Source organism: Rhodomicrobium sp. R_RK_3, from assembly GCF_002198715.1.
GTDB lineage: Bacteria > Pseudomonadota > Alphaproteobacteria > Rhizobiales > Rhodomicrobiaceae > R-RK-3.
Genome location: NZ_MWLK01000030.1, coordinates 1 through 229,649 on the forward strand (window position 1 = coordinate 1; position 229,649 = coordinate 229,649).

Annotated in this window: 191 protein-coding genes and 2 pseudogenes (1 of these 193 running past the window's edge); 111 read left to right on the plus strand and 82 right to left on the minus strand. The window is 64.8% G+C overall.

What is annotated here, in order from left to right; genetic code table 11:
• Positions 1–659: 659 nt before the first annotated feature.
• Genes BLEFHOIH_RS16370 through BLEFHOIH_RS26745 form a run of 3 tightly spaced genes read right to left on the minus strand, consistent with a single transcriptional unit; the run spans position 660 to position 3,250 of the window.
• Positions 660–1,493, minus strand: a complete 834-nt coding sequence (locus tag BLEFHOIH_RS16370) for a serine protease (protein ID WP_125461751.1) — start codon at positions 1,491–1,493, stop codon at positions 660–662.
• A 4-nt stretch (positions 1,494–1,497) separates the two neighbouring features.
• Positions 1,498–2,700 carry a hypothetical protein gene (locus tag BLEFHOIH_RS26305; protein ID WP_125461752.1) on the minus strand — a complete coding sequence of 401 codons (1,203 nt, stop codon included), beginning with the start codon at positions 2,698–2,700 and terminating at the stop codon, positions 1,498–1,500.
• Entirely contained in the window at positions 2,663–3,250 is a 588-nt protein-coding gene (locus BLEFHOIH_RS26745) for a hypothetical protein (protein ID WP_140421881.1), read from the minus strand. Before BLEFHOIH_RS26745 ends, BLEFHOIH_RS26305 begins: the two co-directional genes overlap by 38 nt.
• Positions 3,251–3,538: 288 nt before the next feature.
• Here BLEFHOIH_RS26745 and BLEFHOIH_RS16380 point away from each other — a divergent pair, with 288 nt between their 5' ends.
• Positions 3,539–3,814: a hypothetical protein gene (locus tag BLEFHOIH_RS16380; RefSeq protein ID WP_088347104.1), complete on the plus strand. Its 276-nt coding sequence runs from the start codon at positions 3,539–3,541 to the stop codon at positions 3,812–3,814.
• A gap of 973 nt (positions 3,815–4,787) precedes the next feature.
• Here the strand turns inward: BLEFHOIH_RS16380 and BLEFHOIH_RS16385 are convergent.
• The 3 genes from BLEFHOIH_RS16385 to BLEFHOIH_RS16395 all read right to left on the minus strand — a co-directional run bounded on the left by BLEFHOIH_RS16385 (position 4,788) and on the right by BLEFHOIH_RS16395 (position 8,020).
• A complete protein-coding gene (locus BLEFHOIH_RS16385; protein WP_125461753.1) occupies positions 4,788–5,507 on the minus strand; it encodes a hypothetical protein in 720 nt (239 codons plus the stop codon).
• Between the two features lie 502 nt (positions 5,508–6,009).
• Positions 6,010–6,822, minus strand: a complete 813-nt coding sequence (locus BLEFHOIH_RS16390) for an SEL1-like repeat protein (RefSeq protein WP_088347106.1) — start codon at positions 6,820–6,822, stop codon at positions 6,010–6,012.
• Between the two features lie 100 nt (positions 6,823–6,922).
• A complete protein-coding gene (locus BLEFHOIH_RS16395; protein WP_170937200.1) occupies positions 6,923–8,020 on the minus strand; it encodes a TAXI family TRAP transporter solute-binding subunit in 1,098 nt (365 codons plus the stop codon).
• A gap of 275 nt (positions 8,021–8,295) precedes the next feature.
• Between BLEFHOIH_RS16395 and BLEFHOIH_RS16400 the strand changes: the two genes are divergently transcribed.
• The 7 genes from BLEFHOIH_RS16400 (at position 8,296) to BLEFHOIH_RS16430 (ending at position 16,942) form a co-directional block, all read left to right on the plus strand.
• The gene (locus BLEFHOIH_RS16400) at positions 8,296–9,909 is read left to right on the plus strand and encodes a thiamine pyrophosphate-binding protein (RefSeq protein ID WP_088347108.1); all 1,614 of its coding nucleotides are present in this window, start codon (positions 8,296–8,298) and stop codon (positions 9,907–9,909) included.
• Positions 9,910–10,005: 96 nt separating this feature from the next.
• Positions 10,006–11,055: a serine hydrolase gene (locus BLEFHOIH_RS16405; protein WP_210191592.1), complete on the plus strand. Its 1,050-nt coding sequence runs from the start codon at positions 10,006–10,008 to the stop codon at positions 11,053–11,055.
• A gap of 369 nt (positions 11,056–11,424) precedes the next feature.
• Positions 11,425–12,420: an ABC transporter ATP-binding protein gene (locus tag BLEFHOIH_RS16410; protein WP_245297047.1), complete on the plus strand. Its 996-nt coding sequence runs from the start codon at positions 11,425–11,427 to the stop codon at positions 12,418–12,420.
• Positions 12,417–13,508 carry an oligopeptide/dipeptide ABC transporter ATP-binding protein gene (locus BLEFHOIH_RS16415; RefSeq protein WP_088347110.1) on the plus strand — a complete coding sequence of 364 codons (1,092 nt, stop codon included), beginning with the start codon at positions 12,417–12,419 and terminating at the stop codon, positions 13,506–13,508. The genes BLEFHOIH_RS16410 and BLEFHOIH_RS16415 overlap by 4 nt, the downstream gene beginning before the upstream one ends.
• 20 nt (positions 13,509–13,528) lie before the next feature.
• On the plus strand, positions 13,529–15,037 hold the full coding sequence (locus BLEFHOIH_RS16420; protein WP_088347111.1) for an ABC transporter substrate-binding protein: 1,509 nt from the start codon (positions 13,529–13,531) through the stop codon (positions 15,035–15,037).
• 76 nt (positions 15,038–15,113) lie between these two features.
• A complete protein-coding gene (locus BLEFHOIH_RS16425; protein ID WP_088347112.1) occupies positions 15,114–16,055 on the plus strand; it encodes an ABC transporter permease in 942 nt (313 codons plus the stop codon).
• Complete coding sequence (locus BLEFHOIH_RS16430; protein WP_088347113.1) at positions 16,055–16,942, plus strand: ABC transporter permease; 888 nt, start codon at positions 16,055–16,057, stop codon at positions 16,940–16,942. Before BLEFHOIH_RS16425 ends, BLEFHOIH_RS16430 begins: the two co-directional genes overlap by 1 nt.
• 5 nt (positions 16,943–16,947) lie before the next feature.
• Here the strand turns inward: BLEFHOIH_RS16430 and BLEFHOIH_RS16435 are convergent, their stop codons facing one another.
• Positions 16,948–17,892 carry an AraC family transcriptional regulator gene (locus tag BLEFHOIH_RS16435; RefSeq protein WP_088347114.1) on the minus strand — a complete coding sequence of 315 codons (945 nt, stop codon included), beginning with the start codon at positions 17,890–17,892 and terminating at the stop codon, positions 16,948–16,950.
• 334 nt (positions 17,893–18,226) lie between these two features.
• Here BLEFHOIH_RS16435 and BLEFHOIH_RS16440 point away from each other — a divergent pair, with 334 nt between their 5' ends.
• Positions 18,227–18,496: a hypothetical protein gene (locus BLEFHOIH_RS16440; protein ID WP_125461754.1), complete on the plus strand. Its 270-nt coding sequence runs from the start codon at positions 18,227–18,229 to the stop codon at positions 18,494–18,496.
• A 104-nt stretch (positions 18,497–18,600) separates the two neighbouring features.
• Here the strand turns inward: BLEFHOIH_RS16440 and fdhE are convergent, their stop codons facing one another.
• The 4 genes from fdhE to fdnG are packed head-to-tail and all read right to left on the minus strand — an operon-like array spanning position 18,601 to position 24,361.
• Complete coding sequence (gene fdhE, locus BLEFHOIH_RS16445) at positions 18,601–19,518, minus strand: formate dehydrogenase accessory protein FdhE (RefSeq protein ID WP_088347116.1); 918 nt, start codon at positions 19,516–19,518, stop codon at positions 18,601–18,603.
• A gap of 46 nt (positions 19,519–19,564) precedes the next feature.
• A complete protein-coding gene (locus tag BLEFHOIH_RS16450; protein WP_088347117.1) occupies positions 19,565–20,302 on the minus strand; it encodes a formate dehydrogenase subunit gamma in 738 nt (245 codons plus the stop codon).
• A complete protein-coding gene (gene fdxH / locus BLEFHOIH_RS16455) occupies positions 20,299–21,249 on the minus strand; it encodes a formate dehydrogenase subunit beta (RefSeq protein ID WP_088347118.1) in 951 nt (316 codons plus the stop codon). The genes BLEFHOIH_RS16450 and fdxH overlap by 4 nt, the downstream gene beginning before the upstream one ends.
• A 10-nt stretch (positions 21,250–21,259) precedes the next feature.
• Complete coding sequence (fdnG, locus tag BLEFHOIH_RS16460; protein ID WP_088347119.1) at positions 21,260–24,361, minus strand: formate dehydrogenase-N subunit alpha; 3,102 nt, start codon at positions 24,359–24,361, stop codon at positions 21,260–21,262.
• Positions 24,362–24,720: 359 nt separating this feature from the next.
• Between fdnG and BLEFHOIH_RS16465 the strand changes: the two genes are divergently transcribed.
• The 5 genes from BLEFHOIH_RS16465 to BLEFHOIH_RS16485 all read left to right on the plus strand — a co-directional run bounded on the left by BLEFHOIH_RS16465 (position 24,721) and on the right by BLEFHOIH_RS16485 (position 29,131).
• Complete coding sequence (locus BLEFHOIH_RS16465) at positions 24,721–25,941, plus strand: cupin domain-containing protein (RefSeq protein WP_088347120.1); 1,221 nt, start codon at positions 24,721–24,723, stop codon at positions 25,939–25,941.
• A 209-nt stretch (positions 25,942–26,150) separates the two neighbouring features.
• Complete coding sequence (locus BLEFHOIH_RS16470; protein ID WP_088347352.1) at positions 26,151–27,197, plus strand: PLP-dependent cysteine synthase family protein; 1,047 nt, start codon at positions 26,151–26,153, stop codon at positions 27,195–27,197.
• Positions 27,198–27,224: 27 nt separating this feature from the next.
• Positions 27,225–28,031, plus strand: a complete 807-nt coding sequence (locus BLEFHOIH_RS16475) for an alpha/beta hydrolase (RefSeq protein ID WP_088347121.1) — start codon at positions 27,225–27,227, stop codon at positions 28,029–28,031.
• Positions 28,032–28,292: 261 nt separating this feature from the next.
• Positions 28,293–28,514 carry a hypothetical protein gene (locus tag BLEFHOIH_RS27620; RefSeq protein WP_170937201.1) on the plus strand — a complete coding sequence of 74 codons (222 nt, stop codon included), beginning with the start codon at positions 28,293–28,295 and terminating at the stop codon, positions 28,512–28,514.
• 56 nt (positions 28,515–28,570) lie between these two features.
• A complete protein-coding gene (locus BLEFHOIH_RS16485; RefSeq protein WP_088347353.1) occupies positions 28,571–29,131 on the plus strand; it encodes a YSC84-related protein in 561 nt (186 codons plus the stop codon).
• Positions 29,132–29,856: 725 nt separating this feature from the next.
• Here BLEFHOIH_RS16485 and BLEFHOIH_RS16490 read toward each other — a convergent pair.
• The 4 genes from BLEFHOIH_RS16490 to dctP form a co-directional block, all read right to left on the minus strand.
• Positions 29,857–30,297: a type II 3-dehydroquinate dehydratase gene (locus BLEFHOIH_RS16490; RefSeq protein WP_088347122.1), complete on the minus strand. Its 441-nt coding sequence runs from the start codon at positions 30,295–30,297 to the stop codon at positions 29,857–29,859.
• A gap of 30 nt (positions 30,298–30,327) precedes the next feature.
• Positions 30,328–31,629, minus strand: a complete 1,302-nt coding sequence (locus tag BLEFHOIH_RS16495; protein WP_088347123.1) for a TRAP transporter large permease — start codon at positions 31,627–31,629, stop codon at positions 30,328–30,330.
• A complete protein-coding gene (locus tag BLEFHOIH_RS16500) occupies positions 31,626–32,144 on the minus strand; it encodes a TRAP transporter small permease subunit (protein WP_088347124.1) in 519 nt (172 codons plus the stop codon). Before BLEFHOIH_RS16500 ends, BLEFHOIH_RS16495 begins: the two co-directional genes overlap by 4 nt.
• A gap of 115 nt (positions 32,145–32,259) precedes the next feature.
• A complete protein-coding gene (gene dctP / locus BLEFHOIH_RS16505) occupies positions 32,260–33,255 on the minus strand; it encodes a TRAP transporter substrate-binding protein DctP (protein WP_088347125.1) in 996 nt (331 codons plus the stop codon).
• Between the two features lie 257 nt (positions 33,256–33,512).
• On the opposite strand from dctP, the gene BLEFHOIH_RS16510 reads away from it, so the two are divergent.
• From BLEFHOIH_RS16510 to BLEFHOIH_RS16520, 3 genes are all read left to right on the plus strand, one after another.
• The gene (locus BLEFHOIH_RS16510) at positions 33,513–34,184 is read left to right on the plus strand and encodes a GntR family transcriptional regulator (RefSeq protein ID WP_088347126.1); all 672 of its coding nucleotides are present in this window, start codon (positions 33,513–33,515) and stop codon (positions 34,182–34,184) included.
• 170 nt (positions 34,185–34,354) lie between these two features.
• Complete coding sequence (locus tag BLEFHOIH_RS16515; RefSeq protein ID WP_088347127.1) at positions 34,355–35,203, plus strand: shikimate dehydrogenase; 849 nt, start codon at positions 34,355–34,357, stop codon at positions 35,201–35,203.
• A 286-nt stretch (positions 35,204–35,489) separates the two neighbouring features.
• On the plus strand, positions 35,490–36,677 hold the full coding sequence (locus tag BLEFHOIH_RS16520) for a hypothetical protein (RefSeq protein WP_125461755.1): 1,188 nt from the start codon (positions 35,490–35,492) through the stop codon (positions 36,675–36,677).
• Positions 36,678–36,867: 190 nt separating this feature from the next.
• On the opposite strand, the gene BLEFHOIH_RS16525 is transcribed toward BLEFHOIH_RS16520, so the two are convergent.
• On the minus strand, positions 36,868–38,796 hold the full coding sequence (locus tag BLEFHOIH_RS16525) for a propionyl-CoA synthetase (protein WP_088347129.1): 1,929 nt from the start codon (positions 38,794–38,796) through the stop codon (positions 36,868–36,870).
• Positions 38,797–38,971: 175 nt separating this feature from the next.
• On the opposite strand from BLEFHOIH_RS16525, the gene BLEFHOIH_RS16530 reads away from it, so the two are divergent.
• The 6 genes from BLEFHOIH_RS16530 (at position 38,972) to BLEFHOIH_RS16555 (ending at position 44,045) form a co-directional block, all read left to right on the plus strand.
• Complete coding sequence (locus tag BLEFHOIH_RS16530; protein ID WP_088347130.1) at positions 38,972–40,597, plus strand: acyl-CoA synthetase; 1,626 nt, start codon at positions 38,972–38,974, stop codon at positions 40,595–40,597.
• Positions 40,598–40,641: 44 nt separating this feature from the next.
• Positions 40,642–40,845 carry a DUF465 domain-containing protein gene (locus BLEFHOIH_RS16535; protein WP_088347131.1) on the plus strand — a complete coding sequence of 68 codons (204 nt, stop codon included), beginning with the start codon at positions 40,642–40,644 and terminating at the stop codon, positions 40,843–40,845.
• Positions 40,846–40,929: 84 nt separating this feature from the next.
• Positions 40,930–41,424 (plus strand): 5-(carboxyamino)imidazole ribonucleotide mutase, encoded by a 495-nt coding sequence (gene purE / locus BLEFHOIH_RS16540; protein WP_088347132.1) that lies wholly within the window; start codon positions 40,930–40,932, stop codon positions 41,422–41,424.
• Positions 41,414–42,511 (plus strand): 5-(carboxyamino)imidazole ribonucleotide synthase, encoded by a 1,098-nt coding sequence (locus BLEFHOIH_RS16545; RefSeq protein WP_210191590.1) that lies wholly within the window; start codon positions 41,414–41,416, stop codon positions 42,509–42,511. Before purE ends, BLEFHOIH_RS16545 begins: the two co-directional genes overlap by 11 nt.
• Before the next feature lie 253 nt (positions 42,512–42,764).
• A complete protein-coding gene (gene rpsU, locus BLEFHOIH_RS16550) occupies positions 42,765–43,004 on the plus strand; it encodes a 30S ribosomal protein S21 (RefSeq protein WP_088347134.1) in 240 nt (79 codons plus the stop codon).
• A gap of 213 nt (positions 43,005–43,217) precedes the next feature.
• Positions 43,218–44,045: a tetratricopeptide repeat protein gene (locus BLEFHOIH_RS16555; RefSeq protein ID WP_170937202.1), complete on the plus strand. Its 828-nt coding sequence runs from the start codon at positions 43,218–43,220 to the stop codon at positions 44,043–44,045.
• A gap of 112 nt (positions 44,046–44,157) precedes the next feature.
• Here BLEFHOIH_RS16555 and BLEFHOIH_RS16560 read toward each other — a convergent pair whose 3' ends face one another.
• Both BLEFHOIH_RS16560 and BLEFHOIH_RS16565 read right to left on the minus strand, forming a co-directional pair.
• On the minus strand, positions 44,158–44,907 hold the full coding sequence (locus tag BLEFHOIH_RS16560; RefSeq protein ID WP_210191850.1) for an alpha/beta hydrolase: 750 nt from the start codon (positions 44,905–44,907) through the stop codon (positions 44,158–44,160).
• 537 nt (positions 44,908–45,444) lie between these two features.
• Positions 45,445–46,011, minus strand: coding sequence for a Spy/CpxP family protein refolding chaperone (locus tag BLEFHOIH_RS16565; protein WP_170937203.1), 567 nt, complete (start codon positions 46,009–46,011; stop codon positions 45,445–45,447).
• A gap of 147 nt (positions 46,012–46,158) precedes the next feature.
• On the opposite strand from BLEFHOIH_RS16565, the gene BLEFHOIH_RS16570 reads away from it, so the two are divergent.
• Together BLEFHOIH_RS16570 and BLEFHOIH_RS16575 are read left to right on the plus strand one after the other, a co-directional pair.
• Positions 46,159–46,833 (plus strand): SOS response-associated peptidase, encoded by a 675-nt coding sequence (locus BLEFHOIH_RS16570; protein WP_088347138.1) that lies wholly within the window; start codon positions 46,159–46,161, stop codon positions 46,831–46,833.
• Between the two features lie 259 nt (positions 46,834–47,092).
• Positions 47,093–47,515, plus strand: coding sequence for a winged helix DNA-binding protein (locus tag BLEFHOIH_RS16575; RefSeq protein ID WP_245297048.1), 423 nt, complete (start codon positions 47,093–47,095; stop codon positions 47,513–47,515).
• A gap of 126 nt (positions 47,516–47,641) precedes the next feature.
• On the opposite strand, the gene BLEFHOIH_RS16580 is transcribed toward BLEFHOIH_RS16575, so the two are convergent.
• Both BLEFHOIH_RS16580 and BLEFHOIH_RS16585 read right to left on the minus strand, forming a co-directional pair.
• Positions 47,642–49,276 (minus strand): acetolactate synthase large subunit, encoded by a 1,635-nt coding sequence (locus BLEFHOIH_RS16580; RefSeq protein WP_088347140.1) that lies wholly within the window; start codon positions 49,274–49,276, stop codon positions 47,642–47,644.
• Between the two features lie 35 nt (positions 49,277–49,311).
• Complete coding sequence (locus tag BLEFHOIH_RS16585; RefSeq protein WP_088347141.1) at positions 49,312–50,676, minus strand: NAD-dependent succinate-semialdehyde dehydrogenase; 1,365 nt, start codon at positions 50,674–50,676, stop codon at positions 49,312–49,314.
• Positions 50,677–50,897: 221 nt separating this feature from the next.
• Between BLEFHOIH_RS16585 and BLEFHOIH_RS16590 the strand changes: the two genes are divergently transcribed.
• Positions 50,898–51,671, plus strand: coding sequence for an SDR family oxidoreductase (locus tag BLEFHOIH_RS16590; RefSeq protein ID WP_088347142.1), 774 nt, complete (start codon positions 50,898–50,900; stop codon positions 51,669–51,671).
• A 211-nt stretch (positions 51,672–51,882) separates the two neighbouring features.
• Here BLEFHOIH_RS16590 and BLEFHOIH_RS16595 read toward each other — a convergent pair whose 3' ends face one another.
• The 6 genes from BLEFHOIH_RS16595 to BLEFHOIH_RS16620 all read right to left on the minus strand — a co-directional run bounded on the left by BLEFHOIH_RS16595 (position 51,883) and on the right by BLEFHOIH_RS16620 (position 59,842).
• The gene (locus BLEFHOIH_RS16595; RefSeq protein WP_088347143.1) at positions 51,883–55,002 is read right to left on the minus strand and encodes an efflux RND transporter permease subunit; all 3,120 of its coding nucleotides are present in this window, start codon (positions 55,000–55,002) and stop codon (positions 51,883–51,885) included.
• The gene (locus BLEFHOIH_RS16600) at positions 54,999–56,114 is read right to left on the minus strand and encodes an efflux RND transporter periplasmic adaptor subunit (RefSeq protein WP_088347144.1); all 1,116 of its coding nucleotides are present in this window, start codon (positions 56,112–56,114) and stop codon (positions 54,999–55,001) included. Before BLEFHOIH_RS16600 ends, BLEFHOIH_RS16595 begins: the two co-directional genes overlap by 4 nt.
• A 46-nt stretch (positions 56,115–56,160) precedes the next feature.
• Positions 56,161–56,586, minus strand: a complete 426-nt coding sequence (locus tag BLEFHOIH_RS16605) for a MarR family winged helix-turn-helix transcriptional regulator (RefSeq protein ID WP_245297049.1) — start codon at positions 56,584–56,586, stop codon at positions 56,161–56,163.
• A 440-nt stretch (positions 56,587–57,026) separates the two neighbouring features.
• On the minus strand, positions 57,027–58,313 hold the full coding sequence (locus BLEFHOIH_RS16610; RefSeq protein ID WP_088347146.1) for a TRAP transporter large permease: 1,287 nt from the start codon (positions 58,311–58,313) through the stop codon (positions 57,027–57,029).
• Positions 58,304–58,849 carry a TRAP transporter small permease gene (locus BLEFHOIH_RS16615; RefSeq protein WP_245297050.1) on the minus strand — a complete coding sequence of 182 codons (546 nt, stop codon included), beginning with the start codon at positions 58,847–58,849 and terminating at the stop codon, positions 58,304–58,306. Before BLEFHOIH_RS16615 ends, BLEFHOIH_RS16610 begins: the two co-directional genes overlap by 10 nt.
• Positions 58,850–59,842, minus strand: a complete 993-nt coding sequence (locus BLEFHOIH_RS16620) for a TRAP transporter substrate-binding protein (protein ID WP_088347147.1) — start codon at positions 59,840–59,842, stop codon at positions 58,850–58,852.
• A 292-nt stretch (positions 59,843–60,134) separates the two neighbouring features.
• Between BLEFHOIH_RS16620 and BLEFHOIH_RS16625 the strand changes: the two genes are divergently transcribed.
• The 5 genes from BLEFHOIH_RS16625 to BLEFHOIH_RS16645 are packed head-to-tail and all read left to right on the plus strand — an operon-like array spanning position 60,135 to position 64,601.
• Positions 60,135–60,863 (plus strand): FadR/GntR family transcriptional regulator, encoded by a 729-nt coding sequence (locus BLEFHOIH_RS16625; protein WP_210191588.1) that lies wholly within the window; start codon positions 60,135–60,137, stop codon positions 60,861–60,863.
• A gap of 33 nt (positions 60,864–60,896) precedes the next feature.
• Positions 60,897–61,832 (plus strand): 5-dehydro-4-deoxyglucarate dehydratase, encoded by a 936-nt coding sequence (gene kdgD, locus BLEFHOIH_RS16630; protein ID WP_088347149.1) that lies wholly within the window; start codon positions 60,897–60,899, stop codon positions 61,830–61,832.
• A complete protein-coding gene (locus tag BLEFHOIH_RS16635) occupies positions 61,825–62,643 on the plus strand; it encodes an NAD(P)-dependent oxidoreductase (RefSeq protein WP_088347150.1) in 819 nt (272 codons plus the stop codon). The genes kdgD and BLEFHOIH_RS16635 overlap by 8 nt, the downstream gene beginning before the upstream one ends.
• Before the next feature lie 10 nt (positions 62,644–62,653).
• Positions 62,654–63,742: a mandelate racemase/muconate lactonizing enzyme family protein gene (locus BLEFHOIH_RS16640; protein WP_088347151.1), complete on the plus strand. Its 1,089-nt coding sequence runs from the start codon at positions 62,654–62,656 to the stop codon at positions 63,740–63,742.
• 7 nt (positions 63,743–63,749) lie between these two features.
• Positions 63,750–64,601: an amidohydrolase family protein gene (locus BLEFHOIH_RS16645; protein WP_088347152.1), complete on the plus strand. Its 852-nt coding sequence runs from the start codon at positions 63,750–63,752 to the stop codon at positions 64,599–64,601.
• Positions 64,602–66,435: 1,834 nt separating this feature from the next.
• Here BLEFHOIH_RS16645 and BLEFHOIH_RS16655 read toward each other — a convergent pair.
• Positions 66,436–68,343, minus strand: coding sequence for a sugar phosphate isomerase/epimerase and 4-hydroxyphenylpyruvate domain-containing protein (locus BLEFHOIH_RS16655; protein ID WP_088347154.1), 1,908 nt, complete (start codon positions 68,341–68,343; stop codon positions 66,436–66,438).
• A 373-nt stretch (positions 68,344–68,716) separates the two neighbouring features.
• Complete coding sequence (locus BLEFHOIH_RS16660) at positions 68,717–69,634, minus strand: LysR family transcriptional regulator (RefSeq protein WP_088347155.1); 918 nt, start codon at positions 69,632–69,634, stop codon at positions 68,717–68,719.
• Between the two features lie 176 nt (positions 69,635–69,810).
• Here BLEFHOIH_RS16660 and BLEFHOIH_RS16665 point away from each other — a divergent pair, with 176 nt between their 5' ends.
• On the plus strand, positions 69,811–70,164 hold the full coding sequence (locus tag BLEFHOIH_RS16665) for a hypothetical protein (protein WP_125461757.1): 354 nt from the start codon (positions 69,811–69,813) through the stop codon (positions 70,162–70,164).
• Between the two features lie 290 nt (positions 70,165–70,454).
• Here the strand turns inward: BLEFHOIH_RS16665 and BLEFHOIH_RS16670 are convergent, their stop codons facing one another.
• The 3 genes from BLEFHOIH_RS16670 to BLEFHOIH_RS16680 are packed head-to-tail and all read right to left on the minus strand — an operon-like array spanning position 70,455 to position 73,269.
• A complete protein-coding gene (locus tag BLEFHOIH_RS16670; protein ID WP_088347355.1) occupies positions 70,455–71,669 on the minus strand; it encodes a lytic murein transglycosylase in 1,215 nt (404 codons plus the stop codon).
• Between the two features lie 56 nt (positions 71,670–71,725).
• The gene (locus BLEFHOIH_RS16675; protein ID WP_088347157.1) at positions 71,726–72,058 is read right to left on the minus strand and encodes a hypothetical protein; all 333 of its coding nucleotides are present in this window, start codon (positions 72,056–72,058) and stop codon (positions 71,726–71,728) included.
• Positions 72,059–72,072: 14 nt separating this feature from the next.
• The gene (locus BLEFHOIH_RS16680) at positions 72,073–73,269 is read right to left on the minus strand and encodes a CHASE2 domain-containing protein (protein ID WP_170937206.1); all 1,197 of its coding nucleotides are present in this window, start codon (positions 73,267–73,269) and stop codon (positions 72,073–72,075) included.
• Positions 73,270–73,705: 436 nt separating this feature from the next.
• Here BLEFHOIH_RS16680 and BLEFHOIH_RS16685 point away from each other — a divergent pair, with 436 nt between their 5' ends.
• On the plus strand, positions 73,706–75,028 hold the full coding sequence (locus BLEFHOIH_RS16685; protein WP_088347159.1) for a hypothetical protein: 1,323 nt from the start codon (positions 73,706–73,708) through the stop codon (positions 75,026–75,028).
• Positions 75,029–75,134: 106 nt separating this feature from the next.
• A complete protein-coding gene (gene cysG / locus BLEFHOIH_RS16690) occupies positions 75,135–76,565 on the plus strand; it encodes a siroheme synthase CysG (RefSeq protein WP_088347160.1) in 1,431 nt (476 codons plus the stop codon).
• Between the two features lie 22 nt (positions 76,566–76,587).
• On the opposite strand, the gene BLEFHOIH_RS16695 is transcribed toward cysG, so the two are convergent.
• From BLEFHOIH_RS16695 to BLEFHOIH_RS16715, 5 genes are all read right to left on the minus strand, one after another.
• Positions 76,588–76,893 (minus strand): ribbon-helix-helix domain-containing protein, encoded by a 306-nt coding sequence (locus BLEFHOIH_RS16695; protein ID WP_088347161.1) that lies wholly within the window; start codon positions 76,891–76,893, stop codon positions 76,588–76,590.
• Positions 76,894–76,895: 2 nt separating this feature from the next.
• The gene (gene fumC, locus BLEFHOIH_RS16700; protein ID WP_088347162.1) at positions 76,896–78,302 is read right to left on the minus strand and encodes a class II fumarate hydratase; all 1,407 of its coding nucleotides are present in this window, start codon (positions 78,300–78,302) and stop codon (positions 76,896–76,898) included.
• A 15-nt stretch (positions 78,303–78,317) separates the two neighbouring features.
• A complete protein-coding gene (locus BLEFHOIH_RS16705) occupies positions 78,318–79,304 on the minus strand; it encodes a DMT family transporter (RefSeq protein WP_088347163.1) in 987 nt (328 codons plus the stop codon).
• Positions 79,305–79,422: 118 nt separating this feature from the next.
• Positions 79,423–79,716 (minus strand): hypothetical protein, encoded by a 294-nt coding sequence (locus tag BLEFHOIH_RS16710; protein WP_088347164.1) that lies wholly within the window; start codon positions 79,714–79,716, stop codon positions 79,423–79,425.
• A gap of 159 nt (positions 79,717–79,875) precedes the next feature.
• Positions 79,876–80,217: a hypothetical protein gene (locus BLEFHOIH_RS16715; RefSeq protein WP_088347165.1), complete on the minus strand. Its 342-nt coding sequence runs from the start codon at positions 80,215–80,217 to the stop codon at positions 79,876–79,878.
• 331 nt (positions 80,218–80,548) lie between these two features.
• On the opposite strand from BLEFHOIH_RS16715, the gene BLEFHOIH_RS16720 reads away from it, so the two are divergent.
• Positions 80,549–81,310, plus strand: coding sequence for a sulfite exporter TauE/SafE family protein (locus tag BLEFHOIH_RS16720; protein WP_088347166.1), 762 nt, complete (start codon positions 80,549–80,551; stop codon positions 81,308–81,310).
• A gap of 41 nt (positions 81,311–81,351) precedes the next feature.
• Here the strand turns inward: BLEFHOIH_RS16720 and BLEFHOIH_RS16725 are convergent, their stop codons facing one another.
• Positions 81,352–82,530 (minus strand): PQQ-dependent sugar dehydrogenase, encoded by a 1,179-nt coding sequence (locus BLEFHOIH_RS16725; RefSeq protein ID WP_280950365.1) that lies wholly within the window; start codon positions 82,528–82,530, stop codon positions 81,352–81,354.
• Between BLEFHOIH_RS16725 and BLEFHOIH_RS27295 the strand changes: the two genes are divergently transcribed.
• Positions 82,427–82,741: a hypothetical protein gene (locus BLEFHOIH_RS27295; RefSeq protein WP_245297052.1), complete on the plus strand. Its 315-nt coding sequence runs from the start codon at positions 82,427–82,429 to the stop codon at positions 82,739–82,741. The genes BLEFHOIH_RS16725 and BLEFHOIH_RS27295 overlap by 104 nt on opposite strands.
• A gap of 128 nt (positions 82,742–82,869) precedes the next feature.
• Here the strand turns inward: BLEFHOIH_RS27295 and BLEFHOIH_RS16730 are convergent, their stop codons facing one another.
• Entirely contained in the window at positions 82,870–84,834 is a 1,965-nt protein-coding gene (locus BLEFHOIH_RS16730; protein ID WP_170937207.1) for an AI-2E family transporter, read from the minus strand.
• 242 nt (positions 84,835–85,076) lie between these two features.
• On the opposite strand from BLEFHOIH_RS16730, the gene BLEFHOIH_RS16735 reads away from it, so the two are divergent.
• On the plus strand, positions 85,077–86,330 hold the full coding sequence (locus BLEFHOIH_RS16735; protein ID WP_125461758.1) for a hypothetical protein: 1,254 nt from the start codon (positions 85,077–85,079) through the stop codon (positions 86,328–86,330).
• A gap of 192 nt (positions 86,331–86,522) precedes the next feature.
• Positions 86,523–89,714 carry an autotransporter domain-containing protein gene (locus BLEFHOIH_RS27555; protein WP_088347170.1) on the plus strand — a complete coding sequence of 1,064 codons (3,192 nt, stop codon included), beginning with the start codon at positions 86,523–86,525 and terminating at the stop codon, positions 89,712–89,714.
• 139 nt (positions 89,715–89,853) lie between these two features.
• Here BLEFHOIH_RS27555 and BLEFHOIH_RS16745 read toward each other — a convergent pair whose 3' ends face one another.
• Both BLEFHOIH_RS16745 and BLEFHOIH_RS16750 read right to left on the minus strand, forming a co-directional pair.
• The gene (locus BLEFHOIH_RS16745) at positions 89,854–93,030 is read right to left on the minus strand and encodes a multidrug efflux RND transporter permease subunit (protein WP_088347171.1); all 3,177 of its coding nucleotides are present in this window, start codon (positions 93,028–93,030) and stop codon (positions 89,854–89,856) included.
• Positions 93,030–94,187 (minus strand): efflux RND transporter periplasmic adaptor subunit, encoded by a 1,158-nt coding sequence (locus BLEFHOIH_RS16750; RefSeq protein WP_245297053.1) that lies wholly within the window; start codon positions 94,185–94,187, stop codon positions 93,030–93,032. The genes BLEFHOIH_RS16745 and BLEFHOIH_RS16750 overlap by 1 nt, the downstream gene beginning before the upstream one ends.
• 553 nt (positions 94,188–94,740) lie before the next feature.
• On the opposite strand from BLEFHOIH_RS16750, the gene glgX reads away from it, so the two are divergent.
• The 16 genes and pseudogenes from glgX to BLEFHOIH_RS16825 all read left to right on the plus strand — a co-directional run bounded on the left by glgX (position 94,741) and on the right by BLEFHOIH_RS16825 (position 118,241).
• Positions 94,741–96,852, plus strand: coding sequence for a glycogen debranching protein GlgX (glgX, locus tag BLEFHOIH_RS16755; RefSeq protein WP_088347172.1), 2,112 nt, complete (start codon positions 94,741–94,743; stop codon positions 96,850–96,852).
• A gap of 134 nt (positions 96,853–96,986) precedes the next feature.
• Positions 96,987–98,849, plus strand: coding sequence for a 4-alpha-glucanotransferase (malQ, locus tag BLEFHOIH_RS16760; RefSeq protein ID WP_088347173.1), 1,863 nt, complete (start codon positions 96,987–96,989; stop codon positions 98,847–98,849).
• Positions 98,850–99,019: 170 nt separating this feature from the next.
• Positions 99,020–99,274, plus strand: a complete 255-nt coding sequence (locus BLEFHOIH_RS16765) for a DUF1127 domain-containing protein (protein WP_088347174.1) — start codon at positions 99,020–99,022, stop codon at positions 99,272–99,274.
• 460 nt (positions 99,275–99,734) lie between these two features.
• The gene (locus BLEFHOIH_RS16770) at positions 99,735–101,279 is read left to right on the plus strand and encodes a sugar ABC transporter ATP-binding protein (RefSeq protein WP_210191587.1); all 1,545 of its coding nucleotides are present in this window, start codon (positions 99,735–99,737) and stop codon (positions 101,277–101,279) included.
• 179 nt (positions 101,280–101,458) lie between these two features.
• Positions 101,459–102,493 (plus strand): ribose ABC transporter permease, encoded by a 1,035-nt coding sequence (locus BLEFHOIH_RS16775; protein WP_088347175.1) that lies wholly within the window; start codon positions 101,459–101,461, stop codon positions 102,491–102,493.
• 71 nt (positions 102,494–102,564) lie between these two features.
• Positions 102,565–103,491, plus strand: a complete 927-nt coding sequence (locus tag BLEFHOIH_RS16780) for an ABC transporter substrate-binding protein (protein WP_088347176.1) — start codon at positions 102,565–102,567, stop codon at positions 103,489–103,491.
• A gap of 170 nt (positions 103,492–103,661) precedes the next feature.
• Positions 103,662–104,618: a PfkB family carbohydrate kinase gene (locus BLEFHOIH_RS16785; protein WP_088347177.1), complete on the plus strand. Its 957-nt coding sequence runs from the start codon at positions 103,662–103,664 to the stop codon at positions 104,616–104,618.
• Positions 104,619–104,678: 60 nt separating this feature from the next.
• Complete coding sequence (gene pgi, locus BLEFHOIH_RS16790) at positions 104,679–106,340, plus strand: glucose-6-phosphate isomerase (protein WP_088347178.1); 1,662 nt, start codon at positions 104,679–104,681, stop codon at positions 106,338–106,340.
• A gap of 1 nt (position 106,341) precedes the next feature.
• A complete protein-coding gene (locus BLEFHOIH_RS16795) occupies positions 106,342–108,804 on the plus strand; it encodes a glycogen/starch/alpha-glucan phosphorylase (RefSeq protein WP_088347179.1) in 2,463 nt (820 codons plus the stop codon).
• A complete protein-coding gene (gene glgB / locus BLEFHOIH_RS16800) occupies positions 108,801–110,990 on the plus strand; it encodes a 1,4-alpha-glucan branching protein GlgB (protein ID WP_088347180.1) in 2,190 nt (729 codons plus the stop codon). The genes BLEFHOIH_RS16795 and glgB overlap by 4 nt, the downstream gene beginning before the upstream one ends.
• Positions 110,991–111,215: 225 nt before the next feature.
• Positions 111,216–112,490, plus strand: a complete 1,275-nt coding sequence (gene glgC, locus BLEFHOIH_RS16805; RefSeq protein WP_088347181.1) for a glucose-1-phosphate adenylyltransferase — start codon at positions 111,216–111,218, stop codon at positions 112,488–112,490.
• Positions 112,491–112,493: 3 nt separating this feature from the next.
• Positions 112,494–113,915: pseudogene (glgA, locus tag BLEFHOIH_RS27310) on the plus strand (glycogen synthase GlgA); the annotation flags it as partial.
• Between the two features lie 126 nt (positions 113,916–114,041).
• Entirely contained in the window at positions 114,042–115,673 is a 1,632-nt protein-coding gene (locus BLEFHOIH_RS27315) for an alpha-D-glucose phosphate-specific phosphoglucomutase (protein WP_170937236.1), read from the plus strand.
• The gene (locus tag BLEFHOIH_RS16815; RefSeq protein ID WP_088347183.1) at positions 115,670–116,824 is read left to right on the plus strand and encodes an MFS transporter; all 1,155 of its coding nucleotides are present in this window, start codon (positions 115,670–115,672) and stop codon (positions 116,822–116,824) included. Before BLEFHOIH_RS27315 ends, BLEFHOIH_RS16815 begins: the two co-directional genes overlap by 4 nt.
• Before the next feature lie 69 nt (positions 116,825–116,893).
• On the plus strand, positions 116,894–117,652 hold the full coding sequence (locus BLEFHOIH_RS16820; protein ID WP_088347184.1) for an SDR family oxidoreductase: 759 nt from the start codon (positions 116,894–116,896) through the stop codon (positions 117,650–117,652).
• A 28-nt stretch (positions 117,653–117,680) separates the two neighbouring features.
• A complete protein-coding gene (locus BLEFHOIH_RS16825) occupies positions 117,681–118,241 on the plus strand; it encodes a flavin reductase family protein (protein ID WP_088347185.1) in 561 nt (186 codons plus the stop codon).
• Between the two features lie 27 nt (positions 118,242–118,268).
• On the opposite strand, the gene BLEFHOIH_RS16830 is transcribed toward BLEFHOIH_RS16825, so the two are convergent.
• The 3 genes from BLEFHOIH_RS16830 to BLEFHOIH_RS16840 form a co-directional block, all read right to left on the minus strand.
• Complete coding sequence (locus BLEFHOIH_RS16830; RefSeq protein WP_088347186.1) at positions 118,269–119,165, minus strand: LysR family transcriptional regulator; 897 nt, start codon at positions 119,163–119,165, stop codon at positions 118,269–118,271.
• Positions 119,166–119,199: 34 nt separating this feature from the next.
• Entirely contained in the window at positions 119,200–120,162 is a 963-nt protein-coding gene (gene trxB / locus BLEFHOIH_RS16835) for a thioredoxin-disulfide reductase (RefSeq protein WP_088347187.1), read from the minus strand.
• A gap of 74 nt (positions 120,163–120,236) precedes the next feature.
• Entirely contained in the window at positions 120,237–121,259 is a 1,023-nt protein-coding gene (locus tag BLEFHOIH_RS16840) for a mitochondrial fission ELM1 family protein (RefSeq protein WP_170937209.1), read from the minus strand.
• A gap of 89 nt (positions 121,260–121,348) precedes the next feature.
• Here BLEFHOIH_RS16840 and BLEFHOIH_RS16845 point away from each other — a divergent pair, with 89 nt between their 5' ends.
• Positions 121,349–121,840, plus strand: a complete 492-nt coding sequence (locus tag BLEFHOIH_RS16845; RefSeq protein ID WP_088347189.1) for an Lrp/AsnC family transcriptional regulator — start codon at positions 121,349–121,351, stop codon at positions 121,838–121,840.
• Between the two features lie 90 nt (positions 121,841–121,930).
• Here BLEFHOIH_RS16845 and greA read toward each other — a convergent pair whose 3' ends face one another.
• Positions 121,931–122,410: a transcription elongation factor GreA gene (greA, locus tag BLEFHOIH_RS16850; protein ID WP_088347190.1), complete on the minus strand. Its 480-nt coding sequence runs from the start codon at positions 122,408–122,410 to the stop codon at positions 121,931–121,933.
• A gap of 78 nt (positions 122,411–122,488) precedes the next feature.
• On the minus strand, positions 122,489–125,851 hold the full coding sequence (carB, locus tag BLEFHOIH_RS16855; protein ID WP_088347191.1) for a carbamoyl-phosphate synthase large subunit: 3,363 nt from the start codon (positions 125,849–125,851) through the stop codon (positions 122,489–122,491).
• Positions 125,852–126,208: 357 nt separating this feature from the next.
• Here carB and cysS point away from each other — a divergent pair, with 357 nt between their 5' ends.
• From cysS to BLEFHOIH_RS16890, 7 genes are all read left to right on the plus strand, one after another.
• The gene (gene cysS, locus BLEFHOIH_RS16860) at positions 126,209–127,618 is read left to right on the plus strand and encodes a cysteine--tRNA ligase (RefSeq protein ID WP_088347192.1); all 1,410 of its coding nucleotides are present in this window, start codon (positions 126,209–126,211) and stop codon (positions 127,616–127,618) included.
• A 293-nt stretch (positions 127,619–127,911) separates the two neighbouring features.
• On the plus strand, positions 127,912–128,220 hold the full coding sequence (locus BLEFHOIH_RS27320) for an endonuclease domain-containing protein (RefSeq protein ID WP_245297054.1): 309 nt from the start codon (positions 127,912–127,914) through the stop codon (positions 128,218–128,220).
• 8 nt (positions 128,221–128,228) lie between these two features.
• The gene (locus BLEFHOIH_RS16870) at positions 128,229–128,615 is read left to right on the plus strand and encodes a VOC family protein (protein WP_088347358.1); all 387 of its coding nucleotides are present in this window, start codon (positions 128,229–128,231) and stop codon (positions 128,613–128,615) included.
• Positions 128,616–128,618: 3 nt separating this feature from the next.
• Positions 128,619–129,074 carry a GFA family protein gene (locus BLEFHOIH_RS16875; protein ID WP_088347359.1) on the plus strand — a complete coding sequence of 152 codons (456 nt, stop codon included), beginning with the start codon at positions 128,619–128,621 and terminating at the stop codon, positions 129,072–129,074.
• An 11-nt stretch (positions 129,075–129,085) separates the two neighbouring features.
• A complete protein-coding gene (gene cimA / locus BLEFHOIH_RS16880) occupies positions 129,086–130,705 on the plus strand; it encodes a citramalate synthase (protein ID WP_088347194.1) in 1,620 nt (539 codons plus the stop codon).
• Between the two features lie 14 nt (positions 130,706–130,719).
• Positions 130,720–131,133, plus strand: coding sequence for a DUF423 domain-containing protein (locus BLEFHOIH_RS16885; RefSeq protein WP_088347195.1), 414 nt, complete (start codon positions 130,720–130,722; stop codon positions 131,131–131,133).
• 343 nt (positions 131,134–131,476) lie between these two features.
• The gene (locus BLEFHOIH_RS16890) at positions 131,477–131,986 is read left to right on the plus strand and encodes a PAS domain-containing protein (protein ID WP_088347196.1); all 510 of its coding nucleotides are present in this window, start codon (positions 131,477–131,479) and stop codon (positions 131,984–131,986) included.
• A 94-nt stretch (positions 131,987–132,080) separates the two neighbouring features.
• On the opposite strand, the pseudogene BLEFHOIH_RS27035 reads toward BLEFHOIH_RS16890, so the two are convergent.
• A pseudogene (locus tag BLEFHOIH_RS27035) lies at positions 132,081–132,338 on the minus strand (hypothetical protein); the annotation flags it as partial.
• An 86-nt stretch (positions 132,339–132,424) separates the two neighbouring features.
• Positions 132,425–132,988: a helix-turn-helix transcriptional regulator gene (locus BLEFHOIH_RS16900; RefSeq protein WP_088347197.1), complete on the minus strand. Its 564-nt coding sequence runs from the start codon at positions 132,986–132,988 to the stop codon at positions 132,425–132,427.
• Positions 132,989–133,268: 280 nt separating this feature from the next.
• Here BLEFHOIH_RS16900 and BLEFHOIH_RS16905 point away from each other — a divergent pair, with 280 nt between their 5' ends.
• The gene (locus BLEFHOIH_RS16905; RefSeq protein ID WP_280950364.1) at positions 133,269–133,550 is read left to right on the plus strand and encodes a helix-turn-helix domain-containing protein; all 282 of its coding nucleotides are present in this window, start codon (positions 133,269–133,271) and stop codon (positions 133,548–133,550) included.
• Between the two features lie 106 nt (positions 133,551–133,656).
• Positions 133,657–134,433 carry a DUF6456 domain-containing protein gene (locus BLEFHOIH_RS16910; RefSeq protein WP_088347198.1) on the plus strand — a complete coding sequence of 259 codons (777 nt, stop codon included), beginning with the start codon at positions 133,657–133,659 and terminating at the stop codon, positions 134,431–134,433.
• Positions 134,434–134,508: 75 nt separating this feature from the next.
• Here the strand turns inward: BLEFHOIH_RS16910 and BLEFHOIH_RS16915 are convergent, their stop codons facing one another.
• From BLEFHOIH_RS16915 to BLEFHOIH_RS16930, 4 genes are all read right to left on the minus strand, one after another.
• Positions 134,509–135,843, minus strand: coding sequence for a metallopeptidase TldD-related protein (locus BLEFHOIH_RS16915; protein ID WP_088347199.1), 1,335 nt, complete (start codon positions 135,841–135,843; stop codon positions 134,509–134,511).
• Between the two features lie 2 nt (positions 135,844–135,845).
• Positions 135,846–137,414: a TldD/PmbA family protein gene (locus BLEFHOIH_RS16920; RefSeq protein WP_088347200.1), complete on the minus strand. Its 1,569-nt coding sequence runs from the start codon at positions 137,412–137,414 to the stop codon at positions 135,846–135,848.
• A gap of 117 nt (positions 137,415–137,531) precedes the next feature.
• Positions 137,532–139,892 (minus strand): EAL domain-containing protein, encoded by a 2,361-nt coding sequence (locus tag BLEFHOIH_RS16925; protein ID WP_088347201.1) that lies wholly within the window; start codon positions 139,890–139,892, stop codon positions 137,532–137,534.
• Positions 139,893–140,329: 437 nt separating this feature from the next.
• Positions 140,330–141,241, minus strand: coding sequence for a metallophosphoesterase (locus BLEFHOIH_RS16930; RefSeq protein ID WP_088347202.1), 912 nt, complete (start codon positions 141,239–141,241; stop codon positions 140,330–140,332).
• Positions 141,242–141,347: 106 nt separating this feature from the next.
• Here BLEFHOIH_RS16930 and BLEFHOIH_RS16935 point away from each other — a divergent pair, with 106 nt between their 5' ends.
• The 4 genes from BLEFHOIH_RS16935 to BLEFHOIH_RS16950 all read left to right on the plus strand — a co-directional run bounded on the left by BLEFHOIH_RS16935 (position 141,348) and on the right by BLEFHOIH_RS16950 (position 144,469).
• Positions 141,348–141,806 carry an NUDIX domain-containing protein gene (locus BLEFHOIH_RS16935; RefSeq protein ID WP_088347203.1) on the plus strand — a complete coding sequence of 153 codons (459 nt, stop codon included), beginning with the start codon at positions 141,348–141,350 and terminating at the stop codon, positions 141,804–141,806.
• Between the two features lie 74 nt (positions 141,807–141,880).
• Positions 141,881–142,690: an exodeoxyribonuclease III gene (locus tag BLEFHOIH_RS16940; protein WP_088347204.1), complete on the plus strand. Its 810-nt coding sequence runs from the start codon at positions 141,881–141,883 to the stop codon at positions 142,688–142,690.
• 122 nt (positions 142,691–142,812) lie between these two features.
• Entirely contained in the window at positions 142,813–143,229 is a 417-nt protein-coding gene (locus BLEFHOIH_RS16945) for a CopG family transcriptional regulator (protein ID WP_088347361.1), read from the plus strand.
• Between the two features lie 52 nt (positions 143,230–143,281).
• The gene (locus BLEFHOIH_RS16950; protein ID WP_088347205.1) at positions 143,282–144,469 is read left to right on the plus strand and encodes a PHB depolymerase family esterase; all 1,188 of its coding nucleotides are present in this window, start codon (positions 143,282–143,284) and stop codon (positions 144,467–144,469) included.
• A 348-nt stretch (positions 144,470–144,817) separates the two neighbouring features.
• Here BLEFHOIH_RS16950 and BLEFHOIH_RS16955 read toward each other — a convergent pair whose 3' ends face one another.
• A complete protein-coding gene (locus tag BLEFHOIH_RS16955) occupies positions 144,818–146,749 on the minus strand; it encodes a PAS domain-containing hybrid sensor histidine kinase/response regulator (RefSeq protein WP_245297057.1) in 1,932 nt (643 codons plus the stop codon).
• Between the two features lie 102 nt (positions 146,750–146,851).
• Positions 146,852–149,398: a cation-translocating P-type ATPase gene (locus tag BLEFHOIH_RS16960; protein WP_088347207.1), complete on the minus strand. Its 2,547-nt coding sequence runs from the start codon at positions 149,396–149,398 to the stop codon at positions 146,852–146,854.
• 70 nt (positions 149,399–149,468) lie between these two features.
• Between BLEFHOIH_RS16960 and BLEFHOIH_RS16965 the strand changes: the two genes are divergently transcribed.
• The 9 genes from BLEFHOIH_RS16965 to ccoS all read left to right on the plus strand — a co-directional run bounded on the left by BLEFHOIH_RS16965 (position 149,469) and on the right by ccoS (position 157,916).
• Positions 149,469–149,915, plus strand: coding sequence for a cytochrome c (locus BLEFHOIH_RS16965; protein ID WP_245297058.1), 447 nt, complete (start codon positions 149,469–149,471; stop codon positions 149,913–149,915).
• A 153-nt stretch (positions 149,916–150,068) separates the two neighbouring features.
• Positions 150,069–151,718 carry a cytochrome-c oxidase, cbb3-type subunit I gene (gene ccoN / locus BLEFHOIH_RS16970; RefSeq protein ID WP_245297059.1) on the plus strand — a complete coding sequence of 550 codons (1,650 nt, stop codon included), beginning with the start codon at positions 150,069–150,071 and terminating at the stop codon, positions 151,716–151,718.
• An 11-nt stretch (positions 151,719–151,729) separates the two neighbouring features.
• Positions 151,730–152,461: a cytochrome-c oxidase, cbb3-type subunit II gene (gene ccoO / locus BLEFHOIH_RS16975; protein WP_088347209.1), complete on the plus strand. Its 732-nt coding sequence runs from the start codon at positions 151,730–151,732 to the stop codon at positions 152,459–152,461.
• Positions 152,462–152,469: 8 nt separating this feature from the next.
• Complete coding sequence (locus BLEFHOIH_RS16980) at positions 152,470–152,655, plus strand: cbb3-type cytochrome c oxidase subunit 3 (protein WP_088347210.1); 186 nt, start codon at positions 152,470–152,472, stop codon at positions 152,653–152,655.
• Positions 152,645–153,514: a cytochrome-c oxidase, cbb3-type subunit III gene (gene ccoP, locus BLEFHOIH_RS16985; RefSeq protein WP_088347211.1), complete on the plus strand. Its 870-nt coding sequence runs from the start codon at positions 152,645–152,647 to the stop codon at positions 153,512–153,514. The genes BLEFHOIH_RS16980 and ccoP overlap by 11 nt, the downstream gene beginning before the upstream one ends.
• 70 nt (positions 153,515–153,584) lie before the next feature.
• Positions 153,585–155,093, plus strand: a complete 1,509-nt coding sequence (gene ccoG / locus BLEFHOIH_RS16990) for a cytochrome c oxidase accessory protein CcoG (protein ID WP_088347212.1) — start codon at positions 153,585–153,587, stop codon at positions 155,091–155,093.
• Complete coding sequence (locus BLEFHOIH_RS16995; protein ID WP_088347213.1) at positions 155,090–155,575, plus strand: FixH family protein; 486 nt, start codon at positions 155,090–155,092, stop codon at positions 155,573–155,575. Before ccoG ends, BLEFHOIH_RS16995 begins: the two co-directional genes overlap by 4 nt.
• Entirely contained in the window at positions 155,557–157,749 is a 2,193-nt protein-coding gene (locus tag BLEFHOIH_RS17000; RefSeq protein WP_245297060.1) for a heavy metal translocating P-type ATPase, read from the plus strand. Before BLEFHOIH_RS16995 ends, BLEFHOIH_RS17000 begins: the two co-directional genes overlap by 19 nt.
• Positions 157,746–157,916, plus strand: a complete 171-nt coding sequence (ccoS, locus tag BLEFHOIH_RS17005; protein WP_088347215.1) for a cbb3-type cytochrome oxidase assembly protein CcoS — start codon at positions 157,746–157,748, stop codon at positions 157,914–157,916. Before BLEFHOIH_RS17000 ends, ccoS begins: the two co-directional genes overlap by 4 nt.
• 256 nt (positions 157,917–158,172) lie before the next feature.
• Here the strand turns inward: ccoS and BLEFHOIH_RS17010 are convergent, their stop codons facing one another.
• Positions 158,173–158,994 (minus strand): DUF2189 domain-containing protein, encoded by an 822-nt coding sequence (locus tag BLEFHOIH_RS17010; RefSeq protein ID WP_170937212.1) that lies wholly within the window; start codon positions 158,992–158,994, stop codon positions 158,173–158,175.
• Between the two features lie 189 nt (positions 158,995–159,183).
• On the opposite strand from BLEFHOIH_RS17010, the gene BLEFHOIH_RS17015 reads away from it, so the two are divergent.
• The 8 genes from BLEFHOIH_RS17015 (at position 159,184) to BLEFHOIH_RS17050 (ending at position 169,359) form a co-directional block, all read left to right on the plus strand.
• On the plus strand, positions 159,184–160,002 hold the full coding sequence (locus BLEFHOIH_RS17015) for a universal stress protein (RefSeq protein WP_170937213.1): 819 nt from the start codon (positions 159,184–159,186) through the stop codon (positions 160,000–160,002).
• Positions 160,003–160,449: 447 nt separating this feature from the next.
• Positions 160,450–161,655: a serine protease gene (locus BLEFHOIH_RS17020; protein WP_170937214.1), complete on the plus strand. Its 1,206-nt coding sequence runs from the start codon at positions 160,450–160,452 to the stop codon at positions 161,653–161,655.
• 191 nt (positions 161,656–161,846) lie between these two features.
• Complete coding sequence (locus BLEFHOIH_RS17025; protein WP_170937215.1) at positions 161,847–163,409, plus strand: PAS domain-containing sensor histidine kinase; 1,563 nt, start codon at positions 161,847–161,849, stop codon at positions 163,407–163,409.
• Positions 163,410–163,980: 571 nt separating this feature from the next.
• Positions 163,981–164,328: a PAAR domain-containing protein gene (locus BLEFHOIH_RS17030; protein ID WP_245297061.1), complete on the plus strand. Its 348-nt coding sequence runs from the start codon at positions 163,981–163,983 to the stop codon at positions 164,326–164,328.
• A gap of 25 nt (positions 164,329–164,353) precedes the next feature.
• Complete coding sequence (locus BLEFHOIH_RS17035) at positions 164,354–166,915, plus strand: CHAT domain-containing tetratricopeptide repeat protein (RefSeq protein ID WP_088347220.1); 2,562 nt, start codon at positions 164,354–164,356, stop codon at positions 166,913–166,915.
• A 277-nt stretch (positions 166,916–167,192) separates the two neighbouring features.
• Complete coding sequence (locus BLEFHOIH_RS17040) at positions 167,193–167,489, plus strand: hypothetical protein (protein WP_088347221.1); 297 nt, start codon at positions 167,193–167,195, stop codon at positions 167,487–167,489.
• 260 nt (positions 167,490–167,749) lie between these two features.
• Positions 167,750–168,670: an aldo/keto reductase gene (locus tag BLEFHOIH_RS17045; protein ID WP_088347364.1), complete on the plus strand. Its 921-nt coding sequence runs from the start codon at positions 167,750–167,752 to the stop codon at positions 168,668–168,670.
• The gene (locus BLEFHOIH_RS17050; protein WP_088347222.1) at positions 168,670–169,359 is read left to right on the plus strand and encodes a DUF6064 family protein; all 690 of its coding nucleotides are present in this window, start codon (positions 168,670–168,672) and stop codon (positions 169,357–169,359) included. Before BLEFHOIH_RS17045 ends, BLEFHOIH_RS17050 begins: the two co-directional genes overlap by 1 nt.
• A gap of 156 nt (positions 169,360–169,515) precedes the next feature.
• Here the strand turns inward: BLEFHOIH_RS17050 and BLEFHOIH_RS17055 are convergent, their stop codons facing one another.
• The 5 genes from BLEFHOIH_RS17055 to BLEFHOIH_RS17075 form a co-directional block, all read right to left on the minus strand.
• A complete protein-coding gene (locus BLEFHOIH_RS17055) occupies positions 169,516–170,538 on the minus strand; it encodes an ABC transporter substrate-binding protein (protein ID WP_088347223.1) in 1,023 nt (340 codons plus the stop codon).
• 183 nt (positions 170,539–170,721) lie between these two features.
• Positions 170,722–171,645, minus strand: a complete 924-nt coding sequence (locus tag BLEFHOIH_RS17060) for an alpha/beta fold hydrolase (RefSeq protein ID WP_088347224.1) — start codon at positions 171,643–171,645, stop codon at positions 170,722–170,724.
• Positions 171,646–171,675: 30 nt separating this feature from the next.
• Entirely contained in the window at positions 171,676–172,779 is a 1,104-nt protein-coding gene (locus BLEFHOIH_RS17065) for an ABC transporter ATP-binding protein (RefSeq protein ID WP_088347225.1), read from the minus strand.
• Positions 172,779–174,521 carry an iron ABC transporter permease gene (locus tag BLEFHOIH_RS17070; protein WP_088347226.1) on the minus strand — a complete coding sequence of 581 codons (1,743 nt, stop codon included), beginning with the start codon at positions 174,519–174,521 and terminating at the stop codon, positions 172,779–172,781. Before BLEFHOIH_RS17070 ends, BLEFHOIH_RS17065 begins: the two co-directional genes overlap by 1 nt.
• The gene (locus BLEFHOIH_RS17075) at positions 174,521–175,384 is read right to left on the minus strand and encodes a fumarylacetoacetate hydrolase family protein (protein WP_088347227.1); all 864 of its coding nucleotides are present in this window, start codon (positions 175,382–175,384) and stop codon (positions 174,521–174,523) included. Before BLEFHOIH_RS17075 ends, BLEFHOIH_RS17070 begins: the two co-directional genes overlap by 1 nt.
• A 127-nt stretch (positions 175,385–175,511) precedes the next feature.
• Between BLEFHOIH_RS17075 and BLEFHOIH_RS17080 the strand changes: the two genes are divergently transcribed.
• From BLEFHOIH_RS17080 to rocD, 3 genes are all read left to right on the plus strand, one after another.
• Entirely contained in the window at positions 175,512–176,216 is a 705-nt protein-coding gene (locus BLEFHOIH_RS17080; protein WP_088347228.1) for a FadR/GntR family transcriptional regulator, read from the plus strand.
• 676 nt (positions 176,217–176,892) lie between these two features.
• The gene (locus BLEFHOIH_RS17085; RefSeq protein WP_210191586.1) at positions 176,893–177,645 is read left to right on the plus strand and encodes a sulfite exporter TauE/SafE family protein; all 753 of its coding nucleotides are present in this window, start codon (positions 176,893–176,895) and stop codon (positions 177,643–177,645) included.
• Between the two features lie 159 nt (positions 177,646–177,804).
• On the plus strand, positions 177,805–179,019 hold the full coding sequence (gene rocD / locus BLEFHOIH_RS17090; RefSeq protein WP_088347230.1) for an ornithine--oxo-acid transaminase: 1,215 nt from the start codon (positions 177,805–177,807) through the stop codon (positions 179,017–179,019).
• 9 nt (positions 179,020–179,028) lie between these two features.
• Here rocD and BLEFHOIH_RS17095 read toward each other — a convergent pair whose 3' ends face one another.
• The 8 genes from BLEFHOIH_RS17095 to BLEFHOIH_RS17130 form a co-directional block, all read right to left on the minus strand.
• Positions 179,029–180,099 (minus strand): histidine kinase dimerization/phosphoacceptor domain -containing protein, encoded by a 1,071-nt coding sequence (locus BLEFHOIH_RS17095; protein ID WP_088347231.1) that lies wholly within the window; start codon positions 180,097–180,099, stop codon positions 179,029–179,031.
• Positions 180,099–180,518, minus strand: coding sequence for a response regulator (locus BLEFHOIH_RS17100; protein WP_088347232.1), 420 nt, complete (start codon positions 180,516–180,518; stop codon positions 180,099–180,101). The genes BLEFHOIH_RS17095 and BLEFHOIH_RS17100 overlap by 1 nt, the downstream gene beginning before the upstream one ends.
• Positions 180,515–182,056, minus strand: a complete 1,542-nt coding sequence (locus tag BLEFHOIH_RS17105; RefSeq protein ID WP_088347233.1) for a CHASE3 domain-containing protein — start codon at positions 182,054–182,056, stop codon at positions 180,515–180,517. Before BLEFHOIH_RS17105 ends, BLEFHOIH_RS17100 begins: the two co-directional genes overlap by 4 nt.
• A 101-nt stretch (positions 182,057–182,157) precedes the next feature.
• Positions 182,158–182,670 (minus strand): PRC-barrel domain-containing protein, encoded by a 513-nt coding sequence (locus BLEFHOIH_RS17110; RefSeq protein WP_088347234.1) that lies wholly within the window; start codon positions 182,668–182,670, stop codon positions 182,158–182,160.
• Positions 182,671–182,836: 166 nt separating this feature from the next.
• Positions 182,837–183,037 carry a CsbD family protein gene (locus BLEFHOIH_RS17115; protein WP_088347235.1) on the minus strand — a complete coding sequence of 67 codons (201 nt, stop codon included), beginning with the start codon at positions 183,035–183,037 and terminating at the stop codon, positions 182,837–182,839.
• Positions 183,038–183,101: 64 nt separating this feature from the next.
• Entirely contained in the window at positions 183,102–183,275 is a 174-nt protein-coding gene (locus BLEFHOIH_RS17120; protein WP_088347365.1) for a DUF1328 domain-containing protein, read from the minus strand.
• Positions 183,276–183,414: 139 nt separating this feature from the next.
• Positions 183,415–183,942 (minus strand): sigma-70 family RNA polymerase sigma factor, encoded by a 528-nt coding sequence (locus BLEFHOIH_RS17125; RefSeq protein WP_088347236.1) that lies wholly within the window; start codon positions 183,940–183,942, stop codon positions 183,415–183,417.
• The gene (locus BLEFHOIH_RS17130; RefSeq protein WP_125461762.1) at positions 183,939–184,163 is read right to left on the minus strand and encodes a NepR family anti-sigma factor; all 225 of its coding nucleotides are present in this window, start codon (positions 184,161–184,163) and stop codon (positions 183,939–183,941) included. Before BLEFHOIH_RS17130 ends, BLEFHOIH_RS17125 begins: the two co-directional genes overlap by 4 nt.
• 157 nt (positions 184,164–184,320) lie before the next feature.
• Here BLEFHOIH_RS17130 and BLEFHOIH_RS17135 point away from each other — a divergent pair, with 157 nt between their 5' ends.
• The 3 genes from BLEFHOIH_RS17135 (at position 184,321) to BLEFHOIH_RS17145 (ending at position 190,231) form a co-directional block, all read left to right on the plus strand.
• A complete protein-coding gene (locus tag BLEFHOIH_RS17135; RefSeq protein WP_088347366.1) occupies positions 184,321–185,127 on the plus strand; it encodes a response regulator in 807 nt (268 codons plus the stop codon).
• Positions 185,128–185,367: 240 nt separating this feature from the next.
• Positions 185,368–187,755: a PAS domain S-box protein gene (locus BLEFHOIH_RS17140; protein ID WP_088347238.1), complete on the plus strand. Its 2,388-nt coding sequence runs from the start codon at positions 185,368–185,370 to the stop codon at positions 187,753–187,755.
• Between the two features lie 43 nt (positions 187,756–187,798).
• Positions 187,799–190,231, plus strand: a complete 2,433-nt coding sequence (locus BLEFHOIH_RS17145) for a PAS domain S-box protein (protein ID WP_088347239.1) — start codon at positions 187,799–187,801, stop codon at positions 190,229–190,231.
• A gap of 67 nt (positions 190,232–190,298) precedes the next feature.
• On the opposite strand, the gene BLEFHOIH_RS17150 is transcribed toward BLEFHOIH_RS17145, so the two are convergent.
• The 4 genes from BLEFHOIH_RS17150 to BLEFHOIH_RS17165 form a co-directional block, all read right to left on the minus strand.
• Positions 190,299–190,922 carry a hypothetical protein gene (locus BLEFHOIH_RS17150; RefSeq protein ID WP_125461763.1) on the minus strand — a complete coding sequence of 208 codons (624 nt, stop codon included), beginning with the start codon at positions 190,920–190,922 and terminating at the stop codon, positions 190,299–190,301.
• Positions 190,923–190,979: 57 nt separating this feature from the next.
• Positions 190,980–191,423: a copper-binding protein gene (locus BLEFHOIH_RS17155; protein WP_125461764.1), complete on the minus strand. Its 444-nt coding sequence runs from the start codon at positions 191,421–191,423 to the stop codon at positions 190,980–190,982.
• A 49-nt stretch (positions 191,424–191,472) separates the two neighbouring features.
• Entirely contained in the window at positions 191,473–192,411 is a 939-nt protein-coding gene (locus tag BLEFHOIH_RS17160) for a YVTN family beta-propeller repeat protein (protein ID WP_088347367.1), read from the minus strand.
• Between the two features lie 97 nt (positions 192,412–192,508).
• Positions 192,509–193,663, minus strand: a complete 1,155-nt coding sequence (locus BLEFHOIH_RS17165; RefSeq protein WP_088347242.1) for an ABC transporter substrate-binding protein — start codon at positions 193,661–193,663, stop codon at positions 192,509–192,511.
• A 313-nt stretch (positions 193,664–193,976) separates the two neighbouring features.
• Between BLEFHOIH_RS17165 and BLEFHOIH_RS17170 the strand changes: the two genes are divergently transcribed.
• A complete protein-coding gene (locus tag BLEFHOIH_RS17170; RefSeq protein ID WP_088347243.1) occupies positions 193,977–194,486 on the plus strand; it encodes a DUF3280 domain-containing protein in 510 nt (169 codons plus the stop codon).
• 151 nt (positions 194,487–194,637) lie between these two features.
• On the opposite strand, the gene BLEFHOIH_RS26310 is transcribed toward BLEFHOIH_RS17170, so the two are convergent.
• Positions 194,638–195,087: a hypothetical protein gene (locus tag BLEFHOIH_RS26310; protein ID WP_125461765.1), complete on the minus strand. Its 450-nt coding sequence runs from the start codon at positions 195,085–195,087 to the stop codon at positions 194,638–194,640.
• Positions 195,088–195,653: 566 nt separating this feature from the next.
• Here BLEFHOIH_RS26310 and BLEFHOIH_RS17180 point away from each other — a divergent pair.
• Positions 195,654–196,982 (plus strand): VWA domain-containing protein, encoded by a 1,329-nt coding sequence (locus BLEFHOIH_RS17180; RefSeq protein ID WP_088347245.1) that lies wholly within the window; start codon positions 195,654–195,656, stop codon positions 196,980–196,982.
• 380 nt (positions 196,983–197,362) lie between these two features.
• Here BLEFHOIH_RS17180 and aceB read toward each other — a convergent pair whose 3' ends face one another.
• A complete protein-coding gene (gene aceB / locus BLEFHOIH_RS17185) occupies positions 197,363–198,970 on the minus strand; it encodes a malate synthase A (protein ID WP_088347246.1) in 1,608 nt (535 codons plus the stop codon).
• Positions 198,971–199,083: 113 nt separating this feature from the next.
• Entirely contained in the window at positions 199,084–199,920 is an 837-nt protein-coding gene (locus tag BLEFHOIH_RS17190) for an IclR family transcriptional regulator C-terminal domain-containing protein (RefSeq protein ID WP_210191585.1), read from the minus strand.
• A gap of 89 nt (positions 199,921–200,009) precedes the next feature.
• Between BLEFHOIH_RS17190 and BLEFHOIH_RS17195 the strand changes: the two genes are divergently transcribed.
• The 9 genes from BLEFHOIH_RS17195 (at position 200,010) to BLEFHOIH_RS17235 (ending at position 209,720) form a co-directional block, all read left to right on the plus strand.
• The gene (locus tag BLEFHOIH_RS17195; protein ID WP_088347248.1) at positions 200,010–200,972 is read left to right on the plus strand and encodes a D-glycerate dehydrogenase; all 963 of its coding nucleotides are present in this window, start codon (positions 200,010–200,012) and stop codon (positions 200,970–200,972) included.
• Between the two features lie 255 nt (positions 200,973–201,227).
• Complete coding sequence (locus BLEFHOIH_RS17200) at positions 201,228–202,373, plus strand: TRAP transporter substrate-binding protein (protein WP_088347249.1); 1,146 nt, start codon at positions 201,228–201,230, stop codon at positions 202,371–202,373.
• A 90-nt stretch (positions 202,374–202,463) separates the two neighbouring features.
• The gene (locus tag BLEFHOIH_RS17205) at positions 202,464–203,132 is read left to right on the plus strand and encodes a TRAP transporter small permease subunit (RefSeq protein WP_088347250.1); all 669 of its coding nucleotides are present in this window, start codon (positions 202,464–202,466) and stop codon (positions 203,130–203,132) included.
• On the plus strand, positions 203,129–204,877 hold the full coding sequence (locus BLEFHOIH_RS17210) for a TRAP transporter large permease subunit (RefSeq protein ID WP_088347251.1): 1,749 nt from the start codon (positions 203,129–203,131) through the stop codon (positions 204,875–204,877). The genes BLEFHOIH_RS17205 and BLEFHOIH_RS17210 overlap by 4 nt, the downstream gene beginning before the upstream one ends.
• Positions 204,878–205,022: 145 nt before the next feature.
• On the plus strand, positions 205,023–205,778 hold the full coding sequence (locus tag BLEFHOIH_RS17215) for an ABC transporter ATP-binding protein (protein WP_088347252.1): 756 nt from the start codon (positions 205,023–205,025) through the stop codon (positions 205,776–205,778).
• Complete coding sequence (locus BLEFHOIH_RS17220) at positions 205,771–206,475, plus strand: ABC transporter ATP-binding protein (protein WP_088347253.1); 705 nt, start codon at positions 205,771–205,773, stop codon at positions 206,473–206,475. The genes BLEFHOIH_RS17215 and BLEFHOIH_RS17220 overlap by 8 nt, the downstream gene beginning before the upstream one ends.
• Before the next feature lie 45 nt (positions 206,476–206,520).
• Positions 206,521–207,735, plus strand: coding sequence for an ABC transporter substrate-binding protein (locus BLEFHOIH_RS17225; protein ID WP_088347254.1), 1,215 nt, complete (start codon positions 206,521–206,523; stop codon positions 207,733–207,735).
• A 9-nt stretch (positions 207,736–207,744) separates the two neighbouring features.
• Positions 207,745–208,641 carry a branched-chain amino acid ABC transporter permease gene (locus BLEFHOIH_RS17230; protein ID WP_088347255.1) on the plus strand — a complete coding sequence of 299 codons (897 nt, stop codon included), beginning with the start codon at positions 207,745–207,747 and terminating at the stop codon, positions 208,639–208,641.
• Positions 208,641–209,720 carry a branched-chain amino acid ABC transporter permease gene (locus tag BLEFHOIH_RS17235; RefSeq protein ID WP_088347256.1) on the plus strand — a complete coding sequence of 360 codons (1,080 nt, stop codon included), beginning with the start codon at positions 208,641–208,643 and terminating at the stop codon, positions 209,718–209,720. Before BLEFHOIH_RS17230 ends, BLEFHOIH_RS17235 begins: the two co-directional genes overlap by 1 nt.
• 118 nt (positions 209,721–209,838) lie before the next feature.
• Here BLEFHOIH_RS17235 and BLEFHOIH_RS17240 read toward each other — a convergent pair whose 3' ends face one another.
• Positions 209,839–210,777 (minus strand): zinc ABC transporter substrate-binding protein, encoded by a 939-nt coding sequence (locus tag BLEFHOIH_RS17240; protein WP_088347257.1) that lies wholly within the window; start codon positions 210,775–210,777, stop codon positions 209,839–209,841.
• A 170-nt stretch (positions 210,778–210,947) separates the two neighbouring features.
• On the opposite strand from BLEFHOIH_RS17240, the gene BLEFHOIH_RS17245 reads away from it, so the two are divergent.
• The 3 genes from BLEFHOIH_RS17245 (at position 210,948) to BLEFHOIH_RS17255 (ending at position 213,621) form a co-directional block, all read left to right on the plus strand.
• Positions 210,948–211,625, plus strand: coding sequence for a DUF1007 family protein (locus BLEFHOIH_RS17245; protein ID WP_088347258.1), 678 nt, complete (start codon positions 210,948–210,950; stop codon positions 211,623–211,625).
• A gap of 67 nt (positions 211,626–211,692) precedes the next feature.
• Complete coding sequence (locus tag BLEFHOIH_RS17250; RefSeq protein WP_088347259.1) at positions 211,693–212,373, plus strand: haloacid dehalogenase type II; 681 nt, start codon at positions 211,693–211,695, stop codon at positions 212,371–212,373.
• 237 nt (positions 212,374–212,610) lie between these two features.
• Positions 212,611–213,621, plus strand: a complete 1,011-nt coding sequence (locus BLEFHOIH_RS17255; protein WP_088347260.1) for a D-cysteine desulfhydrase — start codon at positions 212,611–212,613, stop codon at positions 213,619–213,621.
• A gap of 81 nt (positions 213,622–213,702) precedes the next feature.
• Here BLEFHOIH_RS17255 and BLEFHOIH_RS17260 read toward each other — a convergent pair whose 3' ends face one another.
• A complete protein-coding gene (locus BLEFHOIH_RS17260) occupies positions 213,703–214,935 on the minus strand; it encodes an ROK family transcriptional regulator (protein ID WP_170937218.1) in 1,233 nt (410 codons plus the stop codon).
• A gap of 234 nt (positions 214,936–215,169) precedes the next feature.
• Between BLEFHOIH_RS17260 and xylF the strand changes: the two genes are divergently transcribed.
• The 4 genes from xylF to BLEFHOIH_RS17280 all read left to right on the plus strand — a co-directional run bounded on the left by xylF (position 215,170) and on the right by BLEFHOIH_RS17280 (position 219,949).
• The gene (xylF, locus tag BLEFHOIH_RS17265) at positions 215,170–216,210 is read left to right on the plus strand and encodes a D-xylose ABC transporter substrate-binding protein (protein ID WP_088347262.1); all 1,041 of its coding nucleotides are present in this window, start codon (positions 215,170–215,172) and stop codon (positions 216,208–216,210) included.
• A 210-nt stretch (positions 216,211–216,420) separates the two neighbouring features.
• Entirely contained in the window at positions 216,421–217,740 is a 1,320-nt protein-coding gene (locus BLEFHOIH_RS17270; protein WP_088347263.1) for a sugar ABC transporter permease, read from the plus strand.
• Between the two features lie 9 nt (positions 217,741–217,749).
• Positions 217,750–218,535 carry an ATP-binding cassette domain-containing protein gene (locus tag BLEFHOIH_RS17275; protein ID WP_088347264.1) on the plus strand — a complete coding sequence of 262 codons (786 nt, stop codon included), beginning with the start codon at positions 217,750–217,752 and terminating at the stop codon, positions 218,533–218,535.
• 253 nt (positions 218,536–218,788) lie between these two features.
• Complete coding sequence (locus BLEFHOIH_RS17280; protein WP_088347265.1) at positions 218,789–219,949, plus strand: integrase arm-type DNA-binding domain-containing protein; 1,161 nt, start codon at positions 218,789–218,791, stop codon at positions 219,947–219,949.
• Positions 219,950–220,332: 383 nt separating this feature from the next.
• On the opposite strand, the gene BLEFHOIH_RS17285 is transcribed toward BLEFHOIH_RS17280, so the two are convergent.
• Genes BLEFHOIH_RS17285 through BLEFHOIH_RS17300 form a run of 4 tightly spaced genes read right to left on the minus strand, consistent with a single transcriptional unit; the run spans position 220,333 to position 222,071 of the window.
• Positions 220,333–220,566: a DUF2188 domain-containing protein gene (locus BLEFHOIH_RS17285; RefSeq protein WP_088347266.1), complete on the minus strand. Its 234-nt coding sequence runs from the start codon at positions 220,564–220,566 to the stop codon at positions 220,333–220,335.
• 55 nt (positions 220,567–220,621) lie between these two features.
• A complete protein-coding gene (locus tag BLEFHOIH_RS17290) occupies positions 220,622–220,999 on the minus strand; it encodes a DUF3892 domain-containing protein (protein WP_245297070.1) in 378 nt (125 codons plus the stop codon).
• Between the two features lie 36 nt (positions 221,000–221,035).
• On the minus strand, positions 221,036–221,752 hold the full coding sequence (locus BLEFHOIH_RS17295) for a hypothetical protein (protein ID WP_088347268.1): 717 nt from the start codon (positions 221,750–221,752) through the stop codon (positions 221,036–221,038).
• 1 nt (position 221,753) lies between these two features.
• Positions 221,754–222,071 carry a helix-turn-helix transcriptional regulator gene (locus BLEFHOIH_RS17300; RefSeq protein WP_245297071.1) on the minus strand — a complete coding sequence of 106 codons (318 nt, stop codon included), beginning with the start codon at positions 222,069–222,071 and terminating at the stop codon, positions 221,754–221,756.
• A gap of 367 nt (positions 222,072–222,438) precedes the next feature.
• Here BLEFHOIH_RS17300 and BLEFHOIH_RS17305 point away from each other — a divergent pair, with 367 nt between their 5' ends.
• Positions 222,439–223,704 (plus strand): Fic family protein, encoded by a 1,266-nt coding sequence (locus BLEFHOIH_RS17305; protein ID WP_210191582.1) that lies wholly within the window; start codon positions 222,439–222,441, stop codon positions 223,702–223,704.
• A 267-nt stretch (positions 223,705–223,971) separates the two neighbouring features.
• Here the strand turns inward: BLEFHOIH_RS17305 and BLEFHOIH_RS17310 are convergent, their stop codons facing one another.
• Both BLEFHOIH_RS17310 and BLEFHOIH_RS17315 read right to left on the minus strand, forming a co-directional pair.
• Complete coding sequence (locus BLEFHOIH_RS17310; protein ID WP_088347270.1) at positions 223,972–226,329, minus strand: 2OG-Fe(II) oxygenase; 2,358 nt, start codon at positions 226,327–226,329, stop codon at positions 223,972–223,974.
• Between the two features lie 15 nt (positions 226,330–226,344).
• The gene (locus tag BLEFHOIH_RS17315; RefSeq protein ID WP_088347271.1) at positions 226,345–228,846 is read right to left on the minus strand and encodes a DEAD/DEAH box helicase; all 2,502 of its coding nucleotides are present in this window, start codon (positions 228,844–228,846) and stop codon (positions 226,345–226,347) included.
• 391 nt (positions 228,847–229,237) lie between these two features.
• Between BLEFHOIH_RS17315 and BLEFHOIH_RS17320 the strand changes: the two genes are divergently transcribed.
• Positions 229,238–229,649, plus strand: partial view of a hypothetical protein gene (locus BLEFHOIH_RS17320; protein ID WP_125461766.1) — the 5' portion only. 320 nt of this gene lie beyond the right edge of the window; 412 of the gene's 732 nt are visible here — the first part of the coding sequence; it begins with the start codon at positions 229,238–229,240; the stop codon falls past the right edge of the window.

Here is a 229,649-nt window from a genome sequence, read left to right on the forward strand (position 1 = left end):
AATCGCTTAGCGGGAGAATGAGCCATCGGGGACGGGGTCAAAATTGAACGCCGATTACCCCTGGCAGGGGGTCAAAATTGCATGCCGGTTCACATTATGTGAAGCGTTGAGCATTACCCGTAGCCACCGCAGCATGTAAAGAGCTGATCGCTCGCCTATCAAGGCATGGCATCAGATATGCCCCGGCGACGGCGTTTTGCACACGCGCTGAAGCTGGTTTGATATGTTTATATTGCGGCGCACCATTTTCTTGGCCCGCTTCTGGCTTTATGGCTGAAACTTCGCGATGAGGGCGCCTGTGACGTAAATTAGGTACCAACGGCGAGAAAGATGCGAAACACACCGATGCTCTGTTCCATCGGCGACGGGAAAACGTGGCCCGGTGCGGGGGTGGAATCCTAGTTCGAATTTCGAGGTACTTCGGTCATAACGTATGGCAACCGTCTCGGGGGGATCGTTTCAATAGTAGGTGCGCTTATTGGTGGGACATTCCCGGAAAAATCATAGCGATCCCATAGGCCTCAATTGTCCCACTTTTTTCTAAGTATCTGATTTTCCTATATGATGGGAGTCCGACCCTGGGCACCGTCCATGTTTGATATTATTGATTTTGTTTCCCCATGTGAGCTACACTCAAGTTTCAGTCGGGCTTAAAGTTTTTATCGGCACCTGTAATGCAGAAAAGGCTCTTTGCGCGAACTCACAGCGTTTCCCGATAGCGATAGCTTCTTGGGTCCGCCGTGTGGATGCTGAATGATGGAAACGCCAGCGCCTCGCTCGGGAAGTTCGCTGGTCTCAATCTGCACCCGGCCCCACCTTTTGCACTGATCGGGTTGGCCGTTAAGCCGCACAATCGAACAATCCAATTGCTTATCGGCGCCTAGAAACTCGCAAACATTCATCGTTTCGGACGTTTCTGGAATGCCGTTGATGTTTTCTTGGTAATTAAAGATAGCTATGGCATTGCTGGCCGCCACCTGGTCGGAGATGACGTGATGGTTTGTGAGTATGCACCCATTCCCGATGAAGAATCCCGTCCCGATCTTCTTTTTGGTTACCACCTTGCAAACTGAGCTTGCAGCGCTGATGCCAGCCTGTAGCCAAGCCAAATCGTGCAACGGGCTACGAAGTAATTGTGCCTCGAAGAGCTTATCGGGCGCTTCAAAATCGCATCGGTCCCCGTCAGAGGTTGACTGTGGTTGATCAGTCGGGACGGGCACATTTGCTAACTCACGTTCGAGGTAGGTGAGATAACCAAACAGCCATTTTAGGATATCGCCAATCCGATCGTCGTACGAAGAAGAATCAATCTCCCCGGCCACCCTGGCCATTTCCAAGTGGTTTAGCTTTGCCGACGACGCCAGCGCGGCGTTGGCTATAGATGCGGGCAGCCGTTCGCGGTTGCTTTTAGTGAGGTTGACCACTCTGTCCAATGCCGGCCGAAGCTGTGCTCGCTCGGCTAAGGCGCGAATTTCGGCAAAAATGTCAGGCAACGCCTCACCTCGCAGGTTTCATAAGAATTTCTCGATATGCCCAAATCACTAAATCGCCAAGGAGGCACATGCAGAGAAATAACATACCCACTCCCGTCGCCCAACACGGTAGGCCCCAAACAACAGGATTTATCGACCGTAGCGCAATCAAATAGACCGCGCCGAATGCCGGAACGAGAGCCAAAACGCCAATTAATGCCAGGAACCTTCCCACTCCATTGGCACGAAGGTAAAATCGCGCGGCCAAGACTATAGTTACATCAAAAATCACAACGGCCTCTACGAACGCGATTGTATACTCGCCTAGCTGCCTGCCATCAAGGACGAACGGGATCGCAAAAAGAAAAATCATGGCTAGCCCCGCACCTATGAAAGCCGCGTTTTCTGTATACCTCCACGCAAATGTCACAAGGCACAAAGAAAAGATCACATACGCCATTATAAATGCGATATAAAACTCTTCAGGAGCGGGCGCGACATAGAACTCACGTTCGTTATTTGTTTCTTTGACATCAAATCTCAACGCAATGATATTGTCTAAATTTTTTTCCGGTATATGCTTTAAATCGGCGGCAGCGAACATAAGGCAATATATTCCATCATCGCCGCAGGGCGGATACCACGTCCTCCAAGCCTGACTAGTCATAAGCACTTCTTCAGATGCGTTCTTAGAGAATTTATCCAGATATCTGTTGGTATTTACTTGATATTCTTTTATGAACTCGCCGACAGTTAACTCTCCCAACGATTGAAGGTAAATTTCCGGCACCTTTTGGAGCAACGCGATACTCGCTTCAAACCGCAATTTCTCATCTGCAGAACCAGCAACAGACTTAGACTCATCATATATAGTCGGAAAAGCGAAACAAGGCGCTACGCCAATCACATCATCTAAGGTCGAGTTGCTCAGCTGCGACGAAAGGAATGCTGCCTGCGTTCCTGGTTGAGGGGATTTCCGAATGATGGCTAGATTCTCAGCTCTACCAAATAACTCCTTCAAATGAGCTGTCCTAACCATACTGGCCGCACCATCATACGGCCTAATATTCCCTAAGGAACTCCGCACGTGGCGCGACAACTTATAGGCCAGTAAATCTATATTCAACAGAACGGACAACTGACACAATTTTGTATATTCATCAACATTCTCGATAAATGTTGACGCTAAACTAGAATCTCCGCTTCTCATAATTTTCAAGGCGAGCATGCCAGGCTCGTAATATATTCCCCCCCCACGATTGGTCATCCAAACGCAGTTCACGGCCCCAGCGGGTCTCGTCTCTTTGAAGAACTTCAATTTGCTTTTGCCTGAAAAGCAAAAGATAGTATTCATTATTGATTTCTCTAGCAAGTAGAGCCTCCAAGGCCGAAGTGTTAAGAGCTAAAATGCGCTGCTTTAATATAAGTCCCGACATAAGGGTCGGTAAATTGATTAAACAAATAACGATGACACTGAAAATAAGAAGTGGCTCTCGATTATAACAGCGCGTCTGCTCCGGTATCAGCGGGCGAATGTAACGCGACAACACGCAAACAGATACAAGCAAACTGATGAGGCAAGCCGGTGCGAGCCAACCTGGTAGTAGCGGAACGCTACTCTCCCGCACCGGTATGAAAATCGCCACGCCGCTCATGCAAAGAGTGGTTATAATAAAAATGAAGACTGCGAGGTGGATTTGGAGATGCCATGCTTGCGGTCTATTGCAGCGCAACCATCTATCCGACTTCTCGATGATCAGTCCGATCGCCCGCAGCATATTATTTCAAATTTACATGTTAAATTGATGTTCAAAAAGTAAGCTTGCAGAACTTGTGATATTGCGAAAGTAGGTGAACTCAACGCCATGATCGTAAAGCGCATCGATAAATTGTCTTTGACTAATGACTACAGGAACACGGATCAAACAATATGAAGGACGTTTAATTGGCATGCTGCCGCCAATTCGATCTAGACAGGTCTTCAGTTTAGATACATCAAGCGAGGGCCCCCAGACCTGGAACGTATTGTTACTAACGTTCGTTCTCGCTTCAACGCATGCGCCATCATGCAGGACCAATATGTGGTCGGCGATCGCCTCAATCTCGTGAATGTGCTGGGAACTCATGATTACCGCAGCCTGACGTCTCCCCTTTTTCGTAGCAATCTGTCGAATGTCATCGAGAAAGTCTTGTTGGCTGTTCACATCAAGATTTGCAAGCGGCTCGTCGAGAATGAACAGCCGCGAAAAAGGAATGCGGGCGAGCGCAAATTCGAAACGGAGACGATATCCCGTCGCTTATCTGCGCGCCAGATCAATTTGCTAACGGCAGCGTCTATCTAAGGGAATACAGCCTGGGAATTGCAGCATTTTTTCTTGTAAGCGCCGAATCGGCCTCGCCAAATCGGAAGGATCACTTTTTACAATACTCTCCTTTATATTAGCTATCTCCCGCCGAAGATATATTAGTTCGTCCTCCGACAAAGATTGTCTCGCGTCGTTCATCTTCTAAATACTTGATCCGAATGCAGCTAAATTCGTCATTCATGGCGTGAAGCATATGAGGCGTGCTGATCGACGAGCAAGACCGGCAACTTTTAGCAACGTACATCGTCCTAAATCAAAACGATCGCGGTCGTACTACGGTGCCGGGCTGCGACTGCGGCGTCGGTCGAATTCAGCGATAATTGCCGGCCCGACGCCAGGCAAGTGAATTACACGAACCGGAAATCGTTCCGTGGGCGCTACCAATGGGCCTATCAGTGAGGAACCGGTGGCGATGCCCATCACGCCTGGTTCCCCCAACGCCGTAACGGTGACCGCAAATGTCGCCAGTCCGGAGCCGATCTGACAATAATCATTCGCCCGAATAAGTAATAATACATAATGAATGGTCCGAACCCGGCCCTTGGATGCGCTGTTTGTGGAAGACTCTCGGGCCTCGCCGCCGGGGCACTGACGGCGGTCACTTACACAACAACACTGGATTAGGTAACGAACGATCGCAGTACTGGGCACCTCGAACACCCATGGCTATCCCAAACACCACGCGGACATCAGACGTTACATCAGCGGTCGTCATTTCATAAGTACCTCGATCTGCCAAATATTTTGAGCGCGCCTTCTCCCATTGAAATCGTTTACGCACGGCAGCGCAGTTAGCCAAAATTGAAAATGCTTCTTACAAAACAGTGTGGTCAAGATCTTCAGTTAGCCAAATCAACCCATTGATTTCCTTAGGCTGGTTCATTCCCTCCCTCTCCGCCGGATCCATCTGCGGCGCCCCATTTGCCGCACCGGCCCGAGAGGCCGCCCGTCAATTCTTCCAGAACTGAATGCCGTCGATGAAGCGTTTGATGGGGGGCTTGTCGGTCTTCGTGCCGGCATCCGCCTGACCGGCCTTATTGTCACCGGCCGGAGACGCGCTTCCCTCGGACGTCGAGGCGACTTGGGTGGCTGTCGCCTTCTTGCCCGGCAAGAGGTTGTTGAAGAAGCGGCTGACCGCGCTGCCTTTCGCCGGTGCCGGGGCCTCCGCGGGAACCCCGACGATTTCGCTCTTGAACGGAGCCTGGCGAAACGGAGAGCGCCCAGGCAACACCGGGATTGCGGCCACAATTTCCTTCTGCCGCGGTTTCACCGCTTCCGGACGCGGGGCGATGCTGATGACATCGGCGACCGGCGGCGGACGCCGCTCAGCCAGCACCGGCTTCTCCACGGCTGTCGCCTCGACCGGGGTTTGCTCCGGCTCGAGGCGCGGCTGAGCGAAGCCCGGGGTCTCGGCCGGTTGCAGCATGAATGGCATGAGATCCAGCGCCCCTTGGCCCGGCTGAGCGAGCGGGACGGTCTCGGCCGGGCGCGGCATGGTTACAGCGGGCGCGGCGCCCGCCTGCCACTGGCGCCACGATGCCACCTCTTGATCGCTTGCCGGCGGAAGCAAAGTATAGGGCACCGCTTTCGGCACGAGCGGCGCCGGCGGCGCTGCCTCCTGCTTGGCCTCTTTCTCGCCAGCCAGAGCCGGCAATTGCCAAAGCAGCATCACCGAGGCCGCGACAGCCAGCCCGTATTTGCAAGAGGTCGCGGTTGAACGAACCATGCGATGCTCCGTCGTCGATAACCGCAATAAAGGCCTCAAAAGCTGCGAATCCCTGGACGTCAATGATTCGATAATACGCAATGAAAATGGCAAAGCAGTGCCGGACCTCAAGCAAACTCACTGCGCCGTCTGTCCGCTTTTCCGCCAGCCCTCTCCGACGCCGGGCGCTAAGCCGATTGATGGGCTTTCGCCTGTATTGGTGTCGAAGCAACCTACATTGCGTCTCAGGCCTGGATGCCATTCGATCCGCGTCCTCTCTATCGCGGCGCGTTGCCCGATTCGCGATGTCGAAACCAGCTAAGGAAGACTGTCACTGGTGCAGGGCGCTTTGCCGATGGATCGTGCAGGGCAAAGGTGATCCCCTTGCTCCCGCCCCAAGGCGGCAAGGGCGGCGCCCGGCCTTGGCGGTAATTCCGCCCGTATTGTCAGACCTTGGGCGCGGGGCTTAACCGCCCGAAGCGATCTCGGCCAGCCGCCGCTTGGCGTCGGGATTGCCCAACTCCGCCGCCCGTTCGTACCATTTGCGGGCTTCGGCGAGATTGGGCGGGGGAGCGGAGCCCCTGGACGCGCCGGCATAGGCCGGGTCGTAGCTGCGCGCCAGGGCGAGCGCGCCTGCCGCGCTGCCATGGGTCGCCAGCTCCTCGAAAATGATGCGCGCGGCGGCGATGCCGCCCTGTTCCAGCACCTCCCGGCCCCGGGCCAGCAGCACGGCCTCGGCCTGCGGCGACAGCGGCTCCGCTTGCGGGCGGGTCTGCGCGGGCGGCTTCAGCGGCGTCTCGGGGCGGGGCGGAATGGCCGGGCCGACCGCGACGACCGGCTGGATCGGGCGCAAAGTGACCGGCACCGTCGTCTCGGCCAGCACGCGGTTGTTCGGGCCGATCAGGTGAAAACCGAGCTGAAACTGCGCGCTGGCGCCCGGCTTGGAAAGCAGCCGCAGCGTCGGAGCCTCGCGCAGCGGCACCACCCAGACCCGTCCCGTGGCCATGCCGGCCGAGACGCTGACGCCCTCGGGAATGTTGCGGATCAGGAGAAACGTGCCCTCTCCGGCGCCGGCCGCGCGCAGTTCGGCGGCGGACGGCAGAATCATGGCGATGGGCGCCTCGATGCCCGGTTCGGCGTCGATGGATTTCACCGAGAAGGTCAGGTTGCCGTCCGCGGCGAGGATGATCTGCCCCTCATGCCACGCCGCCAGCCCGGCAAGCTGCCCCGGCGTTGCCGGCGCGCTGGCCTGCGCGCTCCCGGCCAACGCCAGGATCATGCCCAGGCAGCACGCAACGGCCCGGCAGATCCGGCCGCCGCGTTCATATGCGTCAGTTGCTCCGCCCATGCTCACCCCCCCCGGTTCAAGCGCGAGGCAGCTAGCGGCGGGTGCGGGATTGCGTCTTCATGAACTCCTGGAACAAGGCCTCGCGCTCTTTCGCCGTCGTGATGCTGCCCGTCGCCAGCGGGTCGGCGGCGGCGATGCCGGTTTCCTTCAGCATCCGCTCGGCGATTTCGGAACGGGTCCAGCCGGGAACCGTCGCCGCCAGGTTGACGTCCTTCCATTTCTCATGGAACGGCCCGTCGCGGAGTTTGTGAAAATTCTTGAAGAAGCTGACGATGAATTTCTCGACGCGCAGATAGCGGTCCGTGCCTCTCGGCCAATTATAGACCGCCAGCAATTCCGGGACGGCGACGGTATTGATCGTCTCGCCCTCGGGGATGAGCTTGGGGTAATCCTTGTTGGTCAGCCGGCCGATGACATATTTGTCGGCAAAATTCTCGGCATATTGCGCGGTCGAGATGGACAGGAAATGGAAGCCGGCATCGGTCGGAGCCTTGGTGAAAGTGTCGCCGGGCTTGCCGACGACGCGCATGGTCGCGGCGACCTCGCCCTTCTTCATCATGTCGAGGCCGACGGCGAAATCGACCTTGAGCATCTCGACGTCGATGCCGAGTTCCTTCATCACGATCGGCACGGTCGTATGCGCGGCGTTGCCAGCGAGGCCGAGATTGACCTTCTTGCCCTTCAAATCCTGAATGGTGCGGATCTCCGGCCGCGCCAGAATATGCAGCTCGCTGTCGTAAAGCCGCGCCACGTAGCGGATGCGGTCCTTGATGTTGACCTTCAGCGATTGCTTGAGCGTGTCGAGGCTTTCCGACTTGGTCAGGGCGACGTCGACATTGCGCAGATAGAGCAGATCCTCGACATTGCCGACCGATCCTTGGGTCAACATCGGGATGATGCGCAGATTGTCGCCATCCGCGAGCACCTTCGAAATTTCCTCGGCGAGCGTCGGATAGGCGCCGCCGAGCTGGCCGCAGGCAAGCCCGACCGTGCCGGCATTCTTGCGTTCCTTGATGGCGTTTTCCGCCGCGACGGCCGGATCGACACGCGGCGTCTGTGAGTATCCGCCACTGATTCCCCAGATGGTTACCATGGCAAACAGCGTCAGAATGCGCAGGACGTGCCCCATATTCATCTCCTACAAGCCATAAGTAGGGACAATTAGAAGACAGTGATTTCTTATTCAAGACATTAATTGCGGTGCGCATTGGTGTGGACTCATCAAGTCTAAGAAAATACTCAGAATTAACTCAGACTACTGTCTTACCGACCATGGTCGGATTTGGATCTACCCGGGTCGAAGCCGATCGCCCGCCGCGCGAATCAGTGCTTTGCGATTGCGGAACCCGATCAGCCGGCCGATGCTGCTGCTGATCTTTACAGAAAGCGGGCGGAGCGACCGGAATGAACAGAGCAGCGGATCTCTTGGCGCGCCGGCTCTATGAGGCGGGCTGCCGCCACGCCTTCGGGATGCCGGGCGGCGAGGTGCTGACGCTCGTCGATGCGCTGATCGCGGCCGGCATCGCGTTCGTGCTCTGCAAGCATGAGAACGCCGCCGGCTTCATGGCCGAGGGCACTTTCCACCGCACCGGCGCGCCCGGCATCCTGGTCGCAACGGTCGGGCCGGGCGCGGCGAACGGCGTCAATGTCGTCGCCAACGCGCTGCAGGACCGGGTGCCGCTGCTGGTCCTCACCGGCTGCGTCGACGCCGATGAGGCGCTGACTTATACGCATCAAGTCTTCGACCACCGCGCGCTGTTCGGGCCGGTCACCAAGGCCACATTTACACTGACGCCCGATGGCGCCGACATCATCGCCGACAAGGCCGTCGCCATCGCCATGGGCGAGCGGCCGGGGCCGGTGCATATCGACGTGCCGATTTCGGTCGCGGACGCCGTCGTCGCCGAGCCGCTGCGGTCGCGCCATCGGCCGGTGTCGCCCGTCGCGCCGGCCGAGGGCGAGGCGCTGGCCACTGCCCGGCAATGGCTGGGCGAAGCGAAGCGCCCTGTCATCCTCGCCGGCCTCGATGTGCTGAACCATGGCGCCTCGGACGAGCTGCGCCGCTTCGCCGAGCGGTTCGGCGTGCCGGTCGTCACCAGCTACAAGGCCAAGGGCGTCATCGCCGAGGATCATCCGCTCGCCATGGGCGGCGCGGGTCTGTCGCCGCTCGCCGACACCATCCTGCTGCCGCTGTTCCGCGAGTCCGATCTCATCCTGGCGGTCGGTTACGACCCGATCGAGATGCGCGTCGGCTGGCGCGATGCCTGGAACCCGGAGACGCAGCGCGTCGTCGAATTCGCGGCTGCCGAGAACCGCCATTACATGCATCATTCGACGCTCAGCTTCATTTGCGATGTCGGCGCGGGGCTCGCCGCGCTGGCCAAGGGCGTCGAACCGGCGGCGACATGGGCCGGCGGGCGGGCGCTCGACGTCCGCCAGCAGCACAAGGATGCCTTCGCCTCCAACGGCGAATGGGGACCGGCCGCCATCGTCGATGCCGTCCGCAGGATCTTCCCGCGCAACGCCACTGCGACCGTCGATTCCGGGGCGCACCGGATCCTGCTCAGCCAGCTCTGGGAGAGCTACGAGCCGCGCGGCATCCTGCAATCGACGGCGCTCTGCACCATGGGCTGCGCCCTGCCGCTCGCCATGGGGGCGCGCATCGCCGACCCGTCGCGGCCGGTGGTCGCCTTTACCGGCGACGCCGGATTGCTGATGGTGCTCGGCGAATTGGCGACGCTCGCCGAACTCAAGCTGCCGGTCACCGTCGTCGTCTTCGTCGATGCCTCACTGACGCTGATCGAGATGAAGCAGCGCACCCGGCAATTGCCGAACGCCGCGGTCGATTTCGGGCATTTCGACTTCGCGGCCATCGCGCAGGCGATGAGCGGCGAGGGCGAAACCGTCTCGGACACGCCCGCGCTGGAAGCCGCGCTCGAGCGTGCCCTCGCCCGGACCGACCGCTTCACCATCATCGCCGCGCAGATCGACCGCCAGTCCTATGACGGGCGCATCTGAGCGCTCCTCGCCGCGCCGGGCGTCTGGACATCGCGCGCGGAGACCCCAAATCAAAGGAAGCATGGGTAGGAGCGGTCTGATGCATGGGATGCGGTTTTGAGGGGTTCGCCGTCGCGCCGGGAGGCGCTGCAAATTTTGGCGGGCGGTGCGCTGGGTTGCGCGCTCGCCTCCGAGCCATCGCCGGCGGCCGAGCCTAAGGCTGCTCCGAAGCCCTTCGACACCGCCCTGCTCGACGGCGCGGTCCAGAACGCCCGCAAACTGGATCAGCTTCACAGCCTCATCATTGCGCGCGGCGGGGAGATCGCATTCGCCGAGGCTTTTCGCGGTCCGCGGCTCGGTCAGACCGTCAACATCAAATCCGTCTCGAAATCCTTCGTCGCCGCGCTGACTGGCGCGGCCATCGATCGCGGCGTGCTCAAGGGCGTGGATCAACCTCTCGGCGAGGTCGCGCCGGGCCTCATTCCCAAAGACGCCGATCCGAAAGTGCATCAGCTCACCGTCGCGCAACTCCTGACCATGCAGGCCGGTCTGGAGCGCACATCCGGGCCGAATTACGGGCGCTGGGTCGAGAGCCGGAATTGGGTCGCCTTCGCCCTGACCCAGCCCTTCGCCGCCGAGCCCGGCGAGCGGATGCTCTATTCGACCGGCAGCTACCATGTGCTCGGCGCGCTGCTCGCCAAAGCGTCCGGCAGGACGCTGCTGACGCTCGCCCGCGACTGGATCGGCGACACGCTGGACATCGAGATCCCGGCCTGGCGGCGCGACCCGCAGGGTTTCTATCTCGGCGGCAACGACATGACGCTGTCGCCGCTCGGCTTGCTGCGCTTCGGCGAAGCGCACCGGCTCGGCGGGCAATGGAACGGCACGCGGGTGCTGAGCGAAAAATGGATCCAGGACGCCTGGACGCCGCGCACGCACTCGCCCTTCTCCGGCGACGATTACGGCTATGGCTGGTTCATCGCCAGCGCGGGCGAGCGCAAGCTTTTCTACGCGCGCGGCTATGGCGGTCAGATGATCTACATCGTGCCTTCGCTCGACATGACCGTCGTCGTCACCTCCGACCCGAACCGGCCCGCCCGATCGGACGGCTATGTCGGCCAGCTCAAGAGCATCCTGACGGGCGAGATCATCCCCGCCGCCGTCTAACCGGCGGCCGCCCGCGCGGTCACGTTCGGAATGCAGTTCGCTGACTTACTGCGACAGATTGAGCCGAGCCGGGTGCCTACCGTTTCGGCTTGCAGCAGGGTGTGATGAATTTTTAGGCACGCAATTCTTGTCATCCCCGCGAAGGCGGGAATCCAGTACTCCGCAGCATCTCCGGCATTTACTGGCCCGGCACTTTCGCGCGGCGGACAAACAGGCGGCGAGGCGCATTGATGTCCACCTGAATCGCGCCCGCTTTGGCCTTGACAGCCGCGTCAGCCCGGCTAGCGTTTCATGCCAAGCCGAATTCGAATTGTGATGTCGGATCGCCGAATCCGGAGGGATAGCGGAATTGTGAGTCAATCGAGCATGATGGCTGAGGCCACCCCGCTACTCGATGTCGAGTCCCTGTCGATCCGCTTCGGGCCATCGGCGCCCGCGCTCGTCGACAACCTCTCCTTTTCCCTCAAGCCGGGCGAAACGCTCTGCCTCGTCGGCGAATCCGGCTGCGGCAAGTCGCTGACGGCGCTCGCTTTGATGGGCCTGCTGCCGACGCGGGCGCAGCCGTCGGGCCGGGCGCGGTTCGAGGGCCGCGACCTGCTCACCCTCCCCGCGCGCCAGATGCAGGATCTGCGCGGCGACCGGATGGCGATGATCTTCCAGGAGCCGATGACCTCGCTCAATCCAGCCTTCCGCATCGGCGACCAGATCGGCGAAAGCATCGTCCGCCATCGCGGCGCGTCGCGCTCCGAGGCGCGCAAGCTGGCGCTCGACATGCTGCGCAAGGTCCGCATTCCCGCCGCCGAAAAACGGCTCGACGCCTATCCGCATCAACTTTCGGGCGGGATGCGCCAGCGCATCATGATCGCCGTGGCGCTCGTCAACGAGCCGGACCTCTTGATCGCCGACGAACCGACCACCGCGCTCGACGTCACCATCCAGGCGCAGATTTTGGCGCTGATGCGCGAATTGCAGCGCGCGGCGGGCATGGCGATGATCCTCGTCACCCACGATCTCGGCGTCGTCGCCGAGGTGGCCGACCGGGTCGCCGTGATGTATGCGGGCCGCATCGTCGAGACCGGCACGGCGCGCGACCTGTTCGACGATCCGCAGCACCCCTACACGCTCGGGCTGATCGGCTCGCTCCCCTCGCTCGGACGGCGCGAGGGACGGCTGGCGACCATCCCCGGCTCGGTGCCGCCGCCCGACCGCTTTCCGGCCGGCTGCCGCTTCGCCACGCGCTGCCCCTTCGCCGACGCCCGCTGCTGGACCGAGACGCCGCCGCTCACCGGCATCGGCGCGGCCGGACACCGCGCGGCCTGCTTCAAGGCGCCCATCGAGGCAAACGCCGGAGGGCTCGCGGCATGACGGCGGACGCCAGCACCGACATCATTCTCGACGCGCGCAACCTCACCCGCTATTTCGGCGGCGGCTACCGCTTTCCTTTCGGCGAGATGCCGCTGATCCGCGCCGTGGACGGCGTCTCGCTCTCGGTCCGGCGCGGCGAGACCTTTGCCATCGTCGGCGAATCCGGCTGCGGGAAATCGACGCTCGCCCGGCTGATCCTGCGGCTGATCGAGCCGACCGGCGGCAGCGTGCGCTTCGAGGGCCGCGAGATCACCGGCACGCCGCCCGAGGCCATGCGCCGCCTCCGCCGCGACATGCAGATCATCTTCCAGGACCCGTTCGGCTCGCTCAACCCGCGCATGACCGTCGGCGCTCTGATCGGCGAGCCGCTGTCGGTGCACGGCATCGCCTCGGGCCGCGAGCGCGACGCCCGCGTGCGCGAGATGCTGCGCCTCGTCGGCCTGCGCCCCGACCACGCCGGACGCTATCCGCATGAATTCTCCGGCGGCCAGCGCCAGCGCATCGGCATTGCCCGGGCGCTCGCGACACGCCCGCGCCTCTTGATTGGCGACGAGCCGGTTTCGGCTCTCGACGTCTCGATCCGCGCCCAGGTCATCAACCTGCTCGAAGACCTGAAGGCCCAGCTCGGCCTGACGCTGATCCTCGTCGCGCACGACCTCGCCGTGATCCGCCACACCTCCGACCGCATCGCCGTGATGTATCTCGGCGAGATCGTCGAGATCGCGGACCGCGACAGCCTGTTCGAGACGCCGCGCCACCCCTATACGCGCTCGCTGATCGACGCCATTCCGGTGCCGGTTCCCGGCGCGCGCGCCGCCCGGACGCTGCTCCAGGGCGATCCGCCGAGCCCGGCCGCGCCGCCGCCCGGCTGCCGTTTTCACACGCGCTGCGTCTATGCAAAAGACATCTGCCGCACCGACCGCCCCGCGCTGCGCGACATCGCGTCCGGACACCGTGTCGCGTGCCATCTGGCCGGGGAATTGCAGGCGCACACGCTGCCCGCCGCATTGGAAACGGTCAGCGCGGCGCGCCAGCGGCGGGTGGCATTGTTCGCCGGGGCGCAGGGAATTCCAGCCTCGAATGCCTAAATCGAAGGAAGGGGACTAATATGAGTGCAAAGCACGGGCGCACGGCCTTCGCCGCGCTTCTTCTCGCCGCCGTGCTCGGTGCGGCGCCAGCCATTGCTGCCGATCTGCGCATCGGCCTGCAGGAAGATCCTGACATGCTCGACCCGCATGAGGCGCGCACCTTCGTCGGCCGCATCGTCTTCAACGCGCTCTGCGACAAGCTGGTCGACAGCAACGACAAGCTGGAGATCGTGCCTCGCATCGCCACGAGCTGGAATTTTTCCGCCGACGGCAAGACGCTGACCATGAAGATCCGCGAGGGCGTCAAATTCCACGACGGTACCACGCTCGACGCCGCCGCCGTGAAGGCCAATATCGACCGCGCCCGCACCCTGGCGACCAGCCTGCGCAAGAGCGAGCTAGGATCGGTCGCCAAAGTCGAAGCCCCCGATCCGACGACCGTCGTGTTCACGCTGAACGCGCCCGATGCGCCGCTCCTAGCCCAGCTCTCCGACCGCGCCGGGATGCTGCTCTCGCCGGCCAGCTTCGACAAGCCGGTCGCGCCCAATCCGGTCTGCTCCGGCCCCTATAAATTCGTCGAGCGCGTGCAGAACGACCGCATCGTCCTCACCCGCTTCAAGGACTATTACGACGCCGACAAATATACGGTCGACAATGTCACCTTTCGCATCATCCCGGATTCGACGGTGCGGCTCGCCAATCTGCGCTCCGGCCAGCTCGACATGATCGAGCGTCTGGCGCCGAGCGACATCAAGGCGGCCAAAGCCGATCCCAAGCTGAATGTGGTCTCCATCGCGGGCCTCGGCTATCAGGGCATCACCATCAATCTCGGCAATGGCGAGCGCGCCAAGACGCCGCTCGGCATGGACAAGCGCGTGCGCCAGGCCTTTTCGCTCTCGCTCGACCGCGACGCCATCAATCAGGTCGTCTTCGAGGGCGTGATGGCGCCGTCGGCGCAGCCGTTCCCGCCCGCCAGCCCCTATCACGACAAGAACTTCCCGACGCCCAAGCGCGACGTCGCCAAGGCCAAGGAACTGCTGAAGGCGGCCGGCGCGGAGAAGGTCAGCTTTGAAATGCTGGTCGCCAATTCGACGCAGGAGCAGCAGCTCGCCCAGGTCATCCAGGCCATGGCCTCCGAGGTCGGCATCGACGTCAAGATCAAGTCGACCGAATTCGCCACCATCTTCAAGGTGCAGATGGCGGGCGACTTCCAGTCGACGCTGCTGCAATGGTCGGGCCGCGTCGATCCGGACGGCAATGTCCACCAGTTCATGACCACAGGCGGCAGCGTCAACGATCCGAAATTCTCCAATGCCGAGGTCGACAAGGCGCTGAACACGGCGCGCGGCGTCTACGACGTCGCCGAGCGGCAGAAGCTCTATGCGGCGGCCGAGAAGATCACGCGGGAGGAGCTGCCGATCATCTACCTCTTCCATCGAGCATGGACCTGGGCGATCGACAAGAAAGTCACCGGCTTCGAGCCGAACCCGGACGGCATGATCCGGCTCGCCGGCGTCAAGGTCAATTGATCCCGGCAGCCGCCTCTTTCCGATCCGCGGCAAGAGGCGGCTGCCCCATCGCTCCGCTCGCCTGAGGCATCCCCCTATGTGGTCGCTGATCCTCAACCGCATCCTGGTCGCCGTCCCGACGCTGCTGCTCGTGACGCTTTTCGTCTTCGCGTTGCAGCGGCTCTTGCCGGGCGATCCGCTGCTCACCATGGCGGGCGAGGAGCGCGATCCGGCGGTGCTGGAGCATTTGCGCCATCTCTACGGCTTCGACCGTCCGCTGCCGGTGCAATTCGTCATCTGGCTGCGCGAAGTGGCGGCCGGCAATTTCGGCGCCTCGCTCCGCACCGGCGAGCCTGTGCTCAAACTCATCGGCCAGACGCTGCCGGTGACGGTGCAACTCGCCACCGCCTCGATCCTGATCGCGATGCTGATCGGCATTCCGATGGGCGTGCTGTCGGCGGTGCGCAAGGGAAGCTGGGTCGACTACCTCGCCAACATCATCTCGCTGACCGGCCTCTCCATCCCGCATTTCTGGCTCGGCATCATCCTGATCCTGGTCGTCTCGGTGGAGCTGCAATGGCTGCCCGCCTCGGGCTATGCCTCCGTCTTCGACGATCCGGTCCGGGCCTTGCAGACGACGATCATGCCGGCCTTCGTGCTGGGCTCGGGCCTCGCTGCGACGTTGATGCGGCACACGCGCTCGGCCATGCTCGAAGTGCTGGGCCTCGACTATATCCGCACGGCGCGCGCCAAGGGCCTCTTGCCCCGCGCGGTGATCCTGAAGCACGCTTTCCGTAACGCGCTGGTGCCCATCGTCACGCTGTCGACGCTGCTGTTCGGCCAGCTCCTGGCGGGCGCGGTGCTGACGGAGCAGGTCTTCACCATCCCCGGCTTCGGCAAGCTGATCGTCGATGCCGTTTTCAACCGCGATTACGGCGTCGTGCAGGGCGTCGTGCTATGCACCGCCATCGCCTTCATCGGCCTCAACCTCTTCGCCGATGTCCTCTACATCCTCACCAACCCGCGCATGAGGAGCTGATGGACGCCCAGGACACCGCATTCGCGGCGCTCACGCCCGAGGAAGCCATCGCCCCGAAAAAGAACCGCGTCGCGGCGAAATTCTTCGGCAATACGCGGGCCATCATCGGCTGCGTGCTGGTCGGGACATTCCTGCTGATCGCGCTGCTGGCCCCGCTGATCGCGCCCTACGATCCCAACAAGACCAATTTCCTCGCCGTGCGGCAGGCACCGTCCGCCGTCTACTGGCTCGGCACCGACGAGATCGGCCGCGATATCCTCTCGCGCGTCATGTATGGCGGCATCGCCTCGCTGTATGCCGGCGTCGTGGCGGTGCTGATCGCGCTCGCCATCGGGTTGCCGGTGGGGCTGGCGGCGGGCTGGTTCGGCGGCTGGACCGATGCGCTGATCAGCCGGGCGACGGACGCGCTGCTCGCCGTGCCGTTCCTGATCCTCGCGATCGCGCTGGCGGCGGCACTCGGGCCGTCGCTCACCAATGCGATGATCGCCATCGGCCTGTCGCAGGTGCCGATCTTCGTGCGGCTGACGCGCGGGCAGGTGCTCTCGGTGAAGGCGGAGGATTTTGTCGAGGGCGCGCGGGCGGTGGGCGTGCCCAATCTGCTGATCCTCGCCCGCCACATCACGCCGAACATCACCGCGCCGCTCTTGGTGCAGGCGACCTTGACCACGGCGACCTCGATCATCGCGGAAGCGAGCCTGTCCTTCCTTGGCCTGGGCCAGCAGCCGCCCGCGCCCTCCTGGGGCTCGATGCTGAATACGGCGAAGAATTTCCTCGAGCAGGCGCCCTGGATGTCGCTATCGCCCGGTATCGCGATCTTCCTCGTGGTGCTCGGCTTCAACCTGCTCGGCGACGGCCTGCGCGACGCGCTCGACCCGCGCGAGGAGTGAGGGCTTCAGTCCAGGCTGCGCTGGTAGGAGGTGGGGGTGATGCCGGTCGCCTTGCGGAAGGCGGTGGTGAAGGAGCTCGTCTCGCTGAAGCCGAGCTTGAAGCCGATCTCGGTGACGCTGGAATCGGATTTCGCCAGCAGCCATTTGGCGCGCTCGATGCGCAGCCGGCTGTGATAGCGATGCGGCGAGATGCCGAAGGATTGCTTGAAGGCGCGGCAGAAATGGCAAAGGCTGAGCCGGGCGATCTGCGCCAGCGTGCCGACCGGGATCTGCTCGGCCAGATGCGCTTCGATATGGGCGGCGACCGCGCGCTGCTGCCAGGCGGCGAGCCCGCCGCGGATCTGCGGCTCGACATGCGGCGCGCCGCGATTGAGCCGCACCAGCTCATGCATCAGCACTGCGCCGAGCGCTTCGAAATAGAGCCGGTCGAGCGGACCTGAACTCTCGAGCACGCTTTTCAGCTTCAGCGCGGTTTCCCGCAAGGTCGGGTCTTCGAAAAACAGCCGCTGGGCGAAGCGCATGTCGACCACGCCGCTCGCGGGGTGAAACTGCGGATTGGCGGGGTCGAGGTAAAAATAGGTGAGGCGGGTCAGGGTGCGCGGCTCCTGCCATTCGTGATAGCGGTGCCCGGCGGGGACGAAGGTGAGCTTGCGGGAGAAATCGCGGAGCGTCGAGGGTGGCATGCCTTCGACATAGGTTTCCCCCGCAATGCGCGCGCCCCGCTCATAGACCACGAGCAGATGCACCGGCGCGTGAAACCGGTGCTCGATGCGGTCGAGGCTGGTGGTCTGCACGAATTCCGCTGCCAGGCCGTGCGCGGTCATCACCCGGCGCTCGGCGATGTCGGGCGGCGAAATCTCCACGGCGTAGCGCGAAACGTCGGCCGCCGGAGCGGGCTGCCGGCGCCGTCCGTCGATCCACTCGTCCCGATAGTCTTCCAAAAACGCCATGCTTAAGTATTCGTAAATAGTTGACGCTGCGAATCTACCCCTTGCGGGCGAACCAACACGCCGGCCTCGAATGATCGGCGCGGCTGCCCGGAGCAATTGGGCAGATGACTAAGGATTGCGTGCTTTCGAAATCACAAAGTGACAAAGGTGCGTCAAGCAGTGCCATTTGGCCAGTCCACGGCACGAACTAAGGGCAACATGGCAGAAACTTAGCGCCAAATGCTCAATTTGTATAACATGGCCGGCGGGTAAGTGAGTGTTGTGGCCTAAAAAATCCGCCTCGATAGCTAACAACCAGTGGAGCCTTGGAATGCTTAGTGTTGGGAAGTCGGTTTTGACGGCAGCTTTGATAGCATCCGCCTTCAGCATCCCCGCATCCGCGAAATCCCGCTATGACACGGTCACGGTCACAGGCGACTTCCGGGATCAGCGCATTACGGCGCCGGTGCGCCATTCCGAACTCGGCGGCAGTGAAGTCCGCCTGCCCGGGGGCGGCTGGATCGATTGCGGCGGCGATTGCCGCAGCGCACTGAAAGACGCGACCTTCGATTTCTGGAACATCCAGGAAGATGAGGATGGCGGCGGCGGTGGCGGTGGCCGCTGAAGCAGCGGAGGCCGAGTTTGCAATGGGGCTGCCGGTCGATGCCGGCGGCCCAAATTTTGCGTTGAGACGGCGCGCGACCGAAAAGACGACGATCAGCGCAGAGGTCAGTAGCCGAGCAGGAACGGATTGACGCCGCCGCGCTTGAACGCGGTTTCCCGCATCAGAAGATCGAGGCCGAGGCTGGCGACGTCGTCCGCGACGATGTCGGCGTCGGGGTCTTTTTCATGATGCAGGAGCTTCACATAGCGATGGCATGAGCCGCAGGTCTCGGCCTGCACGATGGCCTTGCTGCCCTCGATCTCCTGATAGGAGATGCCCTTGGTCGAGCCGCATATGGTGCATTTGACGCGGACATAGTTCCACAGCGTGCCGCAAAGCGCGCACCCGCAATAGCGCGCCCCATGCGATCCGAGCCAGCCCACCACCATCGAGGCCGCCGGCGGATAGCCGCAAGTCGGGCAGGCGCCATCGCCGACAGGCACCAGCGAGGCCGGATCGAGCTGGGCGGCCAGCGCCGCGAAATGCACCTGCAGCGCGGCGGCGACGAAGCTGTGCTCGGCCAGCATTTCGTCCGCCGGGGTGGTCGCAAGGACATATTGGATCATCGCCTCGCGCTCCAGATCTCCGGCGAGGAGAACATGGTCGAGCGCGTCGGCCGCCGCGTCGGGCATGTCGAGCGCCACGGCGATCTCCAGGAAGCGGTCGAGCGCGGGCCTGAGAGTGGCGGCGGAGACCATGCGCTCGCGGTCGATCGGCGGCATGGCGTTTTCACGCGCACGGCCGAGGAATTCGGCGGCGGGAAGCGCCGGCAGGGGCAGATCGGTGATGACGCCGTGCTGGACGTCGGCGATGCCGGCGAGGAAGGCGAGATAGGGTTTCAGGTCGTGCGTCCGGGCCAGCCATCGGAGCCGCTCGGCGCGGGCGGTGAAGAGCTTTTTCGGATCGGGCAAACGGGCGAATGCGGGCGCTGCGGTTTCGCCGATCGGAACCCCTTCTTGCATCATCGGCCGCTGTTCCGCCATGCGCCTTCACTCCTCGCGCCGCGATGGCGGCGCGTCTCGAGGTCATTCATTCGGCAGCCGCCTGCCCGGGCTTTCCCGCCGGTGCCGGCGCCGGCGCGGCTTTGCCGTCATCGACATGCTTGCCGCTGACCAGCGCCTTCAGCCATTTGCGGTGATGCTTCCAGGCCCAGCCTCCGGTCACATAGCCCTGGATCATCGCCGAGAAGGTGCCTTTCACCCAGATCGCGGCATAGACATGCACGATCCAGACACAGATAATCGTCACGGCCGCGGCCGAGTGCAAGATCAGGGCATAGCGCTTTTGTTCGACGGTCGTATATTCGGAGAAATACTGGTTCCAGATCGCCAGGCCAGTGACGATCAGTATGAGGATCAGCAGCGACATGCCCCAGAATACGATTTTCTGGCCGGCATTGTACTTGCCCAGCTCCGGCAGATTGTCTTCCTTGTTGATGAGCACATCATAGAGGCGCCGCATCCAGGTGCCGTCCTCCGGGCGCCAGAGATTGAGGCGCCAGAAGCGCAGGAACAGTCCGCCGAAACTGAAGAACAGCACGACGCCGATCCAGGGGTGGATGGCACGGGTGTTCTGGCCGCCGCCGAACAAAGCGGAGAGGAAGAACAGGTCGGGATGGAACATCGCCAGCCCCGAGATCGCGAGCAGCACCAGGCAGGCTGCCGTCAGCCAATGGTTGAGGCGAGCCGCTTTGGTGTAGCGGTCGACGGTGACGCGCTCGCCGACATGGACCTCGTCACTGGGATCGATTTCGTACCGTTCGCTCATGAACGCGGATCCTCCGTGAGCTGCTTGGCCTCCTCCTCGTCCTTCGGCGTGACCCTGTTCGGGCCTTCGACGAAACGATGCAGGACGCCGAAAGCCACCATGCCGGCCATGGCGGCGAGCCCGGCATATTTGGCTGCGCCCTTCCAGAGATTGACCACCGGGCTGATCACCGGATTGTTCGGCAGATCAGCGTAAATCTCCGGCTTGTCGGCGTGCTGCAGCACGTACATCACATGCGTGCCGCCGACGCCCGGCGGATCGTAGAGCCCGGCATTCTGGTAGCCGCGCGACTTCAGATCCTTGATGCGGGTTTCGGCGTGCTCGGTCATTTCCGCCTTGGTGCCGAAGACGATGGCATGGGTCGGGCAGGACTTGGCGCAGGCCGGTCCCTGGCCGATGGCCATGCGGTCCGAGCAAAGCGTGCACTTATAGGCGCGGTGGTCGGTCTTGGAGATGCGCGGGATGTTGAACGGGCACCCCGCCACGCAATAGCCGCAGCCGATGCAGCGCTCATGGTCGAAATCGACGATGCCGTTGGAATATTGCACGATGGCGCCCGGCGCGGGACATGCCTTCAGGCAGCCCGGATCGGCGCAGTGCATGCAGCCATCCTTGCGGATCAGCCATTCCAGATTGTCCGTCTCCGGATTTATCCATTCGGTGAAGCGCATCAGCGTGAACATCTGCGGGGACAGATCTGGCGGAATGGTGTAGGTGCCGACATTCTCGCCGACCGGAGCACGCTTGTCGTTCCACTCCAGGCACGCCGCCTGGCAGGCCTTGCAGCCGATGCATTTGGACACGTCGATGAGCTTGGCCATCGGCGTGAGCTGGCGCGCCGGCGGCTCGATGGTCGACGCCGAGCGGCGGATCAGATCCTGCTGGCCGAAGACGGTTTTGACATCCTCGGTCTGCGGATTGGGAAGCTCATATTCGAAAGTCGTCATGGCTTCCTCCTCATGCCACCGGCGTCGGGCCGGTTATGGGCTCGACATTGACCAGCCACGCCTTGAATTCGGGGGTTTCCGAATTGGCGTCGCCGACGACGGGCGTGAGCGAGTTCGGGCCGTAGCCCTTCTTCGTCTCGCCGATGAAGCCCCAATGCAGCGGCATGCCGATGACGTGCTGCACCTTGCCGTCGCACAGCATCGGCCTGATGCGCTTGGTGACCAGGGCGACCGCCTCGACCGAACCGCGCTTCGACCACACCCGCACCCAACTGCCGTTCGGGATGTTCTTCTCCTTGGCCAGTTCCTCGCCGATCTCGACGAAGAATTCCGGCTGCAGCGAAGCGTTGATCTGGGCGTGCTTGGTCCAGTAATGGAAGTGCTCGGTGAGCCGGTAGGATGTCGCCACATAGGGAAACTCCGCGACGTCGCCGAACTGCTCCCAATCATATTTGAACACACGCGAGGCGGGGTTGCCGCGGATCTTGGGCGCGATCAGATTGGCGATCGGCGCCTCGAACGGCTCGTAATGGACGGGGAACGGCCCGTCGCGCATCATGCCTCGGACGAACAGGCGCCCGGTGCCTTCCTCGTTCATGATGAAGGGGCCGACGACGCCCGGCTTGGCCGTCGGGGCGATGTCGGGCACATCGAAGCCGGTCCATTTGGAGCCCTCCCACCAAAGCAGCTTGCGGGTCCGATCCCAGGGATCGCCCTTCACGTCCGCCGAGGCGCGGTTGTAGAGGATGCGGCGGTTGACCGGCCAGGACCATGTCCATTTCGAATAAATGCCGGTGTCGTCCGGGTCGGCATTGTCGCGCCGCGCCATCTGATTGCCGGCCTCGGTAAAGCAGCCGGAATAGATCCAGCAGCCGCAGGCCGTCTTGCCGTCGTCGCGCAGCGCGGCGAAGCTCGGCACCTGCTTGCCCTTTGCCAAGGTCACCTTGGTGGCATCGGCGGGGTCGGTCAAATCTTCCAGCGCCGAACCGTTGATCTCCTTGGCGAGTTCATCGGCTGTCGGGTAGTCGGGGTCCTCGTAGCTCCAGTTCAGGTTGACGATCGGGTCGGGGAAGGCGCCGCCTTCCTGCCTGTACAGATCGCGGATCCGCGTGAAGAGCTGGCCGAGGATCCAGGTATCGCGCTGGGCTTCGCCGGGAGGCGTCGAGGCCGCCCAGTGCCATTGCAGCCAGCGGCCCGAATTGGTCAGCGAGCCGTCGTCCTCGGCAAAGCAGGTGCTTGGGAGCTGGAAGACTTCGGTCTGGATCGACGCCGTGTCCACGTCATTATGCGGCCCATGATTCTCCCAGAAGCGGGAGGTTTCCGTTTGCAGCGGGTCGATGGTGACCAGGAATTTCAGCTTGGACAAAGCCGCCGTGCATTTGGCCCGGTTGGGGAAGGCCAGCAGCGGATTGAAGCCCTGGCAGACATAGCCGTTCACCTTGCCTTCGAACATCAGGTTGAAGGCGCGGATGATGTCATAGGCGACATCGAGCTTGGGCAGCCAGTCGTAAGACCAATCGTTCTCCGCCGTGGCCGCCGCCCCCCACATCGACTTCTGGAAGCTGACGAAGAAGGATTTGTAGTTCTGCCAATAGCTCGTCTGGTCGGGCCTGAGCGGCTTATAGCCCCGGGTCGACATGTATTTCTCGAAAGTCGGCTCGGTCTCGAACGGGAGGGTGAGATAGCCGGGGAGGAGATTCGACATCAGGCCCATGTCGGTCAGGCCCTGGATGTTGGAATGGCCGCGCAGCGCATTCATGCCGCCGCCGCGCACGCCGATATTGCCGAGGATGAGCTGAATCATCGCCATGGTGCGGATGTTCTGCGATCCCTTGGAGTGCTGGGTCCAGCCGAGCGCGTACATCGACGTCATGGTCTTGTCCGGCGCCGAGCACTCGCCGACCATCTCGCACACCTTCAGGAACTTGTCCTTCGGCGTGCCGGTGATGCGCGAGACCAGTTCGGGCGTGTATTGCGCCACGTGCTGCTTGAGCAGGCTCCAGACGCAGCGCGGATGCTCGAGCGTCTCGTCCGAAATGACGTAGCCGTCCGGGCCGAGTTCGTAATTCCAGGTCGAGCGGTCGTAATCGCGCTTTACCTCGTCGTAACCGGTAAACAGGCCATCCTGATAGCCGAAGCCCTCCTGCACCAGATAGGGCGCGTTGGTGAAGGATTTGACGTATTCCCATTGCACCTTGTTGTTGGCCATCAGCCAGTTGATGAGGCCGAGCAGGAAGGCGATGTCCGTGCCCTGGCGGATCGGTGCGTAATAATCCGCGACGGCGGCCGAGCGGGTGTAGCGCGGATCGACGACGATCAGTCTCGCGCCGCGATTGGCCTTGGCCTCGGTCACCCATTTGAAGCCGCAAGGATGCGCTTCAGCGGCATTGCCGCCCATGATGATGGCGAGATCGGTGTTCTTGATGTCCGTCCAGGAATTCGTCATTGCGCCACGGCCGAATGTTGGGGCCAGACTGGCCACCGTCGGTCCGTGTCAAACGCGAGCCTGGTTGTCGAACATCAGCATTCCCATACTTCGGACCACCTTAAAGGTGCAGAATGCCGTTTCGTTGGTCGTCGCCGAGGCCGCGAGGAAGCCGGAGCTGACCCAGCGGTTGACCGTCACCCCGGCCGCGTTCTTCTCGATGAAATTCTTGTCGCGGTCATCCTTGAGCAGGCGCGCGATGCGGTCGAGCGCATAGTCCCAGGTGACGCGCTCGAACTTGTCCGATCCGGGCCTGCGGACCATCGGATATTCGAGCCGGGTCTTGGCATGGACGAAATCGAGCAATGCCGCGCCCTTCGGGCAGAGCGTGCCGCGATTGGTCGGATGATCGACATCGCCCTCGATATGCTTCACCTCGGCCTTTTCGCCCTTGGTGATATCGCCCTTCGAATAGATGAGAATGCCGCAAGCGACCGAGCAGTAGGTGCAGGTGTTGCGGGTGATCGTCGTGCCGAGAAGCTTGAACGGTCTGATCGAGTCGGCGTAGGCGGCCTCGATGCCGCCGAAGCCGAGCGCGCCGAGCGAGGTCACCGCGACCCCCGCCCCAGCGCCCTTCAGGAAAAAGCGCCGCGAAATTCTGGTGTCGGTATCGGCAATATCTGCCATAGCCATCTCCCTATGAGCCGGCGTGGCAAAGGCCCGATACGCCTAGCAGCGCAAGCATGCGCCGCTTGGCTTGCGCCGGGCCGGTCCACTTCATTTACTTTGGACCAAAGCGGAAAGCGGACTTGATCGTTTTTACCGCGTTTTGCTCAAATCTGCCGCGTTCTCCGGCACCGGGCTCAGAGACAGCATTTAACGGCGTCGAACGCATGACCCAGGATTGCGCAAAAAGCAGCCGAAAGCAGCAAGCCCGATAAAGCCGCGGTAATCGGTGCAAGCCAGATAATCCTGATCCGTCGTCGCGCAGAAATATGGCCGGAGGTACCGCCATGGCGCGAGACCCGAGCAGGAGAAGCGCCAAAATGGATCCCATCACCCGCCGCACAATGCTTGCCGGCACCGCCGCAGGGGGCGTCTTCGCCTCGTCCCTTGCCCGCGCGCAAACCGGCCCGATCGTGGAGCCCAAGCGTCCCGGCCATGGCGGGACCAATCCGGGGCCCGACAATCAGACCATCGACCGGATGAATCCCAACATCCTCGTCCCGCCCGCGCAGGATCACGGCACCTTACCGAATCTGCGCTTCCGCTTCGGCGATTCGCACATGCGGCTGGAGTCGGGCGGCTGGACGCGGCAGATCACCGTGCGCGAGCTCGGCGTTTCCAAGAACATCGCCGGCGTCAACATGCGCCTGAACGCGGGCGGCATCCGCGAGCTGCATTGGCACAAGGCGGCCGAGTGGGCCTATATGCTCTACGGCACCGCGCGCATCACCGCGATCGATGCGGACGGCAACCGCTTCGTCGACGATGTCGGCGTCGGCGATCTCTGGTACTTCCCCTCCGGCATCCCGCATTCGATCCAGGGCCTTGGCTCGGATGGCTGCGAGTTCCTGCTGGTGTTCGACGACGGCGAGTTCGACGAGGACAACACATTCCTGCTGAGCGATTGGTTCAAGCACGTGCCGCCGGAGGTGCTGGCCAAGAATTTCGGCGTATCGGCCGACGCTTTCGCCAAAGTCCCCGACCCGAGCGAGCTCTACATCTTCGCCGCGCAGGTGCCCGGCCCGCTCGACACCGACAAGATGGCGGGGGCGACCCAGCCGCCGAACACGTTCAGCCACCGGCTGATGGCGCAGGATCCGATCCGGACCAAGAGCGGAACGGTGAGGATCGCCGACACCAAGAATTTTCCGGCCTCGGTGACCATCGCCTCCGGCCTTGTCGAGGTCAATCCGGGCGCCATGCGCGAGCTGCACTGGCACCCCAACACCGATGAGTGGCTGTATTTCATCGAGGGCACGGCCCGCCTCGGCGTGTTCGCGGGCTCGGGCCAGGCGCGCACGTTCGATTTCTCGGCGGGCGATGTGGGCTTCGTCCCCTTCGCCATGGGCCATTATATCGAGAATACCGGCAGCACCCCGGTGCGCTTCCTGGAGATCTTCAAGAGCAACTATTATGCGGATGTTTCGCTGAACCAGTGGCTCGCGCTAACGCCCCGGGAACTGGTGGAAGCGCATCTCCGCGTCGATCAGGCGACCATCGATGCCTTCCACAAGCTGAAATCGCCGGTGGTGCCGGTCTAACAAGCCGGGAGGGCTGGCTGCCCGAACGCCGCCAGCCTCCCATAAACACCGCGCAACGCGATTCCCGCACCATTATTTTCACCGTCCGTGGGTACGGGCGTGGAATTCTACGTGGAAACCGACTGGCCGGCCTTGCAACTCACCCGATTGGACGACGACATCCGCGCGCGGGGCTGGCGAGGATGCCCCTGTCATTGGAGGTGATCTGCATGAGCAAATATCAAAACATTCTTGAGACCATCGGCAACACGCCCGTGGTCAGGATCAACAAGCTGGCGCCCGAAGGCGTCAATCTCTTCGCCAAGATCGAAGCCTTCAACCCGCTCGGCTCGGTCAAGGACCGGCTGGCGCTCGGCGTGATCGAGGCGGCCGAGCGGTCAGGCGCGCTGAAGCCGGGGCAGACGGTGATCGAGGCGACCAGCGGCAATACCGGCATCGGCCTTGCCATGGTCTGCGCCCAGAAGGGCTATCCGCTGGTCGTGACCATGGCCGAGCAATTCAGCGTGGAGCGGCGCAAGCTGATGCGCTTTCTCGGCGCCAAGGTCGTGCTGACGCCCGCCGCCGGACGCGCCGTCGCCATGGTGGCAAAGGCGGTGGAACTGGCCGAAACGCATGGCTGGTTTCTGACCCGCCAGTTCGAGAACGAGGCCAATGCCGATATCCACTCGCGCACCACCGCGCGGGAAATCATCGAGGATTTCAAAGGCGAAAAGCTCGATTACTGGGTGACCGGCTACGGCACCGGCGGCACGTTAAAAGGCGTCTCGCGCGTGCTCGCCAAGGAGATGCCGGACACCAAGATCGTCGTCTGTGAGCCGGAAGATGCGCCGCTTCTCGCCAGCGGCATCGCGCAGGCCCGCAACGCCGACGGCTCCGCCTCGGCCCCGCATCCGGCCTTCAAGCCGCACCCGATGCAAGGCTGGACGCCCGATTTCATTCCGAAACTGACGGCGGACGCCGTGCAGATGGATGTGATCGACCGCGTCCTGCACATCCCCGGCGCGGAGGCGATCCGCATGAGCATCGAACTTGCCCGCAAGGAGGGCATCTTCGTCGGCATCACCGCCGGGGCGACCTTTGCCGGAGCGCTGCGCGTTTGCGCTGATGCGCCGCGCGGCGCGAACATCCTCTGCATGCTACCCGATACCGGCGAGCGCTATCTGAGCACGCCCCTGTTCGGCGACGTGCCCGCCGACATGAGCGAAGAGGAACTGCGCATCTCGCGTTCGACGCCGAGCGCGCAATTGGCGGCCTGACCCTAAGCCGGAACGAGGGAGAAGCAAGTGACGATCGACGACCCTCGCGGCCGCATCGACTATGACGAAACCGGCGACGGGCAGACGATCGTGTTCGTCCCCGGCTCCTGCAGCACCGGCGCCGCTTGGCGCCCGGTGATCGCGGCCCTGGGCGGCCGCTTCCGCTGCGTCACCACCAGCCTGCTCGGCTATGGCGGCACCGCCGAGCGCCGCCGCACCGGCGACGCCTCGATCGCGCATGAGGCGGATATCATCGAGGCCGTCATCCGGCGCGCGGGCGGCACGGTGCATCTCGTCGGCCATTCCTTCGGCGGCCTGTCGGCGCTGGCCGTTGCGCTGCGTGGCCGGGCGCCGCTCGCCAGCCTCACCATCGCAGAGACACCGGCGGTGGACATCTTGCGCGCCGCCGGCGAGCATGAGTATTACGGCGCCTTTCGCGCCATGACCGATGCCTATTTCGCCGCCGTCCGGAGCGGTGAGAGAGAAGCGATCGGTGCGATGCTGGATTTTTACGGTGGCGCGGGGTCCTTCGCATCCTGGCCCGCCCGCGTCCGCGCCTATGCCGTCGAGACGACGCCCGTCAACCTGCTCGACTGGGAAAGCGCCTACGGATTCGAGCTATCGCCGGCGATGCTGGCCGCGATCAAGCTTCGCGTTCTGGTGATGTACGGCGGCGATAGCCCCGCTGCGGTGCGGCGCGCCAACGCATTGCTGGCGCTACACATCGCAGGCGCCGCCCACGAGATCATCGAGGACGCCGCGCATTTCCTGATCTCCACCCACGCCGAAGCCGTCGCCCAATCCATCGCGCGCCATGCGAGCGGCGGCGGGTAGCTCGCCTCGCTTTGCGCTCCGGCGGCGGTCGAGCGGGGCGAACAGGGCGGAGATGTCGGCTTCGGTCAGGTCGAGCGCGGTCTTGGTGCTGCCGGCGAACGGTGCGTCGGCAAGCGCCGCCTTGCGTGCCTTGAGCTGTTCGATGGCCGTTTCGATGCCGTCCTCCACGATCAGCTTGTAGACAAGACCGGCTTGTCCTGGCCGATGCGGTAGGCGCGGTCGGCCGCCTGCGGCTCGACGGCGGGGTTCACAGGGGTCGTAATGGATCACCGTATCGGCGGCGGTGAGGTTGAGCCGGTGCCGCCCGCCTTCAGGCTAAGCAGGAACACCGGCGCCTTGCCCGACTGGAATGCGCGCACGGGCGTCGGCGTCGCCGGTCAATTGCAGATTGTCCACATCAGCTTGCAGGACGCTGCAAAATTCTTCGCGCTGTTTCGTGGCGGATCTGCCACTGTCTGCCCCACTCTCGCCCAGCGGCGCTGATAGGGACCGCGCCACAGGGTTGATATTCACCTGTTACGATTGGGGATGACATGCGCATGATCGGCCGAAATACGGCAATAATCTTCACTTTCGCCTGGCTCGCGATCTTTACCATGGTCGCGCCGGTTCCGCGGGCTCAGGCCGGCTCCGCAGCCGAGATCGACGCTGCCGCGCACGACACGCTCAGCGACTTCGTCGACCAGGTGCGCGGTTCTCGCGACCTGATCCGCAGATCGGCGGCGGTGCTGGTTTTCCCGACCGTCGTCAAAGCGGGCTTCGGCGTCGGCGGCGAATATGGCGAGGGCGCGCTGATCGAGCGCGGCCGCACGGTCGACTATTACAATACGGTCTCGGCTTCGGTCGGATTTCAGTTTGGCGCGCAGGCGCGCTCGGTGGTCATCGTGTTCATGACCCCGGAAGCGCTCGATTCCTTCCGCCGCGTGGACGGCTGGAAGGTGGGCGTGGATGGATCGGTTGCCCTCATCAATATCGGCGCCGGCACCTCGATCGACACGACCAGGATCAACGATCCGATCGTCGGCTTCATCTTCGATGGCAAGGGCCTGATGTATAATCTGACCCTCGAGGGCTCGAAGATCAGCCGCATCGACCGCTAGTTGCTGCAATAGTGATCGGAGCGCGTCCCGGGCGGCGCGCTCCGTGTAACGCCGATCTGGATCGCAGGTCGTTCCGGGGCCGAGTCGACCGGGTTTGCGCGCCGGTCTGGGCGGGCTCGGATCTGGTGCTGCGGCCGCTGGAGGAGGGGCATCACCGGCTCACCTATGCCAGCCTGCACCCGCGAGGCCCGCGCGCCGCTGTCGGAGCGCTTTCTCGACGCGATCCGCAATCATATCGAAGCGCTTCGCCGTTGCAGCCCCAGGTGCCGATATAGGCGGCAATCTTCTTGGCCGCGCGCGCCTGATCGAGCGATTCGAGCTTCACACAGCGCAGCTTCACATCGATGCCGACGGCCTTCAGATAGGCGGTGACCGCTTCGGCGACGGGCTTTTCGCGCTAGGCCCACAGCTTCATCGAGAAGCCGTTGGGGGTAGCTCGCCTCGCCGAGCTGCGCCTTGGCCTTGGCCGGGTCGCAGGGATAGTCGGGGCAGAGCGCCCGCCGAAGCAGATCGTCATTTATTTTCCTCCCAACAGCGCTTTCGTCAGCATAACCGCAGGGTCAGGATTGAGATTGGCTTTGAATTCATGATCGTTGCGTCTTGTGCAACTGAGGGCGAGGCGTCCGATTGACGCCCCGTCGTCGGATTTCGCGTAGCCCTATCCTCGGAGAGAGTGTGGCGGCCGTAAGGAGCAACACGCCGCGTCTAAATCGAAATGATCCGCTCTAGCCGCCCCGGGCGATCATGCGCAGCAGCGCCAAGACGGCCACAGCGTAACCGTCGGGGCCGAGGCCGGCGATAACGGCGGTGGCGGCGCGGGACATCAGCGAATTGTGGTAGATCGCCTCGCGGCGGTGGATGTTCGAGATGTGCAATTCGATGATCGGCCCCGGAAACATTTTGAGCGCGTCGAGGATGGCCATCGAGGTGAAGCTGTAGGCGGCGGGGTTGATGACGATCCCCGCCCCATGATCCACCGCCTCGTGGATCCAGCCGATGAGTTCATGCTCGGCATTCGACTGGCGGAACTCGACCGGATGATCGCCGGCCGCCGCGCGGCACATCGCCTCGATTTCGGCCAGCGTGGTGCGTCCATAAATCTCCGGCTCGCGCGTGCCGAGCCGGTTCAGGTTGGGGCCGTTGAGGATGTAGATCGGACGGGTCATCGGCGGCTTTCCTTTTGCTCGAGGCGGGCGTCAGCCCTGATAGCCCAGCAATCGCGGCAGCCAGAGCACGAGGCCGGGCACGAAGGTGATGAGCGCCAGCGTGCCGATCATCGCAGCGAGGAACGGCAAGGTGTCGCGCACGATATCGCGCAAAGGGGCGCCCGAGATGTTGGCCATGATGAAGAGCAGCAGGCCGTAAGGCGGCGTGATCAGGCCGATCATGATGTTGACCACGGCGACAATGCCGAAATGCACCATGTCGATGCCGAGCGATTCCGCCGTCGGGATCAGCACCGGCACCACGATCAGGAGGATGGTGGTGCCTTCGAGCAGGCAGCCCAGGATCAGCAGCAGGATGTTGACCAGGATCAGGAAGCCGGCCGGCGACAGGTCGAAGCCGCGCAGGAAGGTGCTGAGAGACTGCGGGATATTCTCGACCGTCACCACATAGTTGAAGACCAGCGCCCCGGCGATCAGCATGCCGATCGAGGCGGTGGTGCGGGCGCTCGCCAGCAGCGAATCGTAGGTGCTGCGCAGCGTGATGCTGCGATAGAGCACGGCGGAAATCACGAAGGCATAGGCGGCGGCGATGGCGGCGGCCTCGGTCGGCGTGGTGACGCCGCTATAGATGCAGCCGAGCAGCACGACCGGCATCATCAGCGCCGGGAAGGCGCGGATGGTGATGCCCGGAAGCTCGCGCAGCGGGATCGGCGGCTCTACGGGAAAATTCCGCTTGCGGGCCACCAGCGCGATGATGGCCATCTGCGCGAGGCCCATCAGCAGGCCGGGGACGACGCCACCGAGGAACAGATAGCCGATCGAGACGTCGGAGACGAGCGCGTAAAGCACGATCGGGATCGAGGGCGGGATGATCGGCCCGATCACGGCGGAAACGGCAGTGAGCGCGGCGGCAAAGCTCGCGGTATATTTGCCGTCCTTGGTCATCATCACCTGCATCATCTTGCCCGAGCCGGCGGCGTCCGCGATGGCGGAGCCGGACATGCCGGCGAAGATGATGCTCTGCACGACATTGACCTGCGCGAGCCCGCCCCGGAAACGCCCGACGAGGGCGTCGCAGAAGCGCAGAAGGCGCTCGGTCATGCTGCCGGTGTTCATCAACTCGGCGGCGAAGATGAACAGCGGCACGGCGAGCAGGATATAGCTGGTATACATGCCGTTGAGGAGCTGCTCGGCGGCGGTGCCCATGTCGAGCCCGGCGAGATAGAGATAGAGGATCGAGCCGCCGATCATGGCGTGTCCGATCGGCAGGCCGAGCAGGCTGAGCGTGACGATGGCAAGGATCGCCAGCGAAAACGGGCTGGTGAAGTTCATACGCCGGAACTCGCTTTGGTGGGATCGAATTCCTCCGGCGCCTTACCGAGCAGGGCGCGCCAGAGAATCCAGGCATAGCGGATGAGCACCGCCACCGCGAAGATGACGTAGATCGAGAACAGCCAGTCGAAGCGGATCTTTAGGTAGGCGGTGCTCTGCACCTTCATGAAGGTCACGTAGTCGACGACCGCCGGCAGCGACATGCCGTAGAGCACCAGCATTGCCAGCGCGGTGATGATCGCCAACACCCGGCGGGCGCGCTTTCCGACCGCGCCGTAGATCAGGTCGAAGCGGATTTCCTCGGCTTCGGCGACGACGAAGGCCGCGCCCCACAGCACCAGCCACAGCCAGGTGATGACCGTCAGCTCGGAGGTCCAGCCGATGGGGAAATTCATCAGATAGCGGAAGACGATCTGCACGATGAAGGCGAGGAACATCACCGCGAGCAGCGCCGCCGCGACGTTTTCGGCGCGCCGCCGCAGCCATTCGCCTGCTGCCCGTAATTTTTGACGCATCGCCGTCTCCGCTCGGTCGGACAGCCGCCTGCCCTGACGGACCGCCAGCGGCAGGCGACATTGCGCTGTGGGTGGGAGGAGCCGCCCCGCGCCGGTGCGGGGCAGCGTGCCAGGGCTAGAGGGCGTTGATCTTGTCGACCAGACCGGCGGGCCAGCTCTTGGCGAGGTCGGACTCCAGATATTTCCTCTGCGCGAAGCTGCGGAAGGCGGCGACGTCGGGCGTGTAGATCTCCAGGCCCTTGCTCTTGAAGAAGGCGACCAGTTCGGCCTCCTGCTTCAGATGCTCGGCCTGGCTCCAGTCGATGGCCTTGTCCGCCGCGGCCTGGAAGGCGGTTTGCTGTTCCGGCGTCATGGCTTTCCAGACCTTCGACGACACCGTCAGCAGATCGAAGCCGACCAGATGCGAGGTCAGCGCGATCTGCGACATGACCTCGTAGAACTTCATGTTCTGCACATTCGGCAGCGGATTGTCCTGGCCGTCGATGGCGCCGGTCTGCAGGCCGGTATAGACCTCGGCATAGGCCATCGGCGTCGGATTGGCGCCGAGCGCGCTGCCGAGGAACTGCCAGGCATCGCCGCCAGGCATGCGCAGCTTGACGCCGGCAAGGTCGGCCGGAGTATTGATCTTCCTGCCCGATTTCAGGCCGACATGGCGCGCGCCGAAATAGGTCGGCCCGAGAATATGGACGCCGAGCTTATCCTCGACGAGCGTCTTCATCTGCGCGCCGTGCTCACTGTTGAAGAATTTGCGCAAATGATCGGCGTCGCGGAACAGATAGGCGGAGCTGAGGATCGACCAGGCCGGGATCTGGTTGGCGATGTCCTGCGGCGCGATATTGCCCATTTCCAGATTGCCGCGCTGCAAGGCGACGAGTTCGGTGCCCTGCTTGAACAGGTTGCCGCCGTAATAGGGCTCGAGCGTAAAATTCGGCGCGATGGCCTCCGCGAACATCTGGGTCATCTTTGCCCGGATGTCCTTCTCGGAGAACACGGCGGAGAAGCGGAGTTTCGGCTTGTCCTGCGCGATGGCAGGGCTGAACGCAAAGGCGAATGACGCAGCCGCCAGGGCGGCGCCGGCAAGCATGGTGCGGCGATCGATCGAAAAGCCCATCAGTTCCTCCCTTGGGCAGGCTATGCTGCCCTTCCGGCGCGCTGTGCCCGCGCGCTTCCCCGCCAATTGTTTGCACTGGACGGATCAATTATCAATATGTGAATTCAGATTTATATGAGATTCCTATTTTCGTATGATCTTTGAGTGCCACACCCGCCGCTGACCGACGCCCCATATTGCTCATCGCAGGCTTGCATCGTTGCAGGTCACTTGCGAATATCTCCGATATTTCCCGAATCATCGGAAGAACCTCATCCGTGGCAACGACGCAGACCGGCTCCGAGACGATCGGAGAAAACGCTTATCGCCGCATCAGGACGGACATCATTTTCGGCCGCGCCGCGCCCGGTCAGAAGCTTCGGCTCGAACGGCTGAAGGACGAATATGGCGTCAGCGTCAGCACCTTGCGGGAAATCCTCAATCGCCTTAGCTCGGAAGGGCTGGTGTCAGCCGAGGGCCAGCGCGGCTTCGAGGTGGCGCCCGTCTCGGCGGCCAATCTGCAGGAGATCGCCGCGCTTCGCATGCTGCTCGAAGGCCATGCGATGGAGCAGTCCTTCGCGGCCGGCGATATGGATTGGGAAGGCCGCGTGGTTTCCGCCCACCATAAGCTGGCCAGCATGGAGCGCCGCATGAATGACGGCGACCGCAGCGAGACCGAGCTTTGGAAGCGCTATGACTGGGAGTTCCACCAGGCGCTGATCTCGGCCTGCGGCTCCCAGGTGCTGATGGACACGCACGCGGCGGTCTTTGACAAATATCTGCGTTACCAGATGATAGCCCTCAGCTTCCGCGGCGATATCGCGGCGCGCGAGCACCAGACCTTGCTGAACTGCGCACTCGCCCGCGACGCCGCGACGGCGAAAGCGACGCTCGAGCGCCATGTCACCGGCGGCGTCGAGCACGCACTGGCCACCGGCAGCATTCGCTAGACCCAAATCCCGCGATCACATCTCCGTAAGCCGGCGCATCCTTGCGCCGTGCCGGAGCTTGTCCGCATCAGTCGAAGGCAAAAATCTCATACGAATGTTATTTCGCCTGTTGATCGGCGTTTGATTCGAGCTATGCTCGATCATGTGGTTTGCATTCCCGCGAAGGTGTCATGGCGACCATCAGGCTGGGCCTCATCGGCGACAATATCGAGCGATCGCAATCGCCGCGCCTGCATGTGCTGGCGGGCCGGCTCTGCGGGCTCGATGTGCGCTACGATCCGCTGATCCCCGCCGATATGGGCCTGGATTTTGACGCGGCCTTCGCGCTTTGCCGCGACGGCGGCTTTCGCGGGATCAACATCACCTATCCCTATAAGGAGACGGTCTTCGCGCGGCTCGACGTCGCCGACGCGACCGTCCGCGCGCTCGGCGCGTGCAACACCGTGCTGTTCGGCACAGGCGCGCCCTTCGGGGCCAATACCGATTATTCCGGCTTCAAAACCGCTTTTGCCGAGACCTTCGGCGGTGCCGCGCCCGGTGTCGTCGCCATGGCGGGGGCCGGCGGTGTCGGCAAGGCGATCGGTTTCGCGCTGGCCGAACTCGGCGCGAGTGAAATTCGGGTTTTCGACCGCGAGGCCGCCAGATCGGCCGCGCTGCGCAAGACGCTGTCCGGTACGGCGTCCCTGAAAGTGCATGTGGCCGAGGCCATCGAGGAAGCGGCCGAAGGGGCGGACGGCCTCGTCAACTGCACGCCGCTCGGCATGACCGGTTATCCGGGAACGGCGATCCCGCGCCATGTCCTCGCTGGCCGGAGCTGGGCCTTCGACGCTGTCTACACCCCCGTCGAGACGGAATTCCTGCGTGATGCGCAGGGCGCCGGCCTCGCGACGATGAGCGGTTACGAATTGTTCTTCTATCAGGGCGTCGATGCCTTTCGGATCTTCACCGGCCTGGACGTCAACCAGCAGGCCCTAAGGCGAAGGCTCAGTGAGCCGGACGACATGGAGCGAGCCGTCTAAGACGAACTCTCTCTGCACGCAAGCAACTTTGAAATAAGTCTGCGGTTAACTCCGCATGCCTTCTGAAAATCACAAATAATATTCAAATCGTTGCAGAAATGTGACTCTCTGCATTTTGCATTACGGCCGCATTCATTAAATTTAGACTCAATTGCGATTCGCACTTAAATTAAATTCCGTGCTCTGACGAGACAGATGAGCTCGATTTTCTAAGAAGATGGGGGGAATACGCATGCTTTATCGAAAGCTTGCGTTTGCGGCGATGCTTGTGCTCGCTGCCGGCGCAATGACTACGGCCCATGCTGCCGATCTCGGCAGCAAGGACGTGAGCGACCTCGAAGATCGTGTCGCCGAACTGGAAGCCACCGCGGCCCGCAAGGGCAACCGCAACGTCTCGCTGACCATTACCGGCATCGTCAACCGCGCCTTGCTGGCCTGGGACGACGGCGTCGACAGCGACACCTATATCGTCGATCCCACGCATCATTCCTCGCGCGTCGCCTTCAAGGGCGAGGCGGGCATCAATCCGGGTTTGAAATCGGGCTTCTTCATCGAAGCCGAGTTCCGTGACAGTTCCTCCGGCACGGTGTTCCAGGGCGACGACGAGGGCGTCGGCGGCACGCCAGGGGAGATCCGCATCCGCCACTCGAACGTCTATATCGACAGCGAAAAGCTCGGACGCATCACGCTCGGCCAGCAGAGCTCCGCCGCCAAGGACGTCAATACGATCAGCCTCAGCAACAACATGGACAATGCCAATATCGACGCCCCGCCCGCCTTCCGCGTGCGCAGCAGCGATGGCCGCAATACGGGCCTCGCCTGGGGTGACATCGCCAACGGCCTCGACGGCAATCGCGGCGATTTCATCCGCTATGACTCGCCGGCGATCTATGGCTTCATCCTGTCGGCGGCCTGGGGCGAAGACGATTATGTGGACGCGGCCATCCGCTTCAAGGGCGAGTGGAACTCATTCCGCCTCGCGGCCGGCATCGGCTATACCTGGGCCGACGACAGCGCGACCGGTGGCAAGATCCCCGAAGTGGAGCAGGTCGCCGGCTCGGCCTCGCTGCTGCATGTGCCGACCGGCCTGTTCCTGACGGTCGCCGGGGGCCAGCTCGACAGCGACGCGCTCACCAAGGAAGCGTTCTTCTATTATGCCGATACCGGCATCATGCGGAAGTTCAATTCCTACGGCGCCACAACCTTCTATGTCGGCCACGGCCATTACGAAGATTTCGGCGCGGGGCTGATCGGCAACAAACAGATCACCGGCGTGGCACTCGACGCCTTCCTGGTGGAGTCCTCCGAGGTGAACCGCTTTAGCGGCGGCGTCGTGCAGACTTTCGACGCTGCGGCGCTCGATCTCTACGCCCAGTTCCATTATTACGAGGCCGACCTCACCAAGGCCGGCGGCGACAAGGTCGATACCGAAGCGTTTTTCGCTGTGCTGACGGGCGCGCGGATCAAGTTCTAGATCACGATGAACGCGACAGCGAAGGCCGCCTCCCCATGGGCGGCCTTTTTCGCGTCTTCAAGCGGAGGAAACGAGCCTATAGCAACGCGCTCGCCGCCTTCATGGCAGTGCTCGACGACACGACCACCGATCTGCGAGACTGCGTCCCGGCTTTGGTGACACCACCTATCCAACCGACTGAGCCCGCTCTCTAACTCCCTGTCTTCAGCAGCTCGGCGCCGGGCAGGCCGCGCGCCTTCAGCGCCTCGCCGATCTCCTGCAGGATCGCCGGATCGTCGATCGTCGCGGGCATCTTGTAGGCCTCGCCGTCGGCGATTGCGCGCATGGTGCCGCGCAGGATCTTGCCCGAGCGCGTCTTCGGCAGGCGCTGAATCGTCAGAGCCAGCTTGAACGCCGCCACCGGCCCGATCTCGTCGCGCACCTTCTGGATGATTTCCTTCTCGATCTCAGCGGCCGGCCGCGTCACGCCGGACTTCAGCACCACGAAGCCCGCCGGCACCTGCCCCTTCAGCGCATCCGCAATCCCGATCACCGCGCATTCCGCCACGTCTGGGTGCCCCGACAGCACCTCCTCCAGCGCCCCGGTCGAGAGCCGGTGGCCGGCGACGTTGATGATGTCGTCCGTGCGCGCCATCACATGGACATAGCCGTCCTTGTCGATGTAACCCGCGTCCGAGGTCTTGTAGTAGCCCGGATGGTCCTGCAGATAGCTCTCGCGGAAGCGCTTGTCCTTGTCCCATAGCGTCGGCAGGCAGCCGGGCGGCAAGGGCAGCCGGATGGCCAGCGAGCCGGTCTTGCCGCGCGGCGCGGGCTTGTTGTGTTCATCCAGCACGCGCAGATCGTAGCCGGGCATGGGCACGGCCGGCGAGCCGTGCTTGACCGGCAGCACGCCCAGCCCGACCGGGTTGCCCGCGATCGGCCAGCCGGTTTCCGTCTGCCACCAATGGTCGAGCACCGGCTTGCCGAGCAGCTTTTCCGCCCATTTCAGCGTATCCGGATCGGCGCGCTCGCCGGCCAGGAACAGCGTGCGGAAGCGCGACAGGTCGTAATCTCCCAACAGCTTGCCCTGCGGGTCTTCCTTCTTGATGGCGCGAAAGGCGGTCGGCGCAGTGAACAGCGCCACGGCCTTATGTTCCGAAAGCACCCGCCAGAAAGCGCCCGCATTCGGCGTGCCGACCGGCTTCCCCTCATAGAGGATGGTCGTCGCGCCGTGCAGCAGCGGGCCGTAGACGATGTAGGAATGACCGACCACCCAGCCGACATCGGAGGCGGTCCAAAACACCTCGCCGGGCATGATGCCGTAATGATTGAACATGGTCCATTTCAGCGCCACCATATGCCCGCCATTGTCGCGCACGACGCCCTTGGGCTCGCCGGTGGTGCCGGACGTGTAGAGGATATAGAGCGGATCGGTGGAGGCGAGGATGGCGGCGTCGGCACGGTTGCCGCGGGCCTTGGCCTCGTTGAACAAACTGGTCCAGTCGTGATCGCGGCCCGGCGTGAGCGCCGCGCGCTCATCGGCCCGCTGAAAGATGATGCAGCCATCCGGCTTGTGCGCGGCGAGCGCGATGGCGTTGTCGAGCAGCGGCTTGTATTTGACGACACGCCCCGGCTCCAACCCGCAGGACGCAGCCAAGATCAGCTTCGGCTTGGCGTCGTCGATGCGGGTCGCCAGCTCGTTCGCGGCGAAACCGCCGAACACCACGGAATGCACCGCGCCGAGCCGGGCGCAGGCGAGCATCGCGATCACCGCTTGCGGGATCATCGGCATATAGAGGATGACGCGGTCGCCCTTGCGCACGCCCTTGTCGCGCAGCACGGCGGCGAAGGTCGAGACGTCGTCGAGTAGTTCGGCATAGGTGAAGCTGCGTTTCTGGCCGGTCATCGGGCTGTCGTAGATCAGCGCGGTCTGCTGCGCGCGTCCGCCCATTACATGCCGGTCGAGGCAGTTGAATGAGGTGTTGCACAAGCCCCCGGTGAACCAGCGGCCATATTGGCCTTGCGTGGTGTCGAAGATGCGCTCGGGCGGCTTCACCCAGTCGATGGCGGAGGCGGCCTCGGCCCAGAAGCCGATCGGATCCTGTTTCCAGCCCGCATAGACCTCGCGATAACGGCTCATGCTGTCCTCCCCTTGCGGCTTGGCTTTTTCGCGCGGACCGGCCGGCCATGCTGATGCGGCGGCATAGTGCGAGCGCTGCGAAAAGCTGACAAGCTATTCTTTATATCAGATGGCAGAAGGCTTTCGCGTTGCTGCTTATGGCATATTATAAAGCAAAGCTCCGGGAGGAAGGCTAATGAAGAACAATGCATATGCGATCGGGCTGGAAAAAAATCCGGCCAACTTCCAGCCGCTCACGCCTTTGAATTTCCTCAGCCGCGCCGCGCAGATTTTCCCCGACCACCCCGCCGTCGTGCATGGCGCCCAGCGCTTCAGCTATGCCGAGTATTATGCGCGGGCGCGGAAGCTCGCCTCGGCGCTGTCGCGGCTCGGCGTCGGCAAGGGCGACACGGTCTCGGTCATGCTGCACAACACGCCGCCGATGCTCGAAGCCCATTACGGGGTGCCGATGACCGGTGCGGTGCTGCATTCGATCAACACCCGGCTCGACGCCGCCATCATCGCCTTCATGCTCGACCATGCCGAGACCAAGGTCGTCATCGCCGACACCGAATTCGCGCCGGTGATCCGCGCGGCGCTGGCGCAGGCCGAGGCCAGGCCCATCGTCATCGACTATGCCGACCCCACATTCGCCGGCGGCGAGCGCATCGGCGGCCAGGACTACGAAGCCTTCATCGCGGAGGGCGATCCGGATTTCGCCTGGGAGATGCCCGGCGACGAATGGGACGCAATTTCGCTCAACTATACCTCCGGCACCACCGGCAATCCCAAGGGCGTCGTCTATCATCATCGCGGGGCGCATCTGCTGGCGCTCGGCAATGTGCTGGCGGGCAGCATCGGCAAGCACCCGGTCTATCTGTGGACGCTGCCGATGTTTCACTGCAATGGCTGGTGTTTTCCCTGGACCGTGCCCGCTGTCGGCGGCACCAATATCTGCCTGCGCTACGTCCGGGCGGACGCGGTGTGGACGGCGCTGGCCGAGGAGAAGGTGACGCATCTGTGCGGCGCGCCGATCGTGATGTCGACCATGCTCAACGCCGCGCCCGAGCAGAAGCGGGAACTCGCGACCAAGGTGCAGTTCCTCACCGCCGCCGCGCCGCCGCCCGAGGCCGTGCTCGCGGCGATGGGCGAGGCGGGGTTCGACGTGGTGCATGTCTACGGCCTCACCGAGACCTACGGTCCGGCCGTGGTGAATGAGTGGAAGTCCGAATGGGATGCGCTGGACGGCGACGGCCGGGCGGCGAAGAAGGCGCGCCAGGGCGTGAAATACGTGCCGCTGCAGGATCTGACCGTGCTCGACCCCGAGACCATGGCTCGGGTTCCGGCCGACGGCCAGACGCTCGGCGAAGTGATGTTCAGGGGCAATGTGGTCATGAAGGGCTATCTCAAGAACGAGGCCGCGACGGCGGACGCCTTTGCCGGCGGCTGGTTCCATTCCGGCGATCTCGGCGTCCTGCATCCGGACGGATACGTACAACTGAAGGATCGCTCGAAAGACATCATTATCTCAGGCGGCGAAAACATCTCGTCGATCGAAGTCGAGGACGTGCTGTATAAGCACCCGGCGATCGGGGCCGCCGCCGTGGTCGCCAAGCCGGACGACCGCTGGGGCGAGACGCCGTGCGCCTTTGTCGAGCTGCGGCCGGGCGCGTCGGCCACCGCCGAGGAGATCATCGCCCACTGCCGCCAGCATCTGGCTCACTTCAAAGCCCCAAAGCATGTTATTTTCGCTGAAATTCCCAAGACATCGACGGGAAAGATCCAGAAGTTCAAGCTCCGCGAGATGGCAGGCAGCCTATGAAGAATGAGTGCTCCTTTCAGCGCGGGCCGGGTTAGAGGTCGCCGATGGAACAACGCGAGCAGCGGCTGCGCGCCGCCTTGGCGCAATTGAAGCAGGAACATCGCGATCTGGACTCGGCCATCGCCAGCCTCGAACAGACCGTCCGCGTCGACCAGCTCCAGATCAAGCGGTTGAAGAAGAAGAAATTGCAGCTCAAGGATGAGATCGCGCGGGTCGAGGACGAACTTTTTCCCGATATTATCGCTTGAGCATAAAAAAGACTTCTGTTGCCGGGAGGGTGCGCTTCGGCTAGATGCGGGGCGACACAGCCATTCCGTTCGCAGGACACCGACATGGAGCAGCAGCCGGCTATCGGCATCATCATGGGCAGCCAGAGCGACTGGCGGACCATGCGTCGTGCTGCCGAGGCCCTGGACGAGCTTGGCGTTGCCTACGAGACGCGCATCGTCTCCGCCCATCGCACGCCTGAGCGGCTCTATTCTTATGCGAAGGAAGCCGAGGGGCGCGGCCTGAAAGTCATCATCGCAGGGGCGGGCGGCGCGGCGCATCTGCCGGGCATGACGGCCTCGCTGACGGCTTTGCCGGTTCTGGCCGTGCCGGTGCAGACCAAGGCGCTATCCGGCCTCGATAGCCTCCTGTCTATCGTGCAGATGCCGTCGGGCATTCCGGTCGGCACGCTGGCCATCGGCGAGGCGGGCGCCTTCAATGCCGGCCTGCTCGCCGCGCAGATCCTCGCACTCAGCGACCCTCCCCTTGCGGCCCGCCTTGCCGAATGGCGCAAGACCCGCGCGGCGGCGGTCGCGGAAAGCCCGTGCCATGATGGCTGAGCCGTTGCCGCCCGGCTCGGTGATCGGCATCGTCGGCGGCGGACAGCTCGGCCGGATGCTGGCGCAGGCCGCCGCCAAACTCGGCTTCAAGGCCAGCATTTTCGCGCCCGAAGCCGATAGCCCGGCCTTCGATGTCGCCGCCTTCCAGCATTGCGCCCGCTATGACGACGCCGAGGCGCTGGAGCGATTCGCCGACGAGGCGGACGCGGTGACCTTCGAATTCGAGAACATCCCCGCCGCCGCCCTCGCCATCATCGAGCAGCGCAGCCATCTCGCGCCGCCCCGCCTCGCGCTGGAAGTGGCACAGGACCGGCTCGCCGAGCGGCGCTTCCTGACCGGGCTCGGCCTGCCGGTCGCGCCTTTCGCCGAGGTCATGGGCGGCGCCGGCCTGCGCGCGGCTTACGAGACGCTGCCGGGAGGCCGCGCCTTCCTGAAACGCGCGCGCGAAGGCTATGACGGCAAGGGCCAGATGCGACTCGCGGACGCCTCCGCCCTCCCGGATGCCGAGCGCTGGCTCGGCGATCATCCGGCGCTCTTGGAAGCCGAAGTGCCCTACCGGCTCGAACTCTCCGCCATCTGCGTGCGCGATGGCCATGGCAGTCTCCTCGTCTACGATCCACCGCAGAACACCCATCGCGAAGGCATCCTGCGCGAAAGCCTCGTGCCCGCGCCGATTTCCGCCGAGATCGCGCAGCTCGCCCGCGACTACGCCGCGCGCATCGCCGAGGCGCTGGATTATGTCGGCGTGCTCGCCGTCGAGATGTTCCTGAACGGCGGCGATGCCGAACCGCGCCTGCTCATCAACGAAATCGCCCCGCGCGTCCACAATAGCGGCCACTGGACCGCCGAGGCCTGCGCCGTCAGCCAGTTCGAGAATCACATCCGCGCCGTGGCCGGCTGGCCGCTCGGCTCGACCGGGCGTCATTCCAACGCGAAAATGGTCAATCTGCTCGGCACCGAGGCCGATGGCTGGCGCGGCTTGATCGAAGACAACTCGACCCGCTCGCTGACGCTCTACGGCAAGAAGGAAGGCCGCGCGGGCCGCAAGATGGGCCACTATGTCGACCTCTCGCCGCTGACGCGCTGACGGCCCCGGACCAGGATTCTCGAAGAGCTTGAGCGCATTGCGGAAGCAGGTTAAGCTGCACACTGTAGATTTTTACGACGCGCAGGCGCCGCTCTCGCGCCAAAACCGCGCTTTTCTGCCTCGGCCGCCATGGACAGGTTGAGCGCGATCTGCTACATGTAGCGAGTGGCCAGAACATGCCGGGTGCGGATGCGTCCGGCATTTTGTGTCATTCACGAGGCCGTTTCAAAGCACTCAAACCGATGGAGACAGCGTGCAAGTCCATGTTCGCGACAACAACGTCGACCAGGCGTTGAAAGCCCTGAAGAAGAAGATGCAGCGGGAAGGCATCTTCCGGGAGATGAAGCTTCGCAATTATTACGAAAAGCCTTCTGAGAAGCGCGCCCGCGAAAAAGCCGAGGCCGTTCGCCGCGCAAGAAAGCTCGCCCGTAAGCGCATGCAGCGCGAAGGTCTGGTCGTCGGCCGGGGCCGCGCAGCGCCCGCGAAGCGCTAGCCGCCTTTACTGGGATAAAGCCCGGATTCACCGCCATTAAGCCGCCAACTAACCAATTCTGGCCGCATTTCTGGTGCACCAAAAAGATACTGGTCGGCGACGAAGCAAATTCCTTCGGCTTCGTTGCTTCACGTGTGAACTCTTGAGAAACCGGGATTGGCTGTTCCTATGGGATTGATCTTCAACCCCGGCTCAGGTGGCAGACTGGCGGTTTTGAGTGTTCTTTGCGCCCTTACAGGCTGCGCGACCGGCGAAGTGGCCGGCCAGCTTGCCCAGCGCCAGGCGCTGCAGGCGGAGCAGAAGAACAACATCGCCTCGCTCTCCGAGGTCATCAAGAACAATCCCAGCGATGCCAATGCCTTGAATTTGCGCGGCGCGGCCTATGGCGCGGCCGGTGAATATGACAAGGCGGTCGCCGATTTCAACGCGGCGCTGGCGATCAATCCGCAATATCCGCAAGCTTATGCCAACCGGGCGCTGATCCGTGTGCGCGGCAAGCAATTGCAGCAGGCCATCGCCGATTACGACCAGGCCATCAGCCTCGATCCGAAATATGCCGCCGCCTATGTCGGGCGCGGCAATGTCTACCGGATGATGAACAACCATCCGATGGCCATCGCCGACCTGTCGCGCGCCATCGAGATCCAGCCCGACCCGGTCGCGCATTTCAATCGCGGCCTCAGCCGTCAGGCGGTCGGCCAGCACGCCCAGGCCATCGACGATTTCGACAATGTGCTCGGCTTCAAGCCCGACGCGCCCGAGGTCTATCACGCCAAGGGCCTGAGCGAGCTGGAGTTACAGAAATACGAGCAGGCCTTCGACGACTTCCACAAGGCCGCTCAGGGCAGCAAGGACAATTACGAAGCCTGGGCCCTGCGCGGCAAGGCCGCCGAGGGTATGGGCGCCAAGAAGGAAGCCGCCCGCGCCTATCAGCGCGCGCTCCAGATCAACCCCAGCTTCCGCCCAGCGCGCGAAGGTCTAGACCGCGTCGGCCGCAACGAAGCCGGCACCGGGCATTCCGGGATCCTGGGGATTTTCTAAGGGCGCGTCGCCCCGCCCCCTCCGTTGCCCCGGCCGAAGAGCCCGGGGCCTACTCGCCTCACCTCTTTCCACAGTGCTCGCGGCGTCCGGGACGACGAGTGCGCAGCGACAGCTACCGCCCCTGCCGCGTGCATCCCTCGCGGCATGAGGCGGGGATTGTGCCGCGTGGAAGCGTCCGCTCGCTCTTGAAGCCGTCGAGGAAGCTGCGGACCTTGTCGAAGGCGCCATGCTCATAGAGCGTGTAATGCGTCGCCTCGTCGATGAAATAGGCTTTTTTCGGCCCCGGCGCCGCCGCGAACAGCTTGCGAGCCAGCGACGGCGGCACGATTCGGTCCCGCTCGCCATGCAGCACCAGCAGCGGCGCCTTCACCTCGCCGATATAGGTGATCGATTCGAAGCGGTCCTTCAGCAGCCAGTAAACGGGCAGATAGGGGTAGAGATGTGCCCCGACATCGACCGCCGACGAGAACGGCGATTCGAGCACCACGCCCGCCGGCTGACGCTTGGCCGCGACCTGGATCGCCACGCCCGTCCCCAATGATTCGCCGTAGATGACGATCTTGCTGTCCGCTGGCGTGAAGCTCGATAGCTTGTCGAAGGCCATCAGCGCGTCCTCGACGATCTTGGTCTCCGACGGCGTGCCGGTGCTGCCGGAAAAACCGCGATAGGCCAGCAAAAACACGCCATAGCCTTGCGAGCGGTAAAGCTGCACGCGTCCCACCCGGTGCAGCAGCGCCCCGGCATTGCCATGCAGATAGAACAGCGTCGGCTGGCCCGGTTCCGGCATGGCGTACCAGGCGACGAGCGTCTGGCCGTCAGGGGTGTGCAGTTCCATCTCGGCGACATTGGTCAGCCCGAGCACATCCGGGGCGACATGCAGATCGGAGGTGTGGAAAATATAGTTCCGTTGAAGGATATAGTAACTGGCAATAATGGATAAATACGCGGCCGAAATCAGAGCCAGTAAACGCGCCGGACGCATCGCAATACCCTGAACAACGACGAGTTTTTCAATAACTCATTCGTTTATAGGGGACGCCGATGGAAATAGGCTTAACCCTTCCCGCCAAATTTGCCGGAAGCTGTTGCGGCGAGGTGCCGGAGGGCCGGTTGGTTGACGCCCGCCTAGAAGAGGATAGGGATCGGACCTCGGCCGAGGCCCGGCCCCCCGCTTCGCCTCGCGCGTGCGCCCGGAAGGCCGGGCGGTCGAGCCGCTCCTTGGTGCTTTGGAGGGGAGGCAGAGGAGCTGGGTCGCGCCTGCCCCGCCGTCGGGAAGCGGCGGCCACCGCCGCGCGAGCACCGGCGCGGCACCCTCGCGGGCGAAGCGGGTCGAGCCGCCGGCGCCTTCCGCCCGTTGGGGCAAGCGGATCAAGGCGCGGCGTGCTCACTACCGAATCCGCTATTTCGCCTCTTGCGGCTTCTCCTGCTGCTTGTCCTGCAGCCGGTCATGCCAGCGCTCCGTCAGCTCGCGCCGCTGCTCGGGGGTCAGCACGGCGGCGGCTTCGGTCAGCGCCTGGACCGCGCGTTTTGAGGCGGCGTCGGCGTTGCTGATCTGCTGGGCGCGGAGCGCTTCGAAGGCGGCCGGATCAATGGTGTCGGCCCGAAGCAGCTCGACGAATTTGGCGCGCATCTCGCGCGGATGCAGGTTCAGCGCGGCGATGTCGGTGATCGCGGTCTTGGCGATCGCGGTGACCTTGCCCTTCTGCTCGTCGCTGGCGTCCACCCGGGTCAGCATCCGGTCGACGCGGTGGTCAACGCGCTTGGCCATGCGCTCGGCATTGAAGCCATGATGGCCGCCGCCCCACATCCACCAGGGCGCGGCGCTGGCGTGCCCGATGGCATAGCCGGAGGCGGCGCCGATGGCCATCAGTCCCACCGCTGCCACCGCGCCTCTCCAGCGGCGGCGCCTACGGATGCGAGGCTCCTGTGACGCGCCGTCCTGGCCGTTGGTTCCTAAATCGGTCATCTCCGTCTCCTTCTCGGGTCGAGCCTTGCGTGCTTGGCTAAACCGAATGTGGCCCCCCGCCTGTTTCCGGCGAACGGTTCCTATGTAAAGATTCGTAAAGCGGCCCCGAAGGGTCGCGCTTTCCATAAGTCATGATAGACTGCGCCCATGTGCGGACGTTTCACGCAGACTGACAGGGACTTGCCCGGCCTCGACCTCGCCGTGCTGGACGAGGCGCACGCGGACAGCCCGCCGCCGGCCCGTTTCAATGGCGCACCGTCGCAGGATTTCTGGGTCGTCCGCCGCCATCCCGAGACCGGCGCCTACCATAAGGACCGGCTGATCTGGGGGCTGATTCCCTATTGGACCAAGGATCCGAGCGGCGGCCGCCGTTCGATCAACGCCAAATCCGAAACCGTCGCCGACCTGCCGAGCTTCCGCGGCGCCTATGCCAAGCGGCGCTGCATCGTGCCGGTCGACAATTTCTTCGAATGGCGCAAGACCACGCCGCCGAAACTCCCCTATGCCATCGGCATGAAGGACGGCTCGCCCTTCGGCCTCGCCGCGATCTGGGAGAATTGGCGGCACCCCGAGACCGGTGACTATATCCGCACCTTCTGCATCCTGACCTGCGCGGCCAATGCGCTGATCTCGACCATCCACGACCGGATGCCGGTGATCCTGGCGCCGGAGGATTATCACCGCTGGCTGTCGCCGATGGAGCCGCATCCGCATGAGCTGATGACGCCCTATCCCTCCGAGCTGATGCGGATGTGGGCCGTCTCGACGCGGGTCAACTCGCCGAAAAACGACGATCCCGACCTGCTGACCCCGCTTGAATGAGCCCCGCGCCACCTACGGCGAGCATAGGCGGGCGAGCGCCGAATTCTTCGAAACGATTATGGAAATGGGAGAACTGCTATTTGATTGCGGGGCGCCGATACTGCATATCTCCGGGCGGGGCCGAGACTGACGAAAGGCATCATTTATGAACAAAGATAACAAAGACCATCTGGACAAGGGGGAAAGGCAAATTGTTTCCTCCAGACATCTTGCGACAGAAAAGGGCTGGCAGCTTTCGGAATATGAGTACGGGCTTATCATGGCGTTTCACGCCTTCAGCCGCTGGATGACGCGCTGCATGGCGGCGGCCGGCAACCAGGAAATGAGCCCTCTGGATATCCTTGTTCTGCATCACGTCAACCACCGCGACCGCCAGAAGCGGCTCTCCGACATCTCCTTCCTGCTCAATGTCGAGGATGTGCACACGGTCAATTACGCGCTGAAGAAGCTGGTCAAATCCGGCCTGATCGCCGGCGAGCGCAATGGCAAGGAAATCTTCTACAGCACCACCAAGACCGGCGTCGCGCTGTGCGAGACCTATCGCGAAGTGCGCGAGCAATGCCTGGTCGGCAGCCTGAAGACGATGGATTTCAACCCGGATGAATTGCGCCGCGTCGCCGGAATGCTCAGGACCCTGTCGGGCTTCTACGACCAGGCTTCGCGCTCTGCAGCCTCGCTTTAGGGCGAGACGCGGCTTGGTGTGCCGCGAGCTTAGAAGCCTCTCGAAACGCCGCCACGCCAGCCCTCTCCCCCCGCCGGGAGAGGGAGTTTGGCCGCGGCTGGAACTGGCGCATCCTTACTTCCGGCGCTAGATCGCATCCGCCGGCACGGGTTCAAGCAGCTTCTTGTTGGCGGAATAGTCGATCGGCGCGACGACGATCTGGACGCCGCCTTCCGCCATCGCCCGCCGCAGTGCGGGCGCCAGCTCTTCCGCCGAATTCACCCGCACGCCCTTGGCGCCATAGGCCTCGGCATAAGCGACGAATTCGGGGTTCTGGAAGGTCAGGCCGAAATCGGCAAAGCCTTCGGCTTCCTGCTTCCAGCGGATCATGCCGTAAGCGTTGTCCTCGATGATGAGCACCGTAAGGCTGACGCCGAGCCGGATCGCGGTCTCCAGCTCCTGCGAATTCATCATGAAGCCGCCATCGCCGCAGACGGCCACCACCTTGCGCTCGGGGTAGAGCAGCGCCGCCTCGATCGCGGCGGGCAGCCCTGCGCCCATGCTGGCCAGCGCATTGTCGAGCAGCAGCGTATTGGCGACATGGGTCCGGTAATTGCGCGCGAACCAGATCTTGTACATGCCGTTGTCGAGGCTGAGGATGCCGTCGTCCGGCAGCACCTTGCGCACGTCGGCGACCAGCCTTTGCGGGGCGATCGGGAAGCGCTCGTCGTCCGCGCCTTCGGCGATGCGCGCCCACAGCGCCTTGCGCTTCTCCAGCAGCGGGCCAACGTCGAAACGCGCGCCCTGCAGCCGCCGCGACAGCCGCGTCGCGCTGTCGCCGATATCGCCGACGACTTCGAGCTGCGGCCGGTAGATCATGTCGATATCGGCGATGTTGAAATCCATATGAATCACGGTCGGGCCGCTATCATGCATGATGAAAGGCGGCTTCTCGACCGTGTCATGGCCGATGGCCAGGATCATATCGGCCTTCTCGATGATGCGATGGATGTAGTCGTCCTGCGACAGCGCCGCCGTGCCGAGGAACAGATGCGAGACGCCATCCACCGCGCCCTTGCCCATCTGGGTGTTGAAGACCGGAATGCCGAGCGAGGCGATGGCGGGCGACAGCACGCGGGAGAGGCCGGGCCGGTTCGCGCCGCCGCCGATCATCACCAGGGGATGCTTCGCCCGCAAGAGCAGTTGCGCCGCCGCTTCGATCGCCGCTTCCGGCGCGATGGGGTGATGATAGGGCGTCACCGGCACCAGCTCGTAATGCTCGACCTCCTGGGCGGCGATGTCCTCGGGCAGCTCCAGATGCACCGGGCCGGGGCGCTCTTCCTGCGCGATGCGGAAGGCGTCGCGGACCATGGTCGGGATATTGTGCGCGTCGATGATCTGCTTCGCCTGTTTTGTCAGCGGTTCCATCATGCCGACCGCGTCGATGATCTGGAAGCGGGCCTGCCGGCTTTGCAGGATCGGCTTCTGGCCGGTGATCATCAGCATCGGCAGCCCGCCAAGCAGAGCGTAGGCCGCGCCGGTGACGAGGTTGGTCGCGCCCGGCCCGAGCGTCGAGAAGCAGACGCCCGGCTTGCCGGTCAGGCGGCCATAGGTGGCGGCCATGAAGGCGGCCGCCTGCTCATGCCGTGTCACCACCAGCTTGATGGATGAGGTGCGCAGGGATTCCAGGAAATCCAGGTTTTCCTCGCCGGGCAGGCCGAACACATAGTCGACGCCCTCATTTTCGAGCGCCCGCACCAGAATGTCGGAACCCTTGCTCATGGCTTACCCTTTTTGTCGTTGCCCGGAGAGGCGGATCAGTTCGCGATGAACACCGTCTTGATGTTCACGAATTCCTTGATGCCGTAATGCGACAGCTCGCGTCCATAGCCGCTATGCTTGATGCCGCCGAAGGGCAGTTTTGGATGCGAGGCGACCTGGGCGTTGACGAACACGGACCCCGCCTCGATGAATTCCGCCGCCAGCCTTTCGCCGCGCGCCAGATCCGGCGTGATGACGCCGCCGCCGAGACCGAAATTGCTGTCATTGGCGATGCGGATGGCGTCGGCCTCGTCTTCCGCCACGATCACCGCCGCGACCGGGCCGAACAGTTCTTCGTCATGCGCGGGCATGCCCTTGACGACGTCGGTGAGGACCGTCGGCGGATAATAGGCGCCGGGGCCGTCGGGAATCTTGCCGCCGCAGAGGACACGTGCGCCCTTGTCGATACTGGCCTCGACCTGCTTGTGCAGATCCTCGCGCAGATCGTGGCGCGCCAGCGGGCCGACTTCGGTCGCCGCGTCCATCGGGTCGCCCATCTTGGCGGCCTGCATCTTGGCGACGAAGGCTTGCTCGAACTGGTCGCGCAGGGATTCGATGACGATGAAGCGCTTGCCCGCGATGCAGCTCTGGCCGGAATTCACCAGCCGCGCCTTGGTGCAGATTGCCGCCGCCTTTTCCACATCGGCGTCCTCGAGCACCAGATAGGGGTCGCTGCCGCCGAGCTCGAGCACGGCTTTCTTCAGCACCTCGCCCGCCTTCCGCGCGACGGAGCGGCCGGCGCCCTCGCTGCCGGTCAACGTAACGGCGCGAACCTTGGGATGTTCGATCAGGCCGTCGATGGCCTTGCTGCCGATTAGCAAAGCGCGGAACAGGTCCTTCGGGAATCCGGCGTCGCGCATCACCTCTTCGATGGCCAGGGCGCAGCCCGGCACGTTCGAGGCGTGTTTCAGCACGCCCGCATTGCCCGCCATGATGCCGGGCGCGATGAAGCGGAAGACCTGCCAGAACGGGAAATTCCACGGCATGATCGCCAGCACGACCCCGAGCGGCTGAAAGGTGACGAAGCTTTTCGCCCCGTCCATGGGGACAGGTTCGCGGGCGAGGAATTCTTCAGCATGATCGGCGAAATATTCGCAAGCACTGGCGCATTTCTCCACCTCCGCGACACCGCCGGTGATCGGCTTGCCCATCTCCTGCGTCATCAGCCTGGCATAGTCCTGCGCCCGGTCGTGCAGAATCTGCGCCGCCTTTCGCATCGGCACGGCGCGCTCAGCAAAGCTCAGGCGGCGCCAGTCATGGAATGCGCGGTCGGCCGCCTCAACCATGGCAATAGCATCTGCGGCGCTGGTTTCCTCATATTCGGCGACCAGTTCGCCGGTCGCGGGATTGATGGCTTTCATCGTCACGGCACACCTCCAGGCCTATAACGGCCAGCGTTTGGAAACTCCTACCCCTGGTTCAGGCCAGTCTAGCACCTCAACCGGCGACCTATGAGATAGTTTCCCGGCCCCCTGGCCGCAACCGGAGCGGGAAAGCCATGAGTCATGCGCGTTGTGCTGGGGTTTCTGCCGCACCATACCCTCCGAAAAGCTGTTGGACCATTGCCCGCGCGATTCCTAAAATGGGCACTGACAAAAATCACGGCATCGGGAGAGACGCTTTGGCTAGGCTTGCAGGGAAGACAGTTTTGATTACGGCGGCGGCGCAGGGCATCGGCCGCGCTTGCGCCGAGGCGAGCGCCCGGGAAGGCGCGCGGGTGATCGCCACCGACATCAACACGGCGGTGCTCGACGAATTGCGCGCCGTGCCGGGCATCGAGACCCGGCGGCTGGATGTGCTCGATCAGGCGGCCATCGCGGCGCTGCCGGGTGAGATCGGCAAGGTCGACGCGCTGCTGAACGTCGCCGGCTATGTGCATTCCGGCTCGATCCTGGAATGCAGCGACGAGGATTGGGACTTCGCCTTCGCGCTGAACGTCCGCTCGATGTCACGGATGATCAAGGCGTTCCTGCCGGGCATGCTCGACCAGGGGCGCGGATCGATCGTCAACATGTCGTCGGTCGTCGGCATCGCCGGCGTGCCGAACCGCTATGTCTACAGCGCGACCAAGGCCGCCGTGGTCGGCATCACCAAATCCGTCGCCGCCGATTTCGTGAAACGCGGCATCCGCTCGAACGCCATCTGCCCCGGCACCATCGAATCGCCCTCGCTGGAGGAGCGGCTGAAGGCGACCGGCGATTACGATGCCGCCCGCGCCGCCTTCATCGCGCGCCAGCCCATCGGGCGGCTCGGCACGCCGCAGGAGATCGCCGAAGTCGCGGTCTATCTGGCGAGCGACCTCGCAGGCTACACGACCGGGCAGACCTTCGCCATCGATGGCGGGTGGACGTTGTAAAGCGGGACTGCATTACAGATCGCGTCCAGCGCCGCGATGATTCGCGTGGCAAAAACCGGCCGCAGCCTTGCCCTCTCCCTTGGGGAGAGGGCGGCGCGCGAAGCGTGCCGGGCGAGGGGGTGCTGGTTCTCAATTGAGTCACGAACCCCTCAACCCAGACCTCTCCCAAGGGAGAGGGAGTCTCGCTGCGGTCATCGGCCCTGAAGCTCGATCATTCCGCCGCCGTCGCAATCGCGTGCTGCGGCATGGGCAGCATCGGCGCTTCCTCCGCCTCTTCGCTCGCTGACGGCTTTACCCGGAACCAGATCGCGTAGAGCGCGGGCAAGAACACCAGGATCAGCACCGTGCCGATGGCCGTGCCGCCGATCAGCGTGTAGGCGAGCGAGCCCCAGAACACCGAATGCGTCAGCGGGATGAAGGCCAGCACCGCCGCGACCGCCGTCAGGATCACCGGGCGGGCGCGCTGCACGGTCGCCTCGACCACGGCGTGATAGGGGTCGAGACCGTCAGCCTCGTTGGTGTGGATCTGGCCGATCAGGATCAGCGTGTTGCGCATCAGGATGCCGGCGAGGCCGATCATGGCCAGGATGGCGTTGAAGCCGAAGGGCTGGTGGAAGATTAACAGGATCGGCACGGCGCCGACGAGGCCGAGCGGGGCCGTCAGCATCACCATGGCGGTCGCCGAGAAGGAGCGGACCTGCACCATGATGATGACCAACATCAGCGTCAGCATGATCGGGAACACCGCCGCCAGCGCGACATTGGCCTTCACCGATTCCTCGATCGAGCCGCCCATCTCGATGTGATAGCCCTGCGGCAGCTTGGCGATCAGCGGCTGCAGCGCCGTCATGATTGCCGCCGAGACTTCCGGCGGCTGCTGCGCCTCATCGATGTCGCTGCGCACGGCGATGGTCGGCACGCGGTCGCGGCGCCGGAGCAGCGGGTCCTCCATCCGGATCTCGGTATGGCCGATCTGGTCGAGCGGGATCATGTGGCCGTCGCGCGAGGTCAGGGTGAAATTGGCGATGCGGGCCGGATCGAGCCGTTCGGCGCCGGAGCTGCGCGCCACGACGTCGACGGTGCGGATGTCCTCGCGCACCTGGGTCACGGCGACGCCGGTCAACAGGAACTGCAATTGCTGCGCCGCCTCGGCGGGCGAGAGGCCGATCAGCCGCAGCCGGTCATGATCGAGCACGAAGCGGACGGTCGGCGCGCGCTGGCCCCAATCCTGGTTGACGTCGCGCGTGTCCGGATTGGCGCGCATCACCTTCTGCACGTCATTCGCGATGTCGCGCAGCAGGGTAGCGTCCGGGCCCATGATGCGGAACTCGACCGGGAAGGGCGTATAGGGGCCGAAGACGATCTGGGTGACGCGCAGCCGCGCTTCCGGCGCCAGCCCTTCGGCGATGCGCTGGCGCAGCCGCAGCTTGAGCGTTTCGCGGGTCTCGGCATCCGGCGTCAGCACGACGATCTTGGCGAAGGACGGATCGGGCAGCTCCGGCGCCATGGCGAGGAAGAAGCGCGGTGCGCCCTGGCCGATATAACTGGTGACGATCTGCGATTCCGGCTGCTGGCGCAGCCATGCCTCGACCTTCGCGGCGGCGTCCGAGGTGACCTCGATGCTGGTGCCTTCCGGCATCCGCACTTCGACCATCACTTCCGGCCGGTCCGAGATCGGGAAGAACTGCTTCTTGACCGCGCCGAGGCCGACAACCGCAGTCGCAAATGCCGCGACGACGCAAAGCGCGACGAAGATTTTGTGGCGCACGGACCAGGAGATGATCGCGCGCAGGCGGCGGTAATTCGGGGTGTCGTAGATCGCCGCGTGGCCGCCGGGGATGGCCTTGATCTCGGGCAGCAGCTTCACGCCGAGATAGGGCGTGAAGGCGACGGCGACGATCCATGAGGCGATCAGCGCGAAGCCGACGATCCAGAAGATGTTGCCGGCATATTCGCCCGCCGAGGATTTCGCGAAGCCGACCGGCATCAGGCCGACCACGGTCAGCAGCGTGCCCGAGAGCATCGGCGCGGCGGTGTGGCTCCAGGCATAGGCGGCGGCGCTGATGCGGTCCATGCCCTCCTCCATCTTCACCACCATGACTTCGATGGCGATGATGGCGTCGTCGACGAGGAGGCCGAGGGCGAGGATCAGCGCGCCGAGCGTGATGCGGTCGAAGAAGCGCCCGGTGGTCAGCATGATGACGAAGACGGCGGCGAGCGTCAGCGGCACGGCGGCCGCGACGACGATGCCGACCCGCCAGCCCAGACTTAGCAGGCTGACCAGCAGCACGACGCCGAGCGCCATGAAGAACTTGACCATGAATTCATCGACGGCGCCGGTGATGTTGACCGCCTGATCGGTGATCTTGTTCAGGCTGATGCCGAGCGGCAGGGTGGACGCGATCTTGGCGGTCTCGGCTTCCAGCGCCCGGCCGAGATCGAGGCCGTTCCAGCCTTCCTGCATGACGACGCCGAGCACGATGGCCGGATCGCCCTGATGGCGGATCAGGAAGGTCGCGGGGTCTTCGTAGCCCCGGCGCAGCTCTGCGACGTCGGACAGTTTCAGCGTGCGCCCGCCCGCCACGATGGGCGTGTCGGCGATCTTCTGCAACTCGTCATAGGCGCCGTCGAGACGCACGAAGACCTGCGGGCCCTTGGCGTCGATCGAGCCGGCCGGGGTGACAGCGTTCTGGCGCTGCAGCGCCATGAAGATGTCCTGGGCGCTGACGCCGAGCGTCGCGAGGCGCGGATAGGAGAATTCGACGAAGATGCGCTCCGGCCGCTCGCCGAGAATGTTGACCTTCTTCACGCCCGGGACATGCAGCAATTGCTGGCGGATGGTCTCGGCCTGCCGGGTCAGCAGGCGCGGAGCCATGCCGCGCGCCTTCAGGGCGTAGAGCGCGAAGGTGACGTCGGAATATTCGTCGTTGACGAAGGGGCCGATGGCGCCGGAGGGCAGGTTGCGCGCCTCGTCGCCGAGCTTTTTGCGGGCCTGATAGAATTCCTCCTGCACGTCGCCCGGAGGCGTCGAATCCTTCAGCGTCAGCGTCATGAAGGCGAGGCCGGGGCGTGTCATGGTCTCGACGCGGTCGTACCAGCGCAGCTCCTGCAGCCGCTTCTCGAGCGGCTCGACGACAAGGTCCTGCATTTCCTGCGCGGTCGCGCCGGGCCATGCGGTGGTCACCGTGAGCACCTTGACGGTGAAGGCGGGGTCTTCCGCGCGTCCCAGCTTGTTGAAGGCGAAAACGCCGGCGCAGGCGATGGTGATGATGAGGAACAGGGTGACGGCGCGTTCGCGGACCGCCAGAGCCGAGAGGTTGAAGCCGCTCATCGGGCTGCCGTCCGTGCGCCGTCGACGCGCACTTTGGCATCGGAATGCAGGAGATGCGCGCCGAGCGCCACCACCTGCTCGCCGGATTTGACGCCGGTGACGATGGCGGTCTCCTGGGCAAGCCGTTCGACCTTCACGGGCCTGAACGATACCGAGGTTCCCCCCGGATCGAGCACCCAAACGCCACTCGCCTTGCCGTCATCGAGCAGGGCGCCGAGCGGAACTTCGGAGGCCTCGGAGGCGCCATCGCGGGCGATCCAGACGGTGACGGTTGCCCCGAGCGGGGCGCGCGCGGCCTCGCCGTCCAGCACGTAGCGTGCCTCATAGGTGCGGGTCGCCGGGTCGGCGGCGTCGGACAGCTCGCGCAGCCGGGCCGGCGAGCGGATCGTGGTCGTGGTTCCGTAAACCGTCGCCTCGGCACGCGAGCCGAGCTTCGGGCGCATCGTCTCCGGCAGGTCGACGCTCGCCTCGCGGGCACCGGCCTTGGCCAGCCTGACGACGGTCTGCCCTGCGGCCACGACCTGACCCGGCTCGGCGAGGGTTTCAACGACGGTGCCGTCGACATCGGCGGGGAGCACGGAATATCCGGCCTCATTGCGCGCGACCTCGGCCTGCGCCTCGGCGGCGGACAATTGCCCGTTGGCATTGTCGAGCGCGGCCTTGGCCTGGTCATAGCGCTGGGCGGTGACCCAGCCTTCCTTGACCAGCTTGGCGTAGCGCTTCTCGTCGGCGGCGGCCTGGACGGCGAGCGCCCGTGCTGCTGCTGCCGTGTTCTCCCGGGCGGCCAAAGCGAGATTGAGATCCGTGCGATCGATGCGCATTAGCGGCTGCCCGGCCTTGACGGTCTGGCCGACCTCGACATAGCGCTCGAGCACCTTTCCGGCGACGCGAAAGCCGAGATTGCTCTGCACCCGCGCCGAAATGAGGCCGGTAAACGTCCGCTCGGACGCCGTCGCCGGCTTGACCACCGCGACCTCGACGAGCTGCGCCTCCTGGCGCGGGTCCGGCTGGGCCTCGTGACTTGCGCCGAATGTCACGACGGCGGCCGAAACCAGCCCGATGGCGGCGGCCGCGGCGGCGGCAGAGATGATGATCGTCCGTTTGGATGTCATGGCAAGCCTGTCTTCTACGCTCGAATTGCTGTGGCCGGATGTCTGCCTATTTGCTGCGGCGCGATCCCTGGAGGGGGGCCGACCGCGTGATGGTTCCCAGGGCGGCGCGGAGTTCGGCGGGCGCCTGGCCGCCGAGCTTGGCCTCGACCGCGTCATTGGCGCGGCGCCAGTAGGGCTCGGCCCTGGCAAGGATGGCGCGGCCGGCATCGGTCAGCAGGATGCGCCGGATGCGCGCGTCCTTCTGGTCGGGCCGGATCTCCAGGAAACCGCGCCGCTCCAGAGGTTTGACGTTCCGGGTCGTAGTGGTGCGGTCCATGCCGAGCAGCTCGGCCAGCCCGTTCACCGTCGAATCGGGCGAGGCCATCAGCGTGGCGAGCATCGAGAACTGCCAGTTGGTCAACCCGACCGGGCGCAGCGCCAGGTCGAAATGCCGGCCGATGGCCCGGCTCGCCCTCTGGATATGCAGACACATGCATGTGTCCTTCATCCGCTGCAGCGAGTCCGGGCTCAGGCAAGGTGTTGGTTCGTCTGTCATAGCGCCAATATGTGTATATGCACGTATAAGTCAATCCCCGTATCGGCGCGGGGCTGCGATCATGCTTTACGGATCAATCCGGGAATTTTGCGGCTCCGGGCCGGTCGCGGGGCGCGCCCAGGCTCAGTCCGCCATCCGGCAGGATCGGCTTCGGTTTCCTGGTAGCGTTGATTTCGAACCGCAAATCCGTCTCCTCGTCAAACGCCAGAAGCCGCCCGCGACGGGACGGCCCTTGGCCTTCAAACATAGGATGTGTGCGAAATACGGCTAGCCGTTCCCGTCGCGGCGCTTACCGCTATAGCCAAAAACCCCGGTTTGTAACCGAAGGTAAACAGAGACGGCCGCACGGGCGGGCGCGGCCGCAGCAATCAGCGCCGCTATTGTCCGAGGATCAGACGTGGCAGGGTCAGCGAGAAGGCGGGCACATAGGTCACCAGGAACAGCGCCGCCAGCAGAGCCGCATAGAACGGCATGATGGTGCGCATCACCTCGGTGATCGAGATGCCGCCGATGGCACAGCCGACGAATTGCGTCGTGCCGACCGGCGGCGTGTTCAGCCCCAGCGCGCAGTTGATCAGCATCAGCATGCCGAACTGCACCGGACCCATGCCGTACTGCATGCAGATCGGCAGGAAGATCGGCGTGCAGATCAGGATGGTCGCCGCCATGTCGAGGAAGGTGCCGAGCAGGAACAGGATGATGTTGACCAGGAGGAAGATCACCCAGGGCGAGGTCGACAGCGACGAGAGGGCATTGCCGGTCATCTCCGCCGCCCCGTAGAGGCTGATGAGATAGCCGAGCGTGTTGGAGACGCCGATCAGCAGCAGCACGATGCCGGTGGTCTTCACCGCCTTCGCCGCCGCCTTGATGAAATGCGAGAACGTCAGCGAGCGGTAGAGGAAGGCCGCCAGAAGGATCGAATAGACCACCGCGACCGCCGCCGATTCCGTCGCTGTGAAGACGCCAGAGAGGATGCCGACCACGATGATGACGATGACCAGCAGCCCCGGTACCGCCGCCGCCAGCGACACGGCGACCGCGTTCCAGCCCGGGAAGCTCCCCGCCGGGTAGCCGCGCTTCACCGCCACCGCATAGGCCGCGATCAGCATGCAGACCGTCAGCAGCAGCGCGGGGAAGAGGCCGGCTAAGATCAGCGCCGCGATCGAGACTTTGCCGCCCGCCGCCAGCGCGTAGATGATGATGTTGTGGCTGGTCGGCATCAGCGCGCCGACGAGCGAGGCGTGCGTCGTCACGTTCACTGCATAATCGGCGTCGTAGCCCTCGCGCTTCATCATCGGGATCATGGTCGCGCCCATGGCCGAGACGTCGGCGACCGGCGAGCCGGAGACGCCGCCGAACAGCGTGCAGGCGACGACATTGGCCATGCCGAGCCCGCCGCGCACATGGCCGACGAGATCCTTGGCGAACTTCACGATGCGGTCGGCGACGCCGCTATGCAGCATCAGCTCGCCCGCGAAGATGAAGAAGGGGATGGCCAGGAACGAAAAGATGTTCATGCCCGAGGCCATGCGCTGGAAGACGATGGCGAGCGGCAGCCCCTCATAGAGGAAGGTGACGACCGCCGACAGGCCGATGGCGAATGCGACGGGCACGCCGAACAGCAGCAGGCCGAAAAACGAGCCGCTCAGGATTGCTAATGCCATGACGGTGTGACCTCCTGCCCGTAGAGCAGCGCCAGGATGTGCTCGATCGAGAACAGCACGATCAGCCCGCCGGCGATGACCACCGGAATATGGCTGACGCCTTCGGACAGGCCGAGCGTCGGGATGGCGTAATGCATCACCGACAGGCCAAGCCTTGCGCCGTGCCAGGCCATCAGCGCGCCGAACACGGCGACCAGCATGTGGATGACGATTTCGAAGACGATCTGGAAGCGGGCGGGGAAGATCAGCGCCGCCAGCGATTCCATGCCGATATGCCGGGCGTCTCGGACGCCCACCGCGGCGCCCAGCATGGTGACATAAAGCACGAGCACCAAAGCGAGGCTTTCCGCCCAGATCGGCGTGTCATTCATCACATAGCGGCCAAAGACCTGCCAGGTCACGACCAGCACGAGCGCGGTGAGGCCGGCGACCGCCAGCATCAGGCACAGCCGGGAGATGCGCCGGTTGATGGCCGTCAGCCAACTGAGGGCGGTGCTCCCGGCGGTCTCGCTCATGGTTTCTGCCTGCTGCAGCACCTATTTCGTCTCCGAAATGCGCTTCACGAGGGATTGCAGCGCCGGGGTCGCGGCGAACTTGTCGTAGACCGGCTTCACCGCGTCGGAGAAGGCCTGACGGTCGAGGTCCTTGGTGATGACGCCGCCCGCCGCTTCGACGATTTTCTGCGAGGCCGCCTCGCGCTCATCCCAGAGCTGGCGCATATAGGGCACCGAGTCCTTGGCGGCCTTGCGGATGGCTTCCTGCTCTTCCTTGGTCAGCGTGTCCCAGACCATTTTGGAGAACACCAGGATCTCCGGCGCCATGGAGTGCTCGGTCAGGCTGTAGAACTTGGCCACTTCATAATGCTTGGAGGATTCGTAGGACGGCCAGTTGTTCTCGGCGCCATCGACGACGCCGGTTTTCAGCGCGGTGTAGACTTCGGCATAGGGCATCGGCGTCGGGTTGGCGCCCAGCGCTTGCATCATCGACACCCACATGTCCGACTGCTGCACGCGGACCTTGAGGCCCTTCATGTCGGCGGGCGTCTTGATCGCCTTCTTGTTCAGATAGAAGGAGCGGGCGCCGCTGTCGTAGAAGGCGAGGCCGACGAAGCCATGCGGCTCGAGCGACTTCAGGATGTCGTCGCCGACCGGGCCGTCGAGCACCTGGCGCATATGCGCGGTCGAGCGGAAGATGAAGGGCAGCGCCGGGATGATGGTCTCGGCGGCGATGTTGTTGAAGGCGGCGCTGTTGACGCGGACCATGTCGAGCGCGCCGAGCTTGGTCTGCTCGACCGTGTCCTTCTCCGAGCCGAGCGTGCTCTGGCCGAAGACCTTCACCGAATATTTGCCGCCGGTGCGCTCCGCGACCAGCTTGCCGAGATATTCGACGGCCTTGACGGTCGGGTAGTCGGCGGGGTGGACGTCGGCGGAGCGGAACTCCCTCGCCGAGGCCGCGCCCGACAGTGCCGCCACCAGCGCCGCGGCACCGAGCACGCGGAATCCGCGCGCGAAAATCTCAACTTTTCCCATAAAACTCCTCCCTGGACGGATAATCACCGTTTCTGAGGCCCACCTGCCGGGAGCCATATGCTTATCATACAACATGGCCGGAAGTTTTCGTCAATATGGCTCGAAAGTTTAATTAAAAGCGCTCGGTTGCCTAGTGAATGCGGCTGTCAGCCTGAGTTCCGCCGAATGGATACCGAAGCGTGCGGGCGTCGGACACGGGAACGTGACGCATCTTGTCATACAACAAAATGGATGTTAAAACCGGTTCATGGCTCCCGGCGGACAGCGCCCAGCGAGCGAAAGGACCAGGATCTTGACGGCACTCCGCCAACGCGAAACGCTCACCTCGCAGCTCAGCAAGGCTTTGCGCGCCCGCATCGACAGCGGCGAGCTGAAGCCGGGCGACAAGCTGCCGAGCGAGCAGGAGCTGGTCGAGCGCTATGGCGTCAGCCGCACCGTGGTGCGCGAGGCGATCTCCAGCCTGCGCGCCTCCGGTTTTGTCGCGACCCAGCAGGGCGTCGGTGCCTTCGTGCTGCAACGCGCCGGCTGGCCCGCCCTCCCCGGCAGCGAGACCAGCCCGGACCTGCTGCAGGAGATCGTCAACGTATTGGAATTGCGCATCGCCCTCGAAGTCGAGGCCTCGGCGCTCGCCGCCCAGCGCCGCAAACCCGAACATATCAGCCAGATGCGCGAGGCGCTCGACCGCATGGCCGAGATGATCGAGGCCAGCGAAGACGCCATTGCGCCCGATCTGCGCTTCCACTCCGCCATCGCCGAGGCGACCGGCAATTCGCATTTTACCCATCTGTTCAGCTATCTCGGCGCGCTGCTGATCCCGCGCGCCCGGGTGCCGACCTTCCGCTTCTATGCCGCCGATCCGGTCGAATATCTGCTCCGCGTCAACCGCGAGCATGAGGAGATCTACCGCGCGATCCACCGGCAGGATTCCGACGCTGCCCGCTCGGCCATGCGCCTGCATCTGAGCAACAGCCGCGAGCGCCTGCGCGGCGGGCTGGAGAATCCCCCGAAGACCGATGACTGACGCAACGACACCCATTCAAGCCTCAAGGTTCTCATGCATCCGGATGAATTGAAGCGCGTGCTTTCGGCTGGCCTTTTGTCTTTCCCCGTCACCGATTTCGCCGCCAATGGTGATTTCAACCCGGCCTCCTATCGCGCCCGGCTGGAATGGCTGATACCCTACGGCGCCAGCGCGCTGTTCGCGGCGGGCGGCACCGGCGAGTTCTTCTCGCTGACGCCCGAGGAATATTCCGCCGTCATCGGCTGCGCGGTCGACACCTGCCGCGACGCGATGCCGATCATCGCGGGCGCTGGCTACGGCACGCGGCAGGCCATCGCCTACGCGAAGGAGGCCGAACGGCTCGGCGCGGCCGGGCTGCTGGTGCTGCCGCATTACCTGGTCGAGGCGGATGCGGACGGCGTCGCCAGCCATGTCGCGGCCATCTGCAAATCGGTGAAGCTGGGCGTCATCGTCTATAATCGCGGCCTCTGCCGCCTGCAGGCGGACACGCTCGCCCGCCTCGCCGATGAATGCCCCAACCTGATCGGCTTCAAGGACGGCATCGGCGATCTGGAACTGCTGGTCGCCATCCGCCGCAAGCTGGGCGACCGCCTTGCCTATCTCGGCGGCCTGCCGACGGCGGAATTCTTCGCCGCGCCATACAAGGCGGCGGGCGTGCCGGTCTATTCCTCCGCGGTGTTCAACTTCATTCCGCGCGCCGCCATGGATTTCTACCGCGCCATCGCCGCCGACGACACGGCGACCGTCAACCGGCTGCTCGACGATTTCTTCATGCCCTACGCCCAGATCCGCAATCGCCGCGCCGGTTACGCGGTGAGCATCGTCAAGGCGGGCGTGCGCATCGTCGGGCGCGATGCCGGGCCGGTGCGCTCGCCGCTCGCCGACCTGACGGAACAGGAGCACGCGATGCTGGAAACGCTGGTCGCGAAAATGGGGTCGCAGGAATTGAGCGGGGGCGCACATGCGTAAGGTTCTGATCACAGGGGCGTCGGGCGGCGTCGGCACGCGGCTGCGCAGCTTGCTGAAGCCGGTCTATCCGGAGCTGGTGCTGAGCGATCTGAAAGCGCCGGACGATCTCGGCGCGGACGAGGCCTTCATCGCCGCCGATCTGTCCGACATGGCCCAGGTCGAGGCGGCCGTCCAAGGCGTCGACGGCATCGTGCATCTCGGCGGCTATTCCATCGAGGGGCCGTGGGAGACCATCCTGCAAGCCAACATCATCGGCACCTATAATCTGTTCGAGGCGGCGCGCCGGCACGGCGTGAAGCGCGTCGTCTTCGCCTCGTCGAACCATGTCGTGGGCTTCTATCCGCGCCATGAGACCATCGGCGTCGATGCGGTGCCGCTGCCCGATACGCGCTACGGCGTCAGCAAGCTGTTCGGCGAAGGCGTCGCCTCGCTCTACGCCTATAAGCACGGCATCGGCGTGCTCAGCATCCGCATCGGCAATGTCGGCGACGCGCCGCTCGACGAGCGCCGCCTGGCGATCTGGCTGAAGCCGGCGGATCTGGTCGCCCTGATCCGCCTCGGGCTGGAATCGCCGGAACTGGTCTATGAGGTCGTCTACGGCATGTCGAACAATGAGCGCGCCTGGTGGGACAATGCGCTGGCGCAGTCGCTCGGCTACCGGCCCGAGGGCCGCAGCGAAGCCTTTGCCGAAGAGGTGCTGGCGGCGCAGGCCAAGCTGCCGAAGGACCCGGTCGGCGATTACTTCCAGGGCGGCCCGTTCTGCACCGACGCGTTCGACGCCGATCTGGAGCGCATCAAAGAGTTTGGCTGAGGGCAGGCCGATGGTCACGATCAAAAGCGTCGATGCGATCGCGCTGAGAATGCCGTTCGATGATTTCTACGCCGGCCCACGTCCCGCCCCGCGCGGCTGGACGCATTTCGAAACCGTGCTTGTCAGGGTCGAGAGTACGGACGGCGCGGTCGGCTGGGGCGAAGCCTTCGCCTATAGCTGCGCGCGGGCGGTTCATGCGGCGGTGACGGAGATGGTCGCGCCGCTGGTCGCCGGACGCAGCGTCGAGGATATTCCGGCGCTGAATTTCGAGCTGCAGAAGCGGCTGCACATTCAGGGCCGCTACGGCATCACCATATTCGCCATCTCCGGCCTCGACATCGCGCTGTGGGATCTCGCCGCCAAGCGCGCGGGCAAGTCGCTCGCCGATCATCTCGGCGGCGCGCACAGGGACCGCCTGCCCGCCTATGCGAGCCTCGTCCGGTATGGCGCGCCGGGCGCGGTCGAGGAGATCGCGGGGCGCGCGGCGGCCGAAGGCTATCCGGCCGTCAAGCTGCATGAGCCGGATTTCGACTGCGTCGCCGCAGGGCGGAGCGCGGTCGGTGCTTCCATCGGCCTGATGACCGACGTCAACTGCGCCTGGACCGAGCCGGAAGCAGCGGCGATGATTTCCCGGCTGAAGCCGCTCGACATGATGTGGGTCGAGGAGCCGGTCTTCCCGCCCGACGATTACGAGGCGCTGCGCCGCCTGTCGCAGCTCGGCGTACCGCTGGCGGCGGGCGAAAATGCCTGCACCGCCCTGGAGTTCAGCCGCCTGACGGGCGCCGTCGCCTTTCCGCAGCCGAGCGTCATCAAGGCGGGCGGCGTCAGCGAATTCCTGGCTATCGCCGCGCTCGCTACGGCGGCGGGCAAGACCGCCATGCCGCATTCCCCCTATTTCGGCCCCGGCTATTGGGCGACGCTGCAGCTCGGTGCGCATCTGCCCGAAACCGGCTTCGTCGAATTTCTCTACACCCGGCCCGACGCATGGATCGGCGAGAACATCCCGCTTCCCGAGGCCGGGCACATCGCCGTTCCGCCCGGCCCCGGCATCGGCTTCACGCCGGACGCCGCCGTGCTCGACCGCTACCGTCTTTCCTGAGGGCATCATGATCACCAGAACGCTGACCGGCCCCGCGCCGCGCCTGAAGACGCCGCCGCATACTTGCGACACGCATATCCATTTCTACGACAAGCGCTTCCTCGCTTTGCCCGGCACGCCGTCGCCTGCCGACGCCTCCGTCTCGGAATACCGGCAGGTCATGGACTGGCTCGGCATCGAGCGCGTCGTGGTGGTGCAGCCGAACGCCTATGGCGACGACAATACGCTCATCATGAACGCGGTCGCCGAGCTCGGCGACTGCGCCCGCGCCGCCGTGGTCGTCAAGCCCGGCGTCAGCGACGCGGAGCTGGCGCGCCTCACCGAAAGCGGCGCCCGCGCCCTCCGCTTCATGAACCTTCATGGCGGCACGCTGCCGCTGGAGCATCTGGACGAGATGACCGCCCGCATCATCCCCTTCGGCTGGCACGCCGTCGTGCAGCTCGACGGGCGGCAATTGCCCGATTACGAGGCGCAGCTTTTGCGGCTCAAATGCCCGTTCGTCATCGACCATACCGGCAAGTTTCTCGAACCCGTGGCGACAGATCATGCGTCGTTCAAATCGCTGTTGCGGATCGTCGATACTGGCCGTTGCTGGGTCAAACTGTCGGCGGTCTACGAAACTTCGAAGACGGGCGCGCCGGATTACGACGATGTCGGACGGCTGGCCAGGGCGCTGGTGAAGGCCGCGCCCGAAAGGATGCTCTGGGCCAGCAACTGGCCGCACGCCCAGGCCGAGAAATTCGGCTATCCGGATGATGCCGGCCTGCTCGATCTGCTGCTGGACTGGGCGCCGGACGATCAGGACCGCACCAAAATTCTCGCCACCAATCCGGCGGAACTCTATGGATTTCCAGTATAAATATGTTCGCCGAATAACCTGTTCCCCAAGAACATGTATTTTTGTTGCGGATGCGTGACTCTTGTTCGGTACAATTTGATTAAATTGCATTTTATATTTAGACGCCTGTTGATTTCGCGCTAAAACACTTGGGTAGCGCTCGATTGAGATCAGCATCGTGATCTCGCTTCCGGCGCCAGCGCTTGGGGGCGGGACATGGGGCGTTCAACGGCACAATAGACCCCAGCCGAAGACTGCTGTTCTAAAGCTGGACCCCTCCACCCAAACGCCGGCGATCGCGAAGTCACGCATTTCAGTGGCTCGCGCGCTGCGATTGGCACTATTGGGGAGGGAGACCCTTGAACACATCAGCACGGATCGTGCTCGCGGCGGCGCTTTTGCTCGCCGGCGGCACGCAAATACAATCGGCCCATGCCGCCGATCTCGGCAGCAAGGACGTGAGCGACCTCGAAGACCGCGTCGCCGAACTCGAAGCCACCACCGCCCGCAAGGGCAACCGCAATGTCTCGCTGACCATCACCGGCATCGTCAACCGCGCCTTGCTGACTTGGGATGACGGCGTCGACAGCGACACTTATGTCGTCGATCCCACGCATCATTCGTCGCGCGTCGCCTTCAAGGGCGAGGCGGGCATCAATCCCGGCCTGAAATCGGGCTTTTTCATCGAAGCGGAGCTGCGCGACAGCTCGTCCGGTACGGTGTTCCAGGGCGACGACGAGGGCGTCGGCGGCACGCCGGGCGAAATCCGCATCCGCCAGTCCAACGTCTATATCGACAGCGAAAAGCTCGGCCGCATCACCCTCGGCCAGCAGAACTCGGCCGCCAAGGACGTCAATACGATCAGCCTCAGCGGCAATATGGACAATGCCAATATCGACGTGCCGACCTTGTTCCGGGTGCGCGAAAGCGATGGCAAGAATACCGGCCTTGCCTGGTCCGACATCGCCAACGGCCTCGACGGCAATCGCGGCGATTTCATCCGCTATGACTCGCCCGCCATTTACGGCTTCATCCTGTCGGCGGCCTGGGGCGAGAACGATTATTGGGACGCGGCCATCCGCTTTAAGGGTGAGTGGAACTCACTCCGCCTCGCAGCCGGCATCGGCTATACCTGGGCCGACGACAGCGCGACCGGCGGCAAGATTCCTGAAGTGGAGCAGGTCGCCGGCTCGGCCTCGCTGATGCATGTGCCGACCGGCCTGTTCCTGACCGTCGCCGGGGGCCAGCTCGACAGCGACGCGCTCTCCAAGGAGGCATTCTTCTATTATGCCGATGCCGGCATCACCAAGAAGTTCAACTCCTATGGCGCCACGACATTCTATGTCGGCCATGGTCATTACGAGGATTTCGGCGCGGGGCTGACCGGCAACAAACAGATCACCGGCGTGACGCTCGACGCCTTCCTGGTGGAATCTTCCGAGGTGAACCGCTTTAGCGGCGGCGTCGTGCAGACTTTCGACGCTGCGGCGCTCGATCTCTACGCCCAGTTCCATTATTACGAGGCCGGCCNTCCGAGGTGAACCGCTTTAGCGGCGGCGTCGTGCAGACTTTCGACGCTGCGGCGCTCGATCTCTACGCCCAGTTCCATTATTACGAGGCCGACCTCACCGAGGCCGGCGGCGGCAAGGTCGACACCGAAGCCATGTTCGCCGTGCTGACGGGCGCGCGGATCAAGTTCTAGGTCTGGGTCGCAGAGTCTGCACCTGCCGCGTCTTGACCTCTCCGTGCGGAGAGGGTGGCGCGCTTAGCAAGCCGGGTGACGGGTTGTAGAGTCAGCCGGACAGGTCCCACAATCGGACGGAAGGCCGCCACCCCATGGGCGGCCTTTTCGGTGTCAGATGGGCCCCCGGCCGACTGGCCGCGGAAGGCCGGGATGCCGCGCCGCCCGCGTCTGCGCGGCCAGCCGGATCGGGGCGTTCGCCGCGCCGAAACCGCGATAGGCGCGCCGCTCGACGATCTCGAAGAAGAAGCGCTCCTCGAATGTCTGCGTATAGGCTTGCAAATATTCGGCCTCGCCATCGCGGTCGTAGAGAATGCCGTGCGCCTTCAGCGCCGCGATGGTCTCGGGGGCGAGATCGGTCCTGGCTTCCAGATCGTCGTAATAATTTTCCGGGATCGCCAGCGGGGCGACGCCGCCCGCCCGCAGTTTCGCGGCGGTCGCCAGAATATCGTCCGTGGCGAAGGCGATATGCTGCACGCCCGAGCCGAACGCTTCGCTGAGGAAGCGCGACGACAGCGTGCCCTGCGCCTCCGAGGCGTTCAGCACGATGCGGACGCTGCCGTCGGGCGACTGCACCACCTGGCTCTTCACCAGCCCGCGCGGATCGGCGACCGTCTCGACCCGCGTTTTCTCCATGTCGAGCAGCGAGGTGTAGAACAAAAGCCAGCTCAGCATTTCCGGGTATCGCAGCGATTGCGAGATATGGTCGATGCCGGTGAGGCCGGCGCCGTCCGCATCGGCGGCTTCGGCGCAGGGCTCGAATTCGATGTCCCAGACTTCGGCGAGGCCGCTCTTGGCATCGACGAAATAGATCAGGCTGCCGCCGAGGCCGCGCACCGCCGGGATTTCCAACTCGCCGGGGCCGACCGCCTGCCGGAAGGGCTGGTCGAGCAGGCGGCAGGCGCGGTCGAGGGCCGCCGCCGCGTCATCCACCTTCAGGCCGATCGCGCATACCGCCGCGCCGTGGCTGATAGTGTAGGCATGCGCAAAGCCCTCCTTGTCGGTGTTGACGACGATGTTGATGCCGCCCTGCCGCCATCGCGTCACGGCCTTCGACCGGTGCCGTCCGGCCTTGTGGAAGCCGAGGCCCGCCAGCATCCGCTCTAGCGCCGCCGCCGCGGTCTCATCCAGAGCGAATTCGACAAATTCAGTGCCGAGGCACCGCGCTTTCGGCGGCAGGGCCGATGCGCCCTGCACGGCGAGGCCGGTCTTGCGCGCCAGTTCGTCCAGCAGATAGATCAGCGAGCGCCTCCCATCGACCGCGACGCTGCGGGCGGAGGCGCCCCGAAACTGGTCGTTGAAAATCTCCAGCGAGACGAAGCCGGCATATCCGGTCGCCTGCAGCGCCTGCATGAAGTCCAGCACCGGCAGTTCGCCCTGGCCGGGGCAATTGCGCAGATGCCGGCTCCAGGACAGGTAGTCCATGTCCATCATCGGCGCATCGGCAAGCTGGACGAGGAAGATGCGGTCGCCCGGAATGGCGGCGAGCGGCGTCAGGTCGGTCTTGCGCGCCAGGGTGTGGAAACTGTCCAGGACCAAACCGACAGCGGGGTGATCGGCGCGGCGGACGGCTTCCCAGGCATCGCGGTAATCCTTGATGTGGCGGCCCCAGGCCAGCGCCTCGAAGCCCACCCGCAGGCCGCGCCGGGCCGCGCGTTCGCCCAGCGCATGCAGATCGGCGGCGGCGCGGTCGATGCCGCCAAGACTGTCCGGCGCGACATTGGAGCAGACCATCAAAAGGTCGCAGCCGAGTTCCTGCATGGTGTCGAATTTGCGCTCGGCGCGCTGGAAGACGCGGTCGCGCTTGGCGGCGGGCATGCCTTCGAAATCGCGGAAAGGCTGGAAGGTGACGGTGCGCAGGCCGAGCCCATCGACGATCCGGCGTATTTCGGCGGGCGTGCCGTTGAAGGAGAGCAGGTCGTTCTCGAAGATCTCCACGCCATCGAATTTGGCGGCGGCGATCGCCTCCAGCTTCTCGTCCAAACCGCCGCTCAGTGAGACGGTCGCGATCGACGTCAGCATGTTCCGCCCTCCTTTGATCCAGCCCGTCCAATCCTAGCCGCGGTGCCAAGCACCCTCTCCCCATGGGAAGAGGGTTGGGGTGAGGGGGTAATCCCTCTCGGTAGGACAGGGCGTCGCCACACCGATAGGCATTACCCCCTCACCCGGCGCGCCGACGCGCGCCGCCCTGTCCCCATGGGCGAGGGCTGGGCTCCGGCCAAGTCGGGCGCCGAAGATCAACGCGGCGCTTTGCGCCAAGTCCTAAGATGCGGTGTTGCTCTACCTGAGCCTCCCCGGCGCCGGGTTGGATGCCAGCGCGCCGCCTCGTCGAGAATTAGGCCGCCGGGGGGAAGTAACGTCAATGACCAAGAAATGGCCCAAAGGAAACGTAATGTTACTTTTTGCCGCCCGAGGCCGCGCCGCCGCTCGCGCTCTGCATATGCGCGCGCAGCGATCTGACGAAATATTCGCAATAGCTGGAGAGCGGCGCGTCGCGGCGGAAGGCGACATAGGTCTGGAAGCGGGCGGGCGCGGCGATCGGGATGCCTTTCAGACCGGGGAAATTGCCCCCCGCCAGCGTGAACTCGTCGACCACGGCCACGCCGAGCCCGTTCGTCACCAGCGCGCAGACCATCGAGCCGAAGCGCGCCCTGATCGTCACCTCGTAATCCAGCGCGTGCTTTACGAAGATCCCCGCCATGATGCCGCCATAGGGGTCGGCCGGATCGATGCCGATCAGCTTGTGGCGCGCGATCTCCGCCGGCGTGACCTCCGCCCGCCCGCACAGCTCATGCCCTTCCGGCACGACGCAGAGCAGGCGGCCCTCGGCGAGCGGCTCGAAGCTCAGCATCGGGTGGTCGTACTGATGGCTGACGGCGACGGCCTCGCCCTTGCCGAGCAGCAGATAGTCGATGGCCTCCTCGATCTTGAGGATGTCGACCTCCATCAGGAGATCGGGAAATTTCCGCCGCGTGCAGGCGATGGCCCTCGGCACCATGACATTGGCGATGCTGGGCACGGAGGCGATCTTCAGCGCCGAGCCGGCGCCCCGCTCCAGGTTCTTGATAACGTGATGCAGATCCTCGACCCGGTCATAGACGGCATTGATCTGATTGAAGAGATCGCGCGCGGCGTGGGTCGGGACATAGCGGCCCTGGCGGCGGCTGAACAGCTTCATCCGCAGCACGCTCTCGGCATGTTTCACCACCCGGCTGATGCCGGGCGAGGACACATTGAGCAGGCGTGAGGCGCCGCCGATGGTCCCCGTCACCATGACCGCCCGGATGACCTCGATCTGCCGCAGAGTGAGCATGGCCGCGACTATACTCGGAGGCCACCGGGCGGGCCAGACGGCACCGCATCGGCTCGCGCCGTTGCGCCCCCCAATTGTCGCAACGAGATGAACCGTTGCCTGATGAAAACCGCGCCTGCCGTTCAGCGTCGCGCGCCCATCATGGCCACCTTATTGAGCACAGATGGGAGACGAATATGCGCAATGTGATTTTGGGTCTGGCGATTGCATTTTGTATGGCGATCGGGGGTATGTCCGCTGCATCGGCGGCGCCGGCGGGTGACCGCGGATTCGGGACGGCGACCGCCAGCGATTCGATGTTTCAAAAGGTGGTTTCGGCCGGCTACTGCGCCCGCCTGAAACATGCCTGCGACTACAAGGAAGAGCGCGGCGAGGAAGGTCAAGGCAATTGCCGCCGCTACCGCATCGAATGCGGCCGCTTCAACTATTGCCAGGCGCTGCGCCGGGCCTGCGTCTACAAAGAGGAGCGCGGCCAGGAAGGGCGTGGCAACTGCCGCCGCTACCGCAGCGAATGCGGCGACGACTACTGAGCCAGGCATCTTCCGGCCGGACTGACGAAGCGCGCTCGTTCAGGGCGCGCTTTTTTACGTCATGCCCGCTGCATCGGCGGCCCGGCGATCAGGCCCATTTGGGTGGGACGCAACACGGCTGCCGCTTGCCGGAGCTCAACCCTCTCCAAGGCGAGAGGGTGGCACGCAAAGCGTGCCGGGTGAGGGGTTGCGGACTCAACGGCTCGCTCACGAACCCCTCACCCCCGCCCTCTCCCAAGGGAGAGGGAGTCCGGCTGCGGATCGTGGACGGTTCCCGCCTTTACCCCGCGTCAACTGCTGCCGCGCAGGCGCGCAAAAAGCTCATCGGAGGGGTAGCCGTCTGCGGGAAGATCGAATTTGATCTGGGCGGCGCGGATGGCGTCGCGGGTCGCGGCGCCCAGAATGCCGTCGAGCTTGCCGACCTCATACCCGTGGCGGGTCAGCAATTGCTGCAGCTCCTTGGTCTGCTCGAGGCCATAGGTCGGCAGATTGGGCTTGCCCTTGTCGTAGACAGGCGCGCCCGCGAGGCGGGTGGCGTAATAGGCCGCCGTCGTCGCATAGACCAGCGACTGGTTCCACTGCGTATAGGCGTCGAAATTGGGATAGGCGAGGAAGGCCGGCCCGAAGCGCCCCATCGGCAGCAGCAGCGAGGCGCCGAGATCGCTGGCCGGCAGCGGCCGGCCGTTGCGCAGGGTGACGCCCCATTTTGCCCATTGCGCATGCGGATGGCGGACGCCGAGATCGGCCTCCTTCCAGGGCAGCCTCTCCGGCACGCTGACCTCCATCAGCCAGGGCTCGCCGCGCTTCCAGCCATAATGCTGGATCAGCTTGGCGGTCGAAGCCAGCACGTCGGGCACGCTGTTGCGCAGGTCGACATGGCCGTCGCCATCGTAATCGACGCCGAATTCGAGGTAATGGGTTGGCAGGAACTGGGTCTGGCCGAGTTCGCCCGCCCAGGCGCCGACGAGTTGGTCGCGGGAGAGATCGCCGTGATCGACGATCTTTAGCGCCGCCAGAAGCTGCTCGCGGAACATCTCCGAGCGGCGGCAATCATAGGCGAGGGTGGCGAGGGCGCCGAGGATCGGGCTCTTGCCGGAATTGACGCCGAAATCGGTCTCCAGCCCCCAGAAGCCGACGATCACCGGCGCGGGCACGCCGAATTCCTTCTCGATGCGGGCAAAGACCGGCTTGTATTTCTCGATATTGGCGAGCCCCCGCTGCATGCGGTCGCCCGAGACCATGCGGCCGGAAAATTGCAGGAAGCTCTGTGCGAAAACGCCCTGGGCGCGGTCGCGGCGGATGATGGAGGGGTCGAAGGCGACCGTGCCGAGCACATCGCTCACCGTGCGGCGCGAGACGCCGGCGGCGAGCGCGTCGCGCTTCATGCCCTCGAGCCAGCTCTCGAAGCTCTCGCTGGTGTTGCAGGTGACAGCACTCGCGGGGAGCGGCGCGAAGGTCGCGAGGCCGGCGGCAAGCGCGCCAATTCCGAGGAGAGAAAATCGCATCATTGCTCTTTGTTTTTCAAAAGCTTTCGCATTCATCACCCCCCAAACCGCATTCGTCAGTTCGCCTTGAAGCCGCGCGTCGCTCCGATCGGGGCGTCGCTGTCCTTGCCCTTGCCGGTGATTCGCTCCCACCAGCTCCGGTCTTCCTTATAGGCCTCGATCGTGCCTTCATAAGGGCCTTTCAACGTCTTGGTGCCGCCGGTCGAAACCACCAACACGCGCAGGCTCGCGCCGTCGGGCAGTTTGACCCTTGCATTATCCTCGAGCTTGGCGCCGACGGCCAGGCCGGGCACGGAGGATTCCAGCACCTCGCTGGCGGCCTTCGCCGCGCCGAGCGGCAAGGCCGCGCCCAAAATGGCGATCGCGCAAAACTGTCTGACCTGTTTCATGTTTCGCTCCTGAATTACCCCGCCAGGCGCAACCGGCCGAGGACGTCAGGCGCATAACGTCCTCCCGTCACGCCCAATGTCCAAGCAAAGAAAATGGAAGTCGATGGAATGAGGATGCCGAATTGCGAGAACAACGCAGCCCCCATCACCACCAGAACACCGACGCCGATGCCATAAAGCAGCCAGTCATAGCGCCGGACGCTCCAATAAAAGCTGAACAGATAGCCGAGAAATGCGATCACGATCAGCAAAATGATCTCGGTCGACCAGAGCAAGGTGTCGACCGAGCGGCCGTCGAGGAGCTGGCTGAGGATCTGCGCCTGCACCATGACGCCGGGCATCTTGGCCCCGTCCCAGATGGTCAGCGGGGTCAGATGCTTGTCGCGGTCGACGAAATCGCCGCCGATCAGCACGATTTTTCCGCGCAGCGCCGCGCGCCAGCTTTCCGGCAGCACCACGTCGGGGCCGGCGTCCGGATCGTGCCGGGGCACCTTGAACAGCGGGAACAGATCCTCGCCGTCCGGCGGCAGTAGCCAGGAAATATAAGGGCTGTCCGGCGCCTTCCAGGGCAGCTTGCTCTTTTCCGCGATGAGCTGGGCAAAGCTCTCGCGGTCGGGCGAGGGCGCGCCGAGATATCGCACGACCTGGTCGCCGATCTTGAGCTGCTCCAGGTCGCGGGCGAAGAAGACATGGCCGGCATCGCGCCCGGTGCGGGCGATGAAATCGTCCTGGTATTTGAGGTCTTCGGGGCGGAAGCCGCGCACGCGCCTGTCGATGGCGCCGAAGACGATGGGCGACTTGGCCGTCTTGATCGCCTCGATCAGCGCCTCGGTCTTGGCCGGTTCGCTCTTCCTGTCATAGATGAAATCCAGGCCGATGACCTTCGGGCCGGCGGCGTCGAGCCCCTTAATGAGCTTGGCGGTCAAGCCGCGGTCGACGGGGGAGATATAGTCATAATCGGCCATGCTCTCCTCGTTGATGAGGATGAGGGCGATGTCCCGGCTGGTCTGCGGCGCCGTCGGCGAGAAGAAAAAGGTTCGCCAGTCATAGGTCCATTCGTCCGGCCCCTCCGGGCTGATGCCGAAGGAGGACAGCGCGACCAGCCCGACAGCGACCAGCACGGCCCAGACGGCCCCCACGAGGCCTGGAAACCATCCTCGGGTGAGCCCCGCTCGGGGCGCGGCGCCTTGCGTGCGCACTGCCTCAGTCATGACCCCTCCCACGCGAACCCTGCCAGCCAAACGGGCGAATGGCATTCTTAGCGCAAAATTAACCGCCAGGGATTGGTTTTTTGCACGCCACCCTCCAGCCTCTCGTTCTCATGTCAAAATCCATTAGGGGAGCCGAGGGCCGGCCGTCACACCCGGCCTATCGTCCACAACCAGCGATACCGTCACACATTGCGACCAAATCATCCGGGTGCAGCGGCCCCGGATGGCCGGAATCGCCTTGCCCCCCGGCGCCGAAACTGCCTAGTCTGACGCCATGCCCGGGCCACACCGTCGCGCATTGGCCAATGGTTCCAATCGCCCACGGCCCGGCCGATGCCCAGCAATTGGGCACAGCCAGCGCGGGGCGCCGACATCTGCATGATCCGGGCGGCGCGCGATCTTGGCGAAGGGTACTGTAATTTGGAGTTGGGCGGTCATGAGCGATGAGTCCGCCATCGTCGGCCGGCCCCCGGCCGGGCAGGACAGGGCACGGCCCGCGAGCCCGCCGCGATCGGACACGCGGCGCGACGCCTGGTTGCGAGCGCTGCTGGTATTGGCGGCATGCATCGCCTACGCACAGACCTCGCTGATCCTCGACATCCGCAACGCCGCGTCGAGTTTCGGCGCGGATTCGGTGCTCTATTACAATATTGGCTTCGGCGACGTGGAGGACCGGCTCACCCGGTTCCATCCCGTGACGGTGCTGCTGGCCGTCGGCTGGATGAAGATCGCCGGCGCGATGTTCAACTCGGTCGCGCCGAAGGATCTGCTGTCGGCTATGTTCGCCGTGGCGGGCGCGGCGGGCGTCTGGGCGGCGCTGTCGGCCTTCCGCGCGCTGGTGCCGCGACGCTTCGTGCTGCTTTGCGGCTTCATCTATGCGGCCTCGCTGGGTGTCTGGTATTTCTCCAGCATCGCCGAGTCGAAGATCGTCACCGCCTCGCTCGCCTCGATCTACATCGCCATCTATGTGCATCTGCGCGAGCAATGGACGCCGGCGCGCGCCGCCTGGCTGAGCATCACTTTGTTCGCCGCCTGCATGAACGAGATCGTCTCGGCGCTGCTGGTGGTGATCCCAGCCGTCGATTACATGTTGCAGCCCCAGCCCGACCGGCTGCCCCGGCGATGGCTGTTCAAGCACGCGCTGGCGGCTGTCGCGGCTTATCTGACGTTCGAGATCTACATCAACCGCATCCTGCTCGAGCCGGCGACGCAGATGGAGGGCGGCTCCGCCTATTCCATGTTCCTGTTCTACATGGGCATCAACGATCACGGCCTCGCCAGCCTCTATGCGTTCCTGCTGAACTGGTTATTCTTCAACATCGCCGCGCCTGAGCACGGCGCGACGCATGCGATTACCCTCTGGCCGACCTACCAGGGCTATTTCCAGCCCGCCTTCACCGATTATTTCTCCGACCTGACGCCAGCCCTGCTGGTCGGCGTCGTCGCCTTCATGGCGCTGGTCAGCATCCTGCCGCGCTACCGGGCGCTCACCACGCCCGCCGGACCCGGGCTGATGCCCGCGCTGATTGCCTATAGTCTTGCGCGCGGCGCCTTCTTCTTCGTCTTCAATCCGCCCGAAGCGCTGCTGTTCAGCCCGGGCGTGACGCTGGCGCATCTGCTTCTGGTGCTGGTCCCGTTCTCGGCCTCCCGCTTCCAGGGCAAAGGCCCCTTGCTGTTCGCGGCGGCAATGCTGCTGTTTCTGAACAATCTGCAATTTGTCGGCGGCGAACTGTTTGCCGAGCCCGCCAACCCGTTCTGAGCGCACCCTGTTCGCCGGACGGTAGCATCCCCACTTACGGCAGGTTGCTGCGCGCATGGCGGCGCTCTATTCTCCCGCTCGCCACGCCTTTGGAGTTGCCCGGCTCTTGGACCATCTGCCCATCTTTCTCGATATTCGCGGCAAGACCGTCATCGTCGCCGGCGGCGGCACGCTGGCCGCGCGCCGCGTCGAGCGTGCGCTGAGCGCGGGCGCGCGGGTCAAGGTCTTCGCCGATGGGCTTTCGGAGGAGTTCGCGCCGTTCCTCGGCAATGCGGCCGTCACGGTTTTCAACCGCCTGCCCGAGCTGGACGACGTCAAGGGCGCCATCCTCGCCTATGGCGCGGAGGAGGATTTCGAGCGCGACAAGCGCCTCCGCGATCTCGCCACCGCGGCCGGCGTGCTCGCCAATGTCGCCGACACCATGGAGCTGTGCGACTTCATCACCCCGGCCATCCTCGACCGCACGCCGCTCGTCGCCGCGATCTCGTCCTCCGGCGCCTCGCCGATCCTGGCCCGCATCATCAAGGCCGAGCTGGAAAGCGCCATCCCCGCGACCTTCGGCGACCTCTCGGGTTTTCTCGGCCGCTTCCGCGATGAGGTGGCGGCCCGCATCACCGAGGGCGTGCGCCGCCGCCGCTTCTGGGAGGACATCGCCGAGAGCGCCGTCGCCGAGCGCGTCATGGCGGGCGATTTCGCCGGGGCCGAGACGGCGCTCCGCGCGCGGCTCGACGCCATCGACGACGCGGCGGGCGGCAAGGCCATCGGCGAGGTCTATCTGGTCGGCACCGGCCCGGGCGACCCGGACCTGCTCACCTTCCGCGCCTTGCGCCTGATGCAGCGCGCCGACGTCGTGCTCTATGACAGGCTGATCGGCCCGCGCATCATGGACCTCGTGCGCCGCGACGCCACCCGCATCTATGTCGGCAAGCAGGCGAACGACCACACCATGAGCCAGGAGGAGATCTCGCAGACCCTCGTCCGGCTGGCGCTTGAGGGCCAGCGCGTGCTGCGGCTCAAGGGCGGCGATCCGTTCATCTTCGGGCGCGGCGGCGAGGAGATCGAGGAGATCGCGCGGCACGGCATCCCGTTCCAGGTCGTGCCGGGCATCACGGCGGCGGCCGGCTGCGCCGCCTATGCCGGCATCCCGCTCACCCACCGCGACCACGCCCAGACCTGCATCTTCGTCACCGGCCACGGCAAGAACGGTGAGGTCGATCTCAATTGGGAGGCGCTGATCCAGCCGCGCCAGACCGTGGCGATCTATATGGGCCTTGCGACCATCGATGCGGTGATGGCGGCCTTCGTCGCGCATGGCGCCGCGCCGGAGATGCCGGTCGCGGTGATCGACAATGGCACCAGGCGGCGGCAGCGCGTGGTGGCGGGGACGCTGGCGGATATCGGCGGAAAGACCGTCGCCGCCGGGCTGAAGGGCCCCGCGATCATCATCATCGGCACGGTGGTGACGCTGCGCGACCGGCTTGCCTGGTTCGAGCCTGGAAAGGTTGAGGGTGCCGGGGCCGCCGGGCCGGACAAATAGCTCGCGCGTCGCGCATGGCGGTTCAGACCACCCGGCGGGCGGGCTCGGACTGGCGGTCGTAGAGGAAGAGGCGGATGGCGCTGGACAGGCTGGCCTCGCCGCGAACCGCGTCTATCGCCGCGACCAGCGCCGCAATCGGCACGCCCTCAGCCAGCGCGGCCGTGCGCAAACCGTCCCAGAAGGGCTGCTCCAGCGAGATCGACGTCCGGTGCCCGGCGATGGCCAGCGAGCGCTTGCGCGGCTTCTGCGCGGCCGAGGCGTCCCAGCCGCCGAGCAGGCCGTTCCCAGCGCGAATCGGGGCTTGCAGAGTGCTGCTGGGCGCCGGCATGGTCAGGCCCTCCGCCCGACCATCGTCTCGGGCCGGACGATGGCGTCGAAATCGGCCTCGCTGACATAGCCGAGGCGCAGCGCCTCCTGCTTCAGCGTGGTGCCGTTCTTATGCGCGTATTTGGCGATCTCGGTCGCCTTGTCGTAGCCGATCTTCGGGGCGAGCGCCGTCACCAGCATCAGGGAGCGCTGCATCAGCTCGGTGATGCGCGCCATGTTCGGCTCGATGCCCTTGATGCAATTGTCGGTCAGGCTGACCATCGCCTCGGACAGCAGCCGGATCGACTGCAAGAGGTTCTGCGCGATCACCGGCTTGAACACGTTCAGCTCGAAATGGCCCTGGCTGCCCGCCATCGTCACCGTCATGTGGTTGCCGACGACCTGGCAGCAGACCATGGTCATCGCCTCGCATTGCGTCGGGTTGACCTTGCCGGGCATGATCGAGGAGCCGGGCTCGTTCTCGGGCAGCGACAGCTCGGCGATGCCGGAGCGCGGGCCGGAGCCTAGGAGGCGGATGTCGTTGGCGATCTTGAACAGGCTGACCGCCAGCACGTTCATCACGCCGGACAGCTCGACCGCCGCGTCGTTGGACGCCAGCGCCTCGAATTTGTTCGGCGCGGTGACGAAGGGCAGGCCGGTCAGCTTGGCGACTTCCTCGGCGAAGCGCTCGGAGAAGCCGGGCGGGCAGTTGATGCCGGTGCCGACCGCAGTGCCGCCCTGGGCCAGCATGTAGATGCGCGGCAGCGCCGCCTTCACCCGCTCGATGCCGAGCCGGATCTGCGCCGCATAGCCGGAAAATTCCTGGCCGAGCGTCATCGGTGTGGCGTCCTGCAGATGGGTGCGGCCGATCTTGATGATGTCCATCCAGGCCGCCGACTTTTCCTCCAGCGCCTTGGCGATGTAGTCGAGCGCGGGCAAGAGCCGGTTGTTCACCTCCTCGGCGGCGGCGATGTGGATGGCGGTCGGGAAGGTGTCGTTGGAGGATTGCGAGCGGTTCACATCGTCATTGGGGTGGACCGGCTTCTTCGATCCCAGCTCGCCGCCCAGCATTTCGATGGCGCGGTTGGAGATCACCTCATTGGCGTTCATGTTCGACTGCGTGCCCGAGCCGGTCTGCCAGACCACCAGCGGGAAATGCCCGTTCAGCTTGCCGTCCACGACTTCCTGCGCGGCCTCGGCGATCGCCTTGGCGCGGGTCTCGTCGAGTGCGCCGAGCGCCAGATTGGTCAGCGCCGCGGATTTCTTGATGATGCCGAGCGCGCGCACCAGCGGCAGCGGCATGGTCTCGCCGCCGATCTTGAAATTGCCCAGACTCCGCTCGGTCTGCGCGCCCCAATATTTGTCGGCGGCAACTTGCAGCGGGCCAAAACTGTCGGTTTCGGTACGGGTGGCGGTCGGCTGCTCGGACATTGACGGCTCTATTCCTCAGAGATTTCGGGCGTCATTTAACACGGGTGGCCGTGTCAGGCCAGACGCATCGCTGGATGTAGGGGGTCGGCCCCGCCAGCGCCGCAAGACGCCGATCAGCCGCCCGTCGATGACCATAAGCCCGCAGGCGATCAGCGCAAGTCCGGCGAAGTGGCGTGGCGCCAATGCTTCGCCCAGGATCAGGCTGCCGAGGCCGATGGCGCTGACCGGAACCAGCAGCGTCACCAGCACGACATTGGTCGCGCCCGCTGCCGCTAGGATGCGGAAATAGAGGATGAAGGCAAGGGCGGTTGAAAGCAGCGCGATGCCCGCGATGGCGGCGAGGCCCGCAGCGTCCGGCATGGGGTGGCCGAAGGGATCGCCGAAGATCAGCGTCACCGGCAGGATCAGGATGGCGCCGAAGACGAGCTGCCCGCAAGCGATGACGATCGGCTGAACGCCGCGGAACCGTTTGCTGAAAATGCTGACCGAGGCATAGCAGAGCGCGGCGGCGAGCACGGCCGCTTCCGCCGGCAGATGGCTCTGCTCGGCGCCCGCCAGGGCGGACGGCCCGATGATGACCACGACGCCGGCGAGCCCCGCGAGCACGCCCGCCACGCGGCGCAGCGAGAGCTTTTCATCGCTGGTGGCGAAATGCGCGATCAGGATGGTGAAGAGCGGCGTCGTCGCGTTGAGGATCGAGGTCAGGCTGCCGGAGATCTGGGTTTGGCCCCAATAGAGCAGGGAGAACGGTGCCGCCGTGCCGAAGGCGCCGAGGACGACGAAGCCGGCCCAGACTGGCCGCTCCTTCGGCAGCTTGACGCCCATCGCCGCCGCGACGACGGCGAGCGCCAGCGCGGCGAGGGACATGCGCAGGAAGGCCAGGGTGAACGGCTCGACCTGCTTGACGGCGACGGCGGCAAAAAAGAACGAGCTGCCCCAAAGCATCGACAGGACGATCAGCAGCACCCATTCCCGCGCGCCCATCCGAAGTGCGGCCGCCATGACGTTCCTCCCATTGCCGGTCCGGGGGGAACCTAGCCGCTCGGGCGGCGCGGGGCTATCCGCTTGTTGCTGCCGAACTCAGCGCGCACTTGCGTGGCGGCGCAGCGTGCGGGGAAGATTATTCGGTCAGGTTTTTCTGGAGATAGTCCGAGACCTGGGTCTTGGCGGTGGTGAGCGGCAATATCGCTTCGTCTCGCTTGAATATATTGGCGTCTTTGATCAGCTTGTCGAGGATGCCGTCGACATCCTTGATAATATCCATTTTTTTCTTTTTGGCGTTACTCGACGATGAAAACAGAAAGATGATCAGCACGATGATGATGCCGATCAGCATGAAGGCGACGATTGACGCGCCGCCATCGAAGAGGGAGCCCGTCGGTGGGTCGTAATAGACGTAATGCGAATCCCGCAAAGCCGCTCTCCAGGGTTGGCATACCGGCCGTCAATCCGGATCTCTCTCGGATTTGCTGAAAATTCAAATAAACACCTATCTATTAGAACATCATGTTCATTGCCAAAAGCTTTACCGGAAAACAGGCTTAACCCGCGCGCTTTAGAGAGAGGCCGGGCCTTATGATTTCGGCGGCACCGGGTCGACATTGGGTCCGGCATCGATCAGGCGCCGGTCGGCGAAATATTTGATGACCCTGCCTTGAGCATCGTTGAGGGTTTCGAAATATTCGGTCCGGTGATGGTTCTTGGCGCTGGTGCGCAGAGCCTCGAAGATGGCGACAATATCGGCGCGCGGGGCCGGCTGCAGCGGCGCGGGCTTGGGCGCCGGGCGGGCGAGCAGCTTCTTGATCCATTTGCGGAGGCGGAATATCACCAGGAGGGTTTCGGCGACGCCGATCAGCAGCACCGATATGATGACGGCCGGTGGCGGGCACTCGTAGAAATCGATCCAATTCTCCAAGGCATGGCTCCCCAGACCGCCCCCGAAACTGTGCCGTACATAAAGGAAGCGCGACGCGCGAAAAAGCGCAATCGTGCCGGACCCAGGCGCGATTTGGGGCAGCGCAGCGAGTTGGCCAAACGCTCGATCGGCCCTTGCCGTTCGAACCCGATGCAGCAGGCCGGCGGCGTTGACAATTCACCGCGCCCACGGCGCTTGACCGGCGCGGGCAAGCCTCTATCCTTCAGCGGTTCAACCATCGGGCCCAAAATGCGAAAATCTGACGGATTGGCGGCCGAAGCGCTCATTCGGCCGTGCCCGCTCGCCGCCTTCCACCCCTCAGGCTCCTGACGTGCTGACTGATCCTTATTTTCTTGCTGTCGCCATTCCGGCGGTGATCGCGCTCGGTCTTGCCAAGGGCGGCTTTGCCGGGGTCGGCACCATCGCCACGCCGCTGGTGGCGCTGGTCGTGCCGCCCTTCGAGGCCGCCGCGCTGCTGCTGCCGATCCTCATCGTGCAGGACGTAATCTCCGTCTGGGTCTATCGCGGCGACTGGAGCGCGCCGAATTTGAAGGCGATGCTGCCCGGCGCGGCGCTCGGAGTCGGGGCGGCATGGTTCCTGGCGGTGCAGGTGCCGGAGGCGGCGGTCCGGCTGATCGTCGGCACGATCGGCCTGTCCTTCGTGCTCAATGCCTGGTTCGGCCCGAAGCCCGAGCCTTCGCTGCCGCATGCGCCGCGCGGCGTGTTCTGGGGCGCGGTGTCCGGCTTCACCTCGGCCTTCGCCAACGCAGGCGGGCCGCCCTTCCAGGTCTATATGCTGCCGCAGCGCTTGCCCAAGCTGACCTTCGTCGGCACCAGCATGATCTTCTTCGCGGTGGTCAACTGGATGAAGGTGGTGCCTTATCTGGCGCTCGGCAATTTCAGCGGCCACGGCATGCTCGTATCGCTCGGACTGATGCCGCTGGCCATCGCGGCCAATTTCCTCGGCATCTGGCTGGTGCGCGTCACGCCGGTCGAGGTGTTCTACCGGATCGCCTATACGCTGGTGTTCCTGTTGTCGCTGGCGCTGATCTGGCAAGGCGGCTCGGCGCTTTGGTTCGGCAAGGCCGGCTGACAGTGGCGGGCGCTCCCATCGCCGGGAGCGCCGCAATATTGTCAGCGCTGGCACTTGGCCGGGCCGACGGCTCCCTCGCAGGTCGCGCGCGCAGCGCTGACCGGGGTCGGCTCAATCCGGTAGAGCGCGCCGGCCGGGTCGTCGGTCAGCATATAGACAAAGCCATCCGGCCCGACGCGCACATCGCGGATCCGGCCCGGCTTCTCCTTCAGGAAACGCTCCTCGCGCGTTACCTTGCCCTCGGCCATGCTGAGGCGGACCACCACCTCGGCGGCCATGGCCCCGGCCCAAAGGCTGCCCCGCCATTGCGGCACGCGGTCGGCCTGATAGACCGCCAGCCCGGACGGCGCGATCGAGGGCACCCAGTAATAGACCGGCTGTTCCATGCCATCGGCCGCCGTCAGCGCGCTGATCTGCGTGCCGTCATAATCGACGCCATAGGTGATGGCCGGCCAGCCGTAATTGCGCCCCTTCTGAACGAGGTTCACTTCGTCGCCGCCCATCGGACCATGCTCGTGCTCCCAGATCTGCCCGGTTTGCGCATCGATGGCGAGCCCTTGCGGATTGCGGTGGCCGTAGCTCCAGATGCCGGGCCGTGCGCCGTCCTTGCCGATGAAGGGATTGTCGTCCGGGAAGCTCCCGTCAGCGCGCATCCGGATGACGGAGCCCCAATCGTCGGACAGGTCCTGCGCGCGCGCGGCTTCATAGCGGTCGCCCAGCGTCAGGAACAGGAAGCCGTCGCGGTCGAAGGCCATGCGGCCGCCGAAATTGATCAGCTCCTTCGCATAGGGCTGCGCTTCGAAGATGACATGCGGCTGCGCCAGCGTCCTGGCGTCCAGGTCGAGCTGCGCCTTCAGCACGCGGACCGTGGAGCTGTCATCCTCGCCATGGGCATAAGAGAGATAGATGGTCCGGTTATGGGCGAAGTCGGGATCGAGGACGACGTCCATCAGCCCGGCCTGCTCGCCCGTCAGGATCGGCGGCAGACCTGCGATGTTTTTGATCGCCCGGCTGCCCGGCGCGATGTAGTGCAACCCGCCGGGACGGTCGGTCACCAGCATGCCCCCGCCGGGAAGGAAGGCCAGCGACCAGGGATATTCGAAGGGCCCCGCAAGCTTGGTGACTTTGAAATCCGGCGCCAGGCTTTCGGCCGACTCGCCCGGCGAAAGTGTTTCAGATCGGCTTGAAGCGGAGAAAAATACAACGGCGGTTAACACCATTGCGGGCGAGCGTAACCCGCGCCAGGACATCAGCAACATTTCGGCTCCTTATTCAAAAAACACCTCAAACCGCAAGGCATTGCATAGCGGTATGAAGGGGAAAATGTCGTTTTTCTTGGCGGTTCGGGCAGTTTCTTCCCAGATTAATATTACGTATGAAACTTATCTTTGCCTCAGCCCTGATAGTCCCTTTGCGCGGCGATGGCGATGAGGAAATCCGGGTTTTACCCGCCGATCACAAGCATCGATTGCATGCAAGGTTCCGGCCAGCCGCGACGCTGCCGGGGCTCATGTGGTCCATCGGCCACAGAGCATGGCATCGGCAGGCGGAGGATCGGCTCAGCCGACTTCCGCCGGCGTCTTGATTCCGGGGGTGATTTCATCCGCGGGGTCGGCCTCGCGGGCGGCGACGCTGAAAATGGCCTCGACAGTCTCCTGCAGCGGGCCGCGCGCATAGCTCACATTCGGCGTCGGGTCCTCGACATCGCCGGCCTCGTCCATCAGGCTGACGAGGATATGCGCGTCGGGCGCCTTGCGCCGCAGGCGGCGGATGGCGTAGCGCATCTGCGCATTGGTGACTGGCTCGACATAGCACAGGCAGACCAGCTTGATGCCCTTGGTGTCGAGGCCGAAGATGCGCGACATCGACAGCGCCTCGGCGTCCTCGGCCCGCGCGCCGATGCCGTGCCGCTCGATGAGCTGGGCGATGATGAGGGCCAGCGCCTCGTCGATTTCGCCGACGCCGGGGACGCACAGCACCGGCTTGCCCTCGGCCCAATCCTTAGGCAGAGCGGCTGCCAGTTCGGCGGAATCCTCCGCGCGGCTGAGCTTGGCGAGCGGCTTGTCGTCGGTCTCCTCGACGGCGGCCTCAGCCTTGTCTTCATGATCGGCGAGATCGTCGATCAGCTCACCGGCCGCTTCCCGCACGCGCTGGAGCCGTTCGCCTTCCAGCCGTCCGCTGGCCTCATCGGCCTGGGCAAGTTTCAAGGTCGGGACGAAGATGTCCTGGTAGTAGGCGATGAGCGGCTTGTCGCGCAGATATTGCCGGGCCTGCTCGGCGGCTTCCACCGGATCGAGCGCGAGCAGCCGCTGATAGGCCAGTTCGGCCGGCGTGAGGGCGGGCTGGTCGCCGAACATCACATCGAGGAATTTCAGCCGCTCGACATGGCGTCCGAGCACCACGAGGCAGAGGGTGAGGGGCGTCGCCAGCACGAGGCCGATCGGGCCCCAGAGCCAAGTCCAGAAGGTGGCGGAGGCGATCACCGCGACCGGGGACAGGCCGGTGCTGTGGCCTTGCAGCATCGGCTCGATGAACTGGCCGACCAGGATGTCGACCACGAGGAAGATCGACGCTGCCCAGATGAACATCGACCAGTCGGGGCCGACCGCCGCCGCCAGCAACAGCGGGAAGATGGCCGAGAGCCAGGTGCCGATATAGGGCATGAAGCGCAGGATCACAGCGAGTATGCCCCAGAGCGGCGCGCTCGGCACGCCGATGATCCACCAGCCGACGCCGATGATGAGGCCGAAGGCGGCGTTCAGGGCGAGCTGGGTGAGAAACAGCCGGCTGAGGCGGCGCCCGGCATCGTCGAGCGCGGCGGTGGTGCGCTGCATGTCGTGCGAACCGGCGAGCCGCACCAGGCGGTTTCGCAGATCCTGGCGCTGCAACAGGATGAAGATCACGAAGATGATGACGAGGCCCGTCGTCACCAGCGGATCGATGAGCGGCGAGATCAGCGCGACCACGGTTTGCAGGGCGCCGTGTTCGGGTTCCTGAATTTGGACCGGAATCGGCGCCTTCACCTCCGGATTGGGCGCGGCCGCCCGCGCGCCGGCGGCCGCAGCGGCGGACCGATCGGGACGGTTGAGCTCGCTCGACAGGTCCTCCAGCACTTCCGACGCCCGCTCCAGCGTGCTGGTCCCGGTCGCCGCGCCGCGCAATGTGTGGATCTTGTCGCGCAATGTTGCCTGATAGCTCGGCAGGTCGGCGGCAAGCTGGTTGACTTGCGTCACCATCAAACCGCCGATGGCGAAGATGCCGGCAAATGCCACCAGCACCACCGAAATCACCGCCGCGCCTTTCGGCACCCGCAAGCGCTGCAGCCGGCGGACCAGCGGCGAGAGCATGAAGCTGAGCAGAATCGCCAGCGCGAACGGCATCAAAATGGATCGCGCGAGATAGAGCGAGGCCACCACGATGAAGGCGAAGGCCAGCGCCGAGACCGCGGCACCCGGCACGCCGTAATCCGGCGTGGTCGCGGATGCGGTGCGGGTAATCCGCCGGACTGGCGTCGCGTCTTGCATGGCTTGCCCCTGAACTGACGGTGACTCGGGTGCCGAATGCATGTCGGTTTCGGCTTGTCACAAACGCACGCAGGCCCGGAGAGTTCATTTGCTTGTGGGAATTGCGGGCCGCCGGGACAGGGCAAAGATAAGTTGCAATAAATTTCGGCGGCATTTGACCGGCGCCGCACAGGCGGATGTCATTGCGCCGGGCGTATAAACAGCGCAAATGTCAGGCTCGGCGCTTTTTTAATGGATAGCTCATGACCTTTCGCAATCTATTGAGGTTGCTCGCGCTTTTCCTCGGCGCAGCGCTCGGCTCTCAGCAGGCATCGTCGCAAAGCTTCGTCGAGACCGTGCAGACCGCTCTCTATGCCGGCAAGATCGACGATGCGGCGGCGGCCGCGCGGGCGCGCCTGGGTGCGTCTCCGGGCGATGCGCAGGCGCAATTCGCGCTCGGCGCGGCGCAGTTTCTGGGCGCGGTCGAAAAGCTCGGCCAGGATCTGTATCGATATGGATTGCACAGCAACTACACCGACCGCACCGGAGTGTCGCCGCTGCCGTTCCTGCGGCTTCCGGTGCCCAACAATCCGCATCCCGAGCCAGTCAGCTATGATGCGCTGCGGGGCGTCTTGCAGGGGTTCGCCGCCCGGCTCGGCGAGGCGGAGGCGACCTTGGCCGCGGTCCCGGACCAGCCGGTCGACCTGCCGCTGAATATCGGTCTGATCCGGCTCGACCTGAACGGCGACCAGGCCAGCTCGGAGGACGAAGCCCTCTGGCAGATTTTCAAGCGCGTCGGCGGCTTCCCCTGGCTCACGCCTGAGACGGCCGCGCGGCTGCAAACCGATTTCGACTCCGGCGACGTGCCGTGGCTGCGCGGCTATTGCAATCTGCTGATGGGATTGGCGGATTTCATCCTCGCGCATGACTGGCACGAAGCCTTCGACGCGACCTTCCAAAATCTCTTCCCCAAATCCGACCTGCCATCCTCGCCGATGCTGGCTCTGGAGGTCCAGCCGCGCTCCAGCACCGGCGCCATCGCCGATCTCGTCGCCTTCGTGCATCTGCTGCATTGGCCGGTCGTCGAGCCGCAGCGGATGCAGTCCGCGCTCGGGCATTTCGAGGCCATGGCCGCGCTGAGCCGGGAGAGCTGGCGCCGCATCATGGCCGAGACCGACACCGGGCGCGCCGAATGGATCCCGAACCCGTCGCAGACCAGCGTCCTGCCGGGCATGCAGGTCACCGTCGAGCGCGTTGCAGGGTGGCAGCAATTTCTCGGCGAATTCGAGGCGCTGCTGCAGGGGCGCAAGCTTCTGCCGCATTACCGCTTCGACCGCGGCCTCAACCTGCGCCGCATGTTCACCGAGCCGCGCACCTTCGACATCGTGCTGCTGATCCAGGGCAGCGCCGCCTTGCCCTATCTCGAAGAGGGCGAACTGACATCCGGCGGCACCTGGCAAACCATCTTCCAGCTTATGGGCGGCGATTTCTTCCGCTATTTCGTCTGGTTCAATTGACGGCGCGGTGCGTGTCCGAAAAGCCTCCCTCCCGAGGGAATGCCTCCGTGACCGCAACCCGTGTGTTGACATCGCGCGCAAACCAACTTCAGTACAATCTGTAGTTGCTTTGTTCGCGCGTGCGGTCGCCATTCCAAGGACTGAGCACGCGTGAGCGGGCGCCGCAGGCAATGATCCCATTCGGAGGACACTATGCTTGCGTCCGGCGCCCGCCTCAGCGCGGCCATCATTGCCTACGTTGCCATTGCCCTGGCCCCGCCCGCCGAGGCCGCGACCATCATCGTCACCAACCAATCCGAATTCGACGCCGCCGTCGCCGTCGCCACCCAGCCGGGGCACGCGGATACGATCGAGGTCAACGCGCTGACCATCAGCAGCGGGGCCGCCCTGACTGTGCCGGGCGCTGCCATCTCCACCACGATCAATTTCAATGGCCTCGTCGGCACGCCCGGCTCCAATCCCATGTTCCAGGTCGGCTTCGGGACCACGGGCCAACTCAATGTCGGTGACCAGTCGACGCTGCATTTCAATACCACCAATGGCATCGCGCGATTGCAGGTCGGCTATTTCAGCGGCGTCAATGACGGCAACGGCACCGTCAATATGACCGGCGGAACGATCAATGTGACGCCGACCGCCCCCAATTACCTCGTGCTCGATATTGGCCGCGGCAGCCTCGGTTCGGTCGGCACGTTCAACCAGAGCGGCGGCCTTGTCGATTTGGCCAACGGCGCATTGCAGGTCGGCGTGGCGCAGGGCACGGGCACCTACAATCTGAGCGGCAATGCAGTGGCGAGCCTCACGTCAGGCACGGTCTATTTCGGCGATGGCGTCGGCGGCTCGGGCACGTTGGCCGTTCATGACAACGCGCAATTCCTGCTGAACGGCGTCGGCGGCGGCGGACAGTTCTTTCTCGGCAACGACCAGGGCACCGGCCATATCATCCAGGACGGCGCCGGATCGCTCGTCGTGCTGACTGTGCCTGCCGGGTTCTCGGTCGGTTCGTCCTCCGGCGGCGTCGGCATCGGCGGCACCGGCACCTACGACCTCTCGGCGGGCGAGCTCGAAATTCGCGGCGTCGGCATGATTCTGGGCGCCGACGACCAAGGCACGGGTATTTTCAACCAGACTGGCGGCATCGTTACGGTGGCCGGCGGCTCGATCGCTTTCGGTCTCGGTTCCAGCACCTATAATCTCGACGGCGGCGAGCTGCAGTTCGCCGTGGTCAATCCATTGGTCTCGCTCGGCGGCGTGCATGCCTTTAATTTCGGCGATGGCACGATCCGGGCCGTCGCCAATTTCTCGACCGCCCTCGATTTCAACATGGTCGGCGATTCCACCATCAACACCTTCGACGGCACGATCGGCCATACCGTCACCTTTTCCGGCCCGATGGCGGGCGCGGGCTCGCTGACCAAGGCCGGGGCCGGCACGCTGATCTACACCAGCGCCAAGACCTATACCGGCGGCACCGAAATCGCCGGCGGCACGCTGCAACTGGGGGCCGGCGGCAGCCTCGCGCCGACCGGCGCGCTGCAGGTCGATGCGCCCGGCACCTTCGACCTGAACGGCCACATCCAGACCGTCTCCGACTTCGCCGGCGCGGGCGCGGTGCTGCTCGGCGCGGGCCAGCTCACGGCGGGGACCGCGAACAGCACCATTTACTCCGGCGCCATGTCCGGCACCGGCGGCTTCGTCAAGACCGGCGCGGGCACCCTCAGCCTCACCGGCACCAGCCCCTATACCGGCCCGACCACCGTGCAGGCCGGCACGCTCGCGGTCTATGGCTCCATCGCCTCGCCGGTCACCGTGAATGGCGGCGTCCTCGCCGGCGACGGCACGGTCGGCGGCATTGTGGCGAACAGCGGCGCGACCGTCGCGCCCGGCGCCTCGATCGCCACGCTGACCGCCACCGGCAGCGTCGTCTTCAATCCGGGCTCGTTCTATCGGGTGGAAACCAATGCGGCGGGCAAGTCCGACAAGATCGTGGCGGCCGGTCCGGCGACCTTGAACGGCGGCACGGTGCAGGTGCTGTCGGCGAACGGCAATTATTCGCCCTTCACCACCTACATCATTCTGTCGGCGGCCAGCGTCAGCGGACAATTCGCCGGCGTCACCGACAATCTCCTCTTCCTCGATCCGTCTCTGACTTATGATGCTGCCAATGTCTATCTGACGCTCACCCGCAGCGAGACGCCGTTCGCAAGCGTCGCCCGCACGCCCAATCAGCGGGCGGTGGCCAACGCGCTCGAGCGGTTCCCGACCGGCAACCCGCTGTTTATCGATCTGCTCGGTCAGGACGCGGCGGGCGCGCGCCAGGCCTTCGACGCGCTCTCGGGTGAAATCCACGCCACGCTCTCCGGCGTGCTGGTCGATGAAAGCCTGTTCATGCGCCGCGCCATGCTCGGCCAGCTGGTGCAAGCCTCCTATGCCGAGGGCGGCGCGGCGCTGGCCATCGCGCTCGCGGGGGCCGATCCGGCGACGACCGCGTCGATTCCGGCATCCTCTTCGGCCTCGCTAGGCGACGAGTTCGCCGCCTTGTCGCCATTCACCAGCGGCATTACCTTCTGGGGGCGCGGCTTCGGCTCCTGGGGTCAGTTCGACGGCGACGGCAATGCGGCGAGCGCCGACCGCGAGCTCGGCGGCTATATCTCCGGCGCCGGCGGCGGCATCGGCGAGGGCTGGACGGCGGGCTACGCCACCGGCTTCATCCGGTCCAATGTCGATGTCGGCGCGCGCAACAGCTCGGCCGATGTCGACAGCTATCTGGTCGGCGGCTATCTCGGCGGACCGATCGGCCCCGTCGCCTTCCGCTCCGGCGCGGCCTGGAGCTGGCACGACATCGACACCACCCGCGCGGTGATCTTCCCCGGCTTCTTCGAGAATGAGCGCGCGAGCTACAATGCCGACACGGTCCAGGCCTTCGCCGAATTCGCCTATCCCATGCTGACCGGCCCCGGCTCGGCGGTGGAGCCCTTTGCCGGCATCGCCGTGGTGCGCCAGAGCACGGAGGGCTTCACCGAGAGCGGCAATTTCGCCGGCCTGACGAGTTCGAACCGCGCCGACGATATCGGCTATTCGACGCTCGGCATCCGCGCCGCGGCGACGCTGCCGGTCGCCGGCATGATGACGACGCCGCGCCTCCTGCTCGCCTGGCAGCACGCCTTCGGCGATGTCGACACCGATCAGGTCTTCCGCTTCGCCACCGCAGGCATCGCCTTCGGCATCGGCGGCGTACCGGTGGTGCAGGACAGCGCGGCGATCGAGGCGGGCGTCGATGTCGCTCTCGGCTATAATGCGATCTTCGGCCTCTCCTATGCCGGACAGGTCGGCGACGAACTGGAAGACCATGGCGTACAGGGACGGCTCACCTGGCGGTTTTAAGTCCGCTGTCGAAATCTCCGCGAAAGCGGGGATCCCGTACGCCGCGGCGCGAAGGGTGAGCCAGAAAGCCAATTCGGAGTTTGTTAATACTGGATCCCCGCCTTCGCGGGGATTTCGATTCATGGAAGGGGCCGGGTCTTCAGGTGTGCTCAGGAGTGAGGGCGGGGGCGGGGCGTCCCCGCTTGCGCTCCGGTTCCGGCTCTGACGCCTCGGCTTCGCGCGGTTCCGTGACGTGATGCTGGCCGGTCAGCCAATCCGAGAGCTGATCGAGATAGAGATAGATCACCGGCGTCGTGAACAGCGTCAGGATCTGGCTGACGATCAGGCCGCCGACCATCGCATAGCCGAGCGGCTGGCGGATCTCCGAGCCGGTGCCGGTGCCCAGCATCAGCGGGATGCCGCCGAGCAGGGCGGCCATGGTGGTCATCATGATCGGCCGGAAGCGGAGAAGCGCGGCGCGGCGGATGGCGTCATGGGCGGAGAGATGATCGTCGCGCTCGGCGACAATGGCGAAATCGACCAGCATGATGCCGTTCTTCTTCACGATGCCGATGAGCAGGATGATGCCGATCAGCGCGATCAGGCTGAAGTCGAAATGGAACAGCATCAAAGTCGCGAGCGCGCCCACGCCCGCCGATGGCAGCGTCGACAGGATGGTGATCGGGTGAATGTAGCTCTCATAGAGAATGCCGAGGATCAGGTAGACGGTGACGAGCGCGGCGATGATCAACAGCGGCACCGTCGCCAACGAATCCTGGAAGGCCTGGGCATTGCCCTGGAAGCCGGTGTTGATGGTCGCTGGAAGGTTCAGCTCGGTCTGGGCGCGCGCCACCGCGTCCGTCGCCTGGCCGAGCGCGGTGCCGGCGGCGAGATTGAAGCTGATGGTGATGGCGGGGAACTGGCCCTGATGGCTGATCGAAAGCGGCTGCACCTTCGTCGTCGTCCATTTCGAGAAGGCCGAAAGCGGCACCTGCCCGCCGGTCGTGGGCGATTTAAGGAAGATCTTGTCCAGCGTGGTGACATCGCCCTGCAAGGCGGGCAGCACTTCCATGATCACGTCATAGCTTGAGAGCTGCGTAAAATATTGCGCGATCTGGCGCTGGCCGAAGGCGTCGTACAGCGTGTCGTCGATGGTCTGCAGCGACAGGCCGTAGCGCGCGGCCTGATCGCGGTCGACGGTCAGCGTCAATGTGGTGCCGAGCGTCTGCTGGTCCGAGGCGACGTCGCGCAGCTCCGGCAGCGTCCGCATCTTGGCGAGCATTTTCGGCGCCCATTCGTTCAGCTCGGCAATGTCGGGGCCTTGCATCGTGTACTGGAACTGGGTGCGCGATGCCCGCCCTCCGACGCGCACATCCTGCGCCGCCTGCAGATAGAGCCGGGCGCCCTCGACCTTGGCGAGCTGCGGCGTGAGCCGCGCGATCACCTGGTCGGCCGTCACGTCGCGCTGATTGCGCGGCTTCAGGCTGATATAGAGCCGCCCCGTATTCAGCGCATTGCCATTGCCGCCGACGGACATGGCGACATGATCGACCGCCGGGTCCTTCTGCACGATGGCGCCGAGCGCTTCCTGATGCCGGCGCATACCGGCGAAGGAGATGCCTTGCGCGGCCTCGGAAATGCCGGTGATGAGGCCGGTGTCCTGCTGCGGGAAGAAGCCCTTGGGGATGAGGATGAACAGATAGACCGACAGACCGAGCGTGGCGAGGAAGACGAGCAGCGTGATAAAACGGAATTTCAGCACGATATCGAGGCCGCGCTCGTAGGCTTTCAGCATGGCATCGAAGCCGCGTTCGCTGAGAGTGTAGAGCCGCCCATGCTTGGTCTTGTGCGCGTCCTTCAGGAACAGCGACGCCATCATCGGCGTCAGCGTCAGCGAGACTACGACCGACACGACGATGGTCATCGCCAGCGTCACGGCGAATTCACGGAACAGGCGGCCGATGATGCCGCCCATCAGCAAAAGCGGGATCAGCACTGCAATCAGCGAAATGCTGATCGAGATGATGGTGAAGGCGATCTCCTTGGAGCCCTTCAGCGCCGCCGCCATCGGCGTCTCGCCCTCCTCGATATAGCGGGTGATGTTCTCCAGCATGACGATGGCGTCGTCGACGACGAAGCCGACCGAAATCGTCAGCGCCATCAGCGAGAGATTGTCGAGGCTGTAGCCGGCGGCCCACATCAAGGCGCAGGCGCCGAGCAGGGCGAGCGGCACCGTGATGCTCGGAATGATCGTCGCCCACAGGCTGCGCAGGAAGACGAAGATCACCATCACCACCAGCGCGATGGTCAGCGCCAGCGTGAATTGCACGTCCTCGACCGAGGCGCGGATGGTCTGGGTGCGGTCGCTGAGGGTGAAGACGTTGATCGAGGGCGGCATCGACGCCTTCAGCCGCGGCAGCGCCTTCATGATCCGGTCCACCGTCTCGATGACATTGGCATCGGGCTGCTTGAAGACGACGAGAAAAATGCCCGGCTTGCCGTCGGCCCAAGCGGCCTGCTTGGTGTCCTCTGGGCCGGTGACGGCCTGACCGATGTCGCGCACCCGCACTGCGCCGCCGTTGCGATAGGCGACGATGATGTCGTTCCAGTCCTTGGACTCGGGGAGCTGGTCGTTGGTGTAGATGGTGAAGGAGCGCTTGTTGCCGTCGATGGAGCCTTTCGGGTTATCGACGGTGGTGACCGAGAGCGGGATGCGCACGTCCTCCAGCGACAGGCCCTTGGCGACGAGCTTGGCCGGATCGAGCTGGATGCGGATGGCGGGCTTCTGCTGGCCGCCGATGGTGACCTGGGCGACGCCGGATATGGCGCTGATCTGCTGGGCGAGCTTGGTCTCGATATTGTCGTCGACCTCGGTCAGCGGCAATGCGTCCGAGGTCGCGCCGAGCAGCAGGATGGGCGAGTCCGCCGGGTTGACCTTGCGGTAGGTCGGCGGGTCGGGGAGGTTTTGCGGCAATTGCCCGCCGGCGGCGTTGATCGCGGCCTGCACATCATTGGCGGCGGCATCGATATTGCGGTCCAGATCGAACTGGATGGTGATCGACGTCGAGCCCAGCGTGCTGGTCGAGGTCATCTGGGTGACGCCGGGGATCTTGGCGAATTGCGTCTCCAGGGGCTGCGCCACCGAGGAGGCGATGGTCTCCGGCGAGGCGCCCGGAAGCTGGGCCGAAACCTGGATGGTCGGGAAATCGACGCGCGGCAGCGGCGCGACTGGCAAAAGCGGGTAGGCGACGATGCCGACGAAGAGAATGCCGACCATCAGCAACGAGGTCGCGATCGGATGCCGGATGAACGGCCCTGAAATTCCGCCGTCTTCCATCATGGCACCTTTGGCGCTGTGCCGGCGTTCTCCGCCGTCTTGTCGGTGTCGCCGCCCGATCTGACCTCGGTCGGATCGACCACGGAGCCCTGCTGCAGGCGGTACTGGCCGGCGGTCACGACCTTCTCGCCCGGCGTCAGCCCGGACAGGATCACCGAGCGGCCCTCGCCTTCCTCGCCGATTTTGACCGGCCGCATCGCCACCTTGTTGCCCTCGCCGACGACGAAGGCGTAGAGGCCGTTAGGCCCGCGCTGCACGGCATCGACGGGGACAGTCGTCACCTGCTTCAGCGTGTTGACGAGAAGCCGGGTCGAAACGGAGAGGCCCGGCCACAGCACATTATCCGCATTGGCGAAGGTCGCCTTCATGCGGATGGTGCCGCTGGCCTCATCGACCAGATTATTGACCAGGGCGAGGTGCCCCTCCGCCAGAGTCTTCGTCCCATCCGACCTCAGCGCCGACACCGGAACCGTGCCGGCGGCGAGCGCCTGGTTGATGCGGGGCAAGTCCTCCTCCGGCGCGGTGAAGACGACGGAGATCGGCTGCAATTTCACGATGGTGACGATGCCGGTCGTATCGGAGGCGTGCACGATATTGCCGGGATCGACGAGGCGGAAGCCGGTCTTTCCGGTCAGCGGCGCGCGGATCGTCGTATAGCTGAGCTGGGTCTGGGCGTTGTCGATCGCGGCCTGGTCGCCCTTGAGCTGCGCGGTGAGATTATCGACCGACGCCTGTTGCGTGTCGAGCTGCTGGCGCGAGGCGTAATCGCGCTCGGCGAGGCGGCCATAGCGGGCGAGATCCGACTGTGCGTTCTTCAGCATCGCCTCGTCCTGCGCCTTCTTCGACAGCGCCTGGTCGAGGGCCGCCTGATAGGGGCGCGGATCGATCTGGACTAAAAGATCGCCTTCCTTGACCATCTGGCCCTGCCGGAAGGCGACGTTGACGACCTGCCCGTCGACGCGGCTCTGCACCGTCACCGTGTTGTAGGGCTGGACCGTACCGAGGCCGGTCAGATAGACTGGGAAATCGTCGCGCTGCACCTGCGCGATGGTGACGGGGATGGGTGGCGGGGCAGCTTGTTTGGAGGCCGTCACGGCGGGATCGGCATGAAAATGGCGCCAGCCGAAATAGCCGCCGAGGGCGAGCAGGGCGATCAAAAGGAACGGGATCCATCGACGACGGGTAGGCGAAGCCTGAGATTCGGCCAAAACCGGACTCCCACTATATCCTTGGCTGCCTAAATGTTACGGAATGTCGAAGTTCCGACTTGCGTCAATCCCGCTCCGTACATTCGGCAGGCTTGTTTAACTGACCGCGAGCAACCCGCTCAAGCGTTCCACTGTAACGCGATGTCGCGCGGCCACTTTCAGAAACAAACTGAACGGAGTGCCGCGCATTGGCCCCCAATGGACTGCGTCAAGGCGAACAATCCGAATTTTGGGCTTTTACCTGTATAGGTTGAGGAGATATGGGTTGGGGCCCGGTCCTTGTCGACGGCAAGTTTACACCGATTACATGCGACAATTATAAACGGCGATGCGGAAGACGGCGCGGGCCCCTGGGGCAATGAGGCGGATGCATGGAAATGGCGGCTCGAACATCGGTTCTTCCGGGAGGCGCAAGCCGGTGAGCACATTTTTGTGCGATGCGCGTGAGTTCCGAGCCGGGTCAGCGGCCCCAGCAATTTCAACGCATATCAGGTAAGTCACCATGGTTCGAACCATGCCCCGCATCGAGGCTGGCCTGCCCTATCCGCTTGGCGCGTCTCATGACGGGTCGGGGGTGAATTTCGCGATCTTCTCGGCGAACGCGACGAAGGTCGAGCTCTGCCTGTTCGAGGAGGGCGAAGCGACCGAAAGCCATCGCATCGCGCTGCCGGAATACACCAACGAAGTCTGGCATGGCCACGTCGCGGGGCTGCGTCCGGGCCAGCTCTATGGCTACCGCGTGCACGGGCCCTACGCGCCGCAGGAAGGCCACCGTTTCAACGCCAATAAGCTGCTGCTCGACCCTTATGCCCGCTCGCTGCAGGGCCGCATCATCTGGGATGACGCGCTCTACGGCCATATTGTCGGCTCCGAAGAGGCGGACTTGTCGTTCGACGAGCGCGATTCCGCGCCGTTCATGCCCCGCTGCATGGTGGTCGAAGCGGCCGCACGCCGCCGCTATTCCTTCCCCTGGCGCCGCGAGGTCCGCCCGAACACGCCATGGACGGAGACCGTCATCTACGAGGCCCACGTCAAGGGCATGACCATCCGCCATCCGAACGTGCCGAAATCGGCGCGCGGCGGCTTTGTCGGTCTCGCCCATCCTGCCGTCATCGACCATCTCGCCCGGCTCGGCGTGACGGCGGTCGAATTGCTGCCGGTGCAGTCCTATGTCGATGACCGTTTCCTCGAGGAAAAGGGTCTCACCAACTATTGGGGCTACAACACGCTCGGCTTCTTCGCCCCGTCCTGGAAATATCTCCCGGCGGGCGGCGACATCCACCAGTTCAAGCTGATGGTGCACCGGCTGCATCAGGCCGGCATCGAGGTCATCCTGGACGTCGTCTACAACCATACCGGCGAGGGCAATCATCTCGGCCCGACGCTCTCCTTCCGCGGCATCGACAATGCCAGCTATTACAAGCTCGCGGACGACCGCCGCATGTATTTCGACACGACCGGCTGCGGCAACACCGTCAATCAGAGCCATCCGCGCGTCTTGCAGATGATCCTCGACTCGCTGCGCTACTGGGTCGAGGAATGCCATGTCGACGGCTTCCGCTTCGACCTGGCGACCTCGCTCGGCCGCGAAGAGCGAGGCTTCGATGCCGGCGCGGCCTTTTTCGACGCGATCGGCCAGGACCCGCTGCTGTCGCAGGTCAAGCTGATCGCCGAGCCCTGGGATGTCGGCGAGGGCGGCTTCCAGCTCGGCAATTTCCCCGCGGGCTGGGCCGAATGGAACGGCCGCTTCCGCGACGATCTCCGCAGTTTTTGGAAGGGCGACGAGGGCTTTCTGCCGGGCGTCGCCTCGGCCATGCTCGGCTCGGCAAGCCTGTTCGACAAAAAGGGCCGCCGCCCCTGGTCGAGCGTCAACATCATCACCACGCATGACGGCTTCACCCTCGCCGACCTCTACGCCTACAACGTCAAACACAACGAGGCCAATCGCGAGGACAATCGCGACGGCAATGACGACAATCGGAGCTGGAATTGCGGCGTCGAAGGCCCGACCGACGACCCCGCCATTCGCGCCCAGCGCGTGCGGATGCGGCGCGGCCTGATGGCGGCGATGCTGTTCTCACAAGGCACGCCGATGCTGCTGATGGGCGACGAGATCGGCCGCAGCCAGCAGGGCAACAACAACTCCTATTGCCATGACGACCCGATTTCCTGGTTCGACTGGCAGATTCCGGACGAGGAGGCCGCCTTCTACGCCTTCACCGCCGGCCTGCTCCGCCTGCGCAGGCGGCTGCCGCTGCTCCGCCACCCCGAATTCCTGCATGGCGAAACCACGCTGAAGGACGGCACGCGCAACGTCACCTGGCTGCGTCCGGACGGCATGGAGATGCAGGAGGGCGATTGGACCAACGGCTTTTCGCGGAGCCTCGGCCTGATGCTGGCCCAGAACGGCCACGCGCCGCTGCTGATCCTTCTCAACGCCTATCACGAAGACCTCGAATACCGGACGCCGCAGCCGAAAGTCATCATGGAGTGGCGTCTTGCCGCCGACAGCGCGCGCGGCCTGATCGAGCCGGAAGAGCCCGCCATCGGCCACGGCGCGGTGATCAAGCTGCCCGCCCGCAGCGTGCTGCTGTTCGAGGGGCGGCTGGCATAGCTCTAGGCCCTGCTGCAACTATATGCTGAGCGGCGCGTTGCCGGATGCGCATAATCGGGTAGAGTTTTGGCGTCCGCGCGAATCCGCGAACGGGCGCATTTTCATCTGTATCGGCGGACGGGGAGAGGCTGGATATGAGCGCGGAGCTGGATCGCCTGGCGGAAGCTCACGGGATCGGCCTCGCATTCGTCGATGAGATGGGCAGAGAGCGAGTCCCCAGCGATGACGCCAAGCGCCGCCTGCTGACCGCGCTCGGCATCGCGGCGGAGACCGACGAGGATGTCCATGCCAGCCTTGCCGCGCTCGAGGCGCCACGCTGCTACATCCCGCCCTTCCTGGAGGACGGCCGCGCCTGGGGCATCACCTGCCAGCTCTATGCGCTGCGCTCGCCGCGAAATTGGGGCATCGGCGATTTCGAAGACCTCGCGCGGCTGGCCGAGCTTGGCGCCGGAGCCGGCGCGGATTTCATCGGCATCAACCCGGTGCACGCTCTCTTCTTCGCCGATCCCAGCACCTTCAGCCCTTACACCCCCTCCAGCCGCCGCTTCCTCAATCCGCTTTATATCGCCATCGATGGCTTCCCCGGTCTTTCGGACGCCGACCGCGCCGCGCTGAAAGCCGCCCGCGATGCCGAACTCGTCGACTATCCCGCCATCGCGCGCCTGAAGCGGCTGGCATTCGAAGCGCAGTTCAAGCAGTTCCAGGCCGACGAAATAGGGACCGGCTCGGAACAGGCCCATGCCTTCGAAGCCTTCTCCCGCGAGCGCGGCGAGCGTCTCGACAATTTCGCGCTGTTCGAAGCCCTGTCCGAGAACATGTCCGCCCATGGCCTCTCCTGCGGCTGGCGCGACTGGCCGGACGAGTTCCGCGACAAGGCCAGTGGGGCGGTCGGGCTGTTCCGCGACCAGCATGGCGAGCGCATCCGCTTTTATAAATGGCTGCAATGGGTCGCCTATGACCAGCTCGGCAAGGCGCAGGCGCGCGCGCTGGCGGCCGGGATGCGGATCGGCCTCTATCTCGATCTCGCGGTCGGTGTCTCGCCTGATGGCGCCGACACCTGGAGCGAGCCGGAGACCATCCTGCGCGGCGTCCGCGTCGGCTCGCCGCCGGACGGGTTCAACGCCAAGGGCCAGGATTGGGGGCTGGCGCCGATTTCGCCGCGCGCGCTGGCGGCCGAGCGGGGCCGCATTTTCCGCGAGCTGGTCGCCGACGCCATTGGCCCCGCGGGCGCTTTCCGCATCGACCACGCCATGTCGATGGCGCGGCTCTACCTGATCGCCGACGGCCTCGACGGCACGGACGGCGCCTATGTGCAATTCCCCTTCGGCGACATGCTGAAGGCGGCCGGCGCAGCCTCGACGCAGACCCGCGCCGTCATCATCGGCGAGGACCTCGGCACCGTGCCGCCGAATTTCCGCGAGACCATGCGCGAGAACCGCATCCAGGGTTACCGCGTGCTGTTCTTCGAGCGCGACTGGAACGGCGACCGCAGCTATCTGCTGCCGCATCACTACGAGCGCGACGCCCTGGCCTGCATCTCAACCCACGACCTGCCGACCCTGCGAAGCTGGTGGGAAGGCGCCGATATCGACGATCGCGAGCGCATCGGCCTTGACGATGCGGAGGCCGCCGCCGCCAGCCGCGCCGCCCGCGACACCGACCGCCGGATGATGCTGGATGCGCTGGCGGCGAGCGGCCTGATGCCGGATGACATCGCCCCCGCCCAACGCGGCGAGCAGCCCTTGCCGGCGCTGCTGCCGCAAAGCCTCGCCATCGCGCTCAGCCGGTTTCTGGCGCGAACGCCCTGCCGGCTGGTCGCCATCCAGCTCGAAGACCTGGCGGAGATGAAGGAGCGCATGAACATTCCCGGCACCGTGGACGAGCAGCCGAACTGGCGGCGCAAATTTCCGCTGGACCTCGACGCGCTTTTCCGCTCGCAAAATTTGCAAGCGATAACAAAAGCCGTCGCGGAGGAGCGGCCACGCTACGGCAGGTAATCGATCAAACGCGGCCGTCCGGCCATGCGTTTATTGCACCGCACACGCAATGCTGCGTTGCAAAAACGTCGGTTCCATAATGGACCCGCAAGGCTCATCTCTTGGGTCACAGGAGTGGGGAAGGGTTGTCCGGTCGGACAATATCCGCTCCTGGACTTAGGAGACTTGTCATGTCCGCATATAATGTGAAGGCGCATCCGGCATTCGCCGGCTATGATCTTCCGGCCGCCAATGGGGCGGTTGGCCGCGTCCGCCGCGCCGTCCAGAACTTCGCCGCATGGTCGGCGGAGCGCCGCGCCTACCGTCAGGCGGTATTCGAGCTCGAGCAGTTGAGCGAGCGCGATCTTGCCGATATCGGCATCGCCCGGGCCGACATTCCGTCGATCGCCCGCAACGCGGCAAAAGGCCAGACCGCCGCGCGCTAAGGCGCGCTGAGCACGGAAACGACCAAGGTTGAATTTTTAAAAGCAGCGCGCTCGGGAATCACCCGGTCCGCTGCTTTTGTCGTTCTGGGGCAAATTCCCGCCAATCCTCGCAAGGACATGATTCGCCTCAGCTAAAGCTATGTGCTTGATCCGAGTTACCCGATAGAAAGCAACTCCGCCGATCTCGTGCGCTCAAGTCAACACTATCCTTCCATCCCCGCGCTGATATCTTATTGCTTGAGTTTTATCAAGCAAACCATGAATATGTTAGATCAGATCAATAACATAAGTAGATGCCGCAGGTCCGGTTCGTGGCCAGAAACAAGCGGTTTCGGTCTGATTATTGGTGGCTTTCCGGCCACCGATAGGCGTTTGCCTTAGGGAGGCGACGTGACATCTGCGATTGCGGGACGAGAACCGGCGCTTGGCCGGGCGGTCGCGCGTGGGAGGAGAGCAGCATATGGCGCATCCCCGGTCTGACACGGCCCCGACGCTCGAAATGCGTTCGATTTCCAAGACCTTCCCCGGCGTCAAGGCGCTGAGCAATGTGCAGCTCCAGGCGTGGTCCGGCGAAGTGCTGGCGCTGATGGGCGAGAACGGCGCGGGCAAATCCACGCTGATGAAGATCCTCTCCGGCGCCTACACCGCCGACCCCGGCGGCGAAATCCTCATCGACGGCCAAGTGGTGACGATGGGCGACCCGATCGCCGCCAAAAAGCAGGGCATCGCCATCATCTACCAGGAGCTCAGCCTTGCGCCCAATCTAACGGTCGCGGAAAACATCTATCTCGGCATTGAGATCGCCAATCGCGGCGTCGTCAACCGGCCGGCCATGGCCGATGGCTGCCGGGGCGTGCTGGAGCGGCTCGGCGCGCCCTTCGGGCCGAACACCATCGTCGGCACGCTCTCCATCGCCGAGCAGCAGCTCGTCGAGATCGCCCGCGCGCTGCACGCCAACGCCAAGATCCTCGTCATGGACGAGCCGACCACCGCCCTGTCGTCGCGCGAGACGGAGAAGCTGTTCGCCTTGGTAAAACAGCTCCGCGCCGAGGGTATCGCCATCATCTATATCAGCCACCGCATGGCCGAGATCTACGAGCTGTCCGACCGCGTCTCGGTGCTGCGCGACGGCACATATGTCGGCACGCTGATCCGCGAGCAGATCACCGCCGACGCGCTGGTGCGCATGATGGTCGGCCGCGAGCTGAAAGGCTTCTACAGGCACGAGCACGATCCGAGCAAAGCCGTGCGCGGCGAGGTGATTTTGGAAGTTCGCGACATCGCCGATGGCCGCATGGTCAAGGGATGCAGTTTCAAGCTGCACGCAGGTGAGGTGCTGGGGCTTGCCGGGCTCGTCGGCTCCGGGCGCACCGAGCTGGCGCGGCTGATCTATGCGGCGGACCCGAAAATCGCCGGCGAGGTCATCCTCGAGCGCGCGCCGCGCAACTTCGAAACTCCTAAGGACGCCATCGACAGCGGCGTCGCCTATCTCACCGAGGACCGCAAGGCGCAAGGCCTGTTCCTCGACATGACCGTCAAGGAGAACGTCAATCTCGGCGTCATCGACCGGGATGCCTACCGCTTTGGCGTCCTGAATCTCGCCGAGGCGACGCGCCGGGCGGGCAAGGCCATCGAGGCGCTGGCGATCCGCGTCGCCAGCCCCATGGTCGAGGTCGGGAGCCTCTCCGGCGGCAACCAGCAGAAGGTGCTGCTGTCGCGCTGGCTGGAGACCAAGCCGCGCGTGCTGATCCTCGACGAGCCGACGCGCGGCGTCGATGTCGGCGCCAAGCAGGAGATCTACCGCATCATCGACGATCTGGCGAAATCCGGCGTCGCCATCCTGGTGATCTCCAGCGAGATGCCCGAGGTGATGGGCATCGCCGACCGCATCCTGGTGATGCGCGAGGGCCAGATCGAGGGCGAGGTCGGGGGGACGAGCGGCCACGCCATCACCCAGGAAAACATCATGGCCCTGGCATCCGGCGTCGGCTTGCAGGCGGCGTGAGGCATGAGAGCGGGATCGGATCGATGCAGCCAATGCACCCTCAGACGAAATCCCCGCGAAGGCGGGGACCCAGTACGCCGCAGCATTTGAGGTCGGGCAGCGGGCGGCGGCTGGCTCCGGTATTACAGGATCCCCGCCTCCGCGGGGATTTCGAGACAGGCTAGCGGGAGGACGGAGCGATGAGCGAGTTGAGCGCGGATGCCAAGCAGAAATTCATCAGCGCGGACCGGGCGGCCGCATCGCGCAAGATCGCCATGAAGGGCATGATGCAGGCGCTCGGCATGTTGCCGATCCTGGTCATCCTGACCATCGGCTTCCATCTGATGACCGACGGCCGCTTCTTCACCGGCCAGAACATCTCCATCGTCGCACAGCAGGCGGCCATCAACACCGTGCTCGCCGCCGGCATGACCTTCGTCATCCTCACCGGCGGCATCGACCTCTCGGTCGGCTCGATCCTGGCGGCGTCGGCCATGGTCGGGGTTATCGCCTCGCTGATCCCCGGCTGGGGCCTGCTCGGCATTCCGGCGGCGCTGCTGACCGGCTTATTCTTCGGCCTCATCAACGGCAGCCTCGTCGCCTTCCTGCAATTGCCGCCCTTCATCGTGACACTCGGCGGCCTGACCGCGATCCGAGGCGTCGCCCGGCTGATCGGTGAGGACCAGACCGTCTTCAACCCCGACCTCTCCTTCGCCTTCATCGGCAACGGCTCGCTGACCCTCATCCCCGGCGTGCTCAGCATCCCGGTGCTGGCGGTGATCGCGATCCTGGTCATTCTCGTCTCATGGTTCGTGCTGCGGCGGACCATTCTCGGCACGCATATCTATGCGGTCGGCGGCAATCCGGCGGCGGCGCGGCTATCGGGCATCAAAGTCTGGCGCGTGCTGCTGGTCGTCTATGCGATTTCCGGGCTGCTGGCAGGGCTCGGCGGCGTCATGTCGGCGGCACGCCTCTACGCCGCCAACGGCCTGCAACTCGGCCAATCCTACGAGCTGGACGCCATCGCCGCCGTCATCCTCGGCGGCACCAGCTTCATCGGCGGCATCGGCTCGATCTGGGGCACGCTGATCGGCGCGCTCATCATCGCCGTCCTGACCAACGGCCTGATCCTGCTCGGCGTCTCCGACATCTGGCAGTTCATCATCAAGGGCCTCGTGATCATCGGCGCCGTGACGCTCGACCGCTTCCGCACGCAGGGCGGCGCGCGAACCTAGACCGGAGCGCATGGCGGCATGGGGGCAGCCGCTGCGCGCCTCAGAATAATGGGCCCCGGGAGGAGTTTTCCATGTTCAAGGGCATCTTGCTTGCGGGCGCGGCCTTGGCGGTTTCGGCCCAGGTCGCCGGTGCCGCCGAGCTGAAGAAGATCGGCATCACGCTCGGATCGCTCGGCAATCCGTTCTTCGTCGCTCTGTCGAACGGCGCCAAGGCCAAGGCGCTGACCATCAATCCCAAGGCCGAAGTCATCACCGGCTCGGCCGATTACGACCTCAACAAGCAGTTCACCCAGATCGACAATTTCATCGCCGCCGGGGTCAACATGATCCTGCTGAACGCAGCCGATGCGCGCGCCATCCTGCCCGCCGTGAAGCGGGCGCAAGCGGCGGGGATCGTCGTCGTGGCGGTGGACGTGGCGGCGGCGGGCGCGGATGCGACCGTTCAGACCAACAATGTGCAGGCGGGGCAGATCGCCTGCCAGTACATCGTCGACAAGCTCGGCGGCAAGGGCAATGTCATCATCCAGAACGGGCCGCAGGTCTCAGCCGTCATCGACCGCGTCAAGGGCTGCAAGGAGGTCCTTGCCAAGGCCCCCGCCATCAAGATCCTCTCCGACGACCAGGACGCCAAGGGCAGCCGCGACGGCGGCCTCAACGTCATGCAGGGCCATCTGACCCGCTTCGACAAGATCGACGCGGTGTTCGCCATCAACGACCCGCAGGCGGTCGGCACGGATCTGGCGATCAAGCAGCTTGGCCGGACGGGCATCATCATCACCTCGGTCGATGGCGCGCCGGACATCGAATCGGCGCTGAAGGGCAACACCGCGGTGCAGGCGTCGGCCAGCCAGGACCCGTATATGATGGCGCAGATTGCCGTTCAGACCGGCGTCGATATTATGAACGGGAAAAAGCCCGCCGATCCGATGATCCTGATGGAGTCCAAGCTCATCACGCGCGACAATATCGGGCAATATCAAGGGTGGAGCTCGCGCTAAGTGGTCGTAGGCAGTGCCTGCGGCCTCCCCCTCACCCACCCGCCTCACGGCGGGAGCAACGACCGACGGCTCTTTTAGCCCTCTCCCCTCGTGGGAGAGGGCGGGCGCGTCAGCGACCGGGTGAGGGGGCTTAGCGGCGGGAGCGGCTAAGGCAGAATGGGGAGAAGACGATGGCGGACGTTGTGTGCTTTGGCGATCTGCTGATCGACTTCATCCCGACCACGAGCGGCATGAGCTTCGCCGACCTGCCGAGCTTCCAGCCCGCCCCCGGCGGCGCGGCGGCCAATGTCGCCGTCGGCCTTGCCCGGCTTGGCGTTGCGAGCGCCTTCATGGGCAAGGTCGGCGACGAGGCATTCGGCCATCTGCTGGTCGACACGCTGGCCCGCGAGGGCGTCGACGTCGCACCGATCCGCTTCGATGAGCGCGCCCGCACCGCCCTCGCCTTCGTCACCCTAACCGCCGAGGGCGAGCGCGATTTCCTGTTCTTCCGCCACCCCTCCGCCGACATGCTGTTCACGCCCGGCGAGGTCGATGTCGCGGCGATCCAGGCGGCGAAAATCTTCCATTTCGACTCGATCAGCCTCGCCCCGGCCCAATCGCGCGGCACAGCCCTCTTTGCGGCCGACGAAGCGGCTAAGGCCGGCAAGCTGATCTCCTACGACGTCAATCTCCGCCCGCCGCTCTGGGACGGCGAGGACGAGGCGCGCGCCGGCATCGTCGAAGGCTTGCAGCGGGCCGCCGTCGTCAAGATCAGCGACAGCGAGCTGGAATTCATGACCGGCGGCGCGGCCGCGCAGGATTTTCGCGCCCGGCTCTGGCATGACGGGCTGAAGCTCGCCGTCATCAGCCTCGGCGAGCGGGGCTGCGTCGCGATCACGCCGGAGACGGAGATCGAGGTGCCGAGCGTCCCGGTCGCGGTCGTGGACACGACCGGCGCGGGCGACGGCTTCGTCGCGGGGCTGCTCTCGGGCATCGCGCGGAACCCGGCCGTGCTCGGCGACGTTCCCGCGCTCGCCGAACTCTGCCGCTTCTCCAATGCGGTGGGGGCGCTCACGACCACCGCGCGCGGCGCCATCCCGTCCCTGCCCACGACGGCCCAAGTCGACGCGCTGCTGTCACGCCAATAAGGATCCGATCAGACGCATGGCCTATGATGCCCAGACACTGAGCTATTCGGGAGACCCATCATGACCGCACCCAACCGAGAGGCGGCCTGGCAGGCTCTGGAAGCCCACGCCCTGACGATGGCTCCCCGGCATCTGCGCGCGCTGTTCGCGGCCGCGCCGGACCGTTTCGAGCGCTTCAGCTTCAGCCTCGGCGACCTGCTGGTGGACATCTCGAAGCAGCGCATCGACGGTGAAACGCTGCGGCTGCTGCTCGATCTCGCCAAAGCCGCCGATGTCGAAGGCTGGCGCGACCGCATGTTCTCCGGCGAGAAGATCAACAGCACCGAGAACCGCGCCGTCCTGCATACCGCGCTGCGCAATCGCGCCAACCGGCCGGTGCTCGTCGATGGCGCGGACGTCATGCCCGGCATCAATGAAGTGCTCGACCACATCCGCGATTTCACCGGCCGCGTCCGCAGCGGCGAATGGCGCGGCTCGTCCGGCCAGACCATCACCGACATCGTCAATATCGGCATTGGCGGCTCGGACCTCGGGCCGCTGATGGTCTGCGAGGCGCTCAAACCCTATCAGCGCGCGGATCTGCGTCCGCATTTCGTCTCGAACGTCGACAGCGCGCATCTCGTCGATACGCTGGCCCGCCTCGACCCGGCTCGCACGCTGTTCATCGTCGCCTCGAAGACGTTCACCACCCAGGAGACGATGGCGAACGCCGCGTCCGCGCGGGCCTGGCTGGTCGAAAAGCTCGGCGCGGACGCCGACATCGCCAAGCATTTCGTCGCCGTCTCCACCAACCAACAAGCCGTCGCCGCCTTCGGCATCGATCCGGCCAATATGTTCGGCTTCTGGGACTGGGTCGGCGGCCGCTACTCGCTGTGGTCCGCCATCGGCCAGCCGATCGCGCTCGCCATCGGCTTCGAGCGCTTCGAGGAACTGCTGGACGGCGCCTTCGCCATGGACGAGCATTTCCGCATCAGCCCGCTCGCTGAAAACATCCCGGTCCTGCTTGCCCTCGTCGGCATCTGGAACCACAATCTCCTTGGTGCGGCCTCGCACGCCGTGCTGCCGTACGACCAGCATCTCAACCGCTTCCCGGCCTATCTCCAGCAGGCCGACATGGAGAGCAACGGCAAATCCATCCGCCGCGACGGCCGCAAGGCCGATCGCGCCACCGGCCCCATCATATGGGGCGAGCCGGGCACCAACGGCCAGCACGCCTTCTACCAGCTCATCCACCAGGGCACCGAGCTCATTTCGGCCGATTTCATCGCCGCCGCCCAAAGCCAGACGCCGCTCGGCGATCACCACGCCATCCTGCTCGCCAACTGCCTCGCCCAGACCGAAGCCCTCGCCTTCGGCAAGACCGCCGAGGAAGCCCGCGCCGAGCTGCAAGCGAGCGGCGCATCGCCGTCCGGCATCGACGCGCTCGTCCCGCACAAGGTCTTCGACGGCAACCGGCCGACCACCACCATCCTCTATGACCGCCTGACGCCCTTTGCGCTCGGCCGCCTCATCGCTTTGTATGAGCACAAGATCTTCGCCCAGGGTATCATCTGGGACATCAACAGTTTCGACCAGTGGGGCGTCGAGCTTGGCAAGCAGCTTGCAAAGGTCATTCTGCCCGAACTCAGCGCCAGGGAGGACGTCATCGACCACGACAGCTCGACCAATGGCCTGATCAACCATCTGCGTGCCCGCCGCCATCCGACAGGCCAAAGGACCTAGCATGACGTCATTGCCGCTGCCCATTCCCGCCATCGATCCGCAGGGCTTCAAGGACGAGATCCTGGCGAAGCTGGTCTTCGCCGTGGGCAAGGATCCGGCCCATGCCAGCCCGCGCGACTGGCTGATCGCGACCTCGCTCGCCGTGCGCGACCAGTTGGTGACGCGCTGGATGGACAGCACCCGGCAGATCTATGCAGGCGCGGAGAAGCGGGTCTATTACCTCTCGATGGAATTCCTGATCGGCCGCCTGCTGATCGACAGTCTCGCCAATCTCGGCCTGCGGGAGATTTGCGAAAAAGCCCTCGGCGAACTCGGCCAGTCGCTCGACGCGCTCAAGGAATTGGAGCCGGACGCCGCGCTCGGCAATGGCGGGCTCGGGCGGCTGGCGGCGTGTTTTCTGGAGAGCATGGGCTCGGTCGGCATCGCCGGCTTCGGCTATGGCATCCGCTACGATCACGGGCTGTTCCGGCAGGTCTTCGACGAGGGCCGCCAGATCGAGATGCCGGAAAACTGGCTCTCGTTCGGCAATCCCTGGCAATTCGAGCGGCCGGAAGTCGCCTATGAGATCGGCTTCGGCGGCGCGGTTGCCCAGCCGGCCGGCGAGAATGCCAGCCGACGCGCGTGGTGGCACCCGGCCGAGCGCGTCATCGCCGTTGCCTTCGATACGCCGATTGCGGGCTGGCAGGGACGGCGGGTGAATACGCTGCGGCTGTGGTCGGCGCGCTCGCCCGAGCTGATGCGGCTCGACGCCTTCAATCGCGGCGACTATGTCGATGCCTTCGCCGAGCAGACCAAGGCCGAGAGCATTTCGCGCGTGCTCTATCCCGATGATTCCACGCCCATCGGCCAGGAACTCAGGCTGAAGCAGGAATATTTCTTCACCTCGGCCTCGCTGCAGGATTTGCTTCGCCGCCATATCGACCAATATGGCGACCTTGCCTCCCTGCCGGACAAGGCCGCGATCCAGCTCAACGACACCCATCCGGCGCTCGCCGTGCCGGAACTGATGCGGCTGCTGGTCGACGGGCACGGCATGGCCTGGGGCGAGGCATGGCGGCTGACGCAAGGCTGCATCGCCTACACGAACCACACGCTCCTGCCGGAAGCGCTGGAAAGCTGGCCGGTCGCGCTGATGGAGCGGCTTCTGCCGCGCCACATGCAGATCGTCAGGCTGATCCACGAGGACGAGATGGCGGCGCTGGTGGGGCAGGGCATCCGGGATGAGATCGCCGCCCAGGTGGCGCTGATCGACGACAGGACGCAGCGCGTGCGCATGGGCAATCTCGCCTTTCTCGGCGCGCATCGGGTGAACGGCGTATCGGCGCTGCACACCAAGCTGATGAAGCAGACCGTGTTCAGCGCCCAGCACCGGCTGTTTCCCGACCGCATCGTCAACGAGACCAACGGTATCACGCCCCGTCGCTGGCTGCTGGAGTCCAATCCCGGCCTCGCCGCGCTGGTGACGGAGGCGATCGGCGACCGCTGGATCGGCGATCTCGGCCAGCTCGAAGCGCTGGCGCCGATGGCCGATGACGCAGCGTTTCGCGAGCGCTATGCAGCGGTCAAACAGGCGAACAAACACGTGCTCGCCCACGTGATCGAGGCGGAGATCGGGCTAAAAGTCGATGCGGGCGCGCTGTTCGATGTGCAGATCAAACGCATCCACGAATATAAGCGGCAATTGCTCAACGTCCTGGAAGCCATCGCGCATTACCACGCGATCCGCGCCGAGCCGTCCAAGGACTGGCAGCCGCGCGTGAAAATTTTCGGCGGTAAGGCGGCGGCGTCCTATCACACGGCGAAAACGATCATCCGGCTCATCAACGACGCGGCGCGAGTCATCAACGCCGATCCCGTCATCGGCGACCGGCTGAAGATCGTCTTCCTGCCGGATTACCGCGTCTCGCTGGCAGAGAAGATCATCCCGGCCGCCGACCTGTCCGAGCAGATTTCGACGGCAGGCATGGAAGCGTCCGGCACCGGCAACATGAAGCTGGCGCTGAACGGCGCGCTGACCATCGGCACGCTCGACGGCGCCAATGTCGAGATCCGGGAGCATGTCGGCGCGGAGAACATCTTCATCTTCGGTCTGACGGCGGACGAGGTGCTGGCGACACGCGAAGGTTTTGATCCGGCAAAGGCGATTGCCGCCTCCCCGGCCCTGCGCAAGACCTTCGATGCCATCGCTGAGGGCGCCTTCTCGCCGGGCGAGCCCGGCCGCTATCACGGGCTGATCGAAGGCTTGATCCAGCGCGATTACTTCCTCGTGACGGCGGATTTCGACGCCTACGCCGCCGCGCAGGGCGATGTGGATCGTGTCTACGCCGATCCGGCGACATGGGTCAGGAAGGCAATCCTGAACACCGCCCATGCCGGCTGGTTCTCCTCCGACCGGACCATTCGCGGCTATGCCAGCGATATCTGGGGCATCCCGACCCGCGACGCAGGCGAGGCCGCGCGATGAGCAGCGGCGAACCAGCCAGAGAGGCCATCGAAGCCGTCGTCAGAGGCGCCTGCCGCGATCCCTTCGCCGTGCTCGGGCCGCATCGTGTGGACGGCGGCCTTGCCATCCGCGCCTTCCAGCCCGACGCGGAAGCGCTGACCGTCATCGGCCGCGACGGCGAAGCGCTTGGTCAGCTTGAGCGCATCGATCCCGCCGGCTTCTATTCGGGCGTCGTCGCGGACGTTGCGGACTACCGCCTCCGCGCCCGCCGCCACGGCGATCAGTGGGACCTGGAGGACCCCTACCGCTTCGGCCCGCTGATCGGCGAACTCGACACGCATCTCTTCGGGGAGGGAAGTCACCGGCGGCTCTGGGAACGGCTCGGCGCGCATCTCATCGAGCATCAGGGCATCGCGGGCACCCATTTCGCGGTCTGGGCGCCGGGAGCGCGGCGGGTCTCCGTGGTCGGCGATTTCAACCAGTGGGATGGCCGCCGCCACCAGATGCGCCTGCATCCGGGCGTCGGCATCTGGGAGATTTTCCTGCCCGGCCGCGGCGAGCGCACGGTCTACAAATATGAAATTCTTGGCGCGGACGGCAGCCTGCTGCCGCTGAAGGCCGACCCGTTCGGCTTCGGCGGCGAGCTGCGTCCGAAAAATGCCTCCGTGGTGCGCCGCGTCGACCGTTTCGAATGGAGCGACGGCGATTGGCGCGCATCCCGCCGCGCGCGGCAATCCATCGACGCGCCGATCTCGATCTACGAAGTGCATCTCGGCTCCTGGCGGCGGGGCGAGGGCAACCGCTTCCTCTCCTATGACGAGATCGCCGACCAGCTCATTCCTTACGTCCAGGAACTCGGCTTCACCCATATCGAGCTCTTGCCGATCACCGAGTTCCCCTTCGACGGCTCCTGGGGCTATCAGCCCATCGGCCTGTTCGCGCCGACCTCCCGCTTCGGCGACCCTGCCGCCTTCGCCCGTTTCGTCGACCGCTTTCATCAGGCCGGAATCGGCGTCTTGCTCGACTGGGTGCCCGGCCATTTCCCGTCCGACGAGCATGGCCTCGGCCGCTTCGACGGCACCGCGCTCTACGAGCACGAAGACCCGCGCCAGGGGTTCCATCAGGATTGGAACACGCTGATCTACAATTACGGCCGTCCCGAAGTGGCGAACTATCTGCACGCCAATGCGTTGTTCTGGCAGGACATTTATCATCTGGACGGCCTTCGGGTCGATGCCGTCGCCTCCATGCTCTATCTCGACTATTCCCGCAAGGCCGGCGAGTGGCTGCCCAACCGCCATGGCGGCCGCGAAAATCTCGAAGCCATCGATTTCCTCAAGCGCACCAACGAACTCACCTATGGCGCCGATGACAGCATCATGATGGTGGCCGAGGAATCGACCGCATGGCCGGGCGTGTCGCGGCCGACATCGGCGGGCGGGCTGGGCTTCGGCTATAAGTGGAACATGGGCTGGATGCACGACACGCTCGTCTACATGAGCAAGGACCCCGTGCATCGCCGCTGGCATCACCACCAGATGACTTTTGGCCTGCTCTACGCCTTCACGGAAAATTTCGTGCTGCCGCTCTCGCATGACGAAGTCGTGCACGGCAAGGGCACCATCCTGACGCGGATGCCCGGTGATGACTGGCAGAAATTCGCAAATTTGCGGGCCTATTACGCCTTCATGTGGGGGCATCCGGGCAAGAAGCTCTTGTTCATGGGCCAGGAATTCGGCCAGCGCGGCGAGTGGAATGCGGATCGGTCGCTGGACTGGCATCTGCTCGGCGAACGGCCGCACGAAGGCGTGCGCATGCTGGTCAAGGATCTGAACCGGCTCTATCGGCAGGAGCCCGCACTGCACCAGCTCGATTGCGACGCGGCCGGCTTCGAATGGCTGGAGGCCAGCGACGCGGACACCTCGATCCTGGCATGGCTGCGCAAGAGCCGCGACGGGCGCGCCCCGGTTTTGGTGGTCTCAAATTTCACCCCGACGCCACGCCCCGGCTACCGCCTCGGCCTCCCCGCCTCGGGCCGCTGGCGCGAAATCCTGAACACCGACGCGGACATTTACGGCGGCTCCGGCATGGGCAATCTCGGCATGATCGAGACCGAGGAAGTGGCGAGCCACGGCCGCCCCTACTCGGCCCGGATGACGCTGCCGCCGCTAGCCACTGTCTGGTTCCGCCTGGAGGAGAATGGCTGATGCCGGGTCGCTTTTTCCGTCGCCCCGGCCGTCAGAGCCGGGGCCTACTCGCATCACCGCTTGCCGCAGTGCTTGCGGGGCGGCCATTGGGTCCCGGCTCGCCGCTGCGCGACGTCCGGGACGACGAATTGAGGGCGTCGGCAGAAGCGCAGGGCGCTAGCAAGCCGATGAACAGTAACGCGTAAACGACGATCAGAGGACACGACAAATCCGGAGGAGGAGAAGATGGGCAGGACGGAGCGGGTCGCATCGAACCTATCGCGCAACGCGATGGCTTATGTGCTGGCGGGTGGCCGCGGCGCGCGCCTTCTGGAGCTCACCGACAAACGCGCCAAACCCGCCGTCTATTTCGGCGGCAAGAGCCGGATCATCGACTTCGCTCTCTCCAATGCGCTGAATTCCGGCATCCGCCGCATCTGCGTCGCGACGCAATACAAGGCGCATTCTCTGATCCGCCATCTCCAGCGCGGCTGGAATTTCTTCCGCCCAGAGCGCAACGAAGGTTTTGACATCCTGCCCGCCTCGCAGCGGGTGTCCGAGAGCCAGTGGTATGCCGGCACCGCCGATGCGGTGTTCCAGAACATCGACATCATCGATGCCTATGGCCCGGAATATATGGTCATCCTGGCGGGCGACCATGTCTACAAGATGGATTACGAGCCGATGCTCCAGCAGCACGTCAATGCCGGCGCCGACGTCACGGTCGGCTGCCTGGAGGTGCCGCGCGCTGAGGCCAGCGGCTTCGGCGTCATGCAGGTCGATCAGGACGACCGCATCATCCAGTTCCTGGAAAAGCCAGCCGATCCGCCTGGGATGCCGGACAAGCCGGACATGGCGCTCGCCAGCATGGGCATCTATGTCTTTCAGACCAATTTCCTGTTCGACGCGCTCCGGCGCGATGCGGCCGACCCGACCTCCGAGCGCGATTTCGGCAAGAACATCATCCCCTACCTGGTCAAGCACGGCAAAGCCGTCGCGCACCGCTTCCCCGCCTCCTGCGTCAGGAGCGGCGAAGAATTTTCCGACGAGCCCTATTGGCGCGATGTCGGCACCATCGACGCCTATTGGCAGGCCAATATCGACCTCACAGATTTCACCCCCGCCCTCGATCTCTACGACCGCGAATGGCCGATCTGGACCTATGCGGAAGTCACGCCGCCGGCCAAGTTCATCCATGACGAAGCGACCCGTCGCGGCATGGCGGTCAGCTCGATGGTCTCCGGCGGCTGCATCATTTCGGGCAGCAAGATCTCGCAATCGCTGCTGTTCACCGGCGTGCATTCGCACTCTTTCAGCGAGCTGGATCAGGTGGTGGCGCTGCCTTATGTCGAAATCCGGCGCAATGCCCGGCTGAAGAAGGTGGTGATCGATCGCGGCGTCCGCATTCCGGAAGGGCTGGTCGTCGGCGAGGATCCCGTGGAGGATGCGCGCCGCTTCCGGCTCAGCGAGGGCGGCGTCTGCCTTATCACCCAGACGATGATCGACCGGCTGAAGAGCTGATCCATGCGCGTGCTCTCGGTCGCCTCGGAATTCTTTCCGCTGATCAAGACCGGCGGCCTCGCCGACGTCGCCGGGGCGCTGCCGGGCGCGCTGGCGGTGGAAGGCGCCGAGATGCGCACGCTGCTGCCGGGCTATCCCGCCGTCATGGCGCAGCTCGGCGGCACGAACATCGTCGGCAAGTTCGACGATCTGTTCGGCGGCCGGGCGACGCTGCGCGAGACGGCCTATGGGCGCAATGCGACGCCGCTTTTGATCCTCGACGCGCCGCATCTCTATGACCGGCCCGGCAATCCCTATCTCGGCAAGAGCGGCAAGGACTGGCCGGACAATCATTTCCGCTTCGCCGCCTTGTCCTGGGCGGCGAGCCGCATCGGCCTCGGGCTGATCGAGGGCTGGCGGCCCGATGTCGTCCACGGCCATGACTGGCAGGCGGGCCTGATGCCGATCTATCTTGGGTCGGCGGCGGGGCGGCCGGGGACGCTGCTCACCATCCACAATCTCGCTTTCCAGGGCGTCTTCCCCGCCGAGCTGCTGCGCCCGCTGCGCCTGCCGCGCGCCGGCTTCGCTATGGATGGCTTCGAATATTGGGGCCAGATCAGCTTCCTGAAGGCCGGCCTCGTCTATGCCGACCGCCTCAGCACCGTCAGCCCCACCTATGCGCGCGAGATCTGCACGCCCGCCTTCGGCGCCGGGCTCGACGGCGTACTGCGCCTGCGCCAGGGCGTCCTCACCGGCATCACCAACGGCATCGACGCCGAGATCTGGAACCCTGAGACCGATCCCAATATTGCCAAGCCCTACGGTGCCAAGACCCTCGAGGCGAAAGCCGCCGACAAGGCCGCGCTGCAACAGCGCTTCGGCCTCGATGCCGATCCGGACGCGCCGCTGTTCTGCGTCATCAGCCGCCTGACCGCCCAGAAGGGCCTCGACCTGCTGCTCGGCGCGCTGCCGCATATTCTTTGGCGCGGCGGTCAGCTCGCGGTGCTTGGCAGCGGCGACAAAGGGCTCGAGGAGGCGTTCCTCGCCGCCGCGCGAAAAAATCCGGGGCGGATCGGGGTGGTCTTCGGCTATGACGAGGCGCTGTCGCACAAGATCCAGGCGGGGGCGGATGCGATCATCGTGCCCTCGCGCTTCGAGCCTTGCGGACTGACCCAGCTTTACGGCCTGCGCTACGGCACGCTGCCCATCGTCGCCCGAGTCGGCGGGCTCGCCGATACGGTGATCGACGCCAATCAGGCGGCGCTGCTCGACGGCGTCGCGACCGGCTTCCAGTTCCGGCCCGACGATGGCGACGATCTGCAAGCCGCCATCGACCGGGCCTTTGCGGTTTACGCCGACCGGCCCACCTGGCAGGCGATGCAGCGCCATGCGATGGGGCGCAAGGTCGACTGGTCGGTGCCGGCCAAGAGTTATGCCGCGCTCTACCGCAAGATCGCCGAGGACCGCGCGGCGGCCTCGCAAATGACGCCGAAAACTGCCAATAGAAGCGCCAAGCCGGTCAAAGCCGCAACGCCCGGCCCGAATCAGACGCGCGCCCTGGGAGAGGCCACGATGACGATCAAGACCGTTCCGACCAAACCCTTCGAGGGGCAGAAGCCCGGCACCTCGGGGCTGCGCAAGAAGGTGCCGGTGTTCCAGCAGCCGCATTATGTGGCGAATTTCGTGCAGTCGATCTTCAACGCCCTTCCCGGCATCGAGGGCGAGACGCTGGTCGTCGGCGGCGACGGGCGCTACTACAATAAAGAGGCGATCCAGATCATCCTGAAGATGGCGGCGGCGAACGGCGTCGGCCGGGTGATCGTCGGCCAGGACGGCCTGTTCTCGACGCCCGCCGTCTCCTGTGTGATCCGCAAGCGCGGCGCTTTCGGCGGCATCGTGCTGTCGGCGAGCCACAATCCCGGCGGCCCGGACGGCGATTTCGGCATCAAATACAATGCCGGCAATGGCGGCCCCGCGTCCGAGAAGATCACCGACGCGATCTACGCCAACACGCTGTCCATCGACGCCTACCGCGTTCTCGACGCTGCCGATGTCGATCTCTCGATGCCCGGCAGCACGCGGCTCGGCGATCTCGACATCGAAGTCATCGATCCGGTCAGCGACTATCAGGAGCTGATGGAGACGCTGTTCGACTTCGGCGCCATCCGCGACCTGTTCAAGAGCGGCTTCACCATGCGCTTCGACGCCATGCACGCCGTCACCGGCCCCTATGCGACCGCCATCCTGGAGGAAACGCTCGGCGCGCCCGAGGGAACGGTCGTCAACGGCGTGCCGAGCCCGGATTTCGGCGGCCATCATCCCGATCCCAACCTCGTCTACGCCAAGGACCTCTACGACCTGCTGATGAGCGCCGACGGCCCCGATTTCGGCGCCGCCTCCGATGGCGACGGCGACCGCAATCTCATCATCGGCAAGGGCATCTTCGTCACGCCGTCCGACAGCCTCGCTCTGCTCGCGGCCAATGCCAGCCTCGCGCCCGGCTATGCGGACGGCCTCGCCGGCATCGCGCGCTCCATGCCGACGAGCGCGGCGGTCGACCGCGTCGCCAAAAACCTCGGCATCCCGATCTTCGAGACGCCGACGGGCTGGAAATTCTTCGGCAATCTGCTCGACGCGGGCATGGCGACCATCTGCGGCGAGGAGAGCGCGGGCACCGGCTCCAACCATGTGCGCGAGAAGGATGGACTGTGGGCGGTGCTGCTCTGGCTCAACATTCTCGCAGAACGCCAGCAGCCGGTCGCCGATATCGTCGCCGAGCACTGGCAGTTCTACGGGCGCAATTTCTACACACGCCACGATTATGAAGAGGTGGACGCCGCCGCCGCCGCCAAGCTGATGGCCGATCTCGGCGCCCGCCTCAAAAGCCTGCCCGGCACCGAGACCGCGGCGGGAAAAATTACCAGCGCCGATGATTTCGCCTATCACGATCCGGTCGACGGATCGCTGAGCGAACATCAGGGCCTGCGCATCGGCTTCGCGGACGGCTCGCGCATCGTCTTCCGCCTGTCCGGCACCGGGACGGCGGGCGCGACGCTGCGCGTCTATCTCGAGCGCTACGAGCCCGATCCGTCCAAGCACGACGTCCCAACGCAAACCGCCGTCGCCTCGCTGATCGCCGCCGCCGAAACTCTGGCGGGCATCAAACAGCGCACCGGCCGCAACGCGCCGTCAGTCATCACGTGAGTTTTGTCAGTACCGGGCGCGTCGACGCCGCCCGCTGGGCGATATCGGCGATTTTCTTCATGAACGGCGCGGGCGTCGGTCTGTGGGCCGCGCATATTCCCATCGTGCGCTCCCGGCTCGAGCTGGATGAGCGGATGCTGGGATGGGTGCTGCTCGCCATGGGCGGCGCGGCGATGATCTCGATGCCGCTGGCCGCCGCCGGGATCGGCCGCTTCGGCACGCGCCGCGCAGCGGCCTTCATGGCCTTCGCCTTCGCCGTCGCCGTGCCGCTGCCGATCCTCGCCCCGACGACGCTGGCGCTGTTCGCGGCGGCGGTCATTTTCGGCGCCTGCAATGGCGGGCTCGACGTCTCGATGAACGCCCATGCCAGCGACGTCGAGGCAGCGCGGGGGCGTCCGACCATGTCCTCGTTCCACGGTTTTTTCAGCCTCGGCGGTCTGGCGGGCGCGGCGCTCGGCGGCAGCCTGATCGGGGCCGGATGGGGCAATGGCGGCGGCGCAGCGGTCGCCGTTGCCTTCGGCCTGCTGGCCCTGATACCGGCGGTCCTCAATCTTCTGCCCGGTGTGCATGTCGCAAGCTCCGCCGGACATTTCGGCTGGCCACGGCGGGCGGCGCTCACCCTCGGCATCCTGGCCTTGCTCGCCATGGGCGTCGAAGGCGCCGTCGCGGATTGGAGCGCGCTGCTGCTGACGGAACATACCGGATCGTCCGCCGCCTTTGCCGCCACCGGATATGCCGCATTCTCCATCGTCATGGCCGCCTGCCGTTTTGCCGGCGATTCGCTGATCTCCCGCTTTGGCGCGCGCAACATGATGATCGCTGGCGGCATCCTGATCGCGCTCGGGCTGGTCTCGTCCGCGACCATCCCGCATCCGCTGCTGGCCGCCGCGGGCTTTGCCCTCGTCGGCCTTGGCGCGGCGAATGTGGTGCCCGTGATCTTCTCCGCCGCCGCGCGCCTGCCCGGCCTGCCGCCGGGAGCGGGCGTCGCCGCCGTGGCGAGCGTCGGTTATGCCGGGCTGCTGATGGGGCCGCCGCTGATCGGCGGCGTCGCGTCGCTGACCGGCCTTGCCACCGCGCTCGGGCTGCTGTCGCTGGCGGGCCTCGCCATCGTCGCCGGCGCGGGCGCGGTGGACGGACGCGCCGCGGATTGAGGCTTGGCGCGTCGACCGCATTGACGCGATGATGGCACAAACACGCGTTCACTAGGGAAGGACACGAAAATGGCTGCACAGAACAAGGTCGCGCTGATCACCGGCGGCGGCACCGGGATCGGACAGGCGGCGGCGCTGGCGCTGCAGGGCGATGGCTGGGATGTCGTCATCACCGGGCGGCGCAAGGAAGAACTGGACAAGACCGTCCAGCAGGCCAAGGCGGAGGGCGGCAAGCTCCTCGCCATCGTCGCCGACGTCACCCGCCAGGACGAGGTCAAGCGCCTGTTCGCCGAGACCGTGGCGGCATTCGGCCGGCTCGATTTCCTGTTCAACAATGCCGGCATGGGCGCGCCGGCCGTGCCGATGGAGGAACTGACCCTCGCGCAATGGCAATCGGTGGTCGACGTCAACCTGACCGGCGCGTTCCTGTGCGCCCAGGAAGCCGTCCGCATCATGAAGGGCCAAACGCCGCAGGGCGGGCGCATCGTCAACAACGGCTCGATCTCGGCGCACACGCCCCGGCCGAATTCCGTCGCCTACACCGCAACCAAGCATGCCGTCACCGGGTTGACCAAATGCATCGCGCTGGACGGGCGGCCGTTCAACATCGCCTGTGGCCAGCTCGATATCGGCAATGCCGACACGGCGATGGGCGGCCGGATGAAGGCGGGCGTGCCGCAGGCCAACGGCACCATCGCGCCGGAAGCGGTGATGGATGTCGCCCATTGCGGCTCGGCGATCCGCTACATGGCCAGCCTGCCGCTCGAGGCCAATGTGCTGACGATGACGATCAAGGCGACCACCATGCCGTTCGAGGGGCGCGGCTGAGCAGGCGCCTCTCAGCGAAGGACGCCAGATGAAAGCCTATGCCAAGAAGGATTTTCCGGTCGATCAGATCCGGCGCTTTCTCGAGCCCGGGCCTATCGTGCTGGTCAGCTCGGCCTTCAACGGCAAGACCAACATCATGACGATGGGCTGGCATATGGTGATGGGTTTCCAGCCCTCGCTGATCGGCTGCTACATCTGGAGTGAGAACCACAGCTTCGACCTCATCCGGCAGAGCCGGAGTTGCGTCATCAACATCCCCGAGGTGGAACTCGCCGCGAAGGTCGTCGGCATCGGCAACAGCTCGGGCCGCGACATCGACAAATTCGCCGAGTTCGGGCTGACGGCGCTCGCGTCGGAAAAGGTCGAGGCCCCGTTGATCGCAGAGTGCTATGCCAATTACGAATGCAAGCTCGCCGATGACAGCCTGATCGACAGCTACAGCCTGTTCGTCTGGGAGGTGGTGAAGGCGCATGTCCCCGCCGCGCCGAAATATCCCCGCACCATCCACTATCGCGGCGATGGCATGTTCATGATCTCGGGGCAGAACACCACGCGCTGGCGCAGCGGTTTCAAGCCGCAGAACCTGTAGGGTCGGTGCTGGGGCCTCTGCCCCAGGCTAGAACGACCATTCCCGCGCCTTGGCGACCATGAAATCGCGGAAGACTTCGATGCGCTTGGAGGATTTCATCTCTTCGGGATAGACGAAATAGGTCTCGAAATTGGGAAGGCCGTCTTCGCCGTCGAGCACGGCGACGAGCTTGGGGTCGTCGCGGGCGACGTAATCCGGCAGCACCGCGAGGCCGAGGCCCCGGCGGACGCCTTCCAGCAGGCCGATCACATTGTTGATCTGCACCCCGGCGATGCGCGCGGCCGAGCCGTTCTCGCGGCCGGCTGTCTCCAGCCAGTTGATGCGGCGCAGATGCGGCGGCGCCATGCCGCCATAGGTGAGAATGCGGTGGCGCTCCAGTTCGGCGATGGTCTTCGGCGTTCCGTGCTTTTTGACGTAGTCGGGTGATGCGTAGACGTGATTATGCACCACGAACAGCTTGCGCCGGATGAGGTCGTTCTGCGATGGCGGCTGGAAGCGGATCGCCACATCGGCCTCGCGCATGCCCAGATCCAGCTCCTCGTCATTGAGGATGAGCTGCACGCGGATGTCAGGGTAGAGATTCATGAACTCGCCGAGGCGCGGCGTCAGCCAGACGATACCGAGCGCCACCGTCGTGGTGATGCGCAGGTCGCCATTCGGCTTGCCGCGCGAATCCGAGAGCAGGATTTCCGCCGAGGCCAGCTTCATGAAGACGTCCTGCGCAGTGCGGTAGAGCAGGTCGCCCTGCTCGGTCAGGACCAGCCCGCGCGCATGGCGGTGGAACAGCGGCGCCCGCAGCTCCCGCTCCAGGGCGCTGACCTGGCGGCTGACAGCCGACTGGCTCATATTCAGCGTCTCACCCGCGTGGGTGAAACTGCCGGCCTCGGCCGCAGCGTGAAATATTCTGAGCTTATCCCAGTCCATGAAAAACGATTATGCTTGTTTAATTGCGAAATGACTACTCGGCAGCCTGCGCGTGCGCTGCGTGATGCGCGAGAAACTTCTCCGCCTCGAGCGCAGCCATGCAGCCCATCCCGGCAGCGGTGACCGCCTGGCGATAGGTTTCGTCGGCCACGTCGCCGGCCGCGAAGACACCGGGGACATTCGTCGCGGTCGAATGCGGCGCGATGAGGATGTAGCCGTTCGGTTTCATCGCCACCTGGCCCTTGAAGATCTCCGTCGCCGGCGTGTGGCCGATGGCGATGAAGATGGCGTCGGTCGGGTAGTCATAGACTTCGCCGGTCAGCAGGTTCTTCAGCCGCGCCGCCTTGACGCTGAGCGGGGCTTCGCTGCCCACCACCTCCTCGAGCGCGGTGTTCCAGATCACGTCGATCTTGTCGTGCTTGAACAGCCGGTCCTGCAGGATGCGCTCGGCGCGCAGCTCGCTGCGGCGGTGGATGAGGGTGACCTTCCTGGCGTGATTGGTGAGGAACAGCGCCTCCTCGACCGCCGTATTGCCGCCGCCGATCACCACCACGTCCTTCTCGCGGCAGAAGAAGCCGTCGCAGGTGGCGCACGCCGAGACGCCAAAGCCCTTGAACCGCTCCTCGCTCGCAAGGCCGAGCCAGCGCGCCTGGGCGCCGGTGGCGATCACGACCGAGTCGGCGCTGTATTCGGCGCCGCTATCGGCCTTCAGCTTAAACGGCCGGCGGCTGAAATCGACCGAGGCGATATGGTCGGAGACGATCTCGGTGCCGACATGCAGCGCCTGCGCGCGCATCTGCTCCATCAGCCATGGGCCCTGGATAACATCGGCAAAGCCGGGATAGTTTTCGACATCGGTGGTTATGGTGAGCTGTCCGCCGGGCTGGATGCCTTCGATGATCAGCGGCTTCAGCATGGCCCGGGCAGCGTAAATCGCGGCGGTGTAACCCGCCGGTCCCGAACCGATAATGATCAGCTTCTCGTGGCGTGCGCCCATAATTATTCCCGATTCCAACCCTTTTCCCGACCACAGAGGTAAGAAATGTCAGGCTTGCTGACAAGTCTTGCGTTTCATTGGCGCGACATTGTCGACCGGAAACGCCGCCAGCGGGCCAGAATCTCGGCCGCGACGCGCTCGGCGGACTGAAGCGGCTCATAGGTCCAGGTCGTCAGCCCGGAGGGGGGCGAAGGCAGCGGGCGGGTTGCGCCATGGGCCTCGAGAGTCGCGTGGAAGCGCCGGAATTTGGCGCGTCCGCCGGGCGGCGTGAAGATGTAGACGGGACGGCCGGTGGCGCAGGCCTCGCCTGCCATATTCACCGAATCCGCCGTGACGATGAGCAGATCGGCGTGGGCGAGGAAATTTGCGTAAGGATTTTCCCCAAGGCCGCGCCAGAGGATGCGTGGGGCGTGCTCGGTGGCGGCGTCGGCGGCCGCGAGCAGGGCGCCGGGGGTGCGGCGCGAGGGCGTGATGAGAAAACTCGCGCCCTGGCTGGCTATATGGGCCAGTTTTGCGGCGAAATCGGCGATGGTGGCGGCGTCGTAAGCATAGCCGGCGCCGGGTCCGCCGAGGAAGACCGCGACGCGCGGGGAGGGCAGGGCGGCGATATCGGGCGGAATGGTCTCGCGCAGCGCGTGGAGCGCCTGAGCGGTAAAGCGATGCGGCGGGGTGGGGGTCGCGATGACGTTCGGGCCGACGAGGCCGTCATGCGTGGGCGCCCAAATCAGATCGGCGCTGGAGAGACCGGCCCGAGGGGACTGGAACAGCACGGCAAAAGCGCCCGCGCGCTTCAACGCGCGGACGAAGGGCACGGTCTGGCGCCCGGCGCCGAGGACAATCTCAGGGAGAGGCTTGGCGAGCAGGGCCGTGAGCTGGCGCGGGTCGGCGGGGCCGAATGGGGCGAGATGCCGCCAGAGCGCTCGGGCCGCGACCGGCTTGACTTCCGAGGCCAGACCCAGCGTCTGGGCGATGCCCCGCGTGATCGCCAGGTGACCGGCGACGCCGTCCGAAATGATCCAGCCGCGCCGCCCGCGCAGGGCTTCGGCATTGGCGTCCGGCGCAACAATATCGATTGCCGTGGGGTTTTCGCTTTTCATTTCTTGCGCGAGGGTCGCCAGCATCTATGTTGGGGCAAAGCCGAGTCAGCAGAGTCACTCTCTAAACCCGCCCGGCCCGGAGGCCAAGCATGAACATCAGGCGCGAGGGGCCCGCATGGGCCACGCTCGACCGAATCGACTGGCAAATCCTCAAGGAATTGCAGGCCGACGGGCGGATGACCAATGTCGAACTGGCGAGCCGTGTCGGCATTTCGGCGCCGCCCTGTCTGCGCCGGGTGCGGGCGCTGGAAAAAGCCGGCTACATCCTTGGCTACCATGCCCGGCTGAACACCAAGCTGCTCGGTTTCGACATGGAGGCCTATGCCATGGTGCGGCTGAGCAGCCAGGCCGAGGCCGATCTGGTCGCCTTCGAAAAGCTGGCCCGTTCCTGGAGCTATGTCCGCGAATGCGCGATGCTTTCGGGGGATGTCGATTTCCTGTTGAAATGTGTGGCGCCGGATCTGGCGTCCTTCCAGAACTTCATCATCCGCGATCTGACCGCAGCGCCCAATGTCGACCACCTGCGCACGGCGTTCTCGATCCGGATTTCTAAGTTCGAGCCGGGCTTGCCGCTGGATTGACGGTTGCCGACCGGCGAGCGCTGCAGCGAGAGGAGATGCGGGCAGGCCCCGGCTCTTCGGCCGGGGCGACGGTGTGGAGGCGGCCGAAAATCAGCCGAACTTGACCTGCAGGATCTCGTAGCTCTTGTGGCCGCGCGGGGTCGACACTTCGACCACGTCGCCCGCCCGCTTACCGATCAGGGCGCGCGCGATCGGCGAGTTGATGGCGATCTTGCCGCCCTTCACGTCGGCCTCGAAATCGCCGACGATCTGATAGGCCAGCTCGTCGTCGGTGTCCTCGTCGACGATGCGCACCACGGCGCCGAATTTCACCGTGTCGCCGGACAGTTTCGACACGTCGATGATGTCGGCACGGGAAATCTTGTCTTCCAGGTCGGAGACGCGGGCCTCGTTCATGCCCTGCGCTTCCTTCGCCGCATGATATTCGGCGTTCTCAGAAAGATCCCCATGGGCACGCGCTTCGGCAATCGCCTTGATGATGCGAGGACGCTCAACTGTTTTTAATTGTTTAATTTCGGCTTCCAGCGCGGCGTAACCAGCTGCGGTCATCGGAACTTTTTCTAAGGACATTTCCCAAATTCTCCCTTGGCCCCAGAACCTCCCTAGGCCAACTTTTGCGTCAGACGATTAATTGAAACAAATTGGTGGCTAGTTGGCGATAGCGGATCGCTCTGCTGGACCACTCCGGCCGATATATTTTTGCAAAGGGGCCACTTCAAGTATCCCGGCCCGCATCGCAGAGATCGCCTTGGTGACAGCCAGCGCCCCTGAAATCGTCGTATAATAGGGGATGTGGTAGAGAAGCGCCGTGCGCCTTATCTCAGAACTGTCAGCCAGAGCCTTGGCCCCTTCCGTGGTGTTAAATACTAATGCAACTTCGCCATTCTTCATAGCGTCCACGATATTGGGCCGGCCTTCAAGAACTTTGTTGATGCGCTCACACGGAATTCCGTGAGCTTCGAGGTGGCGCTTGGTGCCTCTGGTTGCAAGGATCTTGAAGCCCATCGCCACCAATTCCCTGATCGATGGCATGATCCGGTCCTTATCCGTGTCCTTGACCGAAACGAACACCGTGCCGCTTGCCGGAACCTTACTGCCGCTCGCGATCTGGCTCTTGGCGAAGGCGAGCGCGTAATCCATGTCGATGCCCATGACCTCGCCGGTCGAGCGCATTTCCGGCCCGAGCACCGGATCGACTTCGGGGAAACGGGCGAAGGGGAAGACGGCTTCCTTCACCGCGATATGCTTGAACACCGGCTCCTTGAGGGCGAATTCGCGCAAGGGCTTGCCCGCCATCACCTGCGAGGCGATGCCGGCAACCGCGAGGCCGACGGTCTTCGCCACGAAAGGCACGGTGCGGCTGGCGCGCGGATTGACTTCCAGAATGTAGATTTCGCCGTCCTTGATGGCGAATTGCACATTCATCAGGCCGACGACCTTCAGCGCCAGCGCCAGCTTGGTGGTTTGCACCTTGATGGCGGCGATCAGCTCCGGCGAGAGCGAATAGGGCGGCAGCGAGCAGGCCGAATCGCCCGAATGCACGCCCGCTTCCTCGATATGCTCCATGATGCCGCAGATGAAGACATCCTTGCCATCGGCGATGGCGTCGACATCGACCTCGATGGCGTCGCGCAGATAGCTGTCGAACAGCAGCGCATTGCGGGCGAGCACGTCGTTGATCTGGGCAAGCGGGCGGCCCGGATGGCGGTTGCGCACATCCGGCGGGACGAAGGAGGCGAGCGTCGTCTCGATATAGTCCTTCAGCGCGATGCCGTCGTGGATGATGGCCATGGCGCGGCCGCCGAGCACGTAGGACGGGCGGATCACCAGCGGATAGCCGATCTCCTCGGCGATGAGCTGGGTCTGCTCGACACTGTGGGCGATGCCGTTGCGCGGCTGGCGCAGGCCGAGCCGTTCGATCAGCAGCTTGAAGCGGTCGCGGTCTTCGGCGAGGTCGATGGCGTCGGGCGAGGTGCCGAGGATCGGCACATTGGCGTCTTCGAGCGCCTGCGCCAGTTTCAGCGGCGTCTGGCCGCCGAACTGAACGATGACGCCCTTGACCTTGCCGCGCTTGCTCTCGACGCGGACGATCTCGAGCACATCCTCGGCGGTCAGCGGCTCGAAATAGAGCCGGTCGGAGGTGTCGTAATCGGTCGAGACGGTTTCCGGGTTGCAATTGACCATGATGGTTTCATAGCCGGCCTTCGACAGCGCAAAGGCGGCATGGCAGCAGCAATAGTCGAACTCGATGCCCTGGCCGATGCGGTTCGGCCCCGAGCCCAGAATGATGATTTTTTCGCGGTCGGTCGGATCTGCCTCGCAGGCGGCCTCGTCGTCGCTGCCGCTCTCATAGGTCGAATACATGTAGGGCGTCGGCGAGGCGAATTCGGCGGCGCAGGTGTCGATGCGCTTATAGACCGGGTGGACCCCCAGCGCATGGCGGCGGCGCGTCACCTCATCGGTGGAGAGGCCGGCGAGCGTCGCCAGGCGGGCATCGGAAAAGCCCTTGGCCTTCAGCGCGCGGAACTGCGTTTTGGTCTCCGGCAGGCCGTGGGCGCGGACGCGGTTCTCCCAGTCCACGATCTCCTGGATCTGGCTGACGAACCAATGGTCGATCTTGCAGGACATGTAGATCTGCTCGTGATCGACATTCAGCCGGAGCGCCTGCGCGACCTTCAAGATGCGATCGGGCGCCGGACGGCCCAGCGCCTCGCGCACGACATTCTTGTCGTCGCCCTGGCCGAGCCCCTCGAACTGCACGTCATCAAGGCCGGTCAGCTCGGTCTCCATCGAGCGCAGCGCCTTCTGCAGCGATTCCTGGAAGGTGCCGCCAAGGCCCAGCACTTCGCCGACCGATTTCATCGAGGTGGTCAGCGTCGAAATCGCGCCGGGGAACTTCTCGAAGGCAAAGCGCGGGATTTTCGTGACGACGTAATCGATGGTCGGCTCGAAGGAAGCCGGCGTCGCGCCCTGCGTGATGTCGTTCTCGAGTTCGTCGAGCGTATAGCCGACGGCGAGGCGCGCGGCGACCTTGGCGATCGGAAAGCCGGTCGCCTTCGATGCGAGAGCCGAGGAGCGCGAAACGCGCGGGTTCATCTCGATGACGACGAGCTGCCCGTCCACCGGATTGACGGCGAACTGCACGTTCGAGCCGCCGGTATCGACGCCGATCTCGCGCAGCACCGCGATCGAGGCGTTGCGCATCATCTGGTATTCTTTGTCGGTCAGCGTCAGCGCCGGAGCGACGGTGATCGAGTCGCCCGTATGCACGCCCATCGGGTCGATATTCTCGATGGAGCAGATGATGATGCAGTTATCCGCCTTGTCGCGGACGACCTCCATCTCATATTCCTTCCAGCCGAGCACCGATTCCTCGACCAGCACTTCGCGCGTCGGCGAGGCGTCGAGGCCCCGCTCGATGATGCGCAGATATTCCTCGCGATTATAGGCGACGCCGCCGCCGGTGCCGCCGAGCGTAAAGGACGGCCGGATGATGGCGGGCAGGCCGATGGTTTCCAGCCCCTTCAGGGCTTCGGTCAGATCGTGCGCCAGCATGGATTTCGGCGTGTCGAGGCCGATCTTGTGCATCGCCTCGCGGAAACGGTGGCGGTTCTCGGCCTTGTCGATGGCGTCCGCGCTGGCGCCGATCATCTCGACGTCGAGCCGCTTCAGCGTGCCATCCTTGAACAAAGCCAGCGCCGTGTTCAGCGCGGTCTGGCCGCCCATGGTCGGGAGCAGCGCCATCCGCTCGCCCGGATATTCGGCGCGCTCGCGCTCGATCACCTTGGCGACGATCTCCGGCGTGATCGGCTCGATATAGGTAGCGTCCGCCAGTTCCGGATCGGTCATGATCGTGGCGGGATTGGAATTCACCAGAATGATCCGATAACCCTCGGCCCGCAGCGCCTTGCAGGCCTGGGTGCCGGAATAGTCGAATTCACAAGCCTGGCCGATAACGATCGGCCCGGCTCCGATGATCAGAATGGAGTCGATGTCTGTACGTTTGGGCATAAATGAGCACTCGGTTCCGCGCGCTTATAAAGGAACTGGGGCGAGTTTCAACAAGGAGCTTTCCCGCAATCTAACAGGTTTGGGGCGGTCGGGGCGGCTAAACCGCTAAAGATTGTGCATCAGGTATGCAGGGGCGCGAATCGCCGGTCTATTCTTCTGAGGCGAATCTGAACCGCGGCTATTTGCCTTGACCGCTTTTCGAAAACTCGACATTGTGCCGCGATGATGACCCTAAGCCGTTCCGGCCGTGCCATTATCTGCATCATTATCGCGGGCTAACATAAGCTGGCGCGACCGTTCTGCTTTTCCCAAAATTGAACCGGACATCGCGCCTCGGCTAATTCGAGGAGGCGTTTCGTGCTGCCAAGACTCTACAATACGCGCACGCGGAAGAAGGAAGAGTTCCGTCCGCTCGACCCGAGCAATGTGCGCATGTATGTCTGCGGCCCGACCGTCTACGACTATGCCCATATCGGCAATGCACGCCCCGTCATCGTCTTCGACCTGCTGTACCGGCTGCTCCGCCACCTCTACGAGCCGGAGCATGTCCGCTATGTCCGCAACATCACCGATGTCGACGACAAGATTAACGCCCGCGCCTGCGAGCTTTATCCGGACCTGCCGCTCAACGAGGCCATCCGCAAGCTGACCGTCGAGACCACGGCGCAGTTCCACCGCGACGTCGCCGCGCTCGGCTGCCTGCCGCCGACGGATGAACCGCGCGCGACCGAATATATCGAGCAGATGCGGGCGATGATCGAGACCCTGGTCGAAAAGGGCTTTGCCTATGTCGGCGAGGAGCATGTGCTGTTCCACGTCGCGGCGATGCCGGATTACGGCCAGCTTGCCCGGCGCTCGCTCGACGAGATGCGGGCGGGCGCGCGCATCGAGGTCGCGCCCTATAAGCGCGATCCGATGGATTTCGTGCTGTGGAAGCCGTCGAAGGAAGGCGAGCCGTCCTGGCCGTCGCCTTCGGGCATTGCGAGCCCCGGCCGCCCCGGCTGGCACCTGGAATGCTCGGCGATGGCGGGCGCGCTGCTCGGCGACGTCTTCGACATCCATGGCGGCGGCATCGATCTGGTCTTCCCGCATCATGAGAACGAGGTGGCGCAGAGCCGCTGCGCCCATGGCACCGAGCTGATGGCCAATGTCTGGATGCATAACGGGCATTTGCAGGTCGAGGGCGAGAAGATGTCCAAGAGCGAGGGCAATTTCGTCACCATCAACGAACTGCTGAAGGACTGGGGTGGCTATGGCTGGCCGGGCGACGCCATCCGCTTCAACATGCTGCATACGCATTACCGCCAGCCGACCGACTGGACCTATGACAGCCTCGACAACGCGCATAAGACGCTGTGGGACTGGTACGGACATCTGGCCGATGTCGAGCCGAGCCGGAAGCTGCCCGACGCCTTCATCGAGCCGCTGCTCGACGATCTTAATACCCCCGGCGCGATTGCCGAGTTGCACAAGATGGCGCAGGAGCGGCGCTATGCGGACCTGCTGGCGAGCCTGCAATTCCTCGGGCTGACCGGCCGCCGTGACCGCCTCGGCCGTCTGCAGAACGGCGAGGCGCAGGCGCGGACGCTTGCGAGCGATGCTGAGATCCGCGCACTGATCGAGGCACGTATCGCCGCGCGCACGGAGAAAAACTGGGCCGAGGCCGACCGCATCCGCGATGAGCTCGTCGCCATGGGCGTGGTCATCAAGGATGCGAAGAACCCGAAGACGGGCGAGATCGAGACGAGCTGGGAGATCGCGCGGTGAGTCAGAAAAAAAAGCCCCCTCACCCGGCCGCTTCGCGTCCGCCCTCTCCCTCGAGGGGAGAGGGCTACGCTGAGCGAGAAGACACCGAGGCGGACAACGTCATGCTGGTAAGCAGCGGCGCCCGCTCGAAATGGGTCACGGCCCCTCCACACGGCACGGCTCAGCCCTCTCCCCTTGAGGGAGAGGGCGGGCGCCGAAGGCGACCGGGTGAGGGGGAGGCTGCGAGCGCAGCGTCTAGCGCCGCCAAATCCCGCCACCCAAACCGCGATACGGCCCGCCGTCTCCGCAAAACCATGACCGACGCCGAGCGCAAACTCTGGTCGCTCCTGCGCAGCCGTAAACTCGCCGGCTGCAAATTCCGCCGACAAGTTCCCATCGGCCCATACGTCGCGGACTTCCTCAGCCACGAATGCCACCTCATCGTCGAAACCGACGGAGGGCAGCACGCGCGCTCCCCGCACGCCCCCGACCGCGACGCCTGGTTCCGACATCACGGCTTCACGGTCGCCCGTTATTGGAAATCGGACGTCCTCGACAACCCGGACGGCGTCCTCGCGGATCTGACCGCGCGCGCCGCCACCGAACAGGAGGCACTCGCATGACCGAACTCATCATCGACCATACCGGCCTCAGCGTCGCCGACTTTCCCGCCATGCTCGCATTCTACGAGAAGGCGCTGGCGCCGCTCGGGGTGAAGGTCTTGATGCAGCTCGGCAAGGAGGAGACCGGCGATTTCGAGGGCGCCGGGCTCGGCCGCGAGAAGCCGATCCTGTGGATCGCGGGCGGTGGGCAGGCAAGCCCGCGCGTGCACATCGCCATCCGGGCGGACAACCGCGCTGGCGTGGATGCGTTCTACGCGGCGGCGATGGCGGCGGGCGGCACCGACAACGGCCCTCCCGGCCTTCGCAAGGACTACCATCCGAATTATTACGCCGCCTTCGTCCTCGACCCCGAAGGCCATAATCTCGAAGCGGTCTGCCATGCTGCCGAGGCTTAGATGATGGACGACGAGCGACATACGGGCGGCTGCCAATGCGGCGCGGTGCGCTACGCCTTTTCGGGCGAGCCCATCGATCCCCATATCTGCCATTGCCGCATGTGCCAGAAAGCCTTTGGCGGGCTGTTCGCCCCGCTGGCCGGCGTCACGCTGACCGCGCTCGAATGGACGCGCGGGCAGCCGGCGCTCTATCGCTCGTCCAACATCGCCGAGCGCGGCTTCTGCGCCGCCTGCGGCACGCCGCTGAGCTTCCGCTATCTCGATAGCGATATGATCAATGTCTCCATCGGCAGCCTCGACCATCCGGCGGAGGTGAAGCCCGGTCGGCAATATGGCATGGAAAGCCGGCTGCCCTGGATCGCCGAACTCGCCGGGCTGCCCGGCACAGTGACCGAAGACGACCTGCCCGCCGATTTGAACGCCAAGAAAGCGTCGGCGCAGCATCCAGACCACGATTGAGCGAACGGGACATGAGCAAAGAGCGTCTTTACCTATTCGACACCACGCTGCGCGACGGGGCGCAGGCCCAGGGCGTGACCTTTTCGCTCGATGACAAGCTGCTGGTGGCGCGCACGCTGGGCAAGCTCGGCCTCGACTATATCGAAGGCGGCTATCCCGGCGCCAACCCGACCGACACCGCCTTCTTCGCCGAAAAGCGCACCTTCTCCGGCGCCAGGCTAACCGCCTTCGGCATGACCAAGCGGGCCGGTCGTTCCGCCTCCAACGATCCCGGCTTTGGCGACATCCTGAAGGCCGAGGCGGATGCGGTCTGCCTCGTCGGCAAGAGTTCGGCCTATCATGTACAGGTCGCGCTCGGCGTCTCCAAGGAGGAGAATCTGGACTCGATCGCCGATTCCGTCCGCGCCGTCACGGCCGCCGGGCGCGAATCGCTCATCGACTGCGAGCATTTCTTCGACGGCTTCAAGGCTGACCCCGACTACGCTCTGGCTTGCGCCCGCACCGCTTATGAGGCCGGCGCGCGCTGGGTCGTGCTCTGCGACACCAATGGCGGCACGCTCCCGCACGAGATCGAAGCCATCATCGCCGAGGTCGCGCGCCATGTGCCGGGCGACCATCTCGGCATCCACAGCCATAACGATACCGAGAACGCCGTCGCCGTGACGCTGGCCGCCATCCGCGCGGGCGTCCGGCATGTGCAGGGCACGCTGAACGGCATCGGCGAGCGCTGCGGCAACGCCAACCTGACCTCGATCATCCCAACGCTGCTGCTCAAACCCGATTTTGCCGACCGCTTCGAAACCGGCATCACGCTGGAGCGGCTGAAATGGCTGACCCACGCCTCGCGCCTCCTGGACGAAGTGCTGAACCGCGCGCCGAACCGGGCGGCGGCCTATGTCGGCGAATCGGCCTTCGCGCATAAGGGCGGCATCCATGTTTCCGCCGTGCAGAAGGACACGCGCACCTATGAGCATGTGCCGCCGGAAGCGATCGGCAACAGCCGAAAGCTGCTGGTGTCCAACCAGGCGGGGCGCTCGAACATCGTCGCCGAGCTGGAGCGCATCGGCCTGAACCTGCGCCCCGACGATCCGCATATCGCGCAACTGCTTGAAGAGGTGAAGCGCCGCGAGTCCATCGGCTACGCCTATGAAGCCGCCGACGCCTCCTTCGAACTGCTTGCCCGGCGCGCGCTCGGCGAAGTGCCCGAATTCTTCCGCGTCGACAGTTTCCGCGTCATGGTCGAGCGCCGCCACAATGCGCTCGGCCAGCTCGTCACCATTTCCGAGGCGACGGTGAAGGTGCATGTCGCCGGCCAGATGGTCATGAATGTCGGGGAGGGGAATGGCCCCGTCCACGCGCTCGACCAGGCGCTCCGACGCGACCTCGGCAAGTACCAGGACTACATTCGCGGCATCGAGCTGGTGGACTACAAGGTGCGCATCCTCACCGGCGGCACCGACGCCGTGACGCGCGTGCTGATCGAAACCCTCGACCGCGACACCGGCGAACGCTGGTTCACGGTCGGCGTCTCGCCGAACATCGTCGATGCCTCTTTCGAGGCGCTGCTCGACTCGATTACCTATAAGCTTCTGAAAAACAAGGCCCCGGCGCCCGAAGCCCTGGCCGCTTGAAGAGGACGCCGCGCATGTCGTTTCGGATCTGGCTCTTCGTCGCGAGTGTATCGGCGCTGCTCGCGGTGGCGGCGGCGGCCTATGGCGCGCATGCGCTCCCCAGCCTGAACCTGCTGCCGAACGCGGTAAAATCCTACGACACCGCACAGAATCTCCACATGGTGCATTCGCTGGCGCTGTTCGGCATCGCGGTGACTTTCGCCGCCACGGAGACCCGCCGAAGCGCCTGGGCGTCCCTGTTGCTGCATGTCGCGGCCGCCGCCTTTCTCGTCGGCATCCTGCTCTTCTCCGGCGGCATCTATCAGCAGGTGCTGAATTCGGCGCAGAGCCTTCGCTCGCTCGTGCCCGTCGGCGGCGTGTCTTTCATGGTCGGCTGGGCCGCGCTGGCGCTGTCGGCCTTCGGCTTTCGGAGCGCCGTGCAAGACTGAAGCCGGCATGACTGCTTTTCTTGAGCCCCGTCTTTACCGCGCATAGCGCTCCGGGCTAGTCGAGGCCGACGGCTCGAACGGCTCCATGCCGGACATGGCCGGCCGCGATTCGCGAGCGACCTCATGTAATTGCATCCACAATTCCATAAACTCCGTCTGCGGACTCTTTTCCGCCACAGTTGCGCGCGGCTCGTCCGACAAGCAACATCGCTGCCGAATTATGGAACTTTTTAGCCATCTTAGCCTTGCGCGCCCTCCGCCAAATCACTCATAGTTTTGCTTAAAATAAAGTTAAGCGGCGCGGGGGCGGACCGACGTCGCGGACTTCAGATCGAGGGGGCCAATGCTGTCCGAACTTGCCTTTCGGGCACAGCTCGTGATTCGGGAGCAGCGCGAGCTGTTTGACTATTGGCGTGCCTGTGCCAAGGGCAGCGCCATGCCGTCACGTGCCAACATCAATCCGGCCGCGATCCCGGCGCTCCTGCCCGGGATCAGCATATTGGAGGCCGGCCGGCAGCCCGAGCAGGTGATCTATCGCCTGGCGGGTACGCGTCTGCGCGACATCTTCGGGCGTGAAGTGACGGGCAAATCCGTCTTCGACCTGGAGTTCGGCGAGAAGCGCAGCTATTGGCTGGCGGTCTACCGCAAGGTCATCGAGGAGCGGGTGCCGATGCAGGGCGCGATCAAGGGGCCGGTCGCCGACCGCGATCATGTCGTGCTGTTCTGGATGCGGCTGCCGCTCTCGGATGACAGCAATATCGTCAACAAGATCCTCTGCCATGACGTTACGCTGCCGGTCAGCATCGCCTATGAGCTGGATTCGGTCACGACCTCGAGGAAGAATGCGAGCTGAGCGTGGCCCTGCGGAGCCTGCCGGCGGAGATTCCGGCTGACGCGCGCGCCGGCTCGGCGGCTTTGAGCGCCGTGAGGCGGGCGCGTTCCGCTTTGAGCGCCTCGGCCAGCGCGATATGGCGATTGAGGTCGTAACTCCAGTGGCCGGCGCGGCCGCGCTGGCGCTCGGAGCGGAGCGACTTGCGCAGCAAGGCGGCGATCTTGAGCGTGCCCGCCGCCGACATGTCGCGCAATTCGGACGGCCACAGGCCGATCAGCTTGGGCAGTTGCGTCTCGCGGTCATAGGCGGGGCGCGGCTTGCGTTTGGCGGGTGAGGGGATGCGAAGGCTGGGGCTGCTGCGGAAGAACGTCATGAACTGCTCCGTCCAGAAGGGGAAACGGAGCCTGTCACGGCTCTGAGAGGCGGGGATAAGTCCGGCGCGGCTTTCAGCCGCCAGCCTTAAAAATACTTTATCGCCATGATGATGCGGGCCGCCCAGAGGATGCTCTGGTCGTATTGCACTTCGCCGCCATTCTCATAGGGCACCAGCGTCCAGCCGCTGGCGCGGCCGCGAATCATGCGGCGCAGGAGGATCGGGCCGTCGGCGACGGCGACCAGGCAGTCGACGCCATGCGCATTGTCGACATCCTCGTCGCGGAAGCGGTTGGCGATCAGCACCGTGCCGGCCTCGAAATAGCCGACGGTCGCGTCGAGCCGCGCCGCGATCGGATTGTCGGCGGGCACTTCGAGATGAATATTGGTCTGGCCGTTCTGCACGCGGTTGACCCGGCCCTGCTCGCCGATGCGGCCGATGAGCTGGATCTCCCGGCTCGAGCGCGCGCCGATGAGATCGGCCGGCTCGACGAGAAGCGCACGCGCGATCTTTTCAAGCCAGTCGGTCGAAACCGTCATATTCGCCGTCTCCAGCCGCTGCACGGTCTGGGGCGTCGTTTTGATCTTGTCGGCGAGCTCCTTGAGCGTCATGCCCCGAAGCTTCCGAAACTCTCTTATTCTGGTTTGCATCTCGCGTACTCTTACTGTTTTTTCACTGTAGACGAGATATTTTGCGAATGTTTTATCCCCGCAGTTCACTTTCGCCGTAAATTTTAACGACAGACGCGCAGACTTGGCTGCATGTCCGCCGCCTCGGCGACAGATTTAGTGAGCTAAAACATTGGGGAGAGTGGACTTGGTCGACGTTCCTACTTTCACGCAAAGTCCCGCTTTGCCGGGGGCATGGTATGCGGGTTCATGCCAGCCATCAATATCTAGTAGCCATATCCATCGTTTAGTCGAGCATTGCGTGCTATCGGTGTTTCGCATTTCTGCCCTTGCGCTGCGCTCGCGCGACCGCGCCGCATCGGTGGCGCTCGCCCGGCAGACCGCCATGTATCTGGCCCATGTCGCATTCGGACTCTCATTGACGGAAGTCGGCCGCCTCTTCTGCCGGGACCGCACCACGGTGGCGCATGGCTGCATGGTCATCGAAGGCTTGCGCGACGATCCGGAAATAGACCGGGCGCTCGCCCTGATGGAGCGCGCCGTCGCGCCGCCAAGAACCGGCTCCCCCATGAGCAATGCCTAATGCCCTGCGTATACTCAGTTCACATGGTATGAAATAAATTATGAATGATAACAAACAATTGCTGATATTTAGACGATTGGCGAAAAAGTATACTCATCTCGCACCTGTGAAGACCGCCGAAATCGGCGATGCGCGGGCCTGTGCATACAGGATATCCCCGGAGGATGAGCAGGGCGGCAGGCTCGCGGTGTCTTGGGACGAGTTGCGGGTTTGGCTGGCGGACGGGTTGTTGGAGGCCTGCGAGGCGGGCTACCGGCTGACCCCGGAGGGCGTCGCCTGGCTGAAGCGGCGGCTGTCCACTGCCCAGGAATTCCAGTCGCAGCATCAGGCGCGCGCGGTCCGGGTCATCGATTTCGAAGGGGCGAAACGCCCGGCGATGGTCAACGAGGCCGAGAGCCCGCTGGCATGGCTCGCCAGCCGCAAGGACAAGAGCGGTGCGCCCTTGCTGGCGGCGTTTCAGTTCGAGGCCGGAGAAAGGCTGCGTGCCGACTATCAGTTCGCGGGGCTGACCGCGCGCGTGACCGCGAGCTGGAATCCCGCCGCGAGCGGCGCCGGCCGGTCATCGGCGAACGACATGGCGGCCTTGCAGGACAATGTCATGGCGGCGCGGCAGCGCGTGGTGCGGGCGCTGGCGGCGGTCGGGCCGGAATTGTGCGGCGTGCTGGTCGATGTCTGCTGCCACCTGAAGGGTCTGGAGCAAGCCGAGAAGACGGAGGGCTGGCCGCAGCGATCGGGCAAGATCATCCTGCAGATCGCCCTGACGCGGCTCGCCCGGCATTACGGCCTCGTCGGCGAGGGGCAGCTTTCGGCCGGCCTCGCACGCCGCCTCCAGCATTGGGGCGCGGAGGATTACCGCCCTAAGCTCAGCGGCGAAGCAGGATGAGACGCGGCAGCCATTGAGCTGATGCGGACCGGACGGATGACGCCGCGATCACTCGCCTGCCGGATCCCCCTCGCGTCAAATGCTGCTTGAGCGCGAGGCGAAGTTGAAGGACTTCACCAGGAGCGGCGGGGCGGCGAGGGCCCCAACGCCCATATCGCCGCCATTGATGCGCTCGGTCGGGCCGATGGCGTCGATATTGCCGAGCATGGCGATCAGGCTCTCGTTGAAGCGGAAATTGCGCGCCGGGCCGGCGATACGCCCGTTCTCGATCAGGAAATTGCCGTCACGGGTGAGGCCGGTGATCAGCAGCGAGCGCGGATCGAGCATATTGGCGTACCAGATGCGCGTGACCAGCACGCCGCGCTTGGTGGCGCGGATCATCTCGTCGACGCCGGTCGGACCGCCCGCCATCACCATGCCGCCGGGCGCCGGGCGCGGCTCGCGCCCGGTCTTGGCGGCCCAGAAGCGCGCGCAGAACATGGTGCGGATGGCGCCGTCCTCAACCCAGGCCGTGGGCCGGTTCGGCAGCCCCTCGCGGCCGAATGTCCCGACCGGCGCGAGCGGGTCGGCCGGGCTGGAGGTCAGGGTCACGCGGCGGTCGAGCAGGTGCTCGCCGAGGCGCGTGGCGCCGCCCTTGCCGCTCAGCCAGCTCCGGCCCTCGTCCGCCTCGCGCGCGTCGAACGACCAGAGCAGGAAGCCGAGCAGCTCGCCGACGGCGGCGGGTTCGAGGATGACCGTGTATTGGCCGGGATCGAGGTCGAAAGGCTCGCCCGCATGGGCGGCCTTGCCGATGGCGCGGCGGGCGATGCGGTCGGGCGCGAGCTCGTCGATGCGATGTTGCGAACCGCCGGCCCAGCCGGACCAGCTTCCATCCTTGCGGCGCGCGCTGACGGTGAGGTCGGCGACGGTGCCCCGGTCGTAGGCGAACAGCCCGGCGCTCGTCGCCATGGCGCTGAACGATGCGCCCGCCTCGACAAAGCCTGCCGCGTCGACCCCCGCCTCCTGAGCCCCGGCGATCGCGACATGGGCGGCGTCGGCGAGGCGGCCGGCCCGGGCGCCCGCTGTCGCCGCGTCGAAGGCGATGCCCTCGGCGTAGCTCTGCGGGCCGAGCGGCGGCATGTGCTCGGGGTCGGCGGGCGTGCGGCGGGCGATCTCCTCGGAGCGGCGCTGCGCTTCCTCCAGCGCGGCCTCGTCCAGCGAGGAGACCGATGCGCCGCCCGATTGCTGGCCGAATTGCGAGATGATGGTGACGTCGACGGTGCTGCGCGCGCCGTTCGAGGTCGCGCTATTGCGGGCGAAGCGCAGATTGACCTTCTCGCGGCCGTCGACAAGCACGATGCAGCCATCGGCGCGGGAGGCGGCGAGCCGCCGGTCGGTCAGATCCTTGATCTCATAGGGGGAGAGCAGCATGGTCACGCATCCTCCCGCTCGGTGTTCAGCACGGTGATGCCGCGGAAGCGCGCGGCGGGCGCGCCATGCGAGACCGGCGCGAGCTGCATCGGCTGGCCCTTGCCGCAGAAGAAGCTGCCGCCGAGGACATAGGTTGAACTGTCTCCGAGCCCGTCCATCGCATTCCAGAAGCTGACCGTGCGGCTCTGATAAGCGACGTCGCGCAGCATCGGACCGAGCTTGCCGCCCTTGATCTCGTAAAAGAGCTGGCCGCTGAACTGGAAATTGTCGCGCTGCTGGTCGATGCTCCAGCTTCCCGCGCCCTTGATGTAGATGCCGCGCTCGATACCGCCGATCAGGTCGTCGATCGAAGTTTTCTGCGGGTTGGGCTGCAACGAAATGTTCGGCATGCGCTGGATCGGGAAGGCGGCAGGGCTGTCGCAATAGGCGCAGCCGTTGGAGGCGTCGCGGCCGATATATTGCGCCTGCCCCATCGCCATCTGATAGTTCTTGAAGACGCCGTTCTCGACGATGGGGAATTCCTGCCCCGCCGTGCGTGCCCCGTCATCGTCGAAGCCGACGGTGGCGAGGCCGCCCTCCTGCGAGCGGTCGGCGATCACGGTCATCAGCGGCGAGCCGATCTGCAGCTTGCCGAGCTTGTCCGGCGTGATGAAAGATGTGCCGGCGAAATCCGCCTCCCAGCCCAGCGCCCGGTCGAGCTCGGTCGAATGGCCGATGGATTCATGGATGGTCAGGAAGAGATTGGTCGGGTCGATGACCAGATCGTAGGCGCCCGGCGCGACGCTTTTCGCCGCCAGCTTCTCGCGCACTTCGGCGCCGGCCAGCGCCGCCTCGGCGACGAGGTCGCAGCTCTCGACATAGTCCCAGCCGGCGCCGCGCGGTGCGGCAAGGCTGTCGCGGGTCACGAACTTGCCGGTGTCCTTGTTGGTCGCGGTGGCGGTGAAGCCGGGCGAGGTGCGCAGCCGGTTCTGGAAGATGGCGCTGCCGCGCGTGCTGGCGAAGAAGCGCTGCTCGCGCACGGTGTGCAGCGTCGCGCTGCAGAAATCGGCGCCGCTCCGCATCGCGGCGGCGTTGACGGCAAGGAGATGCGCCGCCTTCACATCGGTCGCGATTTGCAGCGGATCGGTTTTCAGCGGCATGATCCAGTCTTCGCGATAGGCGGGCAGGTCCTCGATCACGATCGGCGCGCCCTGGATGCGGGCGCTGGCGCGGGCATTCTCGACCGCGCGGGCGACCATCCGCTCGACCTCGGCCTCGGCGAGCGTGCTGCTGCCGGCGAAGCCCCAGCTTCCGTTCATCAGCACCCGGACGCCGAAGCCGACTTCCAGCGCATATTGCACGGCCTGCAGCTTATCCTCGCGGGCATAGAAGAATTCGGTCTGATTGCAGCCGACCCGGATATCCGCATAGCCCGCCCCGGCGATGCGGGCGAGCCGCAAGGCGGTGTCGGCGAGCTCGGTGCAGGCGGCGCGGTCGAAGCCGGCGGCGAGGTCGGCGGCCTGATGCGGGCTGGTGAGACGATGGGTGGCGCGAAGCGCGGGGCGCGTCCCGCACTGATGCTGCAAATGCATGATGACCCCCGATGGGATGAGGCGCAATCCGGCAGGGTAGCACGAGACAGAGCCGATGCCGAGAGAGGCAGGCCGGAGGGGAAATCAGGTCGGGCGCGGCGGGGCCGGGCAGTCGCCCTAAGCCGCCCCCGAGCGCACGGATACCGCCAGCAAGGCGGCGAACTGGTCCGGCGGCAGTGCCCGGCTGAAATAATGGCCTTGCCCCTCGTCGCAATGATGCGCGGCCAGGAAGGCGACCTCCTCCTTCGTCTCCACCCCTTCCGCGATCACCTTGAGGTGCAGGCCGCGCGCCATCTCGATCACCGCGGCGACAATCGCCGTGTTGTCGCCGGCGGTACTGATCTGGCGGACGAAGGACTGGTCGATCTTGAGCGCGTCGACAGGAAACTTGCGCAGATAGCTGAGGCTGGAATAGCCGGTGCCGAAATCGTCCACCGTCACCCTGATGCCGCGCTTGCGCAGCATTTGCAGGATCGCCACGGCAACATCCGCCCGTTTCATCAGCACGCTCTCGGTCAGTTCCAACTCGAGCGAGCGGGGATCGAGGCCGGTTTTCGCCAGCACGTCAAACACGCCTTCCAGAAAATTGGGATCCTCGAATTCCATCGCCGAGACGTTGACGGCCATCATCGTCGGCGGCAGGCCGGCATCGAGCCACGCCTTGGCCTGCGAGCACGCCTCGCGCAGGATCCAGGCCCCGATCTGCTGGATCAGGCCGCAATCCTCGGCGACCGGGATGAATTGCGCCGGCGGCACCGCGCCGCGCGTCGGGTGGTTCCAGCGGATCAGCGCCTCGGCGCCGGTCACCAGCCCGGTCGTCAGATTGAATTTCGGCTGGTAGTCCACGGAGAATTCATTGCGCTCTAGGGCCCGCCGCAGGCCCTCCTGCATGGATTGCCGTTCCACCGCCTGCACGTTCATCACCGGCTTGAAAAAACAGTAGGACTTGCGCCCGCTTTCCTTGGCCCGGTACATGGCGGTGTCGGCGTTCTTGATCAGCGCTTCGGCGTCCTGACCGTCATCGGGATAGATGCTGATGCCGATGCTGGTGGTCACGTGCAGGTCGTGCTGGTCGTCGATCGAATGAGACTTGGACACGGCCACCAGCATCCGCTTCGCGGTTTGGGTGATGGTCTCCAATTGCTTCACTTCGGGCAGGAGCACGACGAACTCGTCGCCGCCCTGCCGGCTGACCGTGTCCGAGCTGCGAACGCATCCGATCAGCCGGTTGGCCACGGATTGCAGCAGCTTGTCGCCCATCGGATGGCCGAGGCTGTCGTTGATATGCTTGAAGCCGTCGAGATCGAGGAACAGCACGGCGACGTGATTCATATGGCGCGGGGCGAGGGCGATGGCCTGCTTGATGCGGTCGTTCAGCAGCATCCGGTTGGGCAGTCCGGTCAGGAAATCATGCTCGGCCGAATGGGCGATCTGGAGGGCCATGGCGCGGGAGGCGGTGACATCGCGGAACACCATCACGGCGCCGGTCGGGTTGCCGTCGCGGTCATGGATGGGGGCAACCGAATCCTCGATGGGAATATCCTGCCCGTCGCGGCGGATGAGGATGCAATTGGCCGGCAGATGCGCGTTGTGGTTCAGCCGCACCGCCATCTCCATCGGATCGGCGATGGTCTCACGCCCGGAGCCCTCGATGATCTTCAGCACCTCGCCCATCGGCCGGCCGGCGGCCTCCTGCCAGCTCCAGCCGCTCATCCGCTCCGCGACGGCGTTGAGATAGGTGAGGTTGCCGGAAATGTCGGTGCAGGCGACGGCGTCGCCGATGCTGGCGAGCGTGACCTCGGCGCGCTCCTTTTCCGCGAACAGCGCCTCCTCGGCGCGGTGGCGCTCGGCATTGTCGCGCAACACCCGCCAGCCGGCGCCGGCCGTGATCAGCAGGCCGAGACCGGTGCCGAGGCCGAGCACGATGTTCGACCACAGCGAATGTCGCCGCGCATCGGCGGTTCGCAGCGCCAAGAGCCGCAATTCTTCGCCCCGGAACTGGTCGAGCGCATCCTGATAGGCCGCCGAGACCTGCCGTGTCGGTCCCGTCCGGACGGATTCCATGGCGGCGTCGATCCCGCTTTCATTGCGCAGCGCAATGATCGATTTTCCCCGTTCTATTCTCGAGGACGACAATTGCTGGAGCAGCGGCAGCCTCGATTGCTGAAGCGGGTTGTCCTTGGTCAGGTTGCCGATGATGGGCATGAGCCGGCGAATATTGACGTCGGCGGCACGGTAGGCGTCGAGATCGATATCCTCGCCGGTGATGACGAAGCGGCGCACGCTCGATGAGATCGCCTCCATGCTGAAGGACAAATCCTGCAGTCTCGCCAGGACTTCCTGCGTGTGCTGCACCCAGCGGTCGCTGGCATGGGAAGCGATCGTGCTGCGATAGGAAAGCGCGCCCACGACCAGCAGCATTATCATGGCCGCGCCGAAGGCGAGTTGCACGGTCCGGTCGGGACGGGCTGCGCTCATGGCGCTGCCGGCAGGGCGGCCGAGGCTACCCGGCGCGTCTGCCAATAGGCGTCTGCGCTGCGGTCATGATGCGGGCGCGGGGCGGTGGCCGAAGCATAACTCATGGCGTCTCCTCAGGAGACCAGCCAAGTCGGCCCCTGTGATAACATGTTAACCGCACAGCTTATACCGCGCCGGGTTAATAAGGTGTAAGCAGGATTTATTGCGCGTAATGCGTGTGGGCGCGGGGTGGGATTGCCTCAGGCGGCCGGCGCGATGGTGAGGCCCTGGACCCGATGCCGCCCGATCAGCCGCACGTTCCGGACGCTTTCGCCCTCGACGAATCCGGCCAGGAACGCCGCTCCGCTCTCCTGTGGAGGCTCCGGCCATCCTACGTCGACGCGCGCAATCGCGGCAATGGCGGCGCCTGCGGCACCTCGGAAGCAGCCGCCGGAAATTCAGAGCAACAATTCCTGCCGCACCTCCTCGACGCGGCCGTCCAGGTCGAAAACGCGGGAGCGCATGGCAAGCTGCCAGCCGCCATTGCCGCCCCGGCCGATGCCGAACAGATTATAGGCGGCGCGCTTGGCCGGCTGTTCGCTGGCCAGCGAGGCCGACGGCGCGCCGACGATCGGCACCATGCCCGTCGCCGCCCCGAGGCTGGCGATCATGGCGCGGTGATTATGACCGTGCAGCACCAGCTCCGCGCCGTGGCGCGCGAGCACATCGCGGAAGGCTGAGGCATCGTGCAAGCCGCGCTGCCAGCTCGTCATACCGGGCAAGGGCGGGTGGTGGATCAGCACCACGCGGCAGAAATTCTCCGCTCCCAGCGCGTCGAGGATCGGCCCGACCTCGGCGATCTGCCGCCGTCCGAGCCAGCCCGAGGCCATGCCCGGAAATGTCGGCCGGGCGGAGGAGAGGCCGATCAGCGCGATCTCGCCGAAAAGCTGCACGAAGGGGAAGGCGCTGCCGCTCGGGCTGGCGAACCGGGCGGCCGCGGCATTCGGCAGCATATAGGGCTGCCAATGGCGCACGCCCGGATTGCGCAGGAACGGCACATAGGCGTCGTGATTGCCTGGGATGACGGTGATGGCTTTCGGGCCGCCGATGCCGAGCCCGTCCAGCCAGGCCCGCGCTTGCCGGAATTCCTCGGGCAGCGCGATGTTCACCAGATCGCCGGTCATGGCGACATGGTCGGGCTTTTGCGCGATCAGATCGGCCATCAGCCGGTCGAGCACGTCGCGGCGGTGCTGGTGGCGGCGGCGCTGCCAGTTGACATAGCCGAAGGCGCGCTTGCTCATCAGCTCGTGCAGCGCGGGAGCCGGCAGGGGCGCGAGATGGATGTCGGAAAGATGGGCGAGCGTGAACATGGGGCGGGGCCGGGGAGGAAATTAATGCCGCCGTCTGTTTAGCAAATCAGTTAAGCCTCACAACAGCCTAAAAGGGCGACTAAGCGCGAACAGGGACGGGGGGCGGATGAAACGACGCGTATTGCAGACAGTGCTGTTTCCCTATTGGCGGCTGACGCGCGGCATGACCTTCGGCGTTCAGGCCGTGATCACGCGCGGCGGCAGCGAGGTTCTGCTGATCCGCCACGGCTACCGGCCCGGTTGGCATTTCCCCGGTGGCGGCGTCGAATGGCGCGAGACGCTGCTCGCCGCGCTCGCCCGCGAGGTCGAGGAAGAGACCGGCGTCGTGGTGCGCGGACAGCCGCGTCTGCACGGCGTCTTCGCCAATTTCCAGACCGCGCCGAGCGACCATGTCGCGCTTTACGTGGTCGAGGATTGGGAACAGCCGCGCATCCCGGCGCCCAATATGGAAATCCAGGAGCAGCGCTTCTTCCCGCTGACCGAGCTGCCCGCCGAGATCGTGCGGGGCGCAAAGCGGCGCATTGCGGAGATCTTTGGCGGCCAGCCGATCGGGCAGCATTGGTAAGAAGAAAAAGAGGCTTCATCGAATCCCGCGCCCGCGCTAAATCTCGGCGTCAGGCACTCAGCGATCGGCGGCCCATGAAACTCAGATTGGCGACTTGGAACATCAATTCGGTGCGGCTGCGCATCGGACTGGTCGAGCGTTTCGTGAAGACCTTCCAGCCCGACGTGCTCTGCCTGCAGGAGATCAAATGCGTCGACGAGCTGTTCCCTTATGATGCGGTCAAGGCGCTCGGCTATCCGCATATCCAGGTGAAGGGGCAGGCCGGCTATCACGGCGTCGCCACGCTGTCGCGCCTGCCGCTGGAGCCGAAGGGCACCGAGAATTTCTGCGGCAGCGGCGAGGCGCGGCATATCGCGGTGGCGCTCGGCGGGCAGCGGGTTATCATCCATAATCTCTACATCCCCGCCGGCGGCGACATTCCCGACCCGCAACTCAATCCGAAATTCGGCCAGAAGTTGGCCTATATTCGCACGCTTACCGAGTGGTTCGCCGATGGCGGCGCGGCGGATACGAGCTGCCAGCATGTGATGGTCGGCGATTTCAACGTCGCCCCGCTCGAGCACGATGTCTGGTCGCACAAGCAATTGCTGAAAGTGGTCAGCCATACGCCGGTCGAGGTCGAGCACCTGACCCGGCTGAAGGCGTCCGCGAACTGGGTCGACGTCATGCGCAAATATGTGCCGGAGGACCAGAAGCTTTACACCTGGTGGAGCTACCGCGCCCGCGACTGGCGCGCCTCCAATAAGGGCCGCCGCCTCGACCATATCTGGACGACGCCCGGCCTCGAAGGCGCGGCCCGGTCCGTCACCGTCGTCGAGGAAGCCCGCGGCTGGGAGCAGCCCTCGGACCACGTGCCGGTGATCGCGGAATTCGAATTGAATTAGGCCGGCATCTTCTTTGCTCCCCGCGAAGCGGTCATCCACTGCGCTGCGTTCAGGGGGCCTTGACGCGCGGCGTGCGCCATCCCATCTCCATCCACATGGATGGTAACAGGATGGCCAAGCCCATGACCGGCAATGTTCAGGAACTGCGCCCCCGCGCAGAAAGCGAAAAGATCACCATCAATCTCGGCTTCGTCGATCTCGGCCATATCGATCTGCTGGTGAAGGAGGGGTTCTATTCGAACCGTACCGATTTCATCCGCACCGCTATCCGCAACCAGATCGACCGCCATGGCGACGCGGTCCGGCAAGCTGTAACGCGCAAGAGCGTCGATCTGGGGCTGCGCCATTTCAGCCGGGCCGATCTCGAGGCTGCACGCGCGGCCGGGCAGATGCTCGACATTCGCGTGCTCGGCCTTGCCACCATCGCCGAGGATGTCAGCCCGGAACTCGCCCGCGACAGCATCGCCTCGCTGTCCGTGCTGGGCGCGCTGCATGCCAGCGCCGCCGTGAAATCCGCCCTCGCGGACCGCATGCAATGACGGCGAATGCCGTCCGCCCCACGCCCTCAGCCTGAGCACAGGAAGCACACTCATGCCGTTCAAACTTCCCCCGGAAATGGCCGAGGCCACCCGCCTTACCCGCGCCGGAAAACTCGCCGAGGCGACCGCCGTGCTTCAGCGCCTGCTGCGCGGCGGTACTGCGGCTGAATCCGCTCGGCCGGGCGCCGGCAAAACCATCGACGCCGAATACGAGGTGATCGATCCGGCCTCCACGCCCGCCGACGCGGCCGCCCGATCGAACGGGCGGCCCCGGACCAAGCCTGGCAGCGGCCTGCGCGAGACGCTGCGCGGCCTCGCCGCGCGGGCAAAGGCCGCCGCCCTCGATAGGCAGGTCAAGGCGCCCCGGCCCGAGCCCGAGCCGCTGCCGGAAGGCGCCTCCTTCGTGACCGGCTCGTACACCAATGCGGCGGGGACGCGCGGCTATAAGCTGTTCACCCCGCCGAGGCGGCCGGGTGGCCCGCCGATGCCGCTCATCGTCATGCTGCATGGCTGCACGCAATCGCCGGATGATTTCGCCGCCGGCACCCAGATGAACGCGCTGGCGGCGGCGGAGGGCTTTCTCGTCCTCTACCCGGCGCAGCCGACCTTCGCCAATCCGAACAAATGCTGGAACTGGTTCGTCCCCGGCGACCAGCGCCGCGACCTCGGCGAGCCCTCGCTGATCGCGGGCATCACGCGCCAGATCATGCGCGAAAATGCCGTCGATCCAAGCCGCGTCTATGTCGCAGGGCTGTCGGCCGGCGGCGCCACGGCGGCGATCATGGGCGCGGCCTATCCGGATCTCTTCGCGGCGGTCGGCGTGCATTCCGGGCTGCCCTTCGGAGCGGCGCAAGACCTGCAATCCGCCCTTGCCGCCATGCGCGACGGCCCGAAAGGGACGCCCATCGGCAACCGTCCCATGCCGACCATCGTTTTCCACGGCGATCAGGACGCCGTCGTCAACCTGCGCAATGGCGATGCCGTCGCGGCGCAGGCGACGGCGAGTGCGGCCGGCCTGACCCGGACGACGCAGCAAGGCGAGGCGCCGGGCAGCTATGCCTATAACCGCATCATCCAGGCCGACGCCTCCGGCCGCGCCATCTGCGAGCAGTGGACGATCCACGGCGCCGGCCATGTCTGGCTCGGCGGCAACCCCTCTGGCACCTACACCGACCCCAAAGGCCCCGACGCCAGCCGCGAAATGCTACGATTTTTCCTGGAACACCGGCGGGCCGGTTAGAGCGGGACGAGTTCGTTAGACGGAGCTCTCATCGTCCGCACCGCGAGGCGGTGAGCTGGAACCCACCTGCCGATCCGCGGGCGCCGCGGCAAGCGGGGATGCGAGTACGCCCCGGCTCCAAAGGCCGGGGCGACGGCGTTTGGAGCTAGCCCTGCGGCGCGGGGCAGAGGCCGAGCGCGCGGTTGAAGTGGTCCTGCGGGTCGCTGAGGGGCGGGTCAAGGCGAGCGCCGCAAAGCCCCATCACCCACCCGCCTTTGGCTAACCTCTCCCTCAAGGGGAGAGGGCGGGCGCGCCGCGACCGGGTGAGGGGAAGCCGCTTGCTCGGACATGCCGGCATGTCTCGGCCGCTCACCCCCGCCCGTCGAGGCCGGCGCGGAGGGCGTCGGCGAGGTCTTCGCCGCTATAGGGCTTGCGCAAAATCCGGGCGGCGGGTCCGGCATGGGGGAGGCTCTGCGCGATGGTCTCGGCAAAGCCAGAGGTCAGCACCACCGGCACCGCGGGCATGTTCGCGCCGATCCAGTCGGCGAGGTCGAAGCCGGTCATGCCGCCGGGCATGACAATGTCCGAAAACACCAGGTCGATCCGCTCGCCCGAGCGCAGCACGTCGAGCGCCGCCGCCGCGCTGTCCGCCGCGCGCACGTCGTAGCCGAGCTGGGCGATCCGCCGCAGCGTCACCTCCCGCACCGGCCCCTGATCCTCGACCACCAGAACCACCTCGCCCGGCGCCGCCCGCGCGCCCGTGCGGCCCGCCGGACGCGCCCGCGCCGCGGCCTCGCTGGCGGCGCGCGGCAGATAGAGGTTGACCGTGGTGCCGCGCCCCGGCTCGCTGTAGATCGTCACCTGTCCGCCCGACTGCTTGGCAAAGCCGTAAATGACGCTGAGGCCGAGGCCGGTGCCCTTGCCCGCGCCCTTGGTGGTGAAAAACGGCTCGAACACGCGGGCCAGGATCTCCGGCTTGATGCCCTCGCCGGTATCCGACACCGAAAGCCGCACATAGCCGCCCGGCGCCAGGCCGATATCCCGCGCGACATGCTGGTCGTCGACCATCATGTTGCAGGTCTCGATCATCAGCGTGCCGCCCGAGGGCATGGCGTCGCGGGCGTTGATGGCAAGGTTCAGCGCCGCATTCTCGATCTCGCTGACATCGGAATGCACCACCCACAGGTCCGGCGCGAGCGACGCCCTGATGCTGATGGTCTCGCCGAGCGTGCGGCGCAGAAGATCCATCATGCCGAGCACATGCTCGTTGAGGTCGACGCTGACGGCGTTCAGCGGGCGGCGGCGGGCGAAGGTCAGCAGCCGGTCGGTGAGCCGGGCGCCCATATGGGCGGCGTCGTCGGCGCGCTTCAGCAGGTCGCGCTGGTACTCGTCGGTGATCTCCAGCTCCAGCAATTCGTGATTGCCGGTGATGATGGTCAGCAGATTGTTGAAATCATGGGCGATGCCGCCGGTGAGCTGGCCGATGGCCTCCATCCGCTGCACCTGCCGCAGCGCCTGCTCCTGCGCCACCTCGCGGCTGACGTCGCGGATGACCTTGAGGATGCCGAGATGCGCACCGGCATTGTCGATGATGTCGGCCGCCGCTGCAGCGCCTGGAAACTGCGCCCCGCCCTTGCGCGAAAAATTCAGCACCAGCCCGGCGGAGGGGCCGCCGGTCGGCAGGGCCGGGGTCAGGCCGGCAACGCGCTCGTAATCGGCGTCGCTGGCGAAAATCACCCGCGTCGGCTTGCCGATCAGCTCGCCCGGCTCGTAGCGGAAGATGTGCAGCGCGGCCGGATTGCACAGGGTGATGCGGTGATCCGCGTCGGAGATGACCATCGCGTCAGGGCAATTGTCGAAAATGGCCTGGAACAGCGTCTTCTGCCGCGCGCCCTCGGCCTGGGCCGCCGCGCGCGCCGAAATATCGTTGATGCTGCCGACGAAGAACAGCCGGCCGCTGGCGGTGAACTCGCCGACGGAGAGGTGCATCGGGAAGGTGGTGCCGTCCTTGCGGCGGCCGAAAACCTCGCGGCCGATGCCGATGATCTTCTTCTCGCCCGTGGTCAGGTAGTTGCGCATATAGCCGTCATGCGCCGCGTGATAGGGCTCCGGCATCAGCATGTGGACGTTTTGGCCGATCAACTCGGCGCGGGCGTAGCCGAACAGCTTTTCCGTCGCCGGATTGACCCTTTGCAGGATGCCGTGCTCATCGATGATGAGGATGGCATTGACGGCTGAGTCGATCGCCGCCTCGACCATATGCGGCTCGAACTCGGTCCGAGATGAGGTGGCATTCTGCATCGTCGGTATCTTTCCAGCGCGGCGCCAGGCCGCTTCGATCCCCGACCGACAGAATGCGCGCCCAGCCACACGCCGCAAGCTCTTTCCGCGCGGCGGCCAGCCTCAGACCGGCCGCCAAAGCCGCTTCGCCACGCCGAAAACCCCGAGCAGCGCCAGCCCCGCCCCCGCCGCGATGGCCGCGTCATGGGCGTGCAGCGGCCCGAAGCGGAAGAGGCGGCTGGCCTGGGGAAGCAGGAACAGCAGGCAGAGAACGGCCAGATTGACGCCGAGGGCGAGCCAGAGCAGGGGATTGGGCCGCAGCAGGCTGGCGGCGAGCGAACTGCGCAGCGCCCGATTGGCGAGGACGATGGCGAAATTGCAGGCGACCAGCGCGGCAAAGGCGAGGGCACGGACCTCGTCCTCGGGCAGGCCACGGTTCAGCGCGACCACGAACACCGCCGCCACCGCCGCCAGCGCCATGACGCCCTGGAACAGGCCCCAGCCGATCAGCCGCAGCGGCAGTAGCGGTTCCTGGGTGGCGCGCGGCGGCCGCTGCATGACGCCCTTCTCCTCCGGCTCGGCCTCATAGCCCAGCGACGAGACGGGATCGATGATCATCTCGATAAAGGCGATATGGACCGGCATCAGCAGCAGCGGCAGCCCGAACAGGAGCGGCATCAGCGCCAGCCCGGCGATCGGCACATGCGCGGCGGTGACGAAGCAGATGGCCTTGCGCAGATTGTCGTAGATGCGCCGCCCGAGGCGGATGGTGCGGACGATGGAATTGAAATTGTCGTCGAGCAGCACGATGCTGCTGGCCTCGCGCGCCACCGCCGTCCCGCGCTGGCCCATGGCGATGCCGATATGCGCAGCCTTCAGCGCCGGGGCGTCGTTAACGCCGTCGCCGGTCATTGCCACCACCTCGCCATTGGCCTTCAGCGCGGCGACGATGCGCAGCTTCTGCTCCGGCTTGGTGCGCGCGAACACCGCGACCGAGGCGACGTGCTGCGCCAGTTCCGCGTCGCTGAGCTTGTCCAACTCGGCGCCCGTCATGGCGGCGCCGGAGCCGATGCCGGCCTGCCCCGCTATGGCGAGGGCCGTGGCCGGGTGGTCGCCGGTGATCATGATGACGCGGATGCCCGCGCCCCGGCATTCGGCGACGGCTTCGGGGACGCCAGGGCGCAATGGGTCTTCCAGGCCGATCAGGCCGAGAAAGGCGAAGGCGAAGCCGTCCGGCCGCTCCGGCAGCGGGCCGGCGGGATCTGGCGCCATGGCCACGCCGAGCACGCGCAGCCCTCGCGCCGCCATCGCCTCGACCGCTGCGTGCACATCGCGGGCGCGGGCGGCGTCGAGCCCGCAGAGCCGGGCGATCGCCTCGGGCGCGCCCTTGGCCGCCACCACGCCCCGGCTTTTCGAGCGCCAGACATGGGTGAGCGCCGGCAGGTCCGGCTCGAGCGGATAGCGCTTCGCGAGCGCCGCGCCGGCCGCCGCCGGATGCTCGCGCACCTGCGCCGTCCAGGCGAGAAAGGCTTTTTCCATCGGGTCGGAGGGCTGCGGCTCGGACGCGAGGATGGCGGCGCGCATCAACTCCTGGAAATCGGCGTTCAGCGCCTGCCCGGATCGCGGCTTGGCCACCCGCGCGCCGATCCGCATCTCGGCCACGGCCATGCGGTTCTCCGTCAGCGTGCCGGTCTTGTCGGTGCACAACACCGTCGCCGCGCCGAGCGTCTCGATGGCGGAGGCCTTGCGCGTCAGCACGCGGACCTTGGAAATCCGCCAGGCGCCCATGACCAGGAACACCGTCAGCACCACCGGGAATTCCTCCGGCAGCAGGGCCATGCTGAGCGCGATGCCGCCGAGCACGCCCTGCAGCCATTCCCCCCGCAACAGGCCGTTAAGCAGAAAAGCCAGGGCGCTCATCACGATGCCGCCCGCGGCGAAGACGAAGATAACGCCCCGGATCTGCTGGCGCAGCGGCGGCGCTTCGGTCTCGATCTCCGACAGCGTCTTGCCGATCCGGCCCATGGCGCTGTGCGTGCCGGTCGCGGTGACGATGGCGACGCCCTGGCCGCGCACGATCAGCGTACCGGCATAGACGCGCGACTGCTCGCTTTTGGTGCCGCCCGGCGCGGCGTGCTTGCCGACCGGCACGGACTCGCCCGTGAGCAGCGATTCGTCGGCCTCGACGGCGTGGCTCTCGATCAGCTCGGCATCGGCGGCGACCCGGTTGCCTTCGCGCAGCACCAGGGCGTCGCCACGCACGACGGTCTCGATCGCGACATTGACGGGCTTGCTGTCCCGGATCACCAGCGGGCGCGGGTCGCTCATGCGCGAGAGCTGTTCGAGCACCCGCTCGCTGCGGATCTGCTGCAGGATCGAGATCACGACGGTCGCCGAGGCGAGGCAGATGATGAGCAGCGCTTCGGCGCGGTCGCCCAGCGCCAGATAGATGCCGCCGGCGGCGAGCAGCAGCATCAGCATCGGCTCGCGCAGCACGTCGCGCGCGATGGCGAAGATCGAATGTTGGGCGGCGGCGGGCAGGGCGTTCGGGCCGTCCCTGGCGAGCCGCGCCGCCGCCTCGGTCGAGCTGAGGCCGCGCGCCGGTTCGCGGCGCGGGACGGCCGGCCTCCGGCCTCCTTTCGCGCGGGTGTGAGGATGGGCTGATGTCATAGGGCAGGCTCCAACGGGCCAATCGGGTCGGGACGATCCCCCAGTATAACGCTTCCCGGCTAACAGGCGCTTGATCGAGGTCAAGGCGGGCGCGGCCGCGGCGGCCCATGCCTTGCCGACGCGCCGAATCGGCGGCCGCGTCATCGAGCGGGAGGCATGGCCAATGTCGCGCACCATCATGCAGCGGATCTGTTTCGCCACGGCGCTCGGCGCGGTCATGGCCGCGCAAGGCTGGGCGGCTCCGGCGGACGTCGCGCGCGGGCGGGCGATCGCCGAGGCGCGCTGCGCCCGCTGCCACGCCATCGGCAGGGACGATGCCGCCAAGCACCCCGAAGCGCCGAACTTTCGCGATCTGCACCGGCGCTGGCCGGTCGAGATGATGCAGGAAGCGCTGGCTGAGGGCATCATGACCGGCCATCCGGACATGCCAGAAGCCCGCTTCGAAGCCGACGAGATCGACGCCTTCCTCGCCTATCTCGACAGCCTCGCCGCACCGCAGGCGCCTGTATCGCGCTAGCGCCGCCGCGCCCTGCGACATCTCCGCAGCGCGCGCTTGATCCAGGTCAACGCCGCTCCGGACCCGCTCCCGCATAAACGCTGAAGGAGTTCTCGGGCTCCGTGTCTTCAGCCAGCCGGGATGAGGGGGTCGCATTCCATGCAATCAACGCCGATGAGAGATGAATTCGCCGCCCTGTCCGACGTGCTCGCCATTGCCGGAGCCGTCATCGGCCTGCTGCTCGGCATCACCCTCGCCATGCTCGCGGCCGACGAGGTGATGGGCTTTCATGCGGTGCTATTCGCTGCCGCATCGGCGGCGGCGCTGGTGTTTCTCGTCGGCAACGCGTTCGGCACCGGCTCGCTCGCCGGGCCCAACTACCAGCCGGAGGTCCGCTTCTACGCCGACAACGTCATCAAGGCGGGCGTCGTCGCCACCGTGTTCTGGGGCATCGCCGGCTTCGTGGTGGGCGATGTGATCGCCTGGCAACTCGCTTTCCCGGCGCTGAATCTCGACCTGCCCTGGACCAGTTTTGGCCGCCTGCGCCCGCTGCATACCTCGGCGGTGATCTTTGCGTTCGGCGGCAATGCGCTGATCGCCACCTCATTCTACGTCGTGCAGCGCACATCGCGCGCCCGGCTCGCGGGGCGCTGGTCGCCCTGGTTCGTATTCTGGGGCTACAACCTGTTCATCGTCATCGCCGCGACCGGCTACGTCCTCGGCGTCACCCAGTCCAAGGAATATGCCGAGCCGGAATGGTATGCCGACCTCTGGCTGACGGTGGTCTGGGTCGTCTATCTCCTCGTCTTCCTCGGCACGCTGTCGCGCCGCAAGGAGCCGCATATCTATGTGGCGAACTGGTTCTACCTCGCCTTCATCGTCACCGTGGCGATGCTGCACATCGTCAACAACCTGGCCTGGCCCGTCTCCTTCACCGGCTCGAAAAGCGTGATCCTTTACGCCGGCGTGCAGGATGCGATGACGCAGTGGTGGTACGGCCATAACGCGGTCGGCTTCTTCCTCACCGCCGGCTTCCTTGGCATGATGTACTACTTCATTCCCAAGCGCGCCGACCGGCCGGTCTATTCCTACAAGCTCTCGATCGTGCATTTCTGGTCGCTGATCTTCCTCTATATCTGGGCCGGGCCGCACCACCTCCATTACACCGCGCTGCCGGACTGGGCGCAGACGCTCGGCATGACCTTCTCGATCATGCTCTGGATGCCCTCATGGGGCGGCATGATCAACGGGCTGATGACGCTCTCGGGCGCCTGGGACAAGCTGCGCACCGATCCCGTCATGCGCTTCCTGGTGGTCTCGGTCGCCTTCTACGGCATGTCCACCTTCGAGGGGCCGCTGATGAGCATCCGCGCCGTCAACTCGCTCTCGCATTACACGGACTGGACCATCGGCCATGTGCATTCCGGCGCGCTCGGCTGGGTCGCCATGATCTCCTTCGGCGCGATGTACTGCCTGACGCCCTGGCTCTGGCGGCGCCCGTCGCTCTACTCTATGCGCCTCGTCGAATGGCACTTCTGGATCTCGACCCTCGGCATCCTGCTTTACATCACCGCCATGTGGGTGTCGGGCATCACGCAAGGGCTGATGTGGCGTGCCTATGATGCGCTGGGCTTCCTGCAATATTCCTTCGTCGAGACCGTCGAGGCGATGCACCCCTATTACGTCATCCGCGCCATCGGGGGCCTGCTCTTCGTCGCCGGCTCGCTGATCATGGCCTTCAATCTCTGGATGACGGCGCGCCGCACCGTCGCCGAAGCCGGCGAGGCGGAGCTTGGCGGCGCGCAACCCATGCCGGCGGAATAAGGGCAACCGACATGAAGCTTTCACACGCCGTTTTCGAAAAACATTCACTCGTCCTGCTGATCGGCATCCTGATCGTCGTGGCGGTCGGCGGCCTCGTCGAGATCGCGCCGCTGTTCTGGCTCTCATCGACCGTTGAGAAGGTGCAAGGCATGCGCCCCTATACGCCGCTGGAGCTCGCCGGCCGCGACATCTATCTGCGGGAGGGCTGCTACAACTGCCACAGCCAGATGATCCGCGCCCTGCGCGACGAGGTCGAGCGCTACGGCCATTACAGCCTCGCCGCCGAGAGCATGTACGACCATCCCTTCCAATGGGGCTCAAAGCGCACCGGGCCGGATCTGGCCCGCGTCGGCGGCAAATATTCCGACGAATGGCATCTGGCCCATCTTGTCGACCCGCGCAGCGTGGTGCCGGAATCGATCATGCCCGGCTATCCGTTCCTGGCCGCGCGCAAGCTCGAGGCCGGCGACATCGCCGAGCGGCTGAAGGCCGACCGGGCCGTGGGCGTTCCCTATACGGATGAGATGATCGCCAAGGCCAAGGCCGATCTCGAGGCGCAGGCCGTGGCGGAGTCGGGCGGCGCTGCGGAACTGGCGCAGCGCTATCCCAAGGCCGTGGTGCGCAGCTTCGACGGCGATCCGGAAAAGCTCACCGAGCTGGATGCGCTGATCGCCTATCTGCAGGTGCTCGGCACGCTGGTCGATTTCACCAAGTTCGACGCAGCCGGACCCAATCTGAGATAGGGCGCGCCATGGCTTACGAGGACGTCAAAACCTATGCCGCGATGGCCGGCCTGCTGATCTTCATCGCCCTGTTCGTCGGCGTGCTGATCTACGCCTTCTGGCCCGGCAACAAGGCGCGCTTCGAAGAGGCGCGCAACATTCCGCTCGAACAAGACCCCGAAGACCCAGCACCGCGAGGCGACAATGGACGCTAGGCCCGAAATCGACAGCGTCACCGGAGCCGAGACCACCGGCCATGAGTGGGACGGCATCAAGGAGCTGAACCAGCCGCTGCCGAAATGGTGGCTCTATGTGCTCTATGCCTGCATCGTCTGGTCGATCGGCTATTGGGTGGCCTATCCTGCCTGGCCGCTGATCTCGGGCTATACGCGAGGGCTCGCCGGCTACAGCCAGCGCGAGACCGTCGGCCAGCGCATCGCCGAGGCGCGCGCCGCGCAGGGGCAGGCCAATGCGGCCATCGCCAAGGCGTCGGTGGAGGAGATCCAGGCCTCGCCCGATCTGCTGCAATTCGCCATGGCGGGCGGGCGCGCGGCCTTCGGCGACAATTGTGCCCCTTGCCACGGACGCGGCGCGCAAGGCGCCAAGGGCTATCCCAACCTGAACGACGATGACTGGCTCTGGGGCGGCAAGCTCGCCGACATCCAGCAGACCGTGCTTTACGGTATCCGCAGCACCGCCGGGGAGACGCGGGCGAGCGCCATGCCGCGCTTCGGGCAGGACCAGATCCTCGAGCGCGGGCAGATTTCCGATCTCGCCGAGCAGGTGCTGGCGCTGTCCGGCAATCCGCATGACGCGGCGGCGGCGGAACGGGCCAAGCCGCTCTTCGCCGACAATTGCGCCGCCTGCCATGGCGAGACCGGCAAGGGCAATCGGGAGCTCGGCGCGCCCGACCTGACCGACGCCATCTGGCTCTATGGCGGCGCTAAGGCCGACATCGTCAGGAGCATCGAGACCGGGCGCGGCGGCGTCATGCCGGCCTGGGCTGGCCGTCTCGACGCCGGCACGATCAAGAAGCTGACCGTCTATGTCCATTCGCTGGGCGGCGGCCAATGAGCGGGAGGGCGCGCCCATGTCCTGCGGATGCGAAGCGATTTTCATACAGGCCTTAATGGCACAAAACGCGATGACGAGTTTGCCGCAAACACTGGACCCGGCCCCCGCTCCGGAAGCGGCCCCCGGCATTGCCCGCTCCGATGCGCAGGCGGTCAATACCCAGGCCGGGCGGGCGCTCTACGCCGCTCGCGTGCCGATCTATCCCAAGCGCGCCTCGGGCACTTTCCGGCGCATCAAATGGGCGGTGATGGCGGTCACCCTCGGCATCTATTACGTGTTGCCCTGGCTGCGCTGGGATCGCGGGCCGAACCTGCCGGACCAGGCCTTCCTGCTCGATTTCGCGCATCAGCGGCTCTACATCTTCGGCCTCGAAATCTGGGCGCAGCAATTCTATTTCGTGACCGGCCTGCTCATTCTCGCGGCGCTCGCTCTGTTCCTGGTGACGGCGCTGGCGGGCCGGGTCTGGTGCGGCTATGCCTGCCCGCAGACGGTCTGGACCGACCTGATGATTGCCGTCGAGCGCTTCTGGCAGGGCGACCGCAATGCCCGGATGCGGCTCGCCAAGGCGCCTTGGGGTTTTGAGAAAATCTGGAAGCTCGGCGCGACGCATCTGAGCTGGCTGGCGATCGCCATCGCCACGGGCGGCGCCTTTGTCTTCTACTTCCGCGACGCGCCGACGCTCGCCATGGAGTTCATCCATTTCGATGCTCCGGCCATCGCCTATCTCTTCCTCGGCATCTTCACCGCGACGACCTATGTGCTGGGCGGCCTCGCCCGCGAACAGGTCTGCATCTATATGTGCCCCTGGCCGCGCATCCAGGGCGCGATGTTCGACGCCGATTCGCTGCTCGTCTCCTACCGGGCCTATCGCGGCGAGCCGCGCGGCAGCCACAAGAAGGGCGAGCGCTGGCTCGGGCGCGGCGACTGCGTCGACTGCAAGCAATGCGTGGCGGTCTGCCCGACCGGCATCGACATCCGCAACGGGCCGCAGCTCGAATGCATCCAATGCGCGCTCTGCATCGATGCCTGCGACGACGTCATGTACAAGGTCGGCCGCCCGCCGAAGCTGATCGCCTACGACACCTTCCGCAATCTCGACGCCGCCAGCCACGGCGACCGCGTGCCGATCCGGCTGATCCGCCCGCGGACGGTGCTCTATGCCGGGTTGCTGGCGCTGGTCGGCACGGTGATGCTGGTCGCGCTGTCGGCGCGGACGGTGCTGGACGTCAACGTGCAGGCGGACCGCAATCCGCTGTTCGTGCGGCTCTCCGACGGCAGCATCCGCAATGGCTACAATGTGCGCATCCTCAACAAGCTCTATGAGACCCGCAGCGTCGCGCTGGGGCTCGAGGGGCTGCCGGGCGCGCGGCTGTCGGTGCTCGGCATGGATGCGGAGGCGCAGCCGCACATCGAGGTGTCGCCGGACAATCTGCGCAGCCTCAAGCTGTTCGTGACCCTGCCGCGCGAGGCCGCGCAGGCGCTCCCCGCCAGCCAGACGCCGTTTGCGATCGTGGTGCGCGATCTGACCGACGGCACCGAAACCCGCCGCGCCAGCATTTTCAGAGGACCGGGCAAATGACCGACATCACCGCAAGGCACTTCACCGGACGCCATCTGCTGATCGTGCTGGGCGGCTTCTTCGGCACCATGCTGGCGGTCAATGGCGTCTTCACCTATTTCGCCGTCTCGACCTTCAACGGCGTCGATCGCCCCGACGCCTACCGGGAGGGGCTGCAATATAATGCGCGCATCGACGAAGGGCGCAGGCAGTCGGCGCTCGGCTGGGTGCATCGGGTCGCATTGGGCGAGGCGGGCCGCATCGAGGTGAGGATCAGCGACGGACAGGGACAGCCCGTGCCGCAGCTGGCCATCACCGGCGACATCGGACGCCCCGCCGCCGACCGCTTCACCCATCCGCTCAGCTTCAGCGAGACCAGTCCCGGCTTTTATGCCGCGACCGCCGAAGGGCTCGCGCCCGGAAGTTGGGTGCTGTCGCTCGACGCGCGCAAACGCGATCTGCTCTACCGCATCAAGGAGCGCCTATGGCTCAAGCCCGAATGATCGACCGCGATTTCGCCGGCGCCGCCGACCCCGCCGTGACCCTGCGCCCGGTGACGCTGACCGTTGAGAACATGCATTGCGGCGGCTGCATGAGCAAGGTCGAACGGGCGCTGATGGCCTCGCCCGGGGTCGCCGCCGCCCGCGCCAATCTGGCGGCCAAGCGCGTCGCCGTCAGCTTCGACGAGAACCGCACCGCGCCCGAGGCGCTGATCGGCGCGCTCGCCGCGGCCGGGTTCACCGCCGCCGAGCTGGTCGCGCAGCAGACCGGCGAGGACGATAGGCGCAACCGCGATTTCCTCGCCCGGCTCGCCGTCGCGGGCTTTGCCGCCATGAACGTCATGCTGCTGTCGGTGTCGGTCTGGTCCGGCCACGCCTCCGGCATGGACCCGGCGACGCGCGACCTGCTGCACTGGGTCTCCGCGCTGATCGCCCTGCCGGCCGTCGCCTATTCCGGCCAGCCCTTTTTCCGCTCGGCATGGCAGGGCATCAAGGTGCTGCGCCTCAACATGGATGTGCCGATCTCGCTGGCCATCCTCCTGTCGGCGGGGATGAGCCTCGTGCTGACCGCGCGCGGCGGCGAGCATGTCTATTTCGATGCCTGCGTGTCGCTGCTGTTCTTCCTGCTGATCGGCCGCTATCTCGACCAGCGGATGCGCGTCAAGGCGCGCGGCGCGGCGCAGAACTTGCTGAAAATGCGCGCCAAATGGGCGACCATCATCCAGCCCGACGGCTCCGCCGAGCGCATCGCGGCGGCGGCTCTGCTGCCGGGGATGCGGGTCGCGGTCGCGGCGGGCGAGCGCTTTCCGGCCGACGGCATCGTCAGCGAGGGCCGCTCCGACGCCGATGAAAGCCTGCTCACCGGCGAGAGTGCGCCGCGCGCCATCGCCCCGGGCGCGGAGGTGTTTGCGGGCACAGTCAATCTCGGCGCGCCCATCACCTTCGAGGCGGGCAAGACCGAGGGCGACACGCTGCTCGCCGAGCTCACCCGCCTGATGGAGACGGCCGAGCAGGGGAGGGGGCGCTATGTCCGCCTCGCCGACCGCGCCTCGCGGCTCTATTCGCCCGCCGTCCATCTGATCGCGGGGACGACCTTTCTCGGCTGGATGATCGCGGGCGCGGGCTGGGAGTCCGCGCTGATGATCGCCATCGCCGTGCTTATCATCACCTGCCCCTGCGCGTTGGCGCTGGCCGTGCCGGCCGTGCAGGTCGCGGCCTCAGACCGACTGTTCGCGGCGGGCGTGTTGGTGAAGGCGGCGGACGGGCTCGAACGGCTCTCCGAAATCGATACGGTGGTTTTCGACAAGACCGGTACGCTGACGCTCGGCCATCCCGTATTGCTCGACGTCCGTGGCATCGACGATGCAACGCTGAAGGCCGCCGCGAGCCTTGCCGCCGCGAGCCGCCATCCCTACGCAGTCGCCGTGGCCGACGCCGCCAAGGCGCGGTTCGGCGCCGTGCCGCTCGCGGCTGACATCGTCGAGGAGCCGGGCTTCGGCTTGCGCGCCATGCTGCCCGGCGGCGAAGCCCGGCTCGGCTCGGCGGAATGGTGCGGCGCGGACGGCAAGGCGCGGCCCGCCTCGCTCTATTACGCGGCGCCGGGCGAGCGGCCCATCGCATTCGGCTTCGCCGACACGCTGCGCCCGGACGCGGCGGCCGTCATTGCCGAATTCGCCCTGGCGGGCTTCCGCGTCGAGATCATGTCCGGCGACCGCGCCGAGGCGGTCGAGCCGGTGGCGCGGGCCTTGGGCATCGCCATCTGGCGGGCGGGCTGCAAGCCGCAGGAGAAGATCGCCCGGCTGAGCGAACTCGCCGCCGCCGGCCGTAAGGTGCTGATGGTCGGCGACGGGCTGAACGACGCCCCGGCGCTGGCCTCCGCGCACGCATCGCTCGCGCCATCCTCCGCCGCCGACATCAGCCAGACGGCCTCCGACGCCGTGTTCCAGGGCGCGGCGCTTCGCCCGGTGATCGAGCTGCTGGCGACGGCGCGGCGGGCCCAGCGCATGGCGTTCGAGAATTTTGCCGTCGCCGGGCTGTATAATCTGGTCTTCGTGCCCATCGCGGCGGCGGGCTTCGTCACGCCGCTGATCGCCGCCATCGCCATGTCCACCTCCTCGATCGTCGTCACGGCCAACGCCGTCCGGTTGCGCGGCATGAAACTGAGGCTGTCGGCATGAGCGCGCTCGCCTGGCTGATCCCGGTCGCCCTGTTCCTCGGACTGCTCGGCCTCGCGGCCTTTCTCTGGTCGCTGAAATCCGGCCAGTTCGACGACCTCGACGGCGCCGCCTACCGGATCTTGGAGGACGACGACCAGGACAGCGGGCCGCGAGGGACATCTCGCTGACGCCCCCCTTTGTCGTCCCGGACACCGCGAAGCGGTGAGCCGGGACCCAATCATCTATCCGCGAATGCTGCGGCAAGAGGGGAGGCGAGTAGGCCCCGGCTCTGACGGCCGGGGCGACGGAATATTATCGTCATTCCTCATCCCGTAAGGGCAGCATCAGCCGTAGGTCGCCGCCTAAGCGCGACCGCCGCGGCTTACTGGATTCCCGCCTTTGCGGGAATGACAGCGGGTTTTGGGCGAAGCCTGCCGATCCGCGCTAATGCCAGCCGACCACATCCCGGTAGGCGTGCCAGGTGGCGTGGCCGATCAGCGGGAAGATCACGACCAGCCCGACGCCCAGCGTCGCGAGGCCGAAGGCGGTGAAGCCGGCGATCAGCGCGGCCCAGAGCGCCATGGCTTCGGGATTGGCGAGCGCCGCGCGCACGCTCGCCCGGATCGCCGTGGAAATGCCGACCGGGCGCGCCATCAGCATCGGCGCCGACACCACGCAGATGGCAAAGACCAGCGCCGCCAAGGCCGCGCCGATCGCCGTTCCGGCCACCAGCAGCGTCACGCCCGGCAGGCTGAACAGCAGGAACGGCACGAATTCGGCGAGCGGGGGAAAGGGCCGCTCGCCGAAAGCCAGCATGAACAGCAGTAGCGCGATCTGCAGCCAGAACATGTAGATCAGCATCAGCGTCAGCCCGAGCAGCCAGAGCTGGCCCTGCGCGGCGAAACCGGCGAAATTGACGTCGCCCGGCTCGACCGTCTGGCCCGCTTCCAGCCTGCGGCTGCCCTCGTAGAGGCCGGCGGCCAACACCGGGCCGATCAGCATGAAACCGCCCGCCAGCGGAAGCATCAGCGCCTGCCAGCCGAGCCCCCACAAGGCGACCCAGAGACCCAATGAGACGCCGGAGAAGACCGCGCCATAGCCGAGGCTGATCCGGGGCATCCGCAACAGGTCGCGCCAGCCCGCGCTGAGCCAGCGCCAGGGGGCTTCGAGATCGACGCGCCGGATCTCGATGGCGCGCTCCTGCGCGCCATGCGGGGAGAGGTCGAGGAAACCCACCTCGCAATGCTGGTCCTGCACATCGCTCATCGGAGGCGCTCCCTCTGCCGGCGCTCTTCGGCGCGTTAAGACTGACCCGTGATGATAAGCCAAGCCCGGCGCGCCAGGATTGATCCAGGTCAATTTTGCTCGGCGCCCTGCCTTTTGATGAAGATCAATGCCGCGTTCCCCTCCTCCGATAGGGTCCAGGCTTAGCCAACGCTCATGGAGGCGGCATCGATGTACAAGACCATCCTCACCTATCTGCCCTCGCCACAATCCGCGCCGGTCCTCACGGAGGTCGCCGCCTCGCTCGCGGAAAAATGCGGCGCCTATCTCATCGGCGCGCATAATTCCGCGCGGCTTTCGCTCTATGGCGGCATTCCCGCCGACTATCTCGCCCAATTCAATCAGCAACAGCGGGACGATGCCGCCGCGATCAGGGAGAGTTTCGAGCAGATCGCCTCCGAGCGGTCGCTGCCGCATGAATGGCGGCACAAGGCGATGAAGGACACCGACGCCTTCGACGACATCGTCACGCAAGGCCGCGCCGCCGACCTGATCGTCGCCGGCGGCCGTGGCCAGGAGGATCCGCTCGGCGAATGGTACGACCTGCCGATCCGGCTGGTGATGGAGACCGGCCGCCCGGTGCTACTGGTGCCGGTCGACGGCCAGTTCTCCGTCATCGGTGAGCGCGTCACCGTGGCCTGGAACCACACCCGCGAGAGCGCGCGGGCGGCCTTCGACGCGCTGCCGCTGCTCAAACTGGCAAGTTCCGTGCGCGTGCTTGCCGTCAACTCCACCAATGCCGGTGCGGGGTCGCCCTCCGAGGATCTGGCGGCGACGCTCTCCCGCCACGGCGTCGACGCCGTCGCCAGCGTCGCGACCACGACCTCGCGCTCCGACGGCGAAGAGCTGCTCGCCAGTCTGACCGGCGATGGCAGTGACTTGCTGGTGATGGGCTGCTACGGCCATTCGCGGCTGCGTGAGATGGTGCTCGGCGGGGCAACCCGGCAGGTTCTGGCCACGATGAGGACGCCGGTGCTGATGTCGCATTGAGCGGCGCGGCGGCCGATAATCGGCCAGCCGCATCGATCGCAGCCGGCAATGCGCGGTGCGCCCTCCACGCACCCGCAAGCGCTGGCATCCTTTGTGGCGATCGCCGCCTTCAAGAGCGTTCGATCACCCGTTCGGGTGACGACAGATGGGCGGTATGCTGACAGTGTCGATAGATTGTCTTGACCACATTGACGTCGTCACTTGGGCGCGCTCGGCGGCGAGCAAAGCGAAACCCTTCGGCCCGGCCGGCAAGGGGCATTTCCGGAAAATCGCACAAGCACGTTCCGAGGACGCCGGATGCTCGAGCCAGGGCCATGGGCGGATGAGGTGCGTCCCGCCTCCTCTGGCTGCGGGTTGGCGGGCAGGTTCCGCGAGGCGCTTAAGGCGGCCATGCCGCGCGGCTGACCCATGGCAGTCCTGCCGCCACCGATCCGGAGGAAACGCGTCATGACCAACGATGACATCAAGCAAAGACGGGAGGCCCTGTTCACGCGGCTGTTGCGCACCGACCGGCGCAGAGGCGCCGGGCTGGAGAGCGCCGGCCGGCCGAGCATCGAAAGTGCCGCACGCAATTTCGATGCGGATGATGTCACCAACCGGCTGGAATCGCTCGCCGACAGCCTGCCGGCCCATGAGGTGGTCGATCCGGGCAAGACCAAGCGCGCCGCCGAGCTGGTCGCCCGCAATCTGCGCAGCGCGCTGGCCAAGGCGCGGCGCGGCGACCTGCAGTCGATCACCGAGGAAGAGGAAGCCTCGACCGAGGCGGTCATCATCGCCGATGGCTCGCGGCCGACATTGTTGCTGCAGAACGGCCTGCCGCCGCTCGATCACCCCATGCTGGGCGACTGGCGCGATGAGATGACCGGCCTCAAGCAGCAGATTGCGCAGAGTGCGGCCGCCACCTGCCGGGTGCAGCCGACCGGCGGGTCCCCCAACAATTATTTCGGCACCGGCTTTCTCATCGATGCCGCGAGAGGGCTGGTCCTGACCAACCAGCATGTCCTCAACGCCATGCTCAGCGAGGGCTCCACGGATGCCGAAAGGTCCGGCCTCAGGCATATCATCCGCGACGGTGTCGTCGTGGAATTCAACGGCGAGGCCGACATGCCGGAGAAGCGGCAGTTCAAGGTGGTCGAGGCGCATCGCACGCCGGTCGATGTCGAGGGGCTGTTCGATGTGAACTTCAAGCGGCTCGACATTTCCGTGCTGAAAATCGAGCCGCTTGCGGATTCTCCCTCGCTACCGGCGGCGGTACCGCTGGAGCTCGGAACCGAGCGGGCCGATGGCGGCCTGATCTCGTTCTGCTCGATCGGCTTCCCCGGACCGCCGGAATCGGCCTTTGGCGTCGTCAACGGCATCGATTTCGGCGTGGTGCACAGCCAGCTCTTCGGCGGCCGCTACGGCCTGAAGCGCATCGCCCCCGGCCTCGTGCATCGCCCGGTCGGCACGCTCGAAGGCGATCCACACCGCTGGGTGTTCGGGCATAATGCGACCATGCTCGGTGGCGCGTCGGGCTCCCCGGTGATCGCCTGGCTGGACGGCAACAGCATCATCGGCATCCATTTCGCCGGACAGACCGGCGCCAGCAATTTCGCGCATTCGCTGTTCGCCGCGCGCCGCACGCTCGCCGAATTCGATCTGCCGCTGGTCTAGGCCATCCGTCGGCAGGCGGAGCGTTGAGCCCCGTTCCCATCGAAACGGAACGGGGCTCTTCGCCCGGCCCGGCGCCGAAGCGCCCATGGCCGCCGCCGTCCGTGCGGGTTGCGCATTCGCCCGCCCACCCGTATAAATTGATGCTTTCGTAAGCAGTCGGCGGCTATCGTGCAAACTGCGCGGAGGTGGGTTTGGCATATTTACCGTCCAAGGAGACCGACCAATTCCTTCTGCTGACAGCGGTTTTCGAGGCCCTGCCCGACCCGATCTTCGTCAAGAACCTCGATCACCAATGGGTCTACGGAAACAGGCCGTTCAAGCAAATGGTCGGGGTCGAGGACGTCGTCGGCAAGTGCGACAAGGATTTTTATTCGCCCGAACAGGTCGCCATTTTCTGGGCGGAGGACGAGAAGGTCTTTCGCGGCGGGCACAGCCTGAACGAAGAACGGATCTCCGACGAATTCTACGCCCTCACCAAGAAATCCCCCATCACGCTGCCGGACGGTTCGATCGGCCTCGTCGCGATCATCCTGGAGATCACCAACTATAAGCGGGTCGAGCGCATCGCGGAGCAGATCGCGGCCTCGAACGCCGCGAAGTCGCAATTCCTCGCCATGGTCAGCCACGAAATCCGCACCCCGCTCAACGGCATATTGGGCATGGCACAGGCGCTCAAGATGGAGGCCCTGACGCAGCCGCAGCGCGAGAAGATCGAGACCATCCTCGAAAGCGGCAAGACCTTGATGACGATCATCAGCGACGTGCTCGACATGTCCAAGATCGACGCGGGGAAGATCGAGTTCTCAGCCGTCGAATGCGATCTCCATCACATCATCCGGGGCGTCGTGCATCTGTTCCAGCCGCAGGTCGCCGCCCTTTCCATCGGACTGCACTGCCGGTTCGCGCCGGACACGCCACGGCTGTTGCTCTGCGATCCGGTCAGGGTCCGGCAATGCGTGGCCAACCTCGTATCGAACGCCGTCAAATTCACCGAAAGCGGCGATATCGAGGTCGTCGTCTCCTCACGCGACATCGGGGATTTCAAATATCTGATCTCGGTCGCCGTGTCGGATACGGGGATCGGCATCGACGCGGCGGCGCTCGCCACGCTGTTCTCCGAATTCACCCAGGCCGACGGGTCCACGACGCGCCGGTATGGCGGCACCGGCCTCGGGCTTGCGATCACGCGACGGCTGGCGCGGCTGATGGGCGGCGATGTCACCGTGGCAAGCCAGCCGGGCGCCGGCTCGACCTTCACCGTCTCGTTCCGGGCCTCGCGCTGCTCGGGCCACCGCGCCAGCATGGACGGCTTCGAGACTCACATTTTCGCGTTCGAGACCAGCCTTTCGGGCCTGCGGGTGCTGCTCGTCGACGACAACCGCATCAACCGGCAGGTCGGCCGCCTCATGCTGCAGCCCATCGACGTGACGGTGGTCGAAGCGGAGGACGGGCAGCAGGCCCTCGACCGCCTGGGGCGCGATATCATCGACCTCGTGCTGCTCGATGTGCACATGCCGGTCATGGACGGCCTGGAGACGCTTTTGAACATCCGCCGCAGCGGCGAGCCCTGGGCCGACGTCCCGATCATCGCGCTGACGGCGGACGCCATGTCCGGCGACCGGGAAAAGCTTCTGGCGCTCGGCATGGACGGCTATCTGGCCAAGCCCATCGACCGAACCGAGCTGATCGCCGAAATCCGCCTTGCCATGAAGCGCCGCGCCAGCGCGGCGGCCGCCAAATCGGCGGTGTTTTAGCCGCGGTCGCGTGATGGACGCGATCCGGGCGCCGAGCGGCAGCGTAGCCTCCTCTCCTGCGGCGGACCTTTGCCTATCGCCTGGACCTTCCCTCCCGTCGTCCCGGGCGGCCGCGAGGCCGAACCTGGACCCAATCCTTTATCCGCGAGCACTGCGGCAAGAGGCGAGGCGAGTGGGCCCGGCTCTTACGGCCGGGGCGACGGGGTGGATCGGCGGCGCACCATCTGCATTAGCGCCTTGAGGGCGCCTCCATGACCGCCGCCACGAGCTTGGTGTCCATCCTATTCGACAATGTCCAAGAGCTTCCCGTCCGCGACGCGGCAGACCCATCAACAGTCGTGATCATACTGCTTGCCGCTCTAGGTCATGACGCGGCCGCTGCAAGCTGGCTCAGTTGGTGTAGCGGCTTGCGAGCCTCAGTCACCCGCAAAACAGCTTGTGGGGCGCTCGAGCAACAGCCTTCAAACTGCCGGAATCCGGACCGATTTGTGACGCGCGCCGCAGCTTGGCGGCGTGGACGCGATCGGCTAGGATCGCGCCAAATCGGGGTAGGATATTGGGGAGTTTTGGAATGCGGCATCAGATTTTGGCGGTCATCGTGGCGGCTTCCTTCGCCATGGGCACCGAGGCGCTCGCGCAGCAGGCCGAGCCGGAATCCGCGGCTCCGGGCGTGGTCGTCGAAGGCAGCCCGGACGTGTCCATCGGCGATCTGCCGGCGGCGCGGAAGGATGACGCGACCGACCAGGCCACGACCGTCACTGAAGGCTCGGCGGATGTCTTCATCAACGGCAAGCCCGCCGCGACGGTCGGCGATTTGACGGCTTGCGGTGGCAGCACCGTGACCGGCGCCTCCAATGTCTATATCAATGGCGAGCCCGCCGCGCGTGCCGGCGACCTGACCACCGCCTGCCCGCAATAGCCATGGGGGCGGGAGGCCCTCGGTCATGAGCGCTGATCTCGCCCGCCATTGCCTGCGCTGTCTCTTGATGCTGCTTTGCCTCGCCGCCACCCGCGCGACCGGGGCGGCAGCGCTCGAGCCCTCCCCTGAACTCAAGGCGTCCAGGGCCAAGATGGAGGCGTTCTGGCGCGAGGAGGATTTCGACCGGGCGCTCGAGGCGGCGGACAAGGTGCTCGCGCTGACGGCGGCGGAATTTGGCCGCGACGCGGAGCAGGTCGCCATCCAGGCCCAGTCGAACGGCCTGATCGCCGAGGCCAAGGGCGATTTCGCCAAGGCGGAGCGATATCTCCGGCGGGCGCTGGCCATCGGCGAAAAGGTCTACGGCACCGACAGCGCCATCAACATGGCGATCCTCGACCGGGTGGCGCGCGTCGTTCTGGCCGCCGGGCGCACCGCCGAGGCGCGGGCGCTCTACCAGCGCGAACTCAAGATCGGCCAGGACACGCTCGGCGACCACGCCTTCACCGCATCCGCCCATTCCGGCCTTGGCGACGTCGCCCGCGCCGAAGGCGATTTCGCCGGTGCGCTGCCGCATTACCGCAAGGCGATCAAGCTGCTGGTCAGCCAGAAGGCCGAGGAAGCCGTCGTCAAGAACCTGTTCGAGAACGAGATCAAGCGGAACCGGGAGATCTTCATCGGCCTGTCGCGGGCGGCCTTTGCGCTGCACGGCCAGCCGGGCGCCAATCCCGCCGCGCTGATCGAGGAAAGCTTCGCCGCCGGCCAGTCGGCCTGGTCGACGGCTGCTGCGGCGGCGCTGGCCAAGATGACGGCCCGGCTGAAGGCCAATGACACCGAGATGGGCCGCGCCATCCGCCAGATGCAGGCGCTGTCCGACCGCGCTTTGGCGCTCAGCGAGGAAGATCAAAAGGGGCTCGCGGCCTGGAGCGACGTGCAGCGCGCCGACCGCACCTATAGCGAATTGCTCGAGCAGTTCCGCGCAATGAGCATCGAGCAGGGCCGGATCAACGCGCCTTTCGCCAAACGCCAGCGCGAACTCGTCGCCCGGATGCAGGAGGGCCTGGAGCGCTGCCCGCCCGGGGAGAAGAAGCCGGGCTGCGAGGGGAGCGACAAGGAGCGCGAGGCGATCGGCAAGGAATTGTCCGCCCTGTCCGCCGAGACCTCCAAGGGCACCGGCGACATGATGAAGCTGTATCAGCGCATGAATGCCGCCGAGCAGGCGCTTCCCGGTTACGCCGAGCACACGGCGCGGCGCAAAGCCTTGCTGGACGAGGCGCAGGCGCTGAATGCCGAAGTGTCGAAGCAGCGCGCCGCCGTGGTCGCCGCCTTCCCGCAATTCCTGTCGCTGAGCGAGCCGGCGCCGCTGACCATCGCCGAAACGCAAGGGCTGCTGCGCGATGACGAGGCGCTGGTCTCGATCCTGGTCGGCGCCGGCAAGACCTTCGTCTGGGCGGTGAGCAAGGAGCGCGCCGAATGGGCGGAAGTATCGGTCGGCGAAAAGGTGCTCGCCGAGCATGTCGCCGCGCTGCGGCTCGGCCTCGATCCGCTGGCGCCGGGCGTGTCGGACAGCGTCGCGACCACGGCGGAGGGCAGCTTCGACATGCTGCGCGCCTATGTCGTCTACAAATTGCTGCTGGACCCGTTCAAGGCGCTGCTGGCCGGCAAACAGCATCTGCTGCTGGTGCCGACCGGGGCGCTGACCAGCCTGCCGTTCCAGGTGTTGCTGACCGACCCGCCGCGCTCCGGCGCCCGTCCGGGCGAGGCATTCGCCGAGGCGAACTGGCTGATCCGCCGCCACGCGCTGAGCGTTTTGCCGACGGTGGAGTCGCTGCGCTCGCTGCGCCAGTTCGCGGCCGAAGGCACGGCGGTGAAGCCGTTTTTCGGTCTCGGCGATCCGGTGCTGCTCGGCCCCTCCGGCGGCCAGCGCCAACGCGCGGCCGTTCAGCCCGACCAGTTCTACCGCAATGGCGTCGCCGATCTCCGCGCCCTTAGCCAATTGATGCCGCTGCCCGACACGGCCAAGGAACTCGAGGCGATCGCCAAGATCCTCGGCGCGCCGCGCGATGCCGTCGCCCTGCGCGAGGCCGCGACCGAGACCCGGCTGAAATCGATGCGGCTGAAGGATTACCGCATTCTGCAATTCGCCACGCACGGGCTGGTGGCGGGCGATCTCAGCGGCCTTGCCGAACCGGCGCTGGTGCTGACCCCGCCTGCCAATCCGACGCCGGAAGATGACGGGCTGCTGACCGCGTCGGAGATCGTCGGTCTCGATCTCGATGCCGATTGGGTGGTGCTGTCGGCCTGCAACACGGCGTCGGGCGAGACGGTAGGGGCGGAGGCGCTGTCAGGTCTGGCGCGCGCCTTCTTCTTCGCGGGCGCGCGGGCGATCCTGGTGTCGCACTGGTCGGTCTATTCGGATGCGGCGGTGCAACTCACCACGCGCACCTTCCGCAACCTCGCCGCCAAGCCCGGCACCGGCCGCGCCGAGGCCTTCCGGCAGTCCATGCTGAGCCTGATCGCCGAGGGCCGCCCGCCCTCCTATTGGGCGCCCTTCGTGGTCGTCGGCGAAGGCGGCCGGCCAGTTCACTAGTGGCTCGTTTCCATCTTTTCTCGTCGTCCCGGACACCGCGAAGCGGTGAGCCGGGACCCATTGGCCGATCCGCGGGCGCTGCGACAGAGGAGAGGCGAGGCGGGGCGGCCCCGGCCCTTGGGCCGGGGCGACGATGTGTGAGATCCGGTGATGCCGCGAAGACTCACACGAAGCGTAAATTTTCTCCCGCAGGCGAAAAATTCGAAGTCATCCCCGTGTCCAATGGACGCGAATCTGCCATCGTTAAAAAACTGTCAATAACTCAAGAGCTGACAAGATGGGCAGAAGCTTTGATCGTGGTGGACAGAATCGCAAGGAGCGGGAACGCGGCAAGCGCCGCAGCTTCCGTCAGAACGAGCGCGACCGCGAGGCGCGCGATGCCGTGATGCTTGCAAAGCGTACCGCGGCCATGGTTGCGATGGCCGGTAACCGGGCACCGCGCGTCGCGGCGGCCGCCGCCACCGTGTCGAACGTCCGCGACATGCCGGTGCACACGCCGGCCGCCATCAATCAGCCGGCGCAGCGGCCGGGATTCTTCGCCGCCATCGGCCGCCTGTTCAAAAAATCCGCGTGAACTGCGTGCGAGGCGTTCGGGCCGCGGCCCCATGCCTCGCGACCCCCGTCGAAGCGCCAGGTGCGCCGGTGTGATCGCCGAAGCGGACGCCATAGCTCAGAAACTCCCCCAACAGACCGAACATCGAGTCCCGCGCCGACCACGCGCGAGGGTTCGCCCCGGCGCGGTCCACATGCGGATGTGGGCTTACCGGGGGAACGAAGCGCGCCTATCCTGATTGCCATGGGTAGAAGGTCCGCGCAGGACCGGAGGAGGCGATGATGGACGCGACGCGGCGAGAAATTTTGCAAGGGGTGCTGGCGGCCGGAACCGTCGCCGCGCTGGGCGTTGGCAAGGCCCGGGCGCAGGGCGCAGCGCTGCTGACCAGGCCGATCCCGTCCACCGGCGAAAATCTGCCCGTCGTCGGGCTCGGGAGCTGGATCACCTTCAATGTCGGCAATGACACCCCAGCGCAGGACGCTTGCGCGGCGGTGATGGCGGCCTTCTTCGAGGCCGGCGGCCGGCTGATCGATTCCTCGCCGATGTACAGCTCCTCGCAGCCGACGATCGGCTATGGGCTGAAAAAGCTCGGCTACCCGAAGCCGCTGTTTGCGGCGGAGAAGGTCTGGACCTCCGACGGCGCCGCCGGCCCGGGGCAGATCGAGCAGTCGCGCCAATATTGGGGCGTGCCGCGCTTCGACCTGATGCAGGTTCACAATCTGCGCTCCTGGGAGGAGCATCTGGAGACGCTGTTCGCCATGAAGGCCGATGGCAGGCTGCGCTATGTCGGAATCACCACCTCGGAAGGGCGCCGTCATCGCGACATAGAGCGCATCATGGCGAGCCAGCCCATCGATTTCGTCCAGCTCACCTATAATGTGCTCGACCGCGAAGCCGAAGCCCGCATCCTGCCGCTCGCCCGCGAACGCCGCATCGGCGTCATCGTCAACCGCCCGTTCCGCCAGGGCGACCTGATCGCCCAACTCGGCAAGCACGAGCTGCCGGAATGGGCGGCGGAAACGGGCGCGTCGAGCTGGGCGCAATTCCTGCTGAAATTCATCGTCTCGCATCCCGCCGTCACCTGCGCCATTCCCGCCACCAGCCGCATCGAGCATGTGCGCGAGAACATGGCCGCCGCGACCGGCGTGCTGCCGGACGAGGCCCTGCGCACCCGCATGGCCAGCCATGTCGAGCAGCTTTGATGCCGGATTGGTGGAGCTACGGCCTTTCCGATTTCCTGCTGTTTTCGCCGCGCGTCTATTACCGGCTGTTCGAGCTGCTGAACGAGGCGCTATGGCCCGCGCAACTGCTCACAATCGGCGCGGGCATCGCGCTGCTGTACCGCATGGCGCGGCCGGGGCCGGGCGGCGTGCGGCTGACGGCGGTCGTGCTGGGCGCGCTCTGGATCTGGATCGCGGGCGCGTTCTTCTGGGACCGCTATGCGACGATCAACTGGTCGGCGGCGTATATGGCGCCGGGTTTCGTGCTGCAGGGCATGCTGCTGATCGGGGCCGGGGTGATGGCCGGGCAGGCGGCGAACGAGCGGCCGCGCGGCGCAGGCGGGATCGCGGCGCTGGTGCTGTTCGGGGCGGCGGTGCTGCTGTATCCGTGGCTCGCGCCGCTGCTGGGGCGGTCGTGGCAGGCGGCGGAAATCTTCGGCATCGCGCCCGACCCGACCGCGATCGCGACGCTGGCCTTCCTCGCGCTGCTGTCGGGCCGGCGCCGCTGGCTGTTGATGGCGTTGCCGCTCTTGTGGTGCGCCATCTCGGCGGCGACGCTCTGGACGATGGGCAGCGCCGAGTTCCTGGTCCCGCTCGGCGGGGCGCTCGCCGCGGTCGCCATCGCCGTGGGACGGTCGGGCGCAGGGTCAGATGAGAGCGGGATGAGGTAGGCCCGCTCCAACCCTGTTCATGACTTTGGACCGATTCAATCCAAATCACCCTGATCTAAACGGTCGCAACTCACGCGGGTCAAACAAGCTGCGTCCGACTGTCCCTCCTGGAGATGGCAAGGCTGCAATCGGTTGGTGTGCCGAGACGCATCGGCCTCACTGAAAGATCTCGCTGAACTTCTTCTTGATGCTGCTCGACTGTTTCTCGATCAGCTTGTAGTCGACCGGGATCGTCTTCAGGCTCGCCAGATCCGGGCTGCCGGCGGGCGGGGGGACGTCGGTGCGCGCGGCATAGCCGCCTTCCTCGGGGAAAATCTTCTGCACCTCGGGGCTGATCATGAAGGCCGCGAACAGCTTGGCCGCATTCGGGTTCGGCGAGCCCTTCACGACGCCGGTCGGCGAGGGGATCACGAATGTGCCCTCGGTCGGGTAAACCGTCGCGATGGCATGGCCGTCCTTCCTGTCGTCGGCGGCATAGCTGTCGAGGGCGCCGGCGGCGATCAGCCGCTCGCCGCGCTTGAGATTATCGGAGACCTGCTGGTTGCCCTGGACGATCATCATATCATTGGCGCGCAGCTTTTCGTAAAAGCCCCAGCCCAGCTTCTGCGCCAGGATGCCGACCACCGAAAGCTGCAGCGAGGTGAAGGACGGGTCGGTCGTCACCAGCATGCCCTTATATTTCGGGTCGGTGAGATCGGACCAGGTTTTCGGGCGATCCGCCTCGGCGACTTTGTCGGTGCGCACGAAAATGGTCATCATGTTGAGGCGCTGGGCGATGAAATAGCCGTCCGCGTTCTTCGCCTCGTCGGGGATCTTGTCGAAACCTTCCGGCTTGAAGGCGACGAACACGCCCTTCTCGGCAAGCTGGCCGGAAGCGGCGGGGTCGGAGGTGGTCAGCACGTCGGCGGCGATGTGCTTGGCGTCATGCTCCTGCATGAAGCGGCGCAGGATCGCCGTGCCGCCCGAGCGGAACATCTCGACCTTGATGCCGGTCCGCTCCTCGAACAGCTTGGCGATGCGGTTGGCCGTCTCGATCGGCGTTGAGGTGTACCAGGAGACCTTGCCCTCCGCCTTGGCGGCGGCGAGGTCGGTGGCGTCGGCCGCCCGGGCCGGACCGGTCGCGGCGGCGACGCCAAGCGCCGCCAGCCCCAGCACGAATGCACGCTTTGAAACCCACATGATGCGTCTACTCCCTTGATCCGCGCGCTTTTTCGCCGCTGGTTTCTTGTGTCGTCGCTTTGGTCATCCCCGCGAAAGCGGGGATCCTCTAATCACGGCGTTTGTCGTAGTTCCTTTGCCTGTAATGCCAATTCTGCGGCGTACTGGATCCCCGCTTTCGCGGGGATGACAAAGAGGTTGCTTCTAATGCTCGCCCGTATAGACCGGCTCCGGCTGGGTGAAGAAGCTGTACAGAATATGATAGACCAGATCGTAGTTCTTCTGCTGGAACGAGGCGTGCGATATGCCCGGCATGACAGCGAATTGCTTGTCGGGATTCGGCAGCAGCTTGTAGAACTCGATCAGATCGTCGAATGAGGCGATGCCGTCCCATTGGCCGCGCATGATGATGGTCGGCACGGTGATCTTGGCCGGGTCGATGATCGGCAGTTTCGAGGTCATGTCGACATAGGTGCCGGTCGGCATCGAATCGTCGAGCGCCAGGATCGCGTCTGCAAAGGCTTCGATGGTGCGGTCTTCGGCGGTGCCGGGATGGTCGCGGTTGAAGATCGAATGTACGAAGGCGCGGTCGATGGCGCGGCGGTTCTTCGCCCGGAATTCCGGCAGGCGCTTGGCGCGCTCGGCCAGCGTCGGGCTGCCCTTGCCGGTCCACACGAAGGCGTCGAGCGCAAGCCGCTTCACCCGCTCCGGATGGCGCTCGCAGAAGGCCGCCGCGCGCAGCGCGCCCGAGGAAATGCCGTAAACCAGGAACGGCCCGCTATCGCGCTGCTCCAGGATGTAGCTGCTGGCGGCGGCGAGATCGTCGGCGCCATTGGCGATGTCGGAATTGATGTCGCGATGCTTGTCGGAGCGCCCATAGCCCTCCATGTCGACGGTCCAGGTGTCGAAGCCGCGCCGCGCGAACCAGTCCATCACCGAGGAATTCGGCCGGCCAGGCACGCTGAGATCGAAGGTCGGCTGCGAGGCCATCGACGAGCCATGCACGAACAGCACCGTGCCGCGCTTGGCCTCCTGGCTGACCGACGGCTTCTCCCAGAGGAAGAGTTTGACCTCGCCCTTCTTGGTCCAGTGCTCGCGCCCCTCGACCGGCTTATCCTCAGCAACCATGCGTATCTCCTGTGACGTCGAAAATCATTCCTAAGCCGCCAGCCTCGCCGGCACGGCGCGCGGGAACACATTGCAATGCGCCGCATCGATCGCGATCGCGACCCGCTGGCCGGTCTCGAAATGCTGCGACGGGTGAGCCTGGACGCGCAGCTCCTCGCCCGAGCCAAGCGTCACGAAATATTCGATGATATTGCCGAGGAAGGTCAGCTCGCGGATGGTGCCGTTGCCCGCCGTGCCCTGAGCCGCCGCTCGCAGCGTTACGTCCTCCGGGCGGATGGCGACCTCCACCTCGTCGCCGAGCTTGGTGCCATCGGGGACATCCAGTTCCAAATTCATACCGCCCGGCGTCACGACGAGCCCCTGTTTGCCCGCTAGGACCTGAACCCGCCCCGGCAGCAGATTCACCAGCCCCATGAAATCGGCGACGATGCGGTTGGCGGGCTTGGCATAGACCTCATGCGGCGTGCCGAATTGCTGCAGCAACCCGCCATGCATGACCGCGATCTGATCGGACAGGGCCAGCGCCTCGGCCTGATCATGCGTGACATAGACGAAGGTGATGCCGGTGCGGCGCTGCAACTGCTTCAGCTCGCTGCGCATCTTCTCGCGCAGCTTGGCGTCGAGATTGCTGAGCGGCTCGTCCAGCAGCAGGATTTCGGGCTCGACCACGAGGCTGCGGGCGAGCGCCACGCGCTGCTGCTGGCCGCCCGACAGCTCGCTCGGCAAACGGTTGCCGAGCCCTGTGAGATTGACCAGCGCCAGCGCCTTCTCGACCTGCGCCCGCGCCTGCTCCATCGGCACCTTCCGGATGCGCAGGCCGAAGACGACATTCTCGAACACCGTCTTATGCGGCCAGACGGCGTAATTCTGGAACACCATGCCCATGCCGCGCCGCTCCGGCGGCACGACGTTGTCCGGCGAGGAAACCAGCCGCGAGCCGACATGGACCGAGCCGGTATCGGGGACGAGATAGCCTGCGATCAGCCGCAAGGTGGTGGTCTTGCCGCAGCCGGACGGGCCGAGCAGCGTCACGAAAGTATTGTCGCGGATCTCCAGATTGAGCCCGCTGAGCGCGGCGCCCTCGGACTTGCCGCCGTAATTCTTCGAGACGTCCTTGATCGTGATGCCGGCCATCAGTTCGCCACTCCCGCGCTTTGATTGCGATTGCCGCCCAGTTTCGATGCCAGCCAGATCGCGGAGCCGATGATCACCATATTGACCATGGCCAGGGCGGCGACGGGCTCGGTGTAACCGGTCTCGTAGAGATTATAGACCGCGACGGCGAGGGTGATGGATTGCGAGCTGAACAGGAGGATCGAGGCGCTCAGCTCCTGAATGACCGGCACGAAGACTAGCAGCCATCCGGCAAACAGCGCCGGGCGGATCAGCGGCAGCGTCACCTCGCGCATGGTCATGCCCCAGGAGGCGCCGAGAATGCGCGCGCTTTCCTCCAGCGAGGGGTCGATCTGCTGCAGCGCGCTATTGGCCGAGCGCACGCCGAGCGGCATGTAGCGGGCGACATAGGCGAGCAGCAGGATGCCCATGGTGCCGTAGAGCGCGACCGGCATCCGCAGCCAGAACTGGATCAGCGCCACCGCCATGACGATGCCGGGCAGGCCCAGCGGGATCAGCGCGGCATAGTCGAGAAGGCGCCGTCCGGGCAGCTTGGTGCGCAGGTCGATCCAGCCGATCAGCGTGCCGAGCACCACGGCAACGGTCGCGGCGATGACGGCGAGGATGAGGCTGTTCTTGATGGCGCGCTGGGTGACGTCATATTCGAGCAGGATGAATTTGTAATGGGCGAGTGTCAGCCCCTGCCAGAAATTGATGCCCCAGCTCTTGCTGAACGAAACCGCGATCAGCGTGAGGTACGGCGCGGCGATGGCGACGATGAAGACCGCGACGCAGAAGGCGAACACCGCCCAGCGCGCCGGGCCGAGGTCGACGAGGCGCGGGCGCGCGCCCTTGCCGGCCAGCGTCACATAGGAGCGGCGGGCGAGGAAGGCGCGCTGCAGATAGAGCGCGAGGATGGTGATCGCGACGAAGATCAGCGACAGCGCCGAGGCGAGGCCGTATTCGGGCGGATAGTCGAACAGCGAATAGATGCGCGTCGGCAGGGTGATGATGCGGCCGGGCAGGCCGATGATCGCCTGCGAGCCGAACAGCGCGATGGCGTTGACGAAGGCGATCAGCGTGCCGGAAAGGATGGCCGGCGCGACCAGCGGGCCGGTGATGACCAAGGCGGTCCGCCATTTGCTGGCGCCGAGGATTTGCGCGGCTTCCTCGAAGGAGGCATCGACCGAGCTCAGCGCCGTCGTGGTCAGCAGATAGACGAAGGGGAAGGTGTGCAGCACCGTGACCAGGACGAGGCCGCTCATCGAGAAGATGTTGAAGGTCAGCCAGGGCATCCCCGCGACATCGCGCAGAAAGATATTGATGAGGCCGGCATTCGGGCTGAACAGATTGACGAAGGCGATGGCGGTCAGGAAGGGCGGCGAGAGATAGGACAGCGTCGCGGTCGCCCGGATCAGCGCCTTGCCCGGCACGTTGGTGCGGCTGACGGCCCAGGCGAGCGGCACGCCGACGAGGATCGAGAAGAGGCCGGTCCAGGCGCCGAGGATGAGGGAATTGATGAGCGCCTGGGTGTAGAGGCGGCTGGAGAACACCTCCTGGAAATGGGTCAGGCTCAGCCCTTCGTCCGAGATCACGCTGCCGGCCAGCAGGGCGCAGAGCGGCAGCACGATCAGGATGATGACGGCGAGCACCGCCGCGCCCATCACCAGATTTTCCAGACTGAGCAGCGCCCGCCAGGACCGCCCCGCCGCGTCGCCCGCGGCCTGCCGGTCCATCTCTGCGGCGATCCCGGGCGTGGCCATCAGGCGAACCGGTTGGTCAATGTGCCAAGACCGGTGATCGACATCGAGACCTCGTCACCGGCTTTGAGGAATTTCGGCGGGTTGAAGCCGAGGCCGACGCCGGCGGGCGTGCCGGTCGCGATCAGGTCGCCGGGCTCGAGGGTGAGGCCGGCGGAGATGGTGGCGATCAGCGTCGGAATGTTGAAGATCAGGTCGCGCGTATTGGCGTTCTGGCGCAGTTCGCCATTGACCCAGCATTTGACGTCGAGATTTTCCGGATCGACCTCGTCGGCGGTGGTGATCCACGGCCCCATCGGGCAGAACGTGTCGAGCGCCTTGCCCATGAACCATTGCTTGTGATTGCGCTGGCGGTCGCGCGCGGTCACGTCATTGACGATGGTGTAGCCCCAGATGTGCTCATAGGCGCGCTCGGCCGGGATGTCGTGGCCGCCCTTGCCGATCACCAGCGTCAGCTCGACCTCGTAATCGACGGCGGAGGTGACATGCGGATGCAGGCTCACAATATCGCCGGTGGCGATGACGGTGCTGGCGGGCTTGGTGAAGACGGCCGGATATTCGTCGATTTCGGCGCCCTTCACCGCACCGGCCTCATAGCCGCTGCCGGCGAATTCCCTGGCGTGATCGAGATAGTTCTTGCCGACGCAGAAAATGTTTCGGGCGGGATGCGGGATCGGCGCGAGCAGCTTGACGGAGGCGAGAGGCAGCGCGGCGGCATCGCCCGGCAGGCCGGCTTTGATCTCGTCATAGCGCCGAATCAGCTCGACCATGTCCTTGGCCCCGGTGACGGGGCGGATGACGCCAGCGGCCTCGTCGACCAGGCCGAGCCGCGGATCGCTGTCGCCGGCAAAACACGCAAATTTCATCAACCCCGCTCCGATTGGTCTACCAATTTCATCGATGCTAGGCTATTGGTTGCATTTGAGTCAATCTTTATGCGACCATTGACGCGAAAGTTACCGAAACCTCCAGAATTGGTTCACCAATTTTGCCATGAGCGAAAGTCAGAGTTCAACGATCGGCCGGCGCGGCGGCCAGCAAGTCAGGCAATGGCTGCTGGACATGCTGGCATCCGGCCAATATGCCGCCGGCGCGAAACTGCCGACCGAGCGTGCTGTGGCGGAACGGCTCGGCGTGCCGCGCAGCGCCGTCCGCAATGCGCTTGCCGCGCTCGAGGCCGAAGGCGTGGTGGTGCGGCTGATCGGCAGCGGCACCTTCGTCGCGGAGCCGGGCGCGGCACCGGCCACGGATATGCGGGCGGCGCTGGTGACAGCGGGCGATGCCAGCCCGACCGAGATTATGGAGGCGCGGCTGCTGATCGAGCCGAGGATCGCCGCGCTCGCCGTCGCTCACGCGACGCTCAGCGATTTCGGCCGCATGGAGCTGTGCAACCGCGAAGCCGAGACCAGCGACGATTTCGAGCGCTTCGAACATTGGGACGCGGCGCTGCATCAGGCCATCGCCGAGGCGACGCATAACCGCCTGATCGTCGGCCTCTACACCGCCATCACCCGCGCCCGCGACCAGGCCGACTGGGGCGAGCTCAAGCGCCGCAGCCTCACCGCCGAGCGCCGCGACCATTATCGCGAGGAGCATCGCCGCATCGTCGCCGCCCTGCGCGCCCGCGACGCCCAAGGTGCCGAGACCGCGCTGATCGACCACCTGCGCCGCGTCCGCCACAATTTGCTCGGCATATGATGGGGATGCCCTGGTCCCCGACCCGTCGCCCCGGGCGGCCGCAGGCCGAGCCGGGACCCATTGGCCTCTCCGCGACGCAGTGCCGTGGCGTGAGGCCAATGGGCCCCGGCTCTGACAGCCGGGGCGTCGGAGATTTATCTCACCCGCAGCAACAGCTTACGGTCCGTACCCGTGCGGACCGCCTCCCCCTCCGTCGTCCCGGACGGCCGCAGGCCGAGCCGGGACCCATTGGCCTCTCCGCAACGCAGTGCCGTGCCGTGAGGCCAATGGGCCCCGGCTCTGACGGCCGGGGCGACGGAGTTTTATCTCTCCCGCAGCAACAGCTTACGGTCCGTGCCCGTGCGGACCGCCTCCCCCTCCGTCATCCCGGACGGCCGCAGGCCGAGCCGGGACCCATTGGCCTCTCCGCAACGCAGTGCCGTGCCGTGAGGCCAATGAGCCCCGGCTCTGACGGCCGGGGCGACGGAGTTTTATGTCTCCCGCAGCAGAAGCTTCCGGTCCGTGCCCGTGCGGACCTCCTCCCCCTCCGTCGTCCCGGACGGCCGCAGGCCGAGCCGGGATCCGTTGGCCTCTCCGCGACGCAGTCCCTTGCCGCGGAGCCAATAGGCCCCGGCTCTGGCGGCCGGGGCGACGCAGTGCCTATGCCTTTCGCAGCAAATCCCACTGGTGCCTCCTCGTGCTGATCTCCGCTTCGCTCACCGCCGCGCTCGCCGTCATCCTCCTGTTCACCTCGTTCCTCTCAGGCATTTTCGGCATGGCGGGGGGCATGATCCTGATGGGCGTGCTGCTGCCGATCCTGCCGGTGCCGACCGCGATGGTCCTCCACGCCGTTTCCCAGGCGACGTCGAATGGCTGGCGGGCGGTGCTCTGGGGACGCTATATCGAGTGGCGCATCTTTGCCCGCTATGCCGCCGGGCTCGCCGCCGCGCTGGCCGTCTTCGCCTTCGTGCGATGGGTGCCGGACCCGGCGCTGGTGCTGATCATCCTCGGCCTCATGCCCTTTGCCGCCATCATGATCCCGGACCGGCTGGCGCCGCGCGCGGACCGGGCGGGCGGTGCGGAATTCGCTGGCTTTGCCGGGACCGTGCTGCAACTCGTCTCCGGCGTCTCCGGACCGATCCTCGACATCTTCTTCGTGCGCACCATGATGGACCGCCGCGCCGTCGTCGCCACCAAGGCCGCCTGCCAGACCGTGACCCATTTCACCAAGCTGATCTATTTCGGCGGCCTCGCGGGCAATGTCGGCGAGGATTTGGGCTGGGGCATCCTCTGCATCGCGGTGGTGATGGCCGTCATCGGCACCTCGGCGAGCCGCCTCGTGCTGGAGCGCATGACCGACGTCCAGTTCCGCCGCTGGACGCGCGGCCTCGTCATGGCCATCGGCGCGGTCTACCTCGCCCAGGGCATCACCACCTATATCCATGGTTAAAGCGCAAAATCAGCGGGGACCGGCGCGGCGTGAGACTTGCCTCGGATCGCCGAAAGCGCGATATGCGGGAGCATCAACCTCAACCCACGCGCGCAGAGTCGGCAAGCTTCGCCGCAAGCGCTATGATGCACCGCGCAGCCGCCGCTTGGAGAAACGATCATGCCCCCTCACGCCGACGATTTCATCGCAACGGAAGACCGGCTCGGCGCGCATAACTACAAGCCGCTCGATGTCGTGCTCTCGCGCGGCGAGGGCGTGTGGGTCTGGGACACCGAGGGCCGGCGCTATCTCGATTGCCTTGCCGCCTATTCGGCGGTCAATCAGGGCCATTGCCACCCCAAAATCCTGGCGGCGATGACGGAGCAGGCGGGCAGGCTCACGCTCACCTCGCGCGCCTTCCGCAACGATCAGCTCGCGCTGTTCTACGAGGAGATCGCCGCGCTGACCGGCTCGCACAAGGTGCTGCCGATGAATAGCGGCGCCGAGGCGGTCGAGACGGCGATCAAATCCGTGCGCAAATGGGGTTATGAGGTCAAGGGCGTGCCGGCCGATAAGGCCGAGATCATCGTCTGCGCCAATAATTTCCACGGCCGCACCCTCGGCATCATCGGCTTCAGCTCGGACGCGGAGTCGCGGCATAATTTCGGGCCGTTCGCGCCGGGCTTCCGCACCGTGCCCTTCGGCGACATCGGCGCGCTGGAAGCCGCGATCACGCCGAACACGGTGGCGTTCCTGGTCGAGCCGATCCAGGGCGAGGCGGGGGTCATCATCCCGCCGCCGGGCTATTTCGCGGCCGTGCGCGAAGTCTGTACGCGCGAAAACGTCATGCTGGTGCTCGACGAGATCCAGACCGGGCTCGGCCGCACCGGCCGCCTGCTGGCCGAGGAGCATGAGGGCATCGTCGCCGACGTCACGCTGGTCGGCAAGGCGCTGTCGGGCGGCTTCTATCCGGTATCGGCGGTGCTCTCAAACCTGGAAGTGCTGGGCACGCTGAAGCCCGGCCAGCACGGCTCCACCTTCGGCGGCAATCCGCTGGCCTGCGCGGTGGCGAGGGCGGCTTTGCGCGTGCTGGTCGAGGAGGGCATGATCGAGAATGCCGAGCGCCAGGGCGCCTATTTTCTCGACCGGCTGCGCGCCATACGTTCCAATGTGGTGCAGGAGATCCGGGGCCGCGGGCTGATGCTGGCACTGGAGCTGCATCCGGAAGCGGGCGGCGCGCGGCGCTATGTCCAGGCGCTGCAAGGGCTCGGCTTGCTCGCCAAGGACACCCATGACCACATCATCCGCATCGCGCCGCCGCTGGTCATCACCCGCGACGAGGTCGATTGGGCCGCCCAGCAAATCGAGACGGCGCTCAGCCGCGACTATTCGTAAAGAGGCGGCTCAAACCACCCGCCGCGGCGTCGAGGTCGGGTCGAACGAGACCAGCGCCCGCGTCCCCTTATGGGTCGGGTCGTAGCTCATCTCGGCGCCCAGCTTCTGCGCCATGGCCTTGATGATGACCGTGCCGAGCCCGCCCGCCAACTGGCCGCCATTCAGGCCGACGCCGTCATCCTCGACGCTCAGCACGCCGCGATTGGGCTCGGTCATCTTCAGGCTGATGCGGATCGGGCCGTTGCCCTGCGGATAGGCGTGCTTGCGGGCGTTCAGCATCAGCTCGGTGAGGATCACCCCGACGGCGACGGCGCGGTCGGGCTCGATCTCGATGGCCTCGGCTTCCAGCGAAAACTGGTTGGCGTCGGCGCTGTCGCCGGCCGCGCTCTGAATGTCCTCGGCGAGCGCCTCGATATAGCGGTGCAGCGACACCGATTGCACATTCTGCGAGGTGTAGAGGCTGCGGTGGACCTTGGCGACGGCGAGCACGCGGTTATGCGCCTCGAGCAGCGCGTCCTTGACCTCGGGCGTCGCCGCCCTGGACTGGAACTGCAGCAGCGAGGCGATGAGCTGAAGGCTGTTGCTGACGCGGTGGTTGACCTCGCGCAGCAGGAGCGCGCGCTCGGCGGCGAGCGCCTTGTAGCGGTCGCGGGCGGCGGTGATTTCCTGTTCGGCGGCTTCCTTGGCCCGGCGCAATTGCGCCGACTGGACGCCGGCCTCGATATCGGCGCGCAAGAGCGGCAGGAACTCGCCCTGCACATCCTTGATGACGTAATCGGCCGCGCCCGCCTTCAGGGCGGCGACTGCGGTGCGGCTGTCCTGCGCGCCGGTCAGATAGATGACGGGCGGCGGGTCGGGCAGCTTGCCGATCTCGACAAGCACATGCAGCCCTTCCTGGTCGGGCAGATGATGGTCGAGCACGACGGCATCGATGCCGCCCGCGGCGATCCGCGTCAGGCCCGCTGTCCCGTCATGCGCGATCTCCGCGATAAAGCCGTGGCGCTCCAGATCCTTCCGGACCAGGCGGCTGAGCGCTTCATCGTCGTCGATGAACAGGACGCAAATGGCCGGTCGCTGCATTAACTGGTCTCCGGCACCTGGATGACCTGGAAGAACAGGCCAAGCTGGCGGATCGCATTGGCGAAGTGATCGTATTCCACCGGCTTGGTGATGTACACGCTGCAGCCAAGTTCGTAGCAGCGCTCGATCTCCCGCTTATCATCGGTGGTGGTCAGAACGATGACGGGTGTGCGCTTCAGCGTATCATGGTCTTTCAGGCGCTGCAGAATATCGATGCCGGTGGTGTCGGGCAGATTGAGGTCGAGCAGGATGAGCAGCGCGCCCGCCTTGCCCGATTTGTCCAGGTAGTCCCAGGCGGCGTTGCCCGTCTCGAAGTGAACGATGGGGTTGGTGACGCCCGCCCGGATGATGTTTTTCTCGATCAAGCGGGCATGACCTTCGTCATCCTCGATCATGACGATGGTGACTGCGTTGTTCATGCACCTATCCTTTTGCTTTGGTTGGGCAGCGTGCGCGGCAGTGTGACGCTGAAAACGCTGCCTTCACCGGGCGTTGAGTGGACGCTGATCGAGCCGCCGAGCCTGCGCACAAGCGCGCGCACATGGGCCAGCCCCATGCCCTCGCCCGGCTTGTCCTGGGTGCCAGCGCGACGAAATAGCTCAAAAATCCGTCCCTGGTCCCGAGGCGCGATGCCGCGCCCATTGTCCTTCACCTCGAAGGTGACCTTGCCGCCATGGGCGGCGCTCGTCACCCTGATCCGGCCCTTCTCGTCGTCGCGCAGATATTTCAGGGCATTGTCTACCAGATTGGAGAAGATCTGCTCGAGCGCCAGCCGGTCGGAGACGATGCTGGGCAAAGGCTCCAGCGCGATATCGGCCTCGGCCTCCTGGGCCTGGTGCGCGATCGCCGAGCGAATGGTCTGGAACAGGTCGTTCATGTCGACGCGCTCGGGCTTCAGCGAGCGGTTGCCTTCGCGCGAGATGGTCAGCACGGCGTTGATCAGCCGGTCCATCTTGGTGATCGAGGCTTTGATGAAGCCGATGGCCTCGGTGAAATCCTCTTCCAGCGCCGCCTTGGTCGGCTGCGCGCCCGGGCCGCCGGGATGCGCCAGGGCGCCGTTGGCGCCGTTCGGTCCCGCGCCGTTGCCGGCATGGAATATCGCGCCTTTCAGCGTCTCCAGCTCGCTGGTGAAGCCCATGATGTTGACCAACGGCGAGCGCAGGTCGTGGCTGACGATATAGGCGAATTTCTGGATCTCTTCATTGGCGGCGGTCAGCTCGGCGGTGCGCGCGGCGACGGCGGCCTCGAGCTCGCTATTGGCATTGCGCAGCACGTTCTGCGCCTTGCGCATGGCCAGATTGGCGCGGTGGATCATCATCAGCGAAACGCCGCCAAGCAGCACGATCAGCCCGACGGCGGCGATATTGGTGCCGAGCAGCCATTGCTCCTGGCTGCGCGATTGCGCGTATTGCTCGGCGCGGCTGTCGGCATTGGCCCGCTTGATCGCATAGACCGCGTCGCGGATGTTATCCATGATGCGCAGCCCTAGGCCCCCGCGCACCAGCCCGATGGCCTCGGCCGGCTTGCCGGCATCGAACAGCCGGATGCTCTCGGCCAGTTCATTGCGCTTGGCCTGGATCAGCGGCTTCAGCTTGCCCAGCCGCTCCACCTGCGCCGGAATGCCGCCGATGGCGGCTTCGATATTGGTCAGCTTCTCGTCGACGCGCGGCAGCGTCTCCCGGTAGGGGGTGAGAAATTCGGCGTCGCCGGTCAGGATATAGCCGCGCTGGCCGCTTTCGAGCCGGCGCATATCGGCGAGGAGCTGGTCGAGTTGGGCCTCGGTCTCGACGGTGGCGAGCAGCCGGTCGCGGTCGCCCTGCGTGCGCTCGAGCAGGGCGATCGACACCAGCGCGATCAGAATCAGAACGGCGAAGGCCGCTCCCAGCAGGAACGGCGCCTTCGGCAGATCCGCCATTTGCAGGCGGTTTATGTATTTCGAGATCCAGTCAGGACGCATGTTCGCTACAGAAATAAGTTCACCCCGAGGTCAGCCATGCCGACCTCGAGGCTGCATATCCGTGTTCAGATGGTTTGCAAAGCGCAAAATCGGAACAAGATTTACTGGCGCTGCGGTGCCGCGGCGGGTTCTTCCTTGCGGTATTCGTCGATCTTCTTGACGGCCTGGTCCTTCAGCTCGACGGCCTTTTCGGAAGCCTGCGCGGCGACCTCACCGGCCTTTTCGCGGACCTTGTCCATGGCGGTCTGCTCGGTCAGCTTGAAGTCGGGAGCGGCTTGCAGGGCTTCCTTGCTGAGCGGCACCAGGATCTCGCGGGCTCCGTCCTTTTCGCCATAGGTGACGGCTTCGAAGGGCAGCGCGACGTTCTTCTGGCCGAGGCCGAGGAAGCCGCCGACGCCGATGACGACGGTGGTGATCTTGCCGCCGCGATCGAACAGCACATCGTTGATCGCGCCGATCTTTTCGCCGGTCGAATTGGTGATTGGCTGGCCGATATAATTGAATGCGCGCCACTCACCCGGGGCCTGTTCGGTCTTGAAGGCCGTCGCCGCGGTCTGCGCGACAACCGGCGTCGCGAGGGCAACGAAGAGGGCTGCGAAAAGCGTCTTGTTCATTGTGATCGTCCTTTAATCAGTCAGTCAGTCAGTCAGATGGATGACAACCCAATTTCGGCGGCGCTAAATTGAGGTGTTCGGAGAAAGATGACAAGGGCGGCCACCGCGAAGTACCCGCCCTTTTTCGTCAATTTAGCTGCGGGCGGATGAACACCCGCCGAACGCTTTAAGCGGTTTTGTCGAGCCAGTGGTCGACCTCGGTGCGAACCTGGTCGCGCGCCTTGCCGTAGCGCTCCTGGATCTTGCCTTCGAGCTGGTCACGCTGGCCGTTGATTTGGTCGATCTCGTCGTCGGTGAGCTTGCCCCACTGCTCTTTGACCTGACCCTTGAACTGTTTCCAGTTGCCTTCGATACGGTTCCAGTCCATCCGAAACCTCCTTCTTGCATGATTGATATAAATGTCATCCGGGCGGCGCGGGCGCTGCAGGGGCCTAGCCCCTGCGCACCACGCTGCCGATCAGCGAGACGACGAAAAGGATGATGAAGACCCAGAATAAGATCTGCGCACCTTGCATTGCGACGCCGGCGACCCCGCCGAACCCGATCGCGGCTGCGATCAGGGCAATGACGAGAAACACGATGGCGTAATGGAGCAGGCTTCCCATGAATTTCTCCTCCGCTTTGAACGTGCCCGCTGAACGCACCGGGCAGCGATTAAATGCACGGCCACAGGGAGAGTTCCGAAGCGTAGGAAATTCGTTAACTGAGAATTGGGCGGGGCGTAGTTTTCGGCGGGGACTGCTTTCAGCTTGCGGCGGCGGACTTGGCCTGGGCGGTGTTCTGCGCGCCTTCCATGAGCGCTTCGAGACGGGCCCGGGCCCGGTTGACGCGGCTTTTCACCGTGCCGATCGGGCAGGCGCAGATCGCCGCGACCTCCTCATAGGACATGTTCTCCACCGTCACCAGGATGAGCGCCTCGCGCTGGTCCGGGGGCAGGTCGCCGAGCACGCGCATGACGTCGCCGAATTCGAGCGTCTTGTCCTGCGAGGCCTGGACGACGAATTGCGAGGAATCCATCGTGCGGGCATATTCGTTCTGGTGCTTCTGCTTGCGCAAACCGTTGTAGAAATTGTTGCGCAATATGGTGAACAGCCAGGCCTTGAGGTTGGTGCCTTCCTCGAAATTGGACAGGTTGTTCCAGGCCCGGATCAGCGTCTCCTGGACGAGATCGTCCGCCTCCGTCCGGTTGTGACAGAGCGAGATGGCGAAGGCGCGCAAGCTGGGGATCGATTTGATCAGATCATCGCGCAAAGTGGCAGACGGGCCGGTCATGATTTGTCCGCTTCCTTGCGTTCCAACTCATTCAGCAATTGCAGGAAGCGGTCCGGGATCGGCTCGTCGAGCAGCCCCTTGTAGAGCCCGCGCAATTGTGGACCGAGCACGGCCAGATCCGGTTCCGACGTGTCTTCTACGCCGCCTTCACCCGCGATTTCGCCATGCGTTGCCGCCTGGACCACCTCGTCGTCGGGCGTCAGCGGAACTTTCTCAGGCATCTTGTCTTTTTCACTCATTTTAACTCGCGGTTAAGATCGCCCCTTCCGGCCAAGCACGAAAGCCAGCCTCATGCAACACTTTTCACGTTGTGAGATCTGGTTTGCCTACTATAAAGGGAATCCGATTCAATCGCTCACGAAAAAGGAATCGCCGCTCATGCCGATTTCCCAGGAAATCGCACCGCACCTGCCCCATCTGAGGCGTTTCTCGCGTACGCTGTCGGGTTCGCAGGACAGCGGTGATGCCTATGTTGTCGCCGTTCTGGAGGCGCTCGTCGCCGATCCTTCGATCTTTCCCGCCGATTTACCGGCGCGTCTCGGGCTGTATCAGATCTTCCTTAAGATGTGGAACTCGCTCGACGATGTCCATACCGTACTGAATTTCGATCCGGCCGAAAATGAGGCCGTCCATAGCATACAGACCATCACCCCGCTGCCTCGTCAGGCCTTCCTGCTGCTTAGCGTGGAAGGATTTTCGCCCGAGGAAATCGCCATTGTCCTCGGCGTCGATGTCGGCGGCGTCGCCGAGCTGATCGAGCAGGCGGACCAGGAAATCGCCGAGCAACTGCCGCAATCGGCCATTCTCATCATCGAGGACGAGCCGCTGACCGCCGCCAGCCTCCAGCTTCTGGTCGAAAGCCTCGGCCACCGCGTTACCGGCATTGCCCGCACCCATCACGAGGCGGTCGAGCGGGTGAAGGAGGAGCAGCCCGAGCTGATCCTGTCGGATATCCAGCTCGAGGATGGCTCGTCCGGCGTCGAGGCGGTGAACGAAATCCTCGGCTCGCTCGACCTGCCGGTGATCTTCATCACCGGCCATCCCGAGCTGTTGCTGACCGGCGAACGGCCCGAACCGGCCTTTCTGATCGCCAAGCCTTTCGATCCGAAAACCGTCAAAGCGATCATCAGCCAGGCCCTGTTCTTCGATGTGAGAACGCACAAGGGCAAGGACGCGGCTGCTTAGCGCATCGAAAACTCCGGCCGCCTCGTAATGAGACGGCCGGCTACGTCGCCGCCTCGCTAAATTTTCTCATGTTCGCCGCCTGACGGCCCAATTCAACACAATGTTCGCTGTGCGCTAAGCCTGCCAAATGTTTGGCGATGTCTTGCTGATTCCGGTGGAATTTGTTTCCCCCTGCTAACAAATTGTTGGGTTACGCTGCCTAAACTATGGCTATCGCCAGCGCGAACGGCCAAAGCGGACATGTTTTCGAACAATCACATCGTGCAGATTTGCCCCGATGGCATCATTACCGTCTCCGCGGACGGCCGGATCAAGCGTGTCAATGCCGCCGCCGAAATCATGTTCGGCTGGGCCGAGAGCGACCTTCTCGATCAGCCCATCGAAATCCTGATCCCGGATGACGACCGTGCCCGTCACGCCCAGCATGTGCACGAATTCAGCATCGATCCGGACGGTTTTGCCCATATGGCGCGTTGGCGCGAACTCCGGGCGCAAAAGCGGGACGGCTCGCATTTCCCGGTCAACATCTGGTTGGCCAAAGATACGGTCGACGGCAATCGCGTGATCACCAGCTTCGTCCGCGACATGTCCGACATTGTCGGCCGGGAAGCGGAGATGGCCGAGGCGCAGCGCGAATTGAGCCGGGCGCGCGTGAATCATGAAATGCTCGCCCTTGTGGCGCAGTACGCCAGCGACATCGTCATCATCACCGATGCGGCCGGTATTACCGTCTGGGTCAACCGGGCGACCGAACTGGTCAGCGGCTATCGAGCGGTCGAATTGATCGGCCGGAAGCCCGGCTCCGTGCTCCAGGGCCCCAATACCGACCCCAAGATGATCGCGAAGATCTCCCGGGCCCTGCTGGCGGGCGAAGCGATCCATTGCGAAATTCTGAACTACACCAAATCCGGCTCGCCCTATTGGATCGACATGAGCATAACGCCGGTGCATGACGCGATCGGCCGGCTGGAAAAATATGTCGCCGTCGAGCGGGACATCACCGCCGCCAAACAACGCGCCTTCGAACTCGAAGCGGCCAAGGCCGTCGCCGACCAGGCCGAGCAGCGCCTTGCCGCCGCCATCGTCGCCATGTCGGAGGGCTTTTCGATCTATGACAGCCAAGACCGGCTGGTGATGGCCAACGACGCCTTCCGCAATTTCCGCGCCGACGACAGCGAGTTCATCCCGCCGGGCATCAGCTTCGAACAAATGTGCCGGAACGGTTTGCGCAACGGCTATTTCGACACCGAAGGCCTCTCGGACGAAGAATGGATCGCGAAGCAAATGAAGTCCCACAGGGACAAGGACGGAACGGACACCCTGGTCAAATTCGCCGACGGCCGCTGGATGCTGCGCCGCGACCGGCGAACGGCGCAAGGCGAGTTGATCAGCGTCCGCACCGACATTACCGCCATCAAGCAGCATGAGCAGACTTTGCTCGAGGCGCGCGAGCGGGCGGAAGCCGGCGACCGCGCCAAGAGCGAATTCGTCGCCATGATCAGCCATGAGCTGCGCACGCCGATCACCGGCATCATCGGCTTCAACCAGCTCATGCTGGGGGGCGAACTCAGCCCGCCGCAGCGCGAGCGCGCCGAGATCGTCAAGGAGTCCTCCGAGCATCTCCTGCAGCTCGTCAACAATGTGCTCGATCTCTCGAAAGCCGTCGGCGAGGGCATCGTGCTCGATCCCGAACCGTTCAGGCTCGGCGAGCTGATCAGCAGCACGATCGACTCGCTCAGGCCGCTGGCGGCCAGGAAGGGGCTGGACCTGTCGAGCCGCTCGGACATCGCTCCCCAGACCTGCCTCGTCGGCGATGCCGGGTCGATCAAGCAGATTTTGATCAATCTCGTCGGCAATGCGATCAAGTTCACCTCCGCCGGCTTCGTCATTCTCTCGGTCACCGAGAAGGAGGGTGGCATCCTGTTCGAAGTCGCGGACAGCGGGGCCGGCATCCCCGAGGACAAGCAGTCGATCATCTTCGACCGTTTCGCCCAGCTCGGCGGCCCGGGCGACCGGGCCGAGGGCGCCGGGCTCGGCCTGTCCATCAGCAAGCGCTTGGTCGACTTGATGAAAGGGACGATCACGGTCACCAGCAAAGTGAGGCACGGATCGGTGTTTTCGGTTTGGCTGCCGCTGCCGCGGGGCCCCGAAAGCGACGGCATCGTCTATACCGGTCGAGGGCGGATGCCGCGCGATGGGGACCTGCAACGGACCGGCGGTATTTTCGACGTGCTTGTCGCCGAGGATCTTGAACTGAATCAGCGGCTGATCCGGGAAATTCTCGACTCCATCGGCTGCCGCGTCTTCATGGCGGCGAATGGCCGGGAGGCGCTGGACCGGCTCGAGGCGGGCGATTTCGACCTCATCATCATGGACAACCAGATGCCGGTCATGACCGGCATGGAAGCGATCGGGGTCATCCGCGCGCGCACCGACTGGAAGATGGGCATTCCCATTATCGCGCTGACCGCCAACGCCATGCGCGGCGCGGAGAAGCTCTATAAGGCGCTCGGCGTCAACGAATATATCGCCAAGCCGCTGAATGTGCAGCAGGTGATCGCGGCCGTGAAGCGGCTCGGCGAAATCGGCCGCAAGCTGCGCGAGAACGCGCATACGGAGGCGGCCTGACCGAACGGGCGGTCCGTCTCTTACCCTTTCTCGAGGAGGCTACGTGGCGCGCATTCTCATCATCGACGACAATCCCGACGACCGGGCGGCCTGCCTGCACGCGCTGGAGAAAGCGGATAAGCGCCACTCCTTCTATGAAGCCGCCGACGAAGCGGGCGCTCTGGCCATCATCGAGGCGCACCGTCCGGACTGCGTGTTGCTCGATTATTCGCTGCCGGTGGTGACGGGGCTGGAAACGCTGCGCCGCATCCGAGGCGCCGACGCCTTTCTGCCGGTGATCATGGTGAGCGGCCGCGGCAATGAAGCCATCGCGGTCGAGGCGATGCGGGAAGGCGCGCAGGACTACATTGTCAAATCCGCGCTGACGCCGAAGCTTTTGAACCGGGCCGTGCTCCACGCCATCGGGCAGGCGGAAGTGCAGCGCCGGAGCAGCGATCGCGAGCGCGAATCCCAACAGCATAGGCTGGCGCTGACTTCAGCGAACCGGTTGCAGGCCGCGATCCTTGAAAGCGCCTCCACCATGATCTTCGCCACCGATCTGGAGGGCCGCGTCAACTGCTTCACCCGGGCGGCGGAATCCGCTCTCGGCTACAGCGCGCGCGATGTGATCGGGCTGCATACGCTGCTCTTGTGGTTCGACGAAGCCGAGCTCGACGCGCGGGCGCAAGTGCTGGCGAACGGCCATGGCGCCCGGCTGAAATCCGGGTTCGACGTCGTGACCTTCATGCCGCGGCGGGCGGGACGCGAGATCCACGAATGGACCTTCATCCGCAAGGATGGCAGCCGTTTTCCGGTGCGTCTCACCATGACCCCGCTGCGGGACGACAAAGACGCGATCGTCGGCTTCCTCGGCCTGGGCGAAGACATCTCGGAGCTGAAGCAGCAGGATTTTTCCCTGCAGACCAGCGAGGAGACCTTCGTCGCTGCCGCCGGGAATGCGGCCAATGGCATGGCCCTGATCAGCCCCGACGGCATCGTGCTCAAGGTCAACCCGGCGCTTTGCACGATGCTGGGCTACAGCGAGAGGGCTCTAGCGAAAAAGCACATTCACTCGCTCACCCATGCCGACGATATCGATATCGGTTCCGACCGGCTCGAGCAGCTCTTTCGCGGCCGCATTCACTCCTACCGCGTCGAGAAGCGGCTGCTGCACGCCAATGGCGAGATCGTGCATGGGCTGATCAACGGCTCGTTGATGCGCGATGCGGACGGCGCGCCGAAATATTGCGTCGTGCAGATCCAGGACATCACCGAGCGCAAGGAGATGGAGCGCATCAAGAGCGAGTTCATCTCCATCGTCAGCCACGAGCTGCGGACCCCGCTCACGTCGATCCGCGGCTCGCTCGGCCTGCTCACCGGTAAACTCGGCACCGGCCTGCCCGACACGGCCCACCGTCTCATCGACATCGCCAACAAGAATTGCGAGCGGCTGATTTTCCTCGTCAACGACATTCTCGACATCGACAAGATCGCCTCCGGCAGCATGCGCTTCGACCTGAGGCCGGAGAACACCGTGCCGATCCTGGAGGAAGCGATCGAATCCATCCACGGCTATGCGGACGCGCTTGGCGTGAACATCCGGCTGGTGCTGCCGCCGAGCGAGCTGAAGATGATCGTCGATCGCCAAAGGCTGATCCAGGTGCTCAACAACCTTCTGTCCAATGCCCTGAAATTCTCGCCGCTCGCGGGCGAAGTCAGCATCTCCGCCGAGGCCATGGGCGACCGCGTCCGCATTCGCGTCGAGGATCATGGGCCCGGCATTCCGGAGGAGTTCCAGCACCAGATGTTCAAGCCTTTCTTTCAGGCCGATGCGCCCATGCCGCGCAGGAAGGGGGGCACGGGCCTTGGCCTGCACATCAGCCGCCAGCTCGTGAAGCATATGGGCGGCCAGATCGGCTTCGAGACCGTTCCGGGCGAGGGCACGACGCTGTGGATCGAGATCCCGGCGCTGGCGCCGGAGGGGCCGGATGCGCAAGGCGCCAGGGCGGGCGCCGCGCTCGCCAGCCGCCGCGTGCTGGTTTGCGAGGATGACGAGGAGATCGCCGCGCTGATCCAGGCCATGCTGATCAAGGAAGGCTTTGTCGCCGACGTCGCGCATTCGATCGCCGAGGCCCGCGAAAAGGTCAGGAACGGCCATTATGCGGCGATGACGCTCGACCTGTTATTTCCGCAAGGCAGCGGCGCGGAGCTGGCGCGCGAATTGCGCCTCGACGGGACGCTCAACGCATTGCCGATCATCGTGGTGTCGGGCACCAAGCGCGAAGGCTGGCCGGAATTGACCGAGAGCGTCGGCATCATCGATTGGCTGGTCAAGCCGGTCGACCGCAAGCGCCTGCTCTATTGCGTGACCCGTGCCACCGCCAAAGCGGCCATTGGAGCCGCCAACGCCGCCAGTGCCGCCAAGGACGCCGCGGCCCCGCCACCCGACCGCTCCGCCGCCTGGGCCGACGGCACCCCTGCCGCTCGACCGCGATGATTGGGATTGGATCAATCTAAACTGGAGAGCGTCCCCTGGAGGCGATGATGGCGCTATCCGTTCCGCATCAATTCTGGCTGACCAATTGCGAAATGTGCCGGCCGATCTGGAACAGGCGCTGCTCGAGCATCACCGGCGTCTCGCAGACATAGCGGAGGGACTGCTCGCGCTCCTCATAGATGCGGGTGTCCCAGGTGAGCTGTTCCTGCAATTCGGCGAGTTGCGCCTTTTCGGCTTCGGTCGGGGACGGCTTGTCGGCGAGATCGGCGCGCTGCATCGAGCGCTGCTTGATCTGCTCGGCGAGCCCGGCCTGCCGCTTCGCATAGCGCTTGATGCCGGACATGATCTGCCGCCGCTCGGCGTTCAGGCGCTGGAAACTGCCGACGAACAGGGCCGTCAGCAGCCGGGGCCGGTCCTGCTTCAGATCGGCGGCGAAGGCATCGACGGCGGCGACCGCCTCCTCGACGCTTTTGCGCCGCGAGGTCACCTCCAGCACTTTCGGCGCGACCTGCGCGTCGCTGGTCCAGCTCGCATCATCGGCATCGATGGCGCCGCCCGACCAGACCATCCCCAGCGAGATTTGCGGCACTTCGCGCTGGATGCAGGGCCAGTCGCCTTGATTGCCGGCGGCGAGCGCGGCACCGGAACCCAGCGGAAGCAAAACGGCAAAAGCAATGAGAGCGGTTCGCAAATCGAAATCCTCCCGGGCTGCGGGATCGGGGCGGCGGCGCGAGGCCGCCCGCCATGCCTATTTCACGTTGAACTTGGTGCCGGTGCCGCGCTCGGCCAGACCCTCGGCGGTCAAGCTGTAGGAGCCCTTCTGGATCGGCACGAAGAAGATCTCCGCCGCGCCTTCCTTCTCGAATTCCAGCTCGTAAAGGCTGTGCGCCTTGATCTCGACCTCGCCGACCTCGATTTTGCGCAGCCAGATGTTACGGAAGAATTCCGCGCCGCGAATGGCGTATTCCTTGTTGCCGGTCGAGGAGATTTCCAGCTCGTAGCATTTGCCGGTCTCCAGGTCGTAGCTGGCTTTCGACACCTTGTAGCCGGTCTCGTCGGTGCCGAAGACCAGCTTGGGCAAGGTCTCGCATTTGGCGGCGAGGCTGCCGGCCGCCATCGCCTCGCCCCCTCCGAATGTCCCGACAAAGCAGGCGGCGGCCGCAAGGGAACGGCGGTAATTCGTGATCGGCATGATTGGCATTCTCCCAAACCTAAAAGCTGCAATTGGCGCGCGAACGGCCTCAGTCCTTGGAAATCGTCACCCCCCAGGGCAGCCGTCCGGTCGTGATCGACTTGATGACCTCCTGCTTGGCGACGTCGATGATCGAGACGTCGTTGGAATTGCCGTTGGTGGTGACGAGATATTTCTCATCCGGCGTGAAGGCGAGCTGCCAGACGCGCTGGCCGACCAGCAGATATTTCTCCACCTCGAATGTCCTAGCGTTCACCACCGCGATGCGGTTGGCCGGCCCGAGCGCGATATAGGCGTATTTGCCGTCCTTGCTGACGCGCACGCCGACCGGCTGGATCGCCTCGGCCTGCACATTGGGGATCTGGAAGGTGATGCGCTTCAAGATCTGATGCGTCGCCGGGTCGATGACATTGGTGGTGCCGCCGACCTCGGACGTCACCCAGAGCTGCTTGCCGTCGGCGGTGAATTCGGCGAAGCGCGGGCGGCTGTCGACCAGGACATTGGCGGTGATCTCATGCGTCTTCTCGTCGATGAAATGCACCATATTGGTGGTTTCCGACGTGTTGACGATGATTTTGCCGTCCGGGCTGATGCCCATGCCTTCCGGCTCGACGCCGACCGGGATTTCCGCCAGCACCTTCTCCGTCTCGACATCGACGACGGTGACCAGATTGTCGTCCTCATTGGCGACATAGAGCGGGTTGCCGGAGGGGTGCAGCACGAAGAGTTCCGGGTCCGGGCCGGATGGGAGCGTGCGCACCACCTTGTCGGTCTTGGCGTCGATCACCTGCACCGTGTCGTCGTCGCTGGCGCAGAGCAGCACGAACTTGCCGTCCTTGGTCATCGTGATGCCGCGCGGGCGCTGGCCGACCGGATAGGTGCGCACGACCGCGAGCTTGTCGAGGTCGATCACCGAGACAGTGTTGTCCTTCTCGTTCGAGACATAGGCCATATAGGCCTCGGCCCCGCCGAGCGGCGCGATGAGCATCGCCGCCGCGATGAGGCCCGTGCGGCCGACATGTGCTTGCCGAGTTTTCAGCATCCTTTTGCCTCCCATGGCGGCGCGGCCGCCTTGTCCTTCGCGATCATTGCAGCTTGCACCGGCTCTCCGGCTCGTCGATGCCGAGCGTGTCCGTCTCGGAGCGCTGGTGCAGGAAGCCGGGCTGCGGCGACCAGGACACCGGCAGCTCGGTCGTGGCGACGGCGATCGGCTGGCGGAATTGCTGGTTCCATTTGCGGATCGACAGCTTCTGCCCCTTGAAGGCCGCGACGCCGAATTCGCCGCCAAGCAGATAGTCGCGGATGGCCGGAAAGGCCGTCGCCTTCGTCCGCGTCGCCGCCTCGCCGACCGAGCGCGCCGCCAGCCAGGCGTGGAAATCGATCGGCGTCATGAAGCGACCGGCGAGCTTCTGGAAGCGGTTCTGCATTTGCGTGGCGCCCCATTGCTCATGCGCCGGGTGCCAGCTCACCGGCGTCAGTCCGGAAGTGCCGGCGACGGGCCGTGCCGACCAGGTGCGAAAGGGCAGATAGGGACCAAAGATCTCGCTTTCATCGGCAACGACCAGCACATCGTAATTGGTCGAGATCTGGGTGAAGACCGCGATTTGCTGCTGCACCTGGGCATGGCCGCTATCGGTGCGGGCCGAGCTGTCGGTGACGTCGTAGGCTTTCTCCTCGACGATCTGCGCGCCGAATTTCTTCGCCGAGCGGCGCAGCGCGTCCGCCATGGCCTTGTCGGGCTGGTTGGCGCCGGAGATCAGGAACCAGCGCGACCACCGCTTCAGCACCAGGAATTGTGTCAGCGCATCGGCCAGCATGTCGCGGCTCGGGGCGACGTGGATGATGTTGGCGCGGCACTTCTCGTCGCGCAATTCGGTGTCGGGCGCGGCGAGGTTGAACAGCAGCATGTCCTTGCCGCGCGCCGCGTCGGACAAGGCGAGGAGTGGAGCTTCATCCGCGTCGACCAGCACGAAGCCGACCCCGTCGGCGGCGATCTGGCCGATCAGCGCCGCCGCGTCGCCGCCCTTGGCCAGCGAGTAGCGCTTCAGCTCAAAAGCCTGATTGGTGAAACGGCCGGTGGTATTGTTGTCGGTGATGGCCAGTTCGGCGCCGCGCAATCCGGCATCGTCGGCGACGATATCGAGGCGCGAGATCGGGATCTGCCTGTCCTGCTCGGCCTTGATGAAGCCGATTTTCACCATCGCCGCTTCGGCCGCTTTCGCCGGCCCAAGCCAGCCCATGACGGCAAGCGCTGCAACCACACACGCGAAGGCAGTGACGCCTCGGCGCAAATTTCCTGCGAGCAATCCAAACCCCTCCCTATTGGTTTTGGATTTCTTCCGCGATCGCCCTTGCGCCAGCCTATTTCCGGCCCGTCCGCGAGGCGCCGCCTTGTGAATTCAACGGTAGACGGAATGTGGCGCGGCTGAAAGTTCGCAATGCGGAATCGCTGCCGATACTTACAGTCACAAGTCCATTGCCGTCGCCAGCATGGGCGCGGATGCCGATGATTGCCTTTTGACCCGGTGCTTTTCTGGAAGGGATGGCTTGCGCATGGCGGGATTGGTTCGGACGGGGCTGGGCCTGGTGCTCGGGGCGCTGCTGCTTGCGCAGACAGGCGCGGCGGCGGCGAAACCCTTCAGCGCGGCCGTGTTCGACTTCGAGCTGATCGACCCCAGCCTCGAAGGCACGCGCGGCGCCGATCCGACCGAGGCGGCGCGGCTAAAACTGATCAGCGACGTCTTGCGGCAGATGCTGGGGACCTCCGCCGACTACGATGTGGTGGATGTAGGCCCGGCAGCATCGAAGATCGCCGATGCCGGGCTGATCCATGGCTGCAATGGCTGCGACGCCGATATCGCCAAGGGCCTCGGGGCGTCCCGCTCGATCACCGGCACGGTGCGCAAGATGAGCACGCTGATCCTGACCATCTCGATCACCGTACGCGACACCGCCACCGGCCAGCCCGTGCAATTCGCCACGGCGGATATCAGGGGCAACACGGATGATTCCTGGACGCATGGGACCAAATGGCTGGTGCGGAACCGGCTGTTGGCGCATTAGCGCTTCAGGGGCATATTGGCGAGTTTTTTGAAGCGCTGTACGTCCATTGCGCTCCTTATCCTGAGCCTCGCTTACGGCATCGCGGGCGGCCGGACCCAGTGGGACTTCTCTTCGATCCACTGGGAGCCACGCTTGGCAAGGCTATCTGCGATCAGTCATGCCGGGAACGTCCGAGCTTGAGCAGCCGTTGCTGCGCATAGTCGATCTGTTTCTGATACTGGCCGAGATAGGTCTCGAGCATCCGCGTCTGATAGAGTTTTTCAGGATCGATACCGTGAGTGCCGATCGCCTCACAGACCGCGTAGAGCTCCTGGCGCACCTCTGCGGCCGCCGCTTCCGCATTCAGGATGAACTGCTGGATTTGCGCGGCGTTGCTCAAGCTGGCAGGTGCAGGCAAGCCTGCAATACTCGAATGCGGGGCGGTATCGTCCGTGGCAGGCGTGGAATTGCGGGATCGGGGCGGGGCCAGCGTATTCAAGCGCATGTCCTCAACAGATGCCGTCGGCAGGGTGGCGAGGAGCCATTCGGCGCCGCAAAACCCATGCTCCAGATGTGACGAATTCCGATGACAGGGAGACGACAGTGGCGCTTCTTTTTGCATCAGGTCGCGCAGCCGCTATGCAGACCGTAGGCGACGTCGAGGCGACGGAGTGGCGGAGACTTGCGGGGATTGCAGCCCTCGCCAATCGGTCTTTTCGACATTCGGGCGGCGATGGGCCTGGCCGCTGCCCTAGCCAATCCCGCGCCAGGTAAAGTTTCGGTTCAGCGCCCAACCGAAGCCTGATGGCGACGGGCTCCTCAATGTTAGAAACGGCGCCATATGAACTTCGCCGCTCGCGGCGGACGCGAGGCGGCACCGATGCCGCCGGTTGATCAGGGCGCGCCCGGATAACCGCCGACAGGTGCGCGCGAAGCGTGCCGGGTGAGGGGTTACAAACTATCGGTTCGGCACAGCGGCTCATCCGTGCTTCCCTCTGAAAAGCCTAATCATTTTCGCCGCCCGGCCGTCAGAGCCGGTGCCTACTCACGCGGACACTTTCCCACTAGCCGCCGCGTTTTATCCCCAATGCCGCCATGCTTAAGACATCGTTAATTCTGCATTCATATGCCGCCGCCTAATTTGCTCCCATCGGCGTTGCAGCGTGGCAACTGTCAAGGGGGAGTTTTATGCGGTTGGCTTTTATTCCAGCTTTCGTCACCGCGGGACTCCTCGCGCTGCCGGGCGCCCAGGCGGCGCCTGCCGTCAAGCTCCGCGCCGATCTCGGCCAGAGCGTGCTCCCCGAAGGCCAAGGCGGAATGGTCTATCTCCGCGTCGGGCTCGAAGGAGTTGCGCCGGAGACAGAAGGCGCGCGCATCCCCGCCAACGTGCTGCTCGTCATCGACAAATCCGGCTCCATGAAGGGCGACCGCATCGATCAGGCTAAGGAAGCGGCGCTGATGGCGGTCGAGCGGCTCGGCAGCCAGGATGTGCTCGGGGTCGTCACCTATAGCGATAATGCCTACGTACTCTCCCCCGCCGCCAAGCTGCGCGACACCGGCGAAATTCGCGGCGCCATCCGGCGGCTCAAAGCGGACGGCCGCACCGCGCTCTACGCCGGCGTCAGCCAGGGCATTCGCGAACTGCGCCCCTTCATCGACGCCTATAAGGTCAACCGCGTCATCCTGCTCTCCGACGGCATGGCCAATGTCGGCCCATCGACGCCGGGCGAACTCGAAGCGCTCGGCCGGGAAGCGGCGGAAGACGGCGTCTCCATCACCACCATCGGCCTGGGCCTCGGCTATAACGAGGACCTGATGACCCGCCTCGCGCTGGCCAGCGACGGCAATCACGCTTTCGTAGAGAAGCCCGGCGATCTCGTCACCATCTTCAACGAGGAATTCGGCGACGTGCTGGCGGCGGTCGGCGGCGATGTCGAGATCATCATCGACTGCCCGGAGGGCTTTGAGCCGGTGCGCGTGCTCGGGCGCGAGGCGAAGGTCGAGGGCGACAAGATCCGCCTGAAGATGAACCAGATCTACGGCAAGCAGGAGAAATACGTCGTCGTCGAGTTGAAGGTCGACGGCGCGCGCGCCAAAGGCGCGGCGGAGGCCGCGCGGGTTGAGGTGAACTACACCGACCTTGCCTCGAAGACCCGCGCCACCGCCGAAAGCCGCGCCGCGCTCCGCTTCAGCCCGTCCGCGTCGGACGCCAAAGCCAGCCTCAACAAGGATGTGATGGCGGCGGTGACCACCCAGATCGCCACCGAGCGCAATGAGAAGGCGGTTTCCCTGCGCGACAGCGGCAAGACCGAAGAGGCCAAGAAAATGCTGCGCGAGAACGCCGCCTATCTGAAGGAGAGTGCCGACCAGCTCCCGGCGGCGGCGGCCGCGCCCTTGCGCGATCTCTCCGAGCGCAATCTGCAGGACGCCGAGAACCTCAGCAGCGGCGAGTGGGACCGCACCCGCAAATCCATGCGCGCCCAGCAATATAAGGACAAGACCCAGCAACGATATTGAGGCGCTGATCGACGGTCCGGCCCGCAAAGGCGCATGGTCGCCGCAACGATCATGCTCCGCAGGAAAAACGACAGGCTGATCGAACGGATCGGCCGCGGGCCGCGACATAAGGAAGGGCCTTTAACCCCCGCTCCAACGCCCCCTGGAGCGTTAGGCGAAGCGATCCGGCTAGCCCCCGAAGGCCCGGATTGCTTCGCCGGCTGTTTTTTGGGGATGGTCGCTCAAGGACCCGCCGCTATTCCGGGTCGTCGCCCTGACGTCAGCGCCGGGGCCTACACGCATATCCTCTTGCCGCAATGCTTGCGGATCGGCCATTGGGTCCCGGGCTCGGCCTGACGGCCGTCCGGGACGATGATTTGGCGAATGTGAGCGTCGGCAGTCTACGCAATGAGCTTATAAGCCGGCACGGTCAGGAACGGTTGCAGCGTGTCGGATGTGGAAAGCTGGCGGAACAGGTCGATGGCTTCGGCGAAGCGGCCGTTCTCGAACGCTTCCTCGCCGAGGACACCGCGCAGCTCCTCCATCTCGTCGGTCAGCAGTGCCTCGAACAGCGCCGGCGTCACCTTGGTGCCGTCGCTGAACTCGGCGCCGTATTTGATCCATTGCCAGACCTGCGTGCGCGAAATCTCCGCCGTGGCGGCGTCTTCCATCAGATTATAGAGCGGCACCGCGCCGTTGCCGCGCAGCCAGGCCTCGATATATTGCACCCCGACGCGGATGTTCATGCGCAGGCCCTCTTCGCTGCGCGTGCCCTCGGGCACTTCGAGCAATTGCGCCTGGCCGGCGTGAACCTCCTCGCGCAGCTTGGTGAGCTGGTTCGGCTGCGGCATGTGCTGGTCGAACACCTCCTTGGCGACCGGCACCAGATCGGGATGCGCCACCCAGGTGCCGTCATGGCCGTTCTCGACTTCAATCAGCTTGTCGGCGCGCACGGCGGCGAGCGCCCGCTCATTGGCTTCCGGGTCGCGCCGGTTCGGGATGAAGGCGGCCATGCCGCCCATGGCGAAGGCGCCGCGGCGGTGGCAGGTCTTGATCAGCAATTGCGAATAGGCCTTCAGGAACGCCTTGCCCATGACCACTTGGCCGCGATCGGGCAGCAGATATTCGGGCTTGGCGCGGAGCGTCTTGATGTAGGAGAAGATGTAGTCCCATCGCCCGCAATTCAGGCCGACGATGTGGTCGCGCATGGCGTGCAGGATCTCGTCCATCTCGAAAGCGGCGGGCAGCGTCTCGATCAGCGCCGTCGCCTTGATGGTGCCGATGGGCAGGCCGAGCTGCTCCTGGGCCTGGACGAAGACGTCGTTCCAGAGCGCGGCTTCCTTGTGATGCTCCATCTTGGGCAGGTAGAAATAAGGGCCGCTGCCCTTCTCCAGGCTGCGCTTGGCATTGTGGAAGACATAGAGGCCGAAATCGACGAAGGCGCCGGCGACCGGTTCGCCGTCGACATGGATGTGCTCTTCCATGAGATGCCAGCCGCGCGGGCGGATGATGAGCACCGCCGGCTTGGCCGATATCTTGTAATCCTTGCCGTTTTCCGGGTCGGTGAAGTCGATCTGGCCGAGCCAGTAATCGGCGAGGTTGATCTGGCCGTCGACGATATTGTCCCAGCTCGGCGAAAGCGCGTCCTCGAAATCGGCCATGAAGCAGGAGGCGCCGGAATTCAGCGCGTTGATGATCATCTTGCGGGTGGTCGGGCCGGTGATCTCGACGCGGCGGTCCATGAGGTCGGCGGGGACGCCGCGAATGGTCCAGGCGCCGTCGCGGATCTGCTGCGTCTCGGGCAGGAAGTCGGGCAGCGCGCCGCCGTCGAGCGCTTCCTGCCGGTGCTCGCGCCATTCCATCAGCTTGCGGCGGGTCGGCTCGAAGGCGCGGGCAAGGCCGGCGACGAATGCGAGCGCCTCGGGCGTCAGGATACGCTCATATCCAGGCTTGATCGCCGCTTTGATCTCAACCCCTTCGGGGAGTTTCAGCTCGGGGGAATTCGTCATTGGCCGTCTCCGCTCATGTTCGCAGATCGATGAATAAATCTAACTGCGAGCGGTGACAATTAAATTAAGATAGATTTCCGCGATGTGGAAAGACCAGAAAATCTGACTTAAAATCAACGGATTAAATTTACGCCGCCGATCTGATTGGTGATCTGGCCGGCCACGGCGCGCACCTGATCACCAAGTGGTGACAAAAGATCGTCGGTGATGCGCGCCTTCGGACCGGACAGCGAAAGCGCCGCCGCCGGGCGGCCGGTCTCGTCGAAAATCGCCGCCGCGACGCAGCGCAGGCCGATGGCGTTCTCCTCATCGTCGATGGCGAAGCCGCGCGCCCGCGTCACTTGCAATTCCGCCTTGAGCCTAGCCCGCGTCGCAATGCTTCTCGGTGTCGCCTCCGGCAATCCGCGCTCGCGAATGACACGCTCGACCTCCTCTTCCGTCATCGCCGCCAGCAACGCCTTGCCGACCCCCGAGGCATGCATCGCCGCCCGCCCGCCTGGGGAGGCAATCGCGCGCATGGTCTTGCGGCATTCGATCTGGGCGACATAGATCGCCTCGCCGCGATCCTCGACGGCGAGGTTCACGGTCTCGCCGCTGCGCTCCATCAATTGCCGCATCAGGGGGCGGGCGATGCCCGTCAATTCGCGCGAGCGCAAAAAAGCGCTGCCGACGATGAATGCCTGCACGCCGATCAGCCAGACGCCCCGCTCCGGCTCGAAGCGGACGAAGTTTTCGCGCTGCAGCGTGCTGAGCAGGCGGTGGGCGGTCGAGATGGCGAGGCCGGTGCGGTTGGCCGCTTCGCTGAGCGTCAGGCCCTGGTCGCTTTCCGCCAGCCGGTTCAGCAGGTTAAGCGCGCGGCTTAGCGATTGGACGGTGTCGCCGCGCGGCTCCGCGGCCTCCGTATCGCGACCGGCTTTTGCATTTTTTTCTGCGCTATTCTGCATTCTCATGCTAATCACCTAGTGACAATACGGTATGCGTTTTCATATCGTGGAAAGTATGGCAGCACAGTGCAGTAACTGGGTAGGGTAAAAATTTGGTGACACGGCGGAAGGTCATTCTCACGCGGCGGTTTCCGCCACTCGTCGAAGAGCGCGCCCGGCGCGATTACGACGCCATTCTGAATCCCGACGACCGTCTCATTCCCTCCGATGAATTGCTGGCCCTGGCCGACGGCGCCGACGCGCTGATGATCTGCTCGAGCGAGAAGATCACGGCCGATGTGGTCCGGCGGATGCCGGACAGCGTCAAGATCGTCTCCACCTTCTCCGCCGGCACCGATCACATCGACCTCGACGCCGCCAAGGCGCGCGGCCTGCGCATCGGCAACACGCCGGATGCCGTCACCATCGCCACCGCCGAGATCGCCATGCTGCTGGTGCTGGGCGCCCTGCGCCGCGCACCGGAGGCCGAGGCCATGATCCGCAACCGCGAATGGACCGGCTGGCATACGCAGCAACTGCTCGGGCGGCGGCTGGACGGCAAGCGGCTCGGCATTTACGGCATGGGCAAGATCGGCCAGGCCCTCGCCAAGCGCGCCCGCGCCTTCGACATGGTCATTGACTACCACAACCGCCGCCGCCTTTCGCCCGAGGAAGAGCTGGGCGCCATCTACCATGAGAGTTTCGACAGCCTGCTCGCGGCAAGCGACGTGCTGTCGTTGAACGCGCCCTCGACGCCCGAGACCGTCGGCATCCTGAACGCGGCGGCCATTGCCAAGCTTCCGCAGGGCGCGGCCGTGGTCAACACCGCGCGCGGCGACCTGATCGTCGACGAGGATTTGATCGCGGCGCTGAAATCGGGCCGGGTCGGCTATGCCGGGCTGGACGTGTTCAAGGGCGAGCCGCGCATCAACGAGGGCTATTACGATCTGCCAAACGCGTTCCTGTTCCCGCATATCGGATCGGCGACGGTCGAGGCGCGCAACGACATGGGTTTTGCCGCGCTCGACAATATCGATGCGCTGCTTTCGGGGCGCGAACCGCCCTATCCGGTGGTCTGAGCATGGCAACGAAATCTGTCATAATTCAACCAATTGAGGGGTTGTGAACGGACAAGCATTCCGTTGAGATGACAAGCATCATGAGCTGCAAAGCAGCCAAGCGCCAAAAAGAGCGCCGGCACCCGCGAAGACAGGCAACGCATCTGTCAGCAAGCGCGCCCGTGCCGAGAATGAAAATATGGGCGGCTCGATCCGCTCATCTAAGGGGCTCCACGCCAAGAATGGCGGGAGCAAGGAAACATTGGAGGAGAGTCAATGTCCCAGCATGAAGCTCAGACGAGCAAAACCGTCGATCGCCGCAAATTCCTGCGAGGCGCCGCGATCGCAACGGCGGCATCCGCCATCGCCGCGCCGACCGTGGTCCGCGCCCAAGGCCCGATTTCCATGCGCTGGCAGAGCACCTGGCCGTCGAAGGATATCTTTCACGAATACGCCCTCGATTTCGCCAAGAAGGTGAATGACATGACGGGCGGCGAACTCAAGATCGAAGTGCTGCCGGCCGGCGCCGTGGTGCCCGCGTTCCAGCTTCTCGACGCCGTCTCCAAGGGCGTGCTCGACGGCGGTCATGGCGTTATCGTCTATCATTACGGCAAGCAGACGGCGCTGGCGCTTTGGGGGTCGGGGCCGGCCTTCGGCATGGACGCCAACATGCTCTTGTCCTGGCACAAATATGGCGGCGGCAAGGAGCTGTTGGCCAAGCTGTATGAGTCCATCGGCGCCAATGTCGTCTCGTTCCCCTACGGGCCGATGCCGACGCAGCCGCTCGGCTGGTTCAAGAAGCCGATGGCTTCGGTCGACGATTTCAAGGGCCTGAAATTCCGCACCGTCGGCATCTCGATCGACGTGTTCACGGGCCTTGGCGCGGCGGTCAACGCCCTGCCCGGCGGCGAAATCGTCTCCGCCATGGATCGCGGCCTGCTCGACGCGGCCGAGTTCAACAACGCCTCTTCCGACAAGGCGCTCGGTTTCCCCGACGTGTCGAAAGTGTGCATGCTGCAAAGCTATCACCAGAATGCCGAGCAGTTCGAGATCACCTTCAACAAGACCAAATATGACGGCCTCCCCGAGAAGATGCGGGCCATCATCGCCAATGCCGTAGAGGCGGCCTCGGCGGATATGTCCTGGAAGGCCATCGACCGCTATTCGACGGACTACATCGACCTGCAGACCAAGAGCAACGTCAAATTCTACAAGACGCCGGACGCGATCTTGAAGAAGCAGCTCGAGGCCTATGACGAGGTGGCGAAGAAGAAGGCCGGCGAAAATCCGATCTTCAAGGAGATCGTCGAGTCCCAGCTCGCCTTCGCCAAGCGCGTGACCCGATGGGAGAACGACACGGTGGTGAGCCGGAAGATGGCCTTCGACCATTATTGGGGTCCGAACGCCAAGGCGCCGATCTAGCAACTCGCTCACGAGAGAAGGGCACCATTCGGATCTTGCGACCCGGATGGTGTCTTCTTGCCGATCCCTCCTTAAGCCCGGCGGCTCCGCATGACGGTACAACGCTTCCTGCATACGATTGACGGCATCAGCACATGGGTGGGCAAGGCGGCCGCCTGGCTGATCGTGCTGCTGATGACGGTCGTCTGTGTCGAGGTCATCAAGCGCTATTGGCTCAATTCGCCGACGGCCTGGATCTTCGACGCCGAAAACATGATCTACGGTTCGCTGTTCATGCTCTGCGGCGCCTATACGCTAGCGCAGAACGCGCATGTGCGCGGCGACTTCCTCTATTCCTCGATGCGGCCGCGCACCCAGGCCCTGCTCGACCTGGTGCTGTACATCGCCTTCTTCCTCCCCGGCATCGCCGCGCTGATCTATGCGGGCACCGAGTTCGCCGCCGATAGCTGGCGCATCGGCGAGCATTCGAACGTCACGGCGGAGGGGCCGCCGATGTACCACTTCAAGACCGTGATGCCGATCGCGGGCGCGCTGGTGATGCTGCAGGGCATCGCCGAAATCGTGCGCTGCGTCATGTGCCTCAAGACGGGCGAATGGCCGACGCGGCTGAAGGACGTGTCCGAGATCGACGTGGTCGGAGAGCAATTAGCCAACAGCGAATATGTCGATGAAGAATCACGAAAAATCGCCATCGAGCGGGCGCACGAAATCGACGAGCTGGCGCGGCAGCGCGGCATGGGGGGAGACTTGCAGAAATGAGCGATCCGGCACTGGGGTTGCTGATGCTCGGCCTGATCGTGGTCGTCATCATCATGGGATTTCCGACGGCCTTCACGCTGATGGGCCTCGGCATGGTCTTCGGCTTCATCGCTTTCTACGAGCCCGGCCAAGCCTTTAGCGACAACCGCGTGTTCGAGCTGATGGTCCAGCGCACCTATGGCGCCATGACCAACGACGTGCTCATCTCCGTGCCCCTCTTCGTGCTCATGGGGTATGTGATGGAACGTGGGGCACTTGTCGACAAGATGTTCTATTCCATCCAGCTCGCCTTCCGGAAGGTGCCCGCTGCACTCGCCGTCGCGACGCTGATCGTGTGCACCTTCTGGGGCATTGCCTCGGGCCTCGTCGGCGCGGTCGTCGTGCTGATGGGCGTCATCGCCTTCAACCCGATGCTGCGGGCGGGCTATGACGTCAAGCTCGCCTCGGGCGTCATCACCGCCGGCGGCACGCTCGGCATTCTGATCCCGCCCTCGGTGATGATCATCGTCTACGCCGCCGTCGCCGGGCAGTCGGTGGTCAAGCTCTACGCCGCCGCCATGTTCCCCGGCTTCTTCCTCGCCTTCCTCTACCTCGTCTATATTATCGGCTGGGCGCTCATCAATCCCAAGATCGCGCCGCCGCTGCCGGAAGACCAGATGCGGGTGCCGGTGCCGGACTGGATGCGCAAATTCCAGGCCGCCTATTCCAACAATATGTTCTTCGGTCTGCTCTCCGCGCTCGCCTCGCCGGGCCGCGCCAGGGAGATCCAGACCGCGGAAGGCCGCATCGGCTATTGGGTGCTGCTGAAGAATTTCGCCGCCACGCTGGTGCCCTTCGCCATCGTCGCCGGCACCATGTGGCTGATCTGGTGGTATGTCGTCATTCACCAGCAGGCCGCGCCGGAAACCACCGTCGTCGGCCTCGAGCAGCTCGGCTCGCCGGGCCTCAGCGCTCCGGCGCCGAGCGAGGCCGAGCAAGGGCCGGGGACGGCGTTCTATCAATGGTTCGCCGGCATTTGCGGCGTGCTGCTCCTGTTGCAGATCCGCTATTACCGCAAGCTCGACGCCGACCGGCTCCAGGTCATCAAGCTCTTGACCTCGTCGGTCGCCCCGCTCGGCATTCTCACCGTGCTGGTGCTGGCGGTCATCCTGCTGGGCATCACCACGGCGACCGAATCCGCCGGCGTCGGCGCGGCGGGCGCCTTCCTCCTCGCCCTGCACGCCAGGACACTGGACTGGAAGCGCACCAAGGAAGCCGTCTTCCTGACCGCCAAGACCACCGCCATGGTGTGCTGGCTGTTCGTCGGCTCGGCGCTGTTCTCGGGCGTGTTCGCGGTGCTCGGCGGGCAGGCGCTGGTCGAGCAATGGGTGCTCTCGCTCGATCTGTCGCCGGTTCAGTTCATGATCCTGTCGCAGGTCATCATCTTCATCCTCGGCTGGCCGCTGGAATGGACGGAGATCATCGTCATTTTCGTGCCGATCTTCCTGCCGCTCCTGAAGCATTTCAGCATCGATCCGGTGCTGTGGGGCGTGCTGGTCTTCGTGAACCTGCAAGCGGCCTTCCTGTCGCCGCCGGTCGCCATGTCGGCCTTCTACCTGAAGGGGGTCTCACCCCCGCATGTGACGCTCAATCAGATCTTTGCGGGTATGATGCCCTATATGGCCGTCATCGTCGTCTGCATGGTTCTGATGTATATCTGGCCCGGACTGACGCTCTGGCTGCCGGAATATCTCTACGGCAATTAGCCTGGCCGGGTGGTCGCCGCCTTCAAAATTCCCATGCTAATCCAGCATTTGAATTTTGAAGGCATAATCCGTCCTGGTAATTTACAGCATCATAAGAAAGCGCGTATCTAAAGCGCGCGGACACGCCAAGGGGTAGGCCGGTTTCATGGCAGACGAGTTCATCATCAGGACCGAAGGATTGACCAAGGAGTTCAAGGGCTTCATCGCCGTGAACAACGTCAATCTGAATGTCCGGCGCGGCTCGATCCATGCGTTGATCGGCCCGAACGGCGCCGGCAAGACCACCTGCTTCAACCTCATCACCAAATTCCTCACCCCGACGCGCGGCCAGATCCTCTATAACGGCGCCGACATCACCCGTGACAAGCCTTATGAGATCGCGCTGAAGGGCCTCGTCCGCTCCTTCCAGATCTCGGCGACCTTCCCGCATCTGACCGTGCTCGAAAATGTCCGCATCGCCTTGCAGAGGAAGCTCGGCACCTCCTTCCATTTCTGGAAATCGGATCGGACGGTCGAGGTGCTGGATGAGCGGGCGCTCGAGCTGATCGAGCAGGTCGGCCTCTCGGCCTTCGTCGACCGCGAGGCGGTCGAGCTGTCCTATGGCCGCAAGCGCGCGCTGGAGATCGCCACCACCATCGCGCTCGATCCGGAAATGCTGCTGCTCGACGAGCCGATGGCCGGCATGGGCCGCGAGGACGTGCTGCGCATCTCCCAGCTCATCCGCAAGGTCGCCAAGGGCCGCACCGTCCTGATGATCGAGCACAATCTTTCCGTCGTCGCCGATCTGTCCGACGTCATCACCGTGCTGGCGCGCGGCGAAATTCTGGCCGAAGGGCCATATGCGGTGGTGTCGAAGCACCCCGATGTCGTCGATGCCTATATGGGGACCGGACATGGCTGAGACTGTGCTTTCGGCGAACGACCTGCAGGGCTGGTACGGCGAGTCCCACATCCTGCACGGCATGAGTTTTGAAGTGCGCGACGGCGAAGTCGTGACGCTGCTCGGCCGCAACGGCTCGGGCAAGACCACGACCATGCGCGCCATCATGGGCATCCTCGGCAAGCGCAAGGGCTCGATCCAGTTCAAGGGCGCCGAGACCATCGGCCTGCCCTCGAACGCCATCGCCAGGCTGGGCGTCGCCTATTGCCCGGAGGAGCGGGGCATTTTCGCCAGCCTGAACGTGAAGGAAAATCTGCTGCTGCCGCCGAAGGTGGCGCCGGGCGGCATGAGCCTGGACGAAATCTACGAGATTTTTCCGCGTCTGCGGGAGCGGGCGGGCAGCCAGGGGACGAAGCTCTCCGGCGGCGAGCAGCAGATGCTCGCGATCGCGCGCATCCTGCGGACGGGCGCGAAATTCCTGCTGCTCGACGAGCCGACCGAGGGGCTTGCGCCGGTCATCGTGCAGCAGATCGGCGCCACCATCAAAACCCTGAAGGATAAAGGCTTTACCATCCTCTTGGTGGAGCAGAATTTTCATTTTGCCTCGACCCTGGCCGACCGGCACTATGTCGTCGAGCATGGCCATGTGGTCGACATGATCAGTAATGATGCGCTCGAGGCCAATAAGGGGAAACTGCAAGCCTATCTCGGCGTCTGACCCCGCGAAGCGGGCCGCCGGGCACTGAAATCCAAGGAGGAAACCATGAAGAAACTGACAGTCCTGGCGGCGGCCCTCGCGCTCAGCGCGAGCTACGGCGCGGCCAATGCGCAGGTCTCCGGCGACACCGTGAAAATCGGCGTGCTGAACGACCAGTCCGGCCCCTATTCCGACCTCGCGGGCAAAGGCTCGTTCATCGCCGCGCAGATGGCGGCCGAGGATTTCGGCGGCAAGGTGCTCGGCAAGCCGATCGAGATCATCACCGCCGACCATCAGAACAAGCCCGACATCGCATCGAACATCGCCAATCAGTGGATCGACACGGAAAATGTCGACGCCATCGTCGACGTGCCGACCTCGTCCGTCGCGCTCGCCATCCAGGAAATCACCAAGAACAAGAACCGCGTCCATATCAATTCCGGCGCCGCCTCGTCCGACCTGACTGGCAAGAACTGCTCGCCGACCGGCGTCCACTGGACCTATGACACCTACGCGCTCGCCAAGGGCACCGGCGGCACGCTGGTGAAGGAAGGCGGCGATAGCTGGTTCTTCATCACCGCCGATTACGCCTTCGGCCATGCGCTCGAGCGCGACACCACGGCCGCCGTCACCGCCGCCGGCGGCAAGGTGGTGGGCGCGGTGCGCCATCCTTTCCCCGGCACCACCGACTTCTCGTCCTTCCTGTTGCAGGCGCAATCCTCCGGCGCCAAGGTCGTCGGCATCGCCAATGCCGGCACCGACACCATCAACACCATCAAGCAGGCGGGCGAATTCGGCCTCGTCGCGGGCGGCCAAAAGCTCGCCGGCCTGCTCGTATTCCTGTCCGACGTCCACAGCCTCGGGCTGAAGACGGCGCAGGGCCTCGTCGTCACCGACGGCTGGTACTGGGACCGCGACGATGAGACCCGCGCTTTCGCCAAGAAATTCGCGGCCCGCAACGGCGGCAAGATGCCGACCATGGTGCAGGCCGGCGTCTATTCCGGCATCTCGCATTATCTGAAGGCCATCGACGCCGCCAAGACCGACGAGGCCAAGGCCGCCGTCGCTAAGATGAAGGAGCTGCCGATCAACGATTTCTTCGCCAAGAACGGCAAGGTCCGCGAGGATGGCCGCATGGTGCATGACATGCTGCTCGTCCAGGTGAAGAAGCCGGAAGAATCCAAAGGCCCGTGGGATTATTACAAGATCTTGAGCGTCATTCCGGGCGATGAAGCCTACCGTCCGATGAAGGCCGAGTTCGGCTGCTCGCTGGTCAAGTAAGGATACGAGATGTCGTCGATCTGGGCGTTCCTCGGGATACCGCCGCAAGCGCTGTTCGGCCAGCTCATGGTCGGGCTGATCAATGGCGCGTTCTACGCGATGCTGTCCTTGGGACTCGCCCTGATCTTCGGTATGCTCAACATCATCAATTTCGCGCATGGCGCCCTCTATATGATGGGCGCCTTCGCGGCCTATTTCCTGCTCAACTTCTTCGGCATCGGCTATTGGCCGGCGCTGCTGCTGGCCCCACTGATCGTCGGCGCTTTCGGCATGGTGATCGAGCGGCTGTTCCTGAAGCAGCTTTACGGGCTCGACCATCTTTACGGCCTCCTGCTGACCTTCGGCCTGGCGCTCATTCTCGAAGGCGTCTTCCGCGAGCTTTACGGCTCCTCCGGCCTTCCCTACGCGCCGCCGCCCGAGCTGACGGGCGGCTATAATCTCGGCTTCATGTACCTGCCGACCTATCGCGGCTGGGTGGTGGTCGCCTCGGCGATCGTCTGCATCGGCACCTGGCTGCTGATCGAGAAGACTAGGCTCGGCGCCTATCTGCGCGCCGCGACGGAGAACCCGGCGCTGGTGCAGGCTTTCGGCATCAACGTGCCGGCGATGATCACGCTGACCTATGGCCTGGGCGTGGCGCTCGCCGCCTTTGCCGGCGTCCTCGCCGCGCCGATCTATTCGGTGAACCCGCTGATGGGCTCGAACCTCATCATCATCGTCTTTGCGGTGGTGGTGATCGGCGGCATGGGCTCGATCCTGGGCTCGGTGATCACCGGCTTCATGCTCGGCCTCCTGGAAGGGCTGACCAAGGTGTTCTACCCGGAAGCCTCCAATACGGTGATATTCGTGGTGATGGCCATTGTGCTGCTGATCAAGCCGCAGGGCCTCTTCGGTAGGGCGAATTGATGAGCGCGAAATCGAACGGCTCGGCCGCCACCCCCGTCCTCTATACCGTGCTGCTGGCCGTCGCCATCGCCGCGCCATTCTTCGTCTATCCGCAATTCCTGATGCGCGGCCTGTGCCTTGCGCTGTTTGCCTCCGCCTTCAACCTGCTGCTCGGCTATGTCGGCCTGTTGTCCTTCGGCCATGCCGCCTTTTTCGGCTTCGCCGCCTATGTGACGGGGCATCTGGCGAAATTCGGCACGGTGTTCCTGCCCTATTTCACGCCGTTTTCGACGCCGCGCCTGCACTGGCTGGAAATCCCGATGCCGCCCTGGACGCCGGAGCTGGCCATCCTCGGCGGCGCCTTCGCGGCGACGCTGCTCGGCCTCATCATCGGCGGCATCGCCATCCGGCGGCAGGGCATCTATTTCGCCATGGTCACGCTGGCGCTGGCGCAGATGCTGTATTTCTTCTGCGTGCAGGCCCCCTTCACCCATGGCGAGGACGGCATCCAGGCGATTCCGCGCGGCTATCTGTTCGGCGCCATCGACATGAATAACAGCCTCAGCATGTATTATTTCGTGCTGGCGGCCTTCATCCTCTGCTTCCTGATCATCCAGCGCACCATCCATTCGCCCTTCGGCCAGACGCTGAAGGCCATCCGCGAGAACGAGCCGCGCGCCATCTCGCTCGGTTACAATGCGGACCGGTACAAGCTGCTGGCGTTTGTGATCTCGGCCGGGCTGGCGGGGGTTGCGGGATCGCTGTTCGCGCTGGTGTTCCAGATCGCGACCTTGAACAATGTGCACTGGCATACGTCCGGCGAGGTCGTGCTGATGACGCTGCTGGGGGGCATGGGCACCGTGCTCGGGCCGATGGTCGGCGCGTTCCTGGTGGCGGGGATTCAGCAATATCTGGCGGCGTTCGGCGCCTGGGTGTCGATCTTCCAGGGCATCATCTTCGTCGCCTGCGTGCTCTTGTTCCGGCGCGGCATCGTCGGCGAGATCCAGGCCTTCCGTCGCGGCGGCAACAAAGCCGAGGAGGAAGCGCCCGCTCCGGCCGTCACCAGCCACTCCGCCGCGCCTTCGCCGGCGGGTGAGTGATATATCCCGTCGCCCCGGCCGTCAGAGCCGGGGCCCACTCGCCTCTCCTCTTGCCGCAGTGCCCGCGAAGCTGATTGGGTCCCGGCGCACCGCTGCGCGGTGTCCGGCACGACGAATGCTACTTCAAACACCCCTCAAGGCTCTCCGTCAGCTTGGTCAGGAGCTGAAAATACAGCTCCGGCCCGGGCTCCAGCGCCGCCCCGAGGCCGTCGAGCGTGCCGGTCCTGGCATCGGTGCCCTCGATCACCGTCTGCACCAGCTTGGGCTCGAATTGCGGCTCGGCGAACACGCAGGGCGAGCGCGAACGGGCGATGCGGGCGCGGATGGCGGTCAGGCGGGCGGCGCCGGGCTGGTTCTGCGGCCCCAGCGTGATCGAGCCGGCGGCGTGAATGCCGAAATGCGCCTCGAAATATTGATAGGCGTCGTGGAAGACGATGAAGTCCCGGCCCGCCAGCGCCGCCAGCCGGGGCCGCAGATCGGCGTCGAGCCCGGCCAGCCGCGCCTTCAATTTTTCGGCATTGGCGGTGAACAGCGCCGCCTGCTGCGGCCGCGCCGCGCCGAACACCGCCGCCAGATGGTCGGCGATCACGGCGGCATTGGCCGGGCTGAGCCACAGATGCGGATCGTAGACGCCCTCGTCATGCCCATGCCCGGCCTCCTCCTGCGCGTCGTGGACATGCGGCTCGAAGGTGCCGCTGACCCGCGCCGGCAGCAGCGCGATGCCGGGAAGCTCCGCCAGCGTGACGATTTTGGCGTCCTGCGACAGGCTGTGGATCGGCCGGTCGAGAAAGCTCTCCAGATTGCGGCTGACGCGGATGACGATCTCGGCGCCGCTCAGCGTGCGCGCATCGGACGGCCGCAGCGAGAAGGTGTGCTCCGACGCCGCGCCCTTGACCAGCAATTGCGGCGCGCCCGCGCCCTCCATCACGGCCGCGGCGAGCGAGTGGACCGGCTGGATGGTGGCGACCACCCTCAGCGGACCGTCGCTCCCCTCATGCGCCCGCGCCGCGCCGATCCCGAGACCGGCCAGGACGAGGGCGGCAAAAATTCCACGCATCGCTGCTTCCCCGCAACCCAATAAATGTTATACCATAACTCAAATAGCATTCCGGCGGCGAAAGGCCAGCTTTTTCCAATCCAAGCTTCGCCAAAATTTGCCAGTAAAGCTCCAAACTGGTACTGCCAGCGCCATCGGCCGGCAGCACGTATTCCACGGGAGACGATCACATGCGGCGCTTTCACCTGATCCTCCCGGCCGTCCGCGCCGTGCTCGCGCTCGCCGCCCTCATCGCGCCGTCGGCCGTCGCCGCCCATCCCCATGTCTGGGTCACGGTCGAGACCGAGGTGGTTTACAACGAGCAGAAGGCCATTACCGGCTTCCGGCACAAATGGACTTTCGACGAGGGCTATTCCCGCTTTGCCGTCGAGGGCCGCGACCTCAACCGCGATGGAAATTACGACCGTGAGGAACTGGCGGAACTGGCGGAGGTCAATATCAGTTCACTGAAGGAATTCGACTTCTTCACCTTCCCAAAGCTCGGCGGCACGCTTTTGCCCCGGGAGGAGCCGAAGGATTACTGGCTCGAATATCATGACGGCCTGCTGACCCTCTACCTGACCCTGCCGCTGACGACGCCGCTCGCCGCCGACAAGATCAAGAACTTCTCCTTCGCGGTGTACGACCCCACGTTCTACGTCGATTTCGCCCTGGCCGAGAAAGACCCGATCCGGCTCAGCGCGGCCCCGCCCGGCTGCGCCCCGGTGATCAAGGAGCCGCATCCGGACGCCGCCCAGCGCGGCGCGCAGACCTTGAGCCAGGCTTTTTCCGGCAATCCGGACGCCGAGGCCGCCAGCATCGCCGAGCAATACGCCCGCTCGGTCCACATCGTCTGCCCGGCCGGCTGAACCGGGCCGGCCGGCAGCCGCCCCCGCAGGCCGCACCCCGGCAGACAGCGAATTAGGAACCGCCGCTATGAGCTATCCGACCGTAAAAGCTGTGCTTTTCGATGCCTATGGGACGCTTTTCGACGTGCATTCGCCGATGGCGAGCCTTGCCGCCGAAATCGGGCCGGATGCCGCCGCCATTTCCGAATTATGGCGCTCGAAGCAGCTTCAATATACCTGGCTGCGCAGCCTGATGGGATCGCACGCCCCGCTTGACGTGGTGACGGCCGAGGCGCTCGATTTCGCCCTCAATCAATATGGCATCGCCGATCCGGGCCTGCGCGAGCGCCTGCTCGGCCTCTATCTCAAGCTCGAGGCCTATCCGGATGCGGTGCGGGCCTTGCGCGCGCTGAAGGAGCGCGGGCTGGTGACGGGGATCTTGTCGAACGGGGCGCCCGATATGCTGGAGAGCATCGTCGAGACGGCCGGGCTCGCCGATCTCGTCGACCATGTGCTGTCGGTCGAAAGCGTCGGCATCTACAAGCCGCATACCCGTGTCTACCGCCTCGGCGAGGAGCGGCTGCAATTGCCGGTGAGCATGATCGGCTTCGTCTCGGCCAATGGCTGGGACGCGGCGGGGGCGGCGAATTACGGCTTTGCGGTGATCCACCTGAACCGTTTCGAGCAGCCCGCCGAAAACCTGCCCGGCAAGCCCACGCTGGTGCTGAAGAGCCTCGACGAAGCAGCGGCGGCGATCCTCAACGGCTGATGCGCCCTTAAACGAGATCAGCGCGAAGGCGGGGCTCCGGTTCGCGCAGCGCAAGCAGTTTGGCGCTCTCGGTAAAAGGGACTTCCTCCCGCAATGCCCTCGATGCGGCATCTCGCGCTTTCCGCAATTCGCCGTTGGGCGCGCCGCGCTTCGCGGCTAGATTAGCGGCATTACCAATTCGCATGAAGCGCTTGGCCGGGGCGGCCCATGCCTCCCCGCGAGCGACTGGAGGTTAGGGTGCAGCTATCCCGGTTTCCGCGCGTCCGTCTCGCGCATCTGCCGACGCCGCTTGAACCGATGCCGCGCCTGACGGCCCATCTCGGCGGCCCGCAAATCTGGATCAAGCGCGACGACTGCACCGGGCTTTCCAGCGGCGGCAACAAGACCCGCAAGCTCGAATATCTCATCGGCGACGCGCTCGCCCAGGGCGCCGACATGGTGCTCACGCAAGGCGCGACGCAGTCCAACCACGCCCGCCAGACGGCGGCGGCGGCGGCCAAATTCGGCCTCGCCTGCCACCTGCTGCTCGAAGACCGCACCGGCAAGACCGACGAGGCCTACCGCGCCAACGGCAATGTGCTGCTCGACTTTCTGCATGGCGCGACGGCCGAGGAACGCCCCGCCGGCATCGACATGAATGCCGAGTTGGAAAAGGTCGCCGAGCGGTTCCGGGCGGCAGGCAGAAAACCTTATCCGATCGTCGGCGGCGGCTCGAACCCGGTCGGCGCGCTCGGCTATGTCGGCGCGGCGCAGGAACTGATGGCGCAGGCGACCGAATTGGGGCTGACCATCGACACGCTGGTCACCGCGACCGGCAGCGCGGGCACCCAGGCGGGTCTCGTCGCGGGGCTGGTCGCCGCCCGCAGCGGCATCCCGGTGCTCGGCATCGGCGTGCGCGCGCCGAAGGAGAAGCAGGAAGACAATGTCTTCAAGCTGGCGGAAAAGACCCTTGCGCATATGGGCCTCGCCGATGTCGTGCAGCGCTCCGACGTGGTGGCGAATTGCGACTATGTCGGCCCCGGCTACGGCTTTCCCGCGCCCGGCACCATTGCCGCGATTAAGCTGGTGGCGGAGCTGGAGGGCATCCTGCTCGACCCGGTCTATTCCGGCAAAGGCATGGCGGGGCTGATCGACCTGGTGAAACGCGGATTTTTTGCAAAGGCGAGCAATATCGTTTTCCTGCACACCGGCGGCAGCGTCGCTCTGTTCGGCTATCCGCAGGATTTCGGGTTCGCAAAACTGGCCTAAAACGCCTCCCGCGCCACCAGAGGCAGGGTGTCCACCAGGCCAGAGGCTTCTCTCGGGTGAAGGCGGCATCGCGGCTCTGGATCAGCTCGGCGGATCGGCGAACTGGTCGTCCAGCGCGAGAAGCGCCCGCATCACGCAGCCCTGACGCACCAGCGGGGCATCATTCGGGATGAAGTGCAGCACGATGCCTGGCCGCTTGCGCGAGGGCATGGCGTTCCTGACCACCGCGGATTGCGAGATCGACGCGCGGATGGCCGGCTCCAGCAGTTGCCGGGTGATGGTCGCGCTGCCGATGAGGGCGACGGGAAACGGGTCGGTCAGCGCGTAGAGATTGGCGAGACCGGTGCCGATGGCGCGGCCGGCCTCCTCGATCGCGGCATGGGCATCCGCGTCGCCGGCAAGGGCGGCCGCGACGATGGCCTCGATTTCCTGCGCCGACACGGAATTGGACGGCGCCGAAGTCTCCGGCAGCCGGCTCGCCCGCCGCTTGATGCCGTAATCCGCCGCATAGGCCTCGATGCAGCCGCGCGCGCCGCAACGGCACAGCGCGCCGTCCGGGCGGTACACCATATGGCCGAATTCGGTGCCGGAGGTGTGTGAGCCGTTCACCGGTCCGCCCCGGCGAAAAAAGCCCATGCCGACGCCGTGGGCGACCAGGATGGCGGCGAAGTCGTTGGCGAAGGTTTCCGGATCGCCCCAGTTCAGCGCCCGGGCGATGAGGTCGCATTCATTGGCGATCCGCACGGGCACATCGAATTCGGCCTCCAGCCAGCTCCGCACGGGAAGGTTCCGCTCCTTCATCACCGGCGACCAGATCAGCTTGGTTCCGTCGATGTCGGCGATGCCCTGGATGCCGATGACGATGCCGCGGAGCCTGGCATGCGGCGTGCCGGCCGAGGCGAGCGCGTCTCTCATGCAGCGGGCAAGCGCCTTGCGCAGCATGGCGGCGCTGGCGCGCTGCGTGTCGATCGTCAGGGCGCTGTCGGCGAGCGGCACGCCCGCATAATCCACGATGGCCGCCGATATCGCATTGAGCTGGAAACTCATCGCCCCGACGATGCCGGCCCGCGGATTGAGCCCGAGATCGACCTTTGGCCTGCCGCGCCCGTTCGCCGCCACATCGCCCCGCGCCGGGCCGATGAGCACGTTTTCAGCAATGAGATCCGACGTGATGGCGGAGACTGTCGCCGCGCTGAGGCCGGTTTCGCGGCTGATATCGGTGCGGGACATTTGCCCCTTGCGCCGGACGGCGGCCAGGATGCGGCTGCGGTTGTTGCGGCGCAGCTCGTCGGAGCGGGTAGCGGCTCCCCACAATTGTTCGTCCCTCCGACCAGGATGTCCTGATTGCGCAAGCTGTCCCGCGCCGGTTGAAATTGTTTGCCAATAATACCGAACGTCTTCGACCTTGTCACATCTTGACATGGCTTATGCTTTCGATCAGTCTTTATTTCGAGGATCAAAAAAAGTGGCCAGTCCGACCGGAGACCGTTCCGACTGCGGACCACTTGAGCCTCGGGCTCGCTAGGGAGCGCACTGGGAGGATTGAGCATGAATCGTGTTTTGGGGGCACTCCTTGCGGGTGCCGTCGTCGCATCCGTATGTCCCGGTCAGGCCGGCGCCGCAGGCAAAGTCATCGGCGTGTCCTGGTCGAATTTCCAGGAAGAGCGCTGGAAGACCGACGAAGCCGCGATGAAGAAGGCCATCGAGGCCAATGGCGATAAATACGTCTCCGCCGACGCCCAGGCCTCGGCCGCCAAGCAACTCACCGACATCGAGAACCTGATTTCCCAAGGCGCCAACGCGCTGGTGATCCTGACCGTCGACAAGGACGCCATCGGCCCCGCCATCGACAAGGCGGCGGCGGAAGGCATCGCGGTCGTCGGCTATGACCGGCTGATCGAGGACAAGCGCGCCTATTATCTCACCTTCGACAATGTCGAGGTCGGCCGCCAGCAGGCCAAGGCCGTGCTCGCCGCCAAGCCGGAAGGCAACTACGCCTTCATCAAGGGCGACAAGGGCGATCCGAACGCGGATTTCCTGCTGAGCGGGACGCTCGAAGTGCTGAAGGCCGCCATCGACTCCGGCAAGATCAAGAAGGTCGGCGAGACCTACACGGACGGCTGGAAACCCGACAACGCGCAGAAGAACATGGAGCAGATCCTGACCGCCAACAACAACAAGGTGGACGCGGTCGTCGCTCAGAATGACGGCATGGCCGGCGGCGTGATTGCCGCTCTTTCGGCGCAGGGCCTCGCCGGCACGGTGCCGGTGTCGGGCCAGGACGGCGACCATGCGGCGCTGAACCGAGTGGCGCGCGGCACGCAGACCGTATCCGTCTGGAAGGACGCGCGTGAGCTCGGCAAGACGGCCGGCGACATCGCATCGGCCCTGGCCAGCGGCAAGAAGCTGACCGAAGTCGCGGGCACGCAGAAATGGTCGGGCGGCGCCAAGAAGGTCGAGATGCAGGCCACCTTCCTGAAGCCGATCGCGATCACCAAGGACAATCTCAACCTCGTCATCGAAGCCAGCTGGATCCCGAAGGCGAAAGCCTGCGAAGGCGCCAAGCCGGGCGTGAAGGGCTGCGAGTAGTCGCAGCGAAGCAGCCGGGGGGCAGCGGCGGGGGCACCTGAACGGTGCCGCCGTTTCCGGCCGTCATCCGGATCGCTAGAGCCCAAGTGGCGATCCGGCGTCCGGCCGCACTGGCCTGCCTCCGCGCCAATACGATCGCGCGCGGATCTTCCGGCGTCCTTTTCCCCGCTCTACATTGTCTGACGACGCGTGGCTTGGGAGAGCCAACAGATGACAGCCGATGCAACCTCCGCAGAAGCGCGCGATACCCACCCGGGCGGCCTCGCCGCCGTCCTGCGGGCCACCGAGATCGACACGCGGCTGCTCGGCATGGTCGGCGCCCTGGCGCTGATCTGGATCGGCTTTCACCTTTACGGCGCCATCGTCAACGGCTTCGGCACATTCCTCACCCCGCGCAATCTCTGGAACCTGTCTGTCCAGGCCGCCTCGATCGGGATCATGGCGACCGGCATGGTGCTGGTGATCGTGACCCGCAACATCGACCTCTCCGTCGGGTCCGTGCTGGGCGTCTGCGCCATGGCGATGGCGATCATGCAGGTCTGGGTGCTGCCGGAAATGCTCGGCCTCGGCCATCCCGCGATCTGGGTGATCGCGGTGCTGACCGGCCTCGCGACGGGGACGATGATCGGCGCCTTTCACGGCTACCTGATCGCCTATCTGCAAATTCCCGCTTTCATCGTCACGCTGGGCGGCCTGCTGGTCTGGCGGGGCGCCGCATTTTTCATGGCGCGCGGTGAGACGATCGCGCCTGTCGACAGCACCTTCGCCCTGCTGGGGGGCGGGCCATACGGCGCTATCGGCGCGGCCGGGAGCTGGATCGTCGGCCTCCTGGCCTGCGCGGCGGTGGTGTTGCTGCTGCTGTCGGCGCGCAAGCAGCGCCGGCGCTTCCAGTTTCCGCTGCGCCCGGTCTGGGCGGAGATTTTGCTGGCGGTGATCGGCTGCGCCGCGATCATCGGCTTCGTGCTGACGGTCAACGCCTATCCCTGGCCGATCGGCATCGTCCGCCAGTTTGCGGAGCGGACCGGAGTCGCGATCCCGGAGGGCGGTCTGTTCATCTCGCACGGCTTTGCGATCCCCGTGCTGATCCTGATGGCGGTCGGCATCGCCATGACGGTCCTGATCACCCGCACGCGGTTCGGCCGCTATGTTTTCGCCATCGGCGGCAATCCGGAAGCGGCGGAGCTCGCCGGCATCAACACGCGCTGGGTGACGCTGAAGATTTTTGCGCTGATGGGCTTTCTGTGCGGGCTGTCCGCCGCGGTGGCCAGCGCGCGGCTCAACTCGGCGACCAACTCGCTAGGCTCGCTCGACGAATTGTATGTCATCGCCTCGGCGGTGATCGGCGGCGCGTCGCTGGCCGGCGGCATCGGCACGATCTATGGCGCCATCCTGGGCGCGCTGGTCATGCAGTCGCTCTATTCGGGCATGGTGCTGATCGGCTTCGACGCGGCGGCGCAGCAGATCGTGGTCGGCACGGTGCTGGTCGTGGCGGTCTGGATCGATCAGGTCTACCGCCGGCGGACGGTTTAGGAGGCGCCCATGTCGACATCGTCAGCAGCCACCCCCCTGGTCGAGATGCGCGACATCTCCATCGCCTTCGGCGGCGTCAAGGCGGTCGATCGGGCCAGCCTCGAACTTTATCCCGGCGAAGTGGTCGGCCTGCTCGGTCACAACGGCGCCGGCAAATCGACGCTGATCAAGATTCTCTCCGGCGCCTATGCGCGCGACGCAGGCCAGATCTTCATCGACGGCCAGGAGGCCCGGATCGACAATCCGCGCGACGCCAAGGCCTACGGCATCGAGACCATCTACCAGACGCTGGCCCTCGCCGACAATGTGGATGCGGCATCCAACCTGTTCCTCGGCCGCGAATTGCTCACCGCCTGGGGCACGCTCGACGATGCGGCGATGGAATCGCAGGCGCGCCAGGTCATGGGCCGGCTCAACCCGAATTTCCGCCGTTTCAAGGATCCGGTCAAATCGCTGTCGGGCGGGCAGCGCCAGTCGGTGGCCATCGCCCGCGCCATCCATTTCAACGCCCGCATCCTGATCATGGACGAGCCGACCGCCGCGCTCGGGCCTGCGGAGACCGCGCAGGTCGGCGAGCTGATCAAGCAGCTCAAGCGCGAAGGCATCGGCATCTTCCTGATCAGCCACGACATCCACGACGTCTTCGACCTCGCCGACCGGGTGACGGTGATGAAGAACGGCAAGGTCGTCGGCTCGGCGCGGACCAGCGACGTCAGCAAGGACGACGTGCTCGGCATGATCATCCTCGGCAAATGCCCCCCGGGCGCCATTCCCGGCCCCGGCGCGGCGTCGTAGGCGCTTGCCGCGAACTCGGCAGATTGGCGTCGCCAGGCCGCTGCTGCGCCGGATTTCACTCTGCTGGCGTCGACTCGGGATGCGTGGGGAGAATGGTGCCGCAAGAGGGCACCAAGCCAACCTCTCACTGCGTCGCTTGGGATCTCCTGCGATATCATAAATCTTAGCCACATCAAAATATTACTGTCTCTGCTTGTCTCCATTCATCGCTTCGCATAGCATCCAAGCAGCTGCTTTTGGTATGGGCTAAGGTATGGGCAAGCTGACCGATGTGAGGGTGCGCAAGACGGCACAGACCGGATTGCACAATGATGGATTCGGCCTCTATCTAAAGGTGACGGGCAGCGGCGCGCGGTCCTGGATTTTCCGGTTCAAGACCGGCGGCCGCGCACGCGATATGGGGCTCGGGCCATATCCTGAAATTTCGCTCGCCGAAGCCCGTGAGAAGGCTGCTGATGCCAGGAAGCTGACACGACAGGGCATCGACCCTATCGAAGCTCGCAAAGCTGATGGCAGGGCCGCCAACGGGATGACATTCGACAAGGCTGCGGCGGCCTACATCCAGGCCCACAAAGCGGGCTGGCGCGGGGCGCGAACGGCGCACCGCTGGCAATCGGAGCTGGAGCGCTACGCCTATCCTGCCTTCGGTAAGCGCGATGTGGCCACCGTCACCGTTGACGATGTGCTGCGCGTCCTCGCACCGATCTGGGCGACAAAGAATGAGACAGCGTCAAAGGTCCGCGAACGCATCGAAGCCGTGCTGGATTGGGCAGGGGCCAAGGGCTACCGCACGGGCGTGAACCCGGCAATGTGGCGCGGCAACCTGAAGCATCTCCTGCCAGCCCGCGCCAAGGTTCACACAGTCCAACATCATCCCGCCCTGCCGTGGCAGGAGCTACCTGCCTTCATGGCGGACCTACGCGGCCGTGACGCGCTCGCTGCCCGGGCGTTGGAGGTCACCATCCTGACTGCATGCCGCACGAGCGAAGTCCTCAACGCGGATCGCTCTGAATTGAATGGCGATCTATGGGTGATACCAGCCAAGCGGATGAAGGGGCAAAAGGAGCATCGCGTGCCGCTCTCCACTCAGGCGTGCGCAATCATTTCATCGCTGCCCCATCTTGCGGGCATTAGCTACGTCTTTCCCGGTCATCGTGACGGTCGTCCATTGTCGGGCATGGCCATGGAAATGCTTCTGCGGCGCATGGGCCGCGACGACATCACTGTGCACGGCTTTCGTTCCACGTTCCGCGATTGGGCAGCCGATACAACCGATTTTCCTAGAGAAATTAGTGAATTGTGTCTAGCGCATGAAGTTGGCAGTGAAGTTGAGCGCGCCTATCGACGAAGTGACCTGTTGTTTAAGCGTAGAGAACTGATGCGGAGATGGGGTGATTACTGCTGCCAGATATAGTGCAGAAAGGCAGCTACGCCCATGTCGCGATAGATGCAGGTCGGCCAGGACATCTCGCTGAAGGCAGGAAACGATCTCGCCATCGAGGGCCCCCAAGGTCGAGGCGGTGCGCTACATCCTTGCCGAAGCCGTCGGAGGTCGAAAGCATTTGGTGTCCGCCGGCCCGCCGACGAAGTTGATCGCCGGATCGGCTAGGTGCATGCCGATGCACCGGTTTTGATTGCGTCCGCGTGACGCCGATCGGTCGTGCGTGCCGATGACGGCACGGTACCCCGGCGACGCGGCAGCTATGGTCCCTCCCTACTGCCGCGCCGCGCTATTGTGAAAGATGCGTGGCCCTACAGTGAACAGATCCGTAAGCCGCCGCCCGTGGCCGTGACCGCTTAATGCTTCTTGTCCTTCGGCGGATGCGGGTCATTGCCGTAGCTGTCGCTATCGTGGATTGTGCCGTCCTTCTTATGGATCACGATCTCAACATTCTCGCGCCTTGCCTGTTCCCGCGCTCTTTCCAGCGCCTCCGCCTTCGTGCCGGTCACGACGCCGGCCCGGCCGGCACCTTCCTTCTTCGTCGCCCACCCGTCTTTGTGAGGCACGACATGGATGTCTTTCTTGCTCATGGTCGTCTTCCTTTGCTTAGAAATTGGGGGCTTTCGCCTCCGGACATTGTGCCGCTCAGCCGACACATTCATACAGCGACAGCAGATTGTTCGGCTGCTCGCCGTCCGCCACGGTCTTTAGGTATTTGTTGCCGAACCGGCTTACCGCCACGGTCACGTCGACTGCCTGGCCGCCGGTCCGCACGAAGAACTGCCATTTCTTGGCCTCCATGCCGGCGATGGCGTCTTCCTGCGAAAGCTTCCATCGTGAGCCGTCGGTGTTCTGACCGCCGATCGCCCGGATGCGCTCATGGGCGTTATAACGATCGGTTTTGTTGATGCATTTGATTTCGTGTTTTGAGGCCATGCCGTTGATTCTCCTTCCGTCTAGCACCGCGTGCCGTTCAAAACGGCAAAACGCTGATCCGCAGATCTGCGTATCACGACGGCGCACGATCTTCAAGCCCGCGCGGTCAACCGATGGATTTTGTTAACCGAACAGCGCCTGGCCCTGTGCTTCGCCGAGCAGGCCAAGCTTCATAAGGCGAACGCGCGCAGCATCCACGGAGACCTGGAATCCTTCACTGACGCGGCGCGCGAGGAGGCCGCCTAATTCGCTGTGCGGCGCAACGGCGCCGTAATGGCCGTGTTCCGTCAGGACGGCCTCAACGGCCCGCCTGACATAGCTCACCGGCATCAAGAGCGCCCCGCAGCCATAGCCAGCTTGCCATTCCATCCAGTCCGTCTGTGGCAGCGCCAAGGGGTCGGCGTCGCGTTTGCACATGGTGCGGAAGGTATCGCCGGCATCGAACAGGCTGCGCTGGCTTTGCGCCATCTGGAACAGATAGCCGTGCAAACGCACATGCGTATACTCATGAGTGAGCGTGGTACGCAGTCTATTCTCCCGCCGGTCGTCATCCGTCAGTTTGGCTGAAATCTTCACTGCCGGCCGGCGTTCTGGAAGGAACTGAGTAAGCCCCTCCACATCAGGTCCGTAGCCTGAGAGGTCTGCATAGCAGTCAAGGTCCGAGGCGTCTCGCTCGATCAGTTTTTTTAGATCCTCGGTATCGATCGGAAATCTAATTTCACCGTGCCGGGCGCAAAGAAACGTCGTGATGAGCCGCTCACATTCACGGTCAAGCTCAGCCGGTTCGTAATGCGGCCGTTCGGGAAAGCGGCCCGTCGCATCTTTCACATGCCGCACCATCTCAACCTTTCTTCCCCTCCGTCTTCCTGCGAAAGGCAACCATCCCCTCTTTGAATTTTTCTGGTGGTAGCCTCTGGCTGCGCTCCAGCTCGGGAAAGCGGCCATTGAGGTAATGCAGATAGTCGGCGTCTAAACCAAGCACGCTTGCAAATTGGCTGATCATGTGATCGCTCGACGGGCTGCGTCGATCGCGCTCGATATCGTTTAGATATTGGGCAGAGATCGCTTCTTCATCCTCACGACGTATCTTTGTCGCCAGCTCCTTCTGGCTTAGCCCGAGCTCTTTTCTTTTCGCGGCAATTACCCCTCCCAACGTCACATCGCTCAACAGCCATCTCCCCTGTAGCGTTTAACAACTAAACAGCTTATTAGCGTATCAGTTTGCTCACTGGCCTACCAATCAACTCCCTACGCGGCAAGGCCCCTGACGCTCAAATCCGCGAACGGTACCCCTTATCTGCTTCGCCTCCAGGCTGTCAGCTTAGGCTTCCTGCTTCCAACGCCGTTTCTCGCCTTCATCTGTCAGGCACGTCCCCGCAGCCGATACTGCTGCCGCGTGGAGCCGAGCATTTGCCCAATTGGCAGGAACTGGCTAGAAAACTGGGTAAAGGACTGGCTGAAACTGGAGCGATTCCTCCTCTCCGACTGCTCTATGTCGTTGATTTATCTACCATGAGGGACGGGTTGTGACTGAGAAACTGGCAAAAAAACTGGACAAAAAACCGGCGAAGAAACTGGCAACTAAGGCCGCGCCGACGGATCGCGACGAGCTCGTATCGAGCATGGAGCCAATGCTCATTAGCACGGAGTCACGGCACCGCGCGCGCCTCAACGAGCTGGTGTTCGAACTCAATACTGCCGCGACGCAGTTCCGGACCAGCCTGCCCGAGGGCATGGTAGGCGCCATTTGCGATGTGGTCCGCTCGATGAACTGCTATTACAGCAACCTCATCGAAGGCCATAATACACATCCCATCGATATCGAACGAGCACTGGCCGGCGACTACAGCCAGGACACCGAGAAGCGCAATCTGCAGAAAGAGGCCAAGGCGCACATCGCCACACAGCGATGGATCGATGAAGGTGCGCTGGCCGGCAAGGCGGCCACAATGCAAGCGGTGCTCGACGTCCACAAGCGCTTTGAAAGCGCTTTGCCTGCCGACTTGCTTTGGGTTGAGGAGCCGGGCACCGGACGCCGTGAGCCGGTCGTCCCCGGCGAACTACGCCACAGCGATGTCCGGGTCGGCCAGCATATCGCGATCAGCCCGGGCGCGGTACCGCGCTTTCTCCAGCGCTGGGAGGAAGCGTATGCCCGGCTCGGCAAATCCGAGACGGTTCTCCAGGCCGCCGCTGCCCATCACCGTCTGCTCTGGATCCACCCCTTCTCCGACGGCAATGGACGGGTGGCCCGGCTAATCTCCTACGCGATGCTGCTGGAGGCGCTCAACAGCGGCGGGATCTGGTCGATCGCCCGTGGCCTGGCGCGCAAGCAGGACGAATACAAGGCGCATCTGGCCAGCTGTGATCTGCAGCGTCGCAACGACCTCGACGGGCGCGGTAACCTCAGCGAGGAGGAGCTGGCCTCGTTCACGGCCTTCTTCCTCGAATGCTGTCTTGATCAGGTGAAATTCATGGCCGAGCTCATGCAGCCGGCGGCCCTTCGCAAGCGTGTGCTCGACTGGGCCAAGGGCGAAGAGCAGGTCGGGAGCTTAATGCCGAACAGTACGAAGATCCTCGCGCACATCCTCACGCATCGCGAGCTGGAGCGTAAAGACATGCCCGAGATCACCGGTTTCAAGATGGACAAGGCGCGCCGGGTTGCCGCCCTGCTCAATAAGCGCGGAATTATCAAGGCCGACACCCACAAGTCGCCGTTCCGCATTGCCTTTCCGGCGGAGCTGGCACCCGGGCTGCTACCCGGTCTTTATCCGGCGTTGCCGGACCGCACATGACCGCCTACGTGAACCACATCCATTAAGGACGAAAACATGTCTGCCCGCGAGGGGATTGTCGCTGAAGCGCGACATACTTGAAATCATTGCTTTTTCGATCTCCGTAACATCGAGCGCTGCCTGTCGGCCGCAGCCTTGCCGCCATCCATGGTGCTAGTGCTGGTGGCGGCGGTATCGGCAGGTGGGGCGATCGATTTGGGCGGTGCTGCACTTTTGGTCCGGCCAGCCGGTGCGGAATCTCAAATTGCAAATCCAGCCCACGCGCCTCTATTCGGATCCGATCGAAGAAAGTCCATGGTGAATCACTGTGATATCGGCGAGGTCTTGTTTGCGCTGGGTGACGCGTCGATTGTAGCTCGCCTGGTTCTTGGTGCAGATCAGGCTGTGTGGCGATCCTTTGCGCAGCGTCTCGGTATCGACGTCAGCGCTGGCGCGGCGGATCTCGTTCTCGACATGCGTGCGGATCTGCTGGGCGGCTCGCAGCGTCCAGTTCTCGCGGCCGGCGTCAGCAAGAAATCCAGAAAGCGCGCTGCAATGCTGGCATTCGCAGCCGATTGCGCTCGGACGGGTCCAGTTACGTGGCGCCTCGAGCGGTTCGGCGATACGTGTTTCGAGGTGTGTAACGCAGGCGTTGCGCAAGGCGTCGAAAGCCGCCCCACCGTGACGACGTTCCTGCAACAAGCGCGTTGCTGCCGGCACAAGCACGCGATCGAGACCGAAATGCTGTGGCCAGGCGAGAATGTGGGCCGCGGCGTGCTTGGCAAGCCCAACATCGACGCGGTCCACGACCCCGACGAGATCGCCAACGAATGTTGCATCGGGCTTTACCCCTCTCGATCGGCCCCACTGGTCCTTGGGGGCGGAAGCCGGATCGCCTGGAAGATAGTCGACAAGAGCCCGCGCGACGCCGAACAGCAGCGCCGGCTTGTTCGCGAAGGCTCCATTTAGAGCACCGGCAAGCAGCGCGCCACACGAACCAAGCGCGTCCACGGCATGCGCGGCGACGATCTTCCGCAGGGTTTCGGCGGCACGATCGTGAGGAAAGAGCGCCACGACTTCCAGAATAGCGGCATTGTCGGCTTTGTCATGGCCTTGCCGGCTGACCAGCTTGTCGAGGATCGCCTCGACCGGCGCGAGATCGCCAAGGCGGGCGAGCAGGCTGAGCATGCGTCCGAGATAGCTCGGCTCAGCGCTTTCCCGCCCGTACCAACTGTGCTCCGGCCAAGCCGCGATCATATGCCCGGCGAGTTCCAAGGCTTGCTGTTTGTGCTCCAGGCCTTTCTTCGGGCCGGCCACCTGCCACTTGTCCAAAAGCCCTTCCAGATATGGCAGCGTAGCCTCGAGTCCCGCCTGGTTAAGGACGGCAAGGATGCGGCTGCTTGGCCAGATCACCAGCGCCGCGCGCGCATAGGTTCGGTCGAATGAGGCGCCTTCGTTGCCGGTCGCCTCACGGAAATGCTCCTCGTCCGGTTCCATATTGTCGAGCGCGGTCGTCGGCGACACCTCCTCGTCGACGATAGGCAACGTTCCGAGCGCCGTTGGCGCGCCATCGGGCCGGCGCCACTCCGACAGCGATCTAGCGTCGTCGAGAACCTCGATGACCTCGAACTCGGCGGAATGCTCCTCTTCGCCCGCGTCGCGCCGACCGCGGCGATAGTGCCAGTTTTCGCGGCCAGTGTACTCGGCCGAGCCGCTTTCCCAGACTGTGAGGAGGGCAAGATGCAGATCGCATGCCGCGCGAGGCGCCGCTGCGGTGAGCAGCCGGGCAATCGCGGCGTCGGCGCCTTTCAGCGTTTCGAAGGCCAGCTCGGCGGGCGTGTAAGCATGCTCCAGCAGATAGACGATTTTCTCGGGAGAAGCTACGTCGTCTGCGGCATTGCCGATGTGGTCCCGATTGTCGGCTTCGTCCTTGGTCTGCGCCCACGCCCCAAGGAGAGACGCGACGCGCTCAGTCTCGGCCTCGTAGCTCGGTGGCTCCGGTGCCCGGCCCTTACCCTCACGCACAAGGTTGAACACCAGCGTTGCGCGGCAACCTGTCGTGACCGGCAGCACCTCGTGCGTGCAGTCTGCGTAGAAGGCCGCGAAGGCGATCTCGGAGGGCTCCCCTGTGTGGAGATCGAGCCGCGCTTTGCGATCCTTATGTTGGACGATTAGTTCACCGCCCTCAGACTGCGACGGCAGCGCGACGACCAGCGTCGCGAACATTCCCGGCGCTTTCTCGGTATCGCGATGACTGACGAAGAAACTGCCCTTGTCATAGACGAGCAGCTTGTAGAGTTCCGCGGTGACCGGTCCGGCAACGCCCAAACCTTCGGCGGCTCGCGCCACGATGCCATTGATTGTCTGGAGCCAATGTTTGCCTCCGATAGCAACTCGGCTCGCCTCGATCTGCCATGTGCGGCGGATCTTTGTGTCAACAACGGTTTCCGAGCCGCGCCCGAACGGAGCGCGCGTTGCCGCTTTGATCAGTTGCTTTGCCTGCGCCGGCAATAGTGGCAGCGCGATCACGCCGACGCCATCGACGTCGATCAGTGGCGCCAGGAATTCGGCGCGGCCAGCGACGTAGTAGTCGCCCGGACGCTCGACGTCGGCCAGAATCTCGGCCAGTTCCTGGGTGACGGTCATCGCGCATCCCCTGACTCACGTCCGCCGCCCAACGACATCCGTGGGAGTCGCCGCGGCTGCCAGTTCGTACCCAAGGCTTCGATATCCCACCTGCCGCTTCAGTGCCATGCGGGCGAGCATGGCGACGCCGCTGTCGACGTAATCGTAGACGATGACTTCGCGCTTGGCATGATGTTCGCGATGCAAGCGACCGACATATTGGGCGAGCGTGCCTTTCCACGAAATCGGCATGGTCAGGAACAGCGTATCGAGCGAGGCATCGTCAAAACCTTCGCCGAGGTAGCGCCCGGTCGCCAGCACGAGGCGCTCCTCGCCATCTGGCGTATTGAGGCCGGCCTCGGCGGCGCGCCGTTCGGTGACATTCATGCCTCCGTATAATACGACCAGATTACGCGTGAACTTTTCGAACCGGCTGCGCAGGTGGTCGAGATGGTCGCGGCGCTCAGTCAAGATGACCGGCCGACGGCCCGCTTGCAGGCTGGTCAGCACGTCGTCAAAGATCATGTCGTTGCGCTTCGCGTCAGCGGCCAGCGCCGCATACAGCGTGGTCATCTGCTGGGGACCGGTTGCTTCGTGACCAACAGGTGTCCGGAAGCCGGTCTCCCGCAATTTGACCTTGTGCGCGAACGCACGGGTGGCCGCCTGCGCCTTCGCGTCGACCCGATATCTGACCGGCCCGCATTGCATGAAGATGATGGGGTGGTGGCCATCCTTGCGAGCGACGGTCGCTGACAATCCGAGTACGTAGCGGGCCTTGGTCCGGCGCGCGACGAGTTCGAAGCTGACGGCGGAGAGGTGATGACATTCGTCTACGATCAGGTGCCCATAGTCACCGACGAGATCGCTTACTTCGCCATTGCGGACGAGACTTTGGATCAGCGCTATGTCGATGCGACCGGAGGGCCGGCGTTTGCCGCCGCGGATGGTCCCGATGTCGCTATCGCCGATCGAAAGAAATGTTTTGAGCCGTTCGCGCCATTGGTCGACAAGTTGCTGCCGGTGCACCAGTACGAGTGTGTTGCAGCCTCGCGTCGCAATCATTTTCGCGCCCACCACGGTTTTGCCAAAGGCTGTCGTTGCAGCCAGCACACCGTAGTCGTGGGGCTCGATGGCAGCGACGGCGGCCGCCTGCGCGTCATGCAACGTGCCGAGAAAAGTGAGCGACAATGGCTGGCCACCATGACGCTCGTCCGTCAAGATCGGGTTGATTTCAAGCCCCTTTAGCAACTCCAGCGTTTCATCGAGACAACCACGAGGCAAACCGACGTGATGGGGGTGGAGTTCGGCGCATGAAATGATGCGGGGCTTACCGTAGGTCGGCATCCGCATCGCTTCAGCGCGGTAGAATTCCGGGTTCTGAAACGCGGCGATCCGCACTAACTGGGCTACAACAGATGAAGGCAGCTGCGTCCGATCAACATACACCTGGTCGGCAAGCACGAGGCCAACCTGCTCGGGCATCGGTTCTGTGGACTTCGGTCTTTGCCGCCGCCGTGATGGCGTCATCTTCCACGGCTCATCCGCATTCTCGTCATCGACTGGCAGTCTGACACCGGTGGATCCGCCGGGCATGTCTGCCTCGGCTCGTCCGATCACCGCGGCCACCTGTGCGGACGACAAGCGGCGCAGGCTGCCGAGAAATGCCCACTGGTCTTCATAGGGTGCCAGCGCATCGTCGACGAAGACGCTGTTACCATTTTCGCGCGCCAAACGCTGCAACGGAAGGGCAATAAGATTGCCGAAGCCGCCCCTTGGCATCGTATCCTGACTAGGAAACAGCCGATCATACGACGCAAAACCAATCTCAGGACGACGGTTCATAGCGCGAGTCAGCAGCAGCGTACCTAGCCGCCGGGCTTCCGACGCGGCGACCGCTTCCGCGAAAAATATCCAGACATGGCCACCATTTCCGGATCGCGACCGCTCCAGCGCGGCTGGCACATCCAACTCTCTGCAAGTTTCCAGGAACGCTTTGGCGTCGCTAACCCAATCCTTTTTGTCCAAATCGACGGCGAGGAAATAGCAAGTGTCGTCGAACAGGAGCGGATATACACCAGCGACGAACCCAGTCTCGCGACGGTTACTGCGAATGCGATCTTCACCCCGCAAGTGGCATTCGACAACGTCGTCAGAAGCACCAACAAAAGCCTGGTTCGGGCAGTCGCCGCACTTGACCTGCGGCTTGCCACAAACGCCCCGAACCCACTCGTTCAGGCAAGCAGGTGAATACCCGGATCGCCCCGTCTTCAGGTTCTCCCAACGCAATGGCACCACATCGGTGCGCCCTGCGAACAGTCGACGGAACAGTCCTATTTTCTCTGCCACGGTCGAGTTGCGTGAAATGCCGGGCTTGGACGGCGCGGCCGGCGCCGCTGCAACCGGGATCGGAACTGCGGCTCGCTGTAGTTGATCCAGTCGTGCGACAAGCCGATGGCGCTTCAGATCGAGCTCGGCTAGAGCCGCACGGAGTTGGTCGATTCCATCGGGCTCATCTGCCTCCGGCAATGGGTCGGTCATCGAAAGACCTGCTATTCGTCGCCGTGCGCATCGTCACTGCATGCCACGAGCCGCAGCATCTGCGTAATGACGACAGTTGCACCAGGCGTGGCATCCGCTCGACCGCGCCGCTACCATTTCTCGGTCATGTCGCCAAGCAAAATTGTAAGCCGTTCGCAACAATACTCGCGAGATACTCCTCGGCAGTCTCTGGCGGGTTGACCATGCGGGGCGAACGCTCGAACGACCTGGCAGCGTAGCCGCCATTCACGCAGGAACGCCTTGCGCTTCGTCTCGATTTCCGCCGTCGACGCCGGCTCGCGGATCACGGGAAACATCAAACTCGCCCGCCTTGCGCCCGTCAGTCCTGCTTGGTATAAAATGCTGTAAAATTCTCAAGCTTTTGAGTGCTATGGAGCAACTTCACTTAAGCCCCATTGAATGCGGCGTCCTATTCATATTGACGGGTGAAGGCCGGCCGCTCAAAGAACGCGCAGAGATTAGCCAAGTCCACGGGCTGACAATGAGAAAAGCTCATCGTGACCGGCTTAAATCGCGTGGCCTCATTAAATCATCCTCCGCGCCTTTTGTGCACCGTCTAACAAAAAAGGGCGAAGACTGGGTCAGGAGCCAATTTACATCGTCAGCAAGCATACCCGCGAAGTCCATGGTGCCTTTCGGAGCCGTGGCGGCCGCATTTAAGCAGCTTTCGGATCGGCCCGGCAACGCCTCGCCTGCTGGCGAAAAGAAAAACGGCAGCGATGAACTGTCCCGGCATATTGCAACGGCGGCGTGGAGCGAGGCGGACGAAGCGCTGGGCGAAG

Bases quoted from the DNA above. Each gene is read 5' to 3' on its own strand.
- purE (WP_088347132.1), top strand. From the start codon at position 40,930: ATGGAGCAGCAGCCGGCTATCGGCATCATCATGGGCAGCCAGAGCGAC.
- BLEFHOIH_RS16950 (WP_088347205.1), top strand. From the start codon at position 143,282: ATGCCGTTCAAACTTCCCCCGGAAATGGCCGAGGCCACCCGCCTTACC.
- glgB (WP_088347180.1), top strand. From the start codon at position 108,801: ATGAGCAGCGGCGAACCAGCCAGAGAGGCCATCGAAGCCGTCGTCAGA.
- BLEFHOIH_RS16920 (WP_088347200.1), bottom strand. From the start codon at position 137,414: ATGCATTTGCAGCATCAGTGCGGGACGCGCCCCGCGCTTCGCGCCACC.
- BLEFHOIH_RS16400 (WP_088347108.1), top strand. From the start codon at position 8,296: ATGAACAGAGCAGCGGATCTCTTGGCGCGCCGGCTCTATGAGGCGGGC.
- BLEFHOIH_RS16725 (WP_280950365.1), bottom strand. From the start codon at position 82,530: ATGGTGTTAACCGCCGTTGTATTTTTCTCCGCTTCAAGCCGATCTGAA.
- BLEFHOIH_RS16600 (WP_088347144.1), bottom strand. From the start codon at position 56,114: ATGACATCCAAACGGACGATCATCATCTCTGCCGCCGCCGCGGCCGCC.
- BLEFHOIH_RS16735 (WP_125461758.1), top strand. From the start codon at position 85,077: ATGACCTTTCGCAATCTATTGAGGTTGCTCGCGCTTTTCCTCGGCGCA.
- BLEFHOIH_RS17010 (WP_170937212.1), bottom strand. From the start codon at position 158,994: ATGAGCGATGTGCAGGACCAGCATTGCGAGGTGGGTTTCCTCGACCTC.
- BLEFHOIH_RS16665 (WP_125461757.1), top strand. From the start codon at position 69,811: ATGCGCAATGTGATTTTGGGTCTGGCGATTGCATTTTGTATGGCGATC.
- BLEFHOIH_RS27315 (WP_170937236.1), top strand. From the start codon at position 114,042: ATGACGATCAAGACCGTTCCGACCAAACCCTTCGAGGGGCAGAAGCCC.
- BLEFHOIH_RS17190 (WP_210191585.1), bottom strand. From the start codon at position 199,920: ATGAGAATGCAGAATAGCGCAGAAAAAAATGCAAAAGCCGGTCGCGAT.
- BLEFHOIH_RS16395 (WP_170937200.1), bottom strand. From the start codon at position 8,020: ATGGGGCACGTCCTGCGCATTCTGACGCTGTTTGCCATGGTAACCATC.
- BLEFHOIH_RS17045 (WP_088347364.1), top strand. From the start codon at position 167,750: ATGGACGCGACGCGGCGAGAAATTTTGCAAGGGGTGCTGGCGGCCGGA.
- BLEFHOIH_RS16995 (WP_088347213.1), top strand. From the start codon at position 155,090: ATGACCGACATCACCGCAAGGCACTTCACCGGACGCCATCTGCTGATC.
- BLEFHOIH_RS16495 (WP_088347123.1), bottom strand. From the start codon at position 31,629: ATGAACTTCACCAGCCCGTTTTCGCTGGCGATCCTTGCCATCGTCACG.
- BLEFHOIH_RS16770 (WP_210191587.1), top strand. From the start codon at position 99,735: ATGGCGCATCCCCGGTCTGACACGGCCCCGACGCTCGAAATGCGTTCG.
- BLEFHOIH_RS17095 (WP_088347231.1), bottom strand. From the start codon at position 180,099: ATGCAGCGACCGGCCATTTGCGTCCTGTTCATCGACGACGATGAAGCG.
- BLEFHOIH_RS16885 (WP_088347195.1), top strand. From the start codon at position 130,720: ATGTCGTTTCGGATCTGGCTCTTCGTCGCGAGTGTATCGGCGCTGCTC.
- BLEFHOIH_RS16595 (WP_088347143.1), bottom strand. From the start codon at position 55,002: ATGAGCGGCTTCAACCTCTCGGCTCTGGCGGTCCGCGAACGCGCCGTC.
- ccoO (WP_088347209.1), top strand. From the start codon at position 151,730: ATGAAGCTTTCACACGCCGTTTTCGAAAAACATTCACTCGTCCTGCTG.
- BLEFHOIH_RS27555 (WP_088347170.1), top strand. From the start codon at position 86,523: ATGCTTGCGTCCGGCGCCCGCCTCAGCGCGGCCATCATTGCCTACGTT.
- BLEFHOIH_RS16775 (WP_088347175.1), top strand. From the start codon at position 101,459: ATGAGCGAGTTGAGCGCGGATGCCAAGCAGAAATTCATCAGCGCGGAC.
- BLEFHOIH_RS16580 (WP_088347140.1), bottom strand. From the start codon at position 49,276: ATGAGCAAGGGTTCCGACATTCTGGTGCGGGCGCTCGAAAATGAGGGC.
- fumC (WP_088347162.1), bottom strand. From the start codon at position 78,302: ATGTCCGAGCAGCCGACCGCCACCCGTACCGAAACCGACAGTTTTGGC.
- BLEFHOIH_RS16655 (WP_088347154.1), bottom strand. From the start codon at position 68,343: ATGCTGACGTCGATCGCGACCGTCTCACTGAGCGGCGGTTTGGACGAG.
- fdhE (WP_088347116.1), bottom strand. From the start codon at position 19,518: ATGGCGGAACAGCGGCCGATGATGCAAGAAGGGGTTCCGATCGGCGAA.
- BLEFHOIH_RS17040 (WP_088347221.1), top strand. From the start codon at position 167,193: ATGGGCAGAAGCTTTGATCGTGGTGGACAGAATCGCAAGGAGCGGGAA.
- BLEFHOIH_RS17245 (WP_088347258.1), top strand. From the start codon at position 210,948: ATGCGGCGCTTTCACCTGATCCTCCCGGCCGTCCGCGCCGTGCTCGCG.
- BLEFHOIH_RS16585 (WP_088347141.1), bottom strand. From the start codon at position 50,676: ATGAAAGCCATCAATCCCGCGACCGGCGAACTGGTCGCCGAATATGAG.
- BLEFHOIH_RS17155 (WP_125461764.1), bottom strand. From the start codon at position 191,423: ATGCCGATCACGAATTACCGCCGTTCCCTTGCGGCCGCCGCCTGCTTT.
- BLEFHOIH_RS26305 (WP_125461752.1), bottom strand. From the start codon at position 2,700: ATGCTCGCCTTGAAAATTATGAGAAGCGGAGATTCTAGTTTAGCGTCA.
- BLEFHOIH_RS16915 (WP_088347199.1), bottom strand. From the start codon at position 135,843: ATGCTGCTCTCCCCCTATGAGATCAAGGATCTGACCGACCGGCGGCTC.
- BLEFHOIH_RS17100 (WP_088347232.1), bottom strand. From the start codon at position 180,518: ATGAACAACGCAGTCACCATCGTCATGATCGAGGATGACGAAGGTCAT.
- BLEFHOIH_RS16980 (WP_088347210.1), top strand. From the start codon at position 152,470: ATGGCTTACGAGGACGTCAAAACCTATGCCGCGATGGCCGGCCTGCTG.
- BLEFHOIH_RS16780 (WP_088347176.1), top strand. From the start codon at position 102,565: ATGTTCAAGGGCATCTTGCTTGCGGGCGCGGCCTTGGCGGTTTCGGCC.
- BLEFHOIH_RS16945 (WP_088347361.1), top strand. From the start codon at position 142,813: ATGACCGGCAATGTTCAGGAACTGCGCCCCCGCGCAGAAAGCGAAAAG.
- BLEFHOIH_RS16685 (WP_088347159.1), top strand. From the start codon at position 73,706: ATGAGCGATGAGTCCGCCATCGTCGGCCGGCCCCCGGCCGGGCAGGAC.
- BLEFHOIH_RS27620 (WP_170937201.1), top strand. From the start codon at position 28,293: ATGGATCACCGTATCGGCGGCGGTGAGGTTGAGCCGGTGCCGCCCGCC.
- BLEFHOIH_RS26745 (WP_140421881.1), bottom strand. From the start codon at position 3,250: ATGCTGCGGGCGATCGGACTGATCATCGAGAAGTCGGATAGATGGTTG.
- BLEFHOIH_RS17220 (WP_088347253.1), top strand. From the start codon at position 205,771: ATGGCTGAGACTGTGCTTTCGGCGAACGACCTGCAGGGCTGGTACGGC.
- BLEFHOIH_RS17275 (WP_088347264.1), top strand. From the start codon at position 217,750: ATGTCGACATCGTCAGCAGCCACCCCCCTGGTCGAGATGCGCGACATC.
- BLEFHOIH_RS17285 (WP_088347266.1), bottom strand. From the start codon at position 220,566: ATGAGCAAGAAAGACATCCATGTCGTGCCTCACAAAGACGGGTGGGCG.
- BLEFHOIH_RS17030 (WP_245297061.1), top strand. From the start codon at position 163,981: ATGCGGCATCAGATTTTGGCGGTCATCGTGGCGGCTTCCTTCGCCATG.
- BLEFHOIH_RS16415 (WP_088347110.1), top strand. From the start codon at position 12,417: ATGACGGCGGACGCCAGCACCGACATCATTCTCGACGCGCGCAACCTC.
- BLEFHOIH_RS16590 (WP_088347142.1), top strand. From the start codon at position 50,898: ATGGGCACTGACAAAAATCACGGCATCGGGAGAGACGCTTTGGCTAGG.
- BLEFHOIH_RS17020 (WP_170937214.1), top strand. From the start codon at position 160,450: ATGACCAACGATGACATCAAGCAAAGACGGGAGGCCCTGTTCACGCGG.
- BLEFHOIH_RS16605 (WP_245297049.1), bottom strand. From the start codon at position 56,586: ATGTGTCTGCATATCCAGAGGGCGAGCCGGGCCATCGGCCGGCATTTC.
- trxB (WP_088347187.1), bottom strand. From the start codon at position 120,162: ATGGGCGCACGCCACGAGAAGCTGATCATTATCGGTTCGGGACCGGCG.
- BLEFHOIH_RS16765 (WP_088347174.1), top strand. From the start codon at position 99,020: ATGTCCGCATATAATGTGAAGGCGCATCCGGCATTCGCCGGCTATGAT.
- BLEFHOIH_RS17250 (WP_088347259.1), top strand. From the start codon at position 211,693: ATGAGCTATCCGACCGTAAAAGCTGTGCTTTTCGATGCCTATGGGACG.
- BLEFHOIH_RS16660 (WP_088347155.1), bottom strand. From the start codon at position 69,634: ATGCTCACTCTGCGGCAGATCGAGGTCATCCGGGCGGTCATGGTGACG.
- BLEFHOIH_RS16640 (WP_088347151.1), top strand. From the start codon at position 62,654: ATGGTCACGATCAAAAGCGTCGATGCGATCGCGCTGAGAATGCCGTTC.
- BLEFHOIH_RS17240 (WP_088347257.1), bottom strand. From the start codon at position 210,777: ATGCGTGGAATTTTTGCCGCCCTCGTCCTGGCCGGTCTCGGGATCGGC.
- BLEFHOIH_RS16955 (WP_245297057.1), bottom strand. From the start codon at position 146,749: ATGCAGAATGCCACCTCATCTCGGACCGAGTTCGAGCCGCATATGGTC.
- BLEFHOIH_RS16960 (WP_088347207.1), bottom strand. From the start codon at position 149,398: ATGACATCAGCCCATCCTCACACCCGCGCGAAAGGAGGCCGGAGGCCG.
- cimA (WP_088347194.1), top strand. From the start codon at position 129,086: ATGAGCAAAGAGCGTCTTTACCTATTCGACACCACGCTGCGCGACGGG.
- BLEFHOIH_RS17135 (WP_088347366.1), top strand. From the start codon at position 184,321: ATGCCGATTTCCCAGGAAATCGCACCGCACCTGCCCCATCTGAGGCGT.
- BLEFHOIH_RS16410 (WP_245297047.1), top strand. From the start codon at position 11,425: ATGGCTGAGGCCACCCCGCTACTCGATGTCGAGTCCCTGTCGATCCGC.
- BLEFHOIH_RS16490 (WP_088347122.1), bottom strand. From the start codon at position 30,297: ATGACCCGTCCGATCTACATCCTCAACGGCCCCAACCTGAACCGGCTC.
- glgX (WP_088347172.1), top strand. From the start codon at position 94,741: ATGGTTCGAACCATGCCCCGCATCGAGGCTGGCCTGCCCTATCCGCTT.
- BLEFHOIH_RS17015 (WP_170937213.1), top strand. From the start codon at position 159,184: ATGTACAAGACCATCCTCACCTATCTGCCCTCGCCACAATCCGCGCCG.
- BLEFHOIH_RS16515 (WP_088347127.1), top strand. From the start codon at position 34,355: ATGGCGACCATCAGGCTGGGCCTCATCGGCGACAATATCGAGCGATCG.
- BLEFHOIH_RS16525 (WP_088347129.1), bottom strand. From the start codon at position 38,796: ATGAGCCGTTATCGCGAGGTCTATGCGGGCTGGAAACAGGATCCGATC.
- BLEFHOIH_RS17310 (WP_088347270.1), bottom strand. From the start codon at position 226,329: ATGACCGTCACCCAGGAACTGGCCGAGATTCTGGCCGACGTCGAGCGT.
- pgi (WP_088347178.1), top strand. From the start codon at position 104,679: ATGACCGCACCCAACCGAGAGGCGGCCTGGCAGGCTCTGGAAGCCCAC.
- BLEFHOIH_RS16670 (WP_088347355.1), bottom strand. From the start codon at position 71,669: ATGCGATTTTCTCTCCTCGGAATTGGCGCGCTTGCCGCCGGCCTCGCG.
- BLEFHOIH_RS17070 (WP_088347226.1), bottom strand. From the start codon at position 174,521: ATGGCCACGCCCGGGATCGCCGCAGAGATGGACCGGCAGGCCGCGGGC.
- BLEFHOIH_RS17120 (WP_088347365.1), bottom strand. From the start codon at position 183,275: ATGGGAAGCCTGCTCCATTACGCCATCGTGTTTCTCGTCATTGCCCTG.
- BLEFHOIH_RS16875 (WP_088347359.1), top strand. From the start codon at position 128,619: ATGGACGACGAGCGACATACGGGCGGCTGCCAATGCGGCGCGGTGCGC.
- BLEFHOIH_RS17060 (WP_088347224.1), bottom strand. From the start codon at position 171,645: ATGGTTGCTGAGGATAAGCCGGTCGAGGGGCGCGAGCACTGGACCAAG.
- BLEFHOIH_RS16380 (WP_088347104.1), top strand. From the start codon at position 3,539: ATGCAGGACCAATATGTGGTCGGCGATCGCCTCAATCTCGTGAATGTG.
- BLEFHOIH_RS17230 (WP_088347255.1), top strand. From the start codon at position 207,745: ATGTCGTCGATCTGGGCGTTCCTCGGGATACCGCCGCAAGCGCTGTTC.
- BLEFHOIH_RS16785 (WP_088347177.1), top strand. From the start codon at position 103,662: ATGGCGGACGTTGTGTGCTTTGGCGATCTGCTGATCGACTTCATCCCG.
- BLEFHOIH_RS16420 (WP_088347111.1), top strand. From the start codon at position 13,529: ATGAGTGCAAAGCACGGGCGCACGGCCTTCGCCGCGCTTCTTCTCGCC.
- BLEFHOIH_RS16620 (WP_088347147.1), bottom strand. From the start codon at position 59,842: ATGGGAAAAGTTGAGATTTTCGCGCGCGGATTCCGCGTGCTCGGTGCC.
- BLEFHOIH_RS17035 (WP_088347220.1), top strand. From the start codon at position 164,354: ATGAGCGCTGATCTCGCCCGCCATTGCCTGCGCTGTCTCTTGATGCTG.
- BLEFHOIH_RS17180 (WP_088347245.1), top strand. From the start codon at position 195,654: ATGCGGTTGGCTTTTATTCCAGCTTTCGTCACCGCGGGACTCCTCGCG.
- kdgD (WP_088347149.1), top strand. From the start codon at position 60,897: ATGCATCCGGATGAATTGAAGCGCGTGCTTTCGGCTGGCCTTTTGTCT.
- BLEFHOIH_RS16520 (WP_125461755.1), top strand. From the start codon at position 35,490: ATGACTACGGCCCATGCTGCCGATCTCGGCAGCAAGGACGTGAGCGAC.
- BLEFHOIH_RS16390 (WP_088347106.1), bottom strand. From the start codon at position 6,822: ATGATCCTGGCGTTGGCCGGGAGCGCGCAGGCCAGCGCGCCGGCAACG.
- glgC (WP_088347181.1), top strand. From the start codon at position 111,216: ATGGGCAGGACGGAGCGGGTCGCATCGAACCTATCGCGCAACGCGATG.
- BLEFHOIH_RS16675 (WP_088347157.1), bottom strand. From the start codon at position 72,058: ATGAAACAGGTCAGACAGTTTTGCGCGATCGCCATTTTGGGCGCGGCC.
- BLEFHOIH_RS17140 (WP_088347238.1), top strand. From the start codon at position 185,368: ATGTTTTCGAACAATCACATCGTGCAGATTTGCCCCGATGGCATCATT.
- BLEFHOIH_RS17170 (WP_088347243.1), top strand. From the start codon at position 193,977: ATGGCGGGATTGGTTCGGACGGGGCTGGGCCTGGTGCTCGGGGCGCTG.
- BLEFHOIH_RS16530 (WP_088347130.1), top strand. From the start codon at position 38,972: ATGAAGAACAATGCATATGCGATCGGGCTGGAAAAAAATCCGGCCAAC.
- BLEFHOIH_RS16435 (WP_088347114.1), bottom strand. From the start codon at position 17,892: ATGGCGTTTTTGGAAGACTATCGGGACGAGTGGATCGACGGACGGCGC.
- carB (WP_088347191.1), bottom strand. From the start codon at position 125,851: ATGCCCAAACGTACAGACATCGACTCCATTCTGATCATCGGAGCCGGG.
- BLEFHOIH_RS17125 (WP_088347236.1), bottom strand. From the start codon at position 183,942: ATGACCGGCCCGTCTGCCACTTTGCGCGATGATCTGATCAAATCGATC.
- BLEFHOIH_RS17130 (WP_125461762.1), bottom strand. From the start codon at position 184,163: ATGCCTGAGAAAGTTCCGCTGACGCCCGACGACGAGGTGGTCCAGGCG.
- BLEFHOIH_RS16570 (WP_088347138.1), top strand. From the start codon at position 46,159: ATGTGCGGACGTTTCACGCAGACTGACAGGGACTTGCCCGGCCTCGAC.
- BLEFHOIH_RS17075 (WP_088347227.1), bottom strand. From the start codon at position 175,384: ATGAAATTTGCGTGTTTTGCCGGCGACAGCGATCCGCGGCTCGGCCTG.
- ccoS (WP_088347215.1), top strand. From the start codon at position 157,746: ATGAGCGCGCTCGCCTGGCTGATCCCGGTCGCCCTGTTCCTCGGACTG.
- BLEFHOIH_RS17215 (WP_088347252.1), top strand. From the start codon at position 205,023: ATGGCAGACGAGTTCATCATCAGGACCGAAGGATTGACCAAGGAGTTC.
- BLEFHOIH_RS16890 (WP_088347196.1), top strand. From the start codon at position 131,477: ATGCTGTCCGAACTTGCCTTTCGGGCACAGCTCGTGATTCGGGAGCAG.
- malQ (WP_088347173.1), top strand. From the start codon at position 96,987: ATGAGCGCGGAGCTGGATCGCCTGGCGGAAGCTCACGGGATCGGCCTC.
- BLEFHOIH_RS16645 (WP_088347152.1), top strand. From the start codon at position 63,750: ATGATCACCAGAACGCTGACCGGCCCCGCGCCGCGCCTGAAGACGCCG.
- BLEFHOIH_RS16695 (WP_088347161.1), bottom strand. From the start codon at position 76,893: ATGCCGGCGCCCAGCAGCACTCTGCAAGCCCCGATTCGCGCTGGGAAC.
- BLEFHOIH_RS17225 (WP_088347254.1), top strand. From the start codon at position 206,521: ATGAAGAAACTGACAGTCCTGGCGGCGGCCCTCGCGCTCAGCGCGAGC.
- BLEFHOIH_RS17065 (WP_088347225.1), bottom strand. From the start codon at position 172,779: ATGGCCGGCATCACGATCAAGGACGTCTCGAAGAATTACGGCGGCAAG.
- BLEFHOIH_RS16930 (WP_088347202.1), bottom strand. From the start codon at position 141,241: ATGTTCACGCTCGCCCATCTTTCCGACATCCATCTCGCGCCCCTGCCG.
- BLEFHOIH_RS16465 (WP_088347120.1), top strand. From the start codon at position 24,721: ATGGATCCCATCACCCGCCGCACAATGCTTGCCGGCACCGCCGCAGGG.
- BLEFHOIH_RS16450 (WP_088347117.1), bottom strand. From the start codon at position 20,302: ATGAGCGAACGGTACGAAATCGATCCCAGTGACGAGGTCCATGTCGGC.
- BLEFHOIH_RS16425 (WP_088347112.1), top strand. From the start codon at position 15,114: ATGTGGTCGCTGATCCTCAACCGCATCCTGGTCGCCGTCCCGACGCTG.
- BLEFHOIH_RS17280 (WP_088347265.1), top strand. From the start codon at position 218,789: ATGGGCAAGCTGACCGATGTGAGGGTGCGCAAGACGGCACAGACCGGA.
- dctP (WP_088347125.1), bottom strand. From the start codon at position 33,255: ATGGGCTTTTCGATCGATCGCCGCACCATGCTTGCCGGCGCCGCCCTG.
- BLEFHOIH_RS16940 (WP_088347204.1), top strand. From the start codon at position 141,881: ATGAAACTCAGATTGGCGACTTGGAACATCAATTCGGTGCGGCTGCGC.
- BLEFHOIH_RS16385 (WP_125461753.1), bottom strand. From the start codon at position 5,507: ATGCTGCTTTGGCAATTGCCGGCTCTGGCTGGCGAGAAAGAGGCCAAG.
- BLEFHOIH_RS17205 (WP_088347250.1), top strand. From the start codon at position 202,464: ATGACGGTACAACGCTTCCTGCATACGATTGACGGCATCAGCACATGG.
- BLEFHOIH_RS17160 (WP_088347367.1), bottom strand. From the start codon at position 192,411: ATGCTCATCGCGCCGCTCGGCGGGGCCGAGGCCTATATGGCCTATGTC.
- BLEFHOIH_RS17105 (WP_088347233.1), bottom strand. From the start codon at position 182,056: ATGCGTCCTGACTGGATCTCGAAATACATAAACCGCCTGCAAATGGCG.
- BLEFHOIH_RS16610 (WP_088347146.1), bottom strand. From the start codon at position 58,313: ATGGCATTAGCAATCCTGAGCGGCTCGTTTTTCGGCCTGCTGCTGTTC.
- BLEFHOIH_RS17110 (WP_088347234.1), bottom strand. From the start codon at position 182,670: ATGAACAAGACGCTTTTCGCAGCCCTCTTCGTTGCCCTCGCGACGCCG.
- aceB (WP_088347246.1), bottom strand. From the start codon at position 198,970: ATGACGAATTCCCCCGAGCTGAAACTCCCCGAAGGGGTTGAGATCAAA.
- BLEFHOIH_RS16935 (WP_088347203.1), top strand. From the start codon at position 141,348: ATGAAACGACGCGTATTGCAGACAGTGCTGTTTCCCTATTGGCGGCTG.
- BLEFHOIH_RS16745 (WP_088347171.1), bottom strand. From the start codon at position 93,030: ATGGAAGACGGCGGAATTTCAGGGCCGTTCATCCGGCATCCGATCGCG.
- BLEFHOIH_RS16470 (WP_088347352.1), top strand. From the start codon at position 26,151: ATGAGCAAATATCAAAACATTCTTGAGACCATCGGCAACACGCCCGTG.
- BLEFHOIH_RS17055 (WP_088347223.1), bottom strand. From the start codon at position 170,538: ATGTGGGTTTCAAAGCGTGCATTCGTGCTGGGGCTGGCGGCGCTTGGC.
- BLEFHOIH_RS17050 (WP_088347222.1), top strand. From the start codon at position 168,670: ATGCCGGATTGGTGGAGCTACGGCCTTTCCGATTTCCTGCTGTTTTCG.
- ccoN (WP_245297059.1), top strand. From the start codon at position 150,069: ATGAGAGATGAATTCGCCGCCCTGTCCGACGTGCTCGCCATTGCCGGA.
- BLEFHOIH_RS16705 (WP_088347163.1), bottom strand. From the start codon at position 79,304: ATGGCGGCCGCACTTCGGATGGGCGCGCGGGAATGGGTGCTGCTGATC.
- BLEFHOIH_RS16430 (WP_088347113.1), top strand. From the start codon at position 16,055: ATGGACGCCCAGGACACCGCATTCGCGGCGCTCACGCCCGAGGAAGCC.
- BLEFHOIH_RS27320 (WP_245297054.1), top strand. From the start codon at position 127,912: ATGACCGACGCCGAGCGCAAACTCTGGTCGCTCCTGCGCAGCCGTAAA.
- ccoG (WP_088347212.1), top strand. From the start codon at position 153,585: ATGACGAGTTTGCCGCAAACACTGGACCCGGCCCCCGCTCCGGAAGCG.
- BLEFHOIH_RS17315 (WP_088347271.1), bottom strand. From the start codon at position 228,846: ATGACCGACCCATTGCCGGAGGCAGATGAGCCCGATGGAATCGACCAA.
- BLEFHOIH_RS17000 (WP_245297060.1), top strand. From the start codon at position 155,557: ATGGCTCAAGCCCGAATGATCGACCGCGATTTCGCCGGCGCCGCCGAC.
- BLEFHOIH_RS16575 (WP_245297048.1), top strand. From the start codon at position 47,093: ATGGCGTTTCACGCCTTCAGCCGCTGGATGACGCGCTGCATGGCGGCG.
- BLEFHOIH_RS16535 (WP_088347131.1), top strand. From the start codon at position 40,642: ATGGAACAACGCGAGCAGCGGCTGCGCGCCGCCTTGGCGCAATTGAAG.
- BLEFHOIH_RS17200 (WP_088347249.1), top strand. From the start codon at position 201,228: ATGTCCCAGCATGAAGCTCAGACGAGCAAAACCGTCGATCGCCGCAAA.
- BLEFHOIH_RS17080 (WP_088347228.1), top strand. From the start codon at position 175,512: ATGAGCGAAAGTCAGAGTTCAACGATCGGCCGGCGCGGCGGCCAGCAA.
- rocD (WP_088347230.1), top strand. From the start codon at position 177,805: ATGCCCCCTCACGCCGACGATTTCATCGCAACGGAAGACCGGCTCGGC.
- BLEFHOIH_RS16635 (WP_088347150.1), top strand. From the start codon at position 61,825: ATGCGTAAGGTTCTGATCACAGGGGCGTCGGGCGGCGTCGGCACGCGG.
- BLEFHOIH_RS17270 (WP_088347263.1), top strand. From the start codon at position 216,421: ATGACAGCCGATGCAACCTCCGCAGAAGCGCGCGATACCCACCCGGGC.
- BLEFHOIH_RS16485 (WP_088347353.1), top strand. From the start codon at position 28,571: ATGATCGGCCGAAATACGGCAATAATCTTCACTTTCGCCTGGCTCGCG.
- BLEFHOIH_RS16845 (WP_088347189.1), top strand. From the start codon at position 121,349: ATGAACATCAGGCGCGAGGGGCCCGCATGGGCCACGCTCGACCGAATC.
- BLEFHOIH_RS16795 (WP_088347179.1), top strand. From the start codon at position 106,342: ATGACGTCATTGCCGCTGCCCATTCCCGCCATCGATCCGCAGGGCTTC.
- BLEFHOIH_RS17235 (WP_088347256.1), top strand. From the start codon at position 208,641: ATGAGCGCGAAATCGAACGGCTCGGCCGCCACCCCCGTCCTCTATACC.
- BLEFHOIH_RS16730 (WP_170937207.1), bottom strand. From the start codon at position 84,834: ATGCAAGACGCGACGCCAGTCCGGCGGATTACCCGCACCGCATCCGCG.
- BLEFHOIH_RS17210 (WP_088347251.1), top strand. From the start codon at position 203,129: ATGAGCGATCCGGCACTGGGGTTGCTGATGCTCGGCCTGATCGTGGTC.
- BLEFHOIH_RS16500 (WP_088347124.1), bottom strand. From the start codon at position 32,144: ATGCGTCAAAAATTACGGGCAGCAGGCGAATGGCTGCGGCGGCGCGCC.
- greA (WP_088347190.1), bottom strand. From the start codon at position 122,410: ATGTCCTTAGAAAAAGTTCCGATGACCGCAGCTGGTTACGCCGCGCTG.
- BLEFHOIH_RS16565 (WP_170937203.1), bottom strand. From the start codon at position 46,011: ATGACCGATTTAGGAACCAACGGCCAGGACGGCGCGTCACAGGAGCCT.
- BLEFHOIH_RS16825 (WP_088347185.1), top strand. From the start codon at position 117,681: ATGAAAGCCTATGCCAAGAAGGATTTTCCGGTCGATCAGATCCGGCGC.
- BLEFHOIH_RS16925 (WP_088347201.1), bottom strand. From the start codon at position 139,892: ATGAGCGCAGCCCGTCCCGACCGGACCGTGCAACTCGCCTTCGGCGCG.
- BLEFHOIH_RS16840 (WP_170937209.1), bottom strand. From the start codon at position 121,259: ATGAAAAGCGAAAACCCCACGGCAATCGATATTGTTGCGCCGGACGCC.
- xylF (WP_088347262.1), top strand. From the start codon at position 215,170: ATGAATCGTGTTTTGGGGGCACTCCTTGCGGGTGCCGTCGTCGCATCC.
- BLEFHOIH_RS16900 (WP_088347197.1), bottom strand. From the start codon at position 132,988: ATGCAAACCAGAATAAGAGAGTTTCGGAAGCTTCGGGGCATGACGCTC.
- BLEFHOIH_RS17165 (WP_088347242.1), bottom strand. From the start codon at position 193,663: ATGGGCTGGCTTGGGCCGGCGAAAGCGGCCGAAGCGGCGATGGTGAAA.
- BLEFHOIH_RS16545 (WP_210191590.1), top strand. From the start codon at position 41,414: ATGATGGCTGAGCCGTTGCCGCCCGGCTCGGTGATCGGCATCGTCGGC.
- fdxH (WP_088347118.1), bottom strand. From the start codon at position 21,249: ATGACGACTTTCGAATATGAGCTTCCCAATCCGCAGACCGAGGATGTC.
- BLEFHOIH_RS17115 (WP_088347235.1), bottom strand. From the start codon at position 183,037: ATGGACTGGAACCGTATCGAAGGCAACTGGAAACAGTTCAAGGGTCAG.
- BLEFHOIH_RS16820 (WP_088347184.1), top strand. From the start codon at position 116,894: ATGGCTGCACAGAACAAGGTCGCGCTGATCACCGGCGGCGGCACCGGG.
- ccoP (WP_088347211.1), top strand. From the start codon at position 152,645: ATGGACGCTAGGCCCGAAATCGACAGCGTCACCGGAGCCGAGACCACC.
- BLEFHOIH_RS17295 (WP_088347268.1), bottom strand. From the start codon at position 221,752: ATGGTGCGGCATGTGAAAGATGCGACGGGCCGCTTTCCCGAACGGCCG.
- BLEFHOIH_RS16830 (WP_088347186.1), bottom strand. From the start codon at position 119,165: ATGGACTGGGATAAGCTCAGAATATTTCACGCTGCGGCCGAGGCCGGC.
- BLEFHOIH_RS26310 (WP_125461765.1), bottom strand. From the start codon at position 195,087: ATGCAAAAAGAAGCGCCACTGTCGTCTCCCTGTCATCGGAATTCGTCA.
- BLEFHOIH_RS16680 (WP_170937206.1), bottom strand. From the start codon at position 73,269: ATGACTGAGGCAGTGCGCACGCAAGGCGCCGCGCCCCGAGCGGGGCTC.